The 221,364-nt window shown below is 66.0% G+C and carries 238 protein-coding genes and 10 tRNA genes (2 of these 248 running past the window's edge); 95 read left to right on the forward strand and 153 right to left on the reverse strand.

The features are described 5' to 3' along the window. Positions 1-752, forward strand: partial view of an Rne/Rng family ribonuclease gene (locus MRBLST15_RS07850; RefSeq protein ID WP_312705985.1) — the end only. Its footprint begins 2,485 nt before the window's first position; 752 of the gene's 3,237 nt are visible here — the last part of the coding sequence; its start codon lies beyond the left edge, outside the window; its stop codon occupies positions 750-752. Positions 753-868: 116 nt separating this feature from the next. Here MRBLST15_RS07850 and MRBLST15_RS07855 read toward each other — a convergent pair whose 3' ends face one another. From MRBLST15_RS07855 to MRBLST15_RS07900, 10 genes are all read right to left on the reverse strand, one after another. After that, entirely contained in the window at positions 869-1,750 is an 882-nt protein-coding gene (locus MRBLST15_RS07855) for an endonuclease/exonuclease/phosphatase family protein (RefSeq protein ID WP_367785632.1), read from the reverse strand. A 2-nt stretch (positions 1,751-1,752) separates the two neighbouring features. Next, a complete protein-coding gene (locus tag MRBLST15_RS07860) occupies positions 1,753-4,920 on the reverse strand; it encodes a discoidin domain-containing protein (RefSeq protein ID WP_367785633.1) in 3,168 nt (1,055 codons plus the stop codon). Then, complete coding sequence (locus tag MRBLST15_RS07865; RefSeq protein ID WP_089236185.1) at positions 4,917-5,753, reverse strand: carbohydrate ABC transporter permease; 837 nt, start codon at positions 5,751-5,753, stop codon at positions 4,917-4,919. The genes MRBLST15_RS07860 and MRBLST15_RS07865 overlap by 4 nt, the downstream gene beginning before the upstream one ends. Beyond that, positions 5,750-6,631 (reverse strand): carbohydrate ABC transporter permease, encoded by an 882-nt coding sequence (locus tag MRBLST15_RS07870; RefSeq protein WP_089236186.1) that lies wholly within the window; start codon positions 6,629-6,631, stop codon positions 5,750-5,752. Before MRBLST15_RS07870 ends, MRBLST15_RS07865 begins: the two co-directional genes overlap by 4 nt. Further along, positions 6,628-7,908 carry a sugar ABC transporter substrate-binding protein gene (locus tag MRBLST15_RS07875; protein ID WP_414716134.1) on the reverse strand — a complete coding sequence of 427 codons (1,281 nt, stop codon included), beginning with the start codon at positions 7,906-7,908 and terminating at the stop codon, positions 6,628-6,630. The genes MRBLST15_RS07870 and MRBLST15_RS07875 overlap by 4 nt, the downstream gene beginning before the upstream one ends. A gap of 64 nt (positions 7,909-7,972) precedes the next feature. Beyond that, a complete protein-coding gene (locus tag MRBLST15_RS07880; protein ID WP_089236188.1) occupies positions 7,973-9,577 on the reverse strand; it encodes a glucoamylase family protein in 1,605 nt (534 codons plus the stop codon). Between the two features lie 244 nt (positions 9,578-9,821). After that, entirely contained in the window at positions 9,822-12,878 is a 3,057-nt protein-coding gene (locus MRBLST15_RS07885; protein ID WP_312706044.1) for a TonB-dependent receptor, read from the reverse strand. Positions 12,879-12,954: 76 nt separating this feature from the next. Next, the gene (locus MRBLST15_RS07890; protein ID WP_265952916.1) at positions 12,955-13,977 is read right to left on the reverse strand and encodes a LacI family DNA-binding transcriptional regulator; all 1,023 of its coding nucleotides are present in this window, start codon (positions 13,975-13,977) and stop codon (positions 12,955-12,957) included. 163 nt (positions 13,978-14,140) lie between these two features. Beyond that, the gene (locus MRBLST15_RS07895; protein ID WP_265952918.1) at positions 14,141-14,416 is read right to left on the reverse strand and encodes a BolA family protein; all 276 of its coding nucleotides are present in this window, start codon (positions 14,414-14,416) and stop codon (positions 14,141-14,143) included. Next, positions 14,413-14,712, reverse strand: a complete 300-nt coding sequence (locus MRBLST15_RS07900; RefSeq protein ID WP_089238010.1) for a YciI family protein — start codon at positions 14,710-14,712, stop codon at positions 14,413-14,415. The genes MRBLST15_RS07895 and MRBLST15_RS07900 overlap by 4 nt, the downstream gene beginning before the upstream one ends. Before the next feature lie 372 nt (positions 14,713-15,084). Here MRBLST15_RS07900 and MRBLST15_RS07905 point away from each other — a divergent pair, with 372 nt between their 5' ends. The 5 genes from MRBLST15_RS07905 to MRBLST15_RS07925 all read left to right on the forward strand — a co-directional run bounded on the left by MRBLST15_RS07905 (position 15,085) and on the right by MRBLST15_RS07925 (position 19,749). Then, complete coding sequence (locus MRBLST15_RS07905; RefSeq protein WP_025876498.1) at positions 15,085-15,990, forward strand: segregation and condensation protein A; 906 nt, start codon at positions 15,085-15,087, stop codon at positions 15,988-15,990. 13 nt (positions 15,991-16,003) lie between these two features. After that, complete coding sequence (gene scpB / locus MRBLST15_RS07910; protein WP_265952921.1) at positions 16,004-16,876, forward strand: SMC-Scp complex subunit ScpB; 873 nt, start codon at positions 16,004-16,006, stop codon at positions 16,874-16,876. Further along, complete coding sequence (locus MRBLST15_RS07915) at positions 16,869-18,587, forward strand: pseudouridine synthase (protein WP_367785634.1); 1,719 nt, start codon at positions 16,869-16,871, stop codon at positions 18,585-18,587. Before scpB ends, MRBLST15_RS07915 begins: the two co-directional genes overlap by 8 nt. 26 nt (positions 18,588-18,613) lie before the next feature. Beyond that, positions 18,614-19,336, forward strand: coding sequence for a hypothetical protein (locus MRBLST15_RS07920; RefSeq protein ID WP_367785635.1), 723 nt, complete (start codon positions 18,614-18,616; stop codon positions 19,334-19,336). Between the two features lie 170 nt (positions 19,337-19,506). Next, positions 19,507-19,749: a protein L gene (locus MRBLST15_RS07925; RefSeq protein ID WP_367785636.1), complete on the forward strand. Its 243-nt coding sequence runs from the start codon at positions 19,507-19,509 to the stop codon at positions 19,747-19,749. Positions 19,750-19,840: 91 nt separating this feature from the next. Here the strand turns inward: MRBLST15_RS07925 and MRBLST15_RS07930 are convergent, their stop codons facing one another. The 3 genes from MRBLST15_RS07930 to MRBLST15_RS07940 form a co-directional block, all read right to left on the reverse strand. Then, entirely contained in the window at positions 19,841-20,278 is a 438-nt protein-coding gene (locus MRBLST15_RS07930) for a hypothetical protein (RefSeq protein ID WP_180166407.1), read from the reverse strand. A 105-nt stretch (positions 20,279-20,383) separates the two neighbouring features. Continuing rightward, positions 20,384-21,190: an amidohydrolase gene (locus tag MRBLST15_RS07935; protein ID WP_100553018.1), complete on the reverse strand. Its 807-nt coding sequence runs from the start codon at positions 21,188-21,190 to the stop codon at positions 20,384-20,386. Between the two features lie 14 nt (positions 21,191-21,204). Then, on the reverse strand, positions 21,205-22,353 hold the full coding sequence (locus MRBLST15_RS07940; RefSeq protein WP_265952928.1) for a pyridoxal phosphate-dependent aminotransferase: 1,149 nt from the start codon (positions 22,351-22,353) through the stop codon (positions 21,205-21,207). A gap of 215 nt (positions 22,354-22,568) precedes the next feature. On the opposite strand from MRBLST15_RS07940, the gene ccmA reads away from it, so the two are divergent. From ccmA to MRBLST15_RS07995, 11 genes are all read left to right on the forward strand, one after another. Then, complete coding sequence (gene ccmA / locus MRBLST15_RS07945) at positions 22,569-23,198, forward strand: heme ABC exporter ATP-binding protein CcmA (RefSeq protein ID WP_414716133.1); 630 nt, start codon at positions 22,569-22,571, stop codon at positions 23,196-23,198. Continuing rightward, a complete protein-coding gene (ccmB, locus tag MRBLST15_RS07950) occupies positions 23,195-23,890 on the forward strand; it encodes a heme exporter protein CcmB (RefSeq protein WP_089236201.1) in 696 nt (231 codons plus the stop codon). The genes ccmA and ccmB overlap by 4 nt, the downstream gene beginning before the upstream one ends. A 43-nt stretch (positions 23,891-23,933) precedes the next feature. Next, complete coding sequence (gene ccmC / locus MRBLST15_RS07955; RefSeq protein WP_089236202.1) at positions 23,934-24,698, forward strand: heme ABC transporter permease CcmC; 765 nt, start codon at positions 23,934-23,936, stop codon at positions 24,696-24,698. Next, positions 24,695-24,880 (forward strand): heme exporter protein CcmD, encoded by a 186-nt coding sequence (ccmD, locus tag MRBLST15_RS07960; RefSeq protein ID WP_089236203.1) that lies wholly within the window; start codon positions 24,695-24,697, stop codon positions 24,878-24,880. The genes ccmC and ccmD overlap by 4 nt, the downstream gene beginning before the upstream one ends. After that, positions 24,877-25,338, forward strand: a complete 462-nt coding sequence (ccmE, locus tag MRBLST15_RS07965; RefSeq protein ID WP_089236204.1) for a cytochrome c maturation protein CcmE — start codon at positions 24,877-24,879, stop codon at positions 25,336-25,338. Before ccmD ends, ccmE begins: the two co-directional genes overlap by 4 nt. Continuing rightward, complete coding sequence (locus MRBLST15_RS07970) at positions 25,339-27,258, forward strand: heme lyase CcmF/NrfE family subunit (RefSeq protein WP_367785637.1); 1,920 nt, start codon at positions 25,339-25,341, stop codon at positions 27,256-27,258. 9 nt (positions 27,259-27,267) lie between these two features. Next, a complete protein-coding gene (locus tag MRBLST15_RS07975) occupies positions 27,268-27,885 on the forward strand; it encodes a DsbE family thiol:disulfide interchange protein (protein WP_025876469.1) in 618 nt (205 codons plus the stop codon). 4 nt (positions 27,886-27,889) lie between these two features. Then, positions 27,890-28,348 carry a cytochrome c-type biogenesis protein gene (locus tag MRBLST15_RS07980; RefSeq protein ID WP_312705790.1) on the forward strand — a complete coding sequence of 153 codons (459 nt, stop codon included), beginning with the start codon at positions 27,890-27,892 and terminating at the stop codon, positions 28,346-28,348. Beyond that, positions 28,342-29,334 (forward strand): tetratricopeptide repeat protein, encoded by a 993-nt coding sequence (locus MRBLST15_RS07985; protein ID WP_265955949.1) that lies wholly within the window; start codon positions 28,342-28,344, stop codon positions 29,332-29,334. Before MRBLST15_RS07980 ends, MRBLST15_RS07985 begins: the two co-directional genes overlap by 7 nt. Before the next feature lie 111 nt (positions 29,335-29,445). Continuing rightward, positions 29,446-30,558, forward strand: a complete 1,113-nt coding sequence (gene metX, locus MRBLST15_RS07990) for a homoserine O-acetyltransferase MetX (protein WP_265955942.1) — start codon at positions 29,446-29,448, stop codon at positions 30,556-30,558. Next, complete coding sequence (locus tag MRBLST15_RS07995; RefSeq protein WP_265955944.1) at positions 30,558-30,902, forward strand: DUF1294 domain-containing protein; 345 nt, start codon at positions 30,558-30,560, stop codon at positions 30,900-30,902. The genes metX and MRBLST15_RS07995 overlap by 1 nt, the downstream gene beginning before the upstream one ends. A 50-nt stretch (positions 30,903-30,952) precedes the next feature. Here the strand turns inward: MRBLST15_RS07995 and cydC are convergent, their stop codons facing one another. After that, a complete protein-coding gene (gene cydC / locus MRBLST15_RS08000) occupies positions 30,953-32,632 on the reverse strand; it encodes a thiol reductant ABC exporter subunit CydC (protein WP_367785638.1) in 1,680 nt (559 codons plus the stop codon). Then, entirely contained in the window at positions 32,629-34,374 is a 1,746-nt protein-coding gene (gene cydD, locus MRBLST15_RS08005; protein WP_414716132.1) for a thiol reductant ABC exporter subunit CydD, read from the reverse strand. The genes cydC and cydD overlap by 4 nt, the downstream gene beginning before the upstream one ends. Positions 34,375-34,601: 227 nt before the next feature. Here cydD and MRBLST15_RS08010 point away from each other — a divergent pair, with 227 nt between their 5' ends. From MRBLST15_RS08010 to pgaD, 10 genes are all read left to right on the forward strand, one after another. Further along, on the forward strand, positions 34,602-36,185 hold the full coding sequence (locus tag MRBLST15_RS08010) for a cytochrome ubiquinol oxidase subunit I (RefSeq protein WP_099821188.1): 1,584 nt from the start codon (positions 34,602-34,604) through the stop codon (positions 36,183-36,185). 15 nt (positions 36,186-36,200) lie between these two features. Continuing rightward, positions 36,201-37,355: a cytochrome d ubiquinol oxidase subunit II gene (cydB, locus tag MRBLST15_RS08015; protein WP_265955516.1), complete on the forward strand. Its 1,155-nt coding sequence runs from the start codon at positions 36,201-36,203 to the stop codon at positions 37,353-37,355. Between the two features lie 54 nt (positions 37,356-37,409). After that, positions 37,410-37,523 (forward strand): cytochrome bd-I oxidase subunit CydX, encoded by a 114-nt coding sequence (gene cydX, locus MRBLST15_RS08020; protein WP_025876452.1) that lies wholly within the window; start codon positions 37,410-37,412, stop codon positions 37,521-37,523. A gap of 56 nt (positions 37,524-37,579) precedes the next feature. After that, a tRNA-Pro gene (locus MRBLST15_RS08025) sits at positions 37,580-37,656 on the forward strand. Between the two features lie 138 nt (positions 37,657-37,794). After that, a tRNA-Pro gene (locus MRBLST15_RS08030) sits at positions 37,795-37,871 on the forward strand. A 239-nt stretch (positions 37,872-38,110) separates the two neighbouring features. Further along, entirely contained in the window at positions 38,111-39,316 is a 1,206-nt protein-coding gene (locus MRBLST15_RS08035; RefSeq protein WP_265955517.1) for a CynX/NimT family MFS transporter, read from the forward strand. A gap of 374 nt (positions 39,317-39,690) precedes the next feature. Beyond that, positions 39,691-41,730 (forward strand): poly-beta-1,6 N-acetyl-D-glucosamine export porin PgaA, encoded by a 2,040-nt coding sequence (pgaA, locus tag MRBLST15_RS08040; protein WP_367785639.1) that lies wholly within the window; start codon positions 39,691-39,693, stop codon positions 41,728-41,730. Between the two features lie 10 nt (positions 41,731-41,740). Further along, complete coding sequence (gene pgaB / locus MRBLST15_RS08045; protein ID WP_367785838.1) at positions 41,741-43,639, forward strand: poly-beta-1,6-N-acetyl-D-glucosamine N-deacetylase PgaB; 1,899 nt, start codon at positions 41,741-41,743, stop codon at positions 43,637-43,639. A gap of 7 nt (positions 43,640-43,646) precedes the next feature. Beyond that, positions 43,647-44,894, forward strand: a complete 1,248-nt coding sequence (gene pgaC, locus MRBLST15_RS08050) for a poly-beta-1,6-N-acetyl-D-glucosamine synthase (RefSeq protein ID WP_414716131.1) — start codon at positions 43,647-43,649, stop codon at positions 44,892-44,894. Continuing rightward, positions 44,891-45,382: a poly-beta-1,6-N-acetyl-D-glucosamine biosynthesis protein PgaD gene (gene pgaD / locus MRBLST15_RS08055; RefSeq protein WP_265952576.1), complete on the forward strand. Its 492-nt coding sequence runs from the start codon at positions 44,891-44,893 to the stop codon at positions 45,380-45,382. The genes pgaC and pgaD overlap by 4 nt, the downstream gene beginning before the upstream one ends. 579 nt (positions 45,383-45,961) lie before the next feature. On the opposite strand, the gene MRBLST15_RS08060 is transcribed toward pgaD, so the two are convergent. The 11 genes from MRBLST15_RS08060 to MRBLST15_RS08110 form a co-directional block, all read right to left on the reverse strand. Beyond that, entirely contained in the window at positions 45,962-47,233 is a 1,272-nt protein-coding gene (locus MRBLST15_RS08060; protein ID WP_367785640.1) for a glutamate-5-semialdehyde dehydrogenase, read from the reverse strand. Beyond that, a complete protein-coding gene (proB, locus tag MRBLST15_RS08065) occupies positions 47,230-48,387 on the reverse strand; it encodes a glutamate 5-kinase (protein WP_265952579.1) in 1,158 nt (385 codons plus the stop codon). The genes MRBLST15_RS08060 and proB overlap by 4 nt, the downstream gene beginning before the upstream one ends. Positions 48,388-48,397: 10 nt before the next feature. Then, positions 48,398-48,661, reverse strand: coding sequence for a YciI family protein (locus MRBLST15_RS08070; RefSeq protein ID WP_089236219.1), 264 nt, complete (start codon positions 48,659-48,661; stop codon positions 48,398-48,400). Then, positions 48,661-49,956 carry an argininosuccinate lyase gene (gene argH, locus MRBLST15_RS08075; RefSeq protein ID WP_033831569.1) on the reverse strand — a complete coding sequence of 432 codons (1,296 nt, stop codon included), beginning with the start codon at positions 49,954-49,956 and terminating at the stop codon, positions 48,661-48,663. The genes MRBLST15_RS08070 and argH overlap by 1 nt, the downstream gene beginning before the upstream one ends. A gap of 19 nt (positions 49,957-49,975) precedes the next feature. Next, positions 49,976-50,932 (reverse strand): N-acetyl-gamma-glutamyl-phosphate reductase, encoded by a 957-nt coding sequence (gene argC, locus MRBLST15_RS08080; protein ID WP_367785641.1) that lies wholly within the window; start codon positions 50,930-50,932, stop codon positions 49,976-49,978. 24 nt (positions 50,933-50,956) lie between these two features. Further along, the gene (locus tag MRBLST15_RS08085) at positions 50,957-51,556 is read right to left on the reverse strand and encodes a GNAT family N-acetyltransferase (protein ID WP_265952582.1); all 600 of its coding nucleotides are present in this window, start codon (positions 51,554-51,556) and stop codon (positions 50,957-50,959) included. A 5-nt stretch (positions 51,557-51,561) separates the two neighbouring features. Beyond that, positions 51,562-52,890, reverse strand: a complete 1,329-nt coding sequence (locus MRBLST15_RS08090; protein WP_265952584.1) for an acetylglutamate kinase — start codon at positions 52,888-52,890, stop codon at positions 51,562-51,564. A 74-nt stretch (positions 52,891-52,964) separates the two neighbouring features. Continuing rightward, entirely contained in the window at positions 52,965-54,053 is a 1,089-nt protein-coding gene (locus MRBLST15_RS08095) for an acetylornithine deacetylase (RefSeq protein ID WP_367785642.1), read from the reverse strand. 125 nt (positions 54,054-54,178) lie between these two features. Further along, on the reverse strand, positions 54,179-55,372 hold the full coding sequence (locus MRBLST15_RS08100) for an argininosuccinate synthase (protein ID WP_312705927.1): 1,194 nt from the start codon (positions 55,370-55,372) through the stop codon (positions 54,179-54,181). A gap of 59 nt (positions 55,373-55,431) precedes the next feature. Beyond that, a complete protein-coding gene (locus tag MRBLST15_RS08105; RefSeq protein ID WP_025876421.1) occupies positions 55,432-56,442 on the reverse strand; it encodes an N-acetylornithine carbamoyltransferase in 1,011 nt (336 codons plus the stop codon). 329 nt (positions 56,443-56,771) lie between these two features. Continuing rightward, the gene (locus MRBLST15_RS08110; RefSeq protein ID WP_265952595.1) at positions 56,772-57,335 is read right to left on the reverse strand and encodes a hypothetical protein; all 564 of its coding nucleotides are present in this window, start codon (positions 57,333-57,335) and stop codon (positions 56,772-56,774) included. A gap of 187 nt (positions 57,336-57,522) precedes the next feature. Between MRBLST15_RS08110 and cysS the strand changes: the two genes are divergently transcribed. Genes cysS through MRBLST15_RS08125 form a run of 3 tightly spaced genes read left to right on the forward strand, consistent with a single transcriptional unit; the run spans position 57,523 to position 60,650 of the window. Continuing rightward, positions 57,523-58,899, forward strand: coding sequence for a cysteine--tRNA ligase (gene cysS / locus MRBLST15_RS08115; RefSeq protein ID WP_180166386.1), 1,377 nt, complete (start codon positions 57,523-57,525; stop codon positions 58,897-58,899). A 54-nt stretch (positions 58,900-58,953) separates the two neighbouring features. Continuing rightward, the gene (locus MRBLST15_RS08120) at positions 58,954-59,406 is read left to right on the forward strand and encodes a SufE family protein (RefSeq protein ID WP_312705929.1); all 453 of its coding nucleotides are present in this window, start codon (positions 58,954-58,956) and stop codon (positions 59,404-59,406) included. After that, positions 59,403-60,650: an MFS transporter gene (locus MRBLST15_RS08125; RefSeq protein ID WP_265952588.1), complete on the forward strand. Its 1,248-nt coding sequence runs from the start codon at positions 59,403-59,405 to the stop codon at positions 60,648-60,650. Before MRBLST15_RS08120 ends, MRBLST15_RS08125 begins: the two co-directional genes overlap by 4 nt. Positions 60,651-61,253: 603 nt before the next feature. Here the strand turns inward: MRBLST15_RS08125 and dksA are convergent. Beyond that, positions 61,254-62,474 carry an RNA polymerase-binding protein DksA gene (gene dksA / locus MRBLST15_RS08130; RefSeq protein ID WP_265952589.1) on the reverse strand — a complete coding sequence of 407 codons (1,221 nt, stop codon included), beginning with the start codon at positions 62,472-62,474 and terminating at the stop codon, positions 61,254-61,256. Between the two features lie 273 nt (positions 62,475-62,747). Here dksA and yidD point away from each other — a divergent pair, with 273 nt between their 5' ends. The 3 genes from yidD to MRBLST15_RS08145 are packed head-to-tail and all read left to right on the forward strand — an operon-like array spanning position 62,748 to position 65,198. Next, positions 62,748-63,002 carry a membrane protein insertion efficiency factor YidD gene (gene yidD, locus MRBLST15_RS08135; RefSeq protein ID WP_014037867.1) on the forward strand — a complete coding sequence of 85 codons (255 nt, stop codon included), beginning with the start codon at positions 62,748-62,750 and terminating at the stop codon, positions 63,000-63,002. Position 63,003: 1 nt separating this feature from the next. Then, on the forward strand, positions 63,004-64,350 hold the full coding sequence (locus MRBLST15_RS08140; protein ID WP_312705931.1) for a dihydroorotase: 1,347 nt from the start codon (positions 63,004-63,006) through the stop codon (positions 64,348-64,350). Further along, positions 64,350-65,198 carry a M23 family metallopeptidase gene (locus tag MRBLST15_RS08145; RefSeq protein WP_312705932.1) on the forward strand — a complete coding sequence of 283 codons (849 nt, stop codon included), beginning with the start codon at positions 64,350-64,352 and terminating at the stop codon, positions 65,196-65,198. Before MRBLST15_RS08140 ends, MRBLST15_RS08145 begins: the two co-directional genes overlap by 1 nt. 167 nt (positions 65,199-65,365) lie before the next feature. Here MRBLST15_RS08145 and MRBLST15_RS08150 read toward each other — a convergent pair whose 3' ends face one another. From MRBLST15_RS08150 to efp, 5 genes are all read right to left on the reverse strand, one after another. Continuing rightward, positions 65,366-66,070, reverse strand: coding sequence for a phytoene/squalene synthase family protein (locus tag MRBLST15_RS08150; RefSeq protein ID WP_265952592.1), 705 nt, complete (start codon positions 66,068-66,070; stop codon positions 65,366-65,368). Between the two features lie 11 nt (positions 66,071-66,081). Beyond that, positions 66,082-66,777, reverse strand: a complete 696-nt coding sequence (locus MRBLST15_RS08155) for a phosphoglycolate phosphatase (RefSeq protein ID WP_367785643.1) — start codon at positions 66,775-66,777, stop codon at positions 66,082-66,084. Continuing rightward, a complete protein-coding gene (gene ubiG / locus MRBLST15_RS08160; RefSeq protein WP_033831579.1) occupies positions 66,774-67,490 on the reverse strand; it encodes a bifunctional 2-polyprenyl-6-hydroxyphenol methylase/3-demethylubiquinol 3-O-methyltransferase UbiG in 717 nt (238 codons plus the stop codon). The genes MRBLST15_RS08155 and ubiG overlap by 4 nt, the downstream gene beginning before the upstream one ends. A gap of 26 nt (positions 67,491-67,516) precedes the next feature. After that, positions 67,517-68,860, reverse strand: a complete 1,344-nt coding sequence (locus tag MRBLST15_RS08165) for a TRZ/ATZ family hydrolase (RefSeq protein ID WP_089236234.1) — start codon at positions 68,858-68,860, stop codon at positions 67,517-67,519. 219 nt (positions 68,861-69,079) lie between these two features. Further along, on the reverse strand, positions 69,080-69,646 hold the full coding sequence (efp, locus tag MRBLST15_RS08170; RefSeq protein WP_222388728.1) for an elongation factor P: 567 nt from the start codon (positions 69,644-69,646) through the stop codon (positions 69,080-69,082). Between the two features lie 97 nt (positions 69,647-69,743). Here efp and epmB point away from each other — a divergent pair, with 97 nt between their 5' ends. After that, positions 69,744-70,784, forward strand: coding sequence for an EF-P beta-lysylation protein EpmB (gene epmB, locus MRBLST15_RS08175; RefSeq protein ID WP_367785644.1), 1,041 nt, complete (start codon positions 69,744-69,746; stop codon positions 70,782-70,784). Positions 70,785-70,853: 69 nt separating this feature from the next. Here the strand turns inward: epmB and MRBLST15_RS08180 are convergent, their stop codons facing one another. Then, on the reverse strand, positions 70,854-72,980 hold the full coding sequence (locus MRBLST15_RS08180; RefSeq protein ID WP_367785645.1) for a putative bifunctional diguanylate cyclase/phosphodiesterase: 2,127 nt from the start codon (positions 72,978-72,980) through the stop codon (positions 70,854-70,856). A gap of 414 nt (positions 72,981-73,394) precedes the next feature. Continuing rightward, positions 73,395-74,165: an RNA methyltransferase gene (locus MRBLST15_RS08185; protein ID WP_265955508.1), complete on the reverse strand. Its 771-nt coding sequence runs from the start codon at positions 74,163-74,165 to the stop codon at positions 73,395-73,397. 120 nt (positions 74,166-74,285) lie between these two features. On the opposite strand from MRBLST15_RS08185, the gene MRBLST15_RS08190 reads away from it, so the two are divergent. Beyond that, the gene (locus MRBLST15_RS08190; protein WP_025876387.1) at positions 74,286-75,113 is read left to right on the forward strand and encodes an inositol monophosphatase family protein; all 828 of its coding nucleotides are present in this window, start codon (positions 74,286-74,288) and stop codon (positions 75,111-75,113) included. 677 nt (positions 75,114-75,790) lie between these two features. Here the strand turns inward: MRBLST15_RS08190 and htpX are convergent. Beyond that, a complete protein-coding gene (htpX, locus tag MRBLST15_RS08195) occupies positions 75,791-76,657 on the reverse strand; it encodes a protease HtpX (protein ID WP_265955507.1) in 867 nt (288 codons plus the stop codon). A gap of 93 nt (positions 76,658-76,750) precedes the next feature. Between htpX and gluQRS the strand changes: the two genes are divergently transcribed. The 3 genes from gluQRS to phaR all read left to right on the forward strand — a co-directional run bounded on the left by gluQRS (position 76,751) and on the right by phaR (position 79,154). Then, positions 76,751-77,671, forward strand: a complete 921-nt coding sequence (gene gluQRS, locus MRBLST15_RS08200) for a tRNA glutamyl-Q(34) synthetase GluQRS (RefSeq protein ID WP_367785646.1) — start codon at positions 76,751-76,753, stop codon at positions 77,669-77,671. Positions 77,672-77,688: 17 nt separating this feature from the next. Then, entirely contained in the window at positions 77,689-78,429 is a 741-nt protein-coding gene (gene phbB, locus MRBLST15_RS08205) for an acetoacetyl-CoA reductase (protein ID WP_089236243.1), read from the forward strand. Positions 78,430-78,608: 179 nt separating this feature from the next. Continuing rightward, a complete protein-coding gene (gene phaR / locus MRBLST15_RS08210) occupies positions 78,609-79,154 on the forward strand; it encodes a polyhydroxyalkanoate synthesis repressor PhaR (protein ID WP_367785839.1) in 546 nt (181 codons plus the stop codon). Positions 79,155-79,234: 80 nt separating this feature from the next. On the opposite strand, the gene MRBLST15_RS08215 is transcribed toward phaR, so the two are convergent. The 6 genes from MRBLST15_RS08215 to MRBLST15_RS08240 all read right to left on the reverse strand — a co-directional run bounded on the left by MRBLST15_RS08215 (position 79,235) and on the right by MRBLST15_RS08240 (position 86,771). Then, positions 79,235-80,173 carry a TraB/GumN family protein gene (locus MRBLST15_RS08215; protein ID WP_367785647.1) on the reverse strand — a complete coding sequence of 313 codons (939 nt, stop codon included), beginning with the start codon at positions 80,171-80,173 and terminating at the stop codon, positions 79,235-79,237. Between the two features lie 2 nt (positions 80,174-80,175). Continuing rightward, on the reverse strand, positions 80,176-81,105 hold the full coding sequence (locus tag MRBLST15_RS08220; RefSeq protein WP_367785648.1) for a DUF1684 domain-containing protein: 930 nt from the start codon (positions 81,103-81,105) through the stop codon (positions 80,176-80,178). Positions 81,106-81,116: 11 nt separating this feature from the next. After that, positions 81,117-83,018, reverse strand: coding sequence for a DNA mismatch repair endonuclease MutL (gene mutL, locus MRBLST15_RS08225; protein ID WP_367785649.1), 1,902 nt, complete (start codon positions 83,016-83,018; stop codon positions 81,117-81,119). Between the two features lie 129 nt (positions 83,019-83,147). Beyond that, positions 83,148-84,725, reverse strand: coding sequence for an N-acetylmuramoyl-L-alanine amidase (locus tag MRBLST15_RS08230; protein ID WP_367785650.1), 1,578 nt, complete (start codon positions 84,723-84,725; stop codon positions 83,148-83,150). An 82-nt stretch (positions 84,726-84,807) separates the two neighbouring features. Further along, on the reverse strand, positions 84,808-85,290 hold the full coding sequence (gene tsaE, locus MRBLST15_RS08235; RefSeq protein ID WP_367785651.1) for a tRNA (adenosine(37)-N6)-threonylcarbamoyltransferase complex ATPase subunit type 1 TsaE: 483 nt from the start codon (positions 85,288-85,290) through the stop codon (positions 84,808-84,810). Next, positions 85,287-86,771, reverse strand: coding sequence for an NAD(P)H-hydrate dehydratase (locus MRBLST15_RS08240; protein ID WP_367785652.1), 1,485 nt, complete (start codon positions 86,769-86,771; stop codon positions 85,287-85,289). Before MRBLST15_RS08240 ends, tsaE begins: the two co-directional genes overlap by 4 nt. Positions 86,772-86,794: 23 nt before the next feature. Between MRBLST15_RS08240 and queG the strand changes: the two genes are divergently transcribed. Both queG and xseA read left to right on the forward strand, forming a co-directional pair. Beyond that, complete coding sequence (queG, locus tag MRBLST15_RS08245; RefSeq protein ID WP_367785653.1) at positions 86,795-87,865, forward strand: tRNA epoxyqueuosine(34) reductase QueG; 1,071 nt, start codon at positions 86,795-86,797, stop codon at positions 87,863-87,865. Positions 87,866-87,910: 45 nt separating this feature from the next. Next, a complete protein-coding gene (gene xseA / locus MRBLST15_RS08250; RefSeq protein ID WP_367785654.1) occupies positions 87,911-89,251 on the forward strand; it encodes an exodeoxyribonuclease VII large subunit in 1,341 nt (446 codons plus the stop codon). Positions 89,252-89,814: 563 nt separating this feature from the next. Here xseA and MRBLST15_RS08255 read toward each other — a convergent pair. Both MRBLST15_RS08255 and MRBLST15_RS08260 read right to left on the reverse strand, forming a co-directional pair. After that, positions 89,815-90,705 carry a M48 family metallopeptidase gene (locus MRBLST15_RS08255; protein ID WP_025876363.1) on the reverse strand — a complete coding sequence of 297 codons (891 nt, stop codon included), beginning with the start codon at positions 90,703-90,705 and terminating at the stop codon, positions 89,815-89,817. 102 nt (positions 90,706-90,807) lie between these two features. Further along, positions 90,808-92,691, reverse strand: a complete 1,884-nt coding sequence (locus tag MRBLST15_RS08260) for a formylglycine-generating enzyme family protein (protein WP_367785655.1) — start codon at positions 92,689-92,691, stop codon at positions 90,808-90,810. An 84-nt stretch (positions 92,692-92,775) separates the two neighbouring features. Here MRBLST15_RS08260 and rnd point away from each other — a divergent pair, with 84 nt between their 5' ends. Together rnd and MRBLST15_RS08270 are read left to right on the forward strand one after the other, a co-directional pair. Then, the gene (rnd, locus tag MRBLST15_RS08265; RefSeq protein ID WP_265955159.1) at positions 92,776-93,855 is read left to right on the forward strand and encodes a ribonuclease D; all 1,080 of its coding nucleotides are present in this window, start codon (positions 92,776-92,778) and stop codon (positions 93,853-93,855) included. Between the two features lie 353 nt (positions 93,856-94,208). Next, a complete protein-coding gene (locus MRBLST15_RS08270; protein WP_367785656.1) occupies positions 94,209-95,384 on the forward strand; it encodes a serine hydrolase domain-containing protein in 1,176 nt (391 codons plus the stop codon). A gap of 138 nt (positions 95,385-95,522) precedes the next feature. Here MRBLST15_RS08270 and MRBLST15_RS08275 read toward each other — a convergent pair whose 3' ends face one another. Both MRBLST15_RS08275 and MRBLST15_RS08280 read right to left on the reverse strand, forming a co-directional pair. Further along, on the reverse strand, positions 95,523-97,853 hold the full coding sequence (locus MRBLST15_RS08275; RefSeq protein WP_312706005.1) for a TonB-dependent receptor: 2,331 nt from the start codon (positions 97,851-97,853) through the stop codon (positions 95,523-95,525). A gap of 153 nt (positions 97,854-98,006) precedes the next feature. Beyond that, positions 98,007-98,597 (reverse strand): TetR/AcrR family transcriptional regulator, encoded by a 591-nt coding sequence (locus MRBLST15_RS08280; RefSeq protein ID WP_205404731.1) that lies wholly within the window; start codon positions 98,595-98,597, stop codon positions 98,007-98,009. A gap of 101 nt (positions 98,598-98,698) precedes the next feature. Between MRBLST15_RS08280 and MRBLST15_RS08285 the strand changes: the two genes are divergently transcribed. The 4 genes from MRBLST15_RS08285 (at position 98,699) to MRBLST15_RS08300 (ending at position 101,782) form a co-directional block, all read left to right on the forward strand. Next, positions 98,699-99,754, forward strand: a complete 1,056-nt coding sequence (locus tag MRBLST15_RS08285; RefSeq protein WP_312706007.1) for a sugar phosphate isomerase/epimerase family protein — start codon at positions 98,699-98,701, stop codon at positions 99,752-99,754. 20 nt (positions 99,755-99,774) lie between these two features. Then, complete coding sequence (locus MRBLST15_RS08290; RefSeq protein WP_205404733.1) at positions 99,775-100,668, forward strand: alpha/beta fold hydrolase; 894 nt, start codon at positions 99,775-99,777, stop codon at positions 100,666-100,668. After that, positions 100,658-101,572: an alpha/beta hydrolase gene (locus MRBLST15_RS08295; RefSeq protein WP_367785657.1), complete on the forward strand. Its 915-nt coding sequence runs from the start codon at positions 100,658-100,660 to the stop codon at positions 101,570-101,572. Before MRBLST15_RS08290 ends, MRBLST15_RS08295 begins: the two co-directional genes overlap by 11 nt. 134 nt (positions 101,573-101,706) lie before the next feature. Next, a tRNA-Ala gene (locus MRBLST15_RS08300) sits at positions 101,707-101,782 on the forward strand. 54 nt (positions 101,783-101,836) lie between these two features. Here MRBLST15_RS08300 and MRBLST15_RS08305 read toward each other — a convergent pair. Both MRBLST15_RS08305 and MRBLST15_RS08310 read right to left on the reverse strand, forming a co-directional pair. Then, positions 101,837-102,010, reverse strand: a complete 174-nt coding sequence (locus tag MRBLST15_RS08305; protein WP_165787239.1) for a hypothetical protein — start codon at positions 102,008-102,010, stop codon at positions 101,837-101,839. A gap of 175 nt (positions 102,011-102,185) precedes the next feature. Next, positions 102,186-103,205, reverse strand: coding sequence for an NADP-dependent oxidoreductase (locus MRBLST15_RS08310; RefSeq protein WP_367785658.1), 1,020 nt, complete (start codon positions 103,203-103,205; stop codon positions 102,186-102,188). Positions 103,206-103,543: 338 nt separating this feature from the next. Between MRBLST15_RS08310 and MRBLST15_RS08315 the strand changes: the two genes are divergently transcribed. The 7 genes from MRBLST15_RS08315 to dxs all read left to right on the forward strand — a co-directional run bounded on the left by MRBLST15_RS08315 (position 103,544) and on the right by dxs (position 110,063). Further along, positions 103,544-103,619, forward strand: a tRNA-Phe gene (locus MRBLST15_RS08315). Positions 103,620-103,661: 42 nt separating this feature from the next. Beyond that, positions 103,662-103,737 (forward strand) — tRNA-Phe (locus MRBLST15_RS08320). Positions 103,738-103,910: 173 nt separating this feature from the next. Next, positions 103,911-104,462 carry a lipocalin family protein gene (locus tag MRBLST15_RS08325; protein WP_367785659.1) on the forward strand — a complete coding sequence of 184 codons (552 nt, stop codon included), beginning with the start codon at positions 103,911-103,913 and terminating at the stop codon, positions 104,460-104,462. A 163-nt stretch (positions 104,463-104,625) separates the two neighbouring features. Continuing rightward, the gene (locus MRBLST15_RS08330; protein ID WP_265956042.1) at positions 104,626-105,102 is read left to right on the forward strand and encodes an LEA type 2 family protein; all 477 of its coding nucleotides are present in this window, start codon (positions 104,626-104,628) and stop codon (positions 105,100-105,102) included. Between the two features lie 65 nt (positions 105,103-105,167). Further along, positions 105,168-106,958 (forward strand): acyl-CoA dehydrogenase C-terminal domain-containing protein, encoded by a 1,791-nt coding sequence (locus MRBLST15_RS08335; protein ID WP_265956040.1) that lies wholly within the window; start codon positions 105,168-105,170, stop codon positions 106,956-106,958. Between the two features lie 426 nt (positions 106,959-107,384). Next, positions 107,385-108,050, forward strand: a complete 666-nt coding sequence (locus tag MRBLST15_RS08340) for an HNH endonuclease (protein WP_205404742.1) — start codon at positions 107,385-107,387, stop codon at positions 108,048-108,050. A gap of 105 nt (positions 108,051-108,155) precedes the next feature. After that, positions 108,156-110,063 carry a 1-deoxy-D-xylulose-5-phosphate synthase gene (dxs, locus tag MRBLST15_RS08345; RefSeq protein ID WP_032951912.1) on the forward strand — a complete coding sequence of 636 codons (1,908 nt, stop codon included), beginning with the start codon at positions 108,156-108,158 and terminating at the stop codon, positions 110,061-110,063. Positions 110,064-110,209: 146 nt separating this feature from the next. Here dxs and MRBLST15_RS08350 read toward each other — a convergent pair whose 3' ends face one another. The 3 genes from MRBLST15_RS08350 to MRBLST15_RS08360 form a co-directional block, all read right to left on the reverse strand. Next, on the reverse strand, positions 110,210-110,413 hold the full coding sequence (locus tag MRBLST15_RS08350; RefSeq protein ID WP_265956069.1) for a hypothetical protein: 204 nt from the start codon (positions 110,411-110,413) through the stop codon (positions 110,210-110,212). Between the two features lie 174 nt (positions 110,414-110,587). After that, positions 110,588-111,151 carry a DUF3011 domain-containing protein gene (locus MRBLST15_RS08355; RefSeq protein ID WP_367785840.1) on the reverse strand — a complete coding sequence of 188 codons (564 nt, stop codon included), beginning with the start codon at positions 111,149-111,151 and terminating at the stop codon, positions 110,588-110,590. Positions 111,152-111,281: 130 nt separating this feature from the next. Continuing rightward, positions 111,282-111,488 carry a hypothetical protein gene (locus MRBLST15_RS08360; RefSeq protein WP_265953847.1) on the reverse strand — a complete coding sequence of 69 codons (207 nt, stop codon included), beginning with the start codon at positions 111,486-111,488 and terminating at the stop codon, positions 111,282-111,284. A gap of 415 nt (positions 111,489-111,903) precedes the next feature. Here MRBLST15_RS08360 and MRBLST15_RS08365 point away from each other — a divergent pair, with 415 nt between their 5' ends. The 5 genes from MRBLST15_RS08365 to MRBLST15_RS08385 all read left to right on the forward strand — a co-directional run bounded on the left by MRBLST15_RS08365 (position 111,904) and on the right by MRBLST15_RS08385 (position 114,236). Next, the gene (locus MRBLST15_RS08365) at positions 111,904-112,167 is read left to right on the forward strand and encodes a hypothetical protein (RefSeq protein WP_265953849.1); all 264 of its coding nucleotides are present in this window, start codon (positions 111,904-111,906) and stop codon (positions 112,165-112,167) included. Between the two features lie 12 nt (positions 112,168-112,179). Beyond that, a complete protein-coding gene (locus MRBLST15_RS08370) occupies positions 112,180-112,413 on the forward strand; it encodes a DUF1653 domain-containing protein (RefSeq protein WP_099819082.1) in 234 nt (77 codons plus the stop codon). A 71-nt stretch (positions 112,414-112,484) separates the two neighbouring features. Beyond that, complete coding sequence (locus tag MRBLST15_RS08375; RefSeq protein WP_312705997.1) at positions 112,485-113,240, forward strand: transporter; 756 nt, start codon at positions 112,485-112,487, stop codon at positions 113,238-113,240. A gap of 77 nt (positions 113,241-113,317) precedes the next feature. After that, complete coding sequence (locus MRBLST15_RS08380) at positions 113,318-113,890, forward strand: TetR/AcrR family transcriptional regulator (RefSeq protein WP_265953855.1); 573 nt, start codon at positions 113,318-113,320, stop codon at positions 113,888-113,890. Between the two features lie 13 nt (positions 113,891-113,903). Further along, entirely contained in the window at positions 113,904-114,236 is a 333-nt protein-coding gene (locus MRBLST15_RS08385) for an SMR family transporter (RefSeq protein WP_089236273.1), read from the forward strand. 31 nt (positions 114,237-114,267) lie between these two features. Here the strand turns inward: MRBLST15_RS08385 and MRBLST15_RS08390 are convergent, their stop codons facing one another. The 3 genes from MRBLST15_RS08390 to MRBLST15_RS08400 all read right to left on the reverse strand — a co-directional run bounded on the left by MRBLST15_RS08390 (position 114,268) and on the right by MRBLST15_RS08400 (position 115,916). Next, positions 114,268-114,441 carry a DUF1328 domain-containing protein gene (locus MRBLST15_RS08390; protein ID WP_025876319.1) on the reverse strand — a complete coding sequence of 58 codons (174 nt, stop codon included), beginning with the start codon at positions 114,439-114,441 and terminating at the stop codon, positions 114,268-114,270. Positions 114,442-114,545: 104 nt separating this feature from the next. Continuing rightward, entirely contained in the window at positions 114,546-115,184 is a 639-nt protein-coding gene (locus MRBLST15_RS08395) for a LysE family translocator (protein WP_099819122.1), read from the reverse strand. Positions 115,185-115,283: 99 nt separating this feature from the next. Beyond that, positions 115,284-115,916 carry a cation transporter gene (locus tag MRBLST15_RS08400; RefSeq protein WP_367785660.1) on the reverse strand — a complete coding sequence of 211 codons (633 nt, stop codon included), beginning with the start codon at positions 115,914-115,916 and terminating at the stop codon, positions 115,284-115,286. Between the two features lie 160 nt (positions 115,917-116,076). Here MRBLST15_RS08400 and MRBLST15_RS08405 point away from each other — a divergent pair, with 160 nt between their 5' ends. Then, on the forward strand, positions 116,077-116,769 hold the full coding sequence (locus MRBLST15_RS08405; RefSeq protein WP_367785661.1) for an aspartate/glutamate racemase family protein: 693 nt from the start codon (positions 116,077-116,079) through the stop codon (positions 116,767-116,769). Positions 116,770-116,776: 7 nt separating this feature from the next. Here the strand turns inward: MRBLST15_RS08405 and MRBLST15_RS08410 are convergent, their stop codons facing one another. After that, positions 116,777-117,145, reverse strand: coding sequence for a hypothetical protein (locus tag MRBLST15_RS08410; RefSeq protein WP_265953863.1), 369 nt, complete (start codon positions 117,143-117,145; stop codon positions 116,777-116,779). A 273-nt stretch (positions 117,146-117,418) separates the two neighbouring features. On the opposite strand from MRBLST15_RS08410, the gene MRBLST15_RS08415 reads away from it, so the two are divergent. Continuing rightward, positions 117,419-117,922 carry a DUF3011 domain-containing protein gene (locus MRBLST15_RS08415; RefSeq protein ID WP_367785662.1) on the forward strand — a complete coding sequence of 168 codons (504 nt, stop codon included), beginning with the start codon at positions 117,419-117,421 and terminating at the stop codon, positions 117,920-117,922. A 40-nt stretch (positions 117,923-117,962) separates the two neighbouring features. Here MRBLST15_RS08415 and MRBLST15_RS08420 read toward each other — a convergent pair whose 3' ends face one another. Further along, positions 117,963-118,175 carry a hypothetical protein gene (locus MRBLST15_RS08420; RefSeq protein WP_367785847.1) on the reverse strand — a complete coding sequence of 71 codons (213 nt, stop codon included), beginning with the start codon at positions 118,173-118,175 and terminating at the stop codon, positions 117,963-117,965. Between MRBLST15_RS08420 and MRBLST15_RS08425 the strand changes: the two genes are divergently transcribed. Further along, positions 118,098-118,487: a GNAT family N-acetyltransferase gene (locus MRBLST15_RS08425; RefSeq protein WP_367785841.1), complete on the forward strand. Its 390-nt coding sequence runs from the start codon at positions 118,098-118,100 to the stop codon at positions 118,485-118,487. The two genes, MRBLST15_RS08420 and MRBLST15_RS08425, sit on opposite strands and share 78 nt — an antisense overlap. Here MRBLST15_RS08425 and MRBLST15_RS08430 read toward each other — a convergent pair. From MRBLST15_RS08430 to MRBLST15_RS08445, 4 genes are all read right to left on the reverse strand, one after another. Continuing rightward, entirely contained in the window at positions 118,457-118,798 is a 342-nt protein-coding gene (locus MRBLST15_RS08430; RefSeq protein WP_025876304.1) for a low molecular weight protein tyrosine phosphatase family protein, read from the reverse strand. The two genes, MRBLST15_RS08425 and MRBLST15_RS08430, sit on opposite strands and share 31 nt — an antisense overlap. Beyond that, positions 118,792-118,995 carry a hypothetical protein gene (locus MRBLST15_RS08435; RefSeq protein WP_367785663.1) on the reverse strand — a complete coding sequence of 68 codons (204 nt, stop codon included), beginning with the start codon at positions 118,993-118,995 and terminating at the stop codon, positions 118,792-118,794. Before MRBLST15_RS08435 ends, MRBLST15_RS08430 begins: the two co-directional genes overlap by 7 nt. 282 nt (positions 118,996-119,277) lie before the next feature. Further along, entirely contained in the window at positions 119,278-119,778 is a 501-nt protein-coding gene (locus MRBLST15_RS08440; RefSeq protein ID WP_367785664.1) for a hypothetical protein, read from the reverse strand. A gap of 82 nt (positions 119,779-119,860) precedes the next feature. Then, positions 119,861-120,766 carry an ADP-ribosylglycohydrolase family protein gene (locus tag MRBLST15_RS08445; protein ID WP_367785665.1) on the reverse strand — a complete coding sequence of 302 codons (906 nt, stop codon included), beginning with the start codon at positions 120,764-120,766 and terminating at the stop codon, positions 119,861-119,863. 86 nt (positions 120,767-120,852) lie between these two features. Between MRBLST15_RS08445 and MRBLST15_RS08450 the strand changes: the two genes are divergently transcribed. After that, a complete protein-coding gene (locus MRBLST15_RS08450) occupies positions 120,853-121,518 on the forward strand; it encodes an SOS response-associated peptidase (protein WP_367785666.1) in 666 nt (221 codons plus the stop codon). Between the two features lie 104 nt (positions 121,519-121,622). Beyond that, entirely contained in the window at positions 121,623-122,075 is a 453-nt protein-coding gene (locus MRBLST15_RS08455; protein ID WP_367785667.1) for a hypothetical protein, read from the forward strand. Here MRBLST15_RS08455 and MRBLST15_RS08460 read toward each other — a convergent pair. The 29 genes from MRBLST15_RS08460 to MRBLST15_RS08595 form a co-directional block, all read right to left on the reverse strand. Continuing rightward, the gene (locus MRBLST15_RS08460; RefSeq protein WP_367785668.1) at positions 122,062-122,769 is read right to left on the reverse strand and encodes a hypothetical protein; all 708 of its coding nucleotides are present in this window, start codon (positions 122,767-122,769) and stop codon (positions 122,062-122,064) included. The two genes, MRBLST15_RS08455 and MRBLST15_RS08460, sit on opposite strands and share 14 nt — an antisense overlap. Next, positions 122,769-123,047 (reverse strand): hypothetical protein, encoded by a 279-nt coding sequence (locus MRBLST15_RS08465; protein ID WP_367785669.1) that lies wholly within the window; start codon positions 123,045-123,047, stop codon positions 122,769-122,771. Before MRBLST15_RS08465 ends, MRBLST15_RS08460 begins: the two co-directional genes overlap by 1 nt. Next, a complete protein-coding gene (locus tag MRBLST15_RS08470; protein WP_367785670.1) occupies positions 123,047-126,514 on the reverse strand; it encodes a host specificity protein J in 3,468 nt (1,155 codons plus the stop codon). Before MRBLST15_RS08470 ends, MRBLST15_RS08465 begins: the two co-directional genes overlap by 1 nt. Beyond that, a complete protein-coding gene (locus MRBLST15_RS08475) occupies positions 126,511-127,095 on the reverse strand; it encodes a tail assembly protein (protein ID WP_367785671.1) in 585 nt (194 codons plus the stop codon). Before MRBLST15_RS08475 ends, MRBLST15_RS08470 begins: the two co-directional genes overlap by 4 nt. Next, positions 127,088-127,828 (reverse strand): C40 family peptidase, encoded by a 741-nt coding sequence (locus MRBLST15_RS08480; RefSeq protein ID WP_367785672.1) that lies wholly within the window; start codon positions 127,826-127,828, stop codon positions 127,088-127,090. The genes MRBLST15_RS08475 and MRBLST15_RS08480 overlap by 8 nt, the downstream gene beginning before the upstream one ends. A gap of 74 nt (positions 127,829-127,902) precedes the next feature. After that, the gene (locus MRBLST15_RS08485) at positions 127,903-128,139 is read right to left on the reverse strand and encodes a hypothetical protein (protein WP_367785673.1); all 237 of its coding nucleotides are present in this window, start codon (positions 128,137-128,139) and stop codon (positions 127,903-127,905) included. Positions 128,140-128,142: 3 nt separating this feature from the next. Beyond that, positions 128,143-128,838: a phage minor tail protein L gene (locus MRBLST15_RS08490; RefSeq protein ID WP_367785674.1), complete on the reverse strand. Its 696-nt coding sequence runs from the start codon at positions 128,836-128,838 to the stop codon at positions 128,143-128,145. Beyond that, positions 128,835-129,125 carry a phage tail assembly chaperone gene (locus MRBLST15_RS08495; protein ID WP_367785675.1) on the reverse strand — a complete coding sequence of 97 codons (291 nt, stop codon included), beginning with the start codon at positions 129,123-129,125 and terminating at the stop codon, positions 128,835-128,837. The genes MRBLST15_RS08490 and MRBLST15_RS08495 overlap by 4 nt, the downstream gene beginning before the upstream one ends. A 3-nt stretch (positions 129,126-129,128) precedes the next feature. Then, positions 129,129-129,965, reverse strand: coding sequence for a hypothetical protein (locus MRBLST15_RS08500; protein ID WP_367785676.1), 837 nt, complete (start codon positions 129,963-129,965; stop codon positions 129,129-129,131). Positions 129,966-129,974: 9 nt separating this feature from the next. Continuing rightward, entirely contained in the window at positions 129,975-130,310 is a 336-nt protein-coding gene (locus MRBLST15_RS08505) for a phage tail protein (RefSeq protein ID WP_367785677.1), read from the reverse strand. Then, complete coding sequence (locus MRBLST15_RS08510) at positions 130,303-132,474, reverse strand: hypothetical protein (RefSeq protein ID WP_367785678.1); 2,172 nt, start codon at positions 132,472-132,474, stop codon at positions 130,303-130,305. Before MRBLST15_RS08510 ends, MRBLST15_RS08505 begins: the two co-directional genes overlap by 8 nt. A gap of 4 nt (positions 132,475-132,478) precedes the next feature. Beyond that, the gene (locus tag MRBLST15_RS21090) at positions 132,479-132,745 is read right to left on the reverse strand and encodes a phage tail assembly protein T (protein WP_422664276.1); all 267 of its coding nucleotides are present in this window, start codon (positions 132,743-132,745) and stop codon (positions 132,479-132,481) included. Then, positions 132,739-133,095, reverse strand: a complete 357-nt coding sequence (locus tag MRBLST15_RS08515; protein ID WP_367785679.1) for a phage tail assembly chaperone family protein, TAC — start codon at positions 133,093-133,095, stop codon at positions 132,739-132,741. The genes MRBLST15_RS21090 and MRBLST15_RS08515 overlap by 7 nt, the downstream gene beginning before the upstream one ends. A gap of 83 nt (positions 133,096-133,178) precedes the next feature. Next, positions 133,179-133,682, reverse strand: coding sequence for a phage tail tube protein (locus MRBLST15_RS08520; protein WP_367785680.1), 504 nt, complete (start codon positions 133,680-133,682; stop codon positions 133,179-133,181). Between the two features lie 63 nt (positions 133,683-133,745). Beyond that, complete coding sequence (gp17, locus tag MRBLST15_RS08525) at positions 133,746-134,099, reverse strand: tail completion protein gp17 (protein WP_367785681.1); 354 nt, start codon at positions 134,097-134,099, stop codon at positions 133,746-133,748. Beyond that, positions 134,099-134,587 carry an HK97-gp10 family putative phage morphogenesis protein gene (locus MRBLST15_RS08530; RefSeq protein ID WP_367785682.1) on the reverse strand — a complete coding sequence of 163 codons (489 nt, stop codon included), beginning with the start codon at positions 134,585-134,587 and terminating at the stop codon, positions 134,099-134,101. The genes gp17 and MRBLST15_RS08530 overlap by 1 nt, the downstream gene beginning before the upstream one ends. Beyond that, positions 134,584-135,264 (reverse strand): glycosyltransferase family A protein, encoded by a 681-nt coding sequence (locus tag MRBLST15_RS08535; protein ID WP_367785683.1) that lies wholly within the window; start codon positions 135,262-135,264, stop codon positions 134,584-134,586. Before MRBLST15_RS08535 ends, MRBLST15_RS08530 begins: the two co-directional genes overlap by 4 nt. Continuing rightward, the gene (locus MRBLST15_RS08540) at positions 135,258-135,815 is read right to left on the reverse strand and encodes a methyltransferase domain-containing protein (protein WP_367785684.1); all 558 of its coding nucleotides are present in this window, start codon (positions 135,813-135,815) and stop codon (positions 135,258-135,260) included. Before MRBLST15_RS08540 ends, MRBLST15_RS08535 begins: the two co-directional genes overlap by 7 nt. After that, positions 135,796-136,299: a hypothetical protein gene (locus tag MRBLST15_RS08545; protein WP_367785685.1), complete on the reverse strand. Its 504-nt coding sequence runs from the start codon at positions 136,297-136,299 to the stop codon at positions 135,796-135,798. The genes MRBLST15_RS08540 and MRBLST15_RS08545 overlap by 20 nt, the downstream gene beginning before the upstream one ends. Then, on the reverse strand, positions 136,296-136,637 hold the full coding sequence (locus MRBLST15_RS08550; RefSeq protein ID WP_367785686.1) for a phage head closure protein: 342 nt from the start codon (positions 136,635-136,637) through the stop codon (positions 136,296-136,298). Before MRBLST15_RS08550 ends, MRBLST15_RS08545 begins: the two co-directional genes overlap by 4 nt. Continuing rightward, a complete protein-coding gene (locus MRBLST15_RS08555) occupies positions 136,637-137,032 on the reverse strand; it encodes a hypothetical protein (RefSeq protein WP_367785687.1) in 396 nt (131 codons plus the stop codon). Before MRBLST15_RS08555 ends, MRBLST15_RS08550 begins: the two co-directional genes overlap by 1 nt. Further along, entirely contained in the window at positions 137,025-137,891 is an 867-nt protein-coding gene (locus MRBLST15_RS08560) for a hypothetical protein (protein ID WP_367785688.1), read from the reverse strand. Before MRBLST15_RS08560 ends, MRBLST15_RS08555 begins: the two co-directional genes overlap by 8 nt. Beyond that, the gene (locus MRBLST15_RS08565) at positions 137,884-139,320 is read right to left on the reverse strand and encodes a phage portal protein (protein ID WP_367785689.1); all 1,437 of its coding nucleotides are present in this window, start codon (positions 139,318-139,320) and stop codon (positions 137,884-137,886) included. The genes MRBLST15_RS08560 and MRBLST15_RS08565 overlap by 8 nt, the downstream gene beginning before the upstream one ends. Then, a complete protein-coding gene (locus MRBLST15_RS08570) occupies positions 139,317-139,574 on the reverse strand; it encodes a hypothetical protein (protein WP_367785690.1) in 258 nt (85 codons plus the stop codon). The genes MRBLST15_RS08565 and MRBLST15_RS08570 overlap by 4 nt, the downstream gene beginning before the upstream one ends. Positions 139,575-139,631: 57 nt before the next feature. Beyond that, entirely contained in the window at positions 139,632-141,029 is a 1,398-nt protein-coding gene (locus tag MRBLST15_RS08575; RefSeq protein ID WP_367785691.1) for a phage major capsid protein, read from the reverse strand. A gap of 108 nt (positions 141,030-141,137) precedes the next feature. Continuing rightward, the gene (locus tag MRBLST15_RS08580; protein ID WP_367785692.1) at positions 141,138-141,707 is read right to left on the reverse strand and encodes an HK97 family phage prohead protease; all 570 of its coding nucleotides are present in this window, start codon (positions 141,705-141,707) and stop codon (positions 141,138-141,140) included. Then, on the reverse strand, positions 141,704-143,392 hold the full coding sequence (locus tag MRBLST15_RS08585; protein WP_367785693.1) for a terminase TerL endonuclease subunit: 1,689 nt from the start codon (positions 143,390-143,392) through the stop codon (positions 141,704-141,706). Before MRBLST15_RS08585 ends, MRBLST15_RS08580 begins: the two co-directional genes overlap by 4 nt. Then, positions 143,389-143,811 carry a hypothetical protein gene (locus MRBLST15_RS08590; RefSeq protein WP_065177534.1) on the reverse strand — a complete coding sequence of 141 codons (423 nt, stop codon included), beginning with the start codon at positions 143,809-143,811 and terminating at the stop codon, positions 143,389-143,391. The genes MRBLST15_RS08585 and MRBLST15_RS08590 overlap by 4 nt, the downstream gene beginning before the upstream one ends. Positions 143,812-144,020: 209 nt before the next feature. Then, positions 144,021-144,212 (reverse strand): HNH endonuclease, encoded by a 192-nt coding sequence (locus MRBLST15_RS08595; RefSeq protein ID WP_346585681.1) that lies wholly within the window; start codon positions 144,210-144,212, stop codon positions 144,021-144,023. Between MRBLST15_RS08595 and MRBLST15_RS08600 the strand changes: the two genes are divergently transcribed. Beyond that, on the forward strand, positions 144,211-144,351 hold the full coding sequence (locus MRBLST15_RS08600; RefSeq protein ID WP_367785694.1) for a hypothetical protein: 141 nt from the start codon (positions 144,211-144,213) through the stop codon (positions 144,349-144,351). The genes MRBLST15_RS08595 and MRBLST15_RS08600 overlap by 2 nt on opposite strands. On the opposite strand, the gene MRBLST15_RS08605 is transcribed toward MRBLST15_RS08600, so the two are convergent. The 19 genes from MRBLST15_RS08605 to MRBLST15_RS08695 form a co-directional block, all read right to left on the reverse strand. After that, on the reverse strand, positions 144,344-144,544 hold the full coding sequence (locus MRBLST15_RS08605; protein WP_367785695.1) for a hypothetical protein: 201 nt from the start codon (positions 144,542-144,544) through the stop codon (positions 144,344-144,346). The genes MRBLST15_RS08600 and MRBLST15_RS08605 overlap by 8 nt on opposite strands. Before the next feature lie 8 nt (positions 144,545-144,552). Beyond that, a complete protein-coding gene (locus MRBLST15_RS08610; RefSeq protein WP_367785696.1) occupies positions 144,553-144,753 on the reverse strand; it encodes a hypothetical protein in 201 nt (66 codons plus the stop codon). After that, complete coding sequence (locus tag MRBLST15_RS08615; RefSeq protein WP_367785697.1) at positions 144,750-145,226, reverse strand: lysis system i-spanin subunit Rz; 477 nt, start codon at positions 145,224-145,226, stop codon at positions 144,750-144,752. The genes MRBLST15_RS08610 and MRBLST15_RS08615 overlap by 4 nt, the downstream gene beginning before the upstream one ends. Before the next feature lies 1 nt (position 145,227). Further along, on the reverse strand, positions 145,228-145,443 hold the full coding sequence (locus MRBLST15_RS08620; protein WP_049464547.1) for a hypothetical protein: 216 nt from the start codon (positions 145,441-145,443) through the stop codon (positions 145,228-145,230). Then, a complete protein-coding gene (locus tag MRBLST15_RS08625; RefSeq protein ID WP_367785698.1) occupies positions 145,440-145,769 on the reverse strand; it encodes a hypothetical protein in 330 nt (109 codons plus the stop codon). Before MRBLST15_RS08625 ends, MRBLST15_RS08620 begins: the two co-directional genes overlap by 4 nt. Then, complete coding sequence (locus MRBLST15_RS08630; protein WP_367785699.1) at positions 145,769-146,251, reverse strand: glycoside hydrolase family 108 protein; 483 nt, start codon at positions 146,249-146,251, stop codon at positions 145,769-145,771. The genes MRBLST15_RS08625 and MRBLST15_RS08630 overlap by 1 nt, the downstream gene beginning before the upstream one ends. Before the next feature lie 84 nt (positions 146,252-146,335). Beyond that, positions 146,336-146,413: transfer RNA gene (locus MRBLST15_RS08635), tRNA-Met, on the reverse strand. Positions 146,414-146,513: 100 nt separating this feature from the next. Continuing rightward, entirely contained in the window at positions 146,514-146,975 is a 462-nt protein-coding gene (locus MRBLST15_RS08640) for a hypothetical protein (protein ID WP_367785700.1), read from the reverse strand. Between the two features lie 9 nt (positions 146,976-146,984). Beyond that, entirely contained in the window at positions 146,985-147,518 is a 534-nt protein-coding gene (locus tag MRBLST15_RS08645) for a hypothetical protein (RefSeq protein ID WP_367785701.1), read from the reverse strand. Continuing rightward, a complete protein-coding gene (locus tag MRBLST15_RS08650) occupies positions 147,505-147,720 on the reverse strand; it encodes a hypothetical protein (RefSeq protein WP_367785702.1) in 216 nt (71 codons plus the stop codon). The genes MRBLST15_RS08645 and MRBLST15_RS08650 overlap by 14 nt, the downstream gene beginning before the upstream one ends. Next, positions 147,717-148,178 carry a RusA family crossover junction endodeoxyribonuclease gene (locus MRBLST15_RS08655; protein WP_367785703.1) on the reverse strand — a complete coding sequence of 154 codons (462 nt, stop codon included), beginning with the start codon at positions 148,176-148,178 and terminating at the stop codon, positions 147,717-147,719. Before MRBLST15_RS08655 ends, MRBLST15_RS08650 begins: the two co-directional genes overlap by 4 nt. Continuing rightward, positions 148,175-148,459: a hypothetical protein gene (locus tag MRBLST15_RS08660; RefSeq protein ID WP_367785704.1), complete on the reverse strand. Its 285-nt coding sequence runs from the start codon at positions 148,457-148,459 to the stop codon at positions 148,175-148,177. The genes MRBLST15_RS08655 and MRBLST15_RS08660 overlap by 4 nt, the downstream gene beginning before the upstream one ends. After that, complete coding sequence (locus MRBLST15_RS08665) at positions 148,456-148,686, reverse strand: hypothetical protein (RefSeq protein WP_367785705.1); 231 nt, start codon at positions 148,684-148,686, stop codon at positions 148,456-148,458. Before MRBLST15_RS08665 ends, MRBLST15_RS08660 begins: the two co-directional genes overlap by 4 nt. Then, the gene (locus MRBLST15_RS08670; protein ID WP_367785706.1) at positions 148,683-148,865 is read right to left on the reverse strand and encodes a hypothetical protein; all 183 of its coding nucleotides are present in this window, start codon (positions 148,863-148,865) and stop codon (positions 148,683-148,685) included. Before MRBLST15_RS08670 ends, MRBLST15_RS08665 begins: the two co-directional genes overlap by 4 nt. After that, positions 148,862-149,482: a hypothetical protein gene (locus tag MRBLST15_RS08675; RefSeq protein WP_367785707.1), complete on the reverse strand. Its 621-nt coding sequence runs from the start codon at positions 149,480-149,482 to the stop codon at positions 148,862-148,864. The genes MRBLST15_RS08670 and MRBLST15_RS08675 overlap by 4 nt, the downstream gene beginning before the upstream one ends. Next, entirely contained in the window at positions 149,479-150,951 is a 1,473-nt protein-coding gene (dnaB, locus tag MRBLST15_RS08680) for a replicative DNA helicase (protein WP_367785708.1), read from the reverse strand. The genes MRBLST15_RS08675 and dnaB overlap by 4 nt, the downstream gene beginning before the upstream one ends. Continuing rightward, complete coding sequence (locus tag MRBLST15_RS08685; protein ID WP_367785709.1) at positions 150,948-151,811, reverse strand: hypothetical protein; 864 nt, start codon at positions 151,809-151,811, stop codon at positions 150,948-150,950. The genes dnaB and MRBLST15_RS08685 overlap by 4 nt, the downstream gene beginning before the upstream one ends. Before the next feature lie 91 nt (positions 151,812-151,902). Then, the gene (locus tag MRBLST15_RS08690) at positions 151,903-152,343 is read right to left on the reverse strand and encodes a phage regulatory CII family protein (RefSeq protein WP_088470460.1); all 441 of its coding nucleotides are present in this window, start codon (positions 152,341-152,343) and stop codon (positions 151,903-151,905) included. Between the two features lie 259 nt (positions 152,344-152,602). After that, on the reverse strand, positions 152,603-152,815 hold the full coding sequence (locus MRBLST15_RS08695; RefSeq protein ID WP_367785710.1) for a hypothetical protein: 213 nt from the start codon (positions 152,813-152,815) through the stop codon (positions 152,603-152,605). A 100-nt stretch (positions 152,816-152,915) separates the two neighbouring features. Here MRBLST15_RS08695 and MRBLST15_RS08700 point away from each other — a divergent pair, with 100 nt between their 5' ends. The 21 genes from MRBLST15_RS08700 (at position 152,916) to MRBLST15_RS08800 (ending at position 164,135) form a co-directional block, all read left to right on the forward strand. Beyond that, a complete protein-coding gene (locus MRBLST15_RS08700; protein ID WP_367785711.1) occupies positions 152,916-153,371 on the forward strand; it encodes a hypothetical protein in 456 nt (151 codons plus the stop codon). A gap of 5 nt (positions 153,372-153,376) precedes the next feature. After that, entirely contained in the window at positions 153,377-153,745 is a 369-nt protein-coding gene (locus MRBLST15_RS08705) for a hypothetical protein (RefSeq protein ID WP_367785712.1), read from the forward strand. 10 nt (positions 153,746-153,755) lie between these two features. Further along, positions 153,756-153,980 (forward strand): hypothetical protein, encoded by a 225-nt coding sequence (locus tag MRBLST15_RS08710; RefSeq protein WP_367785713.1) that lies wholly within the window; start codon positions 153,756-153,758, stop codon positions 153,978-153,980. Positions 153,981-154,131: 151 nt separating this feature from the next. After that, positions 154,132-154,602, forward strand: coding sequence for a hypothetical protein (locus MRBLST15_RS08715; protein WP_367785714.1), 471 nt, complete (start codon positions 154,132-154,134; stop codon positions 154,600-154,602). Further along, positions 154,599-154,805, forward strand: a complete 207-nt coding sequence (locus tag MRBLST15_RS08720) for a hypothetical protein (RefSeq protein ID WP_367785715.1) — start codon at positions 154,599-154,601, stop codon at positions 154,803-154,805. Before MRBLST15_RS08715 ends, MRBLST15_RS08720 begins: the two co-directional genes overlap by 4 nt. Positions 154,806-154,902: 97 nt before the next feature. Continuing rightward, positions 154,903-155,100, forward strand: coding sequence for a hypothetical protein (locus MRBLST15_RS08725; protein WP_367785716.1), 198 nt, complete (start codon positions 154,903-154,905; stop codon positions 155,098-155,100). Further along, on the forward strand, positions 155,090-155,380 hold the full coding sequence (locus MRBLST15_RS08730; RefSeq protein ID WP_367785717.1) for a hypothetical protein: 291 nt from the start codon (positions 155,090-155,092) through the stop codon (positions 155,378-155,380). The genes MRBLST15_RS08725 and MRBLST15_RS08730 overlap by 11 nt, the downstream gene beginning before the upstream one ends. A gap of 41 nt (positions 155,381-155,421) precedes the next feature. After that, complete coding sequence (locus MRBLST15_RS08735; RefSeq protein ID WP_367785718.1) at positions 155,422-155,940, forward strand: hypothetical protein; 519 nt, start codon at positions 155,422-155,424, stop codon at positions 155,938-155,940. A gap of 159 nt (positions 155,941-156,099) precedes the next feature. After that, positions 156,100-157,044 carry a phage recombination protein Bet gene (gene bet / locus MRBLST15_RS08740; RefSeq protein ID WP_367785719.1) on the forward strand — a complete coding sequence of 315 codons (945 nt, stop codon included), beginning with the start codon at positions 156,100-156,102 and terminating at the stop codon, positions 157,042-157,044. Next, positions 157,041-158,747, forward strand: a complete 1,707-nt coding sequence (locus tag MRBLST15_RS08745) for a lambda-exonuclease family protein (protein WP_367785720.1) — start codon at positions 157,041-157,043, stop codon at positions 158,745-158,747. Before bet ends, MRBLST15_RS08745 begins: the two co-directional genes overlap by 4 nt. Beyond that, the gene (locus tag MRBLST15_RS08750) at positions 158,744-158,959 is read left to right on the forward strand and encodes a hypothetical protein (RefSeq protein ID WP_367785721.1); all 216 of its coding nucleotides are present in this window, start codon (positions 158,744-158,746) and stop codon (positions 158,957-158,959) included. The genes MRBLST15_RS08745 and MRBLST15_RS08750 overlap by 4 nt, the downstream gene beginning before the upstream one ends. Further along, complete coding sequence (locus MRBLST15_RS08755) at positions 158,956-159,177, forward strand: hypothetical protein (protein WP_367785722.1); 222 nt, start codon at positions 158,956-158,958, stop codon at positions 159,175-159,177. Before MRBLST15_RS08750 ends, MRBLST15_RS08755 begins: the two co-directional genes overlap by 4 nt. Beyond that, entirely contained in the window at positions 159,174-159,479 is a 306-nt protein-coding gene (locus MRBLST15_RS08760) for a hypothetical protein (protein ID WP_367785723.1), read from the forward strand. The genes MRBLST15_RS08755 and MRBLST15_RS08760 overlap by 4 nt, the downstream gene beginning before the upstream one ends. Then, entirely contained in the window at positions 159,476-159,766 is a 291-nt protein-coding gene (locus MRBLST15_RS08765) for a hypothetical protein (protein WP_367785724.1), read from the forward strand. The genes MRBLST15_RS08760 and MRBLST15_RS08765 overlap by 4 nt, the downstream gene beginning before the upstream one ends. Then, positions 159,763-160,011 (forward strand): hypothetical protein, encoded by a 249-nt coding sequence (locus MRBLST15_RS08770; RefSeq protein WP_367785725.1) that lies wholly within the window; start codon positions 159,763-159,765, stop codon positions 160,009-160,011. The genes MRBLST15_RS08765 and MRBLST15_RS08770 overlap by 4 nt, the downstream gene beginning before the upstream one ends. Then, positions 160,008-161,024, forward strand: a complete 1,017-nt coding sequence (locus tag MRBLST15_RS08775; RefSeq protein WP_367785726.1) for a hypothetical protein — start codon at positions 160,008-160,010, stop codon at positions 161,022-161,024. The genes MRBLST15_RS08770 and MRBLST15_RS08775 overlap by 4 nt, the downstream gene beginning before the upstream one ends. Further along, positions 161,021-161,230 carry a hypothetical protein gene (locus MRBLST15_RS08780; protein ID WP_367785727.1) on the forward strand — a complete coding sequence of 70 codons (210 nt, stop codon included), beginning with the start codon at positions 161,021-161,023 and terminating at the stop codon, positions 161,228-161,230. The genes MRBLST15_RS08775 and MRBLST15_RS08780 overlap by 4 nt, the downstream gene beginning before the upstream one ends. Then, entirely contained in the window at positions 161,223-161,372 is a 150-nt protein-coding gene (locus MRBLST15_RS08785) for a hypothetical protein (RefSeq protein WP_367785728.1), read from the forward strand. Before MRBLST15_RS08780 ends, MRBLST15_RS08785 begins: the two co-directional genes overlap by 8 nt. Next, on the forward strand, positions 161,372-162,826 hold the full coding sequence (locus MRBLST15_RS08790) for a DNA cytosine methyltransferase (RefSeq protein WP_367785729.1): 1,455 nt from the start codon (positions 161,372-161,374) through the stop codon (positions 162,824-162,826). The genes MRBLST15_RS08785 and MRBLST15_RS08790 overlap by 1 nt, the downstream gene beginning before the upstream one ends. An 11-nt stretch (positions 162,827-162,837) precedes the next feature. Further along, complete coding sequence (locus MRBLST15_RS08795) at positions 162,838-163,035, forward strand: hypothetical protein (RefSeq protein WP_367785730.1); 198 nt, start codon at positions 162,838-162,840, stop codon at positions 163,033-163,035. A 2-nt stretch (positions 163,036-163,037) separates the two neighbouring features. Next, positions 163,038-164,135 (forward strand): tyrosine-type recombinase/integrase, encoded by a 1,098-nt coding sequence (locus tag MRBLST15_RS08800; protein ID WP_367785731.1) that lies wholly within the window; start codon positions 163,038-163,040, stop codon positions 164,133-164,135. A gap of 82 nt (positions 164,136-164,217) precedes the next feature. Here the strand turns inward: MRBLST15_RS08800 and MRBLST15_RS08805 are convergent. The 9 genes from MRBLST15_RS08805 to thrS form a co-directional block, all read right to left on the reverse strand. Further along, a tRNA-Pro gene (locus MRBLST15_RS08805) sits at positions 164,218-164,294 on the reverse strand. Between the two features lie 67 nt (positions 164,295-164,361). Beyond that, a complete protein-coding gene (locus tag MRBLST15_RS08810) occupies positions 164,362-164,718 on the reverse strand; it encodes a MerR family transcriptional regulator (protein ID WP_005410431.1) in 357 nt (118 codons plus the stop codon). Next, the gene (locus MRBLST15_RS08815; protein WP_005410432.1) at positions 164,699-164,998 is read right to left on the reverse strand and encodes an integration host factor subunit alpha; all 300 of its coding nucleotides are present in this window, start codon (positions 164,996-164,998) and stop codon (positions 164,699-164,701) included. The genes MRBLST15_RS08810 and MRBLST15_RS08815 overlap by 20 nt, the downstream gene beginning before the upstream one ends. Before the next feature lie 27 nt (positions 164,999-165,025). Then, on the reverse strand, positions 165,026-167,422 hold the full coding sequence (gene pheT / locus MRBLST15_RS08820) for a phenylalanine--tRNA ligase subunit beta (protein ID WP_367785732.1): 2,397 nt from the start codon (positions 167,420-167,422) through the stop codon (positions 165,026-165,028). Positions 167,423-167,508: 86 nt separating this feature from the next. Then, entirely contained in the window at positions 167,509-168,504 is a 996-nt protein-coding gene (pheS, locus tag MRBLST15_RS08825) for a phenylalanine--tRNA ligase subunit alpha (protein ID WP_367785733.1), read from the reverse strand. A gap of 194 nt (positions 168,505-168,698) precedes the next feature. Beyond that, a complete protein-coding gene (gene rplT / locus MRBLST15_RS08830; protein ID WP_005410435.1) occupies positions 168,699-169,058 on the reverse strand; it encodes a 50S ribosomal protein L20 in 360 nt (119 codons plus the stop codon). 11 nt (positions 169,059-169,069) lie between these two features. Continuing rightward, positions 169,070-169,267: a 50S ribosomal protein L35 gene (rpmI, locus tag MRBLST15_RS08835; protein ID WP_002811096.1), complete on the reverse strand. Its 198-nt coding sequence runs from the start codon at positions 169,265-169,267 to the stop codon at positions 169,070-169,072. A gap of 274 nt (positions 169,268-169,541) precedes the next feature. Further along, complete coding sequence (infC, locus tag MRBLST15_RS08840; protein WP_089236282.1) at positions 169,542-170,084, reverse strand: translation initiation factor IF-3; 543 nt, start codon at positions 170,082-170,084, stop codon at positions 169,542-169,544. A gap of 49 nt (positions 170,085-170,133) precedes the next feature. Further along, the gene (gene thrS / locus MRBLST15_RS08845) at positions 170,134-172,035 is read right to left on the reverse strand and encodes a threonine--tRNA ligase (RefSeq protein WP_312706054.1); all 1,902 of its coding nucleotides are present in this window, start codon (positions 172,033-172,035) and stop codon (positions 170,134-170,136) included. Between the two features lie 419 nt (positions 172,036-172,454). Between thrS and MRBLST15_RS08850 the strand changes: the two genes are divergently transcribed. From MRBLST15_RS08850 to MRBLST15_RS08860, 3 genes are read left to right on the forward strand one after another with little or no spacing between them, the layout of a single operon-like run. Further along, on the forward strand, positions 172,455-172,751 hold the full coding sequence (locus MRBLST15_RS08850; RefSeq protein WP_025876254.1) for a hypothetical protein: 297 nt from the start codon (positions 172,455-172,457) through the stop codon (positions 172,749-172,751). Then, positions 172,751-173,014, forward strand: coding sequence for a hypothetical protein (locus MRBLST15_RS08855; RefSeq protein WP_312705938.1), 264 nt, complete (start codon positions 172,751-172,753; stop codon positions 173,012-173,014). The genes MRBLST15_RS08850 and MRBLST15_RS08855 overlap by 1 nt, the downstream gene beginning before the upstream one ends. Positions 173,015-173,024: 10 nt before the next feature. Then, positions 173,025-174,584 (forward strand): PepSY-associated TM helix domain-containing protein, encoded by a 1,560-nt coding sequence (locus MRBLST15_RS08860; RefSeq protein ID WP_312705937.1) that lies wholly within the window; start codon positions 173,025-173,027, stop codon positions 174,582-174,584. A gap of 25 nt (positions 174,585-174,609) precedes the next feature. Here the strand turns inward: MRBLST15_RS08860 and MRBLST15_RS08865 are convergent, their stop codons facing one another. Together MRBLST15_RS08865 and MRBLST15_RS08870 are read right to left on the reverse strand one after the other, a co-directional pair. Further along, a complete protein-coding gene (locus tag MRBLST15_RS08865) occupies positions 174,610-175,002 on the reverse strand; it encodes a VOC family protein (RefSeq protein ID WP_265952199.1) in 393 nt (130 codons plus the stop codon). A gap of 102 nt (positions 175,003-175,104) precedes the next feature. Then, a complete protein-coding gene (locus MRBLST15_RS08870; protein ID WP_367785734.1) occupies positions 175,105-176,295 on the reverse strand; it encodes a glycoside hydrolase family 18 protein in 1,191 nt (396 codons plus the stop codon). A 205-nt stretch (positions 176,296-176,500) separates the two neighbouring features. Here MRBLST15_RS08870 and MRBLST15_RS08875 point away from each other — a divergent pair, with 205 nt between their 5' ends. Further along, complete coding sequence (locus MRBLST15_RS08875) at positions 176,501-177,487, forward strand: hypothetical protein (RefSeq protein ID WP_367785735.1); 987 nt, start codon at positions 176,501-176,503, stop codon at positions 177,485-177,487. Positions 177,488-177,590: 103 nt separating this feature from the next. Then, complete coding sequence (locus MRBLST15_RS08880) at positions 177,591-178,649, forward strand: serine hydrolase domain-containing protein (RefSeq protein WP_265952202.1); 1,059 nt, start codon at positions 177,591-177,593, stop codon at positions 178,647-178,649. Here MRBLST15_RS08880 and MRBLST15_RS08885 read toward each other — a convergent pair. The 28 genes from MRBLST15_RS08885 to MRBLST15_RS09020 form a co-directional block, all read right to left on the reverse strand. Beyond that, positions 178,618-180,183 carry a tetratricopeptide repeat protein gene (locus MRBLST15_RS08885; protein ID WP_367785736.1) on the reverse strand — a complete coding sequence of 522 codons (1,566 nt, stop codon included), beginning with the start codon at positions 180,181-180,183 and terminating at the stop codon, positions 178,618-178,620. The two genes, MRBLST15_RS08880 and MRBLST15_RS08885, sit on opposite strands and share 32 nt — an antisense overlap. Before the next feature lie 125 nt (positions 180,184-180,308). Beyond that, positions 180,309-182,417 carry a polyribonucleotide nucleotidyltransferase gene (gene pnp, locus MRBLST15_RS08890; protein WP_176020100.1) on the reverse strand — a complete coding sequence of 703 codons (2,109 nt, stop codon included), beginning with the start codon at positions 182,415-182,417 and terminating at the stop codon, positions 180,309-180,311. 147 nt (positions 182,418-182,564) lie between these two features. Then, positions 182,565-182,825 (reverse strand): 30S ribosomal protein S15, encoded by a 261-nt coding sequence (gene rpsO, locus MRBLST15_RS08895; RefSeq protein WP_005410445.1) that lies wholly within the window; start codon positions 182,823-182,825, stop codon positions 182,565-182,567. Positions 182,826-183,003: 178 nt separating this feature from the next. Then, positions 183,004-183,912, reverse strand: a complete 909-nt coding sequence (gene truB / locus MRBLST15_RS08900; protein ID WP_265952209.1) for a tRNA pseudouridine(55) synthase TruB — start codon at positions 183,910-183,912, stop codon at positions 183,004-183,006. A gap of 109 nt (positions 183,913-184,021) precedes the next feature. After that, positions 184,022-184,405, reverse strand: a complete 384-nt coding sequence (gene rbfA / locus MRBLST15_RS08905) for a 30S ribosome-binding factor RbfA (protein WP_025876229.1) — start codon at positions 184,403-184,405, stop codon at positions 184,022-184,024. Positions 184,406-184,487: 82 nt separating this feature from the next. Beyond that, positions 184,488-187,133: a translation initiation factor IF-2 gene (gene infB, locus MRBLST15_RS08910; protein WP_265952210.1), complete on the reverse strand. Its 2,646-nt coding sequence runs from the start codon at positions 187,131-187,133 to the stop codon at positions 184,488-184,490. A gap of 92 nt (positions 187,134-187,225) precedes the next feature. Beyond that, positions 187,226-188,737: a transcription termination factor NusA gene (nusA, locus tag MRBLST15_RS08915; protein ID WP_089236291.1), complete on the reverse strand. Its 1,512-nt coding sequence runs from the start codon at positions 188,735-188,737 to the stop codon at positions 187,226-187,228. A gap of 4 nt (positions 188,738-188,741) precedes the next feature. Continuing rightward, positions 188,742-189,332 carry a ribosome maturation factor RimP gene (gene rimP / locus MRBLST15_RS08920; RefSeq protein ID WP_089236292.1) on the reverse strand — a complete coding sequence of 197 codons (591 nt, stop codon included), beginning with the start codon at positions 189,330-189,332 and terminating at the stop codon, positions 188,742-188,744. A 400-nt stretch (positions 189,333-189,732) separates the two neighbouring features. Next, positions 189,733-189,809 (reverse strand) — tRNA-Met (locus tag MRBLST15_RS08925). Between the two features lie 84 nt (positions 189,810-189,893). Further along, positions 189,894-189,970, reverse strand: a tRNA-Met gene (locus MRBLST15_RS08930). Between the two features lie 127 nt (positions 189,971-190,097). Further along, on the reverse strand, positions 190,098-191,558 hold the full coding sequence (gene nuoN / locus MRBLST15_RS08935; protein WP_100553092.1) for an NADH-quinone oxidoreductase subunit NuoN: 1,461 nt from the start codon (positions 191,556-191,558) through the stop codon (positions 190,098-190,100). A 15-nt stretch (positions 191,559-191,573) separates the two neighbouring features. Continuing rightward, positions 191,574-193,082 carry an NADH-quinone oxidoreductase subunit M gene (locus MRBLST15_RS08940; protein ID WP_265952216.1) on the reverse strand — a complete coding sequence of 503 codons (1,509 nt, stop codon included), beginning with the start codon at positions 193,080-193,082 and terminating at the stop codon, positions 191,574-191,576. A 23-nt stretch (positions 193,083-193,105) separates the two neighbouring features. Beyond that, on the reverse strand, positions 193,106-195,265 hold the full coding sequence (gene nuoL, locus MRBLST15_RS08945; RefSeq protein WP_180166332.1) for an NADH-quinone oxidoreductase subunit L: 2,160 nt from the start codon (positions 195,263-195,265) through the stop codon (positions 193,106-193,108). 7 nt (positions 195,266-195,272) lie between these two features. Further along, positions 195,273-195,578 carry an NADH-quinone oxidoreductase subunit NuoK gene (gene nuoK, locus MRBLST15_RS08950; RefSeq protein ID WP_006381125.1) on the reverse strand — a complete coding sequence of 102 codons (306 nt, stop codon included), beginning with the start codon at positions 195,576-195,578 and terminating at the stop codon, positions 195,273-195,275. After that, complete coding sequence (locus MRBLST15_RS08955) at positions 195,575-196,231, reverse strand: NADH-quinone oxidoreductase subunit J (protein ID WP_099819058.1); 657 nt, start codon at positions 196,229-196,231, stop codon at positions 195,575-195,577. The genes nuoK and MRBLST15_RS08955 overlap by 4 nt, the downstream gene beginning before the upstream one ends. Before the next feature lie 9 nt (positions 196,232-196,240). Continuing rightward, a complete protein-coding gene (gene nuoI / locus MRBLST15_RS08960) occupies positions 196,241-196,729 on the reverse strand; it encodes an NADH-quinone oxidoreductase subunit NuoI (RefSeq protein WP_005417924.1) in 489 nt (162 codons plus the stop codon). Between the two features lie 3 nt (positions 196,730-196,732). Further along, a complete protein-coding gene (nuoH, locus tag MRBLST15_RS08965) occupies positions 196,733-197,827 on the reverse strand; it encodes an NADH-quinone oxidoreductase subunit NuoH (protein ID WP_265952222.1) in 1,095 nt (364 codons plus the stop codon). Continuing rightward, entirely contained in the window at positions 197,824-200,058 is a 2,235-nt protein-coding gene (gene nuoG / locus MRBLST15_RS08970; protein ID WP_367785737.1) for an NADH-quinone oxidoreductase subunit NuoG, read from the reverse strand. Before nuoG ends, nuoH begins: the two co-directional genes overlap by 4 nt. Next, positions 200,055-201,395 carry an NADH-quinone oxidoreductase subunit NuoF gene (nuoF, locus tag MRBLST15_RS08975; RefSeq protein ID WP_025876206.1) on the reverse strand — a complete coding sequence of 447 codons (1,341 nt, stop codon included), beginning with the start codon at positions 201,393-201,395 and terminating at the stop codon, positions 200,055-200,057. The genes nuoG and nuoF overlap by 4 nt, the downstream gene beginning before the upstream one ends. Before the next feature lie 4 nt (positions 201,396-201,399). After that, positions 201,400-201,927, reverse strand: coding sequence for an NADH-quinone oxidoreductase subunit NuoE (nuoE, locus tag MRBLST15_RS08980; protein ID WP_025876204.1), 528 nt, complete (start codon positions 201,925-201,927; stop codon positions 201,400-201,402). Positions 201,928-202,024: 97 nt separating this feature from the next. Beyond that, positions 202,025-203,332, reverse strand: coding sequence for an NADH-quinone oxidoreductase subunit D (locus MRBLST15_RS08985; protein ID WP_025876202.1), 1,308 nt, complete (start codon positions 203,330-203,332; stop codon positions 202,025-202,027). Then, complete coding sequence (locus MRBLST15_RS08990; protein ID WP_089236301.1) at positions 203,329-204,075, reverse strand: NADH-quinone oxidoreductase subunit C; 747 nt, start codon at positions 204,073-204,075, stop codon at positions 203,329-203,331. The genes MRBLST15_RS08985 and MRBLST15_RS08990 overlap by 4 nt, the downstream gene beginning before the upstream one ends. A 33-nt stretch (positions 204,076-204,108) precedes the next feature. After that, positions 204,109-204,663, reverse strand: a complete 555-nt coding sequence (locus MRBLST15_RS08995) for a NuoB/complex I 20 kDa subunit family protein (RefSeq protein WP_089236302.1) — start codon at positions 204,661-204,663, stop codon at positions 204,109-204,111. Continuing rightward, positions 204,654-205,010: an NADH-quinone oxidoreductase subunit A gene (locus tag MRBLST15_RS09000; RefSeq protein WP_005414075.1), complete on the reverse strand. Its 357-nt coding sequence runs from the start codon at positions 205,008-205,010 to the stop codon at positions 204,654-204,656. Before MRBLST15_RS09000 ends, MRBLST15_RS08995 begins: the two co-directional genes overlap by 10 nt. Positions 205,011-205,122: 112 nt before the next feature. Beyond that, positions 205,123-205,207: transfer RNA gene (locus MRBLST15_RS09005), tRNA-Leu, on the reverse strand. A gap of 51 nt (positions 205,208-205,258) precedes the next feature. Continuing rightward, on the reverse strand, positions 205,259-205,696 hold the full coding sequence (gene secG, locus MRBLST15_RS09010) for a preprotein translocase subunit SecG (protein WP_265952225.1): 438 nt from the start codon (positions 205,694-205,696) through the stop codon (positions 205,259-205,261). Positions 205,697-205,746: 50 nt separating this feature from the next. Beyond that, positions 205,747-206,502 (reverse strand): triose-phosphate isomerase, encoded by a 756-nt coding sequence (gene tpiA, locus MRBLST15_RS09015; protein WP_367785738.1) that lies wholly within the window; start codon positions 206,500-206,502, stop codon positions 205,747-205,749. 695 nt (positions 206,503-207,197) lie between these two features. Then, complete coding sequence (locus MRBLST15_RS09020) at positions 207,198-208,175, reverse strand: isopenicillin N synthase family dioxygenase (protein ID WP_049469229.1); 978 nt, start codon at positions 208,173-208,175, stop codon at positions 207,198-207,200. A 155-nt stretch (positions 208,176-208,330) separates the two neighbouring features. Between MRBLST15_RS09020 and MRBLST15_RS09025 the strand changes: the two genes are divergently transcribed. The 4 genes from MRBLST15_RS09025 to galE all read left to right on the forward strand — a co-directional run bounded on the left by MRBLST15_RS09025 (position 208,331) and on the right by galE (position 213,307). Next, positions 208,331-210,214 (forward strand): DUF3413 domain-containing protein, encoded by a 1,884-nt coding sequence (locus MRBLST15_RS09025; RefSeq protein ID WP_367785739.1) that lies wholly within the window; start codon positions 208,331-208,333, stop codon positions 210,212-210,214. A 19-nt stretch (positions 210,215-210,233) separates the two neighbouring features. After that, complete coding sequence (locus MRBLST15_RS09030; RefSeq protein WP_312705841.1) at positions 210,234-211,379, forward strand: glycosyltransferase family 4 protein; 1,146 nt, start codon at positions 210,234-210,236, stop codon at positions 211,377-211,379. Further along, positions 211,372-212,229, forward strand: coding sequence for a polysaccharide deacetylase family protein (locus MRBLST15_RS09035; RefSeq protein ID WP_099819051.1), 858 nt, complete (start codon positions 211,372-211,374; stop codon positions 212,227-212,229). The genes MRBLST15_RS09030 and MRBLST15_RS09035 overlap by 8 nt, the downstream gene beginning before the upstream one ends. 70 nt (positions 212,230-212,299) lie before the next feature. Then, positions 212,300-213,307 carry a UDP-glucose 4-epimerase GalE gene (gene galE / locus MRBLST15_RS09040; RefSeq protein ID WP_265955418.1) on the forward strand — a complete coding sequence of 336 codons (1,008 nt, stop codon included), beginning with the start codon at positions 212,300-212,302 and terminating at the stop codon, positions 213,305-213,307. Between the two features lie 72 nt (positions 213,308-213,379). Here the strand turns inward: galE and glmM are convergent, their stop codons facing one another. From glmM to trpB, 5 genes are all read right to left on the reverse strand, one after another. Further along, positions 213,380-214,744 (reverse strand): phosphoglucosamine mutase, encoded by a 1,365-nt coding sequence (gene glmM / locus MRBLST15_RS09045; protein WP_265955420.1) that lies wholly within the window; start codon positions 214,742-214,744, stop codon positions 213,380-213,382. Continuing rightward, a complete protein-coding gene (gene accD / locus MRBLST15_RS09050; RefSeq protein ID WP_089236309.1) occupies positions 214,744-215,619 on the reverse strand; it encodes an acetyl-CoA carboxylase, carboxyltransferase subunit beta in 876 nt (291 codons plus the stop codon). Before accD ends, glmM begins: the two co-directional genes overlap by 1 nt. 216 nt (positions 215,620-215,835) lie before the next feature. Next, on the reverse strand, positions 215,836-216,645 hold the full coding sequence (gene trpA / locus MRBLST15_RS09055; protein ID WP_367785740.1) for a tryptophan synthase subunit alpha: 810 nt from the start codon (positions 216,643-216,645) through the stop codon (positions 215,836-215,838). 1 nt (position 216,646) lies between these two features. Next, complete coding sequence (locus MRBLST15_RS09060; protein WP_367785741.1) at positions 216,647-217,327, reverse strand: hypothetical protein; 681 nt, start codon at positions 217,325-217,327, stop codon at positions 216,647-216,649. Beyond that, complete coding sequence (gene trpB, locus MRBLST15_RS09065; RefSeq protein ID WP_108264918.1) at positions 217,324-218,541, reverse strand: tryptophan synthase subunit beta; 1,218 nt, start codon at positions 218,539-218,541, stop codon at positions 217,324-217,326. Before trpB ends, MRBLST15_RS09060 begins: the two co-directional genes overlap by 4 nt. Positions 218,542-218,637: 96 nt before the next feature. Here trpB and MRBLST15_RS09070 point away from each other — a divergent pair, with 96 nt between their 5' ends. Then, a complete protein-coding gene (locus tag MRBLST15_RS09070; RefSeq protein ID WP_367785742.1) occupies positions 218,638-219,525 on the forward strand; it encodes a LysR family transcriptional regulator in 888 nt (295 codons plus the stop codon). 81 nt (positions 219,526-219,606) lie between these two features. Here the strand turns inward: MRBLST15_RS09070 and MRBLST15_RS09075 are convergent, their stop codons facing one another. Then, positions 219,607-220,716: a toxic anion resistance protein gene (locus MRBLST15_RS09075; protein WP_367785743.1), complete on the reverse strand. Its 1,110-nt coding sequence runs from the start codon at positions 220,714-220,716 to the stop codon at positions 219,607-219,609. A 43-nt stretch (positions 220,717-220,759) separates the two neighbouring features. Next, positions 220,760-221,364, reverse strand: partial view of a hypothetical protein gene (locus tag MRBLST15_RS09080; protein WP_265953181.1) — the 3' portion only. The gene runs 103 nt beyond the window's last position; only the last 605 of its 708 coding nucleotides appear in the window; its start codon lies beyond the right edge, outside the window — the gene reads right to left on this strand; it ends in the stop codon at positions 220,760-220,762.

The raw sequence follows: 221,364 nt of genomic DNA on the forward strand, positions 1-221,364 counted from the left end.
AGGGCGACGACAACGACGGCGATTCCGCCGAGCAGACTGCACAGGCTTCGGTGAACACCCCGGTTGCCGCCGCGCAGCCGTCGCGTTCGCAGCCGGAATTCGATTTCGATGACGAAGTCGAGCCGGCCGCCACTGATGCTGGCAAGCCGGCACGTGCACCGGTTGCGGTGGCCGCCGCGGTTGCCCCGGTCGCTGCCGTAAGCAGCGCCGTGGTCGAAACGGCCGCTCCGCTGGCAGCCACGGTGCAGACTCCGGCTCCGGTGGAAGCCGTCGCCAAGGTCGAACCGACCCCGTCGCCGGTGCAGACCAGCATGCTGGATGCGATCGATGCGGCGACGCCGGTGCAGCCCGCACCTGAAGCGACCCCGGTGGTCGAGGCGAAGTCGCCGGCTGCCGAGACCGCTGTTGTGATCGAAGCAGCTCCGGTCGCTGAACCGGCTGCGGTGGTTGAAGCTGCACCGGCAGCCGAGCCGAAGCCGGTGGTGGCCGATGTTGCGCCGGTGGTTGAAGCTGCTCCGGCAGTCGAACCGAAGGCCGAGGTTGAAGTCGCCCCGGTCGTCGAGCAGCCGGCAACCCCGGTGGCCGTCGAAGCCGCACCGGTGGAAACCGCTGCACCGGTCGCCGATCCGATCGTGCCGGCGGCAGTCGACCCGATCGCCGATGGCCATGCCGACGCTGCCGCACAGGCTGCCGACGCGCAGGCCTCGGAAGAAGACGAGGACGCCGGCAAGCGCACGCCGCCTGCCGCCTGATCCATCGTTGATCGGCAACAAACGAAACGGCGGGGATCGATGATCCCCGCCGTTTCCGTTTGTGACGCATCAAATGCCGTAGCGAACGCCGGACGCGTCAGCGCGCCACGCCGACATCAGGGTTTCGGCGCGAACTGCAGCCGGGTCCACACCCCGTAATGATCAGAGGCCCAACGGCCGCCGTCATCCGGCTGGTCGAACAGGATCTTCGCTTCGCGCGCCACCATCTGGTCCTGCTGGAAGAAGATGTGGTCGATCCGCGACGGCGCCTGGTAGTAGTGACGGTTGAGCGTGCTGACACCGGCCAGGTCGGTGTTGACGTGCACGCTGCCGTAGCTGTCGCCGTAGTGACTGCGCAGCTCGCTGAGATCGCCGGCATCAACCAGTGCGTTGAAGTCGCCGGCAATCACCACCGGAGCACCCGAAGCGCTGCCGGCGATGAAACGCAGCAGATCCTCGACCTGGCTGCGGCGGATGCGCTGGCCGGCGTCGTCACTGCGCTCGTTGAGATGGGTCGCATAGACATTGACCGGCTTGCCGTCCACGTCGATGCGCAGATGGGCCACGGTGCGGTAATCATCCAGCGGCAGCAGCAGGTGCTCGCTACGGGCCAGGATCGGGCGCCGGGTCAGCAGCGCATTGCCGTAGCGCTTGGGTGCCCCCACTGGATCGGTGGACACGAACACGTAGCGGTAACCGAGCTGGCTGGCCAGCCACTGCGCCTGGTTGCGCACGTTGCGCTTCTGGATCACTTCCTGCAACGCGATGGCATCGGGCTGCAGGCGCTTGAGCTCGGCCACGATCGTGCGACGGCGGCTGGGCCAGTCTTCGCGGTCATGGTGCAGGTTGAACGTCACCATGCTCATGCCGGGTTCGCTGACAGCCGCCGCGTTGGCCGCGGCGACCGGCGCAGCGGCTGCGGCCAACCCCGGCAGGGCCAGCGCGATCGCCAGCCCCAGCACGCAGAGACTGCGGCCGATTCCGAGCGGACCTCGCATGCTTACTTTTCCTTGCGTTCGGCGCGGCGTACCGCGCTGGGGACATCGATCTCGACCCGGGCCGGCAACTGGTGCACGTGCAGCTCGTTGTTGATCCATTCCACCGTCTCGCCATTGACCGTCGCCTGGCCGGGTTCGCCTGCATACGGCCATGGCAGCACCACGCCGCCGGCGGGGGGTACCAGCCCGGGCTGCACGTCCAGCACCAGCTGCTTGTCGCTGCGCTGCAGGCGATAGTTGAGCTGCCCCTGCGGCGTGCGCAGGCCCTGCACGGCGATGCCTTCGCCCTGCAGCCACGCCACCGGGATACCGGCGGCGAGTACCAGTGCCTCATCCGCATCGCGGTTGTAGGCGAACATGTCCAGCGCCGAACGGACGAAGTCCGATGCCACCCAGGCATGCGGCAGGTCACCCACGAAGAACGGCTTGCGCGGCGTACGCGAGACGACCTCGGCCCACTGGTTCCAGGCCTGCGGCGCGCGATCCTTGAAGAAGAACTGGGTGGCCTGCCAGGCGCGGTCACGCCAGCCCAGGCGCACGAACGCGGCGACATTACGCCATTCGTACGGCGTGTAATCCTTCCATTCGCGCTTGCCATCGCGGCGCGCGACGAATTCGTTCCAGTAGCGCTGGAAGGTTGCGTCCAGCGCCTCCTGCGGCAACCGCCCCTGCTCGCCGCCGGGTGCCAACGCGATCGTGGTGGAGGTCGCGTCGAAGTCACCCAGCTCGGCCGAACCCGGCAGGTAGTCGATGCGATGCTGCAGCATGGCCGCCAGCAGCGAGGCCTGCAGGTCGTCACGGAACTGATCGCGCGATTCGCTGATCTGCATCGCCTCGACCTTGCCCAGCTGCGCCGCCAGCTGCGCGGCGTCCTTGTAACCCCGCAGCGCCCAGAAGTTGTCCCAGTACGAATGCATCGGCTTGGCCGAATAACCCTCGTGGCTGATCGAGGCCGGCATCATCCCGTAGAAGGCAGCGTTGCGCGCACGGTTCTCCTCGGTGCGCTCGCTGCCCCGCAGTTGTTCCATGTAGCTGTAGGCACCCAGCACGTGCGGCCACATCTGTTCGAGGAAGGCGGTGTCGCCGGTGTAGCGGCCATATTCGGCGATGTTGTAGATCAGCTCACCGTGGCTGTCGTTCTCCGGCACCGGGTCACTGCCACGCGCATCGACGCAGCACGGCACCTTGCCGTTTTCAAATTGGTAAGGCGCATACCACGTCACGTAGTCGCGCACGGCATCGCTGCGGCCCATCCGCAGCAGGCCTTCGGAGATCATCGCGCCGTCGCGGATCCAGCTGCGTGCGTACGAGCGCGTACCCGGCTGCAGACGCGGGCCGACCCGCGAGATCAGCATATGCGCCACGGCGGTGCGCAGCGTTTCCACCAGCGGTTGGCCGGCAGCCGGCACCTGCAGGGTCACCACGCCCAGCTTGTCGCGCCACATCGCCGCGACCTGCTGCTGCGCCTTGCCCACGTCCAGCGCCTGCGGCGCCCAGCTGCCGGTCTGCGGCAGCACGATCGCCACCTCGCGGCTCTGCCCGGGTTCGAGCTTGATCGTGTACAGCAGCGCGCCGGACGCCATGCCGGTCGGATCCTTCACGGCGGTGGTGGCGGGCAGCTTGCCGCTGGCAAGGTGCATGGCATCCAGCTTGCCGTCGAAGCTGCTGGCAAAGCGCGCATCCGGCACCTGCAGGGGATACAGCCGCGGTTCGCCATTGATGCGCACCAGCTGCTCGCCCACGTCCAGGCTGTCGATGCGGCTGAAGCCGCCCACCGTGTTGAGGAACTGGGTGGGCGGATTGACCTGCCACGGGCGGATTGCCAGTGCCAGGGTGTATTCGTGCGTGACCTTGTCCGGATTGCTCAACCGGTAGCGCCCGATCAGCTGCGCGCGTTCGGGCGTGCCCTGCACGAAGCTGGTGACCGACAGGCCGGCCTTCTCGTGCACCCAGTCGACCGTGGCGATCGGCAGGTAGCGATCCTGCAGCGACTGGGTAATGGCAACGTCGGCCCAATCCAGCAGCTTGCCGTCAAGGCGGATGAACGGCTCGATGCTGAAGCTGCCCTTGGCCGGCTCCAGTGCGCCGTCCTCACTGATCAGCGCCTGTTCCTGGCCACCGTCCAGGCCAAGCAGGGTCCAGTACGGCTGCTCGCCGACATAAGCACGCGGCAACGCGCCACGCGGCAGGTCGGCCGCCACCGAGGACAGGAAGGCATTGGGAGTGGCAGCGAACGCCAGCGGCTTCAAGGTGATGTCGCGGATGCCGTAGCGCCAGTTCGGTCCGCCCTGCAGGTCGAAACGGACGTAGCGTGCATCGGTGTCGGGCAGTGCCAGCCAGTCACGGCCGCCGGCACCGGCGGTCACTTCGCGCACGGTACGCCAGTCACGACCGTCCTCGGAGGTACGCACGGTATAGCGGTTCGCTTCCAGGTCCGGCAGCCAGTCGATCACCGCACCGCCGATCTCGCGGCTCTTGTGCAGGTCCAGGCTGATGGTCTGCTGCTTGACCCCGCCACTGATCCAGAAGGTATCGGACTTGCCGTCGATCATCCGGTCCTGCAGCGCGGTTGCGGTATCGGCGATCACCGAGGGCCGCAGCGCGGAATCGTCCTGCGCGGGCAGGCCCTGCAGGGTCAACTTGTCGAAGCACACGGTGCCGCGGCCGCCGACCTTGCTGTAGATCGTGAATTCCATCGACGCGCTGCGCGCCATGTCCTTCTCTGGCGATGGCCCCCAGGCCTTGTCGATCTGCCGGCGGCGGTACTCCACCGGCGTCCACGCCTTGGGGAAAGCGTAGCCGGGGCGGTTGACCCACCACACGTTGTCACCGCTCGCGTCGATCAGCTTGAACTGCAGGTCATTGGCCGGCGAATCACCGCGCAGCTGGAAACCGAAACGGTAGTTGGCCGGGTATTCGATGGTCAGCGGGCGGCGGATGCCCACGTAGCCGGAGACCTCATGGAAGTCGTAGTCCAGGCACAGCGCGCGGCCGCCGCCGGCGCCACTGACCGGCCGCAGCGAGCCGCTGACCTGGTCGGACAACACCAGCTTCCATGCGCTGATGTCGTCGAAATCATCCAGCACCTTCGGCGCGGGCAGCGCCGGTGGTGCGGCGATCGCCAGGGAAGACCACAACAGGCCCAGTCCAACGGCGATCGCACGCTTCATCCCTTCACGCTCCCCAGCAACAATCCTTGGATGTAGTACCGCTGCAGCACCAGGAACAGCGCCAGAACCGGAACCACGGTGACCACTGCGCCGGCCATCATCATTTCCACGTCCATGATGTGTTCGCGCGAGAGGGTGGCCAGCGCCACCGGCAAAGTGTAGTGCTCCTGGTCGGTCAACACGATCAGGGGCCACATGAAATCGTTCCATGCGCCCATGAAGGTGAAGATCGCCAGCGTCACCAGCACCGGCTTCAGCATCGGCAGCACGATCTGGAAGAAGATCCGCAGCTCCCCTGCCCCGTCGATGCGTGCGGCTTCCAGCAGCTCATCAGGAATCGAGCGGGCGTACTGGCGCACCAGGAAGATGCCGAACACGCTGGCCAGCGCCGGTACGATCACGCCGCCGAAACTGTTGACCAGGCCCAGCTGCTTCATCAACAGGAACAGCGGCAGCATCGCCACCTGGGCCGGGATCACCAACGCCGCCATCAGTACCTGGAACAGGCGTTCACGGCCGACGAAGTTGAGCTTGGCGAAGGCGTAGCCGGCCATCGTGTTGAGCAGCAGCGAACCGAGGGTGATCGCCAACGACACCAGCAGGCTGTTGGCGAAGTTGCCGCCCATGCCGGTGCGCGCGAACAGCTCCGTGTAATTGTGCGTGGTGATGCTGGACGGCAGCAGCGGCGGCGGGAAATGAGTCGCCTCACCCTGCGGCATGAACGAGACCGAGAGCATCCACAGCAACGGTGCCAGGCTGACCAAGGCCAACACCAGCAGTGCGCCGTTGATCATCCACGGGTGCCAGCGTGACTGGCCGATTTCACGACTCATACCAACTGCCTCTTGCGGCCAAAGCGCAGCATCACGGTGGTCACCGCCAGGATGATCAGGAACAGCAGGAACGCCACAGCCGAAGCGCGCCCCAGGTTCCACCACTTGAAGCCTTCCTCGAACATGAAATACAGCACGCTGACGGTGCTCTGCAGTGGGTCGCCGCGGGTCATCACGTAAGGTTCTGCGAACAGCTGGAAGTAACCGGACACGGTGATCACCCCGACCACCAGCAGCACCGGGCCGAGCATCGGCAGGGTGATGTGCAGGAACTGCTTCCAGCGCGAGGCGCCATCGATGCGCGCGGCCTCGTACAGATCATGCGGGATCGCCTGCAGGCCGGCCAGGAAGATCACCATGTTGTAGCCGAAGTTCTTCCACACCGCGAACAGCATGATGGTCGGCATGGCCCAGTTGGGGTCACCCAGCCAGTCGATCGGACTGATGCCCAGGTGGCCGAGGCCGTAATTCACCAGACCGTAGCTGGTGTGGAACAGATAGCGCCAGATCACCGCCACCGCCACCAGCGTGGTCACCACCGGGGCGAACAGCGCGGTGCGGAACAGGGCCTTGAAGCGCGCCGCCGGGGCATTGAGCAGCATCGCCGCGCCCAGCGATACACCGATCGACAGCGGCACGCCGATCACCACGAAATACGTGGTGTTCCACAGCGACTTCCAGAACATCGGCGTCTGCAGCAGGTCGATGTAATTGCCGAGGCCCACGAAGCGCAGGTTGCTGCTGTCGGCCAGCGCATACAGGTCGAAGTCGGTCACGCTCAGCGCCAGCGCCGAGGCTACCGGCAGGCCGAAGAACACACCAAGCACGATCAGCGAGGGGCCGGCGAAGATCCAGCCGGCAAGGGAAGAACGTTTCATTGCGGGCTCCCGGCCGCGACTGCACTGGTCGAACCCGAGGGGGGTGCGCTGCGCTGCAGGCGTTGTTGTTCATGCATCCAGCGACGTTTGGCCAGCACCTTGTCCACGCGCTGGTCCAGTTCGGCAACGGCTTTGTCCTGCGGCAGGCCACCACGCACCACCTGTTCGGTGACGATGCGCATTTCCTGCACGATACGCTCCCATTCGAGCACCTTCGGGGTCGGCTTGACCCGCTCCAGCTGGTCGCGGAACGCGGCGGCAAGCGGATCGTTGGCCAGCGACGGCGCGTTCCAGGTGCTGCGGCGCGGCGGCAGGTCGCCGATGATCGCGTGGAAGCGCGCCTGGATTGCCGGCCGCGACAGGAATTCGATCAGCTTCCAGGACGCTTCCTTCTGCTGCGACTTGCGGAAGATCACCAGGCTGGTGCCGCCGGCGATGCCCGCGCCCGGACCCTCCGGGCCCGGAAGCGCGGCGGTGCCCCACTTTCCTTCCAGTTCCTTCGGCTGCAGCTTCTTGAACTCGCGGATGTTCCAGGGGCCGGAGATGTAGAACACGTTGAAGCCGCGGAAGAATTCATCCCATACGTTGGAGATCTGCGTCTCGGACATCTTCGGCGCCCAGCCCTGCTCGAACATGTTGGCGTAGAAACCGAGCGTGCGACGGAAGCCAGGGCTGGAGAAATTGCCACGGGTGTCATCGTCGCGCAGCAGCGGATCCGGCTGCTGCAGGGCCAGCGACAGCTGCTGCTCGAACTCGTTGATCGGCATCAGCACCGCATAGCGGTTCGGGCCCTGCATGCGCTTGATCGCGGCCATCTGCTCGTTCCATTCCGCCCAGGTACGCGGCGGGTGGTCGAAGCCGGCCTTGGCCAACAGGTCCTTGCGGTAGTAGATCAGGCGGGTATCGACGTACCACGGCACGCCGACCAGCTCGTCGTGGATCACGTTGGTATCCCAGATGCCCTGGAAATAGTCCTTCGGATCGACCACGGTCGAGCGCTGCACGAACGGCTGCAACGGCGTGAGCGCATTGAGTTCGGCGAATTCGGGCACCCAGGTGTTGCCGAGCTGGCACACATCGGGCAGGCCATCGGCAGCGAACGCGGTCAGCAGCTTCTCGTGCGCGGCCGTCCACGGGATGTTCTGCACATCGACCTTGATGCCGGGGTTCTCCGCTTCGAATTCGTGGATCAGCTCGCTGACCACTTCGGCCTCGCGCCCCATCGCCCAGAAGCGCACGGTGGTGGTGCCCTGCTCGGGGCGGGCGCAGCCGGCCATGACCAGCGCGGCCAGTGCAGGCAATGCCCAGCGTCGCAGGCGGTGTTTCCAGTCGTGCACCTTGTTACTTCCCCTGGCCGGTGTTGCGGTTGGCATTGTTTTTCTGTTCCTGCGCGGCGGCCGCACGTGATTCAGCGATACCGACCGCACGTGCCGCCGCGGCCTTCTCATCCTTCTGCAGCTCCAGCGGCTGGAAGGAGCCTTCCGGCGCCAGCCAGCCACCACTGAAGCCCGCCCGTTCCAGGCCCTTGCGGATGTACGGGTTCTTCTTCATCACATCCCAGACGAAGTCGTTGCGGTAGTTGGCGATCATGGTCAGGATCGGGCCCTGGTCGATGGCGATGTAGTCGCTGGCGACCCAGCCGCGATCAGGCACCACGCGCCCGGTCTTGATCGGGATGTCGTAGTTGAAACTGGGATTGAACGAATCCAGGAAGCCGTAGCTGGAGTAGATGTAGTCGCCGTAGCGCTTGTGCATCTCCAGCGTGGCCGGAATCACTTCCTCGGGCGCGAACACGACCGAGGAGATCGCCGCAGTCGGCGCGATCGTGCCGTCATCGAAATTCTCGCGCAGGCCTGCGCCGCGCGAAGAGTAATGGCGGAACTGGCGCTGCTCGCCGCGGTATTCCTGGGTGGTGTTCTGCGGACCATCACTGGCGGTCAGGCCCCAGACGTTCTCGCCGTACTCCTTCCAGTTCATCGGATTGGCGATGGCGTACTCGCGCTGGGCCAGCGCGGCCGAACGGCTGTTGAGGAAGTAGGTGCTGCCACGCTCACGCATGTAGGCATCCTGGATGTCGCGGAAATCGATCCAGACGTGGCTGTACTGGTGGCCGAACAGCGGGCCGAAGGACAGGTATTCCTGGCCCTGGTAGACGCCCCAGTCGTTGTCGTAGGTGCGCGTCCATACCGTCCACGCATCCGGACTGACCGGATGGCTGGGCGAACCCAGGGCGAGGATGTAGACCATCATCGCCTCGTTGTAGCCCATCCAGTCATGGTCGATGAAGCCGTTCTCGGGGAACCAGCCCATCGAGATCAGCGGCGCACGCTGCTGCAGCCACGGCCAGTCGACCTGCTTGTACAGGGTGTCGGCGATCTGCCGGATTTCCTTCTCGCGCGGATCGTCGCCGTCGTAGTACGACTGCGCGAACAGCACGCCCATCATCAGCAGCGCGGTGTCCACCGAGGACAGTTCCACCCAGCTGTCGTAGCGGCGCCCTTCCTGCATGTCCAGGAAGTGGTAGTAGAAACCCTTGTAGCCGGCCTTGCCGGTGCGCTGCGGGCCCATTGGCACGTCGCGGAAGAACTTCAGGGTGGTCAGGGTGCGGTCGATCGCCTGGTTGCGGCTGACCCAGCCGTTCTCGATGCCGATCGGATAGGCAGTCAGGGCGAAGCCGACCGAGGCGATGCTGGCAAACGGCCGCGACGGATAGCGGTCCGGGGTGAGGCCGTTGATCTCGTTGGTGGTATCCCAGAAGAACTGGAAGGTGCGGCGCTCGAGGTCATCGAACAGCGGCGGCAGTTCCGGCTTCATCGGCCGCGGCGGTGCGTCCGCCTCGATCAGGATCACCGGCGGACGCGGCTTGGCAGGCTCCTGCTGGGCCGGTTTGCAGGCGGCGATGGCCAGGGTCATCGCAGCGGCGGTCATCAGGTGGCGTGCCTGCATGGCGCGGTTCCTCCGGTGGGCTGATCGATGAAAGAGCATAACGTCCAATGACCTGAAATCGTTTACAAAGTGCGGTCTTAAAAAACCACGGAAACGTGGCTGATGACACCGCGGTCATTGCCCACGCCATTGCCCCCTGCCTGGCAATGGCGTGGGCAATGGACCGGCCCGGAGGCCGGCCATTGCCGTTGAAGCCGGGGCCATCGGCGAACCGATGGCTCCGTACTGCATCAACTTCCCGCAATCAGAAGCGGAAGCCCACTTCGGCCTTGACCTGACGCGGCGTACCGATGATGTCGCCGGTCTCGTTGTAGCTGGCCTGCAGCTTGCCGTTGCTCTTGACGTAGTTGTAGGTGGAGAAGTTGTCGAAGTTGAACACGTTGATGATGTCGATACGCGCGTACAGCTCCGTATCGCCCGGCATCTTGAACGTCTTCGTCGCCTGCAGGTCGACCGAACGGTAGCCGAAGATCTTGCCGCCCAGCAGGAACTTGCCATTGGCGTTGGGCACAGCCGCCTGCGGAGTCGGCAGATCGTAGCCACTGGCCTGCGGCACCGGGTACCAGTCATTGACGGCGGTCGGGGTGGCCAGGGTGATCTTGCCACCGAAGGTGATGCCCCAGAAGCCCGCGTACGAACCGGTGACCACCAGGCGGTGACGCGGCGCGCCGTTGGAACGGATGGTCGGGTAATCCTCGATCAGGCCGCGGTCGAAGGCGTACTTCTCGTTGATGTCGCGGTTGTGGCGCGCGGTCGTCCAGGTGTAGGCGATCGAGGTACCCCAGCCGCTTTCCTGAGTGAACGGCTTCTGCGCCGACAGCAGGATCTGGGTCGCACGGGTCTTGATGCCCTGCTGGCCGATGATCAGGCTGCCGAAGCCCGGCACGTTGCAGCTCCATGCCTGGCTCAGGCCCGGCTCGGTGCCACCGCACAGGCGCGGGTCATCGAAGAACTGGCCGGTCGGGTAACGGTTGCCCAAGGTGAAGGCGAAGCCGTCGTAGCTCAGGGTACGAGCGATGGTGGCGTCGGTCAGCCAGTCACCGATCTGGTTGCTCATGCCCAGGCTGAACTGATCCGAGTACGGAGCCTTCAACTTGTTGTTCAGCAGATCCACTTCCAGGCCAGCATTGCTGGTCGCACCGACCAGGCTCTGCAGGTTGCCGATGCCATTGAGCAGGTTCGGGTTCCAGTCATAGCAGGCGGCCTGGCCGTTGATGCAGGTGCCGGTGGCCGGGTTGCGGAAGTAGATGGTCGGCTGCGGCAGGGCCAGCTTGGTGGTTTCCAGCTGCAGGTTGTCGAACAGGTCGCGGTCGTAGGAACGGCCGGCACCACCGTGGATCACGTGCTGCTCGTCGGCGTTGATGTCATACGAGAAGCCCAGGCGCGGCTGCCAAGCATCCTTGAATGCCTTGCGATTGTGGCCGTTGCTGATGTAGTCGCTGATGTCCAGGCCGCCCAGCGCCAGCGAATCGGCGTACGTCTGGCCAGCGGGGCCGCGCGGATCCTGCGAATAGATCGCGTCGACCACGGCCTGCGGGGTGACGAAATCCAGGTAGGACGGGGTCTTTTCGTAGTCCCAGCGCAGGCCGATGTTCAGCTGCAGGTGGTCGTTGACCTGCCAGTCGTCCTGGATGAACACGCCGTACTGCTTGGACTTCGAACGCACTTCACCGGACACGCCGTCCACGCCGGTCACCGGCTTGACGAACTGCGCCTTGTACGGGATGGAGTCCGGGAAGTCCGGATCGCCCAGGCTGTAGGTGAAGGTCGGGTTGATCTGCGCCGCATCGGAGGCGTACAGGTCGATCGCCTTGTACTTCACGCCCATCTTGATGGTGTGGTCGCCGGCCCACTGGATGCCGTCCAGGGTCAGGTTGTCCTCAATCGACCAGCCCTTCTGGCCCTTCACCTGCGAATCCAGTGCCGAGGCGCCACCGATCTTCACCACGGTGCGGTCTTCGGTGCCGTCCGGTGCGGTGTAGGTGATGCCGTTGGCCAGGGTCAGCGGCGTCGGGTTGTTGAACGAATCTTCATGGGTGACCATCATTTCGTTGTAGTAACGCTCGCCGCTGTGGTTCCAGCGCAGGGCGTAACGACGGTCGGTGTTGACTACTTCACGGCCGGCTTCCGGCGAGGTCTGGCCGCTGAACTGCGACTGGGTTTCATCGCGGTCCTGGAAGGTCAGCTCGATGCGATCGTTGTCGGTCGGCTCGAAGTCGATCTTGCCGAAGATCAGATCCTGCTGGAACGGCTGGCTGGCCGGGCCCAGGCCAGCGGCGCCCACGGCCGGCAGCAGGCCGGCAGCACCGGTGACCGCGCCGTCCGGCGCGATGGTGACCGGCAGGTCGAAGCGCTTGGCTTCATAGGTCACGAAGAAGTGCGCCTTGTCCTGGATGATCGGGCCACCCAGCGCGAAGCCGTATTCCTTCTCGGCCGAGACCATCTTGTCCTTGCCACCCTGGCGCTCGGCCGGGGTCTTGGCGCGCATGTCCTCATCGGTGTAGCGGTAGAACGCCTCACCCTTGAATTCATTGGTACCGGACTTGGTGGCAGCGGTCACTGCAGCGCTCGACACCTGGCCGTACTCGGCCTTGTAGTTGCCGCTGATGACCTTGTATTCGCCGATGGCCAGCTGCGGGAACGGGTTGCCGGCGCTGCCGGACTGGCCGGCCACGCCGCCGCCCTTGACGTAGCTCTTCTGGCCCACGCCGTCGATGTAGACGTTGGTACCGTCGGAATTGGTGGCACCGCCGCGCAGCGAGGTGTTGCCCTTGGCATCACGGGTGAAGATCAGGCCCGGCACCGCGTCGGCGAACTCCAGGAAGTTGCGCGAGACCTGCGGGGTGGTCTGGATCTGCTGCAGGCTGACGGTCTTGCCGACTTCGGACGTGCGCACTTCCTGCAGCAGGGTCGGCGCGACGACGTTGACGGTGTCCAGGTTGGTAGCGGCGGTCGAGCCGGTACCACCGGCGGCCGCCTCGCTGAAGTTCAGCGTCGCGGTCGAGGCGACGGTGACGGTGACCTTCTGGGTCTGGCCGTTGGCAACGACGTTGTAGGTGCCCGGGTCCAGGCCCATCAGCGAGTAGCTGCCGTCGGCGCGCACGGTGCCGCGACGGACGGTGCCGGTGGCGATGTTGGTGGCGGTGACTTCGGCACCGGCCTGCGCGCCGGACACCTGGCCACGCAGGCTGGCATTGGCCGACTGCGCCATGACGTTGGGGGCGGCGGCCAGCATCAGGCAGCTGACCAGGGCGGTGCTCAGCAGCCGGCGCGCCGGCGTGCGGATCGTGGAATGCATCATCAACTCAATCTCCGGGTGGCGGTGACCGCTTGCGCGGCACCTGCGATCAATCAAAAAAGAAGGAACGCCTCTGGCTTCAATGGCCGGATGGCGGAGTGGTGGAATCGCGAACTATCAGGCGCGGGACCAGGGTCTGCTTGTCCCCTGCCCCTTCCGTGGAGGTGCCGTCCATCAACTGCAACAAGCGCGACATCGCCCGATCGCCCAGCTCGGCGATGCTGACCTGCATGGTGGTCAGCGACGGGTGGACGAAACGCGCAAGCGGAATGTCATCGAAACCGGCCAGGGCGACGTCGGATGGCACATGGACACCTGCCTGCGCGAAGGCATACAGGCAACCCAGGGCCATCATGTCGTTGGCGGCGAATACGGCATCGGGCAGCGTGCCGGCTGCCAGCAACTCCTGACCGGCGCGATGGCCGGAAGCTTCGTCGAAATCACCGGGCAACTCGATCCCCTCGGCGCCACCGCCAAAAGCCGCCAGCGCATCACGGAAGCCGCGCAGGCGCTCACGCGCGTCGAAGTTGAGGTCCGGGCCAGAAATGAATGCAATGCGCCGATGGCCGGCGTCGAGCAGGTGGCGGGTCATCGCCATTGCCCCTGCGTGGTCATCGATGCTCAACACCGGATGGTCCTGCCCCGGCAGGTAGGTGTTGATGAGTACCGTAGGCAGTGCCTGCGGCAAGTTGTCGGTCAGGAACCCCGGGCTCTCGGCATAGGGCGAGAGCACCAGCAGACCGTCGACCCGGCCGCGCATGGCACGCAGGGCTGCGCCCTGCTGCTCCTGGTCGCCGTGATAGCTCGACACCAGCAGATGCTGGCGCCGGCTGCGGGCAACGTTGTCGATGCCACGCATCAGTTCGGAGAAGAATTCGCCGTACAGGTCTGGAAGCACCACGCCCACCGTATTGGTGCGGCGGCTGCTCAGGCTGCGGGCGGCGGCGTGCGGGGTGTAACGCAGCCGTGCGGCCACCTCCAGCACAAGCTGGCGGACCGGTTCGGCAACATTTTCATGCCCGTTGAGCGCGCGCGAAACGGTGGCCACAGAGACCTTGGCTTCACGGGCGACGTCTTTGATTGTTATGGCTGCTTTGTTCACGAAGCCGCCCTCCACGGCTTGGATCTACCAGCATTGGCGCGGAATGTAAGCGTTTCCATCTGCGCTTGTAAACAGTCCGTTAGGCGAATGTCCCCAAACGGACACACGAATCTGTCCTTGGCAGGCCCCCGAAGGACCTGCCAGGACAGCTCGGGACAGGGTTTCAGCCCTGCTCTGACGGGGTGTGCGCGCGGATGGACAAAGCGTGGATGTCGCTTTCCATCAGCGAGCCCAGCGCTGCGTAAACCGCGCGATGACGCGCCAGCGGCGCCATTCCCGCGAAGCGCTCGCTGACCACGTGCACGTTGAAATGGCCTCGGCCATCGCGCGCTCCGGCGTGGCCTGCATGGCGATGGCTGTCGTCTTCGATCTCAAGCACGCTGGGAGCCAGCGCTTGCTGCAGCGCATCACGAATCTGCTCGATCCGCTTCGCGTTCACGGCAGCACCTTGCGGAACGGACGCACCTGCACCCGCACGTAGACGCCTGCGGCGACGTAGGGGTCGGCATCGGCCCAGGCCTGGGCCTGCGGCAACGAGTCGAAGCTGGCAATCACCACCGAGCCACTGAACCCTGCCGGGCCGGGGTCTTCGCTGTCGATCGCCGGACAGGGGCCAGCCAGAAGCAGGCGGCCTTCATCGCGCAAAGCGGTCAACCGCGCCAGGTGCTCGGGCCGCGCCTGCAGCCGCTGGGCCAGTACATCCTGGCCGTCATATCCTTCAATCACATACCACACCGGCATTTCCTCGCTCGCGTTGCTGGTGAAGCGATTCTAGCCAATCCCGCCCCCTGCCCGGCCTTGGCTGGACACTGGCGCGGCAAAGGCTTACCCTAGGAACCATTGCACGTGGCTGGATGCAGCAGCCCGTCGGTTTTTGCGGCCAACGCAGCCCCCGACGACCGACCCGCTGCTTCGAACCGGTCCATTCGACCGGGCCCCGTAGACGACCTCCCGTAGTCCTGTCGCTGCCGTGTCCTGCGGAGCGTCCTGTTGTTTGATGTGTGGAACCGCGCCGAGACAGGCGCGCCTGGTGTCCTGGCGGTCCGTGGCAGTTGCCCGGTATGCCAGCTGCCGCGACCGGTCCGTTGCAATCCTGATCTCCATTAGATGACTTCCGAACTCGCGCTCGACGCGAACACGCCAACCCGGCCGCCCGCCCCCCAGCAGCAGGAAATGCCGCTGGCCGTGGTGCATGGGCAACCGGTCCTGCAGATTCCGCAGGACCTGTACATCCCGCCGGATGCGCTGGAAGTCATCCTGGATGCCTTTGAAGGCCCGCTGGACCTGCTGCTGTACCTGATCCGCCGGCAGAACCTGGACGTACTGGACATTCCGGTGGCCGAGATCACCCGGCAGTACGTGGAATACATCACCGTGATGCGCGAGCTGCGCTTCGAGCTTGCCGCCGAGTACCTGGTGATGGCGGCGATCCTGGCGGAAGTGAAGTCGCGCATGCTGCTGCCCCGCCCACCCAGCGTGGAGGGCGAGGAAGCCGATCCGCGTGCGGAGCTGGTGCGACGGCTGCAGGAGTACGAACGCTTCAAGCAGGCCGCCGAGGATATCGACGCCCTGCCCCGGCAGGACCGTGACACCACCGTGGCGCATGCCTTCATGCCCGAGCGCGCCGCAGTGAAGCTGCCGCCGCCGGTGGACCTGAAGGAAATGCTGATGGCGCTGCACGACGTGCTCAAGCGCGCCGAGCTGTTCACCGGCCACGCGATCAAGCGCGAGGCGCTGAGTGTCCGGCAGCGCATGGGCGAAGTGCTGGGACGGCTTGAAGACGGCAGGTTCTATCGTTTTGAAAACCTGTTCACCGCTGAAGAAGGCAAGCTGGGCGTGCTGGTCACGTTCCTGGCGGTGCTGGAACTGGCCAAGGAGCAGTTGCTGGACCTCGTGCAGGAAGAACCGCTGGCGCCGATCTATGTGAAGTCCCTGGCCGCCGGCAACACCAATGCCCCGCTGCAGTTCAGCAGCGAATTCGACGACAACGACGCCGCCAATGAAAACGAGTGAGCGCTGACTGCCGATGGATCAAACGCTGATCAACCGCATTGTCGAAGGTGCGCTGCTGGCCTCCAGCCAGCCGCTTACCCTGGCCCAGCTGAAGGACCTGTTCCCGGAAGATGAGCCGGCACCGCCGGGCAGCATCGAACGTGCGCTGGAACGGCTGCGCGAGAGCTGCCAGGACCGTGGCGTGGAACTGGTGGAGGTGGCCTCCGGCTTCCGCTACCAGGTGACCGCCGAAGTACATGGCTGGATCAGCCGGCTGTGGACCGAACGCAAGACCCGCTATACCCGCGCCACCCTGGAAACGCTGGCGCTGATCGCCTACCGGCAACCGATCACCCGTGGCGAGATCGAGCAGGTGCGCGGCGTGGCGGTCAGCAGTAACATCATCCAGGCGCTGGAAGAGCGCGAGTGGATCCGCGTGGTCGGCCACCGCGACGTACCCGGCAAGCCCGCCCTGTTCGGAACCACCAAGGGCTTCCTGGACTACTTCGGGCTGAAACGCCTGGACGAACTGCCGCCCCTTTCCGAGCTGAAGGACCTGGGCGACCTGGAACCCCAGCTGGCGCTGGATCGCGACGCACCGCCCGCAGCCAGTGCCGACGGCCCGGACGTGAGCGCCGACCCGGACGCCGCTGCAAATGACGACACCGGCATGACCGCTGGCGACACCCCCGATTCTGCCGACGCATTCCCTGCGGCGGCCGACGATGAGCAAGCACCTTCGCCCTCCGATGATGGGCACCCCGATTCCGCGCCGGGCGAGCGCGCGGTGACAGTGAACGAACGCGAAGACAACGCCGTCGCGAAGACGACCGTGGCTGTTGACCAAGCCGATTCCGAACCAGAGGCCGACCTCGAAACCGTCGGCCGGAGCAAAACTGATGAGTGACACCCCCCGCAAGCCCTCGTTGAACAAGCTTTCGCTCAAGCGCGAAGCCACGTCCGAACAGTTCAAGCTGGAAGAACGCCTGCACAAGGTCCTGGCCCAGGCCGGCCTCGGCTCGCGCCGTGCGCTGGAACAGCGCATTGCTGAAGGCCTGGTCAAGGTCAACGGCGAAGTCGCGCAGACCGGCATGTCGGTCAAGAGCGGCGACAAGATCGAGCTCGACGGCCGCGGCTTCGTCGCCACCGCGCTGGCCGAGCCCTCGCGCGTGCTGGTCTACAACAAGCCGGAAGGCGAAGTGACCACCCGCGAAGATCCCGAAGGTCGCCCGACCGTGTTCGAATCCCTGCCGGCGCTGAAGGGTGCCCGCTGGATCGCCGTCGGCCGCCTGGACATCAACACCACCGGCCTGCTGCTGGCGACCACCGACGGTGAGCTGGCCAACGCCATGATGCACCCCTCGTTCGAAGTCGAGCGCGAGTACGTGGTGCGCGTGCGTGCCCCGGAAGGCGAAGACAAGGTGCCCGATGCCGTCGTTGATCGCCTCACCCGTGGGGTCGCGCTGGAAGATGGCCCGGCCAAGTTCGATGAGATCGAACGCATTGGCGGCACCGATTCGCACGACTGGTTCCGCGTCGTGGTGAAGGAAGGCCGCAACCGCGAAGTGCGCCGCCTGTGGGAATCGCAGGGCTGCCAGGTCAGCCGCCTCAAGCGCACCCGCTACGGCAAGGTCAGCCTGCCGCGCGAACTGGCCCGCGGCCAGTCCGTCGAACTGCCGGGCAGCCAGGTCGAAGCGCTGCGCGCCGAACTGAAGCTGGAAGAAGGCGCGCCGTCGGCCCTGACCCTGCAGCCGGTGATCGGCCAGCGTCGTGCCGCCAAGACCACCGTGCGCGTGCGCGAAGGTGGCCGCGGCAACGCCTACGTCAACGGTCACAACACCGCTGATGAAGGTCGCGAACTGCGTCGCTTCGACAACGTCCGCGAAGATCGCGGCCGCGGTCGCGGCGGCAAGGGTGGCGGCGGTTTCAAGGGCGGCCTGACGGTCAGCGGTGAAGCCGCAGCCAAGCAGTCGCAGCGCCCGTTCAAGCAGCGCGCGCCGAAGAACGACCGCTCGCTGCCGGAAGGCAACCCGGCCGCATTCCGTACCTGGTACGTGCCTGATGGCGTCAGCACCGGCCCGAGCGGCCACCGCAATGCCGGTCCGGGCGCACGTGGCCCCGGCGCGCGTGGTCCGGGCGCAGGTGCAGGTGCAGGCGGCCAGGGCCGTCCGTACGGCAAGCCGAAGGGTCCGGGCGCAGGCGCCGGTGGCGGCCAGGGTCGTGGCGGCTACGGCGGTGAAGGTCGCGGCGGCTACGGTGGCGAAGGACGCGGTGGCGCCGGCGGCCAGGGTCGTCCGGCCGGTGCGGGCAACCGCTCGCAGGGCCAGGGCAACAAGCATCCGTACGGCCATCCGGGCAATGCCCCCAGCTTCCCGTCCGACCACGCCAATCCCGGCTTCAGTCCGTACGGCACCTCGCGTCCGGCCGGCAACGGCCGTCCGGGCGGCAATGCGAATGCACGTCCGGGTGGTAACCGTGGTCCGGGTGGTCCGGGCGGCAATCGTGGCCCCGGTGGCAACCGTGGTCCCGGCGGCCCGGGTGGCAACCGCGGCCCGGGTGGCCCCGGCGGCAACCGTGGCCCGGGTGGCCCGCGTCGCAGCGGCCCGCGCGGCGGCTGATCTCCCGCTCAATGAAGGACACAGCGATGACACGGATGTTGTCCCTGGGCGCCCGCATGGGCGCCCTGCTGGCCCTGACGCTGGTGGCGGGTGGCTGCGAACGCGCCGCCAACCGCATCAAGCAGGAACTGGCCGCCACACAGAACCCCTGGCCGAAATCTTCCCCGCTGTACGCTCCCACGGATCGGATGGTGCGCCGGCTGATCGTCGATCCGCGCTATACGGAGCGCATCAAGCAGGCCGGCAGCAAGGATAAAGCCCAACAGGTCGGCGCCCAGCTGACCTTCGACGGCATCGCACGATTGCCGCCTCAGCGCCTGGAGCAACGCGCCAAGGTCATGGCAAGCATCCTGCACGCCATGCCGATGGAGGACTGCGCGCGGATTTCCCGTGCGACCACCGCTGCCGAAGTGGCGCAGCTGAGCACACTGTTTTTCGCCCAGCTTGAAAAACTCCCGCCTGCGGATATCGACGCTTGGTTCGAGATGAGCTACCAGGCCGGCATCGCCGAGCTGGAACAACGCCCTCCGAGCAAGGTCAGCGAAGCGCAGATCCAGGCAGCTTCGGAAGCCTTCATGGCCAGCCTGCCCAGCGATGCCGTGCGTTCCCGCGCCATGGCCGTAATGCCGCACATGGAAACCGCCGCACCGGCTGACGTCTGCTGGGCCTCCCGCACGATGTTCAACGCTGTAGCCACCCTGCCCAAGCCGCACCGCGGCACCCTGGCCTGGTTGCTGGCCCAGCAGTAAGCCGTCCTTGACGGTGCGACACACCGAAAACCCCGGCCTCGACCGGGGTTTCTGCATTCCGGAGCGTGCTTAGGAATTGTTTGAAAACGTGCAATTCGTGCCACAGGTCGACGCGAGTGGCGCGGCGGATCACTATCGTGAAGCCTCATCACCAACATGAGGACATGACGATGGCGTGGTACACCGAAGCAGCGCACCTGCAGGCAGAAAAGCCCACGCAGGTATGGACTGACACCTACGGCCCGGCCGAGAAGGTGCAGGTCTCGGGCATCTATCGCTGCAAGGGCTGCAAGCGTGAAGTGACGTGCAACAAGAACGACCCGTTCCCGCCCCAATCCCATCACCAGCACTCGCCCCACCAGGGCGACATCCGCTGGAAGCTGCTCGTGCGCACCAATACCGACGGCGTCTGATGCAAAAAGGGGACGGAGGGGATTAAGTCGCTTTCCACACACCAGCGACGAAGCCGCTGCAAACGACTTGATCCCCTCCGTCCCCTCTCAATCAACGCCGGCTGATGGTGAACGCCGCGCCGTCCACGCCCAGGTCCCAGCCCTTGCCGGTGCCGGACAGGGCCAGCGAGATATCGCCCTTGGTCATCACCTGCGCGTTGCTGGATTTCACCGCACCGGCGTGCGCGCCTACCGACGCATAGGTGCCCAGCAGCTCGCCGACGCTGCTGGCGCCGGTGAAGCTGCCACGGCCATCGGTGATCTTAGACTTGCCGACGGTCAGGCCGCCGCCCTTCAGCTGGATCCGCACCGGCATGCTGGCGCCGTTGGTGCAGTGGATGGTGCCGTTGCCCGAGGCGGTCTTGTAGATCAGCGACCAGCCCGACAGGTTGTAGCGCAGCTGGCAATCGAGGTTGCCACCGGCCTGCGCGGTCGGGGCCAGGGAGGCAGTGGCCAGCGCCAGCAGCAGGGCAAAGGGCTTGGTATTCATCGGCAGAACGTCCACATCGGTCGGAATGTGGGCGAATCTAGCAGCGCGCGCGTGCACGTTGGATGCAGGCGCGCGCGGTGAGGCGGGAGGCGTTCAGCCGCCGTATCAGGCCTGCACATCCAGATGGAACGCATCGGCATCGAGCATCGCCGGGAAGCGTGCACGGTGCGAGGCCAGCGCTTCGGCCGAGATGGTGGTAGTCACCACCTGTTCCCGTTCGCGGATCTCCACCTGCGGCTGGCCGAGGAAGTCGATGACTGCGCTGTCACCTGCGTAGTGCAGCTGGTTGCCGTCCACGCCTACGCGGTTGACCGCAGCGACGAAGCACAGGTTCTCGATCGCCCGCGCGCGCAACAGGGTCTTCCACGCATAGGCGCGCGCCGACGGCCAGTTGGCGACGAAGATCTGCAGATCGAAGTCCAGCTGTTCAACACGCTCGACGTTGTAGCGGTTGCGGCAGAACACCGGGAAACGCAGGTCGTAGCAGACCTGCGGATTGATCCGCCAGCCCTTCCATTCCACGCACAGGCGGTCGCGGCCGGCGGCATAGCGCTCGTGCTCGCCGCCGTAACGGAACAGATGGCGCTTGTCGTAGTACTGCAGGCCACCGTCGGGGGTGGCGAACAGCAGGCGGTTGTAGACGCCCTCGCCATCGCGCAGCTGCACGCTGCCGATCACCGCCGCGTTCAAGGCCTTGGCCTGTTCGCGCACCCAGGCCACGGTCGGGCCGTCCATGCCTTCGGCCTGGGCGATGGCCTCGTTGGAAAAGCCACTGGTGAAGGTTTCCGGCAGGATCACCAGATCGGTGGTCCCTGCCAGCGGCGCCAGCAGCGCACCGTAGTAGGCGCGGTTGCCGGCCGGGTCGTGCCAGCGGGTGTCGCCTTGCACGAGGGAAATGCGCAGGTCCTGCATGCCGTCTACTCCGCTCACAGCAGGCGCAGGCGTTCGATCGCCGCGTCCAGGGTGGCCTCGTTCTTGGCGAAGCACAGGCGCACCAGGCGCTGGCCGACCGGCGCGGTTTCGTAGAAAGGCGACAGCGGAATGGCAGTGACGCCCTTTTCGATGGTCAGCCACTTCACGAACTCGTGGTCCGGCAGGTCGCTGATGGCCGAATAGTCGACCAGCTGGAAGTAGCCACCCGGCACCGGCAACGCCTTCAGGCGGGTGCCAGCCAGCTGCTCGCGGAAGCGATCGCGCTTGGCTTCATAGAAAGCGCCCAGTTCCAGGTGATGCTGCGGTTCGTCACGGATCATCGCAGCAAAGCCGTACTGCGCCGGGCCGAAACTGGTGAAGGTGTTGTACTGGTGCACCTTGCGGAATTCGGCGGTCATCGCCGGCGGCGCCACCGCGTAGCCGATCTTCCAGCCGGTGCAGTGGTAGGTCTTGCCGAAACTGGAGATGACGAAGGTGCGCTCGCGCAGCTCCGGGTAGCGCAGTGCCGATTCATGACGGCGACCGTCGTAGATGATGTGCTCGTACACCTCATCGGAAATCAGGTAGATCTGCGTCCCACGCAGCACATCGGCCAGCGCCTGCATGTCCGCTTCGTCCAGCATTGCGCCGGACGGGTTGTGCGGGGTGTTGACCATCAGCAGGCGGGTGCGCGGGGTGATCGCCGCACGCACGCGGTCCCAGTCGACGGCGAAGGTCTGCGGATCCAGCGGCACGTGCACCGCCGTGGCACCGGCCAGCTCGATCGCCGGTTCGTAGCAGTCGTAGGCCGGGTCGAGCACGATCACTTCCTCACCGGCACGCACCACGGCGTGGATGGCGTTGAAGATCGCCTCGGTAGCGCCGCTGGTGACGGTGATCTCGGTGTCCGGATCGATCTGCGCGCCGTACAGGTCCAGCGACTTCTGCGCGATGGCTTGGCGCAGCGGCGCCACGCCGGTCATCGGCGGGTACTGGTTCAGGCCGGCGGCCATCGCTTTGCTGGTTTCGTCGATCAGCCGCTGCGGCGCGGAGAAATCCGGGAACCCCTGGCCGAGGTTGACCGCGCCATGTTCGGCGGCGAGCTGGGACATCACGGTGAAGATCGTGGTACCGACCTTGGGCAGCTTGGTGTTCGGTTGCATCGGCCTGGGCTGTGGGGAAACAAGGGCTGGAAGTGTACGAAATCCCGACCCGGCCTGCGGCGCCGACGGTAGCGCCGGGTCATGCCCGGCGGCTCTTTGCACATGCCACACCGATGGCAAGCCGCGCCGCGTGCTCGCCGGGCATGGCCCGGCGCTACCGGGTCACATTCACCGCTACAATTGCCGCCGCACTCCCGCATGAAGACCCCTGCGCCTTGAACACCCCTGCATTGCTGGCCGCCAGCGGCCTGAGCTTCTCCCGCAATGACGAGCCGGTGTTCGGCCCGCTGGACTTCCACGTGGATGCCGGCGAAGCGCTGCTGGTGCAGGGCGGCAACGGTGCCGGCAAGACCACCCTGCTGCGCGTGCTGTCGGGCCTGGCGCGCCCGGGCGCGGGCCAGGTGCTGATCGACGGCAAGCCGGCCAGCAACGCCGAGCGTGCGCGCTATGTCGCCTACCTCAGCCACCTGCCGGCGCTGAAGCCGGACCTGGACACGCTGGAGAACCTGCATTTCCTGTGTGGCCTGCACGGCCGCCGCGCACGGCAGATGCCGGGCAATGCGCTGGCCATCGTCGGCCTGGCCGGCTACGAGGACACCCTGGTGCGGCACCTGTCCGCCGGACAGAAGCGGCGCCTGGCACTGGCCCGCATCTGGCTGTCACCGGCACCGCTGTGGCTGCTCGACGAACCCTATGCCAACCTCGACCTGGAAGGCATCAACCTGGTCAACCGGATGATTTCCGCACACCTGCGCAGCCGCGGCGCCGCCCTGGTCACCACCCATGGCGCCTATGCGGCCCCACCGGTACGTACCCGCCAGCTCGATCTGGGCGGTGAAGCATGATCGCGCCAGGCACTGAACCAGGCCTGTGGCAGACCGCCCGTGCGCTGGTGGCGCGCGACCTGCGCCTGCTCTGGCGCCGTCGCGGCGATGCGCTGCAGCCGGTGCTGTTCGCCCTGCTGGTGGTGGTGCTGTTCGCCCTCGCCCAGGGCCGCGACCCGCAGCCGCTGGCCGCTACCGCCGGTGCGGTGCTGTGGTTGGCGGTACTGCTGGCCGGGCAGCTGGCGCTGGATTCGCTGTTCCGCTCCGATGCCGAAGACGGTTCGCTCGAACAATGGCTGCTGGCGCCGGTGCCGCTGGCCTGGCTGGTGCTGGTGCGGGTGCTGCTGCATTGGGCGACCACCGCCCTGCCGCTGATCCTGCTGAGCCCGCTACTGGCGGAAATGCTGCATCTGCCGCATGACCAGCTGCCGATGCTGCTGGCATCGTTGCTGCTGGGAACACCGTTGTTGAGCCTGATCGGTGGCGTGGTCGCGGCACTGACCGTCGGCATCCGGCGCTCTGGTATTCTCGTGGCGTTGCTGTCGTTGCCGTTGTACGTACCGGTGCTTGTCTTCGGTGCCGGCAGCCTGGCGGCAGCCAGCCGCGGACAGGATCCGGTCGGTGCGCTGCTGATGCTGGGCGCCGGGCTGGTGATCGCCCTGGTGCTGGCACCGCTGGCCACCGCTGCTGCGATCCGTATTTCTCTGAGTTGACCGAGCTGAGAGCCAATCCACCCCTGCTGGATAGCCGCCACGCATGAATCCGATCGTCCGCTGGTTCCATCAACTCGGTTCGCCCCCGACCTTCGATCGTTTCGCCTCACGCTGGTCCCGCGTGTTCTACGCTGCGGCAGTTCCGGTACTGCTGATCGGCCTGTGGCAGGGCCTGTTCGTGGCGCCGCCGGAACAGAACCAGCACGATGCCTTCCGCATCATCTACATCCATGTCCCCAGCGCCTGGATGAGCCTGTTCGTGTTCGCGCTGATGGCCGCCTACGCCGCCATCGCGCTGATCTGGCGCATCAAGATCTGCGAGATCCTGGCGATGGCCTGTGCGCCGATGGGCGCCGGCTTCACCCTGATCACCCTGCTGACCGGCAGCATCTGGGGCAAGGGCACCTGGGGCACCTGGTGGGACTGGGACCCGCGGATGACCAGCGAGCTGATCCTGCTGTTCCTGTACCTGGGCGTGATCGGCCTTTACCACGCCATCGAAGACCGCCGCAGCGCCGCACGCGCTGCCGGCCTGCTGGCCATCGTGGGCGTGGGCCTGCTGCCGATCATCCGCTATTCGGTGGACTGGTGGGGCGCGCTGCACCAGCGCCAATCGATCAACGTGTTCGGCGAGAACGCCGTGCGGCCGGAACTGATCGCCCCGCTGTGGTGGATGGTGGTCGCCACCAAACTGTGGTTCGTCGGCTCGCTGCTGGCCAAGGCGCGTGCCGACAACATTGCGCGCGAGGCCGGCAAGGCCTGGATCGGCGAGCGCTTCGGCACGGCGGACGGGGAGGCACGGCGATGACCCATCTGCCCTTCCTCATCGCTGCCTTCGCGGTGTTCCTGCTGGTGCTGGCCTGCGATGCCCTGGGCTCATGGCTGCGCCTGCGCAGCGCCCGACAGCTGGCGCAACGCCGCCAGCAGCGGCTGCAGGCGCGTGGCAACGCGGCGGCACAGGCTCCGCTGGCTACCGAGCTCAGCCGATGACGCCGGTACAGCGACGCCGCATGATCTGGGTGCTCCTGCTGCTGCTGGCCTCCGCGTTGGCGACCACCCTGGTCGCCTTCGCCCTGCAGCGCAACATCGCCTACCTGTACACACCTTCGGAAGTGCTGCGCGGGGACGTCGATGCGCAGTCGCGCTTCCGTCTGGGCGGCATGGTGGTGAAGGGTTCCTTCGATCGGCCCAGCGGCTCACTGCAGGCCCACTTCGTGGTCACCGACGGCGATGCGACGCTGCCGGTCAGCACCGACCGCATCCTGCCGGACATGTTCCGCGAGGGCACCGCGGTGGTCGCCAGTGGCCGCCTGCAGGACGGCATCTTCGTCGCCGACGAGGTGCTGGCCAAGCACGATGAGAACTACGTGCCCAAGGAAGTGGCCGACAAGATGGGCGATGCGCATCGCAAGCACGATGTGCCGGTCACGGCGCCCGAGGTGCGCTGAGTGCTTCCCGAATTCGGTCAGATCCTCTTGCTCTGCGCGTTGCTGGCCTCGCTGCTGCAAGCGGTGCTGCCGCTGGTCGGTGCGCAGCGCGGCAACGACGCATGGATGTCGGTTGCCCGTCCGGCTGCATTTGCCCAGCTTCTGCTGCTGGCTGGTGCCTTCGCCGTACTGACGGCGGCCTTCGTGCAGCAGGACTTCTCGGTGCGCTACGTGGCCGAGAACTCCAATTCACTGCTGCCGCTGATCTACCGCTATTCGGCGGTGTGGGGTGCGCACGAAGGCTCGCTGCTGATGTGGGCGCTGGTGCTGGCGCTGTGGACCGGCGCGGTGGCGCTGTTCTCGCGGCATCTGCCGGCACCGGTACAGGCGCGCGTGCTGGCGGTGATGGGCGTGGTCAGTGTCGGCTTCCTCGCGTTCCTGATCTTCACCTCCAATCCGTTCCTGCGCTTGAACCCGGTGCCGCTGGAAGGCCGTGACCTCAACCCGCTGCTGCAGGACCCGGGGCTGATCATCCATCCGCCGATGCTGTACCTGGGCTACGTCGGCTTCGCAGTGCCGTTCGCCTTCGCCGTGGCGGCGCTGCTGGAAGGCCGCGTCGACGCACGCTGGCAACGCTGGACGCGGCCCTGGACCAACGTGGCCTGGGGCTTCCTGACGCTGGGCATCGCACTGGGCAGCTGGTGGGCGTACTACGAACTGGGCTGGGGCGGCTGGTGGTTCTGGGATCCGGTCGAGAACGCCAGCTTCATGCCGTGGCTGGTTGGCGCGGCGCTGATCCATTCGCAGGCGGTGACCGAAAAGCGCGGCACCTTCGGCAGCTGGACGCTGCTGCTGGCCATCGCGGCGTTCGCGCTGTCGCTGCTGGGCACTTTCCTGGTCCGCTCCGGCGTGCTGACCAGCGTGCATTCGTTCGCGGCCGATCCTTCGCGTGGGCTGTTCATCCTGATCTTCCTGTCGGTGCTGGTGGGTGGCAGCCTGCTGCTGTATGCCCTGCGTGCGCCGCGGCTGACCGTGGATGCCGGCGATCCGCGCCGTGGCTTCACCGCGACCTCGCGCGAAACCCTCCTGCTGGCCAACAACCTGCTGCTGGCCAGCGCCTGCGCGATGGTCCTGCTCGGCACGCTCTACCCGCTGCTGGCCGATGCGCTGTCGCTGGGCAAGATCTCGGTGGGTCCGCCGTACTTCGGCAGCCTGTTCCTGCTGTTGATGGCACCGATGGTGATGCTGCTGCCGTTCGGTCCGCTGGTGAAGTGGCAGCGCGACCAACCCTCGCGCGCACTGGCATTGCTGCTGCCATGGGCGGGCCTGGCCGTGCTGCTCGGTGCCTGGGCCTGGTGGCAGGCGCCGCAGAATGGCTGGAAGGCCGGCATCGGCGTCGCGGCTGCAGCCTGGGTCGGCCTGGGCACCGCCCGTTTCGTCTGGCAGCGCCTGCGTGGCAATGGCCGCTTCACTGCCGAGATGCTTGGCATGATCGTCGCCCATGCCGGTGTCGCGGTGTTCCTGGCCGGCGCGCTGCTGGTGGAAGCATTGAACGTGCAGCGCGAAGTCGCGCTGTCGCCGGGCCAGCAGGTGGTGGTCGCCGGCCACGAAGTGCGCTTCGAGGGTGTGGACCACCGCGAAGGCCCCAATTTCATCGCTGACCGCGGCCATCTTCGGGTGCTGCGCGAGGGTCGCGAACTGGCCCTGCTGCATCCGGAGAAGCGCCAGTACGCCAGCGGCGGCCAGGTGATGACCGAAGCCGGCATCGATGCACGCCTCAGCGGTGATGTCTACGTGGCATTGGGCGAGCCGCTGGGCAACAATGCGTGGGCGGTACGGGTGCACATCAAGCCCTTCGTGCGCTGGATCTGGCTGGGCGCGCTGTTGATGGCCCTGGGCGGATTCATCGCTGCCGCCGATCGCCGCTTTCGTCGTCCGTAGGAGTACCCCATGTCCGAGTCGCCCGCCCCACGCCCGTCCCGCCCGCTGCCGCCGGTAGCCATCGTGATTGGCGTCCTGTTCTTCTTCGGCCTGCTTGGCCTGATGATCTACGGGGTGATGAAATCGGGCGATCCGCAGCGCGATGTGCTGCCTTCGGCACTGATCGACAAGCCGGCGCCGGCGTTCGCGCTGCCGGTGCTGCATGACCCGCAGATGATCGTGCGCAGCGAAGAACTGCGCGGTGCGCCCTACCTGCTCAACGTCTGGGGCAGCTGGTGTGCGGCCTGCCGCGAAGAACATCCGGTGCTGACCCGCTTCGCCGAGAGCAAGCGCGTACGCGTGATCGGCTACAACTGGAAGGATGAACCCACCGACGCGCTGCACTGGCTGGAACAGCTGGGCAATCCGTTCATGGTCGTGCTGAGCGACATCGAAGGCCGCACCGCCATCGACTGGGGCGTGACCGCGGCACCGGAGACCTTCCTGGTCGATGGCAGTGGCATCGTGCGCTGGAAGTACAGCGGCGCGATGACCCAGCAGGTGGTCGACGAGAAATTGATTCCGGCGCTGGAAAAGCTTGAAAAGGCGCAGGGCGATGCCGGCAACACCCTGCACGCCTCGCCGTAAGCGCATGCGCTGGCTGCTGCCGCTGCTGCTCGCAATGACCCTGGCGCTGCCGGACGCCGGCCTCGCCCAGCAACCGGTGCATGATGCGCGGCCGCTGGTGTTCCGCGATACGGCCGAGGAAGCACGATTCCACGACCTGGCCGCGCAGTTGCGCTGCGTGCAGTGCCAGAACCAGTCATTGGCCGATTCCAACGCGCAGATCGCCCAGGACCTGCGCCGTGAAGTGCTGCAGTTGATGCAGCAGGGCCTGGACGATGCGGCGATAAAGCAGTTCCTGGTCGCCCGCTATGGCGAGTTCGTGCTGTATCAACCACCGCTGCAACCCGGCACCTGGCTGCTGTGGGGCGGTCCGCTGCTGGTACTGGGTGGCGGCGCGCTGGTGGTGATGGGCATCGTCCGTCGTCGCAGCCGGCAGATGGATGCGTCCGCTGTGGTGAACCCAACCGAGGGAGAAGACTGGTGACGCACTGGTTGCCGATGCTTGCTGCGGTGGCCGCTGCGCTGTTGGCGGCCGTGGTGCTGTGGCCGCTGCGCCAGCAAGGCCGTCGTAGCTTCGTGCTGGGGGTGGTGGCGCTGGGTGTGGCAGGCGCCTGCCTGTATCTGCTGGTCGGCAATCCGCAGGCTGCACAGGTGCAGCCCGCGCCATCGGTGGCCACCCTGCGCGACGGCGTAGAGGCACTGCAGCAGGCGTTGCAGCGTGACCCGCAACGCGCCGATGGCTGGGCACTGCTGGGCCGTTCGCAGGCCGAACTCGGCAATGCAGCCGCTGCAGCCGATGCCTTCAACCGCGCCGCAGCACTGGCGCCGGACGAACCGGGCGTGCTGGTCGAGGCCGCGCAGGCACGCGCGCAGGCCGATCCGGGCAAGCAGTTCGATGACACCGCGCTGGCATGGCTGCAGCGTGCGCATACCTTGTCGCCCGATGCCGAGCGCGCCAGCTGGTTGCTCGGCATCGCGCTGCGCCAGCGTGGCCGCAACGCCGAGGCTGCCGACCTCTGGAGCACGCTGCTGCCTCGCCTGGAACCGGGCGCGGCGCAGGCGCTGCAGGCGCAGATCACCATCGCCCGTGAGGCGGCCGGGCAGCCGCTGGACACACCGGCAGCGACTGCACCGACACTGCTGCAGGTGCGGGTGCATCTGCCCGCATCGTTGAAAGCAGGCGACTGGCCGGCCAGCACCCAGGTCTTCGTGCTGGCGCGCGCGGTGGGTGGCCCGCCGATGCCGGTGGCTGCACGCAAGCTGCCCTTGGCCAGCTTCCCTGCAACGGTCGGCCTCGGCGACGGCGACAGCCCGATGCCGACCGCACCGTTGTCGGCGCATCGCGAAGTGGAAGTACTGGCACGCATTTCGCGCAGCGGCAGCGCCAACCGCAGCGAAGACGACCTGCAGACCGCCCCGGTCAAGGTCAGCCTGCCGCATGACGGCGTGGTCGAGCTGCGGTTCCCGTAACGTACACGCGCCGCTGCGCTCGCCGGGCATGGCCCGGCGGATCCACGCTCAACCCGCCCGTGGAAACAAGCGTGTCGCCAGCTGCACACGCCGCCCCGCTAGAATGCCCGCATGACCGAATTCATTCCGCCCGGCACCCGCTTCCATGCCCTGCCCTCACCCTTTCCGTGCAAACGCGGCGGCGCCCTGCATGGCGCGCGCGTGGCCTACGAGACCTGGGGCGCGCTGGACGCAGACGCCAGCAACGCGATCCTGATCGTCACCGGCCTGTCGCCCGACGCGCATGCGGCGGCCAACGAAGCCAATCCTGCGGCGGGTTGGTGGGAAGCCATGATCGGCCCCGGCAAGCCGATCGACACCGACCGCTGGTTCGTGGTGTGCGTTAATTCGCTGGGCAGCTGCAAGGGCTCCACCGGCCCTGCGTCGATCAATCCGGCCAACGGCGAGCTGTATCGACTGGATTTTCCGGAGCTGTCGATCGAAGACGGCGCACGCGCGGCGATCGACTTGGTGCGCGCACTGGGCATCGAACAGCTCGCCTGCGTGATCGGCAATTCAATGGGCGGGATGACAGCACTGGCGGTGTTGCTGCTGCACCCGGGCATCGCCCGCAGCCATATCAACATTTCCGGCAGTGCGCAGGCGTTGCCCTTCTCGATCGCCATCCGTTCGCTGCAGCGCGAAGCGATCCGCCTGGATCCACGCTGGAACGGTGGCCACTATGACAATGAGGCGTACCCGGAATCAGGCATGCGCATGGCACGCAAGCTGGGCGTGATCACCTACCGCTCGGCGCTGGAATGGGATGGCCGCTTTGGTCGCGTGCGGCTGGATTCCGACCAGACCGACGATGATCCGTTCGGCCTGGAATTCCAGGTCGAAAGCTATCTGGAAGGGCATGCACGCCGGTTCGTGCGTTTCTTCGATCCGAACTGCTATCTGTACCTGAGCCGCTCGATGGACTGGTTCGACCTGGCCGAGTATGGCGATGGCGATGTGCTGGCCGGACTGAGCAGCATCCGCGTCGAGAAGGCGCTGGCGATCGGCGCCAACACCGACATCCTGTTTCCGGTACAGCAGCAGCAGCAGGTCGCCGATGGCCTGCGCGCCGGCGGCGCGGATGCGCGCTTCATCGGCCTGGAGTCACCGCAGGGCCATGACGCGTTCCTGGTCGACTTCGACCGTTTCGGCCCGGCCGTGCGCGGCTTTCTCGACGAACTGTAATGGTGTGGCGGCGCAATCTGGCGCTGGCCGCGTGCGGTGCGTTGATCGGCTTGACCGCAACCGGCGTGTTTCCGCTGTGGCTGGGCGCATGGTGCGCGCTGGCCAGCGCGGTGTCATTCGGTCTGTATGGACACGACAAGCGTGCCGCGCAGCGCAATCAGCAGCGGACACCGGAACGCACGCTGCAGCTGCTGGCATTTGCTGGCGGCTGGCCTGGTGCCCTGCTCGGCCAGGCCATGTTCCGCCACAAGCACCGCAAGATGCAGTTCCAGTGGGTGTTCTGGTTGTGCGTGCTGGCCAACGTGGCCTCGATCGCGGTGATGCTGCGCGAATTTTCCCGGTAACTGCCCTGTAGATCCACGCCACGCGTGGATATGCCGACCAAGGCCGGCATCTACCGAAGCGGTTCGCGGACCAGTACCCCATCGCGCAAGCGGTACTGCACATCCACCACACCTGCGGGCAGGTCATCGTGAGTGATCATCAACAGGCTGCGTCCTTCCAGCAGCGCCGGCAGGTCCTGCAGCAGTGCGCGCGCGGTATCCACATCCAGGCCTTCTGTGGGCTCATCCACCAGCAGGATCGGTGCATTGCGCAGCAGCGCGCGGGCCAGTGCCAGGCGCCGCGCCTGGCCGGCCGACATCGTTGCACCGTTCTCGCCCACCCAGGCCTGCAGGCCGCCGTTGCGCTCGGCCCATTCGCCCAGCCGTACCCGCTGCAGCACCGCCCACAACGCCTCGTCGCTGGCCTCGGGATCACCCAGTCGCAGGTTCTCGGCCACGCTGCCGGCAAATACCGGCGCGTTCTGCGGCAGCCACGCCAGGTGCTGGTGCCAGTCGGCCTGGGCGACATCGCGCAGGTCCTGGCCACCGTAGGTCAGCCGTCCCTGCTGCGGATCCCACAGGCGCAGCAGCAGGCTCGACAACGTGGTCTTGCCGCTGCCGCTGTCGCCACGGATGGCGATGCGCTCGCCCGGCGCCAGCGTCAGCTGCAGGCCACACAGGACCGGCCGTGCGGCGCCCGGCCACTGGAAGTGCACATCGTCCCAGTGCACGGTCGCGGCCGGCGCCAGCGGCTGCGGCGATGCCGGCTCCTGCACCGAAGGCGGTTGCTCGACGATGGCCTGCAGGCGCGCGGCGGCAATGCGGCCCGATTGCAGCGACTGCCAGGCCAGGCCCATGCCCGCCCACAGTTCGATCATCGCTACCGTCAGGAACACCAGCCCGGCGGCCATTTCCGGTGCGATCCGCTGTTGTTCGGCCGCATGCAGCGCCAGCGCCAGCATCGCCACCAGGCCGAGCCCGGCCAGCACGCCATGCAGCGTTGATGCAGCGATCAGCCGCAGGCGTCGACGACGATCGCGCGAGGCCACCTGCTTGGCCGCCACCCGCACCTTCAGCTGCCAGGCATTGCCGGCATTCAGCGCGGCCAGGTCAGCCGCCCCTTCCAGTCCCTCGAATGCCGCCGTGCGCAACGCTGCACGATGGGCCGCGCGGTCGGCCTCTTCGCTGTCATGGCCACGTACGCCCAGCCACGGCACGCCAATGCCGATCAGCAACGCCAGTACCGCCAGCAGCAGCGCTGCCGATGGCAGGATCACCGCTGCCGAGCCCACGCCCACCAAGGTCAACGCGCCCAGCGCCAGCAGCGGGCCAATGGCACGCACCAGCAGGCCATCGATTTCGCCGATGTCGCCCAGCAGCCGCGCCAGCAGATCGCCGGTGCGGGTCGCACCCAGCCTTGCCGGCGCCAGCGGCAGCGCGCGGCGGAAGAACCACACACGCAGGTCGCGGGCGATGCGCAGGGTGGCGTCATGCCCCACCAGTTTTTCGAAATAGCGCGATGCGATGCGCGCCATGGTCAGCCCGCGGATGCCGGCCGACGGAGTGAAGAAATTGAAGCCCTGGCCCAGGCCCGCTGCACCGGCCAGCGCTGCAGCGGTGAGGAAACCGCCAGACAGGCCCAGCAGCGCGGTGCCGGCCAGCATCGTGGTCCACAGCAGCAGCACTGCCAGCAGCAGGCGCGGGCGATGGCGCAGGAACACCGTGCGCAGCGAATCGGCAGAGCGGCTCATGCGCGTACCGCCTGCGCCGGCTCAACCAGGCGCCCTTCGGGCAACAGCAGGCAGCGGTCGGCCCAGGCGATCACCGCCGGACTGTGGGTGGCCACCACCACGCTGCGTCCGCGCGCATACGCGGCCAGGCTGCGCAGCAGCGCCGCTTCGGTTTCGGCGTCGAGGAAGGCAGTAGGCTCATCCAGCAGCAGCACCTGCGGATCGCGCAGCAGCAGACGGGCCAGGCCGATGCGACGTGCCTCGCCACCGGACAGGCCGAAGCCGCGTTCGCCGATCAGCGTATCCAGACCCTGCGGCAGGCGCTGCGCGAACTGCAGCACCTGTGCAGCTTCGGCAACGGCGCGCAGGCGCGCGTCACTGGCACCGGGATCGGCCAGGCGGAGGTTCTCGGCGATGGTGCCGTGGAACAGATACGGACGCTGGCTGGCATAGGCCACCTGCAGCCCCGGCCGCAGCTGCACCCGGCCCGCACGCGGCGGCAGCCACCCGGCCAGCGCTTCCAGCAACGTGCTCTTGCCACTGCCACTGGGACCGACCAGAGCCAGGCGCTGCCCCGGTTCCAGCTGCAGGTCCAGGTTCTGCAGCACGTCGTGCGCGGCACCCAACGGGCGCAGCGCCAAACCGTGCGCCTGCAGCGGCGGCAAGGCGGCCTCGGCCGGCTCCGGTGTCAGCAGCACGCTGTCCTCTGCAATCGTAGCCCCGTCTTCCGGCAGCACCTGCAACAGGCGCTCCACCTCGGCGGCAGCGGCCAGTGCATTGGCGCGGTCGTGATAGTGCGCGGCCAGGCGCCGCAACGGCGCGTAGAACTCCGGCGCCAGCAGCAGGCAGAACAAGCCCGCCCCCAGCGTCGGCACGGTCGCATGCAGCGACATCAGGCCCAGATAGCTAAGGCCCAGATACAACGCCACCATCGCCACGCTGACCGAGGCAAAGAATTCCAGCACGGTGGAGGACAGGAAGGCGATGCGCAGTACCTTCATGGTGCGCACGCGTACGCCGTCGGCCGCAGCCTCGATGCCGGCCAGCTCGACGTCCCCGCGGCCATACAGGCGCAGCAGGCCCAGGCCCTTGATGCGATCGGCGAAGTGCCCGCTCATCCGCGCCAGTTCGCCCAGCTGCGCGCGTCCGGCCGCTTCCGCGCCCCAGCCCACCAGCATCATGAAAAACGGCACCAGCGGCGCAGTGAACAGCAGGATCAGTGCGACGACCCAATCGACCCAGGCCACAGCGGCCAGGATCAACAAGGGCACCACCACCACTTCGGTGCGTACCGGCAGGAAACCGCTGTAGTAGTTCTCGATGGCATCGCCGTGATGCAACATCAGCTCGCCCAGCTCACCGGTGCGGCGCTGCCGCAGCCACAACGGGCCATGCCCCAGCAGGCGCGCGAAGACACGCTCGCGCAGTGACAGGCGTGCGGCGTCGGCAACGTCACCGGCCGCCGCCTGGGTGGCACTGCCCAGCAGGGTCCGCGCCACCAGGATCACCGCCAGCGCGGCCAGCACCGGCAGGCCCTGGGCCAACGGCGCGCGCTCGACCAGCACCTGCTGCACCAGCCAGGCGATGGCAGCGGCCTGGCCGATCAACAGCGCACCGGACACGCTGATGCACAGCGACGCCAGCCGCTGCCGTCCCTTCGCGGCACGGGCCAGATCGGCCAGCCATGCCATGCGGACACGCCGCAGGCGGCTCGATTCGTCATCCCGATCAGGGGCGTCAGCGGTCGGTTCGGCGGCGCTCAAGGCTCTTCACAGGCAGCAGGGGATGGACGGCATTGTAGGCGCAGGCAACGGCCTTCCCCTGCGGCCGGCGGTCGCAGTCTTCATCGGGTTGGCATACGATCCCCCTGAACACCTGTTCATACATTGATCTGGATCAAGGCTGTTTGAAGTAGTCGGTCACATCATTCACCCCGTAGACCACCCTTCCCGCCACCTGCAACGGCACTATCCAACGAGGTAGCCAGGCCATGATTGATCAGACAGTCGTAGAACTGTCGCGGCTGCAATTCGCTCTGACCGCGATGTACCACTTCCTATTCGTACCGCTCACGCTTGGCCTGTCCTTCATGGTGGCCATCATGGAAAGCGTGTACGTCATGACCCGCAAGCAGGTCTGGCGGCAGATGACCCTGTTCTGGGGCACCCTGTTCGGCATCAACTTCGCCATCGGCGTGGCCACCGGCCTGGTGATGGAGTTCCAGTTCGGCATGAACTGGTCGTACTACAGCCACTACGTGGGTGACATCTTCGGTGCGCCGCTGGCGATCGAAGGCCTGATGGCGTTCTTCCTGGAAGCGACCTTCATCGGCCTGTTCTTCTTCGGCTGGAAGCGCCTGAGCCCGGTCAAGCACCTCACCGTGACGTGGCTGATGGCGCTGGGCACCAACCTGTCGGCGGTGTGGATCCTGATCGCCAACGGCTGGATGCAGAACCCGACCGGTGCGGTGTTCAACCCCGAAACCATGCGCATGGAAGTGGTCGATTTCGCCGCGGTGCTGCTGAACCCGGTGGCGCAGGCCAAGTTCGTGCACACCGTCAGTGCCGGCTACGTGACCGGCGCGATCTTCGTGATGTCGATCAGCGCCCTCTACCTGCTGCGCAACAAGCACAGGGACATGGCCCGCCGTTCGTTCGCGGTCGCTGCAGCCTTCGGCCTGCTGTCCTCGCTGTCGGTGGTCGTGCTGGGTGACGAGAGCGGTTATGCCGCCAGCGAACACCAGAAGATGAAGCTGGCCGCGATCGAAGCGATGTGGGAGACGGAGCGTGCCCCGGCGGACTTCACCGCCTTCGGCATCCCCAACCAGGATACCCACACCAACGATTACGCGATCAAGATCCCGTACCTGATGGGCCTGATCGCCACCCGTTCGCTGGACCAGCCGATTCCCGGCATCCTGGAACTGGTCGACCGTGCAGAGCACCGCATCCGTGGTGGCCAGATCGCCTACGGCGCGCTGGAACGGGTGAAGAAGGACAAGAACGATCTCGAAGCACGGGAGATGTTCGATCGCCATTGGCAGGACCTCGGTCACGGCCTGCTGCTGAAGCGCTATCGTGAAGACATCCTCAACGCGACGCCGGAGGAAATCTCCAAGGCCGCGATGGATACCGTGCCGCGCGTGGCTCCGCTGTTCTGGACCTTCCGCATCATGGCCGGGCTGGGCTTCTACCTGATCGCCTTCTTCGCGCTGGCCTTCTACTACTCGTGCCGCAACAACTTCCAGGACAAGCGCTGGTTCCTGAAGCTGGCCGTGTGGAGCCTGCCGGCGCCGTGGATCGCGATCGAATGCGGTTGGTTCGTGGCCGAGTATGGCCGCCAGCCGTGGGCGGTGGATGGCGTGCTGCCCACCTTCTATGCGGCATCGGGCCTGGCACTGCATGAAATCCTGACCACGCTGGCGGTGTTCACCAGCCTGTACACGGTGCTGCTGATCATCGAAATCAAGCTGATGCTGAAGGCGGTCCGCAAGGGTCCTGATGACATCCTGCCGACGTTGCAGGCCGACATCCGCCCTGTTTCCCCCAATGCCGTTGCCCCCGGCCAGGCCTGAGGCAGGAGAATCCAGATGGAATTCATTGCACTTGATTACACCACGCTCCGCGTGATCTGGTGGCTGCTGCTCGGCATCCTGCTGGTCGGCTGGGCCGTGATGGATGGTTTCGATCTTGGCGTCGGCACCCTGCTGCCGTTCGTGGCCAAGACCGATGAAGAACGCCGGCTGGTGATCAATACCGTCGGCCCGGTGTGGGAAGGCAACCAGGTCTGGTTGGTGCTGGGTGGCGGCGCGATTTTCGCCGCATGGCCGCCGCTGTATGCGGTCAGCTTCTCCGGCTTCTACCTGGCGGTGTTTGCGATGCTGTTCGGGCTGATTCTGCGCCCGGTCGGCTTCAAGTACCGCAGCAAGCTGCCGTCCAAGCGCTGGCGCGACAACTGGGACCGCGTGCTGTTCGTCGGTGGCCTGCTGCCGGGCCTGATTGCCGGCGTCGCGGTGGGCAACGTGCTGCTGGGTGTACCGTTCCACTTCGACGACACGCTGCGCGTGACCTACACCGGTTCGTTCTTCGGCCTGCTCACGCCGTTCGCGCTCATCGCCGGCCTGATCAGCGTGGCCATGCTGGTATCGCACGGTGCGGCCATGCTGGTGCTCAAGACCGACGGCCCGGTGGCTGAACGTGCAGCGCGCTACGGCAGCATCGCCGCCCTCATCAGCTTCGTGTTGTTCGCCGCTGCCGGTGCCTGGGTAGCCTTCGGCCTGCCGGGCTATCAGATCACTTCGCAGGTGGTGACCGACGGGCCGACCAATCCGCTGCTGAAGACTGCCGAACTAGGTACCGCCGCAGGCGGCTGGCTGCGCAACTACAGCAGCATGCCGGCAACGCTGGTGTTCCCGGTGCTGGGCCTGCTGGGTGCGCTTGCCAGTGCGGTGCTGCTGCGCGCGCGTCGTGGCGGCCTGGCCTTCATCGCCTCGGGCGCGTCCATTGCCGGCATCATCCTCACCGTCGGTTTTGCGATCTTCCCGTTCCTGCTGCCGTCCTCCAGCCAGCCCACCTCCAGCCTGACCGTCTGGGACAGTTCGTCCAGCCACCTCACGCTGTGGGTCATGCTGCTGGCCACGGCCATCTTCCTGCCGATCATCCTCGCCTACACCACCTGGGTGTACCGCGTGCTGAAGGGCAAGACGACGGTCGAGGACATGGACGACAACCCCAACGCGTACTGATTGCCTGTGTGCCGGCCCAGGGTCGGCACACCCCTCGCACACAGGAGATTGACCATGTGGTATTTCGCTTGGATTCTCGGCGCTGGCCTGGCTTCGGTCGTGGCCATCCTCAACGGGATGTGGTTCGAAGCACGCGAAAGCGCGCGCGCCGACAAGGAAGTGCGTTGAAACTGTAAAAAAGGGTTGCCGATACGGCCTTCACACCGTATTCTTGGCGGCTCCTTCGGGGTGTAGCTCAGTCTGGTAGAGCGCTACGTTCGGGACGTAGAGGTCGCAGGTTCGAATCCTGTCTCCCCGACCACTTCGGTGGTCGCATTGAAGCCTGGTGAAGTCTTCCAGGCTTTTTTGTTCCCGCAGGAGTCGCTGCCACGGCAGCGAAGCAGAACGGTCTTCCCCCTTGCCGCCATCGGGGGAAATGGCTAGAATAGGCGGCTCCCTTCGGGGTGTAGCTCAGTCTGGTAGAGCGCTACGTTCGGGACGTAGAGGTCGCAGGTTCGAATCCTGTCTCCCCGACCACTTCGGTGGTCACCAAGAAGCCTGGAAGACATCAGTGTCCTCCGGGTTTTTTTGTGCCTGAAATCCGGGACACCCGGCTACGCAGTGATCGGCGACGCGCCATCCCGGAACGGGGTCGAGGACCTGACGCGGTCGTCCACGTACAATGGCCGCCACTCCCCCACCTGCCACACCGGCCCCGTCCGGTGCGGGCGCTGCACGCCATCTGCGCGGCGTGCGCCACCTGCAAGGAACACCGCATGACAGCCCCCACCTCCCCGTCGCCATCGTTGCTGCACGGTCGCTTGCTGGCGTTCGCCGCAATCCTGCTGGCCGCGGTCAACCTGCGTACCGCCGTCACCTCCATCACCCCGTTGCTGGACGTGCTGGGCCAACAGTTCGGCTTCGGCACCACCATGACCGGCGTGCTGGGCATGCTGCCTACCGCCTCGTTCGCGCTGTTCGGCGTCGCCACCCCGGCGCTGGCACGACGCCTGGGCCTTGAGCGCACCACCCTGCTGGCCATGCTGATGGCCGCCACCGGCCTGCTGCTGCGCTCCAGCGCCGGCAATGTCGGCACCCTGCTGCTGGGCTCGGTGATCGCACTGGCCGGCATGGGCATCGGCAACGTGGTGGTGCCACCGCTGGTGAAGCGCTACTTCGCCAACAAGGTCGGCACCATGAGCACGCTGTACATCAGCGTGCTGCAGCTTGGCACGATGATGCCGGCGCTGCTGGCGGTGCCGGTGGCCAACGCCGCAGGCTGGCGGGTGTCGCTGGGCATGTGGGCGCTGCTGGCGCTGGCGGCGACCCTGCCGTGGCTGTTGCTGGCGCGCCGTGCACCGAAACCGGTGCGGGACAGCAACGACCCCACCGTGCAGCCGCACGGCAAAGTCTGGCGCACGTCATTGGGCTGGAGCATGACGCTGATGTTCGGCATGACCTCGCTGATGACCTATTCGATGTTCACCTGGCTGCCGCGCATCGTGGTCGAAGCCGGTGCCACGCCCGCCTTCGGTGGGGTGATGGTGGCGGTGTTTTCGGCCCTGGGCCTGCTGCCATCGCTGGTAATCCCATCGCTGGCGGTGCGCCTGCAGAATCCCTTCCCGCTGGTGCTGATCGGCTTCTCCGCCTTCGTCATCGCCTTCGCCGGCCTGCTGTTCGCGCCGATGAAGGCGCCGTTGCTGTGGGCCTGCCTGCTGGGCGTCGGGCCGTCCACGTTCCCGCTGGCGCTGACCCTGATCAATCTGCGCACGCGCACTCCCACAGGCTCGGCCGCCTTGTCCGGCTTCATGCAGGGCGTGGGCTACAGCTTCAGCTGCCTGGGTCCGTTCCTGGTCGGCTGGCTGCATACCGTCAGCGAGGGCTGGACCCTGCCCTTCGCCTTCCTGTTCGGTTGCGCGCTGCTGATGCTGTGCGCCTCCTGGGTGGCCTGCAAGCCGCGCAAGCTGGAAGACCTGTGGTGACCGGCCCGGCGGGCTCACGCCTGCCGCCGTGAAGCTGGACCCGCACACCCCACTACCGCGATCTACACACCGCCACCGCGGTGGGTGACGTAGCGTGTCCAAAGCTGACCCGGTTCGTGTCCAGAACCGGCCCTGCCAGCGTGATGAATGGACGGGGACGGTCCCACGCCCCCCCCTGTGCCGTTACAGTCGACAACAAAAAAGCATAGGGGCGACAACGGGTTGCGGCAACGCTGGCCGGTCATCCAAGGACTCTCCGTCAACAAGGTACGGATAGGAACTAGGCGCGTTGGCAACGCGTCCGCTATAGTTGGCATGTGATGTGCGTCACACTTTTCAGCACATCGTTCAGCAATGGATGCTTAGGGGGTCTCATGGTCGTTCACCGTCCGCTGGCGCTTTGCGTCGGACTGGCCTGCGCCACGCTGGCGTGCTGGGCCCACGCGGCCTCGCCGCCCACCGCGACCACGCGCGCCGACCGGCTCGCCGAAATCGGCCACTACCGTGACCAGGCGCGCTGGGTCGATGCCCTGGCGGCAATCGAGCGGGCGCAGCTGCGCGAGCCCAACGACGACCTGCTGTACAAGCTGCAGGTATTGACCCTGGGCGACATCGGCAATGCCCATCGCGCCTGGCGGCTTTACCAGGCCCGGCCCAACCTGTTCGACCAGGACCAGAAGGCGCGGCTGGAAGCCAACTACGTGGCCAAGCTGGTCAACTGGAGCCTGGCCTACGGCGAAACCGAAGACACCCGGCTGGACGAGGCCGAGGCGTCGCTGGCGGAAATGGAGCAGTACGTCGAGCGCGACGGCACCGCGCAGGCGCAGGCGCCGCTGCGGATCCGCATGGACCGGCTGATCCTGCTCAACCGCCTGGCCCGCCACGCGCAGGTGCGCGACGAGGCGCGGGCGCTGCAGGACGAGGGCCATGCCCTGCCTGATTACGTGCTGCCGGCGGTCGGCGACTCGCTGATGTCCACCCAGAATCCTGAGGAAGCGATCCCGTTGCTGGAGGCCGCCGCGAAGAACGATCCCTCTCGCTTCCAGTCACGCTCGGAGCTGGCCTATGCCTATCTGGAAACCGAGCAGGCGGAGAAGGCGGTGGGCTACCTGCAGGCCTGGCAGAAGGATGAACCGGCATGGCGCTGGGGTGGCGGCAAGACCCCTTTCCAGAACTGGGCGCGCTACGAAGCCGACCTGAACCTGGCGATGGTGCGGGCCTACAGCGGCGATCTGCCCACGGCCCAGCGCGAGCTGGAAGCGCTGGTTGATGTCGGCCCGGGCAATGGCAGCCTGCAGACCTCGCTGGGCAGCGTCTACCAGATGCGCGGCTGGCCACGGCGCGCACTGGAACGTCACCAGATGGCCTACACCCTGGACCCACGTGACATCGCGCCACGCCTGGGCATGTACGAATCCTACGTGCAGCTGCAACGCGACGACCTGGCGCGACCGCTGCATGACGATCTGCTGGCGCGCTATCCAAGCCAGCCGTCGGTGCAGCGCATGGACCGCGACTGGCGCGCGCACCGCGGCTGGCAGCTGTTGGCCAAGGTCGAGGGCGGCCGCAGTTCCGGCGGTGGCGGCACCTCGCCGCTGGGCAACGACGACCTGCACTACGGCGTGGAAGTCGCCTCGCCGGTGCTCAACGACCGCTGGCGCCTGTTCGCCTTCGCCGACCGCCGTTCGGTCACCTTCCAGGATCAGGACATCAATCCGCAGTGGATCGGTGCCGGCGTGCGCTACCGCTTCGACCGCCTCGATGCGGAGGCGGCGGTGATGCGCCCCAACGACAGCATCGGCGACACCGGCCTGCGTGGCAGCGTCGGCTGGCAGTTCAATGATCGCTGGCACGCGGGTGTAACCGCGGCCCGCAATGACCCGGAAGCCTCGATGCAGGCGCGCGTCGCCGGCATCACCGCCGACAGCGTCGCCGTTGCCGTGGATTACACCCGCAACGAGCGCACCCACTGGAGCATCGGCGGCAGCCAGTTCCGCTACGACGATGGCAACCGCCGCGATACGCTGAACAGTGCGATCGAACAACGTCTGTTGACCCGTCCGCGCCTGTTGATCGATGGCCTGGGCAGTGTCTACACCAGCCGTGGCAGCCGCGACGATGCGCCGTACTTCAACCCTTCGCGGGACCGCTCGGTGGAAGTGGGCCTGCGCATCGACCAGCAGTTGTGGCGCCATTACGAGCGCCACTTCCGCCATCGCCTGACGGTGTCCGTTGGCAACTACTGGCAGGAAGGCTTTGGCAGTTCAATCATTCCGACGGTGGCCTACCGCCACGAGTGGCAGTTCGGCCAGGGGCGGATCCTCGAGTACGGCGTGAGTTGGTCGCGGCCGGTCTACGACGGCCAACGTGAACGACATATCGGCTTCGATGCCGCGCTGCGCTGGGGAGAATGAGATGGAACGGATGCTTCGCAACCTGACGACCGCACTGCTGCTGGCGCTGCTGTGCCTGGCCCTGCCCGCTGCGGCCCAGCGCGCAAGCTCTGCCGCGGAACTGGACGCGGCCGACAACGGCCTGCTGGTCCTCAGCTACCACGACGTGCGCGACGATGTGCTGGAAAAATCCGATGCCGACGCCTACGCGGTCAGCACGCAGAACTTCGCCGCGCACCTGGACTGGCTGTCCGCCCATGGCTATCACCCGGTGTCGCTGTCGCAGCTGATCAAGGCTTCGCGTGGAGAAGCAAAGCTGCCACCGCGGCCGGTGCTGCTGACCTTCGACGACGGCCTGCGCAGCGTGTACAGCCGTGTGTATCCGCTGCTGCGTGCGTACAACTATCCGGCGCTGGTGGCGGTGATCACCGACTACGTGGACATGGCACCGGGCCGCACCATCGACTACGGCTACCGTCCGTTCGGCCATGACGATTTCCTGACCTGGGACCAGCTGCGCGAGATGCAGGCCAGCGGCCTGATCGAACTGGCCAGCCATACCGACAACCTGCACCACGGCGTGCAGTCCAACCCGCAGGGCAACCAGACCCCGGCGGTGATCACCCGCATCTACGACCCCAAGGCGCAGCGCTATGAAAGCGCGCAGGAGTACGAGAAGCGCCTGCGCGACGATCTCGGCCGCAGCGTGCAGCGCATCGAGAAGGAACTGGGGGTACGTCCGAAAGCGATCGTCTGGCCGTATGCCGCCTACAACCAGTTGAGCAACGACATCGCCGAGCAGCTGGGCATGCCGGTGTCCTTCGACCTGGAAGGACGCAGCACGCCGGTAACCGCCGACCTGCACGGCCTTGCACGCCTGCTGGTGACCAGCAATCCGAACGTCACCTCGCTGGCCTTCGAGCTGCGTCGCAACGTCAACCTGGACGGTACCCGTGCCCTGCAGATCGACCTGGATTCGGTCTACGACAGCGACCCGGCGCAGCAGGCGCGCAACCTGGATGCCCTGATCGAGCGCGTGAAGCGGATCGGCCCGACCCATGTCTACCTGCAGGCCTTCGCCGATCCGGACGGCAACAACACCGCCGATGCGCTGTACTTCCCGAACCGGCACCTGCCGATGCGCGCGGACCTGTTCAACCGCGTTGCCTGGCAGCTGAAAACCCGCGCCGGGGTAAAAGTCTACGCGTGGCTGCCGGTGCTGGGCTATGAACTGCCCGACGCTGCGCAGCGCGCGGCGCTCGGCATCCAGAGCCCGGAACGCGATGGCATGTACCGCCTGGACTTCACCAAGGCGCAGGCGCGGCAGATCATCAAGGACATCTACGAAGACCTGGCGATCAATTCGTACTTCGAAGGCCTGCTGTTCCATGATGACGGCTACGTACGCGATACCGAACTGGCGCAGCTGCCACAGGAAGGCAGCGATGGTGGCCGCACCCAGGCGCTGATCGATTTCACCCTGGAACTGCGCGACAGCGCACAACGCTGGCGCCCCAAGCTGGGCACCGTGCGCAACCTGTACGCGCAGCCGGTGCTGGAACCGCAGAGCGCGGCGTGGTTCGCCCAGCGCCTGGACCTGTTCAACCAGGCCTACGACCGCACCGCGCTGATGGCGATGCCGTGGATGGAAGGCAGCCGCCGTCCCCAGCGCTGGATGGACCGCCTGGTAGTGGCAGTGCGCGAGCACGACCCGGACCTGAAGCACACGATGTTCGAGCTGCAGACCGTGGACTGGCGCACGCAGACGCCGATCAGCGGCGAACAGCTGCGCGCGCAGATCCGTCGCCTGCAGGCCCAGGGCGTGCGCCATTTCGCGTGGTACCCGGACGATTTCATTGCCGACAAGCCGTCGACCCAGGATGCACGCGCGGCGATGTCCGCGCGCAATTTCCCGTATCCGGAGAAGTGACGTGGACATGAACCCGTGGCTCAACGCCATGTTCCAGTTCGCCTTCTTCTATCCCATGGTGATGGCGTTCTTCTGGATGTCGGGTGGCCTGTACTACTTCTTCCGCCGTGAGCGGAAGTCGCGGCCGCGCAACGATCCACCGCCCATGGCGGAGTATCCGTTCGCCAGCCTGTTGATCCCGTGCCACAACGAATCGGCGAACCTGGACGACACCCTCGGCGCGGCCTTGGCCCAGCGCTACCCGGACTTCGAAGTGATCGCCATCAACGATGGCAGCAGCGACGACACCGGCGCCCGCCTGGACGCGCTTGCGGCCCTGCACCCACGCCTGCGGGTGGTCCATCTGGACCGCAACCTTGGCAAGGCGAATGCGCTGCGCATGGGCGCCCTGGCTGCGCGATCGGAATACCTGGTGTGCATCGACGGCGATGCCATGCTGGAAGAGTTCGCCATGCACTGGATGGTCTGGCATCTGACCAGTGGCCCGCGCGTAGGTGCGGTGACCGGCAACCCGCGCATCCGCAACCGCTCCACCCTGCTCGGTCGTCTGCAGGTGGCGGAGTTCTCCTCGATCATCGGCATGATCAAGCGCGCCCAACGCGTGTACGGCCGTATCTTCACCGTCTCCGGCGTCATCGCCGCATTCCGTCGCACCGCCCTGCACCGCATCGGTTACTGGGCCGATGACATGGTCACCGAGGACATCGACATCAGCTGGCGCCTGCAGCTGGATCATTGGGACATCCGTTACGAGCCCAACGCGCTGTGCTTCATCCTGATGCCGGAAACACTGAAGGGACTGTGGCGGCAGCGCCTGCGCTGGGCACAGGGCGGCGTGGAAGTGCTGCTGCGGCACGGCTCCTCGTTGTTCAGCTGGCGCAAGCGGCGCATGTGGGGCGTGCTGATGGAATACATCCTCAGCGTGCTGTGGGCCTACACCATGCTCGCGATCATCCTGCTGTGGGCGCTGGGCAAGTTCATCCCGATGCCTCCGCAGTTGTACATCGACACGTTGCTGCCGCAGTGGCATGGCGTGATCCTGGCGCTGGTCTGCCTGCTGCAGTTCGCCAGCAGCCTGATCATCGACAGGCGTTACGAAACGCATATCGGCCGCAACTATTTCTGGGTCATCTGGTACCCGATGGCGTACTGGTTGATCAGCCTGTTCACCACGCTGGTGGCATTGCCGAAGACGCTGCTGAGGCGGCGTGGCAAGCGTGCCACCTGGGTCAGCCCAGACAGAGGTATCCGATGAACGCACATCGCCAGACGGCGGCCAGCCGGCCGTCCAACCGCTTCGACTCGCGCCTGATCCAGAAACCGCGCCAGCAGCCCCGCCTGCAGCGCACCGCTTGGGGATTTGTGACCCTGGCGTTCTGGGGGTTCTACTTCTATCTGTGGGCGCCGCTGGTCACCCTGGTGTCCTGGCTGCTCGGTGGGCAGCTGGCGTGGCTGCAGCTTTACGAGCGCAAGCAGCACCTGGACCCGTTCGTGATCATTGCCCTGCCGGTGATCCTGGCCGGCTGCGCGCTGCTGCTGATCGCATGGGCCGAGTACAACCGCTACCGCTTCGCCGGCAAGGATCGTCGCCACCCGCGGGTGGACGCCAGCCGCTCGGAGATCGCCCATTCGCTTGGCGCCAGCGATCAGCTTGCCGAACAGATGTTCAATGCGAAGGCCATCACCCTGCACATGGATGAGCATGCGCGGCCGCTGGGCATGACTGCAGCGCTGTTGCGGTAGGGAGGGTCGGCCGGGCTGCGCCCGGCACTTGCAGAGGCCGAAGCAACAGCAACAGCTGGCAGTCAGTGGGATGGCGGGGCGGTGCCGGATTGCGGGGACGCCGCAAGTACGTCCCTGTAGGCTTGGCAGCCGCATCCATGCGGCTGACACCCCGCAATCCGACACCGCCCCACCTCTGACAGATTTCCGCAATCTGGTAGATCCACGCCATGCGTGGATGAATCTCCATCGGAATCGAGTATTTCGACAATTGACCGAAGAGCATCCACGCATGGCGTGGATTTACGTGTCAACCAAGGTCGACACCTACCAACAGCAGCACAGAACACCGTTCCGACAGCTCGCGGAAATCTGTCGAAGGCGGGGTGGGTCCGGTTGCGGGGGTGTCCGCGGCATGGATGCCGCGGCCAAGCCTACAAGGACGTACTTGCGGCGTCCCCCGCAACCGGGCCCACCCCGCCATCCCACGGGAACCCAGCTTTTGCCGTTGCTTCGGCTTTTGCCGTTGCTTCGGCTTTCGCCGTTGCTTCGGCCGTTGCCGTTGCCTCTGCGGGTGCCGGGCGCAGCCCGGCCGTGAACCTACCTTCTGACCTGGCCTTCGCCGCGTACCACGAAACGTTCGACCGTGAGCGCTTCCAGTCCCATCGGGCCATAGGCATGCAGGCGTGTGGTGGAGATCCCGATCTCGCTGCCGAGACCAAGCTGGCCGCCATCGGAAAAACGTGAAGACGCGTTGACCATCACCACCGCCGAGCGCAATGCGTTGACGAAACGTTCGGCACTGGCCACATCTTCGGTTGCGATCACTTCGGTATGGTCGGAGGTGTAGGTGCGGATGTGCGCGATCGCTGCATCAAGATCGTCGACCACGCGGACTGCCAGTACCAGATCAAGGAACTCGGCTGCATAGTCGTCTTCGCTGGCAGCAATGCTTCCCGGCAGCAACGGCTGCGCGCGCGCGTCGGCACGCAGCTGCACACCACGTTCGGCCAGCGCCTGCGCAGCCCGCGGCAGGAAGTCTGCGGCAATGTCCTGGTGCACCAGCAGGGTTTCCAGTGAATTGCACGCGGACGGGCGACTGCACTTGCCATCCACCAGCAGATCGAGCGCTTCGGCAGGGTCGGCACTGGCATCCACGAACAGGTGGCAGACACCCTTGTAGTGCTTGATCAGCGGTACCCGTGCGTGTTCTGCAACGAAGCGGATCAGGCCTTCGCCACCGCGCGGGATCGCCAGGTCGATCAATTCATGCAGCTGCAGCAGTTCCAGCATGGCTTCGCGGCGCAGGTCGGTCAGCACCGTCACGGCAGCAGGGGGAACGCCGTTGGCCTTCAAGGCTGCGGCCAACGCATGGGCGATGGCGGTGTTGGAATGGATGGCCTCCGAACCTCCGCGCAGAATCACGCCGTTGCCCGCCTTCAGGCACAATGCGGCGGCTTCGGCGGTCACATTCGGGCGTGCTTCGTAGATCATCGCGATCACCCCCAGCGGCACGCGCACTTTCTGTACGCGGATGCCGTTCGGACGCACGTCGTCCCGGGTCACCTGCCCGACCGGGTCCGGCAGGCCCGCCACCTCACGCACCGCATCGGCCATTGCCAGCAGCCGCGCCGGGTCCAGCGCCAGGCGGTCGAGCATCGCGCTGCCCACGCCCTTGTCGCGGGCGGCGGCCAGGTCGCGCGCATTGCCTGCAAGAATCTGCCCGGCATTGACCTCCAGTGCCTGCGCCATCGCCAGCAGCAGCGCACTGCGGGCATCGCTGTCGAGGCCAGCTACCACCTGGGCTGCGTCACGGCAGGCGCGGGCCTGCGATTCGATCTCACTCATCGGGACATCCTGCAATGGGTTCATGGCAGCACCAGATCGTCGCGATGGACGACGGTTCCGCCGTAGTTGTAGCCGAGCACGGTCTGGATGTCGCGGCTGTGGCGGCCGGCAATGCGGCGCACGTCATCGGCGGCGTACTGGCTGACACCACGTGCCACGCAGACCCGGCCGGCTTCGGTGTTCCAGCACACCTGCACCATGTCACCACGGCGGAACGCGCCATCGGCACCGGTGATGCCACCAGGCAGCAGCGAGGCGCCCTTCTCGCGCATCGCCTGCGCTGCACCGGCGTCGATCAGGATCACGCCTTCAGCCAGCGGCGCGTGCCGCAGCCAGTGCTTGCGGGCGGCCTCGCGGCTGCGCGCCGCATGGATGCGGGTGCCGAACAGGCGATCCTGCGACAGCGCGCGCACCACCTCGCCGCTGCGGCCGTTGAACAGGTAGGTTTCAATGCCAACACGGCCGGCCTTGGCCGCGGCCTCCAGCTTGGTGCGCATGCCACCGGTACCGGCGACTGAACCGGCACCACCGGCCATCGCCAGCACGGCATCATTCAACTCGGGCACGTCGTGCAGCGGCCGTGCATCGGCATGCGTGCGCGGGTCGGCACTGTAGAGGCCATCGATGTCGGTGGCGATGAACAGTGCATCGGCACCGACCAGCGCGGCCACGGTCGCAGCCAGGTTGTCGTTGTCACCAAGCTTGAGCTCGTCCACCGACACGGTGTCGTTCTCGTTGACCACCGGCAACGCACCCAGCCGCAACAGCTCGTTGAGGGTGGCCCGCGCATTGAGGTAGCGACGGCGGTTGCGCAGATCGTCATGGGTCAGCAGCACCTGCGCCACCGGGCGCTCGAAGAAGCGCTGCCACAGACCGATCAGCTGCGCCTGGCCAAGTGCCGCCAATGCCTGTCGCGCCGCCATCGCCGCACCAGGCTCATCGGCCCTGGGCAGGATCGCGCGACCGGCAGCCACCGCGCCGGAGGAGACGATGACCACTTCGCGCCCAGCCAGCACATTGGCCGAGACGAACTGGGCCAGGCCCAGCGCGTGACGCGGTGACAGGCCACCGCCGTCGGCCGCGAGCAGGCTGCTGCCGACCTTGAGTACGGCACGCCGCCACGACGGCAGCGCTTGTTCGGGGAACGGCGATGCAACGTTGGCGGCGTGGACGGTCATCAGGGGCGCCTCAGCGGGTATTCCATTCGTGGACGCTCAGCGCCGATGCCTGCATCGTCACCAGCGGATCGGTGGCGACGATGGCCTGTGCCTGCGCCAGGCTGTCGACGTTGCACAGCACATAGGCGCCGCCACTGCCATCGGCAAAGCCGCCGGTCAGCTGCAGCTTGCCCTCGGCCTGCAACGCATCGAGGAAGTCGCGGTGCGGTTGCACCACGGCGTCGGTGAAACCGGGCTGGCGCATCGCCAGCACCAGGTAGACGGTGCCGGCCATCAGGACAGCGCCTGCCAGCGCGCGCGCAGTTCATCCAGGCGCAGGTCCGATGCCGACCCCGGCGATACACGCGCCGCCAGGCTGCCTTCCGGCGTACGCCCCTGCCCTGCGCTGTCGGCGCCGGCAGCAGCGGCCTTGTAGGCCTCGCGGAACGGCACGCCCGCGACCGCAGCTTCCACCGCTACGTCGGTGGCGTACATGCCCGAATCGATCGCTGCGCGCAGCTTGTCATCGCGCCATTCCAGGTTGGCCAGCAGCGCCGGCAGCAGTTCCAGCGCGGCCAGGCCACGGCCGAAGCCGTGGAAGATCGCCCCCTTGGACGACTGCAGATCGCGGTGGTAACCCGACGGCAGCGACAACAGCTGCTCGATCTCGGTACGTGCAGCGGCGACGCTGGCATGGGTCGCCCGCATCAGCTCGATCACGTCCGGATTGCGCTTGTTGGGCATGATCGAACTGCCGGTGGTGTACTGCGCCGGCAATGCGACGAATCCGAATTCGGCGCTGGTGAACAGCGACAGGTCCCAGGCGATGCGGCGCAGGTCCAGGGTCGCGCCGCCAAGCGCTTCCAGTGCAGCCAATTCGAACTTGCCACGCGACAGCTGCGCGTAGATCGGCGAGATCTGCATGCGCGCAAAGCCGAGCGCGGCGGTGGTGTGCTCGCGGTCCAGCGGCAGGTTCACGCCGTAACCGGCAGCAGTGCCGAGCGGGTTGGCATCGACCAGCGCATGGGTATCGCGGGCACGCACCGCGTTGTCGATGAAGGCTTCGGCCCAACCGGCCCACCACATGCCGGCCGAGGACACCACCGCACGCTGGATGTGGGTGTAACCGGGAATCGGCAGGTGCTGTTCGGCCTGCGCACGGTCAAGGGCGACCTTGGCCACTTCGGCACTGACCTGCGCGACGCGCTGCAGTTTCTCCTTCAACCACAACCGGGTGGCGACCAGGATCTGGTCGTTGCGGCTGCGGCCGGTGTGGATCTTGCGGCCGGCATCACCAAGGCGTTCGGTCAACCGGGCCTCGATGGCCGAATGGCCATCTTCATACTGCGTATCCAGCACGAAGCGGCCTTCGCGGAAGTCCTGCGCCAGCACCTCCAGCTCGCGCAGCAACCCTGCCAGCTCGTCGGCGCTGAGGATGCCGATGTGCTGCAGACCCTGCGCGTGCGCGGCGCTGGCGGCGATGTCATGCAGGAAGAATTCACGGTCGAGGATCACGTCGTCGCCGGCGAGGAAGGTCTGGATCTGCGCGTCGACAGCGACGCCTGGCTTCTGCCAAAGAAGGTCTGCCATGGGGGGCTCCTGTACGGTTTCAGTGCGGGATCGACGTCAGTTCGTCGATGCCCAGCGCGAGATTGAGGTTCTGCATGGCCTGGGTGGCCGCGCCCTTGAGCAGGTTGTCCAGGGTCGCCACCACCACCACCCGCTTGCCGCCCGGGGCCAGCGTGAAGCCGCCGACCTGGGCGCCATGGCGGCCCGCGATGCGGCTCACCCACGGCGCCTCGTCCACGACCTCGATGAGTGCTTCACCGGCATAGGCCTGCTGGAAGCGCTCGACGATCTGCTCGCGGGTCTGCACACGGTTCAACCACAGGTTGGCGGTGAGGGTGATGCCACGGAAATGCGGCGCGACGTGGGGCATGAATTCGACCGCCACGCCCAGCTGCACGGACACTTCGCGCTCGTGCACGTGGTTGGTCAGCGCGTACGGCATCAGGTTGTCGGCCAGCAGCTCGACATTGTTCTTGTCCGACGGCGAGGTGCCGGCACCGGAGTAGCCGGATACGCCGAAGCACTGCGGCGGGCCCGCCAGAAGATCGCGCAGCGGATGGATCGCCAGCTGCATCGCGGTGGCATAGCAGCCGGGATTGCTGATGTGCTTCTGGCCGTTGTAACGGTCGCGGGTAAGCTCGGGCAGGCCGTAGTACCAGCTAGTGTCGAAACGGTAGTCGGCCGACAGGTCGACGATCACCGTGTCCGGCTTCGCCGTGCCCAGCGCCGCCACGAACGGCGCGGCCAGGCCGTTGGGCAGGGCCAGGATCACCGCATCCACACCCTTGGCGGCAACGGCATCGGCGTCGAGATTTTCGAACTGCAGTTCACCCTGCCACTGCGGGTAGTGATCGGACACGCGCTGCCCGGCCAGTTCGCGCGAGGACACGAAGCCCAGCTGCAGGTTCGGATGCGCGGCCACCAGCCGGATCAGCTCGGCGCCGGTATGGCCGCGGGCGCCGACGATGCCGACGGTGAACGAGGAGGAAGTACTCATGCGTGCGTGCTCATGCGTGCGTGCTCATGCGTGCGAGTCGAGGCGGTGCTGCAGGTGGCGTTTCACGCCCTGCCATTCCGCGTCGATGATGGAGAAGATGACGGTGTCGCGTGGCGTGCCGTCGGGATGGCGACGGTGATTGCGCAGCACGCCATCCTGCTTGGCGCCCAAGCGTGCGATCGCGGTGCGCGAGGTGAAGTTGAACCAGCTGGTTTCAAACACCACGCTCAGGCATTCCAAGCGCTCGAAGGCATGGCCGAGCAGCATCAGCTTGGTTTCGGAGTTGACCCCGGTGCGCTGTACCGACTCGCCATACCAGGTGTAGCCGATGCTGAGCCGCGGCACATCCGGTTGCAGGTCGTAGTAGCGTGTGGTGCCGACGATCTGGTCATTGGCATCGAACACCACGAACGGCAGCACCTTGCCCTCGGCCTGCGCCTGCAGCGCGGCCTGCACGTAGCCGGTCATGGTCTTCGCATCGGGCACCTGCGTGTACCAGAGCTTCGACAACGCACCGTCACCCAACGCACCGCGCAGGCCATCGATATGGCTCATCTGCAGCGGTTCCAGCCGCGCATGCGTGCCGGTCAGCGTGGGTACCTTGGTCCAGTCTGCGTGGTTCATCGCGCTCAGCCCTCCAGGCTCGGTGCACGCACGGCGCAGTGATCGACATAGGTCCTGATCCGGTCGATGCCATCGGCACCGTACCAGAACACCTTCCAATGGCCCTGCTTGTAGCAGCCATCGGATTCGGCATAGTAGAAATGGTTGATCGGGTTGCCGTTGCGCGAGCGCCAGAACAGCTGCGGGGTTTCCTCGCGCATCACGTTCCAGACCGCGCGGCCAAGGCCTTCGCCCTGCGCATCGTCGAGCACGGCGAACTTGTCCAGGTACACGCCCTCGGCCTCATCGGTGAGGATCACCGCCGTGCGGTAATTCTCGCTGACATAGGCGCGCAGCAGCGTGGTCTTCTCGAAATAGTCCGCCACCAGGGTACGACCGAAACTGGATTCGATCAGGCCCTTCAGGCGCGGCAGGTCCAGCTCGCTCCAGGCGGTTGCACGCAGCACCTTCTCGCCCTTGCGCACCAGCGTGCCGGAGCCCTTGTGGGTGAACAGCTCCTTGGCCAGGTCGGCCGGGCGGGTGATCGACACCGACGATTCCAGCGGCAACCGGTCCAGCAGCGATTTGATCTGTTCGATCTTCACCTTCATGCCACCGTGGATCCACGGTTGCGCGATCAGGTGGTCGTACTCGGTGGACAGGTTGATCGAATCGATCACGCTGCCCGCTTCGTCCAGCAGGCCGCCGGTACCGGTCAGGAAGATGATCTTGTACGGCTGCAGTTCCTGCACGAGTTCGTTGGCGGCGAAGTCGGCATTGACGTTGAGGATCTGCCCACCGGCGGTCTCACCGAGACTGGTGATGACCGGGATCGAGCCGGCACGCAGGCTGGCTTCGATCGGTGCCAGGTTGACCTTCTTCACCTCGCCGACCAGACCGTAGGTATCCAGGCCCAGGTACTCCGCCTCGAACACGCCACCAGTGATGGACGTGGCGCGCGCGCCGTTCTGCTGCAGGGCTTCGACCAGGCGCAGATTGGATTGCTGGAACACCCGGCGCACGATCGCCAGCGCTTCCGGCGACGTCACCCGCAGGCCGTTGACCGTCTGCTTTTCAATGCCGGCGGCCGACAGTTCCGCATCCAGCTGCGGGCCAGCGCCATGCAGCACGATCGGCGTCAGGCCGACCTCCTGCAGGAACGACAGCGAGGAGGTCAGCGCGTCGAGATCGTCGCGCAGCACGGCGCCGCCGACCTTGACCACGGCGAAGCGCTTGGCGTCCAGCTGCGAAAAGCGCTTGAGGTACTGGCTGATCTCCTTCGCGCTGGCCATGCTCGAGAGCAGGCGCACGATGGTCTGGCGGGTCTGGCGGTGGGGCTGGAGGGCAGGAGACATTTCGGTTTCGTCACAGGCGGCGGTCGCCGCGTTGCAGTTCCGCCGCGCAGAAGCGCAGCGGCGTTGTAGGTCGATCAGGCGCCGGCGGCGATGATCCGGTGTACGGCGTCGGCGTAGCGCTGCAGCTGCTCCAGCGTCACGAACTCGTCGGCGGTATGGGCCTGGGCGATGTCGCCCGGGCCGAACACCAGCGTGGTGTAGCCAGCGGCCGAGAACAGCGACGCCTCGGTCCAGAAGTCCACCGCGTTGCCGATCGGCAGATCCAGCGCATCGGCCACGTCGCGCGCCAGCAGGCGGCGGTTCTCGGCTTCGGCGATGTCACCGGCCGGCAGGCTCGGGCCACGGAAGGTTTCAGTGAACACCGCCGCTTCCGGTTCGGCGAAACCGGCAAAGGTCGCCAGCAGCGCATCGATATCCATCGACGGCAGCGGCCGGAAGCCAAAGCGCACTTCCGCCGCCGGCGCGATCATGTTGGCCTTGATGCCACCTTCCACGCGCCCGATGTTGAAGCGCAGGCCGGTCAGTCCACCGAAGCGTGCCGAAGCCAGCGACTCGACGTGGTCCAGCGCGCGGTTACCCCAGCGCATCGCCTGGTGCAACGCGCTGGCCGCCGCATCCTGCTTGCCCGACGCATGGCCCGCACGGCCGGCGAACTGCATCAGCACCGAGCTGATGCCACGATGGGCGAGCACCGCTTCGCTCATGGTCGGTTCGGCCACCAGCACCGCGTCGTACTTGATGCCCCGGGCCAGGAACGCGGCAATACAGCGCGGATCATTGGCTTCTTCATCGCTGGAGAACAGGAACGCCGCGTCACCATCACTGGCATTGGCTGCAGCCACCAGCGCCGCAGCCGCACCCTTGATGTCACACACACCGAGGCCGACCACGCGGTCGTCCAAGCGGCGCATCACGTGCGGGTCGGCACTCCAGTGCGGCGAGTCCGGCACGGTGTCCAGATGCACGTTGAACAGGTACTTCGGCGTACCGCGCACGGCGTACAGGCTGACCGCGCCGGCGCCATGATCGATCACCTCGACAGTGAACCCGGGCAGGTTGTCGCGCAGGTAGTCGAAGATGCCACCGGTGGTGATCGCACGCGGCGGGTTGCGGGTGTCGAAGGACACCAGCGCCTGCAGGTGATCGAGCGTCTGTTCAAGCATGAATCAAAGATCCTTCAGTACAACGTGTACCGGCTGGAGGAGAGCCCCCTTGATGTTCAAGGGGGCGCGCCAACGGCGCGGGGATTAGGTGGAATGCGCGGGAGACGCGCGCGCAATTCAATCGCTCAGCGATTGACTTGCGCGTAAAGCGTCGAACTCATGCCGAACAGCTTGATGAAGCCTTCCGCTTCTTCCACGCCCCAGTCGGCCGACTGCGCATAGGTGGCGCCCTTGGTGTTGAGCAGGTGCGGCGACTTCACGGCAACGGCGTCGACGCGACCACCACGGGTTTCCAGCACCACTTCGCCGTTGACCTTGGCCTGCGAGGACTTCAGGAAGGCTTCGATGTCGGTCTTCAGCGGGTCGTGGTAGAAGCCTTCGTACACCAGCTCCACCCACTTGCGCGCCACGTCCGGCTTGAAGCGGTTCTGCTGCTTGGTCAGCACCGCATCTTCCAGCGCGCGGTGCGCGGCCAGCAGCGAGACCAGGCCCGGTGCCTCGAACACGATGCGGCCCTTCAGGCCGATCACGGTGTCGCCGGTGTACACGCCACGGCCGACGCCGTAGGGGGCGAACAGCTTGTTGAGCTGGGCCAGGATCTGCTCGCCCGGCAGTACCTTGCCGTTGAGCTCGACGGCTTCGCCTTCGACAAACTTCAGGGTGACGGTCAGCGGTGCTTCCGGCCATTCGCTGCGCGGTGCGCACCAGCCACGGGCGCCCTCGCCCGGTGCTTCCCAGCGATCGATCTCGCCGCCGGACATGGTCAGGCCCAACAGGTTCTCGTTGATGGTGTAGGCCTGCTGCTTGGCGCGCACGCCGAAGCCACGCTCTTCCAGGTACTTCTGCTCGTAGGCGCGGGTCTGGGTGTGTTCCTTCTGGATCTCGCGGATCGGCGCGATGATCTGGTAGTCACCCAGGGCCTTCACTGCCAGGTCGAAGCGCACCTGGTCGTTGCCCATGCCGGTGCAGCCGTGGGCGATGATGTTGGTGCCCAGTTCGGCGGCGCGCTTGAGCGCGGCATCGACGATCAGGTAACGGTCCGACACCAGCAGCGGGTACTGGCCCTGGTAGCCTTCACCGGCCCACACGAACGGCTTGACGAAGCCGGACCAGATGGCCGGACCGCCATCGACGGTCTGGTGGCTGGTGACACCCAGCTCGGCGGCACGCTTCTCGATGAAATCGCGCTCTTCGTCATCCACGCCGCCGGTATCGGCGAACACGGTATGCACGTTGTAGCCGCGCTCCTGCAGGTACGGCACGCAGAAACTGGTATCAAGGCCGCCGGAGAAGGCGAGAACGACGTCTTTGTTGCTCATGGGGGTATGTCCTGGTAGCGCCGGGCCATGCCCGGCGGAAATGTTCGAATCGAAGAGAATCAGCGCCCGGCAACAGCGGCCATGATCGCCTTCTGCACATGCAGGCGGTTCTCGGCCTCGTTGATGGCGATGCACTGCGGCGAATCCATCACGCCATCGGTGGCCTTGACGTTGCGGCGCAGCGGCAGGCAGTGGCTGAACACACCGTTGTTGGTCAGCGCCATCTTCCGCTCGTCGACGATGAAGTGCTTGAACTGGTCGCGGATCGGCTTCTCCGGTTCCCAGTTGCCGAAGAACGGCAGCGCGCCCCAGCTCTTGGCATACACCACATCGGCACCGGCGTAGGCGCTGTCGATGTCATGGCTGATCTTCAGCGAGCCGCCGCTCTCGGCCACGTTCTGCTCGGCCCAGCCCATGTAGCGCTCGTCGAGGATGTAATCGGCAGTCGGGCACAGCAGCGTCACGTCCATGCCCATGCGGGTGGCGATGGTCAGCGCCGAGTTGGCCACGGCGGTGTTCAGCGGCTTGGGGTGGTAGGTCCAGGTCAGCACGTACTTCTTGCCGCGCAGGTCCTGGGTACCGAAATGTTCCTGCAGGGCCATCACGTGCGCCAGTTCCTGGCACGGATGGGTGATGGTCTCCATGTTGATCACCGGCACCGGCGAGTACCTGGCGAAGCTTTCCAGCACGACGTCCTGGCGGTCGTAGGCCCAGTCGACGAACTTCGGGAACGCACGCACGGCGATGATGTCGCAGTAACGGCCGAGCACCTTGGCCACTTCAGCGATGTGCTCTTCGGTATCGCCATCCATCACCGTGCCGAGGTTGAACTCGATCGGCCATGCATCCTTGCCCGGCTGCAGCACCACCGCGTGGGCACCGAGCTGGAACGCGCCCAGTTCGAAACTGGTGCGGGTACGCATGGACGGATTGAAGAACACCAGCGCGATCGACTTGCCCTTGAGCTGGTCGCCGAGCTTGTTGCGCTTGAACAGCGCAGCCTGGGTCAGCAGCGCGTCAAGTTCGCTGCGGCTCCAGTCCTGGGTGTTCAGGAAGTGCTTGGGGGACATCATCATTCCTTGCATGAGCGGCGCCGGTGGCCGACGCGGTGGAAGGTGGAAGGGAAAACCGGGAACCAGGGTGGTACGAAAAGGTTGCAGATGAAGCTTTCAGAACGCGAAAACGAAAAAACCCAGCCGGCGGGCTGGGTTTTTTTCGGACGAACAGCAGAAAGCTCCGGATTACCCAGCGAGAATGTGGGGTTCCGGTCGACGGGCACGCGACGTCATGCCAGTGGCCTGGCGGGCGGCGCTGCTGTCGTGCTGGAAGTCGGTAAGCTTCATTGGTCGGCAATCTTTACATGCAGCCGGGGCCGGCGCAAGAGGCCGGCGTCGCAGAATCAGGGGGTGCCGGCGGCAGCCTGCTCCGGGCCCACCCAGGGGGTGATAGAAACCCGGATCTTCAGCCGGTTGCCCGGGTCTTCCGGCAGCCGTGAACGGTACTTGGTGCCCTTGTAGACATAGTCCACGTCATAGGCGATGGGGCGGCGGAACTCGCGCCCGACAGGCACGATACGACAGTCCCGGGTCAGCATCGGGCCCGTGTTGGCCGGGGCCGGGGCGGGGGTTTCCGCCGGAAGCTCTTCCAGCACGTCCTCATCGCTGCGCTTGAACATCGAGCGCACCGAATCCCACAGGCGGCCGATGCGGCCCTTGTCCTCGACCGGCTCTTCGCCGGTGACGTTGACCGGGGCCAGGGTGCGGGTCGAGACCGGCTCGCAATGCTCCTCGGTACGGGTTGCGCGCAGGGTCTGGAACACCGGCTCCACGTTGAGCACCTGGGCGTAGTCGAACTTCACGTTCTCCACGATCACCACCCGGTTGCGGGGCTCGGCCTCCTGGGCCAGGACCACGGCGGGCAGCGCCGACAGGCAGGCCAGGGTCAGCAACGCGGTGGTTTTCATTGGCGAAGGGAGCAGGGACACGGCAATAGTGTAGGCAGTGGTGACCGCAAGGGGCTGAACATTACCCGTCCGCGCCGTTCCTGCCCACCCCACCCGGGCCGCCGGTGACGTCCACCGGTGGCAACGGTCCCCCCAAAGGGCCCCGACACGTTCTAAAATCACAGGCTTGTCCCCCAGTCACAGACCCATGACCCTGCGCCTGCACAACAACCTGACTCGCCAGCTCGAACCGTTCACCCCGCTCGATCCGGCCTGTCCGACCCTGTATGTGTGCGGCCCGACGGTCTACAACTACGTGCACATCGGCAACGCCCGTGGACCGGTGGTGTTCGGGGTACTGGCCGATCTGCTGCGGCGGCGCTTCGGCGCCCTGCGCTACGCCCGCAACATCACCGACGTGGACGACAAGATCAACACCGCCGCGCGCGAGCAGGGGGTGCCGATCAGCACCATCACCGACCGCTTCGCCGCCGCCTACCGTGAAGACATGGCCGCGCTGGGCGTGGTGCCGCCGGACATCGAGCCGGAAGTGACCGCGCACATGGCGCAGATCATCACCATGATCGAGCAGCTGGTCAGCAGCGGGCATGCCTACGCCGCCGAAGGCCATGTGCTGTTCGCCGTCGGCAGTTTCGAGGGCTACGGCAAGCTGTCGCGCCGCGATCCGGACGAGATGCTGGCCGGTGCCCGGGTCGAGGTCGCTCCCTACAAGCGCGCGCCCGGCGACTTCGTGCTGTGGAAGCCATCCGGCGACGACCTGCCCGGCTGGGAATCGCCCTGGGGCCGCGGCCGTCCGGGCTGGCACATCGAGTGCTCGGCAATGGCCGCCGCCCACCTGGGTGAGACCATCGACATCCATGCCGGTGGCGTCGACCTGCAGTTCCCGCACCACGAAAACGAGATCGCGCAGAGCGAGTGCGCGCACGGCGGCAAGGTGTTCGCGCGCTTCTGGCTGCACAACGGCATGCTCAACTTCGGCGGCGCCAAGATGAGCAAGTCGATCGGCAACATCGAGCGCGTGCACGACCTGGTGCGTAAACACGCCCCCGAAGCGCTGCGCCTGGCGTTGCTGTCGGCCCATTACCGGCAGCCGCTGGACTGGTCCGACGCGCTGATCGAACAGTCCGGGCGCACCCTCGACCGCCTGTACGGCACCCTGCGCGAGTTGGCCGATGTGGCCGCCACGGCAGTGATCCCGGCAGACATCGAAGCGGCATTGGATGACGATCTCAATACGCCGCAGGCGCTGGCCGAAGTGGCCCGTATCGCCGGTGAAGCGCGCCGCGCCACCGATCCCGGCGAACGCGCACGCTTGAAGAGCGAACTGCTCGGCGCCGGCCTCGCCCTGGGCCTGCTGCAGGCCGATCCGGCGCAATGGTTCGGCAACGCCGCTGGCGACAGCGACGACGACGCGCGTATCCAGGGCTTGATCGACGAACGTGCGGCGGCCAAGCAGGCGCGCGACTTCGCCCGTTCCGACGCCATCCGCGACCAGCTGGCCGCCGAAGGCATCGTGCTGGAAGACACCCCGCAGGGCGTGCGCTGGTCGCGCAAGCGCGGCTGACGTGCCCTGCCCCGTGGCCGGTCCGCCGGCCACGCCCCCACTGTAGAGACTGTTGTGATCGACTCCCCGTTCCCGCTTGAACCCACCGCCGCCGAGGCACAGACGGCCATCGCCGAGGAATTCGGTTTCTTCGGCGACTGGTCCGAGCGCTACCAGTACCTGATCGACCTCGGCCGCAAGCTGCCCGCCTTCCCGGAAGAATGGAAGACCGAAGAGCACCGCCTGCTCGGTTGCCAGTCGATGGTCTGGATCGTGCCGGAAGGCAATGCGCAGTCGCTGCGTTTCCACGCCATCAGTGATTCGGCCATCGTCTCCGGCCTGATCTTCCTGGCGCTGCGCGTGTACTCCGGGCGCACCGCGCAGGAGATCCTGGCCACCGAACCCAGCTATATCCAGGATATCGGCCTGTCCCGCCACCTGTCGCCGACCCGCAGCAACGGCGTGGCGGCGATGCTGGCCTTCATCCGCGAGACCGCGCAGGCCCAGCTGCAGCGCGATCCGTCGTGAGCGAACCTGCCACGGCCGAAGACACCGCGCTGGGCCTGCTGTCCCGGCCCGGTTTCGCCCGGCTGCTGGCGTATCGCATCTTCGCGATGCTGTCCTACCAGGTGGTCGCGGTCACCGTCGGCTGGCACATCTACGAGGTCACCCGCAATCCGTTCTCGCTGGGCCTGATCGGCCTGGCCGAGGTGCTGCCGTTCTTCTGCGTGGCCCCGTTTGCTGGTTATCTGGTGGATCATCTGCCGCGCCGCAAGCTGGGCATGGTCGCCTGTTCCGGACTGATCGCCACCGCGCTGGTGCTGACCAGCGTAGCCAAGGGCTGGCTGCCGGTTGAGGGCGTGTGGCCGATCTATGCAGCCATCGCCCTGACCGGCATGGTCCGCGCCTTCCTGTCGCCGATCTACAACGCGCTGTTCGCCCGCGTGTTGCCACGTGAACATTTCGCCCGTGGCGCCGGCCTCGGCGCCGTGGTGTTCCAGACCGGCATGATCGCCGGCCCGGCACTGGGGGGCGTGCTGGTCGGCGTCGGTGGCAAGGGCCTGTCCTATGCGGTGGCCACGGCCTTCGCGCTGGTGGCGATGGGCTGCCTGGCCACGCTGAAAGTGGAAGAACCGGTGCATGCCGGCCCAGCCGCGCCGATCTTCAAGAGCATCGCCGAAGGTGCGCGCTTCGTGGTTGGCAACCGGATCATGGTCGGTGCCATGGCGCTGGACATGTTCTCGGTACTGCTGGGCGGCGTAGTGGCGATGCTGCCGGCGTTCCTGCACGAGATCCTGCATCACGGTCCGGAGGGCCTCGGCATCCTGCGCGCGGCCCCGGCACTGGGGTCGGTGTGCGTGGGCCTGTGGCTGGCGCGCCACCCCCTGCACCGCAACGCCGGTCGCGTGCTGCTGTTCGCCGTGGCCGGCTTCGGCCTGTGCGTGATCGGCTTCGGCCTGTCCCAGCACTTCTGGCTGTCGGCGTTGATCCTGCTGTTCTACGGCGCCTTCGACGGCGTGTCGGTGGTGATCCGCTCCACCATCCTGCAGCTGGCCACGCCGGAAGAGATGCGCGGCCGGGTATCGTCGATCAACGGCATCTTCATCAGCTCGTCCAACGAACTGGGCGCGTTCTATGCCGGCACCATGGCCAAGGTGCTGGGGCTGGTACCGGCAGTGGTGCTGGGTGGGTTCGCGGTACTGAGCGTGGCCGGGATCACCGCGTGGAAGAACCCGACGCTGCGGAAATTGAATCTGCGTGATCTGCAGTAGCGTCGGCTCGTCGTTTCCGCGACAGCGGGTTTACGTGCGCCGACGCACTGGTAGCGCCGGGCCATGCCCGGCGGCCCTTTTCCGCGACCGCGGCGAAAACGCGCCGCCATCCGCGAGCCGGCGCTGCGCACCGGTGCCCTGCGCTCCTCGGTGAATCAGGGGACGGCACCGAACTCGCTGCGCTCAAACAGCGGTGCCTCTTCGCCCCTGATTCCCCTGCGGTGCTCGGCTCGCTACAAGGCGGACCCAACAGCCGCGAGCATACGCATGGCCGCTCCTGGTAGAGCCAAGCCATGCTTGGCTGCTCTTGCTCTTGCTCTTCCCTGCCCGCCGGCTTCGGCCTGAGCCGAGCGTGGGCTCGGCTCTACAGCGGCCGCACATGCAGGGAAGCGTCGAGAGCCTGCGGGCGGGTCCGGGCAGGACCGTCCGCAGCATGGATGCCGCTGCCGAGCTTACAGGGATGTACTTGCAGCGTGTCCTGCCCAAACCCGCCCGCAGGCTCACCCCGATACCCGGAAGGCGCTGCTCTACACAGCCAACTCGAACCCAACAAAAAACCCGGCCGAAGCCGGGTTTTTCGCATGACATCACAACGAACCGGAATCAGTCGCCCTGCTGCTTCTGCAGGTGCTCCCAACGCTCCTGGGCGTCGATGGTGCGCTCGGCGGTCAGGCGCGCTTCGAGGCGCTCCAGGCCGATTTCTTCACCGGTGTCCACGCAGTACCCGTAATCACCCGCTTCCAGGCGCTTGAGGGTGCTGTCGATCTTGCCGATCAGCTTGCGGTAACGGTCACGGGTGCGCAGTTCCAGCGAGTTCTCGGTCTCGCGGGTCGCGCGCTCGGCTTCATCGCCGATGTCACGCACTTCCTCACGCAGGTTCTCGATGGTCTGCTTGGACTCTTCCACCAGGTCGGCGCGCCAGTTCTGCAGGCGCTGGCGGAAGTATTCCTGCTGCAGCGGGCTCATGTACTCCTCGTCCGAGGCCGGCTTGTAGCCTGCCGGCAGGATCGGGCGGCCAGTGGCCTCGTCGGTCTTGTATTCGACGACCTTGTACTTGCTGCGCGGCGCAGGTGCCGACGAACGGGCGGCGACGGCCACAGCGACCTTGCCCACGGGGCGGGTCACGGTCTTCGGAGCGGAATCGGATTTCACGGCGGTTTTAGCAGGCGATTTCGAAACGGGCACGGGATTCTTGGATTGCGGGGCGGTCGATGCTGCAGAAGCGGCGGCCGGGGCCGGCTTGGGGGCCGGTTTGGCTGCTGCCACTGCCGCGGTCTTGGCCGGGACAGACTTGGCCGGGGCCGGCTTCGCAGCTGGCTTCGGTGCGGACTTCACTACAGGGGCCGGCGTCGGCTTGGCAGCCGGCGTGGCGACATTCTTGGCAGCCTTGGCAGCAGGTGCCGGCTTGGCAGGCACCACCTTCTTTGCTGCCGGCTTCGCAGCAGGCGCGGCGGCAACCTTCTTCACCACCGCCTTAGGCGCCGGCTTGGCTGCTGCCTTCTTCGGTGCCGGCTTGGCAGCGGCCTTCTTCACCGGCGCAGCCTTGCTGGCAACCTTCTTCACCGCCGGCGCCTTCTTACTGGCAGCGACAGGTTTGGCCTTGACCGGCGCAGCGGGTTTCTTCGCCACTGCCGGCTTGCCGGACTTGGCCGGCGCTTTCTTTGCGGTGGCCTTCCTGGCCGCCGGTTGTGAGGATGCCGCCTTGGTCACCGGCTTGCTGGCCGGCTTCTTGGCAACGGGCTTGGCCGCCAACTTCTTCACAACAGGCTTGGCGGTTTTCTTGGCGGCCTTGACGGCCTTCTTTGCAGTTTTTTTAGCAGCCACGAAACGCTCTTCCTTGGATTCCCCGGGGCCCGGGAAAGCGGGCCTTTATAGCCTACCCGACCCGCAGCAGCAACCTCGGGGGCCCGCTCCATTCAGTCCAGGAGTCAACGGGTCCAAGGCGCGGTCCGACGAACACGGACCGCCTTGCGCGGTACGGAACCTGTCCGGCACCTGGAGGGGTGCCGATAGCGGTCGCAGGCCATCTACGACATGCGACCAACGGCCCATCCTGCACAAATGCGGCCTTCATGCCAACTGGCTTAAGATGACTGAGTGATCTCGCGCCTGCTCATCGCCCTGCTGCGCTTCTACAAGCGCTTCATCAGCCCGCTGCTGGGGCCTCGCTGCCGTTTCGTGCCGAGCTGCTCTGAATACGCCATGGACGCCATCTCCCGGCACGGTCCGCTGCGCGGCAGCTGGCTGGCCGCGCGACGGCTGGGCCGCTGCCACCCGTTCCATCCCGGCGGCTTCGATCCAGTGCCCGAATCTCCCAACGCCCCTTCTTGCCGTTGCACAGGAAAACACTGACATGTCCTCCACGCTCATCACCAACGCCCGCCTGGTCAACGAAGGCCGCACCTTCGAAGGCGACCTGCGCATCGAGAACGACCGCATCGCGCAGATCGGCAAGGGGTTGACCCCGCGTGATGGCGAACAGGTGGTGGATGCGGCCGGGCGCTGGCTGCTGCCCGGGATGATCGACGACCAGGTGCACTTCCGCGAACCGGGCCTGACCCACAAGGGCGACATCGCCAGCGAATCGGCCGCGGCCGTGGCCGGTGGCCTGACCAGCTTCATGGACATGCCCAACACCAACCCGCCGACGCTCGACTCGACCATTCTTGAGGCCAAGTACGAGCTGGCCCGCGGCCGCGCCTGGGCCAACTACGGGTTCTACCACGGTGCCAGCAACGACAACCTGGAGGCCATCCGTGCGCTCGACCCGAAGAAGGCGCCGGGCGTGAAGGTGTTCATGGGTGCGTCCACCGGCAATATGCTCGTCGACAACCCGGAAACCCTGGACGCGATCTTCCGCGAGTGCCCGACCCCGATCATCACGCACTGCGAAGACACGCCGATGATCGATGCCAACCTGAAGGCCTTCCAGGAAAAATACGGCGACGCGCTGACCCCGGAGATGCACCCGGACATCCGATCGCGCGAAGCCTGCATCAAGTCGACGCGGCTGGCGATGTCGCTGGCGCGCAAGCACGGCACCCGCCTGCACGTGCTGCACATCTCCACCGCCGACGAACTGGCGCTGTTCGAGAAGGGCCCGCTGATCCGTGCCGACGGCACCCGCAAGCAGATCACCGCCGAGACCTGCGTGCACTTCCTGCACTTCGCCCGCCCGGACTACGCCACCAAGGGCAACCTGATCAAGTGCAACCCGGCGATCAAGGACGTGGCCGACCGCGAGGCGATCACCGCCGCATTGGCCGACGACGTGCTGGATGTGCTGGCCACCGACCACGCCCCGCACACCTGGGAAGAAAAGCAGAAGCCCTATGCGCAGGCGCCGTCCGGCCTGCCGCTGGTGCAGTACGCGCTGGTCGCCGCCCTGGAACGCGTGCACGAAGGCAAGCTGACCCGCGAGCAGGTGGTGCAGAAATTCGCCCACGCTCCCGCCCAGCTGTTTGATGTGGAAGAGCGTGGCTTCCTGCGCGAAGGCTACTTCGCCGACCTGGTGCTGGTCGAAGACGTGCCGTTCACCGTCAAGCGCGAGGACGTGCTGTCCAAGTGCGGCTGGTCGCCGTTCGAAGGCACCACGTTCCAATCGCGCATCGCCTCCACCTGGGTCAACGGCCAGCTGGTGTGGGACGGCAGCACGCTGGTGGGTCAGCCCGCCGGCCAGCGCATGACCTACGACCGCTGATGCGTTCGGCACTCATGTTCGGGGCGCTGCTGCTGGCGACGCCCCTGTTCACCGCACCGACGGCACAGGCGCAGGACGGCATCGGCGACCTGATCGACAGCCGCGTGGTGTTCCCGGCCAGCGCGTCGCAGGGCGCGCTGGTGATCGGCAAGGTTCCCGCCGGCAGCAGCGTGCGCTACGCAGGCCGCGACCTGCGCGTGAGCAGCTACGGCAGCGTGGTGTTCGGCATCGGTCGCGATGAGAAGGGACCGCTGCAGGTACAGATCCGCCGGCCGGATGGCGGCAGCGAGACGGCCACCATCACGGTGACCCCGCGCGACTGGCCCACCGAGCGGGTCAACGGCGTGCCGCCGAAGACGGTCAATCCGCCGCCGGCCATCGCCGAGCGGATCAAGCGCGAACAGGCGCAGGTCACCGCGGCGCGCGCGCGCGACGACAACCGCACCGATTTCACCCAGACCTTCATCTGGCCAGTGCAGGGCCGCATCAGCGGCCGCTTCGGCAACGCCCGCGTCTACAACGGCCAGCCCGGTTCCGGTCACTCCGGCATGGACATCGCAGTGCCGACCGGCACTCCGGTGAAAGCACCGGCTGCCGGGGTGGTGACATTCGCAGGCCCCGATCTGTACCTGACCGGCGGCACCCTGCTGCTCGACCATGGCTTCGGCGTCAGTTCGAACTTCCTGCACCTGTCGCGCATCGACGTGAAGGTCGGAGACCGCGTCGAACAGGGCCAGGTGATCGCCGCCGTTGGCGCCACCGGTCGCGCGACCGGCCCGCATCTGCACTGGGGCATGAACTGGTTCGACACCCGCATCGACCCGCTGCTGGTGCTGGAACGGAAATAACGCCCATCGCCCGTTGCGGTGGTGGGCCGCTGCCGTAGAGCCGAGCCCACGCTCGGCTGCTGTTGGCCATGAATAGCCGAGCATACGCTCGGCTCTACAGACAGCATGCAATCAACCCTGCAGGGGGTAGCGCCGGGCCATGCCCGGCGAGCGAAGCGGCCGAGGGCTCAGCCGCGCGCCGCCCACCACACACGCAGCAGCGTGCGCACCGGCGTCGCTTCAATCGGCTTGCCGGCGGCCTGTGCCGCCAGGCGGGCACGCGCCAGGCTCGACCACACGCGGCGCGCGCGCGGACCGGGCACACGGGCGCCCCACCCTTTCAGCAGCTGCTGCGCCCAACGCTGTTCGGCATTGCCGGCGTCCTCGTCCAGCAGGCTGCGCGGCACGCCGGCCACGCCAGCATCCTGCAGGCGCTGGGCCAGGGTCTGCAGCAGCACTGCACGGCCAGCGCCCTTGCGCGGCGTGTCGGCAAACACCACCGCTTCGACCGCAGCCACTGCTTCGGCATAGTTGCCCAGTGCGCGCTCGGCAGCGGCAGCGTCCAGAGCGACGGTGCGCGCCTCGACCAGATCCGGCAGCGCCTCGGCCAGCTGCACCCACGGTGCCCGCACCGGCTCCAGCACGCGTCCCAGCGGATGCCGCGAACGCTGCGCGGCCCAGCTGCGCAGTTCCTCGCCCCACCAGGCCAGCTTGGCGTCGGCCGGCAGCGGGTCGCCACTGGTGTTGAGCATGTCATCGAATTCCTGCAGCAGCGCGAACCACGCCAGCGCCACAGGGCGCTGCGGTTCGGCCACGAACGGCTCAGCCACCGACCATTCCGGCCAGCGGCTGCGCCACTTGTCGAGGAAACTGTCCAGCGCGGTACTGCTCACTACGTTGTTCCTTACGGCTGGGCCGGGGTCGCCGGCCGGGTCGGCCAGAGGCTGGCCAGTTGCAGGAGTTCGGCGTTCTCGACCAGCACATCGGCCTGCCAGGCCAACGGGTCATCGCTGTGCAGGCGGTAGCCCCACAGTGCCGCCACCGACGGCATGCCGGCGGCACGCGCGGCGATGATGTCGCGCTCGTCGTCGCCGACATACACGCAGTCTTCCGCTGCGATGCCGATCAGCTGCGCGGCGTGCAGCAGCGGCAACGGATGCGGCTTGCGCTCGGCCAGGGTGTCACCACCGACCAGCACCGCGCAGCGCTGCTGCCAGCCGTACTGCGGCGCGATCAGCCGCGCCAGGTACTCGGGCTTGTTGGTGACGATGCCCCACACCGTACCGGCCGCGTCCAGCGCATCGAGCATGCCGGCAACGCCGTCGAACAACACGGCGTGCTGGCCGATCGAGGCTTCGTAACGCTGCAGGAACTCGGGAATCAGCGCATCGCGCTCGGCCGCGTCCAGTTCTGGAAACGCGGCCGACACCATCGCCCGCGAGCCCTTGGACACCACCGGACGCAACTGCGCCGGATCGATCGGTGCACGGCCACGCTCGGCCAGCATTGCATCGAGCGTGGCGACGAAATCCGGTGCGCTGTCCAGCAGGGTGCCGTCCAGGTCAAACAGCACCGCACGCGGAAATGCTGCGGCGGTCACGGCGCCTTGACCGCGTGGGCCAGGTAGTTGATGTCGGTGCGGCTGCTCAGGCGGGCGCGGTTGCGCCACGGTTCGTAGGCCATGCCGCTGACATCGGCCAGCTGCAGGTCGGCCTCGCGCAGCCAGCGCGCCAGCTCGGCCGGCTTGATGAATTCCTGGTAGTGGTGGGTGCCCTTGGGCAGCAGCCGCGCCACGTACTCGGCACCGACGATGGCCACGGCAAATGCCGCCGCGGTGCGGTTGATGGTGGACAGGAACAGGTGGCCGCCCGGCTTCAGCAGGCGCTTGCAGGCCTCGATGATCGCGCCCGGATCGGGCACGTGCTCGAGCATTTCCATGCAGGTCACCACGTCGAAGCTGCCCGGCTGTTCGGCGGCGAGGTCTTCGGCGGCCTGTACCCGGTAGTCGACGCTGACACCACTTTCCAGTGCATGCAGGCGCGCGACCTTGACCAGCTCCGGCGCCAGGTCGATGGCGGTCACCTCGGCACCGGCCTGGGCCAGCGCTTCACTCAGCAGCCCGCCACCACAACCGATGTCGAGCACGCGCGCACCGCGCAGCGGCGCGCGGTCGGCAACGTACTGCAGGCGCACCGGATTCAGTGCGTGCAGCGGCTTCTGCGGGCCATCGGCGTCCCACCAGCGGTTGGCCAGCGCGGCGAACTTGTCCAGCTCGGCCTGATCGAAATTGGAAGAAGCGTGGGGGGCTGTCATGACGGTTGTCCTTGCGGCGCCTGTACTCAGGCGCGGATATGACGGATGCGCTCGCGCCACTGGCGCGCGTTGGCGATGATGCCCGGCAGGTCCATGCCGACCAGCTCACGCTGCACCAGCTTGGGCTTGCCGGCGATCCAGACGTCGCTGACCTGCTGGCGGCCGGTGGCGTACACCAGCTGCGACAGCACGTTGTGCAGCGGCTGGGTCTCCAGCGCGGACAGGTCGACGCAGACCAGGTCGGCCTGTTTGCCGACCTCGATCGAGCCGATGCGCTCGCCGAAGCCCAGCGCGCGGGCGCCACCCAGCGTGGACGCGCGCAACGTGGTCGCCGCGTCCAGCGCGGTGGCATCGTCGGCCACGGCCTTGGCCAGGATCGCCGCGGTACGGTTCTCGCTGAACATGTCCAGGTCGTTGTTGCTGGCGCAGCCGTCGGTACCGATGGCCAGGTTCACGCCGGCGCGCTGCAGGGCGCAGGCCGGGCAGAAACCGGAGGCCAGTTTCAGGTTCGATTCCGGGCAATGCACCACGCTGACACCGCGCTCGGCGCACAGGTGGATCTCGGCCTCGGTCAGCTGGGTCATGTGCACCGCGATCAGGCGGTCGTTGACCAGGCCGAGGCGATCCAGCCGCGCCAGCGGACGCTGGCCGTGCAGCTTGATCGAATCGGTGATTTCCTGCGCGGTTTCGTGGGTATGCAGGTGTACCTGCATGTCGAGCTGGTCGGACAGCATCCGCACCCGCTCGAAATTGGCATCGTTGACCGTGTACGGCGCATGCGGCGCGAACGCGGTACCGATCAGCGGGTCGGTACGCCACTGGTCGTGCAGTTCACCGGCCTTGGCGAAGTACTCGTCGTCGGTCTTGGCCCAGGCGGTGGGGAAATCGATGATCACCGCGCCGACCAGCGCGCGGAAGCCATGCTTCTTGTAGACCGCGGCCTGCACGTCACCGAAGAAATAGTTCTCGTTGGCGCAGGTGGTACCGCCACGCAGCATTTCGGCGATGGCAAGGGTGGTGCCATCGGCGACGAACTCGGGGCCGATCACCGCCGCTTCCACCGGCCAGATGTGCTGCTGCAGCCAGGTCATCAGCGGCAGGTCGTCGGCGACGCCGCGCAGCAGGGTCATCGGGTTGTGCGTATGTGCGTTGACCAGGCCCGGCATCAGCGCAGCTTCGGGGCGGCTGACCACCTGGGTGGCGCGGAAGCGCGCACGCGCTTCGGCACGCGGCAGGATGGCCACGATCTCACTGCCACGCACGGCGACGGCATGGTCTTCCAGCACCACCGCATGCGGCTCGATCGGAACGACATAACCGGCTTCGATCAGCAGATCGCAGGCTTCGGGGAGGTGCGGGCTATCGCTCATGCGGGCTCACTGGCTGAGGGGGAAGGACCGTACGTAGCCTTGGCTCCGACCTGGCGACTGATCACCGGTCAAACGGCTACCGCTGAGCTTCTGGAAGGCAAGCCCCTGAGTCAGGGGCGGCCGCGAAGCGGCGGGGTGTGGGTGCTGGTGAGCGGGGGTCCACGATCCGCATGGCGGATCGTGGGAGCGCCAGCGCGAATGCGCCGGCGCGTACCCGGATTACTTGACGCGCGAGGAGTACTCGCCCGAACGGGTGTCGACCTTGATGATTTCATCCTGGTTGACGAACAGCGGCACGCGCACCACGGCACCGGTTTCCAGGGTGGCCGGCTTGCCGCCGCCGCCCGAGGTGTCGCCGCGGACGCCCGGGTCGGTCTCGGTGATCTTCAGTTCAACGAAGTTCGGCGGCTGCACGAAGATCGGCGCACCGTTGAACAGGGTCACGATGCAGGACTCTTCGCCCTTCAACCACTTCTCGGCGCCGCCCATGCCGGCCTTGTCGGCCTGCACCTGCTCGAAGGTTTCCGGGTCCATGAAGTGCCAGTACTCGCCGTCGCTGTACATGTAGTCCATGTTGGTATCGACCACATCGGCCACTTCCACGTCGTCGGTCGCCTTCATGGTCATTTCGACCGTGCGGCCCGACTTGATGAAGCGATAGCGCACGCGGGTGAAGGCCTGGCCCTTGCCCGGCTTGATGAACTCGGTCTCGGAGATGACGGCCGGTTCATTGTTGACCAGGATCTTCATCCCGTTCTTGACATCGTTCATGCCCGCAGTGGCCATGCTCAAGCTCCTCAAATGGCGAAACCGCCGCGCGTGCGGCGAGCCGGATAGAATGGAAAGCCCACCGGAACCCCGGCGGGCAACTGTTTATGTGTCCATGATAACCGCAGGCCCCCTCTCCATGCAGCTTTCCGCCTTCCCCCGGACCCAGTCGCCAGCCGCGCCCGCGCGCTGGCAGCAGCTGTGGCGGCAGGCCCTGCGCGACCCGCAGACGCTGCTGGCCCGGCTGGATCTGGATGCTGCGGCACTGGGCGTATCCGAGGCCGCCATCGCCCAGTTCGCGCTGCGCGTGCCGGAGGGTTTCGTCGCGCGCATGCGCCGTGGCGATGCCTACGACCCGTTGCTGCGGCAGGTGCTGCCGATCGACGCCGAGATGCGCCCTGTCCCCGGGTTCAGCTTCGATGCGGTGGGCGACGGTGCAGCAAAGAAGGCCACCGGGGTCATCCAGAAGTACCGCGGCCGCGCCCTGCTGGTGGCCACCGGCAGCTGCGCGATCAACTGCCGCTACTGTTTCCGCCGGCATTTCGACTATGGCGCCGAAAACGCCGCCAAGGGCGGGTGGCAGGAGGCAGTGGAGGCCATCGCTGCAGATCCGGACATCGATGAGGTGATCCTGTCCGGCGGCGACCCGCTGTCGCTGGCCACCCACAAGCTGGCCGAGCTGACCGATGCACTGCGCGGCATCGCGCATATCCGCCGGCTGCGCATCCATACCCGCCTGCCGATCGTGCTGCCCGAGCGGGTCGATGACGAGCTGCTGGCCTGGCTGGGCGACCTGCCCTGGCCGCTGGCGATCGTGGTCCACGCCAACCACGCCAATGAATTCGACGCCAGCGTCGATACCGCGATGGCCCGCCTGCGCGGCATCGGCGCCCAGCTGCTGAACCAGGCGGTGCTGCTGCGCGGGGTCAACGACAGCGTGCAGGCGCTGCAGGACCTGAGCGAGCGCAGCTTCGCCGCCGGCGTTCTGCCCTATTACCTGCACCAGCTGGATCGGGTCGAGGGCGTGGCCCATTTCGAAGTGGACGACGTCCAGGCCAAGGCCCTGATTGCCGGCCTCACTGCGCGGCTGTCCGGTTATCTGGTACCCAAGCTGGTCCGCGAACTGCCCGGCGATCCGAGCAAGCGCCCGGTCTGACAGTAGATCCACGCCATGCGTGGATGGGCATTCCTGGCAGAAGCATCCACGCATGGCGTGGATCTACTCTCATGCGCCCGATTCGATCATCCGCACCACTTCAGTGGCAGTGACCGGGTGGCTCAACCGATAGCCCTGGCCCAGGTCGCAACCACGCTGGGCCAACAGCTCGAACTGCGCCTCCTGCTCGATACCCTCGGCCACCACCGTGATGCCCAAGGCGTGGGCCATGGCGATGATCGCCGTGGTCAGGGCCAGATCGTCGGGGTCGCGCTGCATGTCGGCGACGAAGCTCTTGTCGATCTTGACCCCATCCACCGGCACCTGACGCAGGTGGCTGAGACCGGAGAAGCCGGTACCGAAGTCGTCCAGCCACACCTTCACCCCTGCCCGGTGCAGGCGGTCCAGCAGCTGCGCGGCCAGCATCTCATCACCGATCACCGCCGTCTCGGTCAGCTCCAGGTGCAGGCGCGAGGCCGGCAGCCCGGATTCCTGCAGGCACTGCGCAACCAACGCCGGCAGCTCACCGCCGCGCAACTGCCGTGGCGACACATTCACCGAGACGAACAGCTCGTCGCCGGCCACGCCGCGCGGCCACTGCACCGCTTCCATGCAGGCGGCACGCAGCACCTTCGGGCCGATGATCTCGATCAGGCCACTCTGTTCGGCCACCTCGATGAACACCGATGGCGGGATCGTGCCCAGCGTCGGGTGCTGCCAGCGCAGCAGCACTTCCACGCCGACCATGCGGCGGTCGCGCATGCGGAAGATCGGCTGGTAGGCCAACCGCAACTCGCCGCGCTCCCAGGCGCCCCGCAACTCCTGCTCCATGTGCACGCGGCGCTCGACCGCGTGGTCCATGGCCCGGCTGTAGTAGCGGTAGCAGTTCTTGCCGGCCATCTTGGCCTGGTACATGGCGATGTCGCCGTTCTTCAGCAGCGTCGTGGCATCGGCGGCATCGTCGGGGAACAGGGTCACGCCGATCGAGGTGCCCAGGAACAGCTCCCTGCCCTGCACCACCAGCGGCTTGCCCAGCTCGCGCACCAGCACTTCGGCCAGCAACCGCGCATTGGCCGCAACGTCGCCATCACCAACCAGGATCACGAATTCATCGCCGCCGAACCGCGCCAGCACCGCGTCGTCGCCGCCCGCCTCGGTCACGGCACGGCCGATGCGCTGGGCAAACTGCAGCAACGCCTCGTCGCCGGCCTCATGGCCCAGCGTGTCATTGACCCGCTTGAAATCATCGATATCGGCGAACAGCAGGCCCAGCCGGTGATTGGACGCACGTGCGGCCATCAACCGGTGGTCCAGCGCCTCGCGGAATGCCAGCCGGTTGGTGAGCCCGGTCAACGCGTCGGTGTAGGCCATGCGCCGCACTTCGCGGTCGTGGCGGGCAATCGCATCACGCATGCGGGCAAAGCCGCGCACCAGTTCACCCACTTCGTCGTCGCGGGTATTTTCCCGCAGCGGCGCCTGGTAGTCGCCGGCTTCGATGCGCCGTGCCGCTGCGGCCAGCTCGCGGATCGGCGCGACCAGCGTGCGCTGCACGTACAGGATCACCACCACGCCGATCACCACCAGCAGGCCCAGCATCAGCAGCAACCAGCCCAGATGCCGGCTTCCCATCTGCTGCAGCCGCTCACCGAGGGTCGCATTGGCTGCCTGCTCGCGCTGCAGCACTTCGTCCAGCGCCATGCCGACGCGGACACCACCGATGCGCTGATTGCCCATCCTGATCGGCATTGCGTTGTCGAGCACCGTGGGCGACTGCTGCACCACCAGCGACTGGGCGGCAATCGCCCCGGCAGCCAGCGGATCGGCCATCGGCCGTCCGGCATCGGGCACCCCGGCCGAGCCGTCGTGGACCAGCCGTCCACGGTCGTCGAACACCAGTACGTAGCGCACCACCGGCTGCCGCGAAATGCTGCGCACCAGCGCCCCGACCTGGTCCAGATCGTTCTTGTGAAGCGGACCGGCAAGCGCATCGGACAGCTCGCGCACCATGGCCTCGCCACGACTGCGCACGCTGCGGTCGAACAGTTCGTGGATGACGCCGTTGCTGAGCGACCTCACCTCGCCCTGCATCGCCGCCTGCCGCCCCAGCAGCACGGCCAGGATCGCCACCACCACCAGCATTGCCCCGCCCATCGCAAGCAGGAATCGGGCCTGCATCCCGGAGCCGAGCAACTTCATTCCACTTCCATCCGCACGCGCGTCGACCTTTGTTTCAATTCATCCAACCACGGTTGCGCATGCGCAACGACGCGGCGGAAACCGGAAGCCCCCAACACCCTCTGCAAGGCACTCTGCACCCTTTGACGACAGACGACACGCGGCTGCACACCGGACGCACGACTGGACACCGTCGGCACCGGCCCGGCCCCCTGCCGGCCCACATGGCCAAGCGCATGATCCTGCGTCATCGCGAGTTGCCCCTCTTCGCTGCCCAACGCCCCCACTGTGGACCCGGCGCAGCATGCGCCGTGCCGGCCAGCAGGGCCAAGGCCAGGCTCAGCAGTTCCCCCTGCATTGCCCTACGCAGACCCGACACAAGCATCATCCCCCCCAGGGTATCCGGACAGACTACCCGAAAAAATGAGACCGTCGTCAGCTGTCCTTGCTGTTCTTCTGCGCCAGGCGTGCCATGCGCTGGGTATCGGCCAGGATGCCGCGCAGCAGACGCACTTCCTGCTCGCTGGGCTCGCTGCGCAGGAACAGACGGCGCAGCTTGCGCATCGCCGAATCAGGCGCGCGGCCTTTGTGGAAATCAATCTCGTCCAAGGTCTCGCCCAGCTGGGCGAAGAAGCTCTCCATCTGATCGTGGCTGGCGGTCTGCTCGCGACTGTCCGGCCCGGTTTCGGCCGCGGGTTGTGCGCCCAGCAACTGCATCCGCACTTCATAGGCCAGCACCTGCACCGCGGCGGCCAGGTTGAGCGAGCTGAACTCCGGGTCGGATGGAATGTGCACTGCGGCGTGGCACAGCTGCAGCTCCTCGTTGGTCAGGCCGGTGCGCTCACGGCCGAACACCAGCGCCACCTCGGCGCCTTCGCTGGCCTTGGCCACTGCGCGGGTGGCGGCATCGGCCGGCAGGAACTCTTCCAGCTGGACCCGGCGCGCACGTGCGGTGCAGCCCAGCACGAACCGGCAGTCGGCCACGGCTTCGGCCAGGGTGGCCACCACCGGTGCGTCGCCGAGCACGTCCTCGGCGCCGGCCGAGCGACGGAAGGCCTCTTCATCAAGCGGTTTCTCCGGCGCCACCAGGACCAGGCGGGCCAGGCCCATGGTCTTCAGGGCACGGGCGGCGGCCCCCATGTTGCCGGGGTGTTGGGTCCCGACCAGGACGAATCGGAGGCGGGTGGCGGCAGGAAACTGGGACATGAACAGGGAAAATGTCGAGCTGGACGAAGACCAATGGTAAACTGTGCGGCCGGCCACTGCGCCGGACCCGCTCTTTTCCCCCGCCAGCCCTTCTCTTCTGCCCTTCCGGGAGCCCATGCCATGCAGAAACCCGCCGTAACCGTCATGGTCAAGGCCGCCCGCCTCGCCGGCAACGTCCTCTTGCGCAACATCAACAAGCTCGAGGCACTGAATGTAGTCCAGAAGGGCCGCATGGACTACGCCAGCGAAGTCGATGCGGACGCGGAAAAGGTGATCGTCAAGGAACTCAAGCGCGCCTACCCCGAGTACGGCATCTTCGGTGAAGAAGGTGGCGTGCAGAGCGAGCGTCGCCACATGTGGGTCATCGACCCGCTGGACGGCACCAGCAACTACCTGCGCGGCGTACCGCACTACTGCGTGTCGATCGCCCTGGTCGAGAACGGCGAGCCGACCGACGCGGTGATCTTCGACCCGCTGCGCAACGAGCTGTTCACTGCCAGCCGCGGTGCCGGCGCCGTACTCAACGACCGCCGCATCCGCGTGGCCGACCGCAAGGATCTGGAAGGCACCATGATCCACACCGGTTTCGCTCCGCGCGAGCGCGCACGCGCCAGTGCGCAGCTGAAGTCACTGGACGCCCTGCTGGTGCACGCCGAGGACATCCGCCGCTCGGGTTCGGCCGCGCTGGACCTGGCCTATGTGGCCTGTGGCCGCGCCGACGCCTACTTCGAGGCCGGCGTGAAGGCCTGGGACATCGCCGCCGGCGTGCTGCTGGTGCGCGAGGCCGGCGGCAAGGTCTGCGACTTCAAGGGCGCGACCCCGGCCCGCATGGACAACCGCGGCCCGGACACCCAGCAGATCGTGGCCGGCAACCTGAAGGTGGCTGAGTCGCTGCAGAAGGTGCTGGTGAACACTGGCTACGCTGCCGAGTTCGACGCGAAGTTCTGAGGTTCCGCGTAAAGCGGTTCATGGAGACGGCACCTGCGAAGGTGCCGTTTTCGTTTGTGCGCCCACGCATCGGTAGCGCCGGGCCATGCCCGGCGGGCTCTTTTCCGCGCCTGCGGAGGGGTGTCACTTTCTTTGCGCGCAAAGAAAGTAACCAAAGAAACGCTCCGCCGGTCGCGAGCCGACGTGCTGCGCACGTCGGTACCCTGCGCTCCTCGGTCCGTCGAGGGACGGTGCGGGAAGCCAGCCGACTAGCAGTCGGCTCTACAGGACAGCGGCACCTCTTCGCCCTCGCCGGACCTGCGGTGCTCGGCTCGCTATAAGGCGGACTGGAAGATCAAGATCAACGGCAAGAGCATCCACGCATGGCGTGGATCTACTGGGTGCAGCTGTGGCCTTTGACGTTGGGTCCGCCTTATAGCGAGCCGAGCATCGCAGGGGAATCAGGGGCGCAGAGGCGCCGGTGTCTGAGCGCAGCGAGTTCGGCGACGTCCCCTGATTCGCCGAGAAGCGCAGGGTACCGGTGCGTAGCACCGGCTCGCGACTGGCGGCGCGTTTCTTTTGGTTACTTTTCTTTTCGCGCGAAAAGAAAAGTGACGCCCATGAACTTATCGGATCGCAACAACAAAAACGCCCGGCGCGAGGCCAGGCGTTCCTGCATCTCCATCGGTAGCCGGCACTTACGCCACCGTCGACGCCCGCAGCGCGGCAATGCGCTCTTCCAGCGGCGGGTGGCTCATGAACAGCTTCTTCGCGGTCGAACCGGCAATACCGAACGCGGCGATCTGTGTCGGCAAGGTGCTCTGCCCGTGGTTGAGCTGCAGGCGCTCCAGCGCCGAGATCATCTTCTGACGACCGGCCAGCGATGCGCCGCCGGCATCGGCGCGGAACTCGCGGTGGCGCGAGAACCACATCGAGATCATCGTGGCGAACAGGCCGAACACCATCTCCAGCACGAACACGATGATGTAGTAGGCAAAGCCACGGCCGCCACCTTCCCGGTTGCCGGACAATGCGCTGTCGATCACGCCGCCGACCACGCGGGCCAGCACGATCACGAAGGTGTTCAGCACGCCCTGCAGCAGCGCCATGGTGATCATGTCACCGTTGGCGACGTGGGCGATCTCGTGGCCGAGCACGGCTTCGGCTTCGTCCTCGCTCATGTTGTGCAGCAGGCCGGTGGACACCGCCACCAGCGCGTTGTTGCGGTTCGCACCGGTGGCGAACGCGTTGATCTCCGGGCCGTCATACACCGCCACTTCCGGCATGCCGATACCGGCCGCCTTGGCCTGGCGTTCGACGGTGGCCAGCAGCCAGCGCTCGGTCTGGTTGCGCGGCTCGGTGATCACCACCGCACCGGTGGAGCGCTTGGCCATCCACTTGGACAGCAGCAGCGAGATGAGGGAGCCACCGAAACCGAAGATGGCAGCCACGACCAGCAGGCCGCTCATCGAACGGGAGTCCACGCCCAGGATTGACATCACGATGCTGGCGAGGATCAGGACCGCGAGATTGGTCGCCAGGAACAGGGCAATGCGGGTAAACATGGGAAATTCCGGCTTGGAAGGGGTTGATATCCGTCAATTTGCGGTGCGGTCAGCTTGAATTCAAGCGCCAACCTGACCGACGATTCAGCCTGCATGACCTCCAACCTTCCCTGCGGCCGTTTCGCGCCCTCGCCCACCGGCCTGCTGCATCCCGGCTCCCTGCTTGCTGCCTTCGGCAGCTGGCTGCTCGCGCGCCACCATGGCGGCCTGTGGCGGTTGCGCATCGAGGACGTCGACCCACCCCGCACGGTGGCCGGCGCGGCACAGGCGCAACTGCAGACAGTGGCCACGTTCGGCCTGGCCCACGACGGGCCGGTGATCTGGCAAAGCGCGCGCGGCGACGCTTATCAGACTGCGCTGGACCGGCTGCTGGCCGATGGCCACGCCTTTGTCTGCCACTGCAGCCGCAGCGATCTGGCCGCCAATGGCGGCATCCATCACCACTGCGTTGCGCGGCAGCCGCGAGCGGACCCGGCCGTCCGCTTCCGGGTACCTGCGGGCAGCGTGGTGCATTTCGAAGATGGCCTGCGCGGCCAGCAACAACAGGATGTCCATGCCGAGGTGGGCGACTTCGTCCTGCGCCGTGCCGACGGCTGCTGGGCCTACCAGTTGGCGGTGGTCGTCGACGATGCCGCGCAGGGCGTGAACGAGGTCGTGCGTGGCGCCGACCTGCTCGATTCCACCGCCCGCCAGATCCTGCTGCAGCGGGCGCTGGACCTGCCGACGCCGCGCTACTGGCACCTGCCGCTGCTGCTGGATGCACCGGGCCACAAACTGTCCAAGTCACTGGCCGCGCTGCCGGTGGAGGCCCGCGAGCCGGTACCGGTGCTGCGCCGGTTGTGGGAACTGCTGGGCCAGCCGGGCACCGCACTGGAAGGCATCAACGATCGCGATGCGCTGTTGGCCGCCGCCCAGCGCAGCTTCGACCCCGGCCTGCTGCCACGCGCGGACATCCTGCTGCCGGCGGGCGCACTTTCCGCGCCGATGTTGCAGAATCCCCCTTCCCCCACCTGATATCCGGACAGCTTTCCATGACATCTCGCGTCGCACTGGTCACCGGCGGAACCGGCGGCATCGGTACCGCCATCTGCCAACGCCTGGCCGACCAGGGCCACCGCGTCGCCACCAACTACCGTGACGAAGCCAAGGCCCGCGCCTGGCAGCAGGCGATGACCGAACGCGGCTACCAGGTGTCGATCTTCCCGGGCGATGTCTCCGACTCTGCCAGCGCCGAAGCCCTGATCCGTGCAGTCGAAGCCGAACTGGGCCCGGTCGAGATCCTGGTCAACAACGCCGGCATCACCCGCGACACCACCTTCCACCGCATGCGCGCGGAGCAGTGGCACGACGTGATCAACACCAACCTCAATTCGGTGTTCAACGTCACCCGCCCGGTCATCGAGGGCATGCGCCGACGCGGCTGGGGCCGGGTCATCCAGATCAGCTCGATCAACGGCCTGAAGGGCCAGTACGGCCAGGCCAACTACGCCGCCGCCAAGGCCGGCATGCACGGCTTCACCATCTCGCTGGCGCGCGAGAATGCAGGCTTCGGCATCACCGTGAACACCATCTCGCCGGGCTATGTGGCCACCGACATGGTGATGGCGGTGCCCGAGGAAGTGCGCGCCAAGATCATCGCCGACATCCCGACGGGGCGCCTGGGCAAGCCGGAAGAAATCGCCTATGGCGTGTCCTTCCTGGTAGCCGAAGAAGCCTCGTGGATCACCGGCAGCAACCTGGACATCAACGGCGGCCACCACATGGGCTGGTAGACGGCGCCAGGGCCTGAGGGCCCGGCGCTGCACCCTGCCGTTGGTCATGCTGCGCAGCACGCAAAGCCTTGTTGCGCAACATTCCGGCGACGGAAAGCCAAGCCTGGCGGGGGCTGGGGCGGTTGCAACCGCTGCTGCACTGCGCCATGCTGCGCGTCTACTGTGACGAGTACCGCTTCATGGCTGCGACCCGCATCATCAAGAAGTATCCGAACCGCCGTCTGTACGACACCGAGATCTCCAGCTACATCACCATCGAGGACGTGCGCCAGCTGATCCTCGACGGCGAAGACTTCGAAGTCCGCGACGCCAAGAGCGGCGACGACCTGACCCGATCGGTCCTGCTGCAGATCATCGCCGACCAGGAGCAGGACGGTGAACCGATGCTCTCCACCCAGCTGCTGAGCCAGCTGATCCGTTTCTACGGCGATTCCCTGCAGGGCTTCATGGGCAACTACCTGGAGCGCAGCATGCAGGTCTTCCTCGACCAGCAGCAGCAGTTCCGCCAGCAGATGGGCAACCTGCTGGGGCAGACGCCGTGGGCGATGATGAACCAGCTGACCGAGCGCAACCTGGAGCTGTGGCAGGAATTCCAGCGCAACATGGGCAGCGGCTTCGGTGGTCCGCGTCCCGGTGGCACCGGAACGGGCACCGGCACCGGCACGGCCGGCAAGCCGAGCGACCCGACCAGTGGCGCGGGGACCAGCGGCAAGACCCGCCGCTGAGGCAACCGCCCCGGCTGATACGAAAACGGCGCGCCATGGGCGCGCCGTTTTGTTTTGAATGCCCCACGCGTGGCGTGGATCTACTTCCTGCAGCCCTTGCAGACACGCTCGACCTTGTAGCCCTTCGCGCGCAGCTTCTCCACCACGCCATCGTTGCCCAGCAGGTGCAGGCCGCCCACCACCACCAGGGTGCCGCCCTGCCCCGCCTGCAGGTACGGCAGCAGCTTGGGCACCCATGCATCGTTGCGGTCGGTATTGATGCGCTGGTAAAGCTGCGGATACTTCTGGCGCATCTCCACGCCCATCCGGTTCCACAACAGGCGATCGTCGCCACGGCGCCAGGCCTCATGCAGCATCTGCGCCTGGGCATCGCCCTTGCCTGCTTCGTCCAGCGCCTCGGACAGCATCTGCCGCTGTTCCTGCACGCTCATGCCATCGAGCAGGTTGATCTGGCTGGACATGTCTTCCAGGCCTGCAGTCTTCTTGCCGGCCTTCTGCGCCCGCTGCATGAAGTGGCGGTCCAGCCCCAGCTCCGGGTCCAGCCCCAGCTTCTGCATCTGGCCCACAGTGATGGTCAGGCCGACGAACCACGCTTTCATGCCCTGCAACTGCGCCAGTGGCAGTTTGTTCTGCGTCGCATAGGCCTGCAGCTTCTGCCAGGTCGGCGCATCCAGGTCACGCTTGAGTTCGCTGCCATCCTTGCGGGTAGCCACCTGCACCATCTGGCTGGCCATCTGCGGCGACTGCAGCTCCTCTGGCGTCACTTCGAACAGCACGCGCTGCGAGGCTTCAAATGCCTGCTCGACATCGCTCGACAGCGGATAGTCCTGCGGCTTCAACAGATGGAAGGAACCCAGCAGGTACAGCCGTGCATCTCTCTGTCCGGTGACCTTCCACAACAGCGGCACCGGCGGCTTGCCAGCCGACGTTTCAACTGGCGCATCGCGCGCGGTGGCCAATGGGCCGGCGGCGCAGGCAACCAGAAAAACCGCACTGCGCAACAACAGTTTCATCAACATGTTCAGCCCTCTCCTTCAGGCAGGTGATACGCCTTTTCACCCGCTTCCACGCGCAGATCCAAGCGGTTTTCCGGCGGCGCCAACGGGCAGGTCGCATAGGCGGTGAACGCGCACGGTGGGTTGTGGGCGTGGTTGAAGTCGATCGTCACGTGGCCATCGGCGGTGGGCGCATCGGTATCGAGATAGCGGCCAGCAGGATAGCTGCCGTGGCCACTGGTACGGTCAGCGAAGATCAGGAACAGCGGCTGCCCCGGCTCGCCGATCGCTTCCAGCCGCCAGCTGCGGCCGTCGCGATCGAATTCCACGGCACCGGCATTGGGCATCTCGGTGGTCAGGCCGGTGATGTCCACGATCGGCAGGGTCTTGCCTGGCGGATGCGCGATGAAACGCGCCTGCACCTGCCATTGCGGACCACCGGGCCAGTACTGCAGGCCGGCGAAATCGCGGCGTGCGGGTGCATCGGCGTGCTTGACCCGCAGTGCATCGCGCGCGCCGCGACGGATCAGGCTGAGCTGGCCCTTGCCGCCATCGAAGGCCAGCAGGGTCGGCTGCGGATCCTTGTCGGTATCCATGCGGACACGCCCGCGCACCGGCCGCCCATCAAGGGTGACATCGGTACCGGACTCCGGCGTGAACCACCACTGGTCGCCTTCGCGCCGCAACAGCCCCAGCTTGGCCGGCCCCACCGCCAGGCGGATGCCGCTGGTGGCACCGCTGCCGACGAAGTGTGACCGGTTCTGCAACCAGTGCAGGCCGACCAGCGCAGTCCAGCCATCGGGCCGGGTCAGGTCCTGGTAGCGCAGCACCCGCCATTGCTGTTGCTGCGCGGCGAAGGCCGGATCCTCAACCACGGCCGGTGCCGGCGTCGGCGCAGGGCTGCAGGCCGCCAGCAACAGGGCCGCCAGCAGGCCGCCCGTTCTCCAAAGTCGCATCGGTGCTCCCCTCAACGTCCGCGCAGGAACCAGCGGTCGATCTCCGCCAGCGAAAAACGGGCCCAGGTCGGCCGGCCGTGGTTGCACTGGCCGGACCGTTCGGTGATTTCCATGTCGCGCAGCAGCGCGTTCATTTCCGGCACGGTCAGGCGCCGGTTGGCACGCACGGCACCATGGCAGGCCATGGTCGACAGCAGCTCGTCGCGCGCCGTGGCGATGCGACGGCTCTGGCCGTGCTCGCGCAGGTCGGTCAGCACATCGCGCAGCAGGCCTTCGGGCTCGGCATGGGCCAGCAGCGCCGGGATGCTGCGCACGTGCAGTGCACCTGGTCCGGCACGGGTGATCTCGAACCCGAGCGCAGCCAGCGTATCGGCCTCCGCTTCTGCAGTGTCTGCCTCGCGCTCGCCCACCGCCAGGGTGATCGGCACCAGCAACGGCTGCGACTGCAGGCCGATGCCATCGTGTGCATTCTTCAACCGCTCGTAGCCGATGCGTTCGTGCGCCGCATGCATGTCGACCACGATCAGGCCTTCGGCATTCTCGGCCAGGATGTAGATGCCATGCAGCTGGGCAACGGCGTAGCCCAGCGGCGGCACCCCGGCGTCGGCACTGGTGACCGGCAGTCCGTTCTCCATCGGCATCGGCGGCAGTGCAGCACCACGCTCGGCACCGGCTGGCGAGGCATACAGCGCAGCATAGGCAGCGGGTGCATCGGCTACCTGCAGGCCCAGCGGCTGCTGCGGGCGCCAACCGGAAAAGCCACCACCACCGCCCTGCCCCGCACCGGGTGCCGGACCGCGCACGTAGCCGAAGCTGGAGGCCGTCGTGCCCGGCATCGCAGACGCGCTGCCGCCTTCGGCCGGATGCACCGCGCCTGCACCGATCTCCTGCGCGCTCATGCCTGCGCGGGTGTCGGCCAGCGCATCCTTCAAGGTTCGGTAGACGAAGTCATGCACCAGCCGCGAGTCACGGAAGCGCACCTCGTGCTTGGCCGGGTGCACGTTCACATCGACGCGCGTCGGGTCCAGTTCCAGGAACAGCACATAGGCTGGCTGCCGACCGTGATACAGCACGTCGCCGTAAGCCATCTTCACTGCGTGGGCGACACTGCGGTCACGCACCGAACGGCCATTGACGTACAGGTACTGCTGATCGGTACTGGCACGCGAATAATGCGGCTGCGCGATCCAGCCATGCAGGCGCAGGCCGGCACTGCTGTGGTCCACGCGCACGGCCTGGCTGGCGAAGTCCTCGCCCAGGGTCTCGGCCAAGCGCACGTCCGAATACAGGTCGCCCGGCTTGTAGCGACGCGAGGCCTTGCCGTTGTGCGAGACACGCAGCTCGACATCGGGACGGGCCAGCGCCAGCGAGCGCAGCCACTCTTCGATATGCCCCAGCTCGGTGCGCTCGGCGCGCAGGAACTTGCGTCGCGCCGGCACGTTGTAGAACAACTCACGCACTTCCACCGTGGTACCCGGCGCGTGCGCGCGCGGAGTCACCTCGCCGATCTTGCCGCCTTCGATCTGCAATGCCGAACCGTGCTCGTCGTGGGCACGGCGCGAGGCCAGGGTGAAACGGCTGACCGAGGCGATCGACGGCAGCGCTTCGCCACGGAAACCCAGCGTGGCCACCGCCTCCAGTTCGTCCAGGTTGGCGATCTTGCTGGTGGCGTGCCGCGAGACCGCGAGCGGCAACTGTTCGGCGGCAATGCCGCTACCGTTGTCGCGGATGCGGATCAGGCGCACACCGCCTTCTTCCAGTTCGATGTCGACGCGGCTGGCGCCGGCATCGATCGCGTTCTCAACCAGTTCCTTGACCACCGATGCAGGTCGTTCGACCACCTCACCGGCGGCAATCTGGTTGATCAGGATTTCCGGCAACGGCCGGATCGGACGCGGATCGGGCGCGTTCATGGGCAGGTGGGGCAGGCAGACGTCATGCCACGATGATAGCGGAGCGGCGACAGGTAGGGTCGAGATCCACCGTGTGCAGCGCCCAGCCAGGCAGGGCCAGGCTCCAGCAGAAGCAGGCGATCCAGCGGTTTACTTGCTGCCGCCAGCCACGGTGCTTGCAGCGTCGATCTCGGCCTGCGCGCGCGCGGCGTACAACGTGCCCGGCGGCGGTTGGCGGCTGAAGAACGTATGCACGCCATCCAGCACTGCACCGGCGACCTTGCGCTGGTAGGCCGGGTCGATCAGGCGGCGCTCTTCATCCGGGTTGGAGATGAACGCGGTTTCCACCAGCATCGCCGGCATGTCCGAGGTGCGCAGCACGGCGAAGTTGGCGCGCTCGATGTTCGGCTTGTGGTTGTTGCCGATCCGCTTCAGGCCGCCCAGAACGTGGCCGGCAGCATCCTCGGAGGATTTCATGTACCCGCTCTGCGCGAGGTCCAGCAGGACGTTGGCCAGCGTGCCTTCGGTCTGCTGCAGGCGCACGCCACCCACCAGATCGGCGGCGTTTTCCTTGTCCGCCAGCCAGCGCGCACGCTGCGAAGACGCGCCCTTGGTCGACAGCACGTACACCGACGAACCGGTGGCCGAACGGTTCTCGGCGGCATCGGCGTGGATCGAAATGAAGATGTCAGCCTTGTTCGCACGCGCCTTCTGGGCACGCATCGGCAGCGGGATGAACACGTCGCTGTCGCGGGTCAGGAACGCTTTCAGGCCGGGTGTAGCATTGACCTGCCGGGCCAGCTCACGCGCCACCGCCAGGGTGACGTCCTTCTCGCGCTTGCCGGTCGGGCCGATGGCACCAGGGTCCTGGCCGCCATGCCCCGGGTCGATCGCCACCACCAGGTGACGCATGCCCGGCTGCATGCGGATTCGCGACGCATCGCTGGGCATGGTCGGACGCGGCGACTCGGTCGGCGCAACAGGTGTCGGCACCGGCTTCGGCTGGGTGGTCACCACCGCGGTGGTGGCCTGACCGGCCAGGATCGCTGCCGGCGATGATGTCGGTGTGCTGCTGGCGGCGGTACCTGCTGCCGCCATCTGCACCGGCGTGGTGCTCGGCGCCGGCGTCGGCGCGGCCGGTGCCGCGGCGCTGGCGCTGGCCTGCTGCTGGACCTGCGCGGTCAACAGCGCGGTCGCCCGCGCGGCATCGCCACGGGACTGTGCGGTCTGTGCTGGGGTCGGGCTCGGGGTCGAAGCCGGGCTCACCGAAGATGCTGCAGGCGGCTGCGTCGGCGCAGGGGTCACCGCGGGTCGGCTGGCGGCCACGGCCGGACCATCGCCCGGCCACTCGATCACCAGCTTGGATTCATTGCCTTCGCGCTGCATCTGCGGGCGGAAGGGCGCGACCGTCTCGGCCAGGTCGAATACGACACGGAACGTTCCCGGCACCGGCTGCCCGGTGCGCACTGCCGTGACCACGCCCTGCGGCGAAGGCATCTTCAGGTTGCGCACCGCGCTGGAATCGGGGAAATCAACCACCAGCCGGTTCGGACCGGCCAGCGACAGGGTCTTGTAGCCGCCACTGCCGACCAGCGCGATTTCCGCACGGGTTCCGGTCGCACCGGTATTCAGCAGGACCTGACGGACCTCACCGGCCCACGCACTGACGCTCGCCAGACCAAGTCCGACGGCGGCACAGATGGCAATGAGTCGATTCCCCGGGCGCATGACTCAGGATTCAATCACCGCACTGAACGGAATGCAACACCTTTTTCCTTAATAATCCGTAACCTGCCGGTGTTTGTTCTCGTCAGCCGACAGAAAGGGCCTGCAAGTCGCCACCTTGGGGAAGCCGCGACAGCCATTCACGTCCCGCGTCGCTGATGCCAGTGAGACGCACGCGACGCCCCTGCCCTTCAATTTCCAGTGCCACGATCAGATCGGTGGGCGGCAACGCACCGGCGCCGCGCTCGGGCCATTCGACCAGCCAGAGCACCGCGCTGCCCTCGTCCAGCCCCAGGAAATCCAGCTCGCCGGCCTGGCCGATGCGATACAGGTCCAGGTGCCAGGCTTCGCCGCCACTGGACAACGGATAGCGCTCGACCAGCGTGTACGTGGGGCTGCGGATCGCGCCCTGCACGCCCAGGGCCCGCAGCAGCGCACGTGCTGTGGTCGATTTGCCGGCGCCAAGATCGCCGCGAAGTTCGACCAGCGCCTGCGGAGGACGGGTGGCTGCCAGCCACTGCCCCAGCAGTTCGGTGGCGTCGCTGTCAGCAAGGAAGAATTCGGTCATCGGGAACAGTCCGGGTTGGCCAGCCGCCGCAGGGGCGCCAGCAGATCAGTGGGAAGCAGGCCGCGGGCACCGTCGGCAGCGGCGACATCACCGGCCAGGGCATGCAGCAGCGCACCGCCGGCCGCCGCATCGAACGCAGGCAGACCCTGCGCGCGCAGGCTGGCGATGATGCCGGTCAACAGGTCACCCATGCCACCTACCGCCATTCCCGGGTTGCCGGCCGCAATCAATCGAGGTGTGCGGTTTGGCGCGGCGACGATGCTGCCAGCCCCTTTCAGCACCACCACCGCGTGATAGCGCTCGGCCAGCGCCTGCGCGCTGCCATAGCGATCGGCCTGGATTGCCGCCGTGGTGGTTTCCAGCAAGCGCGCGGCTTCGCCGGGGTGCGGGGTCAGGATCGCATCTGTCATCGCATGCGCGTCCTGCGCCAGCAGGTTCAGCGCATCGGCGTCGATCACCAGCGGCAGGCCCGACTGCAGCACACGCGCATACAGCGCGCGCGCCCATTCGTCCTGGCCCAGGCCCGGGCCGATCGCTACGACCTTGGCTTTTGCCAGCAACGCGGGCAGCGCAGCACCATCTTCCAGCGCATGCGTCATCGCTTCGGGCAACCTCGCCAGCAGCGGGCCGACATGATCCTGACGCGTACCGATGCTCAGCAGACCTGCGCCAGCACGCAGCGCGGCTTCGGCGGCCATCGCGATGGCGCCGCCGCTGCCATGGTTGCCGCCCACGCACAGCACATGGCCGGAATCACCCTTGTGGCTGTTGGCACGACGCGGCGGCAGCAGATCCGGCAGGCGCGACTGCGTCCAGCATTCTGCAGCGGCAACGACACCCTGCCAGGCCTCTTCGGGCAGCGTCAGCGGTGCCAGCTGTCTACACCCTGTGTATTCCAGCGCATCGCCGGTGTACAGGCCACGATGGGCGACGATGAACTGCAAGGTCAGGGTCGCGCGCACGGCGGCGCCCGGCACACAGCCGCGGTCGGCATCGACGCCGCTGGGTACATCCAGCGCCAACACCGGCGCCCGCTGCGCGTTGAGCGCCTCGATCAAGGCCTGCGCCGCACCGCTTGGTGCGCGGGCGAAGCCGAGGCCGAACAGGGCATCGACCCATACATCGACCTGGGCCAGTTCGCCATTGAAATCAGCGACGGCTCCCCCGGCGGACTTAAAATCCGTCGCGGCGCGCTGTGCCAATGGCGTGGAAGACGGCGAGCCCGGCAGCGCGACCACCTGGACCTGCAGCCCCGCCTGCAGCGCATGACGGGCCAGCACGTAACCATCGCCGCCATTGTTGCCGCTGCCAACGACCACGCCGACCTGGCGCGCCTGTGGCCAGTGCTGCAGCAGGCACTGCCAGGCCGCCTGCCCCGCCTGGGCCATCAGGCCCCAGCCAGCCTCGCCCGCCAGCGCGGAGGCCTGGGCATCGAGGCTGCGTGCGGCACGGGAATCGAACAGATCGGCAAGGTTGGCCATGCAGGGATTTTATACTGGTGCACATGTCCACCGCCCCTGCCCCCCTCGATCCGGCCCTGGCCGTACAGCGCATCCGCGATCTGGCGCGTGCGCATGGCTTCCAGCGCTGCGGTATCGCCGGCATCGAACTGGGCGAGGATGAGGCGCACCTGGCCGACTGGCTGGGCCAGGGCCTGTACGGCACGATGGACTGGATGGCACGCCACGGCACCCTGCGCGCGCGCCCGGCAGAGCTGCTGCCCGGCACGGTGAGGGTGATCTCGGTGGGCATGGACTACAGCCACAAGGATGACACCGAGGCCTGGGCCACGCTGGCTGATCCGGGCCGTGCGTATGTGGCGCGCTACGCGCTCGGCCGCGACTATCACAAGCTGATGCGCAACCGCCTGCAGAAGCTGGCCACGCAGATCAACGATGAGGTGGCGCCGTTGGGCTACCGCGTGTTCGTCGACTCGGCGCCGGTGCTGGAACGCGCACTGGCACGCAACGCGGGGCTGGGCTGGATCGGCAAGCACACCTGCCTGATCGACCGCCACGGCGGCTCATGGTTCTTCATCGGCGAGATCTACATTGATCTGCCGCTGCCGATTGATACGCCGGCCAGCGCCCACTGCGGCACCTGCACGCGTTGCATCGACGTCTGCCCGACCCAGGCCATCACCGGCCCGCAGCGGCTGGATGCACGCCGCTGCATTTCCTACCTGACCATCGAGCATGACGGTGCGATCCCCGTGGAGATGCGACCACTGATCGGCAACCGCATCTATGGCTGCGACGACTGCCAGCTGGTCTGCCCCTGGAACAAGTTCGCCAAGCGCACCGACGAGGCCGACTTCCGCGCGCGCAACAACCTGGATACCGCGCGCCTGGACCAGCTGTTCGCGTGGGACGAAGCTGAATTCCTGCGCCGTACCGAAGGCAGCCCGATCCGCCGCAGCGGCCACGAGCGCTGGCTGCGCAACATCGCCGTGGCACTGGGCAATGCGCCGACCACGGCAGAGACGCTGTCGGCACTGCAGACACGCGCCGAGGATGCTTCCCCCGTGGTCCGCGAACACGTGCAATGGGCACTGGCCCAGCACGGCCTGCGCTGACGTGCGATCCTGAGGCCCCTGCTCCATCTGCCCCACGCCGTAACCATGCAGCCACGCAACAATGACGTCCTCACCCCCAGCCAGCTCAACACCCTGGCGCGCGACCTGCTGGAAGGCAGCTTCCCGGCGATCTGGGTGGAAGCCGAACTCGGCAGCGTAGCGCGGCCGGCGTCCGGCCATCTGTACTTCACCCTGAAGGACGCGCGTGCACAGCTGCGCGCTGCGATGTTCAGGATGAAGGCGCAGTACCTGAAGTTCGTGCCGCGCGAGGGCATGCGCGTGCTGGTGCGCGGCAAGGTGACCCTGTACGACGCCCGTGGCGAGTACCAGATGGTGCTGGACCACATGGAAGAAGCCGGCGAAGGTGCACTGCGCCGCGCGTTCGAGGAACTGAAGGCGCGGCTGGAGGCCGAGGGATTGTTCGACCCGGCCCGCAAGCGGCCAATGCCGGCCCATGTGCAGCGCCTGGCGGTGATCACCTCGCCCACCGGCGCCGCCGTGCGCGATGTGCTGAGCGTGCTCGGCCGACGCTTCCCGTTGCTGGAAGTGGATCTGCTGCCGACCCTGGTACAGGGCGCGACCGCTGCCGCGCAGATCACCCGCCTGCTGCAGGCCGCCGATGCCAGCGGCCGCTACGACGTGATCCTGCTGACCCGCGGCGGTGGCTCGCTGGAAGACCTGTGGGCGTTCAACGATGAAGCCCTGGCCCGTGCAATCGCCGCCAGCGGCACACCTGTTGTATCGGCGGTGGGTCACGAAACCGACTTCAGTCTCAGCGATTTTGCTGCTGACCTGCGCGCACCGACGCCATCGGTGGCCGCAGAACTGCTGGTCCCCGATCAGCGCGACCTGGCCCTGCGCCTGCGCCGTAATGCGGCACGCATGGTGCAGCTGCAACGCCACGCCATGCAGCAGGCCATGCAGCGCGCTGATCGCGCCCTGCTGCGTTTGAATGCACAAAGCCCGCAAGCACGACTGGATCTTCTGCGCCGGCGCCAGCTGGACCTCGGGCGTCGACTGCATGCGGCGCACAACCAGCAGCAGGAACGTCGCGCGGCCCGCCTGCGCCACGCCGCCGCAGTGTTGCGTGGTCACCATCCGCAACGGCAGATAGAGGCGCTGCGACGTCGCCTTGCCGCGCTGGGCGGGCGCCCGCAAGCGGCACTGCAGCGCCTGCTGCAACGTGATGCACTGCGCCTGCGTGGCCTTGCACGTTCGCTGGAAGCAGTCAGTCCTCTGGCGACCGTCGCCCGTGGTTACAGCATCGTGACCCGTGCAGACGATGGCGCACTGGTGCGTCGTGTCGAGCAGGTGCAACCGGGTGACGCACTGCAGGCCCGCGTCGGCGACGGCGTGATCGACGTCCAGGTGACGGCGGTCAAGTAAGGGGTGTTCGGCAGGGCTGCGCCCTGCACCTGCAGAGGCCTTCAAGCCAAGGCAACAGCAACAGCAACAGCAACGGCAAATGCAACGGCCGGCTCTGGATTGTCTGTGGGTTTGGCGGGGCGGTGTCGGATTGCGGGGACGCCGTAAACCCGTCCGTGGGGGCTTGGCCGCGGCATCCATGCCGCGGACACCCCGCAATCCGACACCGCCCCACCTTCGACAGTTTCCCGGTGACGGTTGGCACATCCACGACATGCGTGGATGAATCTCTTTCAGATATCGAAATCAATCTGGGGTCAGATCCGTTTTCCGTAGGAAAACGGATCTGACCCCAAGAGCCATTCCAACCGATCGCGGAAATCTGTCGAAGGCGGGGTGGGTCCGGTTGCGGGAGTGTCCGCGGCATGGATGCCGCGGCCAAGCCCCCATGGACGGGTTCACGGCGTCTCCCGCAACCGGACCCACCCCGCCATCCCACCGATAGCCCGCTGTTGCTGTTGCTGTTGCTGTTGCTCCGGCTGTTGCTTCGGCGGGTGCAGGGCGCAGCCCTGCCGAACCACCCTTTACCTGGCCTGCTCGCAGAACTTCTGCCGGTACTCCAGTGCCTTCGGCATCAACGCCTGCAGATTCTGGATACGGGTACCGGGATTGGGGTGGGTCGAAGCGAATTCCGGCGGCGACTGACCACCACCCGCCTGCCCCATCCGCTGCCACAGCGGCACCGCCTCGCGCGGATCGAAACACGCCGCCGCCGCCAGCATCAGGCCTACTTCATCAGCCTGCGTCTCGTGGCTGCGCGCATACGGCAACAGATAACCGTAGCCCATCGCCGACATCATCATCTGTTGCTGCTGCGCATCCATGCCACTGGCGGCGCCGGCCACCTGGCCGATCTGGGTCAGCTTCTGCTGAGCCATGCGCTGTGCACCGTGGCGCAGCAACGCATGGGCGATTTCATGGCCCATCACCACCGCCATCGCATCGCGGGTGCGCGCCACCGGGATCAGCCCCGTGTACACGGCCATCTTGCCGCCGGGCAGGCAGAACGCATTGGCCTGCTCGGACGGAATCACGTTGACCTCCCACTCGAAGTCGCGCGCGAAATGCGCCGGCTGCAACCCGTGTTCCTGCGCCAGCGCGGTTTCGACCACATCGACCTTGGCGATCAGTCGCTCGGCAATCGCCCGGACATCCCGCGAGACCTGTTCGTTCGGTCCCAACGGGCGTTCCTGCGACAGGATCTGCTGGTAGGCCTGCAGGCCCAGTGCCTTCTCTTGGCTGGCGTCCAGGCTGCTGTCGATCAGCACTTTCTCGCCCGTATAAGGGTCGACCGCACGGTTGGAGAACCAGTAGAACGCGGCATAGCCGGCGGCCAGCAGCAGTACCCACCAGCGGATGTTGCCGAACAGGCCACGCCGTTGCTGCGGCGAGCGGGAAAAAGGATCGTTGCGCATCGGCTGGTCTTCCGGCTGACCCCGCCGGCCGGCGGGCACGGCGCAATCTTAGTGCGGCGCTGCCTGCGGCGGGTGAAGTCGGCGCCGGCCCAGGTGTGCTGGTCAGATCCCGCGGACCAGGCGGAAGCCGATGCGCGCGTTGGTGGTATCCGAATCCTGCGATTGCCGCCAGGCCGCCCGGGTCTGCTCCGGGGCATTGGCCCAGTTGCCACCACGGATCACACGTGAACGGCACCCCGGGTTGAACCAGGCCACACCATCGGCCGGCGCGCGCCGATAGCTGGCATGCCAGCAGTCGGCCACCCATTCGCTCAGGTTGCCGCCCATGTCATGCAGCCCGAAGCCGTTTGCCTGGAAACTGGCCACGGGCGCCGGCCCCCACCAACCATCGCCGTAGCCGACGAAGGCATTGTGCCAATGCCTGCCGGAGGGTGAAACGTCCTTGCTGCCGGTGTAATTGCCACTACCTTCCGGCGGCAGCCCGGCATCGCCCCAGGGGTAGCGGCCACTGCTGCCGGCACGCATCGCGTACTCGAACTCGGCCTCGCTGGGCAGGCGGTAGCTGCGGCCAGTCTGCTCGGACAGCCAGGTCGCGTAGTTCTCTGCATCACGCACGCTGACGTGCATCACCGGCGAATTGCCCAGCGCCCGCCCGCCATCATAGTCGGACCGCCAGTCCACGCCGCTGCGACGGATGAAATTGCCGCTGCGCTCGTCATAGACCACCGAATGTCCACGCCGGGTCGCGCGTGGTCGAGCATTGGTCGCCTTCACATAGCGCTCGAAATCAGCCACGGTGATCTCGGTGATCGCCATCGCGTAACCGCGCTCGAAACGCACATAGTGCGACGGTCGCTCTGCGTCGGTCGCGCCCGGTTCGGTATCACTGGCGCCCATCTGGAATCCGCCGTGTGGCACCACGATCATCTGCGGTCCACGGCCGCCATCACGCAGCGCGTCGCTGAACACCTGCCCCGGCCGGAAGCTGCCGTAATGGGTAGCCAGTTCGATGCGCTCGCGCAGCTGCGCCACCACTGCATCGCCCGGCAAGGCGATGCGCAGCGCTTCGGCCAGCTTCTCGCGCGCAGGCTTCAGTCCCTGCGGGGTGGTCAGATCATGCAGGCCGCCATCGCGCAGCTGGACCAGCGCCGCGGCACGGATCTGCTCGATGCGCTCGAACGCATCGGCGATGGTCGGTGACGAGTCACGCACCTTGCTGGCTTCTGCCAACCACGCGCCGGCGCTGGCGAAATCGCGGATGCGCGCGGCATCCTCGGCCCGCCGGATCAGTCCGCTTTCCGCAGCGGCCAGACCCTGCCGCGCACGCCGGTTTTTCGGGTCCAGCGCCAGTGCCTCGCGGAAATTGCCGATGGCGCCGTCGCCCGCCTCACCGATCCGGTCGGCACGCAGATCGTCCTCGCCCGCGCGGTTGTAGGCGACCACACGCTGCGCCGTCTCCACCCGGCCCTGCAGCGCGCGAACCTTCTCGTCCTTCGGCGCCAGGGTCAGCAGCACCAGCGCCTGGCGCCCGGCTTCAGCCAGTGCCTCACGCTGCTGCAAGGGCCGCTGCAGCAACGCATCGGCCTGCTGCAGCAGCTTCTGTTTCGCGCGTTGCAGCCCCTGCCGCGCCTGCCGATCGTCGGGTTCCTCTTCCTGCACCGCCAGCCACAGCGGCACCGCCGCATCGCCATCTTCGTACAGGTGCCCCTGCGCGAACGCCTGATCGGCCGCCCGGCGCAGCTGGGCCAGCGTACGTCCCTGGCGATCGACCCGCGGCGGCGTCCACTGCTGGATGTCCTCGGCCGCATCGTCACCGGCAATGGTCACCGTGCCCTGCCCGCGACCAGGCGCCCGATCGGCCTCTGGCGCGGGATCGGCCGGCTGGCCTGCGGTGCCAGCGGAGGTCTGCGCAGGGGGCGACGGCGTGCAACCGGCCAGGCCCACGGCCAAGGCGGTACACAGCACGGGCGACAGCAGAAAACGCAAGCAGGGCCTCCTTCGGCACGGATGCGGACCGACGTTAGGCTATTCTCCCCTGCCTGAGCAAACACGAGTAGTAGGCCCTGACCTGTGGCAACCTGGATCACCACCCCCGCCGAGCTGGACACATACCGCCAGCAGCGGCCGACCCGCATCGGCCTGGATACCGAATTCATCCGTGAACGCACCTTCTGGCCGCAACTGGCGCTGGTGCAGATGGCCGTCGGCGAGGACATCCTGCTGATCGACCCGTTGATTCCCGGCATGCCCGAGGCGTTGGCACCGTGGCTGGCCGATGAATCCATCACCAAGGTGATGCACAGCGCCAGCGAAGACCTGGTGGCGTTCAAATGGACCTGCGGCGTACTGCCGCGCCCGTTGTTCGACACCCAGATCGGCGCCGCCCTGGCCGGCATCGGTGCTGGCATGGGCTACCAGAAGCTGGTGCAGGAGATCACCGGCGTGGCACTGGAAAAGGGCGAAACCCGCTCTGACTGGATGCGCAGGCCGCTGTCGGACTCACAGCTGAAGTACGCCGCCGACGACGTCGAGCATCTGTTTGCGATGCATGACGCAATTTCCGCCAAGCTGGAAACGCTGGGGCGCCAGCAGTGGCTGCACGACGACGGCGAGCGCCTGCTGGCCAGCGTCGCCAATGACGAGGACCGCTGGCCCCACCTGGGCATGCGCTCGGCGCAGTTCCTGGACGCGCCCGCGCAGCGCCGCCTGCTGCGCCTGCTGCGCTGGCGCGACGTGCAGGCGCGGGCCAGCGACCGTCCGCGCAGCTGGATCCTGGACAATGAACTGGCCGCGACTCTGGCACGCACCCCGCCGACCGATGCCGCTGCATTGAGCACGCTGTTCGAACAGTTCCCGAAGGCGCCGCGCAAGCTTGCCGCTGCCGTGTGGCAGGCGCTGGACACGCCGTTGGCCGACGAAGCCGATGCCCCGCTGGCGATGCAGGCCAGCGACGCCAGCAAGCAGCTGCTGAAGAAGCTGCAGGATGCCGTAGCCGAACGCAGCCGCGAGCTCGGTCTGGCTGACGGCGTACTAGCCTCGCGCAAGCATCTGGAAAGCTATCTGGAACGTCGGCAGTGGCCTGCCGCATTGGCCGGTTGGCGCCAGCAGCAGCTGGAGCCGGTGCTGGCACCGCTGTTGCCCGCCGCCTGAGCATCCTGCCGTCGTCGCGCACGCAGCGCGGCGACGGTACACCCTGGCACTGCCATGAGATCTCGCAGCGCGTGCCTGCTGCGCGAGAAGCGTCGCGCTGCCGCCTCTCGAAACCCATGCGGCGCTGATTGCTCCCTGGGACGAGCCCTGCCGCGATCCTGTACGTCCGCCAACGCGATCGCGCCGCGCCGTTTACCTACATGACTGCAGACACATACGCCTGCGTCAGCGGCGTGCAAGAGTGAATCGCACGTCACTTTGTACGCCTGTTCAAGGCAAGAGTAGACGACGCACCCCGCAGGACCGATGCCGTCGGCGTAGTTCCTGCCCACGCTGCTGCGCAAAGGACTCCCATGCACACGATCATCTCCGAACGGACCGCAGCTTCCCCCTCCCGTCCCATGCGCCACCTGCGCCGATGGCTGGGCGTTTCACTCCTGTGCGTTGCCGCCAGTGCCAGCGCCGCCGATGACCTGCAGGCACGCATTGCACAGGCCTTGCAGGGCACGACGACGCCGGCCATGGGCGTGCTGGTGATTCGCGACGGAAAGATCGCCGAACAGGCCGTCAGCGGCGTACGCCGCAATGATGAAAAGGTGGCCGCCAGCACCGGTGATGCCTGGATGATCGGCTCGACCGGTAAACCAATCACCGTGGCGATGATCGCGCGCCTGGTCGAACAGGGCGTGCTGAAGTGGGATGCGCCGCTGTCGACGATGCTGCCCGACCTGGCCGCGCAGATGCAGCCGGCCTACCGCAATGTCACGCTGGTGCAGCTGCTGTCGCACCGCGCGGGCCTGCCGGAGAACCTCACTGATGGCGCCGCACTGGATGCGTTCTTCACCGACACGCGTGCCCTGCCCATACAGCGCGAGGCCTACATCAAGGCCGCGCTGTCCGAGGCACCGGTCCACCCGCCGGGAACGGAATTCGCCTACAGCAACAGCGGTTTCCTGATCGCAGCCGTGATCGCCGAACGCGCCACCGGCAAGGACGTGGAAACACTGATCCAACGCGAAGTGTTCCAGCCACTGAAGATGACCGGTGCTGGCTTCGGGCCGACCACTGCCGGGCAGCCGTTGGGCCACCGCGGCGGCAAGCCCGTCACCGGCGCGCCGCAGAAGGCTGATGATGGCGTACCGCCGATCTACACCGCTGCCGGCAACCTGCACATGCGCCTGCAGGACCTGGCACTGTTCGCCATCGACCAGCTCGCCGGCAGCCACGGCAAGGGCACGCTGTTGACGCCGGCGTCCTATACGCTGATGCAGAGCGCGCAACCGGGCAGCCCCTCGGGCCTGGACTGGGGCGTGCAGTCGTCGATCACTGGCCGCCAGGGCCCGGTGCTGGTGCACGGTGGCTCCGATGGCAACTGGCTGGCGTGGGTGGTGCTGTTCCCCGCACAGAACAGTGGCGTGATCGCCATTGCCAACGCCGCCGAAGACATGGGAGCCGACACGGCCACCATGGGCGTGCTCGGCGGCCTGTTTGCCGAACTGGCCCCTGCTGTCACGCCTGCCGCCAAGTAGACCCGTCACGACGCCCTGCACCTGCGGGGTGGCGATTCCGCATGTCAGTTCCCACAACGGCAAACGCCCTGCACAGGCAGGGCGTCTGGAGGGTAGTGCAAAGGTGTCGGTACCGCGTGCGGTACCGACCGATGCGTCTTACCAGTTCATGTTCAGCGACACACCCACGGTGCGCGGTTCGTTGTAGACCGCCGCCATGTAGTTCTCGATCACACCCTTGAGGTTCTTCTCGTTGGTGATGTTGCGCGCGAACAGCGACACTTCATACGCGCCGTAGTTGCCCGAGTAGCCGATCTTCAGGCCGCCTTCGAAATCACCCTTGGAGTTGAACTCCTGGCTGTCATACAGCACGAAGCTGGTGTAGCCCTGCTTGTTCCAGTCGGTGGACACGAACATCGTGCCTGCATCGCTGAGCGGGAAGTCGTAACGCGCAGCCAGGTTGATGTTGTACTTCGGCGCGTTCGGCAGCGGATTGCCATCGATCTGGGCGAAGGTGTTGGCACCGACCTTGATGGTCGGGTCATCGACGGTGCACACCACCTTGCCGTTCAGTGCGCAGACCTGCGCATACACGCGCTTGTCCTTGATCTCACTGTGCAGCAGGCTCAGGCCGGCGCTCAGGGTCAGGTTCGGGATCGGGCGCAGTTCCATGTCCGCTTCAAAGCCGTAGGCCTTGGCCTTGTCGGCGTTGAACAGCACGCCGTTGCCGTCCGAATCGTTGCCGTTGAGCTGGATGTCGTTGACGGTGTAGGTGAACGCGGTGGCATTCAAGCGCAGGCGGTTGTCCCACAGGCTGCTCTTCACGCCCGCTTCCCAGGACAGGATCGTCTCCGAATCAGCGGTGGTGAAGTCAGCGTTGAACACGGCCGAACGGCCCTGGATGGTCGGGCCACGGAAGCCGCGCGCGACCTTCGCATAGACGCTCACGTCCGGGGTGATCTGATACATCGCGCTCAGATCCCAGCTCGGGGTGGTGTCGGTCATCTTGACGTCGGTGCGGCCCTTGTAGGTGACCAGACCGGCGGTGGTATCAGCCGTCTTCAGCAGGCGGGTGTGCTTCTCATCGCGGGTCTGGCGCAGGCCGGCGGTGACGGTGAACTTGTCGGTGAAGGCGTAGCTGAGCTGGCCGAAACCGGCCCACGAGGTGTTCTTGTTGCGCAGCCGCACCCAGTTGTTCGGGTTGCGCGCCGCGCCCTTCAGGAACCAGGCGCGCTGGTAGAAGTCGGTGGTGTCGCTGCCGTTGAAGTAGAACGCGCCGGCCTGCCACTGCAGGGCGCTGTCATCGTGGCTGGCCAAGCGGAATTCCTGGGTCCACTGGTCCAGGTCACGGATCTGGCCCATCGACTGGCCATAGCCGTTCGGCACGCCATTGACCGGGAAGTTGACCGCAGCGCCACCGTCGGTGTCACCACGGCTGTAGCCGGAGGTGGTTTCGTAGGCGGTGATCGAGGTGAAATCGATCGCGCCGAAGTCATAACGCGCCTTCACCGAACCGCCGTAGGTCTTGTACGCCTGCGGGTTGTTGTCGGCCTCGTCATAGGCGACCTGGTCACGCGGCACGTCGGTCTTGTTCGAGCCCTTGGTCAGCGCATTGCGCAGGAACAGGGTCGAGGTGCCTTCGTAGTCGCGGGCGTGGGCCGAGGCGAGGATCGAGAACTGGTCGCTCGGGGTCAGCAGCAGCTGCGCGCGCACGTTGCGGTCGTCGAAGCCGCCCATGGCGTTCTTCTTCGGGCTGACCGTGCCGTCGGCGCTGGGGCCGGTGTAGGTGTTGTCGACGTAGTCGTCGCGGTGCTGGTACAGGGCCGACACGCGGAACGAAGCGATGTCGTTGATCGGGCCGCCGAAGCCACCGTCGATCGACACGCTGTTGTAGGAGGCATAGCTGGCGCTGACGCGGCCGCTGTAGTCCTGGGTCGGCTTGAGGGTGTCGAACTTGACGATGCCAGCGGTGGTGTTGCGGCCGAACAGCGAGCCCTGCGGACCGCGCAGCACTTCCACCTGGTCCACGTCATAGACCGGGTTGGACTTCAGCACCACGTGCTCCAGCACGACGTCGTCCTGGATGATCGACACCGGCTGCGAGGCACCCAGGTAGAAATCGATGTTGCCCAGGCCGCGGATGTAGAAGCGCGGGAAGATGCGGCCGGTGGTGGTTTCCGCATACAGGCTCGGCACGCGGCCGGACAGCGCCAGCAGGGTATCGTCGCCGCCGGCGGTGAAGTCGCGCATGCGCTCGCCCTGCACCACGCCAACCGACACCGGCACTTCCTGCAGGTTCTGCTCGCGGTGCTCGGCGGTCACGGTGATGGTGTCCAGCCCGGTCGGGGTCGGCGCACTGTCCTGCGCGGCAGCACCGAAGCTGGCTGCCAACGCCAGGCCTGCACAGGCCAGGGCCAGCGGATGGCGACGGAAGGAAACGAGGGAGGACGACATGCCCGACGAACGGCGGGAATCGGAATGGGAAGGCATCGAAAGCTCTGAGGAGGCGTCCGTGCGGCCTGCGCTGACCGGGCGGCAAATAGGAGGAAAACTGCGCAAGCGGCCATTATCCTCCAAATTGTTACAATTTCGTTGCGCCGGCAGACAGCGGGGGCATCAAGCCGTTTTCGGCACAGTCCGGCCTCAGCCCTGCTGCGGCAACGGCGCCAGCGCAACCTCGACCATCGCCAGCAGGCGCTCGCGGCTGACCCCATCACGCGCCTGCACCGAGATGCCATGCAGCACCGTGGCGAAATGATCGCCCAGGGCCTGCACGGACAGATCGGCAGACAGCTCGCCGGCTGCCTGCGCCTGCTGCAGCCGCGCGATGATCGCCGCCGTGCGCTGGCGACGATGGCTGGCCAGCCAGTCACGCACGCCCTCGCCCTCCGGTGACACGCTGCTGGCCGAGGACACCACCAGGCAGCCATGCGGACGACCACGACGGGTATAGGTCAGCACGGCATCACGCAGCATGCTGCCGATCGCATCGCGCAGTGATGCCTGTTCCAGCGCGCGCGGCGCGAAGCCGCCCTCGCCTTCTTCGTACAGCGCCACCGCTTCGCGGAACAACTGCTCCTTGCTGCCGAACGCGGCGTAGATGCGCGCCGAGGCAATGCCAAGCGCTTCGACCAGGGCCGACATCGAGGTGCCCTCATAGCCGTGCTGCCAGAACAGCAGCATCGCCCTGCGCAATGCCTGGTCCCTGTCGAATTCGCGCGGTCGCCCTGCCATCTGCCTGCCTGCCGTTCTGAGGCGCGCAGTGTAACGCGGGTGTTGACCATCCCGATGCACGCGCCTATTCTTTGTCGACCGACAAACAATTGGAGCAACACATGCAAACCCTCAAAGGCCCCAGCCTGCATCTGGCGCAGTTCGCTGGCGACCAGGCGCCGTTCGACAGCCTGTCCGGCATCGCCGCCTGGGCAGCCGGCCACGGTTTCAAGGCCCTGCAGATTCCGGCCTGGGACGCGCGCCTGTTCGACCTGGCCACCGCTGCCGACAGCCAGGACTACTGCGACGACCTGCGTGGCACCCTGGCCGAGCACGGCCTGCAGGTCAGCGAACTGACCACGCACATCCTCGGCCAGCTGGTGGCGGTGCATCCGGCCTACGACGAACTGTGCGATGGCTTCGCCCCGCCGGCGCTGCGCGGCAATCCGCAGGCACGCAGCGAATGGGCACAGCAGCAGCTGCATCTGGCCGCCCGCGCCTCGCGCCGGCTCGGCCTGCAGGACATGGGCACCTTCTCCGGCTCGTTCGCCTGGCCCTACCTGTTCCCGTTCCCGCAGCGTCCGCCGGGCCTGATCGATGCAGCATTCGATGAGCTGGCGCGCCGCTGGCGGCCGATCCTCGATACCTGCGAGGACAACGGCATCAACCTCTGCTACGAAATCCATCCCAGCGAAGACCTGCACGACGGCACCAGCTTCGAACGCTTCTTCGAGCGCGTGGGCCAGCACGAGCGCTGCCGCATCCTGTTCGATCCCAGCCACTTCGTGCTGCAGCAGCTGGATTACCTGCAGTTCCTGGACATCTACCATCCGCTGATCCGCATGTTCCATGTCAAGGACGCGGAGTTCCGCCCCAATGGCCGCCAAGGCATCTACGGTGGCTATGCCGACTGGACCGAACGCGCGGGCCGCTTCCGCTCGCTGGGCGATGGCCAGGTCGATTTCAAGTCGATCTTCTCCAAGCTGGCGCAGTACGACTACGCCGGCTGGGCAACGCTGGAATGGGAGTGCTGCCTGAAGGACCAGGAAGCCGGTGCGCGCGAAGGCGCCGCCTTCATCCGCGACCACATCATCCCGGTCACCGACAAGATCTTCGACGACTTCGCCGGCGCGCCGATCAGCAGCGCCCAGATGCAGCACATGCTCGGCATCGCCTGAGCCCCCACAGGAACATTCCCATGAAGAACATCCCCACCGCTGGCACCTCCGGCGACGATACCCTGCGCCACCACTACCTGCGCATCGACGGCCAGCGCGTGCATTGCGTCTCCGCCGGCAGCGGGCAACCGGTGCTGTTGATCCCGGGCTGGCCGCAGACCTGGTACGCCTGGCGCCACGTGCTGCATGCGCTGGCCGAGGCCGGCTTCGAAGCGATCGCGGTCGATCCGCCCGGCATCGGCGAATCCGATCGTCCCGCGCACGGCTATGACACCGGCAGTGCCGCCGCGGTACTGCACCAGACCATGCAGGCCCTCGGCCACGAGCGCTACCAGGTGGTCGGCCATGACATCGGCATGTGGATCGCCTATGCGCTGGCCAGCGACCAGCCGCAGGCGGTACAGCGCCTGGCCGTCACCGAGGCGGTGATTCCCGGGCTGGCACCTGAGCCGGGCATCTTCGCCGCACCGGCCGACAACATCTTCCTGTGGCACTTCATGTTCAACCAGGTGGCCGATCTGCCCGAAGCACTCATCAGCGGTCGCGAGCGCGCCTATCTGGACTTCATGTTCGACCGCTGGTCCTACCGGCGCGATGCGGTGGCCAGCGAAACCTACATCGCCGCCTACAGCCGGCCCGGCGCGTTGCGTGCAGGGTTTGCCTGGTACCGCGCGATCCCGGAAACCATCCGCCAGAACCAGGTCCGCGCACAACGCCGGTTGACGATGCCGGTGCTGGCCATCGGCGCCGAGCACGCCACCGGCAACGCCCCGATGCTGACCCTGCAACCGCACGCCGATGACCTGCGCGGCAGCGTCGTTCCGGGCTGTGGCCACTTCATCATGGAAGAAGCACCGCAGGCCTTCCTCGCCCAGCTGCTGCCGTTCCTGCAGGAGGCTGACCATGCCGCTTGAACCTGCGTTGCAGGCGTTCGTGGATGCAGTGGCGGCGCAACCATTGCCGGACGATCTGCTGGAACTGCGCGCACTCAGCGAGCAGGCGCTGCCCACGCTGCAGGGTGCCACCGAGGCGGTATCGCATGTCGTGGAGCACGTCATCAGCGCGCGCGACGGCCATGCGCTGGTCGTGCGCCTGTACACGCCCGCTACCAACAGCGCCGAACCGCGCCCTGCCCTGTTGTTCGCCCACGGCGGTGGCTGGTTCCAGTGCTCGCTGGCGGTCTATGACGGCCCCTGCCGGGCCTTGGCCAATGCCAGCGGCCATGTCATCGCGGCCGTCGGTTATCGCCTGGCGCCGGAACATCCGTTCCCGACGCCGCTGCACGACGTCGCCGATGCCTGGCTGTGGCTGCAGGCCAATGCCGCAGACCTGGGTCTTGATCCAGCGCGCCTGCTCATCGGTGGTGACAGCGCGGGTGGCAATCTCGCCGCCGCGTGCTGCCTGCTGCTGCGCGATCAGGGACTGCCGCTGCCATCGCATCAACTGCTGCTGTACCCGGCACTGGATGCCACCATGGCCAGCAGCAGCTACCGCGAGTTCGCCGACGGCCACTACCTCAGCGCTGAACTGATGCAGCGCTGCTGGCAGGCCTATCTGGGCGACGGTGACCGCCTACAGGCGCTGGCATCGCCCCTGCACGCCCGCGATCTGCGCGGGCTGCCGGCGGCCACGGTACTGAGCTGTGAGTTCGACCCGCTGCGCGACGAAGCTGAACAGTACGCTGCGCACCTGCGGGACGCGGGCGTGGACTGCACGCTGGAGCGCCTGCCGGGAATGATCCACGCCTGCATCCACCTGCATGGCGTGTCGGCTGCGACCGACATCGCGATCCAGCGCGCGGCGGCCCTGCTGCCCTGAGCCAGGCCTGCAGCGGCGCAGATCATCTGCGCCGCTGTATTCGGCCTGCCCCTTTGCAGCCGGCACCGGCCAGCGCTATGCTAGGGACGTCACGTGGCGCCAGCTCCGCTGCCCACGGGATGCAACAACCCCTTGGGGCCATAGCTCAGCTGGGAGAGCGCGTCGTTCGCAATGACGAGGTCAGGAGTTCGATCCTCCTTGGCTCCACCATATGAAAAACAGAAAGCCCCGGCACTGCCGGGGCTTTCTGTTTTGGCGAACCGCTCAGGCAGGGTCCTGCCCGCCGTCCTTGCGCACCGGTGCACGCGAATGCGCGTCACGTACCTTCTGGTCCTGCTGGCCAGGGCGCTGCTTGGCCACTTCATCCTGCTGCCGGTCCTGCCGACTTTCCTGCACACCTTCGTGGGCGTTCGAGGTCTTCTTGTCGTGTTCGGTCATGAATCGCTCCCACAACGCCGGCAACAGGCCGACGTAACGAAGACAACGCTATCCGCGCCTGCGTGATGCGGCGGTCGGCTGCCCGCGAACAGCGCGTGCAGCCTTCGCACCGATGCAGCGCCGACGCCATCCTGTAAGCGGCATGCGTCCAGATCCAGGTCCGCGAAGCAGTCGCTCAATCCAGCTTCACCACCAGCTTGCCGAAGTTGCGCCCCTGCAGCAGGCCAAAGAAGGCTTCGGGTGCGCTCTCCAGCCCCTGCACGACGTCTTCGCGGTACTGGATGCGCCCATCGCGCAGCCACTGCGGCATGTCGCGCTCGAAATCCGGCCACAGATGCTTGAAGTCGTGGACGATAAAGCCACGCACGGTCAGCCGCTGACGCAGGATCTGGCTGAACAGCGCCGGCAGCCGATCCGGCCCAGGCTGCGCGACGCCGCGGGCGTTGTAGGTGGCGATGGTGCCGCACACTGGAATGCGCGCGAAATCATTGAGCAGCGGCAGCACGGCGTCGAGCACATGCCCGCCCACGTTCTCGAAATACACGTCGATGCCATCCGGTACAGCAGCACGCAGCTGCCCGGCAAAATCGGAGGCGCGATGGTTCAGCGCCACATCCACGCCCAGTGTTTCGAGGTACGCCCGCTTGGCCTCGCCACCCGCGATGGCGACCACGCGCGCGCCCTGCAGCTTGGCCAACTGGGCCACGGTGGCACCGACCGGCCCACTTGCAGCGGCCACCACCAGGGTCTCACCGGGTTGCAGCTTGCCGATTTCGATCAGGCTGGAGTACGCGGTGAACCCCGGCATGCCGTACACGCCCAGCGCCGTGCTCAGCGGCAGCCCGGCCGGATCCAGGCGCCGGCTGATCGCATCGCCCGCCACCACGGCATGGGTCTGCCAACCACCCGGGGCCAGCACCAGGTCGCCCACCGCCAGGCCAGGCGCCTGCGACTGCAGCACTTCGGCCACGGTCTGGCCCTCCATCACCGCATCCACGGCCACCGGCGGCGCATATGACGGGCCCTCGTCCATGCGACCGCGCATGTACGGGTCCAGCGACAGGTAACGGTTGCGCAGCAGCACCTGGCCCGGGGCCAATGCTGGCAGCGGTGCCTGCTCGAGGCGGAAGTTGGCGGCGACCGGCGCACCTTGCGGACGCGAGGCAAGCACGATGCGGGTGGTTGAATCGGACATGTCCAATGGCTCTGCTGCGGGCAGCGTCGGGGAGGGGAACCGAGACAGTACGCCGTGCCCTGCCGCCGTGGGTGCGATGAAAACAGCGTTCCATCGGCGCCTTCCCCACTCCACCACTGCATCGCTTGCCCTGTCAGCTTTGGTGTCAGCCACGGGTCGCTGTTTTCCGCGTCCAGCATTTCCGGCCAAGCCAGCTCAACGCAGGATCAACCACTTGCAGGGCCTTCCACCGGCCGCAGACACCAATGTGAAGGTTTTTTTCCAAAACGCTTGCCGAACCTGTCCTACGTCCGTAATATGCGCGTCCTCGGCAGCGACATCGCTGCAACGAAACAAGTGGCCGAGTAGCTCAGTTGGTAGAGCAGGGGATTGAAAATCCCCGTGTCGGCGGTTCGATTCCGTCCTCGGCCACCACTTTCGAAGACCTGCAGAAATGCGGGTCTTTTTTTTCTACATGGCCGAGTAGCTCAGTTGGTAGAGCAGGGGATTGAAAATCCCCGTGTCGGCGGTTCGATTCCGTCCTCGGCCACCATGTTCAAAGACCTGCAGAAATGCAGGTCTTTTTTTGTCTGTGACTTTCCGACCATGCAGCACGTGGATCGCGCCGCATCGATCCTGCGCGGATGCGACACGTGGGTTGACGAAACATTCACACCTCCGCGTGCCGGGCAACCTACGCTCCAGAGTCCTGCCCGGAGCCGACCCATGCATCTGCGCCCTGCCCTGCTCGCCTGCCTGCTGCTTTTCGCCGCACCGGCACTCGCTGCCGAGCCCGTGCACGCCGTCAGCGAACTGGACATCGATCGCTACGCCGGGCAGTGGCACGAGATCGCACATCTGCCGGTGTCGTTCCAGAAGCAGTGCGTGGGCGAGATCACCGCCAACTACGGGCTGCGCCGCGATGGCCGCATCAGCGTCACCAATGCCTGCCGCAAGGCGGATGGCGAGCGGGTTGTCGCCGAAGGCGTGGCGCGGCCCGTTGCGGGACAGCCCGGCCAGCTGCAGGTGCGCTTCGTTCCCGACTGGCTGAGCTGGGTGCCGCTGGTCTGGGCCGACTACTGGGTGATCGCGCTGGACCCGGATTACCAGTGGGCGATGGTCGGTGAGCCCGGCCACAAGTATCTGTGGATCCTCGCGCGCCTGCCGGAGATGGACCGCGCCCTGTTCGACCGGCTCAAGGCCAAGGCCGAAGCGATGGGCTACGACCTCGCACCGCTGCGCATGATGGCGCCCCTGCGCGACACCCCCGCCGACTGAGGCATCGCCCAACCGGCGCACGCCACGTCCGCAATCCGGCATCGCGCACGCCTCGCGTACATCTTCACGCGCTACCCTCTGTGGCCGGTCGCCGCAGGCGACCCATTCAACCATACGCCGTAGTATGCTTATCCCACGCACCGCCCTCAGAGGACCTGCGCCCATGCTCCACCGCTTCCGTACCGTCTTGATCGTCCTGTGCACCCTGGCCCTGGCCGCTTGCGGCGATGGCATCGTCAAGCGTGTTTCGGAACCGGCCGCGAGCCTGCAGCAGCTGACGGTGCAGGCCAATGGCGACTGGACCGTCGCCCTGCGTCTGCAGAACTACAGTTCGATGCCGATGAGCTTCGACGACGTCGCACTGGCCCTGACCATCGGCGACACCGAGGCCGGCCCGCTGTCGGCTAAGCCGGGCATCTCCATCGGCGGCGTCTCCGCCGATGTCATCAACGTGAACTTCAAGCCCACCCCGGCCGCACGCTTGGTGATCGCCGACGCGCTGGCCAGCAACCGTACCCTCGCCTACAGCCTGAAGGGCACGGTGTCGGCCACGCCGCAGGAAAAGAAGCAACGCACCTTCGATATCAACAGCCGCAGCACGCTGAACCAGGCCCCGGGCCTGCCCGGCGTGCTGCGCTGATTTCCGCCTTTCGCCGCGACGCATCGCGCCGCTCCCCCTGTTACTGATCAAATCGAGACGCACCGATGAGCAGCTACACCGCCCCGCTTTCCGACCTTCGTTTCGGCCTGCACGATGTGCTGAAGGTCGAGCCGCTGTTCGCCCGCCTGGGCTTCACCGACGCCACCGCCGATGTCGTCGATGCTGTGCTGGAAGAAGCCGGCCGCTTCAGCGCCAGCGTACTGGCCCCGCTCAACAGCGTGGGCGACGAGATCGGCTGCGTGCTCGACCAGGCCAGCGGCGAAGTGACCACTCCGCCCGGCTTCAAGCAGGCCTACGACCAGTTCGTCGACGGCGGCTGGACCGGCCTGACCGCGTCACCGGAACTGGGCGGCCAGGGCCTGCCGCACACGCTGGGCGTGCCGCTCAATGAAATGATCAACGCCGCGAACCTCGCCTGGGGCAACTTCCCGCTGCTGTCGCACGGCGCCATCGAAGCGCTGAAGCAGCACGGCGAAGCCTGGCAGCACGAGGCGTTCCTGAAGCCGCTGATCGAAGGCCGCTGGACCGGCACCATGTGCCTGACCGAACCGCATTGCGGCACCGACCTGGGCCTGCTCAAGACCAAGGCCGAGCCGAACGCCGATGGCAGCTATTCGATCAGCGGCACCAAGATCTTCATCACCGCCGGCGAGCACGACCTGACCGGCAACATCGTGCACCTGGTGCTGGCCAAGCTGCCCGACGCTCCCCCGGGCGCCAAGGGCATCTCGCTGTTCGTCACCCCGAAGTTCAAGGTCGACCGCGACGGCAACGTCGGCGAGCGCAACGCGCTGCGCTGCGGCTCGATCGAGCACAAGATGGGCATCAAGGGCTCGGTCACCTGCGTGATGAATTTCGATGGCGCGCAGGGCTACCTGGTCGGCCAGCCGCACAAGGGCCTGCAGGCGATGTTCACCATGATGAACACTGCTCGCCTGGGCGTCGGCCTGCAGGGCATCGGCCTGTCCGAGCGCGCCTACCAGAACGCGCTGAAGTACAGCCGTGAGCGCTTGCAGTCGCGCTCGCTCAGCGGCGCCAAGTTCCCGGACAAGCCGGCCGATCCGATCCTGGTGCATCCGGACGTGCGCCGCATGCTGCTGACCATCAAGTCGCTGGTGGAAGGCAGCCGCCTGCTGGCCCTGCACGCCGCCACCCTGATCGACGTCGCCCACCATGCAGACGATGCCGGCGAGCGCGAGCGCGCGGACACCCTGGTGAGCTTCCTGACCCCGATCTCGAAGGCCTGCCAGACCGAATGGGGCATCGAGAACACCTACAACGCGTTGCAGTGCTTCGGTGGCCATGGCTACATCCGCGAGCACGGCATGGAACAGCTGGCCCGCGATGCCCGCATCACCACGCTGTATGAAGGCACCACCGGCATCCAGGCGCTGGACCTGATCGGCCGCAAGACCGCGTCCAGCCAAGGCGCTGGCCTGAAGCTGATGCTGGCCGAGATCGAAGCGTTCGCCAAGGCAAATGAAGGCAACGAAAGCCTGGCCGAGTTCATCGGGCCGCTGCGCGCCAAGGCCGCCGAGTGGGGCAAGCTGACGATGGACGTGCTGCAGCGTTCGGCCGCCAACCCGGACGAACTGGGCGCAGCCAGCTACGACTACCTGTTCTATTCGGGGTATGTGGTGCTGGCCTACTGGTGGGCCCGCAGCGTTGCCGCCGCTGATGCCAGCGCACACGGCGCAGCGTTTGCCCAGGGCAAGCGCGAGACCGCGCGCTTCTACTTCGCCCGCGTGCTGCCGCGCACTCTCAGCCACGCCGCCGCCATCCAAGCGGGTGCCGCACCGCTGATGGCAATGGACGACGAACGCTTCGGCGCCTGAGCCGGGCCGCGCCCGGCACCCGAGGTAGTGCCGGCCGCTGGCCGGCAACTGCGACAGCAACAGCAACGGCTGGTTTCCTGCGGGATGGCGTGGCGGTATGGGCTGGCAGGACACGCCGTAAACCCATCCCTGGGGGCTCGATGGCGCCATCCATGGCGCCAACGGTCCTGCCAACCCACGCCGCCCCGCCCCTGACAGTTCCCCGCGGCTGTTGGTAGGTGTCGACCTTGGTCGACACGTAGATCCACGCCACGCGTGGATGCAAACCCCCGAAATCCATCTGGAGAAGAGCCCCCTTTTGTTAAAGGGGGCGCGCCGAAGGCGCGGGGATTAGGAGGAATGCGTGGACCTGAATTGTTGCGTTTTGGGTATCGCCCAAGTGGCGATACCCAAAACGCAACAATTCAGGTATAAGCTGTTTTCCCGATGGAGACAGACACTACACGCTTGGGTCTGATCGAAGCCGGAGCTCCGTTTTCTGCTCCGGGCGCCGAAGCATCGCCCAACGTCACGACGCTGCATCGCCCCGGCACGGTCCGGTTGCTCTCACTTGATGGCCATGGGCGGGTCCTGGACTGGATCACCTGGCAGGACGCCGCCTGCCTCTACGCCCGCGATGCAGTCGCCTGGACACTCGGCGACCCCTGCCTGCACATCCACGGTGGGACAAATCGTCGCAGTGGCATGCAGAGCGGGATGGACCTGCACCCGATCATCGCCGCGCGCGGCCACGCCCGCTCACGCGCGCTGGACCCGACACCGAACCTGACCAACCCGGCCTTGTTCGCCCGTGATGCCCATCTCTGCCTTTACTGCGGCCAGCAGTTCGGACGCCCGACCCTCACCCGCGACCACGTCATGCCCTTGTCCAAAGGCGGCCTGGATACCTGGGAAAACGTAGTCACCGCGTGCTTCCACTGCAATTCGCGCAAGAGTGACCGCACCCCGCAACAGGCCGGCATGCCGCTGCTGGCAGTGCCTTACCGGCCGAGCTGGATCGAGCACCTGATCCTGTCCAACCGCAACATCCTGGCCGACCAGATGGCGTTCCTGAGGGCCCAGCTGCCCAAGCGGTCCAAGCTCTGCACCTGAACACCTGAAATTGCAACCCTCACCGTCCTGTCACGGACCGCGGCGTTTGCTTGCCCCACCCCCGTTTGAGGGCGAAAATGGGCGTTCAGAACAAGTGCGAACATGATGATCGACTCTGCCCGCTATCCCCGCCTCGCGCGCATCCAGACACCGGATGACCTGCGCACGTTCGACGAATCCGAACTGACGGCGGTTGCCGATGAACTGCGTGCCTACCTGATCGAATCGGTTGGCAAAAGCGGCGGCCACTTCGCCGCCGGCCTGGGCGTGATCGAGCTCACCGTGGCCCTGCACTACCTGTACCAGACCCCGGTTGACCAGCTGGTCTGGGACGTCGGCCACCAGACGTATCCGCACAAGATCCTTACCGGTCGCCGCGACGAGATCCACACCGTCAAGCAGAAGGATGGCGTCGCGCCGTTCCCGAAGCGCGAAGAGAGCGAATACGACACCTTCGGTGTCGGCCACTCCTCGACCTCGATCTCGGCAGCGCTGGGTATGGCCATCGCGCGCCAGACCGAAGGTGACGACCGCAAGGTCGTGGCCGTGATCGGCGACGGCGCGATGACCGCCGGCATGGCGTTCGAAGCGCTGATGCACGCCGGCGGCATGGAACCGGAACCGAATCTGCTGGTGATCCTAAACGACAACAACATGTCGATCTCCGAGGCAGTGGGCGGGCTGACCAAGATGCTCGGCCGCGCCACCGGCAGCCGCACGCTCAATGCGCTGCGGGAAGGCGGCAAGAAGATCCTCGGCGACAAGAAGAACAACCCCGCACGTTTCGTGAAGCGCTGGGAAGAACACTGGAAGGGCATGTTCGTGCCGTCCACGATGTTCGAGGAAATGGGCTTCCATTACACCGGCCCGATCGACGGCCATGACCTGCCGGCGCTGCTGTCCGCGCTGAAGACGCTGCGTGCCTCCAAGGGCCCGAAGCTGCTGCATGTCATGACCACCAAGGGCAAGGGTTACGAGCCGGCCGAAGGTGACCAGATCGGTTACCACGCAGTGGGCCCGTTCGATCCGGACAAGGGCCTGGTGGCCAAGACCGGCGCGAAGAAACCCACCTATACCGATGTGTTTGGCGACTGGTTGTGCGACGCCGCCGCCGCCGAGCCGCGTCTGTATGGCATCACCCCGGCGATGCGCGAAGGCTCGGGCCTGGTGCGCTTCAGCAGGGAATATCCGCAGCGCTACTTCGATGTGGCCATCGCCGAGCAGCACGCGGTGACCCTGGCTGCAGGCATGGCCACCCAGGGTGGCAAGCCGGTGGTCGCGATCTATTCCACCTTCCTGCAGCGCGCGTACGACCAGCTGGTGCATGACGTGGCCATCCAGGATCTGGATGTGCTGTTCGCGATCGACCGCGCTGGCGTCGTCGGCCCCGATGGTGCAACCCACGCCGGCAACCTCGACCTCAGCTTCCTGCGCTGCGTGCCGAACATGGTGGTGATGGCCCCGTCCAACGAAGCCGAGTGCCGGCAGATGCTCAGCACCGGCCTGCAGCACCCCGGCCCAGCGGCGGTGCGCTACCCACGCGGCAGCGGTACCGGCGTGGATGCCGGCAGCGATCTGTCGACCCTGCCGATCGGCAAGGGCGAGCTGCGCCTGCAGGGCAACCGCGTCGCCCTGCTCGCCTTCGGCAGCACCGTCGCCGCCGCCGAACAGGTGGGTCGCGAACTGGGTTTGAGCGTCGTCAACATGCGTTTCATCAAGCCACTGGATCGCGAGCTGGTGCTGGCCATGGCCAATCAGCACGACGCACTGGTGACGATTGAAGACAACGTGGTGGCCGGCGGCGCCGGTTCGGCCGTGGCCGAACTGCTCAATGCCGAGGACGTGCTGCGCCCGATCCTGCACCTGGGCCTGCCCGATGCCTTCCAGCATCACGCCAGCCGCGAGGACCTGCTGGCCGAGGCCGGCATCGATGCGGCCGGCATCCGTGCCGCCCTGCTCAAGCGCTGGCCGCAGCTGGCCGCCGGCAATCCGCCACTGAGCGCGGCGGGCTGAGCACCGCCGGGGTTATGGGGCCACGTCATGCGTGGCTCCCCACGCCCCTCATCCACGCATGGCGTGGATCTACCAGGGTGCTGGTGGCGCAAAAGTAGATCCACGCCATGCGTGGATGCCGCAAACCCCGCCGGCAAGCGGCGCTCTCAGCCGTAGCTGATCGCCTCGACAAATGCACCGCTGGACTCCACCCGCACCGAGGCGCGCTGGCCGGTATCGGTGAAATGCAGGCGGGCCAGGGTTTCGGCGAAATCAAAGGCACGGACGCCATCGCGGAACTCGATCGGTTCCGGCTTGTCCGGGTGCAGCACGCGCCATTGGCGATGCTCACATTGCAGTCGGATCAACATGCGTTGCTCACTCCTTGAACAGCGTATCGACGACGAGAGAATGACCGCACCAGGCACGACAGGGATGGCCAGTGCGAACCAGGACGCGCAAGGCGTCCCGGGAGTCGACAATACGAGGAAAGAAGTGTGATCGCTATCAGATTTTTCTGATCTTGAGCCGATTGCGGCAGCCGCTCAGTTCACCTGGAACTGGGCCCTGCAGCCATTGCTGACCCAGATGCCACGACGGTCCCAGCCCCAGCTCTGGCCTTCGATGCAGGCACTGCGCGATTCCTGCCGTACCAGACGCACGCCGCGACGAACCTGTGCATCGCAGTACTGCTGACGCCGGTCATTGGAATGGCAGGCGATCACCTGGCCGCCGCCACCCCACTGGCTCCCGCCCCAGCCGTTGCCACCACCACCGCCCCAACCACCGCCGCCACCGCCCGGTCGCCGGTATTCACCGACGAATTCGGCACGGCAGCCCTGAGTAACCCAGACACCGTAACGGGACTGGCCCCAGGTCTCGCCTTCCACGCAGGGGGAGCCTGACAGCTGGCGGATCATGCGCGCGCGCCCTTCCAGCCGGCACTCATTGCTGCGGTTCTTGATCGATTCGCAACGCACGATGCCATTGCCGCCACGATCATCGTAGCGATCGTCGTAGCCATAGTTCTGCGCATGCGCGCCGCCAGCGGCAGCCATCATCGGCAACAGGGTGCACGCCACGGTGCGCCAAGTGAGTCCCTTGCCCATCCCTCGTCTCCAGGTGAATACGGTGGAGGCAAGCATCGGGGATTCCGGGCGTGGCGCACAGAGGGAGCTGCGACGGCGGTTTTTCCCCCATTCAACCAACCCAACCGCAACTGACTGCGGCTGCGGCGGCTCAGCGGCCGAAGTGCAGCGCGTCGACCGCCGTGCCCAGTGCTTCCACGCGCACGGTGCTGTGCTGGCCTGTACGGCAGTGATGTTCGCTGGCCCGCGAGGCAGCGGCGTCGAAGGCGGCCGCACCGGTGCTGAACTCTTCGGTCGCGCGTGTCTGCGGATCCATGACGGACCAGCGCTGGGCATTGCATTGGACAGTGATGACCATGGGGGCTCCTGCGGTTCCGGGAAATGCGGGACCGGCGAAAGGCCGATCTCCGATGCCCGACCAGCCTAGCCAGCGCCCCGGGCAAGACCTATCGGATTTATCCGAAAACTCCCTGCCGGCACCTCAGAAAGCGCCCTCCATCACATCCCTGAGGCCATTTAGGAAACCAATTCCGTGACCCTTGTCACGGAGTCAGCCGCGCTTCACACTACCGTCATCAACAGGGGCCCCTTCCACATGCGCACCTCGCTTCCACTGCAGCGTTCGACGCTGCTGAAGTTCTATTTTGCCGCCAGCTACGTGGTACTGATCGAGGAACTGGTCCGCGCATCGCTGAGTTGAGGCTCGGCCAGCGAGACTTGCCGCTGCTACGGGGAGCGCACAGACTATCGGTTTACGGCACGGAGCCGAACCCATGAAAGTCCTGTTCCTGATCCCGCTGCTGGCCCTGGCCGCGTGTGCCAGTCCGGAAAAGCCGGTGTCCCATGACGCCGCCACACCCGTGGTCGGTGGTGATCGTGATGCGCACGGATGCATCGGTTCGGCCGGCTATCAGTGGTGCGAGCGCAGCCAGCGCTGCGAGCGCCCGTGGGAACTGGCACAGGCACAGGGCCTGGCCAACACCGCCGAAGCCATCGATGCCTACTGTGCCACCCCGGCGTCGCCGGCGCGCAAGTAACGGATGCCGCCAATGACCGATCTGTCCCCGCTGCCGGCGCTGGCACCCGGCCGCTACCGCCACTTCAAAGGTGGCGAGTACGAGGTGATCGACATCGTCCGCAGCAGTGAAACGCTGCAGCCGATGGTGCTATATCGCGCGCTGTACGGCGAAGGCGGACTGTGGGTGCGTCCCTATCCGATGTTCATTGAACAGGTGCCCGGCGAGCACGGCCCACAGCCACGCTTCGCCCGCATCGGCGACTGAACGGCGCGGCTCACACCGCGCGCACGGTATCGCCGCGCATGCTGAAAACATCCTTGCGAAACGGAGCCCGCATGCGTCCCACTCTCTTGATCGCCCTGTCGCTGGCCAGCACCCCGGTGCTGGCCGCAGACGCTCCCAGCTTCGACCGTCCCGGCATCGGCTTCGGCACCGACACGGTGCCGCGTGGCGGCCTTGCCGTCGAAGTGGGCCTGCCCAGCTATCAACGTGATCGTGATCGCGACGGCCTGCGTACGACGTCGCTGTCCAGCGACCTGCTGCTGCGCACCGGGCTCGCACCAGGCTGGGAACTTCAACTGGCATCCACCCCGTGGCAGCGCCAGCGCGAACGTGGCCCTGACATGCCGCGCACCCAGCAGCGCGGCGCCGGCGACAGCACCGTCGGAGTGAAATGGGCCGGCCCCGGCAGTACCGAGCGCACGGCCTGGGCGCTGCTGGCCAGCGCTGTGATCGCGCGTGGCGATGCCGCCTTCAGCGACGGCCGCCAGTACGCGCTGGGCGGCAGCGTCGAGCACACCTTCAACGACCGCTGGAGCGGTGCGCTGTATGGCAGTCATCAGCGCGGCGCGGGCCAGCGCAGCACGACCTGGTCGCCAAGTCTCGCGTTGAGCGTGACCGATCGGTTTGGCACCTACATCGAAGCCGGCTTCACCCACGCCAACCAGCAACCGGACCAGGCCATCGCCGGCGCAGGCCTGACCTGGATGCTGCGGCCGAACGTGCAGCTGGATGCCTCTTTCGATCTGGGCCTCAATCGCAACAGCCCCGACCTGCAGCTCGGCACCGGCATCGCGTTCTATCTGCAGTGACCTGCTGAACTGATCGTGCGCGTCGGGCGCATCGCCCCCGCGCTACAATCATACCGTCCAGTCGGTTTCGTTCCCCCATGCCAGCATCCCCTCCCCGCTCCCGTCGCAAGGCGCCCGACAGCGTGCGCCAGGCGCTGCTGCACGCGACCGCCCAGACCATCGGCCAGAATGGACTGGCGGCCCTTACCGTGCAGGACGTTGCCGACGCGGCCGGTGTCAGCAAGGGCGCGCTGTTCCATCATTTCAGCAGCAAGCAGGACCTGGTCGAGGCAACGCTGACCTCGCTCATCGCCGACTTCGAGGACAGGGTGCGCGAGGTGCTGCGACAGTCCCCGCCTCGCCATGGCGGCTTCAGCCGTGCCTATGTGCAGGTCAATTTCGACCATCTGCTGCAGCAGGAGCAGATCAACGATATCGGGCTCACCATGGGCAACATGCTGGAGCCAGCGCTGCTGGTCCATTGGCGCACGTGGATGCGCGGCATGCTGGCCGAGTTTCCGGCTGAAGCCTGCGATCCGCGTTTGTACGCTGCGCGTTGCGTTGCCGATGGTTATTGGGCTACCGCCTACGGGCGGCCCTTGGACGAAACCGAACGCCAGAATGCCCAGGCCATGGCCCTGGAAGCACTGAAGCTGTGCGAACCGGCATGAACGGGAAACTGCGATGAACCCCTATTTCTACCTGGCCGGCGCGATCGTGCTGGAAGTGATCGCCACCTCCCTGCTCAAGGCATCCGAAGGCATGACCCGCCTCGGTCCGACGCTGGGCGCGCTCGCCGGTTACGGTGTGTGCTTCTACCTGCTGTCGCTGACGATGAAGTCGATCCCCACCGGCATTGCCTATGCCATCTGGTCCGGCGTCGGCATCGTGTTGATCTCGCTGATCGGCCTGCTGGTCTTCAAGCAGCGCCTGGATGCACCGGCACTGATCGGCATCGGCCTGATCTGTGCCGGCGTGCTGGTCATCAACCTGTTCTCGCACAGCAGCGCGCATTGAGCACGCCGCTGCACGAACCGCAACTGCGGCGCTAGGCCACCTTCTTCGCGACGGTCATGCCGAGCACGAAAAGTACAACGGCAATGATGATGCCGGCCCAGAACAGGAACTTGGCGATGCCCACCGCGGCGCCGGCAATACCGCCGAAACCCAGCGCACCGGCGATCAGGCCGATGATGGCGAAAATGATGGCCCACTTGATCATGTCGATCCTCTCCCTGACGGGAATACTGAAGGTGTGATCAGGTTAGGCAGGCCGCGATGCCACACGTGTGAACAGGTCGCAGGCGCGGCGTGAAACGATCCGGCTCAGCGCGGCCGGAAGCGCAGCAGCGCCACGGCGAAGGCGAGAAACACGCTGCCGACCAGGCGTTCGAACCAGCGTTGCGCAAAGGGCTTTGCCAGCCAACGGCGCAGCCCATGTCCACCCGCCGCGTACATCACGTACCAGAACAGTTCGCAGGTAGCGAAGGTGGCCACCAGCACCGTGTACTGCACGGCCTGGCCACGCGCGGGGTCGACGAACTGCGGCAGGAACGCGGCGGCGAACAGCAGCAGCTTGGGATTGCTCAGCCCAACCAGCAGACCACCACGGAACACTGCCCAGGCACCGTGCACCGGCGCCAGCGCTGCATCGACGTCTGTCGCCACCGGCGCCTGCCGGCAGCTGTCCCGCCAGGCCTTGATGCCCAGCCAGGCGAGGTAGGCCACACCCAGATAGCGCAGCACATCGAACAGCATCGGCGACGAGCGCAGCACCGCACTCAGGCCGGCCGCGGACGCCGCGAGCACCAGCAGCATCGCCAGCAGGCAACCGGCCATGGCGGGCACGCTGCGACGGAAGCCCAGGCCGACACTGCGCCCCAGGATGTGCAGCATGTTCGGACCCGGCGTGCCGCACAGCACGAACACTGTCGCCAGGAACCACCACCAGGTATGCAGGGCCATCACTTCGTCCACCGGAATAATGCCTGCAAGGATAGTGTGCAGCGGCTGTCACCACCATGCACAGTCCCGGGTCGATTCGACGGTTACAGCTGCTGCGGCTCAGCCGCTGGCAGCACGTGACGCGCGCAGCTCGGTCATCGCGATGCGCAGCACCCGCAGCGCCGAGCGCAGGAACACGACCAGCAGTGCGGCCGCGACCAGCAGGTCCGGCCAACCGGCACCGAACAGCGCCACCAGCGCCGCCGCCAGCAGCACCGAAATGCCCTCGAAGATATCGTTGCGCGCGCATTCCCAGGCCGATGCAAGGTTCACGTCGTCATTGCGATAGGGCGTCAGCAGCCAGAGGCAGAAACCGTTCGCGGCAAGATTCAGCAGCGCGGCCAGGCCCATGCTTTCGAACAGGGGAACCTGCGGATGCGCCAGCCGCCATCCGATCTGTACCGCCACTGCCACCGCCGCCGCCAGGATCAGCACGCCCTTGAACAAGGCAACCCGCGCCTTGGCCGCCACGCCGGCGCCCACCACCAGCAGGCTCAGCAGGTAGGTGGTGGCGTCGCCCAGGTTGTCCAGCGCACCGGAGAGCAGCGAGGACGAGTGGCTGTACCACGACGCAGCGACCATCATCAGGAACGTCGCCAGGTTGATCAGCAGCACGATCCACAGCACCCGCCGGTGGCGCGCCTGCATGGCTGCCACATCCAGCGTCTTGCCGCAGCCACAGCATTCGCCCATCGCCCTGCCCTCTGCCTGTCGTACCCCATTATCACGCCGATCAGGCGTGCCGGCAGCTGCGGCGGCGGGTCCGCCTGCGATGGCGCGCCCCGATCACGCCGGCACGCAGCGTCCTGGCCTCGGTTGTGCTGCAATGGCACTCCCCGGCACGGAGACACGCATGAAGACGCTTGGCCTGATCGGTGGCATGAGCTGGGAAAGTTCGGCGCAGTACTACCGCCTCATCAATGAAGAAGTACGCGCACGGCTGGGCGGCGCGCACTCGGCGCCGCTGCTGATGTGGTCGCTGGATTTTGCCCGCGTCAAACAGCTGCAGCACGACGGCGACTGGGATGCGCTGGGCAACGAGATGGTCGATGCTGCCCAGCGGCTACAGGCGGGTGGCGCCGAACTGCTGCTGATCTGCACCAACACCATGCACAAGCTTGTTGGTGAGATCGAAGCAGCCTGCCCGCTGCCGCTGTTGCACATCGCCGACCCGACCGCCACGGCGATCGTGCAGGCCGGTCTACAGCGCGTCGGCCTGCTCGGCACGGCCTTCACCATGGAGGAAGACTTCTACCGTGGCCGCCTGAGCGAGCGCTTCGGCCTGGACGTACTGGTTCCGGAGGCCGACGACCGCCGCGATGTGCACGCAATCATCTACGAGGAACTGATCGCCGGCGTGGTCAACGAGCGATCACGGCAGGTGTACGTCGAGGTGATCGAACGCCTCGTTGCCCGCGGTGCCGAAGCGATCATCCTGGGCTGTACCGAAATCATGCTGCTGGTACGTGCCGAAGACAGCCCGGTGCCGCTGTTCGACACCACGACGCTGCATGCGCGCGCGGCGGTGGACGCGGCGTTGGCATGACGCACGGTCACGCGGGCGATTCCGGCTGCACCGCCAGCGAAGTGACCAGCCATTCCACTACCGCTGGCGAATCGCACAGGAAGAATACTGCGTCGCCGCTGCGGGCTTCGGTCAGCATGCGGTAGACACTGATGGCAACGCCCGATTGGCTGGCGATGAAAATCTCGCTGCTGCGCGGACCGTCGGCCTGACGGGAAACCAGCCGCAAGGCATGGCGGGCCGCGACCGTATCTTCTGGTTCGGCTTCGCGGGTCAATTCCAGGCCACGCAGGCCCCAGGCAACAAAAATACGCTTGCCCTTGAACGTCGTGTCCAGGACCTGCACTTCGGCCGCGCCTGTGTCGGCCGACCGATGAATGACGATACTGCTGATCAACGCAACCCCCTGTGGTCGTCGTGGTCCGCACATCCTTGTCCGCACCCGCACCAGCGGCCCCGGGCGATGCCCGAGGGCTGCATCCGAAAGCGCTGGAACGTGTAAAAAACTGTAAACCGATGCAATCGGATGTGCCCGGGATGATACGGGATGTAAACCCCTGCATGCGCCGCTGGACACTTATAAATCTGTCCTGAGCCAGCGCAGACCGCGGTCGTCGCAGAGCGCCGCACGTGCGCCATTCTTGCGTCCCATTCCCAATCCGAGGTTTCAATGAGCCTTCGCCTGTTACTGCCCCTGGGCGGTTCTGCGCTTGCCCTGCTGCTGGCCGCCACCACTGTCTCGGCCCAGGATTACGACATCGAGTCGTCACCGCGCATCACCTGCGAATCGCACTTCAACAAGACCCAGCAGTGTCCGTTCGAGGGACGCGCGCGCCTGGCGCGGCAGCTGTCGGTGACGCGGTGCGTGGAAGGTGACAACTGGGGACAGCGCCGCGGCATGCTGTGGGTCACCGACGGCTGTCGTGCCGAATTCGTTGCCGAAGAGCGTGGGCGTGGACGCTGGCCCGGGCGTGACCGTGATCGCGATGGCGAGCGCCTGGTCTGCGAATCCTACGAAAACAAGGAGAAGCAGTGCCGCATCCGCGTCCGTCATGACGTGCGGCTGGTCAAGCAGAAGTCGGTCACCACCTGCACCGAGGACCGCAACTGGGGCTGGGACCGACGCGGCGTATGGGTCAGCGACGGCTGCCGCGCCGAATTCCGCGTCTACTGAGTGCGATGGCTGCGGGCCCATCCTCGCTAGAATGAGGCTCTCACAGCAGGAAACACCGCATGGAACGCTGGTATCTGGCAACGATGATGTCCTTGCTGCTGCGCAGCCGTCCGCGATGACCCGGCAGGCTCCAGCACTTCAGATACGCGCGGCCGCATGCACGGATCTTCCGGCACTGATCGCCGTCGACAGCGTTGCGGCGCATGACCCACGACGTGCGGTGCAGATCGGCCAGTGGTTGGCGGACGGCCACATGCACGTTGCCGAGCTCGATGGCACGCTGGCCGGCTACCGGGTCCAGCATCGGCACTTCTTCAGCGAGGCCTTCATCGAGATGCTGATGGTGGCCGCGCCGCTGCGTAGACACGGCATCGGCCGTGCGTTGCTTCTGCATGCCACGTCGATCACCGCGGGCACCCGACTTTTCAGCTCGACCAACCAGTCCAATACCAGCATGCAGCGTCTGCTGGCAGCGGCTGGCTTCGTGCAATGCGGGATCGTGCACGGCCTCGACGAAGGCGACCCGGAGCTGATCTACCGCTTCGCCACTGACGATGTGAGGTAAGGCGCGACCTTCGCTTCCAGCAGCGCCATCAACGCCGGATCCATGCAGCGATAGTCGTCGGGGATATCCAGGCAGTGCAACGGCGTATGTTCAAGCAGGCGCGCGAAATTCGCCTGCAGCCGGTGCTGGTGCTTGGGCTCCATCACGAAGATGACGTCAGCCCAGCGGATATCCGCTGGGCTGATGGGCCGGCGCGCATGCGGGCTGGTGCCGGCAGAGCGCGCACTGATACCTGGCCGGCGTTGCCACATCGCTTCGGCGGTGGGGCTGCGCAACTGGTTGCGGCTGCAGACAAACAACAGGTTCAACATTCCAGATCCAGCAGTTGCCGCGGGCTGAGGACCGGATAGGTGAAGCCCAGCTGGCGCGCCCGCAGCAGCTTGTCGCCACGCGTATACATCAGCTTCCAGTTCTTTTCCGGCTTGAAGATCGGCACGGGTGCCGTGTGGTCGCCGCCGTGATGGCGCGACTGCGAGCGCCTCCAGGCGCGGTTCCTTTGCGTTTCCATGATCGTATTCTCGTGGGTACCGGGTTCAGCAGCCGCGGTAGTACGAGTGCGCGCAGGATACAACGCTGCAACAAAAAAGCCCACGCATCGCTGCGCAGGCTTGTCTGTTTCATCACAGTGGTCGGGACGGCCGGATTCGAACCGACGACCCTCTGCCCCCCAGGCATGGCGCCAGATAGGCCCAAGCGGTTGATCTGCAAGGAATATGCCCCCGTTTTTCCGCCGCCAGATGTGCCGGTTCGTGCGCAATAGGATCAATCACTTACGAGTGGATAGGGTGCATCAAACCCCGCGCCGCATCTGCTGCAGCGCCGCTCTCACCCGCGCCTTCTGCGGGTCCCTCGCCCTGGGCTTCGTCGCTGCCGGCGGCTTGCGCGGCTCGAGCGCTTCCTTGACCCGCTCCAGCTCCTTCGTCCCTGCCTCGGCCAAACGCCGCGCCTGTTGCTGCTGCTCGCGGGTCGGCGGCAGGCCGGGCAGTGGCGGCGGCAGTTGGATCGGGATGGTGTCCGCCAGCAGGGCTACAGCTTCCCGGAGCCGCAGGTGCGGGTAGAGCCTGGCGGCGCACCAGCGTTCGGCGTAGCGCTTTGCCTGCCGGACGCTAGCCGCGCGTACTTCCTTCACGTGCCAGAACTTCTGACCTTCCATCCACAGGCGCACCCCGGGGCCGCCGTCAGGGGTGATGCTGGCCGTCTCCCGCCCGTTGTACCAGAGCGCCCAGCGCTCACCCGTCTGGACCCAGCCAGAGGGAATCGGGGCGGAGCGAAAGCCGTGGGAGGACTGCATGGCCAGAAGGATACGGCCGGCGGTCGCAAAGGCTGCGACAAGGGATCGTTCACCGGCTGAACCGTTCGGGGTCCGGGGCGATCTATGACTGGGCGAGGTTGCGCTGCATTAGGCTATCGGCCAATGCGGAGATCTCGTCGCCACGGTGAAGGCGGTCGAGCCATGAGGTGGGAATGCCAGTTTCCCCATAGAAGGCGCCGGCCAGCTGCCCGACGATAGCGGCGGTAGTATCCGCGTCGTCACCAAGGTTGGCAGCCTCGAGCACCGCACCGTCGAAGGTGTCATGCCGGTGGAAGCACCACAGAGCAGCTTTCAGACTTTCTACGACGTACCCGGTGCCGTGGATCTGGTCCCGCGTGGCATCCAGATACCCGCCGCAGGCGACGTCGCGCAGCCGAGCAGTGGCGACGTCGATAGAGGCAAGATCCAATATCTCGGATTTACTGCGCCCTGTCAGAGCGCGCTCTATCGCGACGGCGAGGATGCGACAGGCGTCCAGACACTCCACCGCTGCATGTGTGGTACGAGAGCTGAGTGCCGCCATGTCCTGCAGCTCGGGCATGCCGGCATACCTAAGCACCACGGGCGCCAAGCGCATTATCGAGCCATTGCCGGCGCTTTTCGGGTGTGGGCTGCCGGAAAGCGGGTCCCCTGTCACCAGGTAGCTTTCAATGGCCCGGCGCGTGGCCACGCCAATATCGAAGCAGGAGCCCGTCGAGCTCCAATAGCCATGCTGATACCAGTTCGCGTATCGGTTCATCTGGTCCCGAGCGTCGAAGTCCTCGCAGCGGACTAGGCTCTCAGCTAGGCATAGAGCCATGGAGGTGTCATCCGTCCACTGCCCTGCCTCGAGGTTAAATGGACCGCCGCCCACCATGTCGGTAAGTGGCTCGAATCGACCGCGCGGCTTGAACTCAAGTGTTGTGCCAACGGCGTCACCGGCAGCCAAGCCTAGTAGCGCGCCACGATAGCGGTTCTGTGCGTCCATGCGGGCAGTATAAGCTCGCCCGGGGGCACCTCCCTGGTGTAGGCGGCGCGAAGAGTTCAGCCGAAACAGTGGAGTAGAGTCCGGCTATGTGCGGCCGATTCGTCCAGGTTCCCGTTGTCGACTTTGGCCAGCCCGGTCTGGCTGACCTTGCCCCCGGCCTGGCCGAGATCCAACCCAGCTTCAACCTGGCGCCGACGCAGCGCGCATCGATCATCCTGGACCGCGGCGAAGGCCGGCAGGTCACCCGGCTGGCGTGGGGACTGCTGCCGTTCTGGGCGAAGGCCAAGGGCTTGCAGGGATCGACCATCAACGCCCGCATCGAGACGGTGGCCACCAAGCCCGCGTTCCGGTCGGCGTTCAAGAAGCGCCGCTGCGTCATCCCGATGGCTGGGTACTACGAGTGGTCGGTCAGCCCCGAGGACGGGAAGAAGGACCCATGGTTCATCCACGCCACCGGGCCGCTGCTGGCCGCCGGCCTGTGGGAAGACACCAGCCCGCTCCTGCCCGACGGGAACCTGGGCACCTTCACCATCATCACCGGTGACAGCAGCGGCGTGTCGGCTGATATCCACGACCGCATGCCGGTGTGGCTGCAGGCCGGCCAGATCGACGAGTGGATGGCCGCCAGCCCGGACGATGCCATGGCCATGCTGCTGGCGAGCGAGACACCGGCCATGGAGGCCTACCGCGTCAACCGCGCGGTGAACACGCCGCGGAACAACCGCGAGGATCTGCTGCAGCCCGTGGCGTGAGATCACGTTCGCGGCGGCCAAACGCGAACGACTTTCTGTAAGGCGCAGACTCCGCTTTGGAGGTAACCTCGGCTCTGTTCGCAGCACAACACAGGGAGAGCGTCATGCGCGTATCGATCTTTTTTGCAGTTCTGGCCGCCGCCGGCGCCAGCTCAGCCCTCGCCGCCTCAGCGCAGGGCCCCACCCAGCTTTACGAAGAAATTTCGACGTCGGGCGAGACGATGGATGGGTTCGTCGCTCGAATCAGCCCGAAGGCTATCGAGGTCACGGAACAGCGGCGCGTTTCCATCTGCGGTGTGATCGGGAAGTCAGGGGACAGGTTCGGCATCCGCTTAGGCACGAGCAACACCTGGAAGAAATGCGACATCGACTTGGGCAACACAGTGGCCGGCTTCACGTCGACGGGCATCACCTTCCACACCACCACCAGCGATGAGGGAAGCCAGCGCGGGTTCTCAGCGGAGAACTTCAAGCGACCCGGCGGATACGTCGCGTTTGGCAATGTGGTTCGCTATCAGGAAGGCCGCACCAAGGATCGACCGGTCAGTACCCGGTGATATCCAGCGCCAAATAGGCGGCCACGCCGTTGGAGATGTATCCGATGTCGGCCGGCGTGCCTGGTGAGGATTGTGTCACATCCACGCGCATGCTCAGGCTTGACAGAACCCCATTGAGCACGCGTGCGCCGATGATGTTGGTCGTCTGAGCCACCACTGCCGGCTGTGTCTCGGGTTGATTCTGCCATTGCCTGACCTGATTCATGGCTGCCGCAGCGAACGCGACGGCATAGGTCCGCGATGGGTCGGGTAGTTGCACCGAAGCATCGGCCCCCAAGAGTTGCCCCGCCACCCGCATCCAGCTCATCCCTGTGTCGAACACCAGGCGCCCGTCGCTGGGGCGCCACACCTTCATGCCGACGGTGCTCGCCGCAATGTATGCAGGGATGGTGAAGATGTACCAGCTGAAATCGACCGGCCCACCCTGCGTTCGAATCAGGAAGCTGTAGATGTTGCCATTGGCCGACGCTCCCACGATCCCGATGTACTTCGAAGGGTCGTGGGTCCGCAATGCCAGCTGAGGAATGGCGGCGCTTGGCAGCGTGAGCGTGAGCGTGTACAGGCCATAGGCCAACGATGCATCCGCGGCGGATGTCTGCCCTGTTCCCGAGCTGTATAGCGACAGGTTCTCATACGACTCATCGATTGTGAGGACGCTTCCATTGTTGGTCCAGACCTTGAAGCCAATAGCCATCACCAGAGTCCATAGTAGAGAGTGCAGGGTGTGCGGACGTTTTCCATGAACGTCCACGACAGGCGATTGCCCGAGACGCCGATCACCGGTATCCCGCGAGTTGGCTGCGCCGGGTCGTTGGAGATGATGAAGAAGAAGATCTGGTTTCCTTGGTTGGGAACATCCAGATAGCCGTCTTGATTGCCAGTCTGCACCTGGCCCAGAAGCCGGGTCAGGCGGGTCGTGATTTCGAACTTGATGGACCCATCGGGGTTCCAGACCCGCATTCCGGTTGCCATCAGATTCCATCCCCGAGGGCGACCAACGGCTGCCCGCCGGCAGTGCGGACGAAGATGTTTCGGTCATTTATCGCCAATGACCCGCCACCGACCGGCCCGTTCATCGTCAGGCTGCCGTTCTTGTCCAGCTTCCACCGCGGCAGTCCGCCAGCACCGACAGCCGTCGACTGGATCACGTCCCCGATCATCGCGTTCTGGATCCAGCCGGTGCCGATCAGGGCCTGGCTGATGAAGGTCTGGCCGTTCTGTACGACGAACGGTGCGGTGGTCACATTGTTGGCGATGTTGATCAGGGCAAACCGGTCCACCTGGAACAGTGCCTGGCTCTGGAAGCTGCCATCGGGCTGCTGCTCGACACCCAGGCCGAAGCCGGCACCGTAGATGCGTCCGTCGGAGGTGACCTGCGCGCGCAGGGTGTAGGTGGCGCTGATCTTCCCGTTGATATCGACCAACGCCAGTGAGGTCTGCTCGACCGATGCCTGCGTCTCCCCCACCTTCGCCTCAACGGTATCGGTTCGCTTTGCAAGAGCATAGTCACCCTCGGCGATGACCGTCTGGATGGTCATGGTGCCGGCGAAAACAGTTTCGTCACCGGCGCCCCAGTCTTCATCACCAGCAGCCTGCACATCGAGTTGCACGAACAGGCCCTCAGTCTTCTGCCCGATCGCCTGCAGGCCCGTTTCAGGATCGTTGATTTCCAGTTCCAGCGTGTCCACGCGCCCCACGATTGCGCCGGCCTGGGCGATCGCGTCGCCCACGTCCTGCCAGTTCGTGCCAGGTGGCTCCTCGTTGCCGGGCTCGGTTCCCTGCCAGCTCCAGATCTTCCCGTTGTGCACCACGGTCTGGCCTGGTTCGTAAGTCGCTGCAGCGTCCCAGATCAACGGAACAATCTGGTCGATGCTCTCGATCTTGTCGCGCAGCGCTTGGCCCAGCGCGCTCTCGCTGATCTTGCCGGCGAAGTAGGCATCGTAGTCAGACTGGTTGGTACTGGCCTCGCCCATCACGCCAGTACCTTCCGGATACCAGGGGCCAATGTTGCCGGAGCGATCCACAAGCCGCGCCCAGAAGAAGAATCGAGCACCGGCGGCCAAGCCATCCAGTTCAAGACGGTTCTGCGGATAGGCGTAGTCGCCCAGCTTCGTTGCAGTCTCCCGGTTCGGGCTAGGGCTGCGCCAGATCTCGGTGCGCTGCGTGTCCGTCGCCCCAGGCGGGAAGGCCCAAGCCAACCGGATGCCGAACACGATGGACGTGGCGGTCAGCGAGGTCACCGCCGGCGGAGGCTCGGTCTTGCCCGCGATCGTGGTGAGCGGGCTCATGGCAGGCAGCGACACGGCATTGAGCGCGTTCACCGCCCGCACGCGCGCGAGGTACTGGCCAGCGTAGATGCCGGGCACCTCGATGCTGGTGGTGGCCACCCGACCGGCGCGCACCCAGTTGAGGTCGTCTCGGCGCCACTCCACGTCGTAGGCGATGGCCTTGTCGGCTGCGTCCCACTGGATGGTCAGCGTTGGGGTGGCGATGCCCTGCTCGATCACCACGTGCGAGGACAGCGCCACGTTGGTCGGCGGCGGCTGCACGCTCGGCGGGATGATGCTGATCGGCGGCAGCTCCAGGCGGGTGCCGTCGTCGATCGCCGCATACTTGCCTGGCACGTGCTTCAGCGCTGTCACGTTGAAGGTCAGCCCCTCGCCTTCCTGGATTCCGATCACCCGGAACAGCTGCAGCACCAGGTCACTAGACTCGGTCGCCCACACCGACTGCGCTACCGGCAAGGCGCTCCATGGCGCCGAGACCGTAACCAGACCGGTCGCGGCGTCTACCCCGTTGATCGTCCGGCCTTCCGTCCGACCGCTGGGCAGCGTCGCGCGCAACGTGTCGCCCACAACCATCGAGTCAGGCACCAGGTCAAGCGTGAGGCTGCTGGCGGCCGCTGCACGGATGCGGCCGGCATTGCGACGGCCGGAGCGATTCGGGTCCGCCACCTGAATCACGTCGCCCGGCATGCAGTTGAGGGCGTCCAACCCGACCGAGAAGCTGACGGTCTCCGTCTCCAGGCTCTCGGTGTAGAGAATGTGGTTGCCCACACGCTGCGCCTGCGCGCGTGAATGGCAGCCGATAGCCGTCACCTCGGTCTGGTTCACCCCATATCGGGCGATGGCGTCAAGGTTCTGCACGACCTCCACCTTCTGTCGACCGAAATCGTCTGGGTCAGTCCATGAAACCAAGGCAACGGTGTGACGCGCCTTGCGAGCACTGCCCTGGTAGAGGAACCGCCCTTCAACGACGTTGGCCTGGCTGTAAGTGGGGCCAGGATCCATGGGCATATCGGACGAGGCCATCACCTGCCCCGCCGCATAGAAGCTGATGCCGCGGAACATGCTGGCCATGTCCTGCAGCACCTTGTAGGCATCCGCCCTGCTCTGCAGGTACAGGCTGCAGGTGAAGCGCGGCTCTTGCCCGCCCATGCCGTCGCTCACCAGCTGATCGCAATACTGCGCGATCTGGTACAGCCGCCACTTGTCTACCCAGTCCAACGGAATGCGGTTGCCGAGGCCGAACCGGTCGTTGGTGACGATATCGAAGAATACCCAGGCCGGGTTGTTCGTCCAGGCAGCTTTGAAGGTGCCATCCCACACGCCGCTGTAGGTACGGCCGATGGGGTCGTAGTTGCTGGGCACGCGGATGATGCGGCCCCACACCCGGTAGGACCGCGACGGGATGTTCTGGAACTGGCTCGCGTCAACCTGCACCGCGCACAGCGCGCTGTTGGGATAGCGCAGCTTGACGTCGATGATCTCGGTCATCGAAAGCACGTTGACCGTGTCCGATATCAGCGCAGTGTTCTGATTGGGAGTGAGCCGGCGGATTCTGACCTGCCACTGGGAGCCGGGCGGCAGATCAATGCGCCGGCTGCGCTCGTACTGCGTGGTGGTCTTGCCGGTGATCGCGTCATTGAGCACGGTCGTGTAGGCGCCACCATCGACGGCGAGGTCGATCGCGTAGCTGATGGAATAGCCGTTGCGGTCACCATTCTCCTCGTCCACCTTCTGCAACGCTGGCACGGCGAGACGAATCCGTACGGCCGACAAGTCCGACCCGCTGACGACGCGCACCACCGGCTGGTCACTTCGAAGCTCCACGTTCACGCCGATCTCGTTCTCGACCGACGGGAACCCCGGGATGTACTCCTGGTCCTGCGTTCCGGAGCGGGTATCCACCGTGACGCCAGCGAAGTTCAGCCCGCCATCCGGGTTCTGGATCGGAACCTGATTCAGGTAGATCGACTGATTGCCGGCGACCAGGCCACGGATTTCGCCCTCGCTGACCAAGTCGATGATCCTGGCAACAGCCATCGAGTGCAGGCTGTCCGGCGTCTCTACCGGCGTGCGGCCGTTGCTGCCGCTCTTGCCACCGGCGCCAGCCAATGCCACCGCACGCGCGATAGGAGTTGCGACGGGAATGTTCAAAGCTGGTCCTCCGCCATGATGCCGCCGCTGATCACTGCCGAGCCGACGAGCATGCCTTTCTGGTCATGGCCACCGTAGGCCACAGGAACCGGAACACCTTGGGCTTGTGTGTTGACGGTTCCATTCATGCTGTAACTGGGGCGATTTTCTACGCTGTCCTGCGATCCCATTCCGTTGGGCTGCGGACCCAGCATCTGCGCCACGCCTCCCAGCACCAAGCTCACGCCCAGCTGCGTAAGAGGCTGAATACCGGTCCACAGGCCGACAACGATGAGGACCACACCAACGATGGTTTGGAGGATGCCGCCGCGCTTGCTACCGAGCAGCACCGGCGCAATGCGGATGTCCTCGCTCCCTGGAGGGTCCTGCAGCTGATCCTTCGTCAGGTTCTGCTTGCCGACGAAGACTGCGAAGGCCATGCCGTTCTCCTTCGCACGGGCCAGGTACTGCTGGAAGCCCGGCAGGATCGCGCACAGCGCGCGCACAGCCTCGGCAGGACTGTTCACAGCCAGGCGGAAGGAGCGGCCGAAGCGGCTGCCCAGCTGGCCGTACAGGCGGACGGTGCGCAGGCGCTCAGACACGGACTGCCTCCTTGTGGCGGACGATGTAGCGGGTGCGCTCGGTCCACATGCCGCCGTAGGTGATCTCCTCCGACAGGCGGCCGTGCATGTGGTGCAGCATCTGGCCCTCGCCGAGGTAGACGCCGGCGTGGTTCGGGACCGGCGAGCGGATCTGCATCAGCACCATGTCGCCGCGCTGCGGCTCGCCGTCTATCAGGTCGAAGCCCTCGGCGCGCAGTCGGTCCAGGCTGTAAAGGTCCTGCCCCTTCTCCCACCAGTCATCGTCGCGGTCGTACTGGCTGAGCGTGATGCCCAGTTCACGGTCGTAGAAGTCTCGAACCAGCGTGTAGCAGTCGAGGATGCCGTGGGCGAACTGCCGTCCCACCAGCGGCGCGACGTAGCCGATGGGCTGGATGGTCTGCAGGTCGCCGCACTCGGGATCTGCACCGGTGACCTGGCCCACGCTGACGATGTGCCACGGCAGGCCACTGGCTTCGCACATGACGCGATCGGCATCCGATGCAGTCGCCGGCGCGTTCGGATGGCTGTGAACGACGGCGAGCACCTCGCCCACGTCCTCAGCATCGGCATAGTCCTCGGCCGGCAGCCGGAAGTGCTCGCTGGGCGTGGTGGCCACGTTGCGGCACGGCAGGTAGGCCTCGCCATCCGGACCGGCCACGATCAGGCCGCAGCACTCGCGCGGGTACTCGGCCACGGCATGCGCCTGGATGGCCTGCAGGGTGCTCTGTTGCATCGGTGTCGCCCATAGAAAAGGCCCGCACTGGGCGGGCCTGGGTAATGAACTCTGGTTTGAAGCGCGGGGATTCGTCAGCTCAACCTGACCACATCAACCCTGACTTCAGGCGCGGCATCAACCACAACCTCGCCGGAAGGTGCGTCGACGCTGAAGGTGTAGTTGCTTTCATGCTCATGGCCTGCTTTTCCGTTCAGATTGCGGACAAAGTGCAGCCGACCGCAATTCATCCGTACGTAGACATTCGCTTGGGCAGCGATGAAATCACCGCGACCCTGCCGATACAACCGCTTCACCATGAAAATCGACATCAGTCAGGTCCTCAGTAGACCGGCGGCCGGGAATCCGCCGTAGGGCAGCGGCTTGTCGGCTCCGAAGCGCAGCTTGCAGCTGTTCACCCTGCCGCCGCACTGGTCACGTGCGGGATCGGTAGTGGGCACGTCGTTGGCATCGGCCACCGCCGGTCCGTTGTAGCCGCAGTAGGGGCCGCGGTATCCCCCACGGATCAGCCAGCCGCAGACACCGGCGATGACCTGCCGGCCGGGCAGCTGCTCGCCGTTGAGGTCGATGGCGGTGGTCAGCTCGAACTCGACCGTCTGCTTGTCCTCGGCCACCTTGCGCTCGATGAACCAGATCTCGTCCAGGAAGTGCTCATTCGGGTCAGCCGTCGGGTTGCCCTCGGCGAAGTTCGCCGCGTCCAGGTACTTGGCCAGCGTCTGCCGGCGGATGACACGCGCACCGACCAAGTCGTCGAACAGGAGGCACAGAGCGGTGATCCGCCCATCGATGTTGCTGACCTTCAGCCGGGGGTTCGGGGGCTGATCGCTGGTGCGCGCGAAGCCGGTGGCCTCGATCGGCCAAGGACCGTACTCCTGGCCCTGCCACCAGATCAGACCCGATTGCAGGTGGGCGTGAAAAAACAATTGGTCAGCGCCAAAGCTGCTGGCATCCAGTTCAAACAGCGTGATGCGGCCACCGGGTTCGAGCTGCTGGGCATCGGCGGTGATCATACCGAAGGCTCCACAGGCCACTCCACGTCTGGAAAGTCGGGGTCGTCGGTCAGAGCAAGCAACAGCGACCGATATTCCAGCCACTCCTGAGCTTTGTCAGCTGGAAGTCCAGAATCCATCTGCGTCCAAACGCTTGCGCGCAGGATGGAATCACGGCGCCATATCGCTTCCTTCCTTGCAATCGCCTTAAGAACCTCTGGTGGCACGTCTTCGCCGAGCTGCTCTCCTGGCATTGGTGTTCCACTATTCCCGACGTAGCGAAAGGAATCACTGGTGTATGCGTACATTGGTCACCGTTCGAAGTAGTAGCCGTTGATTCTGTGGTAGGTAGATCCCGACGGCGTGGCGTCGTACGCGTACGTATAGGCCTGAGATCCATCCACTGGCATTGCAGTGGCTGTCACGCTGCTTGGCGCAACAAGCGACATGTAACCGCTCTGCGCCGCCGGCCCTTTGCTGTTCGAGAGCCTTACATATGCGCCGTTAGAAACTGCGTTCAGAGCTACCAATGAAACTGCGTGCGCGGTCACAGGAGCTACCTGCCCTGCGCTCACAGTGGCCGTGCTCGTAGAAGATCCTGCTGCCAGAACCAAGAATGGTGCCGCGCTGGTGTCTTCCAGATAGATAATCTGGGAGCCGTGGTGCTCGAACTTCAGCACGCCGCTTGCGCCAACCCGGATGCTTCCGATGTAGCGACGAGAGTTGTCGCCAGTCTTGATTCTTGCCGTGCCGAAATAGACTGCAGGCGCAACTGTGACAACCTCAAAGTCCGGGGATCCATCTGCCTTTGCAAAGAGATAGATGTGATACCAGGTGTTTGGGGTCATCCCGCTTAGCGACTTCGACAACGCTACAGTGACTGCCAGAAGCTGGTTCAGCGATGGAATGAATGCCACGCCTGGCGAGAGGGTGAGCGTTGCTCCCAAGAATGAAAGAAGCAGACCGTTACTGCTGATCGCTCCCTGATCTAACGATTTGCGGATAGCGCCAGCGGCCGCCTGCTTAATCTCTTCGACCTCCGCGTAGAGTTCCTGGTCGTTGTGATTGGTCTTTTCAAACGCAACTTTGGCCGGGTCGCCTTTGTAGGTTCCATGGTCGGTAGTGGTGTCGATTACTTGCTGTGCCATGGGGAATCCTTACGGCTGGAACGTCTGTTCGAACGTGGCATTGAGCGTGTAGACGCCATTGCCATGCGGGGTGATGGTGTAGGTCTTGCAGAGGTACAGGCCCTGCACACCGAGCGGCGGCGTCCAGAGGAAGGACACCGCGCCCTTCCGCGCGCGCAGGAAGGCCAGCGCCGGTCCGACTTTCGACTCGCGGCCCACCATCGAGATGGGCCACTGCTGCGTTTCGTTGTTCAGGCCGTCGGCAGCGGTCTGCCGGTAGCCATCGCCGAACTGCGCATCGCGGGTACGGAAGTCGCCGGTGCCGGTGATCTCGGTGCGCACGCACCAGGTGAATACCTCAGCCATTGCGCACGCTCATCTGATGGAAGAGACCGCCCGGGCGAGACTGCTGCACGGCCCACTGATTGATCAGTGTCAGGAACGCCCTCTGGATCTGCTGGCCCTGTTCGTCACCGCTACCCTGCTGGCTGGTGCTGGTGCCCTCAGACGTGACGTTCAGGGTGGTGTTGAACTGGTTCGTGGGTCCGCCGCCACCGGCCATCGACGATGCAGGCAGCCCTGCGGTGATGGGCCGGACAGAGCCGGCATCACCAGGAATCAGGTAGGTCTTGCCGCCCTGGTCGAACAGCTCAGGCCGACCACCCTCGCCCACGCGGTACATGCTGCCACCAGCCACCGGGCCGCCGCCGGCGCGGCCGCCTGCCGAGCCAATGGCGGTGCCGATCGCATTGACCCAACCCGCGCCAGCGCCGCTGTAGCTGCTGGCCCAGCTGCCAATCATCTTGAAAATCTGCGAAGCGGCTGCCTGTGCGGCCATCTTCTGCAGGGCCTTGGCGAAGCCCTGCACCATGCCACCCACCCCTTCGGAGAACGGATCGAAAAGGAAATCGGCGAAGGCGTCCTGCATGTTGCGGGCGGCCTGGTCCGCGTAGGTGCTCCACTGCCCGAAGGTCTGCTCAACCGACGAACTGGTGTCGTCGTCGATGCCGAACATGCCATCGAAGGCATCGGCAAACTTCTGGGCGCTCTCGCCCATGATCGACTCGGCTTCGTCGATGTTGCCCAGCATGTCGAGCAGCGAAGCGCTGGATCGGATCGCGGCCTGCGCAGCACTGTCGATTCCCTTCAGGCCGCCCGCCTGAATCTCATAGTTGACCCGGCCCAGCTCCGAGCTATCGTCGAAGAGAGCGATCTGGCGCTCCAGCTGGTCGTTGGTGGACTTGTAAGCGTCCTGCAGCTTCTTCGCGCTTTTGTCCTGCTCGACAGCCGCGGTCTTCTGCTTCTTGGCGCTCTCCGACCACGACGCCTGCAGCTTGGCCTCCCACTCGGCGGCCTTCTGCCGCTGCTCCGCCTGGTCCTTCGCCGCCTGTACCTCTTCAGCGGTCGACCTGGTGCTTCTGCCCCGTGGTCCGCTGCGGGCCCCGTCGGGGATCGCAGAGCCCATTCCCTGGGACGCCGCCCAGCCGTTGTCAGCATAGGCAGTACCGGCCTGGTAGTCCTTGACGAAGCCACCCCACCCTCCGCCCTGAGATCCGAACAGCCCGCTGTACTGTCCCGTCGCGAGCTTGATGACTGCGTTGCCCTGCTTCTCGACGGCGACGAGGCCGCCACGTAGGCGGTCCAGCCAGTTCTCCACCACTCCGAAGATCTCGGCCGCCTTGCCGATCTCACGGAACGCCGTGGCGATGCCGTGCGCCACGTCGCGCACACCGCCGCCTTCCTTGGCCACGTCGACAAGTTGCGTGGTCAAGTCCGTCAGCGTCGGCAGCAGCTCGCCGGCCAACTGGGTGAACCAGCCCTGCGTTGCCGCACGGAGATCGTCCAGGCGGTCATTGAACTCCGCCGCCGCGCCGGCAGTGTCCGAGTCGATCACGATCCCCAAGGTGCGGGCCCGTTCCTCCATGGTCCGCATGCCGTCGGCGCCGAGGCTCAGGAACTCCAGGAATTCCGAGCCGGACTTGCCAAACAACTGCATAGCCAGCGCAGTTTTGGTGGTCTCGTTGCTGATGCCGGCGAAGCGGGTCTGCACTTCGGGCAGCAGGTCTTCGAAGCTGCGCAGGTTCCCGGCCTGGTCCTTGACCGAGATCCCCAGCGCCTTGAACGTCTTGTCCGCCTCGCTTCCGGCCTTCGAAGCGTCAGCGATGTTCTTCGTGAACTTGGGGATGATGCCGACCAGGCCCTCCAGGTCAGAGCCGGTCATCTTCGCGGCGTAGCCCCAACCGGACAGGGTCTCGGTGGAGATACTGAAGCGAGCCGACAGTTCATCAATACGGTCGGCCGCGTTGATCGCATTGCTCAGGCCGGTGATCGCGGCATCCACACTGGCGAACGCCGCCACTGCTCCGCCGATCACGCTACCGATCGCGGTGAAGCCAGAAACGATGCCCTTGCTGACGCTGGCCGCGGTGCGCTCCATGGACTTCATGGACTTCTCTGCGCGCTGGGTGTCCGTGACGAACGACCCCGTCTTCATCAGCAGGTCGACGACGATGGAGCCGGCAGTTGCCATGTGATCAGCCTCGTGGGGGTTTCAAGCCGAACGCTGCGAGGGTGCGCAGGTCAGCGTCGGGGAACTCATGGGCAGCCGGCGTCGGCTGCAGGAAGTCGAGGTTCTTCTGGAACGACCCACCGAAGCTGGCGCCGATCAGTGCCGCAGGCCGGTGGTAGCGGTGAAGGTCATCGAAGGGATACAGCTGGTAGAAGGCCAGCCACCGTTGAAACTCTGGCTCGGGGAGATCGTCAATCTCCCCCAGCGTCTTGCCGAGCGCGAGGCCTAGGATGCAGGCGAAGTATTCGCGTCCACGCTCGGCGAGGACTTTTTTGCGTCGTCACCGATGCCGGCCACCGCCATCACGTGTGGGAACAGATCGGTCAGGCCGTTTGCCGTCAGGTTCTGCGATTCCGCCTCGGTCAGCACCAGCTTCCCGTTGGCGTCGCAGAGGCTCGCGGCGATCAGGCGCTGCATCGCAAAGCAGGTTTCGTCGTCGTTGCCAGAGGCCTCCGCAGCGCGCCAGCGGCGCATCTGACCGGCGCTGACCTGGCGGAAGTGCACAGTCTCGGTGGTGCCGTCGCTGAACTTCACCTCGCGCGCGACGGGGGCATTGCTCGTCAGGATCTTGCTCTTGTCCATCAGCCGTTCTCAGAAGGTGGGGGCCGGATGCGCGACGGCTGGACGCGCAGAGCCGGACACCCCGAAGGTTTATGTGTGTGCCGTCAGGCCGAGTACGGCCCGTTCCAGTGGGGGGTGACGCTGCCGCTGCGCTGGATCGTCAGCGTCCCGCGCACGATCTCGTTCGTGGCGATGTCGATGTTCAGATCGGCGACGTAGCCACGGAAGCCGATCGAGGTGCGCAGGGGCGACGCCGGCGCGACCAGATCGTCGTTGGAATCCAGCGACGGAGCGGCCACGCCATCGCTCAGGCCGATCAACCAGTCCACGACCTCGCGCGACTCCTTCAGGTCGAAGAGGATCTGGTGCGACTGGCTGCGCGGGATGAAGTTGAACGGGACACTGACCTGGCCCGGGTTGCCAAGGCCGCCTTCATACTCCTTGTCGCCGACGGTGCTCAGGCAGGTGGATTCGATCTGGTCGGCAGCGCCGCCCAAGCCGGTGATGCCAGTCGGGCACTCGAACTTCAGGACCGAGGCGACGCTGGAACTCAGCTTGTCCACGGTGAAGAGCTCGGACCCCTGGGTTTTGATGACGCCCTCGGTCATTGCAAAGTCCTCTGGTCAAAGAAAAACCGCCTTGCGGCGGCTGGTTGGGGTGGTGCCAGCGGCTCAGCGCTGGTCGATGAAGTCGGCCTCCATGCCGACCCGGTAGAGCTTCGTTTCAGGATCGCGGCTGTTCAGCACGACCCGGTTGCAGATCAGGCCGGCGTCCAGCGCCTCGCGCACAGCCAGGGCCAGCTGTTCGGCGCCGGCATCGGTCGGGTGGTAGCAGTCCAGCTGCACCGTGGTGAAGTCGCCGCCAGGCGCGCTGCTGAGGTTGTCGTAGGGCTGGCCGCTGATGATCTGCCAGGTGATGTACGGCCGCGTCTCGGTCTGTGCGACAAAGCCGTGCCGGCCTATGCGATCACCAACAATCGATGACACCGCCGTCGTGTGAATGGCGCGGAATACCTTGGGGAACATCAGCGGCCTCCCCGATTCTGCTGCGCCAGCTTCGCGATGATGCGATCCACGCGCGCCAGCAGGTCGCTGACGATCAGGTTGATGGTCTCTTCGCCATGCTGGTTCACGGTGCGGCGGATGAACGACCTGGCCGGCTGCTGGACGGAGCCGTACTCCTTCAGCTGAGCCGACTTCAGGGTGCTCACCTGCTCACCCTTGCGACCGGGGTACATCTTGCGTTTGATGCGAACCACGTAGCGCTCGCCGTTGCCGCCGCTGGGCGCTTTACCGCGGCTGGCGATGATGTTCTGCGCCAGCAGACCGGTGGACTCGTCGCCTGGCTCCAGCACTGCCTGCAGGTTCTGGCGCTCCTTGTCGCGCAGGAAGCGCGCGCCTTTGGCCAGTGCCAGCTTCACCGCCCCCCCCTTCTTGCTCACGACCTCGGCCGGCAGACTGCTGAGCGTACGGATGATGCCCGGGATGCCAGTGATGTTGAACTCGACTTTCACAGGTATACCTCGGCGTCTTCGCCAACCCAGTCCCGCAGCAACGCGCCATTGGCGTCGGCCTCACCACTGAACTCGGGGTCATGCCCCATGCCGATACCGCCGCGGCCCGGCAGGCCCTTGATGCCTACCACGCGGTGGCCACCGAACAGGCGCCGGTCGCGCGGGCGGCGCCACAGCTCCAGGTCGATGAACTTCGGCCGCGCCCGGCATGCACCGGCGAAGTCCTGCAAGGCCGAGCCGCGCATGGCCGTGCTGCACAGGCTGGCGTGGCCGGTGTTCACCAGTTGGCGTCCGCGTCGCTGCTTCACGTTGTAGTAGCGGGCTCGGTGCTCGCCTACCAGCTCGGCGTGTTGCAGCTCGGCGGCGACGGTGGTCAGCCAATCCGGCGCATACCAATCGTCGTCCTCGATGATCACCAGGCTGTCAGCCGGATCGACTGCGGCCAGCCCCTTCAGCAGGTTGCGAGCCTGCGTGTTCTGGCCGGGCGCCCAATGCGGCGAAGGCCGGACCAGCACCAGCTGCCAGCCATCGCGCCGGAAGGTCACCGGCTGCGGTTCCGGGCCGTCGTCCACGATGATCCAGCGCACGGGGCCGCTGTAGTCCTGTCGCGCCATCCATCGCTCGCACAGCGCCCAGGCAGCGGGCCGGGCGCCAGTGGCCGTCAGCAGCGTCAGCATCGCGCCACCGCGAAGGTGTGCATCGGCAGCCGGCGACGGGCCACGCCGCGCTCGCCATGGTCGTTCAGTTCAATCGGCACCTCGCCGGCGTACTCGGTGGCGATGTCGCTGAAACCGGCATCTGCCAGCAGCAGCCGCAGGCCGCTCTGGCTGTAGCGGTAGTAGTCGTCGGGATAGCCGTGCTCCGGGAACGCGAACAACGTGGTGATCACCAGCAGGCCGCCCGGCTGCAGCACCCGGCGCAGCTCCGGCAGCGCCAGCCATGGCCGCGCGACGTGCTCCAGCACCTCCGAGCACACGATGCCGCTGAAGCGCCCCGACCATTCGGCCGGCAGGTCGTGGATGTCGGCCACCTGGTCGACGCCCTCGCCTGCCTGCATGTCGATACCCGTCCACTGGCCGGTAGCCAGATCGCGGTTCGTGCACCACCAGGCCGCCGGGTCATGGATGCGGCTGCCGACCTCCAGCACGTCATCGCCCAGGGCACCGGCATGGCTCTCGATGTAGGCGCGGATGCGACCGCGCACCGAGTTAAGCGGCAATCTGTTCATCGAATTCGAAGCACCTGAGAGCTGAGCCGGCCGTGCAGTTCACGACGCGAACGTGGGGGTTCTGCCTCGCCCACTGGGCGAACTGCAGCTGATGGATCTGGCGACGGGCCGGCGCGGTGTTGCGCAGGCCGTTGGTGTATGGCCCGAAGAAGTGGGAGCCGTGCAGGTCAAACCCGTGGAGCCGCACCAGCGTGGCGCCCAGCGACGCCGCGACGGCCAGGCCAAGCACGCCGCTGTTCCAATTGGTTCGTGCACCGGCCAGTTGCTGCAGGCCTGTCTTTCGATGGGCTGTGTATCGCGTGCCCTGAAAGCGCATCGCCTCGGGGTGCTTGTCCCACCACTGCACGTCGCTGGCGGCCAGGAACTCCGCCCAAGGCGCCAGTTCGAAGGCGTTTCCGACCACGCCGACGCGGCGGCCGCGCAGCGTTTCGGCCAGGCTTGCCGATGCGCTCGGGCCTGGTCCAAGAAGGTCGATCTCGATCATTGGCCGTCGTTGACCCCGGACGAGACGGGAATGGTGATGTACTCCAGCCCCGAGGCCTTGTCCGGCAGCAGGCCGGCAATGTTGAAGATCTCGCCGCGGTGGATCAGCCGCATTGTCGGCAGCATGCCCTCGCGGTAGCGCATGGTGATCCGCGCGGTTACGGCGGCCTGCGTCTGCCCGGACTGGATGAACTCTCGGGCCGACAGCGGCTCCACAGAGGCCCACACGGTGGCCACGTCGAGCCATGCCGTCTGCGACACGCCGTCGCTATCCCTGGTCGTCACCTGCTGCTGGATCAGCACTCGGTGCCGCAGGGTCCCGGTCGCTACGTTGCTCATCAGGCCACCGTCGTGCGGCGCAGGGGCGCCAGCTGTGCGGTGGCGGCCTTCGACAGAACGTAGCCGTGGCCAGCATCGGCCGGCACCACGTTGTCGCCCTCGCCTTCCCGGAACCGGTACTGCGAGGCCAGCTCCAGCAACGTGGCGGCGATCACCGCAGGATGCAGGATCGGCTCGCCGTTGCTGTCCTCGGCCCGCACCGGCCAGCCGGAGCTGTCGCGCACCAGCTCGCCGTCGGAATCGCGCTGCAGCACGTACAGGCGCCACTCCTGTTTCAGCCACGCCGCCACCGACGCGGAGACGGCCGGGATCCACATCGCCAGCCAGCGGTCGTCGGCGTCGCTGTCGATACGCATCTGCTCGCGGGCGTCGTCCCGGGTGACGAACTCACGCATGGCTGCCACCCAGCTGCACGGGCTCGGCCGGTACGCGCACGCTCTTGCCGTCCTTGCCGTCCCGGCCCTTGCGCGCGGCAAGGATCCAGTCGTCCGCGTTCTCCAGGCACGGCCGCGAAGCGTTATCGCGCTTGGCGATCCACAGCGCCCCGTCGTGCGTCACCGACTGGCCCGCCTTCATGCCAAGCCCGTCGCGGTGGAAGCCGCGGTGCACCATGTACGGCAGCACCAGCTCGGCCCGGCGCTCGCCAGCGCCCAGGGTAATCACGAAGCCGCGCTCGGCGTCGTACTCGCCGGCGGCCGTTTCGAAGCTGAGCCCGTCCCGGCCATCTTCGCCGACGACCTTACCCAGCCTGACCGCCTCGCCCTTGGTGGTGGTGATCACCAGCTCGCCGGCACGATCGATCATGGCGCCGGCAAGGCCGACACCGTCTGCACCAGCCTGCGGCGGGTTCTCGGCCAGGTGCTTGGCCACCGCGGTAGACAGCTGCTGCTCGGTGACGGGATCCGCGTCGCGGCCATCCTTCGGCACCGGCAGCGCATCGACGGCGGACTTCACCGCTGCCTCGATCACCGCTGGGTCTGCGTCGCGGCCGTGCTGCACCGGGTTGGCTTCGAAGTGCTTGGAGACGGCGTCTGCCGTGGCCACGTCGACCAGCGTCAGAAGGCGCGGCGATTCCAGCAGCTTGGCCACCACCAGGTCGGCCAGCGCATCCACGTCCACCGGCTCGGCGTCCTGGCCGGGGTCGCCCTTCTCCGGAGCACGCTCGCGCAGCTCATCCAGCTCCCGCTTCACCGGTGCGATCGCCTCACGGATCAGGCCGCCGATCTCCTTGCCGAAGTCGATGGGGTCAGTCATTGCGGAATACCTCAGCTCGCGCGGCATGAAGGGCCTTCATCATGAAATTCTCCTGCTGCAGCGCGCGCAGTTCGTCGCTGTCGTCACGCTGCGTGTCATCGTCTTCGGGCACCGGCACTGCAGGCTCCGCCGCCAGCGCGGCGCTGATCTTGTTCTGGCTGACCTGGTCCAGCGGGTAGTCCTGCTGCTGCATGTAGACGGTGTCGCCACCATCCAGAGGCGCCAGGTTGAAGGCGAGCCGTGCTTCGTTCGGGGTCTTAACGTTCCCGCCCACCAGCTTCGTCTCGACATCCGCCTGCTTGCCAACGTCCATGCGCAGGAGCGGCCCCAGATCCAACTCGACGCCCATCGGACGGGAAATACCCAAGCCCTCGTCCAACAGGTTCTCCATCGCCTCGATGTGGGTCTGCAGCGCATCGCCGTAGTACATCTGGTTCACCTCGTCCGGCTTGGTGCCGGCCGGGATGATGCCGATGCCGACTTTGAACGGGGGAATGCCGAATGGCTGGCAGACCTGCTCGTCCGAGTAACGCATCTGTTCGACCAGCTGGTTGTCGGCAGACTTGAACGCGAACGGGGTGAACTTCATGTCCGCGCCGATCACGGCCACCTTGCCCGCATTGGAACCCTGGAAGCTGCTGTTCCAGTATTCCTTCACCGCCAGTGCGTCGTCTTCGGACATGCCGGCCGGCGCGGTCAGGATGCCGCCCGGGTTGGCGCCGTTCGAGAAGAACGTGGTCGAGTCCTTCAGGATCTTCAGGTTCTTCACAGCTGGCCAGTTCGCCGCACAGAGAGGTGGGACGCCGATGAGCTGATGGTGGAAGCAATTCATCCGGTCGTGGATGATTTCGCTGGCCGGCACCATCAACTGCTCGCCCGGGTATTTATCCGGCAGCATGTTCGACGCGCTGCTGTAGTTGATCTGGTAGAAGACATCGCCACTATCGGCCACCATCGGCTGTACCCGGCACGGGTCAAGCACCCACAGCCTGGTAACCACGTTGCGCTCGTCGCGCCCCTTCAAGACGTAGGTGTTGCCCTGAAGCAGCTTTGAGAGCATCCAGGCCTCCCGGAACTGCTGAGCGGTCTGGTACGCGTTCGGCTTGCGGAGCACCGGCCAGTACGACGTGTTCTTGTTCTCCAACCGCCAGATACCGTCCTCGTTCTCCGCCTTCAGTTGGAACGGCAGCTTTCCGATATCGGACGAAATCCGATTCAGGCACGCGTATAGCGTGGGGTACGACAGAATCGTGTCATGCCGCTCTTCCATGTTGCGCTGCCAGGCGCCGGTGAACGGCTCGCGCACCAACGGCTGCCAGCCATCTCGCCCCGGACCAGCAGCTACCGGAGACAGCGATTTCAGGTAGTCGGTGCCGTACTTGCGCACGCCGGCCTCGGTGGCCAGCTCACGGGGCGAGAAGCCAGTCATTCAGTGGCATCCTTCTTCGGCGCGGCCTTCTTGGCCGTAGCCTTCTTCGCGGCCGCCTTCGGCGCGGCCTTCTTGGCCGTAGCCTTCTTCGCGGCCGCCTTCGGCGCGGCCTTCTTGGCAGGCTCCGGATTCGGCACATGCTGCTGCGCGACCATGTCGCGACGGAGATAGCCTGAGTTCTTTTCGAGAAGGGGGGCGAGGCGATGGTCCACCATCACTACGCGGTTCCCCCTGACCAGTTCGACCTTACGCATTTCGCACCTCGCGATTGAGCAAGGACGGGGTCACATGGACCCCGCCCTGCAACACAGTTACGGGCTGGTCGGAGCGCTGTTGCTCCAATCCACACCACTGAGGTAGGCCACGGCCTGCGGGCGGCGCTTCTTCCAGTTGACGAAGCGCTCGGCACGGATCGCGAGCTGGTTGGTCTGGAACATGCTCTGGATCTGCGCGATCGTCGGCGTGGCGGTCGCATCATCGTCCATGATGATGGTTGCCTCCTTGCTGATGTCGATGGTGACGACGCCGTCATCCGCCAGGTAGATCTCGCTGGTGAAGGCCAGGATGAACATGCCCGACGGCACGTAGTTGGACACCACCAGCGGCACGCCGTCGATGTCGCCGCCCGTCATGGTCACGTTGGGGAACTCACGCGCCATCAGCGGGTTGCGCAGGCCAGCCAGCTGGCGAGCGGTGGCGCTGTCGGTGATATAGACCGCACTGGACACCGGCAGGTTGGTGTCGTCTGCGGTTGCCCACAGCGCCTGGATATCAGCGTAGACGTCACCAGTCGAGGGGATAGCCGTAACGCCATTGGTGATGGACGCTGGCGAGAGACCCGCGCCGGTTCCGGCGGCCTTGGCCGGGTCGACGAAGTCCTCGTCCATACGCTCGATCACCGCATCCGACAGATCGTCGCGCACCAGGATCTGGATGGACGGGTCGGAGAAGCGGGCGAGCTCTTCGGTGATCACCGAAATGCCTGCGATCTTGGACCACTTCAGCTCCGCCGCATCGTAGCCCGACTTCGTAACTGGCTTGCGGAAGCCTTCACCAACCCACTGCGCGCGGCCCTTGGCGGTCTTGCCCGGAATTCGCACGTTGAAGGGGACACGTCGCAGGCCCGGCACGTTGCCTACACCCAGCTGGCCGATGATGGTACGCGGACGCAGGAAATCAACGAACTCGCTGGACAGGTTCTGGTACTGAACCAGGTTGCCAGCCCAGGCCGGATCAGTGGTGTTGCCCGCCGCGACAGCGGCTTTCATGATCTCGTTCAGGCGCACGTCGTCGCGGAAGGCGTTCTCGGCAAACGCCTTGGCGCTGGAAACGTCGCCCTTACCGGCGTACATCGCCATCGCGAAGCGGGCGAAGCCGATGCCCTGCTCTTCGTTCTTACGGCTATGGATCAGGGCCGGGCCCTGGCCGTTGGCGGCAGAACGCTTCGGATCGGTCGCGGAGCCCTGATCCTGGATGATCTGGGCTGCGGGCACGGCAGACTTGGCCTGCACGGCCTGCAGGCGGGTCAGGCGGTCGATGTCGCCGTCCAGCGACTTGATCTGGCCTTCCAGGTCGTCGAACTCTTCCTGCTCGGCGGTGTTGAAGGAGCGGCTCTCGTCCATGGACTTCTGGGCGATCTCGCCCAGCTTCTTCTGGTGCGCTTCGCGGGTAGCGCGCAGCGCTTCCAGCTGTTCGGCGATGTTCTTCATTTCGTGTCCTTGATGATGGCGCAGCCGTTCGGCCCGGGTTCCACGCCGGGCAGTGCCTGCAAGATTGGGAAGCGGGTTCCACCCCGCAGGGCCATTCGGCCCGAGGCTTCAGTGCAGCAGCTTCACCGCGCCATCGGCCGGTCGTTCGACCTTTTCCGCCTGGCGCTGGATGAGAGGGACGCCGTAGTTCACCGGGCGCCGGGCGCCGGTATCCATGGCCTTGATGGTCTGGATGGTCGCCGCGGCGTTGGCCGGGATGGTGACCAGGGAAAGCTCATAGATCTCGGTCTCGGTGAACCGGATGCCGCCGCCGTCCATGTAGCTGTACTCCAGCGCGCGGAAGCCGATCGACACGCCGCGCACCAGCTGTTCCTTCACCGACTGCCAAGCGAGGTCGCAGAGATCCTTCAGCGCGCCGGGGGTGGCGATCTTCGCCACGCTGGCGGTGAACGGGATTCCCTTCGCCGTCGGCTTGCCGAACTTCACGATGCCCACCGGGCTGTCGTGACGGTGCTGCCACAGCAACGGCAGCTCGGCGGCAAACTTGGCGCCCAACGGCTCGACGATGTCGCCGTAGCGATCCGGCTCCGGCGTGGTGGCCAGGCCGGTGATCACCTGCTGATCGTCGTCGTAGTTCTTCACCTCCAGCAAGCTGTAGGCGCGGTTCTCGTTGTTCATCGGGCTCCACCCAAGGTCATGAGGACGAGTTTCTTGTTCTGCGGCTCGGGGTTCCGAGACATCAGCTCGACGGCATTCATCGCCGCCATCAGGGGGTCGATCTTCCCGACCCCGCTGGCCGCCTTGGTCACGTACAGCGCGTTTTTCGACGCCTCGACCTTGGCATTGCCCACGCACCAGTCCATCAGTCGCGAGCCGTCATGCGTCAGCAGGCCATCGGCCAGCCAGCGCTCGAACACCTTGCAGGTGCCGGTCAGCTGCCAGCCCTGGCGGATGCCGGTGATCAGGTCCGCGTCGATCTTCTCGGTGGCCAGGGCGTCCAGCACGGTGCCCAGCCCTGATGGGTCGACGCCGATGCCGGCCAGCAGCCTTGCGTTGGCGACCTGCTTCACCATCTTGGCCATGTCGCGCAGGTCGGTCGCGCCTTCCTCCGCCTCGCCGCCGACCATCAGGTGGCCGTCGGCAATGAAGTCGGTGTACCGGGATTCCTCGCTCTTCCGGCGCTTGAGCGCCTTGGGGTGGGCGAAGGCCCGGCTCAGCAGGAGCTTCCGCTTCGTGTGCTTGTCTCGACCGCAGAAGGACAGGCCCAGCAGGTCGTCCAGGCCGCCGCCGTCGATGCCGACGGTGATCGCGTCACAGCGGCGGATCATCGCTTCCAGCGTGAGCCGTTTGTCCGCCTGCGCCTCCCAGAATTCAGCACCGGCCCAGCTGCCCTGATGCAGTGCCACGCCGATCTGCACGTTGAGGTGCTGCGATGCCCAGCTGCGAAGCTCGGCCTCGCTGGTGCCCACCGCATCGTCGAACTCTTCGACCATGCGCTCCAGCGTCATGGCTCGACCGATGTTCGGGTTCAGTAGCGGCCACAGCTGCGGATCCTTCCACCGCTGGTCCTTCGATTCCTGGATCTCCTGCGGGAACTCAAACAGCACCGGCAGCATCTTGCCGACGCGCTTGCCGTCGCGGATATCCCGCGCCTTCTGCAGTTCGTCGGCGAACACCCCGACCGGCTGCTCGTCGCTCTGCGTAGTGATGAACCACAGGAACGCTTCCGGGTAAGGCACCATGCCGCCGCGGATCTGGCGCAGCGCCTGGGCGGCCTTGGCCTTCTTGGCGCACACGTGCAACTCGTCTATCAGCGCCCCGCCCGACACCTTCACGCCGGTCAACACCGCGGGGTCAAACGTCATGATCTCCAGGGAGGCCTTCGTCTCGCGGTGGATGATCGTCTTCAGGTGGTGGCGGATGTGGAACTTGGCATCCAGCACCGGGTCCAGCTCGATCGCGCCGGCCGCTGCATCGAACGCCAGCTGCGCAGTGTCCTGCACCGGTGCCGTCATCAGGAACGTGGCACGTGGGCGCTGGTTGATCAGCGTGGCCGTCACCATCCCCAGCGCCCCGAATGTCGTCTTGGCGTTCTTCTTCGGTACCAGGGCGAACAGGTCGCGAATCTCGCGGTCTCCGTTCTCCGGGTTCACCGAGCCGAACATGCAGCGCGTCACGTCCTGAAACCACTCCCCGCCCGCCTCCGCCAGCGTGGGCGTCCCCGGAACGTCAGCCAGCCGCAGCCGCCCGAGAATGTTGGCTGCGCGTTCGGCCTGCGGCGTCCACAGCGGCAGGTTTCCCACCGGCAGCTGGCCGGCCTGAAGACGCTCCCACCAGTCCCGACAGGAGAGGTCCCAGCTCACTTACCCGCTGCCCGATGGATCGGTGTGACGTTCTCGCCCAGCAGGCCTTCCCACCCGGTACCAACCTCAGCACCGACCGCCTTCGCGTTGGCCTGGGCCTTCTTCCCTTCCGGCTTCGGGGCTTCCGGCGCCTGCTGCTCAGGCGCTGCCGGCGCCACTTCGAACTCCGGCGAGTGCTGCAGGTACAGCCTGGCCGCCGACGTGTTGCCCTTCTTGGTTGCCGACCGGAAGGCCACCGCAAGGACCTCCATTCGCTTCAGGGACGCGCCCGAAGAAAGCTCGGTGGCGTAGTGCTTGCGCAGGGTTGGGATGGTGATGCCCAGCGCGTTGGCTATCTCTTCGTGCCGCATGCCACCACCGGCAGCGACGGCGACCTTCAGCTGCGTGGCCTTGGTCGGCTTGTGTGCGGGTCGTGCCATGTCGGGTCAGCCGTTAATTGCTGCGGGAAGCGCTCCGGTGAAATCTCCGGCGCGAGAAAAAAACCTCTGAATGAGTGGGCGGCGGGTGTCCGACCCCTCGACCGAAAAATCGAAGTTACCCCCCCCGTTCATGTTTCACGTTCATGTTCGTCATTCATGTTCCACGGTTTCGCCGTTCAGCTTCGCGTTCACCCTGTTGGGTTCCACACTCACCGCCTTGCGGCTCCACGTCGTGCCTCTGCCTGGGTCTTCAGCCCATGGCATTCGGTGCAGATGGCCTGCAGGTTCGTGTCATCGTCGCTGCCGCCCTCGGCCACATTGACGATGTGATCCACCTCAGTGGCTTCGGTGATCCTTCCCTGCTGCTTGCAGGGCTGGCACAGGTACTGGTCCCGCTGCATGACTGCATCCCGCTTCCTGCGCCATGGCCTCCCGCCTCTGCCCTTCCCGTACGTCGGCGCCACAGGTGCGGCGGCCTTCAACCTGCTGGGTGCGCTGGCGATGCGCGGTGCCAGTGTGGTGACCCGGGCCATCAGATGAACTCCACCTCGACTTTCCCGTGCTTGGTGCGCTGCACAGCGCGCTTGCCATGGCGGTGGATCCGGACAGGGCTGTCGTAATGCCGGACCACACCCTTGCGGGTATCTGCGTACACGACCTTTTCCACCACGTGGCCATCCAGCAGAACGCGGCGACGGCCACGGCCATCGGACGGTGTGTGGACGTGCGACATGCTCCTCATCAGCCGAGGCTCTGCGACTGGTCCCGCTCACCGGGCACCAGCTCACCGTCCAGGCTGCGGGTTGGTTCCTCCTGCTCTTCCTCACCCTCGGCAGCCAGCGCTTCCAGCAGGGTGTCGAGCTTGCCTTCCACACGGGCGGTGGCCAGGCGCTGCTCTTCGTGCTGCTGCTCGATGCGGCGCAGGCGGTCGGCCAGGCTCACGGACTCACCTCGGCACGGTCTGCTGCGATGACGGCTTGGCTGGCGCGGACGTGGTCGTCTGCGTCTCGGCCGACTTGAACAACAGCTGCCGCAACCTCTGCTCGTAGTTCGGCGTGCGCATCACGTTCGATGGTGCCGGCGACAGCTTGGGACAGGAGGCTGGTGCTGCAGGTGGCGAGGTCGTCGCGCAGCTGGAGGTTGCCAGTGCGCAGGTCAGCCACAACAGCAGCAGGGACGGCCTCGGCCGAAGTCCGGTCTTCTTCATGCTTGGCTCCGATGGTGGCCAACGCCTCGGCCTGGTTGTGTTCGGTGGCACGGGTCTGGTTGACCTGCTGCACCTGGGCGGCGCTGGCGCCGGCCTGCTGCCGGGCTTCAGTGCCCTCGGCACGATCGCCGCGCCACGCCCAGCCAGCACCGAACATGCCGGCCGACCAGGCGACGAACACCAGCACCACGATCACGGTCCGATTCACGTCAGGCTCCTGCGCCGCGGCGGCCGATGTTGAAGTAGAACTGGATGATTCCGCCCATGGCCGTGTTCAGCCCGCCGATGAGCATGAGGAAGGCATCCTTGTTGCCCTCGGGGATGGCCACAGCGAGCATTGCCGCCATGCCCATGCCGATCAGGAACAGGATCAGGATGGCGATGCCCGCGCGCGCCGCGCCGACGTTCCGGGTTGCGAAGGTCATGCAGCACCAGCCAGTGAATGGATTTCTTCCAGCGCCCAGTGATACAGGGGCTGGTCGATGATGGTCACGCGGGTGAGGCGCTTGCCGCGCACTTCCTTGATGGCTACCTGGGTGGACTGCTGGACCGCCAGCAGCACGAATGCGATGCGCTGCTTGGTCGGGTCCGGCTCCTGCAGCACCGCAAGCGCGTCGCTCACCATCTCGCGGATGGCTGTCAGCAGCTCGGCGGTGGGGTTCTTGGCCTTGCGGCTCTCCAGCACCACCAGCACGCCCTGCAGCTGGCTGACCGGCGAGAGCTTTGCCGCCTTGGCCTTGGCCGCCGGCATCAGTTGTCCTTGGCGGCGTACCGCAGGTTGCCGGCCACACGCCGGGTCCAACCCCGCCCGAAGGTGTCGAAAGTGCCCAGCTTGGCGTAGAACTCCAGGCGCTCAGCGTTGAACAGCAGCACCAGGTCGGCAGGATCGGCTGCAGCCACCGCGGCCAGGGTGCGGGGCCCGACGATCCCGTCGTCCGCCACACCGGCAGCCCGCTGGACCCAGCGAACAGCGTTGCCGATGCCGTGGTTCACGGCCGCATCCAGCGCCTGGAAGGCGAAGGCCTTCGGCAGCTGGTCGCCGCTCACCCGCTGCCAGAAGTCCCGGCGGTAGATGGCCACGGCGTCCGGCCGGGTCAGCGCCCTGATGTTGAGCTGCGGATACGACCGCTTGCTGATGCCCCACTGGGTTTCGCCGCCTGGGTCGCGCGGGTCGTTGACGTAGCCGCCCTCATGGGCCAGCACCCGGTCGATGATCTGGTCGAACTGGCTCATAGGGATTTCCGAATAGGTGCCCGCCACCGCAGCCCGGAATTTCAGGGCGGTGTGGTGTGTCCGGTAAGGGTTGACGGGCGTAGGTGGTTGCGGGGCCCGGATTCGAACCGGGGACTTTCGGGTTATGAGCCCGACGGCTTAGACCACTGGCCCACGCCCGCAGTAAACGGCGTCCCGGAAACGCAGAAGCCCCGACGCAGGGCCGGGGCTTCAGGGACAATTCTTGACGTTGGCAGAATGATGCAGATCAGTGACGTTACTGTCAACCGTGCTCAGTGAACCACTTCAGATCCTTCGAGTACGGGGGGAAGCTTGTCCCATAAACATCGGTGTACTCAACAACGATCTTGAACTCGGACAACTCCACCCTGGTGAGGTGCATATCGGTTCCCCGTTCCTCTGGTATCCCCTTCACTTTTAGCACTGCGATTCGCTTGTTGGGCGCCAGCGCAGTTCCATCCGCCGAGGTTATGAAGTCCGCGTTCCGTGTCGAAACCACACTCTGAGCGCTCTCGAACGATGTTCCATCATTCTTAACAAAACGCAGTTTCAACACACGCATTGGCCCAATACCGTTGTTGGCCAACACAATTCCCAGCCGATCGTTGTAGGAACTAAGGCCAAGCGACGGGAAAGGGGTGACCGACAGGCGGTTATGAGTCCTCTGAGACTTCCAGGCCAACAATGCGATGAAGGCTGCCAGTAACGCTACGATCACTTCCATGTTTCCCCCTTATGCGGCAATGGCGCCTCGGAGGGAGTCTAGACCACGCCCAAGCTCGTATCGATACTGCCTAACCGTCAGCACCCCACCGTACTTCTCTGCGACCATGCGCGCCTTGACTGCCTGGCTGGCGGAAACCGTGAACTCGGTATGGACGATCAGTGCCCGCAGCGGGTACTGCCGCATCATCGAGGCCAGCGCCCTCTCGACCCAGCGCAGTTCGTCCGGGATGCCCACGTCGACGGCGATCTCGGGATTGTCATGGGGCTTGTCGGCATCGTTGCTGGACCGGATCGGGTCCACTGCCCACGTCGGCAGCATGGCCAGGCCCTGCACCCCGCTCCGCTCGGCCATGAAGCGCCGGCGGCTGCCACCATCCCTGCCGACCAGATCCCGCAGCGCCCGTTCGCGGGTGCCGGGAGCCATGTCCCGAGCCTTCTCCAGCACGTGGGTGCTCCGGTCCGCATAGGTCAGCGCAAACCGGTTGGCCTGGGCGAATCCCCAGGCGCGCAGCTGCGCCGTCAGATTGTCATCGGTCGCCATCGCGCATCCCCTTCAGTACGTTTTCGTCAAATCGGAACACCGGCAGCAGCCCGTCAGTGTCACAGCCGCCCTGCCGGTCTGGCCGGCGCTGGCAGTGCGCCGGGCTGCTGCCGCGCTCGCGCATCGTGCAGACCGAGCAGACGCCATGCCGGCGCAGGTAGGCGTTGTAGCGTTTCCGTGTGCGGGCCTCTGGCGTGGTCAAGCTGCGGCCTCCCCGAACAGGCTCGGCGCCGCTGCCAGGTACTCGATGGCCACTTCCAGCCGCGCGCCCTTCTCGTCCGGCTCCATGCGTTCCAGCAGCGTCCGTCGGATCTGCTTGTCGTCCACCCAGGCGATGCCGTTCAAGGCGTCGGAGAGCACCTTTTCGCAGTTGCCGAGGTCGATGCACTGCACCGTGTCGTCCCAGGTGTGCGGATCCTTGCGCGCGCGCTTCGCCCAGTCCTGCGGCCGGTTCGGGAACAACTGGATGTGCAGCACCACGCGGCCGGTGGCCGGCACGCGGATGCCGGCAGCCTTGGCCAGGTGGCCGACCGCCGCCTTGTAGGCCTTCGCCTCCTCGGTCACGTAGGTGATCGCCAACGGCTTGGGCTTCTTCGGGATCACGCGCACGGCCCAGTAGCGGTTCGCGCTGATCGGGTACGGGAGGGTGAGGTGGATCATCGTGCGGCCTCCTGTAGGCGCAGCCGGGAAAGGGTGACGTTGAGGGCGGCCAGCTCGTCCATCTTCATGACGAGCCACATGCGCTTCTGCCCGTGGACGCCGTTGAAACTGCCCTGGTGGCAGTCCTTGCACAGGGCCACGGTCGTGAAGTGCTGCCCTTGGTTGATGTGGTGGGCATCGCTCGGCCCTGGCCGGCTGCAGACGCTGCAGGGAAGCAGCTTCACCGCGTCCACGTGGCGCTTCTCGGCGGGGGTGAATGCCTTGGAGTTCTTCGACCTCATCGTGCCCCCCCACGGACGTCCTGCACCACCTGGTCGATCACGGCCGCAATGCGCGAGGACTGGCCCACTGCCTTTCGCTGCGCCTGCGCGGCCATGATCAGCAGCTGCTCAGCGCTCAGGCCATGCAGAGAAGATGGGTTGCATTTCTGCAGGCAGCGGCCCTGTATGAAGCACTCACCGCTGGCGACCATGCACTGACGATGGGGAATGAAACCCGTCCCGCTCATGGCTTCACCTTTTCGGCATGGCCAGCACGTTCATCCACCACTTCGAAGGCATACGCCCGCCACTGACGCGCGCATTCACAGGCCCACAGGGTGGCCATCCAGCGCCACCAGTGGCGAGATATGAGGCGGCGGTCGCCGTCGTGGAGAAAGACCGAATAGACCGAATATCGCTTCTTCACGCCACTCTCCTGTTCTGCCCGGCCATGTCCCAGAACTCGGCTCGCACTTCGTCGAGCATCACGTGGGTGTAGCGGCGGCCGATGTACTCGGTCAGGCCGTCGAACAGTTCTTGGAACCGAGCCTGTTCCATCTCGTCGAATGACAGGCTCTCGGCGCGCTTGACCGGGATGGTGCGGATCTCCGGCAGCACACCGGCCAGCACCTTGCGGGCGCCTGCACCCAGCAGCGCCTCGCAGGCGTCCAGCACCGCGGCTATGACTGGGGTGGCGTCCATTTCCACGGTCTCACAGCACACGTCGGCATCCAGCTGAAGGCGCTTCACAGCGTCGTGCGCGCCCAGCTGCTCCCAGCCTTCCACGTTGTCGACCATCAGGTGCCCGATCTTGTGGATCAGCCGGTGCTGCCATTCCTCGCGCGGCTGCTTCAGCTCGCCGCGGATCTCCCGGCCCACGCGGAACTTGCGATCGCGCAGCAGGCGCTGGTCGACCTCATGGGCCGGCACCAGGGCACCCACCAGCTCGCCGGTGTTCGGGTCGATCAGCTTCGCCACCACCAGGTAGATCGGTCGGCGCGCGCGCTTGGCGCGGATCTTCTTCGCTGCAGCGGTCAGGGTCATTCCTGGTCACCTCTCGGCAATGCGGCGGCGAGTCCTCGGCGAGCCCTCGGCGCGGCCCCAGCAGCCGGCGCCGAGGCGCTGGTCTGCTTCGGCTCCCACCATTCGGGCAGGTTGTCGAAGCGGAAGTACTCCGGCGTGTAGCGAACACGGGCCATTCCGGGCGCCCCGTCACGCTGGATCGCAACGATCAGCTCTGCGGTGCCTTCCCACCGGCTGTCCTTGTGGTAGATCTCGTCGCGGTAGATGAAGATCACCGCGTCCGCGTCCTGCTCGATCGAACCTGAGTCACGAAGGTCCGCTACGATCGGACGCTTGTCGTTCGTGCGCTTCTCGACGTCACGGTTGAGCTGGCTCAGCAGCAGCACGGCGATATCCAACTCGCTTGCCAGCAGCTTCAGGGCGCGGGTTATGTCGCCGATGCCGGCAGAGCGGTTGTCGCCAGAGACGTGCATCAGCTGCAGGTAGTCGATTACCACCAGCGCCAGGCCAGGGTCCTGAGCCTTCATGCGGCGAACCTGAGCACACACGTGCTGCACTTTGGCGACGCGCGGGCGGCTGATCCGCAGGGACGCTTCGCCAATCTTGCGCGTCCAGTGGGTGACGTTCTGCCAGTCCGCCTCGTCGAGCCTGCCGCTACGCAGCTTCCCGCCGCTGATCCCGGCAAGGTTGGCGAGCATGCGCTTCCCAAGCTCCTCCGGCTTCATTTCGAAACTGAAGAATGCAACGGACCGGCGAGCGCGCAGCGCGACCTGCTCGGCGATGTTCTGCGCCAAGGTGGTCTTTCCCATCTTCGGGCGCGCAGCCAGCACATACAGGCGGCCTGCCTGCAGCCCGTCCAGCAGATTGTCCAGCTCCTCCATGCTGGTCGAAAGGCCGGTGATGCCGGCAGCGCTGTTGGACGCATTCGACAGCTGGTCGAACACCCGCGCCATCACCGGGGCGACCGGCTCCAGGTCACAGGGCTCGTTATCGAGCAGACCTCCAATGCGGCTCTGCGCGTTGCCCACCAGGTCCAATGCGCTGCGCCCTTCGGGGCTGTAGGCCGCATCGATCAGGTCGTGCCCGGCATCGATCAGCGCCCGCAGCTTGGCCTTCTCCGCCACGATCTCGGCATAGGCCCGGACGTTGGCTGCGGACGGCGTATTGTTGGCCAGCTCGATGATGTACGCGCCATCGCCCACCAGCTCCAGCTGGCCAGCAGCCTCGAACCATTCGCCGATGGTCACCGCATCGAACGGCTGGCGCTTCTCGGCCAGCTGCAGGATGCAGCGCCACAGCAGCTGGTGGTCACGGCGGTAGAAGTCCGTCTCGGCCAGAACGTCCTGCACCTCGACCAGCGCACGGTTGACCAGCATCAGGCCGCCCAGCACCGCCTGCTCAGCCTCGACGCTGTGCGGAGGAAGGCGCAGTGCCTGCTGGTCGCCATACAGGCCCGACAGCCGGCTCACTTCGTCGCGGGCGGCGTTCATGCTGCCTCCGACAGAGCGCGGTCGGCAAGCTTGGCGATCACGCTCTCGCGCAGCAGGTACTCGAAGTCGGGCTTCCAGTTTTCATGGCCTGGGCCACCCGGCTGCCTGCCGGCGTGGAAGTCGTCCTCGGCGGCCGTCTCGAAGTACAGCTGCCAGAACTGCGGGGTGACCTTCTCGCTGCCGAACAGCCGAACGCACAGCTGGCGAACTGTCGGCAGCGCCTTCTCCACGGCCTTGACGCGAGGCTTGTTCAGCACAGTGCAGGCGGGCAGCAAGCCTTCCGGCTTGGCCATGATCGCGTTGTACGCGGTTTGCGCGTCCTCGGCGATCTGCTGGATCCGGGCCGTCTTCCGCTGCTTGGGGTCCAGGACCTGGACCTGCGCGTCGGTGCCGCCGTCGAGGGTCAGCGCCGAAGGTGCGGACGAATCCGAGCGAAGCGAGGATAGATCTTGTCCATTCCCTTCCTCTCCTCTCCCCTCCTCTCCCTTCCCTTCCGGGGGTGAGGACTCGTCGAGGCCTCGTCGAGCATCATCCGAGAATGGAGGATGTTTGTAGGTAGGACGGTCAATTTTCTGGTGCTTCCTCCAACCTGTGACGTGCAGATACTGCTTGTCACCGTTGGCGTAGAAGGCGATCAGAGAATTCGACGACAGCTCGTCGAGCATTCGCTGAACATCCGACGAGGAGATATCGTCACCGGGGAAGATTTCGGCCTTCACGGTCTTGGCGCTGGCAACGTGGTTGCCACCGTCGTCGCAGAAGTTCCACAGGCCGATGAAGAGCAGCCGAGCCATCGGCGAGCATTCCATCACCTGCTCGCTGGACCAGAATTCGGGTTTGATTGAACGGATGCGGGCCATCACGCACCCCGCAGCAGTTGAAGGCAGCCGGCGATGTGCCAACGCTGCTGGACGAGCCAGATGGCCCTGGCAAGCGGATCGGTCAGACGCTTCATGCCACCGTCCTCGCTGCCACATGCGCACGCTGAGCGAGGTCAGCGGCGTCGGCCTGGATGGATGCGCACAGGCGCCCGATCTCGCTGGCCTCGTTCTGCGAGATCTTCCCGTCCTCCAGCGATTCGGAGACAGCCTGGGCGAGATTTCCCTGCCGTGCGGCAACCGCCAGCAGCGCTGTCACCACGCTGCCGCCCGGCGAGCCCTCGGTGCGGCGCAGGACATAGCCATGCTCGGCCGCCAGCGCGTGCAGGATCCGGTCGTCACCTGTAACGCCCATGATCTCGCTGGCTTCGGCCAGGGTCAGGTGGTGGGTGTTGTTGTTCGGGTTGACCTTGTTGCGCAGCACCGCGGCGGACATGCCGATGCGGACGGCCAGCGCTTCACTACCACCGGGGTAGTCCTTCACGGTCTTGTGTGCGGCGTCTGTGATGTTCATGGGCGGTCTCGGTGAACGTGGTTTGCGTTACGACGCCGGCGCAAGATGCGCGGCATGGAGAAGCGAGCGAAAAAGGAAGAACGGCTGCTGTGGGCGCCGAACGTGGTTCGGCTGGTGCACATGGGCGGGAGGTCGTACGCGGTCAGGAGGGTCAAAGGCCGGGATGTGGTGCGGTGCCTGCGCCAGACCCGCCGAGCGCCACGGATGGCGCTGGGGGAAGTGCTCCCCTTCCCTGTCGGGGGGCACTGAGGTGCGCATTTCAGGCTGCAGCGAAGCTCTTGGGGACGGGTCCGAAAACGTCCGTCCGCTGATGGCGGGTCAGCGCAGGGATGCCCCGCGTCTTCCAGTTGTGGACGCGCTGAGTGCCGCCAGGCATTTCGAAGCCAAGGGCGCGAGCGACAACGGCCGGACCACCCAGTTGATCGATCAGCTGGGCGTCGGGGTGCACTTCGTGGGTGGGTTTGGCGTTCATGGCGCCATTACACGCCATGTTTAATCCACAGTCAACACCACGTGTAACAACGCCATGTTTAGCAGCGGGACAATGGGCCATGGCCTCTATGCACCCATCTATGAAGCGTCTGTACGACGCCGCCCAGCGCCTTGAATCCCCAATCAGGGGTCAATCGGAGCTGGCCCGAGCCATTGGCCAATCTCCGCAGACCGTGAAGAATTGGGAAACCAGGGCAACCGGCGTGAGCGCTGGAGGCGCTTCAAAGGCCCAACAGGCCCTGGGAATCAGCGCTACGTGGATTCTCGAAGGCGCCCTGCCGATGTTCGTAGGAGCACCCGCACCGTCCCCGTCTCAGTCTGCGGGACTGCAGCGTCAGATCATCGCCACCACGGTGAGGTTGATCGACTACGTGAACGACATGGTCCTGGACCCCATCCCCGATGAAGAACGCGATCGACTGATCGACATCGCCACGGCCGAAGTGATGGACCGCTGGGCATCAGGGATAGAAGGCGAAAAGGATCTGGCATCTGCTGGTCGCAACGTCATCGCCCGGTTCCGATCAGGAGGGTGAGACCGATGTCAGTGAGCGAACAGGAAATGCGTGGTATGGCCGCAGCTGTAGCAGCTGCAATGGGTGCAAGGACAGGTAAGCGCGCCCGACGGTTGACCCTGGTGGAGTCCAACCAAGCAGGACCTGGCCGCCTCAATGCGCTCCAGCGCGACGTGCTGTATTCGCGTATTCGTGACCTGGGTCGCATGTACTGGTTGATGTGGCTGGTGCGGCAGGAAACCGCTGCCGTCAATGGCGTTCTGGAGTGTTTGTCCGACGAGGAGCTTGATGCGCTCCTGGTCAAGATGGAACGCGGTCGGGAGTGCAGAGTCGAAGGTATCGCTTTCGACGATGCCGGCCTTGTTCGGGACACCATCGAGTTCGACATCGAATAGGAGACTGACTATGACGTCTGGCAGCAGTGTGCTTGTCCTTCTGTGGGTGGTTCTGGCGATCCTCTGGCTGGTCGTTCCATTCGCCATCTTCGCCATCAAGCGCATCCTGCTGGACATCCTTGCCGAGCAGCGGCGCACCAACGAGCTACTGGCGAGGGGTTCCAAACCGACCGACACAGGGGCGCACGTCGACATCCCAGAGTTCCGTCCGAAGGGTGGATTCTTCGGGAGCTGACTGGCTCCATCAACAACAAAGAAGCCCGGGCCGCAGCTCAGCCGCCCGGGATTTTTTTGCCCGATGTTTAAACATGGTGTTGACTTGCGCTTAAACACGGCGTTTAATGGCTTCGACCCGCCAGCACCCCGCTGGAACGTCGGAGGCCCAGATGTTCGAGAACCTGCCAAGGAACACAACGCGGTCCGGCTACCTGGGCCTGCGGTCGCACCTGCGGTGCCAGGACGAGAGCCGGGAAGAGCGCGCCCTGCCGCTGCACCCGGTTAACGGCTGGGCCAGCTGCCCCGACTGCCTGGGCACCGGCGAGCACGCACACAACGACAGCGGAACCGGCAATCCCCAGCGGGATTCCGGAGTGGCCTGCGGTCGCTGCTGCGGCGAGGGCGAACTGGCCGATGGCCTGATCGACCCGCTGCTGCTGGTGGCGAAGTACCGCAAGGGCCGCTTCAGCTGGGCCATGAGCGCCCGCCGGGCAGCTGACCGCCGCCACTACTACGACCTGTACCGCCTGCGCGCCATGCGCCCCTGCAGCGGCCTGCTGCTGACCGACATGCGGGCCCTGGTGCAGATCTGCGCCGACGACACCGCCCGTGCCGTGAAGGCCATGCAGGTGGCGGCATGAGCGACGAATTCAATCCGTTCTCGTTCTCGGTCTTTAGCTACCTCCTGGCAGGTGCGCCGGAGCCCATGACCAACGCTGGCCGCTATCTGCGCCAGCTGGATACAGGCGATCAGAAGTTCGCGAGGAACGAAGAGGCGGTTAGCGAGGAAATCGCGGCTGCATTGCGCCGCATCCAGATCACCACCGCGAAGGGACAGCCATGACCGCCGCCCATCGCTACGCGCTACGCCACACCGTGATCTACGGCTTCTGCTTCTGCCTTGGCGTACTGGCGACCGTCACGGCACAGGCGGTGTTCGCATGAAGCACTTCGAACGTCTGGATGCGGCCTTCGCCGAGCAGTTCGGCCGCCTGCCCCCTATCACCCCGACCGCTGGCCCAGCCGACCTGGTGGCCACCGACTGCACCGGCCTGCTGCTGGGCAACGCGGATATCGAGATGAACAACCGCGAGGCGATCTACGGCCTGTGCGTGGAGGAATCCGACGATGCGCGCTGACCGTTATGGCGTCTTCTCCGTATGCCCTGTTACCCGCACCGAGCAGCTGGTGACCGTTCACCGCTGGGTGTGGATGGCCACGCTGTGGGCTGCGCACCTCGACCACGTGGGCGTGCTGTTCGTGCACCTGGTGCGGCCGGTGCGCGTCCCTGTCAGTCGGCGCCGCCTGCTCGCACGCATCGGCTGCTGCAACGTCGCCGACTTCCTCGCCTTCCTGGGCTGCGTCGCCATCGTCCTCGGCCTTGGCTGGGCGATGTGCTGGCCGCTGGCCTGGTCCTGACTTCCCGCCGGCGCGGCCGGCTCCTACGAGAGGCACCACCGATGTTCCAACTCGATCAACACGATGCGGTGTTCTCGCATCTGAACCTGCGGAAGGAAAAGCACGGCGACGAAGACGCGGCCGCTGCGGACCTGAAATTCACCCTCACCGCACAGAACACAATCCTCGACACGATCGATCCCAACATCGTGCGGGCGTTCTGGAAGAAGGCCGAGAAGGGCCAGCAGCAGTCGCTGCCGATGGAAGGCAGCACCGACCTGGTGGCGCTGAACCTGCCGCTGCTGGGCGAGCAGGACATCACCGGGAAGTTCGAAGGGTACGAGCTGAACATCGGCTCCCTGATGGACCACATCGAGGCGGTGTTCTTCGCCGACGCAAAGGTGAAAAAGATCACCTGGAAGCCGCTCGAAGGCGGCAGCGTGGCCATGAGCTTCACCTGCTCGGTGCTGCTGGACGAAGACGAAGCAGCCGAGCTGCTGTCGGCATGGATCCGCGGCGAAGTCCGCCTGACCCTCACGCCGCCCAGCGCGCCCGCGCAGCAGGAAGACCTGGCCGCGTAACGCATTCCCCCGCCCGCCCCCTGCGGGTGCCTGCGCCGGCCAGGCCTTCCACAAAGCCGGCATTCACCCATCGCGCAGGGATCGATCGTTCCCTCCGTGGCCCCGGGATGACGGGGCACCTCATTCCCACATCGCCGGCCATGCCGGCCGGAGCATTCAATGAGCAACATCGCACCCATGAAGCCGCGCGGCGGGGAGCTGGTGACGGCCGAGCAGGCCGAAGCCATTCGCACTGCCCTGAAGACCAGTCTGTACCCGGGCGCCACCGATGATTCCGTGGACATGGTGCTGGCCTACTGCCGCGCCGGTGGCTTGGACCCGATGACCAAGCCCGTGCACATCGTGCCCATGTGGGTTCCCGAGAAGAAGCAGGGAACCCGGGTCATCAGCCCGGCAGGCATGCGCGACGTGATCATGCCGGGCATCGAGCTGTACCGGACCAAGGCGCACCGGACCGGCGAGTACGCAGGCCAGGATGAAGCCACGTTCGGCCCGACCATCGAAGACACCCTCAACGGCGTGCGTGTTCGCTACCCGGAATGGTGCAGCGTTTCCGTCTACCGCCTGGTGAACGGGAACCCCGTGCGCTACTCGGCAAAGGCCTACTGGCTGGAGAGCTACGCGACCGCCAAGCGCGACAGCGATGCACCGAATGCCATGTGGAAGAAGCGCCCCTTCGGGCAGCTGGAGAAGTGCGCTGAAGCGTTGGCCCTGCGAAAGGCCTTCCCGGAAGCGGTGGGCGCCCAGCCGACCGCAGAGGAGATGGAAGGCCGCGTTATCGAGGGCGAAGCCGCGCAGGTTCGGCAGGAGCCGCAGCAGCAGCTGCCTCGCGAGCTGCCGCCCTATCCGGCCGACAAGTTCAAGGAGAACCTGCCGGCCTGGGGCGCACTGATCGCCGCTGGCAAAAAGACGGCCAGCCAGATCATCAACATGGTCAAGACGAAGGGCTCCCTGACCGAGGAGCAGATGATCGCCATCGAGGATTACGAACAGATGGACGACATCGCCACTGATGCCACCGATGCCGCCTCGACCACCACCAGCACCAGCGAAGACACCGGCCCCATCGACTGGGATGCGCCGGGCGAAGGAGAGCGCGCATGAAGACCGTGGAACTGATCCAGGGCACCCCGGAATGGCATGCCCACCGCGCCGCCCACTTCAACGCCAGCGATGCGCCGGCAATGATGGGCTGCAGCCCTTACAAGACCCGCACCCAGCTCGTGCGCGAGTTCGCCACCGGTGTGGTGGTCGAGCACGACGCTGCGACCCTGCAGCGCTTCGCCGACGGCCACCGCTTCGAAGACCTGGCAAGGCCGCTGGCCGAGACCATCATCGGGGAGGAGCTGTACCCATGCGTTGGCGTGGACGGCAAATTCTCAGCCAGTTTCGACGGCCTGACGCTGCTGGAGGACACCGCGTTCGAGCACAAGTCGCTCAACGAGGACCTGCGGCTGGCCATGCACGACGGGAATGATGACCTGCCGCTGCCCTACCAGGTGCAGATGGAACATCAGGCCATGGTCAGCGGCGCCGAGCGCGTGCTGTTCATGGCGTCGAAGTGGTCGGGCGACGAGCTGGTCGAGGAGCGCCACTGCTGGTACATCCCGAATCCCGAGCTGCGCGCCAAGATCCTTGCCGGCTGGGCCCAGTTTGAGGCCGACGTTTCCGCCTATGAGCCAGCGCCAGCGGCTGCGCCCGTGGCTGCCGGCCGCGCGCCCGACCAGATGCCGGCCTTGCGCATCGAGGTGACTGGCATGGTCACCGCTTCGAACCTGGCCGAGTGGAAGGAACAGGCCATCGCCGTGTTCCAGGGCATCAGCACCGAGTTGGTCACCGATCAGGACTTCGCCGATGCCGAGACCACCGTGAAGTGGTGCGGCAGCATCGAGGAGCAGTTGAAGGCCGCCAAGCAGCACGCCCTCAGCCAGACCGAGAGCATCGACCTGCTGTTCCGCACCATCGATGCGATCGCCGAGGAAGCGCGGTCGAAGCGGCTGGCGCTGGAGAAGCGCGTCAAGACCCGCAAGGACGAGCGCCGGACCGAGATCGGCAATGCCGCCCGCCGCGCGGTGCAGCAGCACGTGTTGGCCATCAACGAGACGCTGGGCGAGCACGCCATCCCGATGCCGACCACGCTGGTCGCTGACATCGGCGAGGCGATGAAGGGCAAGCGCTCCTTCGCCAGCATGCAGGAAGCCGTGGACGTGGTGGTCGCCAACGCCAAGATCGACGCCAGCCAGTACGCCGATCGGATCCGCGCGAACGTGGCCATCCTTGCTGGCCATGCCGAGCACGCGACGCTGTTCGCCGACCGCGTGCAGCTGTGCGCAAGCAAGGCGCCGGAGGATCTGCGCAACCTGGTCGCGGCACGCATCGCCGAGCACCAGCAGGCCGAGCAGGCGCGGCTGGACGCTGAGCGCGAGAAGATCCGCGAGCAGGAGCAGGCCAAGGCACAGGAAGCGGCGGCTGCAGCCCAGGCGGCACAGGTCCAGCAGGTGCCGGTTGCGGAAGCAGTACCGACGCAGGCCGAGCCTCCCACCGTTGCCAGCGCGCCGGCGGCAGGTGCAGCGCCGCGGCAGATCGTCCGGATCAAGCTGGGCCAGGTCGTGGATCTGATCGCACCGCTGAAGATCGACGCTGAGGGCCTGCGGCAGCTGGGCTTCGAGCCGGTGGCCACTGAACGCGGATCGAAGCTCTACGACGCCGATCAGGTCGACGCCATGCGCACCGCCATGATCCGCAGCCTGCAGCGCCCGCTTCCGCAGAGCCTGCGCGCTGGCGATCACCACCAGGTGGCGGCATGAGGGGCCTCAACTACGACTATCCCCACGTCGGCACGAAGCGCGGCGGCAGCAACCGCGCCCGCCAGTTCGACCACGTGATCGAGGGTAAGCGCGTCACCACCATGGAAGTGGCCGAGGCGCTGGGCCTGACGAAGAAGCAGGCCGCGGCTCGGCTGAAGCTGGGCCCGTTCCCGTTGACCTGGGCCGGCCTGCGCGGGGACCCGCCGGCATGAAGACCTGCACGAAGTGCCAGGCCCGGCTGCCGCTGCGGTTCTTCCCGCTGGTCAACGGCAAGGCCACCGCCGCGTGCGCGCCCTGCCGGAACACCGAGCGCCGCCTGCACGACCCGCTGAAACCCCTGCGCGCTGATCCGCTGCAGGTCCGCCTCAACAACGCAGCTTGCACCTGGTTCGGTCCAGTGCGGCGCGAGCCTTTCAGGAGCCACGCATGACCACGGAACGTTTGACGGCCGCGATGGCCGAGAACATCACCCGCTCGAAGGATCCGACCTTCGCTGTTGAGACCATCCTGAAAGGGATCAGGGCCGCTGCCGAGAACGGGAAGCGCGAGTACATCACCCGCGAGTACGGCTTCGGCGACGGCTCCTGCTATACCGCCGAAGACAACTACCCGGCGCTGTGCAAGGCGATCCTCAAAGAACTGCGCGACCTTGGGTACAAGGCCGATATCGGCTCCAGCTGCGGCCAGTTCGTGGACGTGTGGCTGTACGTGCGTTGGGGTGAACAGGCATGACCCACCACCGCTACGAGCGCCGCATGCCGAAGCGCACCGAGGGCTTCGCCTGGGGCAGGTCCATCGACAAGGTCATGGGAGGCCACGCCCTCACCTACCGCTTGTTCCGCCGCGACCTGCGCGGGGCGCTGCACATCAGCACGCTGTCGTTCTCCCTCACCGACCACCGCCGGCACATCGCGCTGCAGCTGCTGATCGCACGCCGCCAGCTGCGCGAGAAGGTCGAGGCCATCGGCTATGCCCTGATCGAGGCCGAACAGGCCTCCCAACTGCAGGAGGTTGCATGACCACCGACAAGACCCCCGCCACCCTGGCTGTCGATGTGCTGGCGTTTTTCGATGACCTAGCCCACTACCTGAGCGGCCAGGAAGACTTGGCCGGCTACGAGATTGAGCAGACCGAAGCTGCCCGCGAAGCAGTCGCCGAGCTGATAGGGGCCGTTGATCGTCTCACTGATTCTGCCAGTTCAATGAATAACGGCTGGGATGAAGCTATCGCCGCCCTCGCCCGCGTCAAAGGAGAATCAGCATGAGCAACGACAAGACCCTGGCGACCGTGAAGCACGGCGGATGCGTGCAGTTGGGCACACCCGGCTCTCGCTGGGCAGCATCTGGTGAGCCGGACCCGCATGGAACGCGCTACGACTGCGAGCGCGCTGCGCTGGTCATGGGCGACCTGACCGACGACGAGCTGGCGAATGCGGTGTTCATGCACGGCAACGAGCGGCAGACCATGGCCGATCTCGTCGGCGGCGCCACCCCCGCAATCGCCTACCTGACCGCCGCCAAGGACCGCATCCGCTGGCTGTCGCGCGCCCTCGCGGCAGCTGAGTCCCTCTCCGCCCAGCCCTCCCCGGGTGGTCAGGATGCGTCCGGCTTGATCCAAGATTTGCGCGCAGCCGTCTCACTTGGCCGCCCTCTGCTTCATAGCGACGTGGACGAGATTGCCGCAGCCCTCGCCGCCCGTCAGCCGGTGGGGGAGCCGGTGGCCCACGAGTACACGTTCACGGGCATGGGCAAACGTGACGCTGTGGCACACGTCGGCCCCGAGTTTACGCCTGTCGCTCCGAAAGGCATGCAGCTTGCGGCAGTCCGCCCGCTCTACGCCGCCCCGACCGCGCAGCAGTCCGCGCAGGCCGTGGCCGCAGATGGATTCTGGCTTGCAGTTGATGACGATGGATTCGTTCATTTCGGGCAATCGACCGATGACGGCAACGGAGGCGTCGGCGTCCGCGAAAACGTCGAGTCCCGTATAAACGACTGGCTCGACAATGATGGCCGGTCCGTTGATCTGGTGTGGGCCGGTTCGGCGCCCGCGCCGGTCGTGGACCTGAGCAAGTCGCTGCCCCTGATTGCACGTGTTCTGGCCGAATGGCACGAAGACGATGGGAACGTACTCTGGTGGGCTTGGTGCGGCAGGGAATGGGCCGGCGAGCCCGCTTGGTGTGGCACGCCAAACGACAGCGACTGGCCCGGCTATCACACGCACTGGACTCCGCACCCGAGCCAGCCGGCCCTGCTCGACCGCCAGGCGGTGGGCAAATGATCACCAAACTCTCCAACAACCCGCACGTGCTGTTCCAGCCCACGGACGAGAACGGATTCAACGAGGTAGCCATCGGGGCATCAGTGGACGGTGGCGGAATGATCGTCCTGGAGCAGGAAGGTAGGCACATCGTCATCAACCCGAGGGCTGTGCCCGAGCTGTGCCGGCTGCTGCGACAACTGCAGAAGGAAGGCGGCAATGGCTGACCAGCTGCTCACCGCTGCAATGGTCCACGTGTTCGCCCTGGCCGGGTTCCTGCTGACGCTCAGCGCCCTCTGGCTGGCGATGCAGGCATTCCGCGCCGCGCGCGCAGGGCTGCGCTGGTGCTGGCGCAAGGCGGTTGCCTGATGCGCTACCTGTCCCTGTTCTCCGGCATGGAGGCCGCGCACCTGGCCTGGGCCCCGATTGGCTGGGAATGCGTAGGCGTCTCCGAGATCGAACCGGCGCCGTGCGCCCTGCTCCGCCACCGGTTGCCCGACGTGCCGAACCTCGGCGACGTCACGGCCATCACCGACGCACAGATCGCCAGCCTTGGTCGGATCGACGTGGTGATCGGCGGTAGTCCGTGCCAGGACCTGTCGGTTGCCGGGCGCCGCGCTGGCCTCGCCGGTGCGCGCTCCAGCCTGTTCCACCACCAGATGAGGATCTTCAATGCAGCTCGACATTTTTGCGGAGCCCGTTGGCTCGTATGGGAAAACGTCCCAGGAGCATTCAGCAGCAACCAGGGGCGAGACTTTGCTGTCGTGGTTGGTGCAATGGCAGGATCCGAGCTCCCTGTCCCCGCAGGTGGCTGGGGATCCGAAGGCGTTGCGCTGGGTGACAACGGCCTCGTCGAATGGTCCGTCCTTGACGCGCAATGGTTCGGAGTGGCGCAGCGGCGCCGCCGCGTGTTCTCTGTCCTCGATTCTGGAAACTGGTCAGATCGAGGCCCGGTACTTCTTGAGCGCGACGGCATGCGCGGGGATTCTGCGCCGAGCCGCGACCAGGGGGAAAGCGTTACCGGCACCCTTAGCGCGCGCACTCAAGGCGGCGGCGGACTCGGAACCGACTTCGAGTGCCAGGGCGGCTTAGTCGCTGGCACGTTGAGCGCAAACCCGAAGGCCGCAGGTAGCGCCACACAACAGGATGCACATGCTGGTCTTCTGATCCCGGCGGTCGCGCACACTCTGCGTGCTGAGGGCTTTGACGCAAGTGAGGATGGGACTGGGCGCGGTACGCCACTGGTGCCAGTCGCCTTTGCGCAGAACCAACGTGATGAAGTTCGCGAGGTGGCCGTAGCGGGAGCTCTCGCCGCACAGCCAGGAATGAAGCAAACGACCTATCTGGCGTTTGGCTGCAAGGACAGCGACCCAGCCCGAAGCGTGAGCGACCAGGTTGCCCCGACTCTTCGTGCCATGGGGCACCAGGCCAGCCATCCGAACGCAGGTGGCCAGGTCGCAGTCGCCTTCCCTGGAATGAGCGTCCGCCGCCTCACCCCGCGAGAGTGCGAGCGCCTGCAGGGCGCGCCGGATGATTGGACGCTGGTGCCGAAGCTTGGCAAGCCCCGCAAGCAGCGGAAGAACGAGCCTGATTCGCACTATGCCGACTACCTGCAGCGCCACTCAGGCGGAACGGATGGCGGTCCCATGATGGCCGACGGACCACGCTACCGGATGCTCGGCAACAGCTTCGCCGTGCCGGTCATCCACTGGATCGGCCAGCAGATCCAACACGCGCACGACCGATCCACCGAGATCCAGCGCCTGCGCGACGCCGCAAACCAGGCCACCGAGCAGCTCCGCGCTGCGCTGGCCACGAACTGAAGGAGGACAACATGCAACTGATGACGGCCGAGCGTTGGCTGGAACGCTATTTCGAAGAAGGCAGCCGGCCTTCCACGCAGGTGCTGCAGCGGCTGCTGCGCGAGGGCAAGCTGCCCGGCCGCAAGGTCGGCGGCGCCTGGTATATCGACGAACACGAATGGCTCGCCGGCGGTGATGATCTTGTCGCCCGGGTTCTGCAGGCAGCATAGAAATGGCACCGAGACCGCGAAGCAAGAGCCGGCAGGGATGGCCGGCCAACCTGTACCCCAACCGGGACGGGTTCAAATACAGGCACCCGGTGACGAAGAAAGAGACGTGGATGGGGACCGACCAGGCGCGTGCGTTCGCTGCGGCGAAGAAGCTCAACGCACTGCTGATCCCTACCGACGACCTGGTGGCCAGGGTCATCACGCCCGGCGAGACTGTGGCCGATGCGATCGTGGTGTTCCGCCGCGATGACGTGCCCGGCCGGAAGTGGGCACCCAAGACGGCCGAGGTCTACGAGAGCGTGATTCGCCGCATCGAGACGAAGCTGGGGCAGACGCCGGTGGCCGACGTCACGGTGAAGGTCTGCGCGACCTTTATCCGCGAGGTCACCGAATCCGACCGCGCGCGCCAGCAGTTCCGGTTGGTGCTGGGCTGGATCCTGGCCTGCGCCGTGGAGGAAGGTTGGATCGACACCAACCCCGCCCTAGCGACTCGCCGATTCCAGCACGAGCGGAAGCGCGTGCGCCTGACGCTGGACGTCTACCGGGGGATATGGGATCAGGCCGCGCCATGGCTGCGCAACGCCATGGACCTGTCGCTGGTGACGCTGCTGCGGCGCGAGGACGTGGTGACGGTGAAGTTCGCCGACGTGCGCGATGGACACCTGTGGGTGGTGCCATCGAAAACCGAGGGCTCGACGAACGTTCGACTACAGATCGCCGTGGCCGGCCCGCTGCTCGACCTGCTGGCCAGGTGCCGCGATGACGTGGTTTCGCCGTTCGTGATCCACCGCCTGCCGGAGAAGGCCAGGCCCAGCGACAAGCGCGCGAAGGACCGAGCGCACCACACGCAGGTGCTGCCCGAGCAGCTGTCGCGTGCGTTCGCAAAGGCGCGTGATGCTGCCGGCGTGGGTGGCGATGCGCCGCCAACCTTCCATGAAATCCGCAGTCTTGGCGGTGCGCTGCTGCGCGATGCCGGTTGGACCACGGAACAGATTCAAGCGCTGATGGGACACGGCAACGCGTCGATGACCGAGCATTACCTGGGTGGCCACGAAGCGCCGTGGCAGCCGGTCACCACGGGTATCGCGCTACCTCGATAGGGTGGCGATAGGGTGGTAATAGGGTGCACAACGAAAAAGGGCCTGCACCGAATGGCGCAAGCCCTTGTTCTATCTCAGCTATTGGTCGGGACGGCCGGATTCGAACCGACGACCCTCTGCCCCCCAGGCAGATGCGCTACCAGGCTGCGCTACGCCCCGACTGATGCTGCGATGTTCCCGCCAGTGCGGCGGGCCGTGAAGTATAGCGGATTACGGCGGAAATGGGTCAGCGACGCAGCAGTTGCAGCACTTCTTCCAGTTCCATCCGCACCTGCTTGATGATCTGGTTGCTCAAGGCCGATTCCTCGCGTGCATCCGGACCATCCAGGCGCAGGCGCGCGCCACCGATGGTGTAGCCCTGTTCGTACAAGAGGCTGCGGATCTGCCGCACCATCAGCACGTCGTGGCGCTGGTAGTAACGACGATTGCCACGGCGCTTGGCTGGCTCGAGACTGGGAAACTCGGTTTCCCAGTAGCGCAGCACGTGCGGCTTGACGTCGCACAGTTCGCTGACTTCACCGATGGTGAAGTAGCGCTTGGCCGGAATCGGCGGAAGTTCGCGGTTACTGCCCGGATCCAGCATAAGCTTCCACCCTCTCCTTGAGCTTCTGGCCCGGACGGAAGGTGACCACCGTACGGGCGGAAATCGGAATTTCCTCGCCGGTCTTGGGGTTGCGACCCGGGCGCTGGTTCTTGCGCCGCAGGTCGAAATTGCCAAAGCCCGACAGCTTCACCTGACGTCCCTGTTCCAATGCTTCACGCAGCACATCGAAGAACGCGTCGACGAATTCCTTGGCTTCCCGCTTGTTCAGACCGACTTCGTCGAACAGCTTTTCCGCCATCTCCGCCTTGGTCAATGCCATTGCCTGCTACCCCCGAGTGCTGCCCGCTCAGCCGCGGATCCGGGCGTGGTGTTCACGCTCGATGGCAGTGACCGCCTCGGCCACTACCGCTTCCACGTCGCGGTCCGTCAGAGTGCGCGACTTGTCCTGCAAAATCAAGCCCATAGCGAGACTCTTGAATCCCGGCTCGACGCCCTGGCCGACGTAGCGGTCGAACAGGTTCAGCTCGCGCAGCAACGGGCCGGCCGCCTGGCGGATGGTCGCGGCCAGGTCACTCCAGGTGACCTGTTCAGGCACCAGGAAGGCCAGGTCGCGGCGCACCGCCGGGTAGCGCGACAGTTCACCGGCGCGCGGCAGCGCACGGGCCGACAGCGCTTCCAGATCCAGCTCGAAGGCGTACACGTCCACGCCGATGTCCATCGCCTTGGCCAGGCGCGGGTGGATCTGACCGATCCAGCCGATGGCCACGCCGTCGCGGAAGACCTCGGCCGAACGCACCGGATGGCCGTAGGCACGGGTGGACGGGCGGAACTCCAGGACCGCGCCACTGGCAGCGGCCAGCGATTCCAGGTCACCCTTCAGGTCATGGAAATCGACCTTGCGGGTCGGCAGGCCCCACTGCACTGCCTGCGCGTCACCGCAGACCGCAGCGGCCACGCGCGAGGTTTCCAGCGGCGCCGGCCGGCTTTCGCCGAGCGACGCGTCACTGGCCTGCTGGGCGAACACCCGGCCGATTTCGAACAGGCGCACGCGGCCCAGCTGGCGGGCGGCATTGCGGCCCAGGGTGGCGACCAGGCCCGGCAGCAGCGCCGGACGCATCACCGCCAGCTCGGCCGACAGCGGGTTGGCCAGCGGCACCAGGTTGTCGCGCAGCTGCCACTGGCTCAGCAGTGCGTCGTCGACGAAGGCGAAATTGACGGTTTCCTGCAGGTCGCGGGCAACCAGTTGGCGGCGCACGCTGAGCGTGTCCAGCTGGGTCTCGGTCGGCATCGCCACGCGCGAGGCACCGCCCGGCAGCGTGGTCGGAATCTGCTCGTAACCGTGGATGCGGGCCAGTTCCTCGATCAGGTCCTCTTCGATGGCGATGTCGAAGCGGCGGCTCGGCGCGGTGACCTGCCAGCCTTCGCCAGCGACCACCACCTGCATGCCCAGCGCGCGCAGGATGCGCTCGACCTCGGCGTCTTCGATGGTGATGCCCAGCACGCGGGTGATGCGTGCACGGCGCAGCAGGATCGTCGCCGGCTGCGGCAGATCGGCCGCGTTCACCGCCTCGGTCACCGGCGCCGGGGTACCGCCGGCCAGGTCCAGCACCAGGCGGGTGGCGTATTCGATGGCGGTACGCGGCAGCGCCGGGTCGACGCCACGCTCGAAGCGGTGACCGGCATCGGTGTGCAGGCCCAGCTTGCGGCCACGGCCCATGATCGCAGCCGGCGCGAAGTGCGCCGCTTCCAGGAACACGGCGGTGGTGGCATCGGTGACGCGCGTATCGAAGCCGCCCATCAGGCCGGCCAGGCCGACGGCCCGATCGGCGTCGGTGACCACCAGGAAACTGTCGTCCAACGCAGCATCGCGACCGTCCAGCAGCTTCAGGCTTTCGCCGGCGCGCGAACGACGCACACCGATCGTGCCCTGCAGGGTGCCCAGATCGTAGGCGTGCATCGGCTGGCCCAGCTCGAGCATCACGTACTGGGTGATGTCGACCAGCAGCGACACCGGGCGCACGCCACTGCGGCGCAGGCGCTCGGCCATCCACAGCGGAGTCTTCGCCGCAGCGTTGACACCTTCGATGACACGACCGAGATAGCGCGGCGCTTCAGCACCGGCATCGAGCTGGATTGCCAGCTCGCGGCTGCCGTGGGCAGCGATCGGCTCTGCGATGAAATCCAGCACTTCGCTGCGCGTGGCTGCAGCAACGTCGTAGGCGATGCCGCGGATGCTGAAGCAGTCGGCGCGGTTGGGGGTCAGCTTGATCTCGATGCTGGCGTCCGGCAGTCCGAGGTACTCCACCAGGGTCTGCCCGACCGGCGCGTCGTCCGGCAGTTCCAGCAGGCCGGAGGCATCGTTGTCCAGGCCCAGCTCCTTGGCCGAGCACAACATGCCATTGGATTCGACGCCGCGCAGCTTGGCCGGGTTGATCTTCAATTCACCGATCTGCGCACCGACCATCGCCAGCGGCGCGACCAGGCCCGGGCGCGCATTCGGCGCACCACAGACGATCTGCAGCAGCTCAGCCTGTCCCGCATCAACCTTGCACACCTGCAGGCGGTCGGCTTCGGGATGGCGCTCGGCTTCGACGATGCGCGCGACGACCACCTGCTGCAGGCCATCGCCAAGCGCGGTCACCTCTTCCACTTCCAGGCCGATGGCAGTCAGCACCGCGCTGAGCTCATCGCGCGAGGCAGTGGTCGGGACGTGGCTGCGCAGCCAGTTTTCGGAGAATTTCATGGGGTCACCCTGGTGGGCCCGGCGCATGCGCCTGGGCTTCGGATTCAAGTGCAGCCGGGCATGGCCCGGCACGACATGGTTGTGGCTTACGCGAACTGCTTCAGGAACCGCACGTCGTTCTCGAAGAACGCACGCAGGTCGTTGACGCCGTAGCGCAGCATCGCAAAACGCTCCACGCCCAAGCCGAAGGCGAATCCGGTGTAGCGCTCCGGATCGATGCCGACGTTGCGCAGCACATTCGGGTGGACCATGCCGCAGCCGAGCACTTCCAGCCAGCGGGTGCTGCCGTCGGGCTGCTGCCAGGCGATGTCCACTTCCGCGCCGGGTTCGACGAACGGGAAGTAGCTGGGGCGGAAACGCATCTCGAAATCACGCTCGAAGAACGCACGCACGAACTCGGACAACGTGCCCTTCAGATCGGCGAAGGTCGAGTGTTCGTCAACCAGCAGGCCTTCGACCTGGTGGAACATCGGCGAATGGGTCTGGTCGCTGTCGCTGCGATAGACCTTGCCGGCGGCGATCATGCGCAGCGGCGGCTGGTGTTCGCCCATGTAGCGCACCTGCACACCGGAGGTATGCGTGCGCAGCAGGCGACCGTCACCGAAGTAGAAGGTGTCATGCATGGCGCGCGCCGGATGGTGCGGCGGGAAGTTCAGCGCCTCGAAGTTGTGCCAGTCGTCCTCGATCTCCGGCCCTTCGGACAACTCATAGCCCAGCCGGCCGAAGATGCCGGTGATGCGCTCGAGGGTGCGGGTGATCGGGTGCAGGCCGGCGCGTTCGCCGCTGCGGCCCGGCAGCGTGATGTCGATCGCCTCGGCGGACAGGCGCGCGTCCAGCGCAGCGTCTTCCAGCACCGCCTTGCGCTCGCCCAGCGCGCTGCTCAGCGTATCGCGGGCCTGGTTGATGGCTTCACCGGCGGCCTTGCGCTCGTCGGCCGGCAGCGCACCGAGCTGCTTGAGCTGCGAGGTGATGCTGCCGCTCTTGCCAAGCAGGGCCACGCGCAGCTGCTCCAGCGCGTCAGGGCTCTGCGCGGCGGCCACGTCGGCCAGCGCCTGGGAAGTGAGGGATTGAATGTCGCTCATGGGTAGCCGGAACTCCAGTCGGTCTGCCATCGCGATGCGCGAAGGGCCGCGCCGTCGCCACCGCTTGCCGGTCGCCCGCCATCTGCACAGCTGCGCCCGGCACAAAAAAGAATGGGGAAGGACTTGCGCCCTTCCCCATGCATTGCCTCTACCTGACACCGTTCTCCGTGAACGGCAACGGCATCGGGAAGGACTTATGCCGCCAGTGCGCCCTTGGCCTTCTCGGCCAGTGCAGCAAAGCCAGCTGCGTCGTGCACGGCGATGTCAGCCAGAACCTTGCGGTCCAGGGTGATGCCAGCCTTCAGCAGGCCGTTCATGAAACGGCTGTAGCTCAGGCCGTTGATGCGGGCAGCCGCGTTGATGCGGGTGATCCACAGCGAACGGAAGTTGCGCTTCTTCTGCTTACGGCCGATGTAGGCGTACTGCTGTGCCTTGATGACCGCCTGCTTGGCGACGCGGAAGACCTTGCGACGGGCATTGTAGTAGCCCTTCGCCAGATCAAGAATTTTCTTGTGGCGGCGACGCGCCTGTACGCCACGCTTAACTCGTGCCATTTTTCAGTTCCTCAGAGGTAAGGGAGCATGCGGTCCAGACGGCCTGCGTCTTCTGCGCGGACGTGATTCGTCTGACGCAGGTTACGCTTACGCTTGGTCGCTTTCTTCGTGAGGATGTGGCTACGGTTGGCGTGGCCGCACTTGTACTTGCCCGAGGCGGTCTTGCGGAAACGCTTGGCCGCCGCCCGGTTGGTCTTGATCTTGGGCATTGCAATGTCCTTGATGGGATATGACCCTGGTTTCTGACTGATCTGGCGGCGGCCTGGGCCGCTCTTTCCGTCCTGCCATGATCGGCGTACGACCCGTCCTGGGTGGGTCGAGCCGGGCATGATACAGGCAAAATCGGCCTGTAACCAGTCCCCATACAGCTTTTCATCCGCAAACCGGCTGCGCCGGACCCGGAAAAGCAAAAGGACGCCAGCGGCGCCCCTTCACCTTCATCCATTCAGCCGCCAGGCGCCCCGCGAGGCAGCCCGTCAGGCCTCAGGTCTTCTTCTTCGGCGCGATCATCATCACCATCTGACGCCCTTCCAGGCGCGGACGGGATTCGATGACGATGTCCTCGCCCAGATCACCCTCGATCCGGCTGGCCATCTCGCGACCCAGTTCCTGGTGGCTCATTTCACGGCCACGGAAACGGATGTTGACCTTGATCTTGTCGCCTTCTTCAAGGAAACCGCGCATCTTGCGCAGCTTGATCTGGTAGTCGCCCTCGTCCGTAACCGGACGGAACTTCACTTCCTTGATCTCGACCTGCTTGGTCTTCTTCTTGGCCTCGCTGGCCTTCTTCTGGGCTTCGAACTTGAACTTGCCGAAGTCCATGATCTTGCACACCGGCGGGTCGGCCTGCGGCTGGATCTCGACCAGGTCCAGGCCTTCATCTTCGGCCATGGACAACGCTTCGTCTCGCGTCAACACGCCGATCATTTCTCCGTCACTGCCGATCACGCGGACGCGCGGCACACGGATTTCCTGATTCTTGCGGTTCTGTTTGTTGTCAGGGGTACTGATATTGCGATCTCCCAAGGGTGTCGAACCCGGCCCGGGCGCCAATGCGCACGGGCCGGACCTTTGTTTACGCGCCCTCGGCCTGGAGCCGCTCGGTGAAAGCCTGGAGGCTCATGCTGCCGAGATCTTCGCCAGAACGCGTACGCACCGCCACAGCGCCGTTTTCCTTCTCGCGGTCACCAATGACCAGCAGGTACGGCACGCGCTGCAGCGTGTGCTCGCGAATCTTATAGCCGATCTTCTCGTTACGCAAATCGGCGCTGACGCGGAAGCCTTGATCCGCAAGGCTTTTGGTCACGGCAGAGACGTATTCAGCCTGCGCATCGGTGATATTGGCCACCACCACCTGGGTCGGCGCCAGCCAGGCCGGGAACTGGCCGGCATGGTGCTCGATCAGGATGCCCAGGAAACGCTCCATCGAGCCGACGATGGCCCGGTGCAGCATCACCGGATGCTTCTTCTGGCTGTTCTCGTCCACGTATTCAGCGCCCAGACGGCCGGGCATCATGAAATCGACCTGCATGGTGCCCAGCTGCCAGGTGCGGCCGATGGCGTCCTTCAGGTGGTACTCGATCTTCGGGCCGTAGAAGGCGCCCTCGCCCGGCAGTTCCTGCCATTCCACCCCGCAGCTGGACAGTGCCGAGCGCAGCGCGCCCTCCGCCTTGTCCCAGGTGGCGTCATCGCCCAGGCGCGATTCGGGGCGCAGGGCGATCTTGACCTGGATCTCCTCGAAGCCGAAGTGCTTGTACACCGCCAGTGCCTGCTGGTGGAACGCGGTCACTTCCGCCTCGACCTGGTCTTCGGTGCAGAACACGTGACCATCGTCCTGGGTGAAGCCACGCACGCGCAGGATGCCGTGCAGCGCGCCGGAGGGCTCGTTGCGGTGGCAGGCGCCAAACTCACCATAGCGGATCGGCAGGTCGCGGTAGCTGTGCAGCCCCTGGTTGAACACCTGCACGTGGCCCGGGCAGTTCATCGGCTTGAGCGCGTAGGTACGCTTCTCCGACTCGGTGAAGAACATCGCGTCCTGGTAGTTGTCCCAGTGGCCCGATTTCTGCCACAGCGACACGTCCAGGATCTGCGGGCAGCGCACTTCGCCGTAGCCGGTGCTGCGGTAGACCTTGCGCATGTACTGCTCGACCACCTGCCACAGCGCCCAGCCCTTCGGGTGCCAGAACACCAGGCCCGGGGCCTCTTCCTGCAGGTGGAACAGGTCCTGCTGCTTGCCGATGCGACGGTGGTCGCGCATCTCCGCTTCTTCGATGCGCTTGATGTACGCATCGAGCTGCTTCTTGTCGGCCCAGGCGGTGCCGTAGACACGCTGGAGCTGCTCGTTCTGCGCGTCGCCGCGCCAATAGGCGCCGGAAATGCGGGTCAGCTTGAAGGCCTTCAGGAAGCGCGTGTTCGGCACGTGCGGGCCGCGGCACATGTCCACGTATTCCTGGTGGTAGTACATGCCCATCGCCTGGATGTCAGGCGACATGTCCTCGATCAGGCGCAGCTTGTAGTCCTCGCCACGGGCCTTGAAGATCTCGATGACTTCCGCACGTGGCGTCACTTTCTTGATGACGTCGTAGTCCTGCGCGATCAGCTCGCCCATGCGCTTTTCGATCGCCGCCATGTCTTCGGGGGTGAACGGGCGCTCGGAATAGATGTCGTAGTAGAAGCCCTCGGCGATCACCGGGCCGATGACCATCTTCACATCGGGATAGAGCTGCTTGACCGCGTGGCCGACCAGGTGGGCGCTGGAGTGGCGGATGATTTCCACGCCCTCCTCGTCCTTGGCGGTGATGATGCGCAGGGAGGCGTCGTGGTCGATGACGTCACTGGCATCGACCAGCACGCCATCCACCGAACCGGCGATGGTGGCCTTGGCCAGGCCGGCGCCGATCGACTGGGCGACGTCCATGACGCTGACGGGATGTTCGAATTCGCGGCGGCTGCCGTCGGGAAGGGTAATCGTGATCATTGCAATGGCTTCATGCAGGGCCCGTCGTGGCGGGCTGGAAAGCGCTCCCGGGGCAACGCCCGGGCAATAAAAAAAGCGCCGCGAGGGCGCCTGGAATACAGGGCCTTCGGGGCAGGTCAACAGTAGGCGGTGGTAGTGCTCATGTCGCACGCTCGGCCGGCGCTGGGCGCGGGCCACCTTGTTCCAGGCAGTGATTGCCCATGATCTTAAACCAGCGGCGGACAAAGCCCAAGCGGTGCCTGAATGGCGGTGGCTGGCGGCGTGAAAACGCAATGATTACCATGTCCGCGCAGCCGGCCCCGTGCCAGCCTGCCCGCTTCCCCCCAGGACCCTGCAATGCGCCACCCGCCCCGACCGGCGCCTGCCGGTCCCGCCCGTGCCCCGCGTTCACCGGCCATATGCCGGGCCCGGAGCCCCCGATGATCACCGTTGGCCTGTCGACCCTGGGCTTCTGCAGCCTGGGCATGCTGTCAGCGATGTTCTCCGCGCTGGCGTTCTATGCCGCCTCCCCGCACTGCCGCTGGCCACGGCTGCGCCGTGCCGGGCGCCTGGGCCGGCAGATCGGCCTGGTCGCTGCCGTTGCCGCGCTATGGTTATGGATGGCAGAACTGGGCTTTGCCGCCGGCCTGGTGGCGATGCTGTGCACCTGGATGCTGGCCGCCATGCTGCTGCCGGCACTGGCCGCATGGCACCGCCCCGATGTGGAGCCGCGCTGATGTGGTCGCGCGCGCTGGCCGGCATCGTCGCCGGCTTCTTCCTTGCCGCCGCGGCGACCGGCCTGGTCGCCTGGCTGCCGCCGGGTCCCTGGCAGAAGGCCCTGGTACCGAGCCTGATCGCGTTCGTCCCGTTGTGGATGCTGGCCGCGCTGTGGGCCTTCAGCTTCCGCAGCCCGCTGCGCGCCTGGCTGACCCTGGCCGGTTGCGCGGCCCTCGGCTTCGCCGTACTCGGCCTGCTGCGCCTGACCGGCGCGGTGCAATGAGATCGACCGCATGAAATTCAGTTCACAGACGCTGCGCACGTTCACCACTCTGCACACCTGGGTCGGCCTGGTCGCCGGTTTCGGGTTGTTCGTGGCGTTCTATGCCGGCGCGTTGACCCTGTTCCACCACGACCTTCCTCTGTGGCAGACGCCTGGCGCGGCAACCGCATTGCCCGCCGGCCTGGATGACGCCCAGTACCTGCTCGACGACGTGTTGGCTACGCACGCCGAAGCGCGCCGCCACGTCGGCATGACCTTCCCGGGCGCCGATCATCCGCAGCCGCTGGCCTACTGGCAGGCCGAGGACGGCAGCTGGCGCTACGCATGGCCGGGACAGATCGGCGGCAGCCCGACGCCACCGCAGACCGGGCTGGCCGAACTGGTCAATGAACTGCATTACAGCCTGGGCCTGCCGGTGGCCGGCATCTACGTGATGGGCATCGTCAGCCTGCTGTACGGCATGGCCCTGCTCAGCGGTCTGGTGATCCACCTGCCCAAGCTGCTGGGCGATCTGTTCGCGCTGCGCCCGGGCCGCAATCTGAAGCAGCAATGGCAGGACGCGCACAACGTGATCGGCGTGCTCAGCCTGCCGTTCCATCTGATGTTCGCGGTGACCGGCGCCCTGCTCTGCCTGGTGTTCATGCAGATGGCCGTGCTCAATCCCCTGATATACGACGGCAAGGCGCTGCAGGCGGTACCGACGGCGATGGATACCGCGCCGCTGCGCGAAGCCAGTGGCATTCCGGCTGCACCGGGCAGCCTGCGCGAACTGCACGCGCGGGCGCTGGAAGTGGCGCGCGCGCAGGGGGTGGCCAACTTCGAACCGGCCTACCTGAAACTGGCCAATGGCGGTGATGCCAACGCGACCATCGAGATCACCGGCGAGGCCAGCGGCACGCTTGGTCCGCTCGGTGCTGTTGCGCTGGATGTCGAAAGCGGACGCGTGCTGGCCAGCCAGCTGCCCGGCCAACGCGATGCCAACCACGCCACGCTCAGCGCCGCCTATGCCCTGCACTTCGGCGAGTTCGGCAACGGCGTGGTGGTCTGGCTGTACTTCCTGCTCGGCCTCGGCGGCGCCTTCCTGTTCTATTCGGGCAACCTGCTGTGGATCGAGTCGCGCCGCAAGCGCCGTCAGCCGCAGCAGTCACGCGCTGCCGTCAACATGGCGCGGGCCACGGTGGGTGTCTGCATCGGCCTGTGCGTGGCAATCTCGGTGGCCTTCGTCGCCGCACTGGTGCTGGAGCGGGTCGCCCCTGCCCAGGTCGACCACGGCATCCGCTGGGCCTGCTTCGTGACCTGGGCGGCGTGTGCGCTGTGGGCAGCCCTGCGCCGCCCGGCACAGGCGGCGCGCGAGCTGCTGTGGGCCGCAGCGATCAGCACCGCGCTGGTGCCGGTGGTACACGGCGCCCTCAACGGTGACTGGTTGTGGTTGGCCGCCGCACGCGGCCACTGGCCGTTGTTCTGGATCGATGCGATGGCACTGGCGATGGCGTTCGGCTTTGCCCGCTTGGCGGTGGCCAGCCAGCGGCGAGCCCGCAGGGGCGACCCCAACAGCGTGTGGGCAAACTGACCAGGCCTGCTCGCAGCCTGCGCGGTTACGTGGCGTCCACGTAGCGTGCAACTTCGATCAGGTTCCCATCCGGATCACGGAAGTACACCGACTCGATCGGCCCAAGCGCTCCCGTACGCGGCACCGGCCCTTCTTCAACCGTCACCTGCTCTGCCTGCAGGTGGGCCAGCATCGCCTGTATGCCCATCGAGGTGATCAGGCATAGATCGGCACTGCCGCGGGTAGGCTGCAGCGCGTGGGGCTGCAGCGGCGCGCTGGCCGGGTGCAGGTTGATCTTCTGCTGGCCGAACTGCAGGGCGACGCGACCGGCGCCGAAGCGCACGACCTGCATGCCCAGCACGCGCTGGTAGAAGTCACAGCTGCGTTCGATGTCGGCAACGGTAAGAACCAGATGGTCCAAGCGGTCGATGATGATCATGCACGCAGCTTAGCGCTGCGTGCGTGGCGCAGATGTGCGGTTTCGGGCCGCAGGCCGTGCCTGGAACCGCCGAACCCGTACTGGCTGAACATGTTGGAGCGGTCAGTCGCCAACGCGGGCCTTCTGCCAAGGAGCCAGCATGGCGTTGAGCAGGCTGGCCTGCTCGTCGTCACCGGTCAGCTCCCACATGAAGACACCGGCCAGGCCCTGCTCGCGCGCGAACTGCGCCCGCAGGCCGATCGAACGCGGGTCTTCATAGCTGATGAAGATCTTCTCGGTCGGGTTGTACAGCCACGGGCTCTGCGCCTGCGGCTGCCAGTGCTTGTTCCAGCCCGGCTGGTCGAGATAGCGCGCCTTGATCACCCGCCAGTCGCCGGCATCGGCCGGAGCGCTGTAGGCCTGGTACAGGCCATCTGCCGACTCGCCGGTGACCTTGAAACCGCGCCCATAGAACGGCACGCCCAGCACCAGTTTGCCCGCCGGTACCCCGTGCTCGCGGTAGTACTGCACCGCACCGGCGACGTTGTTCCAGCGCCGCAGTTCCGGCGCCAACGGGTCGGAAGGCACTTCATGCAGGGGGGCATTGAACGTCGAGACCGACGAGAAGCCGGTGCCCATGTCGTAGCTCATCAAGTTGATGAAATCGAACACCTTGGCCAGCGCCGGCAGATCGTAGCTGGCGACGGGATCGTACGGACCGTCGGTCTGCAGGCGACCCGCGGCCAGCGCCGCAGTCAGCAGCATCGGCTGCCCCGCTTTCCTGCCGCGAGCATCCAGCGCCACGCGGAAGGCCTGCGCAAGCTTGGTCAGGTTGGCACGGTCCTGCGGACGGTGCGCCAGTTCCTTCGGTCCACCGCTGACCGGGAACTCCCAGTCGATATCCACACCATCGAAGCTGCCGGCATGACGCTCGAAGAACAACGCCATGCACGAGTCGACCAGGCGCCTGCGGCTGGCCTCGGTCAGCGCAGCGTCGGAAAATCCGCCCGCGCCCCAGCCACCGATCGAAATCAACGTGCGCAGATGCGGATGACGGCGCTTGAGCTCGGCCAATGCGGCGAAGTTGGCCGGCGCCTCGGCTCCGATCGCACAGCGCCCGTCCTCGATGGTGGAAAACGCATAGAACAGATGGGTGAGTCGTTCGGCTGGGATGCTCGATACCGGATAACGCTCGGCCGAACCGCCGGGATAGTACGCACCGAAAATCGGTGGTTGCGCCGGCGCTGCCTGCGCTGCACTGGGCAGGGCGCTGGCGATCAGCACTGCAAGTACGGCCATGGTCTGGCGGAACATGGAAACTCCCGGGTCGAAGGCGCAGCCACGTTAGCAAACAGATCACTCCAGCGTGCGGATGTCCGTGCAAGTCGTCCGCTGGACAGTGGCCGGGCAAGGGAAGCTGACACCGACGTGGCTGCGCTATGTCGAAAGCACTTCGCTGCAGGACAACACACGACCTGCCTGAGCTAAGGTGGCGCTGGAATTTCACTGGCACACGGACATGACCACAGACCACGAGGCAGACGGCACACTGCTCGACGACGAGACCCTGGAGAAGCTGCAGGCACTGGAGGCAAGTGCCTACGCGGCCTTCGACGAAGGCGAACTGACTGATGCAGCGGCCCTGTTCGGCCAGCTCGTCGAATGGACGCCCGACATCCCGCACCTGCACTACATGCGCGGGCTGGCACACAAGTACCTGCGTGACTGGCCTGCGTCGCTGCAGGACAACCTGCGCTCCGAGCAGTTGCGCGATGGCCTCGATGAGGCCACCACATGGAATGCCGGAATTGCCGCGACCGGCGCCGGTGATTGGGCCGAGGCGCGCCGGCAATGGACCCGTTGCGGCATCACACTGCCCGAAGGCGAAGGCCCGATCGACGGCAATTTCGGCGTTGCCTGTGTCCGCCTGAATCCGTGGTCCGGCGGCGAGACCGTGTACATGCGCCGGTTGGATCCGGTACGCGCACGGCTGGAGAACGTACCGCTGCCTGAGAGCGGATTCCGCTTCGGTGACATCGTCCTGCACGACGGTGCATCCACCGGGCGTCGCGCATACGGCGAGCGCGAAGTACCCGTGTTCAATGCCATGCAGCGCCTGCAGCAGTCGGACATGGCGACCTACGCGGTGTTCGTGCAATGCGATTCGCAGGACGACATCGCCGCGCTGCGGGCGCTCACATTGCCCGGCATCGGCCTGGTCGAGGATTGGACCCGTTCGGTACGCCACCTGTGCCTGCGCTGCAGCTATGGTGCACCTCACCAGCACGATGACGACAGCCCCGATGATGACCAGGGCTGGGCGCGCGAACGCAATCTCGGTATTGCCGCGCAGGGTCGCGCCGCGGTGGAGAAGCTGATGGCGGCATGGACGGCAGCCGGCAGCGGGCGCGTGCTGGAGGCGATTGAACAGCGCGAGCATCCACTTCAGGACCCGGAGCCCGGCCAGGTGTGGTGGCTGGGGCACGAAGAAGAACAGCCCATGTAGCGCCGAGCCTTGCAGCGCAAGGCTTTCAGAATTCTTCAGGGCAATTTCCAGCACTTCAGCCGGTGCTCTGGCCCAATCGGGCTCCTTTCGATGGAGCCCGATCATGCGTTCACTCCTGGCCCTTTCCGGCCTGCTGGCATCGCTTCTCAGCCTGCCCTGCACTGCCGCCCCGCCCGACCCTGCGCGTCTACAGGCGCTGCAACACGCCATTGCCAGCGATGAACTGAAGCAGATCCGCAGCGTGCTGCTGCAGGTGGACGGCAGGGTCGTCTACGAGGGTTACTTCAACGGTGCCGATGCGCAGACCCTGCACGACGTGCGTTCGGCCAGCAAGAGCGTGACCGCCCTGCTGGTGGGGGCCGCCATCGGCGAGGGCAAGCTGCCGGGCGTACACGCGCGTGTCTACGACTATTTCCCCGCTTACACCGCCCTCCATCCGGTGGACCCGCGTCTGCGCCAGACCACCGTGGAAGACCTGCTGACCATGAGTTCCCTGTGGGAGTGTGATGACGAGAATGCGTTCTCGGCAGGCAACGAAGAGCGCATGTACGTGACCGAACGCTGGCTCGATTTCACCCTGGGGTTGCCGGTCAAAGGATTTGCACCGTGGATGCAGCGTCCGGCGGACAGCCCGCACGGGCGCGCCTTCGCCTACTGCACCGCCGATTCCTTCGTGCTCGGCGCGGTGCTGGAACAGGCGACCGGTCAGCCGCTGGCAGACTACGCCGCACGCGTGCTGGAGCGGCCGCTGGGAATCACCGCAAGCCACTGGAACCGTTCACCCGAGGGCATCGGCATGGGCGGCGGCGGCACCCGCTACCGCAGCCGCGATCTGGCCAGGCTGGGCCAACTGGTACTGGATGGCGGCCGCTGGCAGGGCCGACAACTTCTGCCGCCCGACTACATTGCCGCCATGATCCAACCGCAGGCACAGGCCGGTGATGGCAGTGACTACGGTTATCAATGGTGGGGATTGAAGCTGGTGGTCGACGGCCGACCACAGACGGTGTGGGCAATGTCCGGCAATGGCGGCAACTATGTCTTCGTGCTGCCGCAGCATCGCGCGGTGGCGGTGATCACCAGCCAGGCCTACAACCGCAGCCTGGCCCACCCACAGTCGCGACGGATTCTCACCGAGTTCCTGTTGCCGGCGCTGCGCTGAGGCCAGAGAGGTCGGCGGGACGCCAGTCAGCAGCCAGTACCTGGCTGCGTTGGCGTGCAATGTCGGCATCGATGCGCGCCAGCAGTGGCGCCCATCCCAAAGTGCTGTGCAAGGGCGCGAACAGCGGCGTGGCGCGCAGCCATGCCGCATCGCGGAAGCCATCATTGACCGCCTGCTGCAGCGCGGTGACGGCAGCCTCCGGGTCGCCTTGCGCCTGCAACAGCAGGGCCCGCTCAAGCGCCGCATCGGACCAGCCGTCGCCGCGCTGCGCCTGCAGCATTGCAAGACGCGAAGCCAGCCACTCCGGCGATGCCGCGGGCTGCGCGTACAAGGCCGCCAGCGATTGACCGAGCGATTGCTGTGGACGCAGCTGCCGCGCGCGCTCGAAGGCATCGGCAGCACCGGCGTGATCGCCTGCCAGCAGCGCCAGCTCCCCCTGCAGCCGCAGCAACTGCGGGTGTGGCGTGCCACGTGCCAGCGCTTCGGCCAACGCCTGCCTCGCCCGGCCAGGGTCACCGGCCGCGAACAGACTGCGCGGCCACGCGATATTGGCGAAGACGTTGTCCGGATACAGCTGGAAATTACGCGCGTGACGTTGCGCCGCCGCGTGAGTGAAGCCGAGCAGCTCCAGTTCGCGCGCCACCTGCACATCACGGAAGCGCACGCGCTCGGGCGCCGCCAATGTAAGATTGGCACGCAGGGCCAGGGCAAGGTGGCCGCGCTCCTGGTGCAGGTAGGCCAGCGAGGCACGGGTGCGCTCATCGCCCGGATCCAGCGCGATCGCCCGCTCGTAATCGGAAATGGCGTCCAGCATCTGCCCGAGGCAGTCGTAGGCATAGCCTCGAAGCGCGTACACGGCGCCGTCCCGTGGCGCCAGGTCGCGTTCGATGCCGGCCAGTGCCAGACCTTCCCGGACCTGCTCGGGCGATCCATTGAACAGACACCCCTGCGCGGACAACGCTCGTGACAGGCCGCGGCGTGCCGGACTGGAATCGGGGTCCACCTGCAACGCCTGCCGGTAGAGGGCGATGGCGCGCTCGTTGTTGCTGGCCTGGCCGATGCCGGCGTAATAGTCGGCGCGCTGCAGCAACGGCAGCGGGCCACTGGCCGCCGGCGTGCGCGGCCAGAACGGCGCGGCAGCGGCCAGAACGACGACACCGGCGCCTGCAAGCCATGGCCACTTCTTCCGGTGCGCGGTAGCGGGCACCGCCGCTGCCGGCGGTGCGATGGTCGGCGCTGCACACAACTGGTAGCCCCGCCCGCGTACCGAACGGATGTAGCGCGGGCGGCGGCTGTCATCGCCCAGTGCCTGCCGCAGCAGCTTCACCCGCTGGCTGATCGCATCTTCGCCGACGACCGCTGGTGCCCAGACCTGTTCTGCCAGGGTGTCGAAATCGACGATGTCGGTGCCGTGTGCCAACAGCACTCCGAACAGGCGCCAGCTCAGGCCATGGACCGGCAATGCGACGCCTGCGCGGGTGACCCGCTGTGCAGGGCGGTCGATTTCAAGGTCGAGCAGACGCAGGCTGTCCATGCGCGAAGCATAGCGGCCGGCGTGGCCGGCGCGACAGCAGGCAAAGAAAAAGCGGGCCGAAGCCCGCTTTTTCATTTCGGTGTGTCAACCAAGGTTGACACCTACCGCAATCGACCGGAGATCGATTACTCGGCGCTGGCGCCTTCGCCTTCTTCGACGGCCTTCATCGACAGGCGGATACGGCCCTGCTTGTCGACTTCCAGCACCTTGACCTTGACCACATCGCCTTCCTTCAACACGTCGCCGACCTTCTCGACGCGGTCGCTGGAGATCTGCGACACGTGGACCAGGCCGTCCTTGCCCGGCAGGATGGTCACGAACGCACCGAAGTCCATGATCTTGGCGACCTTGCCTTCGTAGATGCGGCCCGGCTCGACGTCCGAGGTGATCTGCTCGATGCGGGCCTTGGCAGCCTGCGCAGCGATGGCATTGACCGACGCGATGACGATGGTGCCGTCATCCTGGATGTCGATCTGGGTGCCGGTTTCCTTGGTGATGGCCTGGATGGTCGAACCGCCCTTGCCGATCACTTCGCGGATCTTGTCCGGGTGGATCTTGATGGTCAGCAGACGCGGCGCGTAGTCCGACAGCTCTTCGCGCGGAGCGGTCAAGCCGTGGGCCATTTCGCCCAGGATGTGCAGACGGCCAGCCTTGGCCTGCTGCAGAGCCTGCTTCATGATCTCTTCGGTGATGCCTTCGATCTTGATGTCCATCTGCAGGGCGGAGATGCCCTCAGCGGTACCGGCAACCTTGAAGTCCATGTCGCCCAGGTGATCTTCGTCACCCAGGATGTCGGACAGGACGACGAAGCGATCGCCTTCCTTGACCAGGCCCATGGCGATACCGGCAACCGGTGCCTTCACCGGCACGCCGGCGTCCATCAGGGCCAGCGACGAGCCGCAGACCGAGGCCATCGACGAGGAACCGTTCGACTCGGTGATTTCCGAGACGACACGGATGGTGTACGGGAAGGATTCCAGCGACGGCATCACTGCCAGCACGCCGCGCTTGGCCAGACGGCCGTGGCCGATCTCGCGACGCTTCGGGCCCATCATGCGGCCGGTCTCACCCACCGAGTAGGGGGGGAAGTTGTAATGGAACAGGAAGTTCTCTTTGTACTCACCGGAGACGGCATCGATGACCTGGCCATCACGGGCGGTGCCCAGGGTGATGGTCACGATGGCCTGCGTTTCGCCGCGGGTGAACAGCGAGGAACCGTGGGTACGCGGCAGGATGCCGGTCTTCACGGCGATCGGGCGGACGGTGTCCAGCGCACGGCCGTCGATGCGGACCTTGGTGTCCAGCACCGAGTTGCGCATGGTGCTGTATTCCAGCTCACCGAATTCCTTCGACAGCTCGGCCGGGTTCCAGCCGTCGGCGGCAACGCGGCCAGCCAGCGACTCGGTCACGTCCTTCTTGATCGCCGAGATGGCGTCGCGGCGCTGCAGCTTGTCGCGCACCTGGAAGGCTTCGCCCAGACGCGGGCCGATGGCTTCCTGCAGGGCGCTGATCAGCGCGGTGTTCTTGGCCGGGGCTTCCCAGGTCGACGGCTTGGTGCCGGCTTCCACGGTCAGCTCGTTGATGGCGTTGATGACCTTCTGCATTTCGCGGTGACCGAAGGTCACAGCACCCAGCATCACGTCTTCGGACAGCAGCGCGGCTTCGGATTCCACCATCAGCACAGCGTTGGCGGTACCAGCGACGACCAGCTCCAGCTCCGAATCCTTCAACTCGGTCACGGTCGGGTTGAGGATGTACTCACCGTTCTTGTAACCCACCTTGGCGGCGGCGATCGGACCCTTGAACGGGGTGCCGGCCAGCGACAGCGCAGCCGAGGCACCGATCAGCGCCGGGATGTCACCGTCGATGTCCGGGTTCAGCGACATCACCGTGGCGATGATCTGGACTTCGTTCTTGTAGTCTTCCGGGAACAGCGGACGGATCGGGCGATCGATCAGACGCGAGATCAGGGTTTCCTTCTCGGTCGCGCGGCCTTCGCGCTTGAAGAAGCCACCCGGGATACGGCCACCGGCGTAGAACTTCTCCTGGTAGTCACAGGTCAGGGGGAAGAAGTCCTGGCCCTCACGCGCGCTCTTGGCGGCAACGGCGGAGACCAGCAGCACGGTATCGTCGAACTTGACGATGACGGCGCCACCGGCCTGGCGGGCGATTTCGCCGGTCTCAAGCGTGACGGTGTGCTTGCCGTACTGGAAGGTTTTGGTGATTTTTGCCACGGGGGTGTCCTTGGGGATGCTGTCTGCGAATGGACCGGGGGCGACCCTTGCCGCCAACGGATGACCGGTCGTTCCGGTCTGAAAAAGGTATTGCGGTGCTACAAAACAAAACCGCGGCGCATCGCTGCGCCGCGGGGGATTCGTTGCTTAGCGACGCAGGCCAAGCTTCTCGATCAGGGCCTTGTAACGCTCGACGTCCTTCTTCTTCAGGTAGTCGAGCAGGCTGCGGCGGCGGTTGACCATCTGCAGCAGACCGCGGCGGCTGTGGTGATCCTTCTTGTGGGTCTTGAAGTGGCCGGTCAGCAGTTCGATGCGGGCGGTCAGCAGTGCAACCTGGACTTCCGGGGAGCCGGTGTCAGCCGAGCTGCGCTTGTTGTCTTCAATGACCTTCTGGGTGTCGATCGACATGTCTTTTTTTCTCTGTGATGCGTGGCCGGCAGAAACGCGCTTTCGCGCACCGCCTGGCTCGCCGTGAACCAACAAATGGATGAAACCCGCCTTCGGCAGGCTGCCGTAAAACGGCCGCGGAATTGTAACGGCCAGGGGGCTTTGGAACAAGGTCCGGGGCTGAACCGGGCTTCCCCGTTCAGAGGTTGAAGCGGCGCTGCGGGGCCAGCAGACCGCTATCGTCGACCTGGCCCAGGCCCTGCGCCGCCGATCCGGGACCGAACACGGCCACCAGGCCGCGCGGCCAGGAAGGGTCGCGCTGGCGCTGGCCCACGCAGAAACGCTGGGTCTGCTCGGCGTCCAGGTCAATCCGGGGGTACTCGGACAGACCCGCCGCCAACGGCAGCAGCAGCGCGTCCATGGCGGCCTCGTCCTGCGCCTCCACCAGCGCCCTCAGCTGATCCAGGGTGACCATCGCCGGTTCGTGGAACGGCTCCACCCACAGCCGGCGCAGGGCGCTGATGTGCGCGCCGCAGCCCAGCGTTTCACCCAGGTCACGGGCCAGACTGCGGATATAGGTGCCCGAGCCGCAGGTGACCCGCAGCCGCAGCCGCTCGGGCTGCTGCTCCAGTATCTCGATGGCGTGGACCTTGACCTGGCGCTCGGGCGCCTCGATGGCGTCGCCACGGCGGGCTTTCACATAAAGCGGCTCCCCGCCCTGCTTGAGCGCGGAATAGATCGGCGCACGCTGCAGGATGTCGCCCAGCAACGGCGCGATCGCCGCCTGCAGGGCCTCGGGACTGATCGCGGGCACCGGCCGTTCAAGCAGCACCTGCCCCTCGGCGTCGTCGGTATCGGTGGTCTGGCCCAGCACGATCTCGGCGTCGTAGGCCTTGGCCGAGCCCAGCAGCAGGCCGGCGATCTTGGTGGCCTCGCCGAAGCACAGCGGCAACAGGCCGGTGGCCAGCGGGTCAAGGCTGCCGGTGTGGCCGCCCTTTTCCGCACGGAACAGGCGACGGGCGACCTGCAGCGCGGCGTTGGAGCTCATGCCGGTCGGCTTGTCGAGCAGCAGGATGCCATCCAGGCGGCGGAACTGAATTCGGGTCATGACAGGTACGGGTAGCGCCGGGCCATGCCCGGAGAGCGCGCAGCGCGGTCTGCATCAGACATCGCGCAGCCGGAATGCAGCAACGCCGGGCATGCCCGGCGTCGCGCGGTTATTCTTCGTCGCCTTCGCGACGCTTTTCGGCGGCCACGGTATCGGGCAGGTCGCGCAGCAGGTTGTCGATGCGCTCGCCACGATCGACCGAGTCGTCGTAGTGGAAATGCAGCTCCGGCACATGCCGCAGCTTCATCGCGCGCGCCAGTTCCATGCGCAGGCCCCAGGCCAGTTCCTTCAGGCCCTTGACTGCTTCCACCGAACGTTCCGGCATCAGTGCGGTGACGAACACCTTGGCGTGGGCCATGTCGCGGGTGATTTCCACGTCGGACACGCTCACCGAGGGCAACCCGTGCTCGCGCACGGCGTTGTGCACCAGGGTGCCGAGTTCACGGCGCAGCTGGGCGGAGACACGGTCGGTTCGATGGAAAGTCTTGGGCACGCGGCAGGCTCTTGTTGGGTTTCGTTGTTGCAGTCTACGGGTTGAAACCGGACCGGCCCGTGAGGGCCGGTCCGTTGCAGCATTACAGGGTGCGCGGCACTTCGATACGCTCGAAGCACTCGATCTGGTCACCCGGCTTGACGTCGTTGTAGGCCTTCACTGCGATACCGCATTCGGTACCGTTGCGGACTTCCTCGACGTTCTCCTTGAAGCGACGCAGCGATTCCAGCTCGCCCTCGAAGATCACCACGCTGTCGCGCAGGACGCGGATCGGCTTGTTGCGCTTGACCACACCCTCGATGACCATGCTGCCGGCGACGGCACCCAGCTTGGAGCTGCGGAAGACGTCGCGGACCTCGGCGATGCCGATGATCTCTTCGCGGATCTCCACGCCCAGCAGACCGGAGGCCACCTGCTTCACCTGATCGATCACGTCATAGATGATCGAGAAGTAACGCAGGTCAACACCGTTGGATTCGATGATGCGACGGGCCGAAGCATCCGCACGCACGTTGAAGCCGATGACGGTGGCCTTCGAAGCGGCGGCCGAATTGGCGTCCGATTCGGTGATGCCGCCCACGCCGGAGTGGATCACGTTGATGCGGATGTCGTCGTTGGACAGCGCCACCAGGGCCTGGCTCAACGCCTGCACCGAACCCTGCACGTCGGCCTTGATGACCAGGTTGAGGACCTGCTGGCCCTCGCCCTTGCCCAGGGTCGCCATGATGTCTTCCATGCGGCTGCCAGCGGTGGCGACCAGGCGCGATTCACGGCGCTTGGTCTCACGCTGCTGGGCAACGTCCTTGGCCAGACGCTCGTCGTCGACGACGACGAAGTCATCACCGGCTTCCGGCACGCCGGACAGGCCCAGGACCTGCACCGGAATGGACGGGCCCGCGAACTCCGGCTGCTTGCCGGTTTCGTCGAACAGCGCACGCACGCGACCGTACTGGATGCCGCACACCAGGTAGTCGCCCTTCTTCAGGCGGCCCTGCTGCACCAGCACCGTCGCGATCGGGCCACGGCCCTTGTCCAGCGACGACTCGATGACCACGCCGTTGGCACGGCCGTCGTCGACCGCCTTCAGTTCCAGCAGTTCAGCCTGGACCGAGACAGCTTCCAGCAGATCGTCGATGCCCAGGCCGGTCTTGGCCGAGATCTCCACCATCTGGGTGTCGCCACCGAAGTCTTCGGCCACGACCTGCTCGGACAGCAGTTCGTTCTTGACCCGCATCGGGTCGGCACCGGACTTGTCGATCTTGTTGATCGCCACGATCAGCGGCACACCCGCCGAACGGGCGTGCTGGATCGCTTCCTTGGTCTGCGGCATGACGCCGTCATCGGCCGCCACGACCAGCACCACGATGTCGGTCAGCTTGGCACCGCGGGCACGCATCGAGGTGAACGCGGCGTGGCCCGGGGTATCCAGGAAGCTGATGACGCCCTTCGGCGTTTCAACGTGGTACGCACCGATGTGCTGGGTGATGCCGCCGGCTTCGCCGGTGGCGACCTTGGTGCGACGGATGTAATCCAGCAGCGAGGTCTTGCCGTGGTCGACGTGGCCCATGATGGTGACCACCGGCGGACGCTGCACGGCCTCGCCCTGGTTCTCACCGGCCGATGCCAACAGTGCGTCTTCGGCGTCGTTGTCGCTGGCGCGGATCGCCTTGTGACCCAGCTCTTCGGTGACCAGTGCCGCGGTGTCGTGGTCGATGGACTGGGTGATGGTGGCCATCACGCCCATCTTGAACAGCGCCTTCACCACCTCGCCGCCCTTCAGCGCGAGCTTCTGCGCCAGGTCGGCCACGGTGATGGTGTCGCCGATCGCCACTTCACGCACGACCGGTGCGGTCGGACGCTCGAAGGCATGCGGACCGGAGTTGCCACCGCCGCGCGACATGTCGCGACGGCCGGACGTCGGACGGCTACCCGGGCGACCACGGTTGTTGCTGTTGTTGCTGTTGCCACGGCGCGCACGATCGGCGGCAGACAGGTGCATCTGACCGGCAAAGCGGTCACCCGGTCCACGCTCGTTGCGCGGCGCGTTGCGGTTGTTGCGGTCGTCGCTGCGCGGCGGCGCTGCACTACGCGGAGCAGCCGGGGCTGCGGCCGGAGCGCGCGGCGGGCGCGGCGCGGTTTCGTCGATCGGAGCACGCACCTTGGGCTTGCTGGCAGCCAGGGCCTCGGCAGCCTTGGCGGCAACTGCAGCTTCCTCGGCCGCCTTCTTCTCGGCCTCGGCACGCTCCTTGGCAGCGACTTCTTCCTCGCGTGCACGGACGATGGCCTCGTCACGCAGGCGGTCCTTCTCGGCCAGTGCCTGCTGCTCGGCAAGGTTGCGTGCGCGCGACTCTTCCAGCTTGCGCAGGATGTCGGCACGCTCTTCGTCCGGGGTCATCGCGCGACCACCATCGGCCTTGACGTAGGTGCGCTTCTGGCGCACTTCCACGTTCACGGTTGTCTTGCTGCGACCGGAATTGACCGTCACTTCCTGTTGCTTGCGACGGTTGAGGGTGATCTTCTTGGCAGACTGATCAGTCTCTTCCGGGGCCTGCTCGGGCTTGCCGTGCGAGCGACGAAGGAAGCCCAGGAGCTTCACTTTCTCGGAACTGGTCACGACCTGGTCGGGACCGCTGAACTTCATGCCGGCACCGGCCAGCTGTTCCAGCAGTTTTTCGACCGGTGTATTGACCAGTTCAGCAAGCTTGCGGATGGTGGTTTGCTGCGACATTCGGATCCTATGATCTTGTGGGCGCCCCCCCGCATCTGGAGGTGGCGCGGATTCTACGCCCTGATCGGCTCAGGGCCCTGTTCATTGCCGGCTCATTCGCCGCGTTCCAGTCGGGCGATTTCCTCGGCACGCGCGGCCAGGATCAGCGCCGCGGCGCGCTCCTGGTCCAGCCCTTCGATGCCGAAGTCCATGACCTCGTCGGCGGCCAGGTCGGACAAGTCCTCACTGGTACGCACGCCGTGGCCGGCCAACGCATATGCGGTGGCTTCGTCCATGCCCTTCAGGGACAGCAGGTCCTGCGCCGGCTGGCCGTCCTCCAGGCCTTCCTCGACTGCCAGGGCCTCATTGAGCAGCGCATCGCGGGCACGTGCGCGCAGCTCTTCGACGATGTCTTCGTCGAAACCTTCCACGGCCAGCAGTTCGCCGACCGGTACATATGCAATTTCCTCGACCGTGCCGAAGCCTTCGCTGACCAGGATGCCAGCGATTTCCTCGTCCACTTCCAGCTTGTCCATGAACAGCTGGCGGGCCGACGCCTGTTCGGCTTCCGACTTGGCGGTCACCTGGTCCTGGGTCATCACGTTCAGCTGCCAACCGGTCAGGCGGCTGGCCAGGCGCACGTTCTGGCCGCCCTTGCCGATTGCCTGGGCCAGGCGGTCTTCGGCAACGGCCAGGTCCATCGAATGCTTGTCTTCATCGACGATGATCGACTGCACTTCGGCCGGCGCCATCGCGTTGATGACGAAGTTGGCCGGGTTCTCGTTCCACAGGACGATGTCCACGCGCTCGCCATTGAGCTCGTTGGACACGGCCTGCACGCGCGAACCACGCATGCCGATGCAGGCGCCGATCGGATCGGTGCGCTGGTCGTGGGCGAGCACGGCGATCTTGGCGCGGTCGCCCGGATCGCGGGCACAGGCCTTGATTTCCACCAGGCCCTGGCCGACTTCCGGCACTTCCAGCTTGAACAGCTCGATCATGAATTCCGGGGCGGCGCGGCTGATGAACAGCTGCGGGCCACGCGGCTCCGAGCGCACTTCGGCCAGGTAACCGCGGACGCGGTCGCCGGCACGCAGGACGTCACGCGGAATGCCCTTGTCCTTCGGAATGAAACCTTCGGCGTTGCCGCCAAGGTCGACATAGATATTGCCGCGCTCGGCGCGCTTGACCACACCGGTGATCAGCTCGCCCACACGGTCGGCCCACGCATCAACCACCTGCTGGCGCTCGGCTTCGCGCACGCGCTGCACGATCACCTGCTTGGCGGCCTGGGCGGCGATGCGACCGAAGTCGGGGTTCTCGATCTGCTCTTCGATGTAATCGCCGACGTCCACGCCTTCGGCTTCGTCGATCGCGTCCATCAGGCGGATCTGGCGATCCGGCGATTCCATCACTACGTCATCGGCCACCACTTCCCAGCGGCGGTAGGTTTCGTAGTTGCCATCCTTGTGGTCGATGACCACGCGGGTCAGCACTTCCTCGTCGGGATAGCGCTTCTTCGCTGCCGAGGCCAGGGCGGCCTCGATGGCATCGAAGATCACTTCACGCGGCACGCCCTTCTCGTTGGCGACCGCGTCCACTACCAGCAACAGTTCCTTGCTCATTGGCTCACTCCGCGCGCGGCTTCTTTGCCGCCGGCTCGTTGGAAGAAGAATTCTTGTTCGGCTTCGGACGCTTCGGTGCCGGACCGGTCGGCTTGCTCGGGGCCAGCCCCAGCGCCACCCAGTCAGGCATGATCCGCGCCTTGTCGATGTTGTCGGCCGACACCACCAGTGCGGTGTTGTCGACGATGAAAGTGATGCTGCCCTGCGCCTCGTCGATCGCGTCGATGCGACCCTGCAGGCGGCGGCGGTTTTCCTGCGGCAGTTTCAGGGTGACCTTGGCCGATTCGCCGAGGTGACGACCGAACTGCTCCAGGTTGAACAGCGGGCGATCCACACCCGGCGAGGACACTTCCAGCGTGTAATTGCCGCTGATCGGGTCCTCGACGTCCATCTGTGCGGAGACTTCGCGGCTTACCCGCTCACAGTCGTCCACATTGATGATGCGCTCCGGCTGTTCCGCCAGCGGCACGTCGATGTAAAGGCGAAGGGTCGCACCGCCGGGGGCCGGCAGATACTCAACGCCCAGCAGCTCCAGGCCCAGCGACACAACGGTCGGGGCGAGCAGATTCGCGATGTCGGTTGCCTTGTCGCTCACAGCCTGCCTTGATCTCTTGGTTGGGTGCCGGCCGTGGCCAGCATGGAAACATGACGCCCCGAAAACGACGAAGGGCCCGCTGGGCCCCTTTTCCGGAAAGACTCCGGTGACTGGATTCCGGTTGCAACGCGCTGAACAAGCGTGCTGCGGCCCTCCTTCCGGGTGGATCTCCGAGGGGGAGCGCCGCCGTCAGGGGTACTTCTAGGCCGCTGATGATAGCCCCTGCACCGCTCTGGTGCAAGGCTGCGGCCGGCCTGAAACCCTCCGCTGCGCTCGCCGGGCATGGCCCGGCGCTACCGGGTGACCGCGCGATGGCAGCGCCGCGCCACGCCCGGCGGATCGACGGAAACCGCAAAGAAAAACGCCCTCGAAGCAGAGCTTCGAAGGCGCATTCTTTACTTGGTAGCGGGGGCAGGATTTGAACCTGCGACCTTCGGGTTATGAGCCCGACGAGCTGCCAGACTGCTCCACCCCGCATCAGAAGCGGAATTATGAGGGATAACTTCAAAACCTGCAAGCTTTTCCTCATTCATCGAATTGGTTGGCGCCGACTCGATGTGTTGGTAGCGGGGGCAGGATTTGAACCTGCGACCTTCGGGTTATGAGCCCGACGAGCTGCCAGACTGCTCCACCCCGCACCGGAAGTGCTTGAACTGCTGGCCCACTCTGGCGAGGGGGCGCTCCGCAACGATGTTCTGGCTGAACCGCTGCAGTGACAACTCAAGCTGCGTATATTACACGAATCGCGCAGCTTTGTGTCAACTTTTATGCAAGATGCGCAAATGCCTGCTGGCACCAGACCATGATCGGGTTCCAGGCCAGGCCCAGCGCCAGCAATGCCAGTGCGTTCACGCCCAGCACCACGCCCAGCACGCGGTCCTTGCTGCGCGGCATGGCCTCGCCCACCGGCTCATCGAAGTACATGACCTTGATGACGCGCAGGTAGTAGAAGCAGCCGACCACGGCACACAGCACGCCCAGGATCGCCAGCCACAGCAGGCCACCGTTGACGGCTGCGCCCAGCACGGCCAGCTTGGTCCAGAAGCCGAGGAACGGCGGGATGCCCGCCAGCGACGCCATGATGCACAGCACCAGGCCGGCCATCCACGGGTTGCGGGCGTTCAGGCCCTTGAAGTCCTCGATGTTCTCCGCCTCGAAGCCGGCACGCGACAGCGCGATGATCGCGCCGAAGGCCGCGGTCGACATGATCGCGTAGGCCAGGGCATAGAAGAGCGCCGCCGCATAGCCCTGCGAACCGCCGCCGGCGATGCCCATCAGCAGGAAGCCGATGTGCGACACGGTGGAGAACGCCAGCATGCGCTTGAGGTTGCTCTGCGCGATGGCCATCAGGTTGCCGATCACCAGCGACAGCGCCGCCAGGCCTGCAATCATCAGCTGCAGTTCGGTCGACAGCGGGCCCACGCCCATTTCCAGCAGACGGTAGGCCATGCCGAAGGCAGCCAGCTTCGGCGCCGAGCTGATGAACAGCGCGATCGGTGCCGGAGCGCCCTGGTACACGTCGGGCAGCCACATATGGAACGGTGCGGCACCCAGCTTGAAGGCAACACCGGCAATCATGAACACCGCGCCGGTGATCAGCAGCACGCGCTCTTCCGAGTGCGGAATGGCGGCCTGGATGGCATCCAGGTGCAGGCTGCCGGTGGCGCCGTAGATCAGCGACATGCCGTACAGCAGCAGGCCCGAAGCCAGCGAGCCGAGGACGATGTACTTCATCGCCGCTTCCGAGGCCAGGCCGCTTTCGCGGTTGCTGGCGACCAGTGCGTAGGAGCACAGGGCCAGCAGTTCCAGGCCCAGGTACACCATCAGCAGGCTGCCGGCGGAGACCAGGATCATCATGCCGGCGGTGCCGAACAGGATCAGCACCGGAATCTCACCCTGGAACAGCTTGCGCTCGCGCAGGTAGCCCCAGCCGTAGATCAGGGTCAGGCCGCTGAGCAGCACGATCCCGGTCTTCATCACGTCCGCGGCGGTATCGCGCACGAACATGCCATGGAAGACCTCCCCCTGCCCGCCCACGCCGGTGGCCAGCATGAACAGCACCACGGCCAATGCGGCGACCGAGAACAGGTGGGTGACGATCTTGTTCCGCTCGCTGACGAACAGGTCGAGGATCATCAGGGCGAAGGCGCTGCCGATCAGCACCAGCTCGGGAGCGAGCGGTGGCAGGTCAGCGGCGGTCAGTGGCAGCAGCGGCGAGGTGGTCATCATCAAATCCTGGAATTACAGCAGCTTGCTGGATGCGATCTGCATCGCCAGCTTCGCGATCGAGGGCTCCATCAGGTCGGTCAGCGGCTTGGGGTAGATGCCCAGGGCCAGCACGCCAATGGCGAACACGCCCAGCACCAGCCATTCGCGGCCGTTGATGTCCTTCAGTTCGGCGACGTGGCCGTTGGCCACCTCACCGAAGAAGACGCGCTTGTACAGCCACAGGGTGTAGGCCGCGCCGATGATCAGGGTGGTGGCTGCGCCCAGGGCGATCCACGGGTTCCGCTGGAACGCCGCGAGGATCACCATGAACTCGCCGACGAAGCCGCTCGTACCCGGCAGGCCTGCATTGGCCATGAAGAACAGCATGGCGAAGGTGGCGAACCAGGGCATCACGTTGACCACGCCGCCGTAATCGGCGATGCGGCGGCTGTGCATGCGGTCGTACAGCACGCCGACGCAGGAGAACATCGCGCCGGACACGAAGCCGTGCGAGATCATCTGCACCATGGCGCCCTGCAGGCCCAGGCGGGCCGCATCGACGTTGCCGGCTTCACGCACCAGCCACAGGGCAATGAAGGTGCCCAGGGTGACGAAGCCCATGTGCGCGATCGACGAATAGGCGATCAGCTTCTTCATGTCGTCCTGCACCAGGGCGACCAGGCCGACGTAGATCACCGCGATCAGCGACAGCGCGATGACCAGCCATGCCCATTCCTGCGACGCATCGGGGACGATCGGCAGGTTGAAGCGCAGGAAGCCGTAGCCACCGATCTTCAGCGCGATGGCGGCCAGGATCACCGAACCGGCGGTCGGCGCTTCCACGTGCGCGTCCGGCAGCCAGGTGTGCACCGGGAACATCGGCACCTTGACCGCGAATGCGATCAGGAAGGCGAAGAAGATCCAGGTCTGTTCCTTGCCCGACAGCTGCAGTGCATAGAGGTCGGCCAGCTGGAAGCTGCCACCCTTCATGTACAGGTAGATCAGCGCCACCAGCATCAGCACCGAGCCGAGGAAGGTGTACAGGAAGAACTTCAGCGCGGCGTAGATGCGGCGCGGGCCGCCCCAGACACCGATGATCAGGAACATCGGGATCAGCATCGCCTCGAAGAACACGTAGAACAGCATCGCGTCCGTGGCCGAGAAGATACCGACGGTGACACCTTCCAGGATCAGGAAGGCAGCCACGTACTGGTTCACGCGCTTGTCGATCGCGCTCCAGGCACCGATCAGGGCGAGCACGCTGACCAGCGTGGTCAGCAGGATCAGCGCTACGGCGATGCCGTCCACGCCCAGGTTGTAGCCGATGTTGTAGGTCGGGATCCAGGCGTGGGTCTCGACGAACTGCAGCGCGTCGATGCCCGGGTTGTAGCCGCCCAGCAGCGAGAGACTCGCCACGAAGGTCAGCACCGCGACGCCCAGCGACGCCCAGCGGGCGGTCTGCGCATCACGGATCGCAAGGATCAGGGCACCGCCGAGGATCGGCAGCCAGATGAGGACACTGAGTAGAGGCCAGTTCGACACGTCTTCTTATTCCGTACAGGTCATCAACGCAGGTAATGCATCAGCACGCCCAGGAGGGCAATCAGGCCGATGATCATCGCGAAGGCGTAGTGATAGAGGAAACCGGATTGGGTACGGCGCAGCACGCTGGCTGCGACGTCCACAACACGTGCCGAGAGATTGACCACGCCGTCGACGATGTTGCTGTCGATCCAGCGCGAGACCTTGCCAAGCTTGACGCTGCCACCGGCGAGGCCATCGATCCACAGCTTGTCGAAGCCGTACTTGTTTTCCAGCACGGACACCACCGGGGCGAAGGTCTTGCGCGCCTTGCCCGACAGGTCCGGCTTCCACAGGTAGAACAACGCAGCCAGCAGGAAGCCTGCCAGGGTCAGCCAGAACGGCGGCAGCATCATGCCGTGCAGCGCGAACGCCACCGGACCATGGAACTCCTCGCCCAGGAAGGCCACGGTGTTCTTGGCCGGATCGTAGAAATCGACGATGCCGGTGAAGAACGTGTTGACCTGGCCCTTGATCGCCGCATGGGCGTGGTGACCAGCCCAGTCGGTGCCATGCAGCATCGGACCGATGCTGAAGAAGCCAATGGCGATCGACGGGATGGCCAGCAGGATCAGCGGCAGCGTCACCACCCACGGCGTTTCATGCGGCTCGTGCGGACCGTGGCCATGGCCGTGGTCGTCATGTGCGTCGGCATGATGCGCGTCGGCAGCATGATGGTCGTCATGGCCATGGCCGTGATCATCGTGTGCATCGCGGAAGCGTTCCTTGCCGTGGAAGGTCAGGAACAGCAGGCGGAAGCTGTAGAAGCTGGTCACCAGCACGCCACCCAGCACGGCCCAGTAGCCATAGGTGGCCACCCAGCTGTTCTGCATGTGCGCGTGGATCTCGGCGGCCTCGATGATGGTGTCCTTCGAGTAGAAGCCGGAGAAGAACGGCGTACCGACCAGGGCCAGGGTACCGATCCACATGGTGATGAAGGTGATCGGCATGTACTTGCGCAGGCCGCCCATCTTGCGCATGTCCTGCTCGTGGTGCATCGCGATGATGACCGACCCGGCACCCAGGAACAGCAGCGCCTTGAAGAAGGCGTGGGTCATCAGGTGGAACACGGCAGCGGAATACGCCGACACGCCCAGTGCCACCGTCATGTAACCCAGCTGGGACAGCGTGGAGTACGCGACGACGCGCTTGATGTCGTTCTGCACGATGCCGATCAGGCCGGTGAAGAACGCGGTGGTGGCACCGATGAACAGGATGAAGTTCAGCGCGGTCTGCGACAGCTCGAACAACGGCGACATGCGGGTGACCATGAAGATACCGGCGGTCACCATCGTCGCGGCATGGATCAGTGCCGAGATCGGGGTCGGGCCTTCCATCGAATCCGGCAGCCACACGTGCAGCGGAACCTGGGCCGACTTGCCCATGGCACCGATGAACAGACCGATGCAGATGACGGTGGCAATCGACCAGATCACCGGCTCGTTCAGCAGCTGCATGCCGAACATGGTGCCGTCCCAGATCTGCAGCTGGGCGCGCGGATCGGCGAGCATGCCGGCCTGCGAGAACACCTGCGAGTAATCCAGGGTACCGAACACCCACAACACACCAGCGATACCCAGCAGGAAGCCGAAGTCACCGACGCGGTTGACCAGGAACGCCTTCATGTTGGCGAAGATCGCGGTCGGGCGCTTGAACCAGAAGCCGATCAGCAGGTACGACACCAGGCCCACTGCTTCCCAGCCGAAGAACAGCTGCAGGAAGTTGTTGCTCATCACCAGGGTGAGCATCGAGAAGGTGAACAGCGAGATGTAGCTGAAGAACCGCTGGTAACCCGGATCGTCCTGCATGTAGCCGATCGTGTAGATGTGGACCAGCAGCGACACGAAGGTCACCACCACCATCATCATCGCGGTCAGCTTGTCGACCATGAAGCCGACGTGGGCCGAGTACTGGCCGACTTCGAAGAACGTGTACAGGTTCTCGTTGAACGGCTGCGCCCCGCCCCACAGCAGCTGGTAGAGCGTGTGCATCGACAGGCCGCAGGCAACGGCGACACCGAGGATGGTGATGGTCTGCGCGCCGAAGCGCTTGACCTGGCGACCGAACAGGCCGGCGATGATGCTGCCGAACAGCGGTGCAAGCACCACTGCGATCAACAGACTCTTGGAGAGAGTGATTTCCATCTGTGGATCAGCCCTTCAACGAATCGACTTCGCCGACATTGATCGTTCGGCGTGTACGGAACAGGGTCACCAGGATCGCCAGGCCGATGGCGGCCTCGGCTGCGGCGACGGTCAGGATGAAGAACACGAACAGCTGACCGGACGGATCACCCAACTGACGCGAGAACGCGACGAAATTGACGTTCACCGACAGCAGCATCAGTTCGATCGACATCAGCAGGACGATGACGTTCTTCCGGTTGAGGAAGATACCGGCCAGGCTGATGGCGAACAGCACCGCGCCGAGCGCAAGCATGTGGCCAAGGGTAATCACGGCTGGGTCTCCTCGCCGGCAACCGGCTTGCTGTTGCTGTGCACGACCGGCACTTCGGCGCCCATCTTGACCATGCGCAGGCGGTCGCCCGCCTTGACCATGGTCTGCTCACCCGGGTTCTGGCTCTTTACACCGGTACGACGGCGCAGGGTCAGCATCACCGCGGCGACCACGGCCACGGTCAGGATGACGGCAGCGAACTCGAACGGCAGCAGGTATTCAGTGAACAGGGTGCGGGCCAACCAGGTGACGTTGGAGCTGTCGGCGGCGAGCGCAGCGGCGTTGTCGGCCGGGAACGGAGTGACCGCCCTGCTCTTCACGCCGATCAGGGTCAGCATCTGCACCAGCATCGCCACGGCAACGATGAGGCCGACCGGCAGGTAGCGCACCCAGCCTTCACGCATCTTCGTAGGATCGATGTCCAGCATCATCACCACAAACAGGAACAGCACCATCACCGCGCCGACGTAGACCAGCACCAGCGCAACACCGAGGAACTCGGCGCCGACCAGCAGCCACACGCAGGCGATGGAGAAGAAGGTCAGCACCAGGCACAGGACAGCATGCACGGGGTTGCGCACGCTGATCACTGCAGCGGCCGAAACCGTCGCCGCGATGGCGAAGACCCAGAAAGCGATATTTACCCAATCCATCTCTCGACCTCAGCGGTAAGCGGCATCGGCGGCACGACGCTCGGCGATCTCGGATTCGAGACGGTCGCCCAGGGCCAGCAGCTGCGGCTTGGTAACGATGTTTTCGCCACGATTCTCGAAGTGGTACTCGAGGATGTGGGTCTCGACGATCGAGTCCACCGGGCAGCTTTCCTCACAGAAGCCGCAGAAGATGCACTTGAACAGATCGATGTCGTAGCGCGTGGTACGGCGGGTGCCGTCCTCGCGCTTGGCCGAATCGATGGTGATGGCCAAAGCCGGGCACACCGCTTCGCACAGCTTGCAGGCGATGCAGCGCTCTTCGCCGTTGGGATAACGGCGCAGCGCGTGCAGGCCACGGAAGCGCGGCGACTGCGGGAACTTCTCCATCGGGTACATCATCGTGTACTTCGGCTTGAAGCTGTACTTCAGCGTCAGCCAGAGACCGGCCAGCAGTTCGAGCAGCAGCAGGCTCTTGAAGTAATGGGTAATCCTGTTCATCACTTAGACGCCCTTTTGAATCACGCCGAAGAACACCATGACGGCGGTAACCGCAATCCACAGAATGGCCAGCGGGATGAAGACCTTCCAGCCCAGGCGCATGATCTGGTCATAGCGGAAGCGCGGGAAGCTGGCACGGAACCAGATGTAGGCACTGGCGAAGAAGAACACCTTGACGAACAGCCACGGTGCGCCGCCCTTCCAGATCCAGTCGACCAGCGGCGAGACGTTGCCGAAGTCGACCCAGCCCTGGATCGGGCTCAGCCAGCCGCCGAGGAAGAAGATCGAGATCAGGAAGCTGATCAGGATCATGTTCGCGTATTCGGCCAGGAAGAACAGGGCGAAGGCACCGCCGGAGTATTCGACCATGTGGCCGGCAACGATTTCCGATTCACCTTCCACCACGTCGAACGGCGCGCGGTTGGTTTCGGCAACGCCCGACACCCAGTAGATGACGAACAGCGGGAACAGCGGCAGCAGGAACCAGTCGAAGAAACCGGAATTGCCGGCCTGCGCCATCACGATGTTGCTCAGATTCAGGCTGCCCGCAGCGATCATCACGCCGACCAGGGCGAAGCCCATGGCGATTTCGTAGCTGATCATCTGCGCCGAGGCGCGCATCGCACCCAGGAACGCATACTTCGAGTTGGATGCCCAACCGGCCAGGATGATGCCGTAGATGCCCAGCGAGGTCATCGCCAGCAGGTACAGCAGGCCGGCGTTTGCGTTGGACAGCACGATCTGCGAATCGAAGGGCACCACCGACCAGGCCGCAAAGGCCGGGGCCAGGGTGATCAGCGGCGCCAGCAGGAAGATCGCCTTGTTGGCGCTGCTCGGCTGCAGGACTTCCTTGAACAGCAGCTTGAAGACGTCGGCGAAGGCCTGGAAGATGCCCATGCCCACATACATCGGGCCGTGGCGGACATGCATCCAGCCGATCAGCTTGCGTTCCCAGACCACGTAGAAGGCCACCGAGACGATCACCGGAACGGTGATCACCAGGATCTTCAGGATGATCCAGATCAGCGCGCCGATGTCACCGAGGCCAAGCAGCCACTGGTGCAGCGGATCGACCGCGTTAATCAGCAATTCGTTCATGCAGCCACCACCGAAACACGAGCGGCACCCAGCGGCGCGGTTGCGCCGTGGCCCGATTCAATCCAGACCGAACCCGCAGCGACGCGGGCGTCGACCACCACCGGCAGGGTGGCCTTGCCGGCATCGGTGCCGACCTTGGCCATCTGCCCTTCCTGCAGCTGCAGGCGGGCGGCATCGTCAGCGTTGAGCACGATGCGCGGAGCGTTGTTGAGCGGATGCGACTGCAGCGCCGGGGCGCGACGGACCACCGCATCGGTGCGGTAGATCGCAGCGGTCGAGGCCACTTCCATGCCCTCGCCCACCAGCACCGGCTGTGCCGACGCGGACACCTGCACCGTCAGCGGTGCCAGGCTTGCGCGCAGGCCGGCCAGGTCGATGAACTCGAAACCGGCGACGGCCAGCTCAGCGCCAAGCGCACGCAGCACTCGCCAGCCCTCGCGGGCCTCGCCCGGCAGCTTGCCGCCGGCACGGGCCGACTGCTCGCGACCGTCGAGGTTGGTCAGGGTGGCGTCGATTTCCGGCAGCGCACCGATCGGCAGGATCACGTCGGCAACATCGCGGGTCGAGGCGCAGGCGAACTGGCTGAAGGCAACCACCTGTGCGCCAAGCAGCGCCTTGCGCGCGGCCGGAGCATCGGCGAAGTCCAGGCCCGGTTCCAGGCCATAGACCACGTAGGCCTTGCGCGGATCGGCCAGCATCGCGGCGACGTCCTTGCCGGCCGGCAGCACACCGGCGCGGGTCAGGCCGATGGCGTTGGCGCCCTGCGGGATACGGCACAGCTTGGCACCGGTAGCGGCGGCGAAATCACGCGCAGCGGCACGGATCGCGGCAGCCTGCGGATGGTTCTCGGCGATGCCACCGACGATCAGCACGGTGTTGGTACCGCCCTGCACCGCCGAACGCAGCTCGGCATTGGCCAGTGCATCGGCGAACTTCGACGGGGCCACGATCTGCTTGCCTGCAATGCTGAACGCGAAGTCGAAGTCGACCGGGTTGACGACGTGGATCTTCGCGCCGTTGGTCGTCTGCGCCTTGCGCAGGCGGGCGTGCAGCAGCGGCAGTTCGTGGCGGATGTTGCTGCCCAGAACGACGATGCGGTCGGCGCCTTCGATCTCGGCCAGCGGCAGGCCGAACACTTCGGCGGTGGCGGCGTCGGAGAAGTCGCGGTTGTTGATGCGGTGGTCGATGTTGCTCGAACCCAGGCCGGTGGCCAGGCGGGCCAGCAGTGCGCCCTCTTCGTTCGAGGTCGACGGGTGCACCAGCACGCCCAGGTTGTCACCCTGGTTGCCCTTGAGGATCTCGGCGGCCGCGGCCAGGCCTTCGGCCCAGCTCACTTCCTTCCACTCGCCATTGACCTTGCGCAGCGGCTTGACCGCACGGTCTTCGCTGTACAGGCCCTGGTGCGAATAGCGGTCACGATCGGACAGCCAGCACTCGTTGACCGACTCGTTGTCGCGCGGCACGGTGCGCAGCACTTCGCCGCGACGCACGTGCAGGAACAGGTTCGAGCCCATCGCGTCGTGGTAGCCCAGCGATTCGCGCGCAGTCAGTTCCCACGGACGGGCGCGGAACTGGAACACCTTGTTGGTCAGCGCGCCGACCGGGCACACGTCGACCACATTGCCCGAAAGCTCGGTGGTCAGCGGCTTGCCGTCGTAGGTGCCGATCTGCAGGTTCTCACCGCGGTACATGCCACCCAGCTCGTAGGTACCGGCAACGTCGGCGGTGAAGCGGACGCAGCGGGTGCACTGGATGCAGCGGGTCATCTCGGTGGCGACCAGCGGGCCCATGTCCTCGTCGGCCACCACGCGCTTGCGCTCGTTGAAGCGGCTGACCGAACGGCCGTAACCCAGCGACACGTCCTGCAGTTCGCACTCGCCGCCCTGATCGCAGATCGGGCAATCCAGCGGGTGGTTGATCAGCAGGAATTCCATCACCGAGCGCTGGAACTTCAGCGCCTTTTCACTGCGGGTGGCGACCTTCATGCCATCCATCACCGGCGTGGCGCAGGCCGGCGCCGGCTTCGGCGACTTTTCCACGTCCACCAGGCACATGCGGCAGTTGGCAGCGATCGGCAGCTTCTCGTGGTAGCAGAAGCGCGGAATCGAAATGCCCGCCTTGTCGGCGGCCTGGATGATCATCGAACCCTTGGGCACGACCAGCGACTTGCCATCGATTTCGATGGTGACGTGATCCGGTGGCACGCTGGGATTTATGGGTTGCGCGCTCATGCAGCGGCTGCCTCCACCTTCTTGCCGTCAACCATCGAATGACCGTTGACGATGTAGTACTCGAATTCGTCCCAGAACTGGCGCAGGAAGCCCTGGATGGGCCACGCCGCCGCTTCGCCGAACGCACAGATGGTGTGACCTTCGATCTGACCGGCCACGGTCTTCAACTGGTGCAGGTCTTCCATCGTGGCCTTGCCGGCGACGATGCGCTCCAGCACGCGGTGCATCCAGCCGGTACCTTCACGGCACGGGGTGCACTGGCCACAGGATTCCTTGTGGAAGAACTGGCTGATGCGGCAGGCGAACTTGACGCAGCAGACGCTGTCATCCAGCACCACGACCGCACCGGAACCCAGGCCGGAGCCCAGCGCACGGATGGTGTCGTAGTCCATCGGCAGGCCCTTCAGCTCGGCCGCGGTCAGCACCGGCATGGACACGCCACCCGGGATCGCGCCCTTGAGCTTGCGGCCCGGCTTGAGGCCGCCAGCCATTTCCAGCAGGTCGTCAAAGGTGGTACCGAGCGGCACTTCGAAGTTGCCACCCTTCTGCACGCAGCCGGACACCGAGAAGCACTTCGGACCGCCATTGGCAGTCAGGCTCAGGCCCTTGAACCACTCGGGACCATTGCGGATGATCGCCGGCACCGAACCATAGGTTTCGGTGTTGTTGATCGTCGACGGCTTGCCATACAGGCCGAAGTTGGCCGGGAACGGCGGCTTGTAGCGCGGCTGGCCCTTCTTGCCTTCCAGCGATTCCATCAGTGCGGTTTCTTCGCCGCAGATGTAGGCGCCGGCACCGAGGGCGCCGTAGATGTCGATATCCACGCCCGAGCCCAGCACGTTCTTGCCCAGCCAGCCGTTTGCATAGGCATCGGCCAGGGCCTGCTCGAAGTGCTCGAACGGCTCGTGGTGGAACTCACCGCGCAGGTAGTTGTAGCCCACGGTCGAACCGGTGGCATAGCAGGCGATCGCCATGCCTTCCACCACCGAATGCGGGTTGTAACGCAGGATGTCGCGATCCTTGCAGGTGCCCGGCTCGGATTCATCCGAGTTGCAGAGGATGTACTTCTGCACGTTGCCCTTGGGCATGAAGGACCACTTCAGGCCGGTCGGGAAACCAGCGCCGCCACGGCCGCGCAGGCCCGAGGCCTTGACCATCTCGATGACCTGCTCCGGCGGGATCTTCTCTTCGAGGATCTTGCGCAGGGCGGCGTAGCCACCGGTCTTCAGATAGCTTTCGTACGACCACGGGGTGTCGTAATGCAGGGTGGTGTAGACCACCTGGTGCGGCAGCGGCGCGGGGCCGACCGGACCCTTGGATTCGTGGTGATGTGCCATGCCCTTACTCCAGCCCGTCCAGAAGCTCGTCGACCTTTTCCAGGGTCAGACGCTCATGGTAGTGACCATTGATGACCATCATCGGTGCACCCGCGCAGCCGGCCAGGCACTCTTCCTCACGCTTGAGGTAGACGCGGCCGTCAGCGGTCGACTGACCGTTCTTGATGCCCAGCTTCTTCTCGCAATGGCGCACGATGTCTTCGGCGCCATTGAGCCAGCAGCTGATGTTCGTGCAGATGGCCACGTTGTTGCGACCCACCTTCTCGGTCTCGAACATCGAGTAGAAGCTGGCAACCTCGTAGGCCCACACCGGCGGCAGGTCCAGGTACTTGGCCACGCCGGCGATCAGCTCGTCGGTCAGCCAGCCCTGGTTCTGCTCCTGGGCAGCATGCAGACCCTGCAGCACGGCAGAGCGCTTGCGGTCCGGCGGGAACTTGGACAGCCAGTGATCGATGTGAGCGCGGGTTTTGTCGCTCAACACCACCATCGGGTCGACGTCGCGCGCCGCCTCGAAATTACCTGTCGCCTTCATCGGCCGACCTCAGCGAAATGCATAACGTGAAATTGCAGAAACTGCGGCGCCGGCTTGCGCCGGCTGCCTGCAGCGGGCGTTGGCGTGGCGGACGGCATTACCGGTCAACCTCGCCGAACACCAGATCGTAGGTACCGATCATCGCCACCACGTCGGCCAGCATGTGGCCGCGCACGATCGAATCGATCGAGGACAGGTGGGCGAAGCCCGGCGCACGGAGGTGTACGCGGAACGGCTTGTTGGCGCCGTCGGAAACCAGGTAGCAGCCGAATTCGCCCTTGGGCGCTTCAACCGCGGCGTAGGTCTCGCCGGCCGGCACGCAATAGCCTTCACTGAACAGCTTGAAGTGGTGGATCAGCGCTTCCATGTCGTCCTTCATGTCCTCGCGCTTGGGCGGAGCGACCTTGAAGTTCTTGACCATGACCGGGCCGGGGTTGGCCTTCAGCCATGCCACGCACTGCTTGATGATGCGGTTGGACTCGCGCATTTCGGCCACGCGGCACAGGTAGCGATCGTAGCAATCGCCTTCCTTGCCCAGCGGGATGTCGAAATCGACGGCATCGTACTTCGCGTACGGACGCTTCTTGCGCAGGTCCCAGGCAACGCCCGAGCCACGCAGCATCACGCCGGTCATGCCCCACTGGTGGGCCAGTTCCGGGGTGACCACGCCGATGCCAACGGTACGCTGCTTCCAGATACGGTTGTCGGTCAGCAGGGTCTCGTATTCGTCGACACGGCCGGGGAATTCATTGGTGAAGTTTTCCAGGAAGTCCAGCAGCGAACCTTCGCGCGAGGCGTTGAGGTTCTTCAGGGCCTTGCCCTTGTGCCAGCGCGATTCCTTGTACTTCGGCATATGGTCCGGCAGGTCGCGGTAAACGCCGCCCGGACGGTAGTACGCCGCGTGCATGCGCGCGCCGGAGACCGCTTCGTAGCAGTCCATCAGCTCTTCGCGCTCGCGGAAGGCGTACAGCATCACCGCCATCGCACCCAGGTCGAGCGCGTTGGAGCCCAGCCACATCAGGTGGTTCAGGATGCGGGTGATCTCGTCGAACATCGTGCGGATGTACTGCGCGCGCTCCGGCGCCTCGATGCCCATCAGGGTCTCGATCGAGCGCACGTAGGCGTGCTCGTTGCACATCATCGACACGTAATCCAGGCGATCCATGTAGCCGATCGACTGGTTGAACGGCTTGGACTCAGCCAGCTTCTCGGTGCCCCGGTGCAGCAGACCCACGTGCGGGTCGGCACGCATGATGGTCTCGCCGTCCATCTCCAGGATCAGGCGCAGCACACCGTGCGCGGCCGGATGCTGCGGGCCGAAGTTCATGGTGTAGTTGCGGATTTCCTGCCGGCTCTCGGCAGCATTGCTGGCGAATGCTTCGCCGGCCTGGTGTACGTGACTCACTTCACTGCCTCCTGCGAGCGCTCGCCGGCAGCGGTCTGCAGGCGGGCGTCGTCGCGGATCACGCGCGGCACGCCGACACGCGGCTCCACCGAGGTGACCGGTTCGTAGATGACGCGCTTCTTTTCTTCGTCGTAGCGGACTTCGACGTTGCCGATCAGCGGGAAGTCCTTGCGGAACGGATGGCCGACGAAACCGTAGTCGGTCAGGATCCGGCGCAGGTCCGGGTGACCTTCGAAGATCACGCCATACAGATCGAACGCTTCGCGTTCGAACCAGTTCAGGCCCGGCCAGATCCCGGTCAGTGAGGACACCACCGGCAGCGCTTCGTCAGGAGCGAAGCAGCGCAGGTGCATCATCAGGTTGTGCTGGTACGAACGCAGCTGTGCGACCACGGCAAAGCGCTGGGTCGGCATGTGCTGCGGACGGGCACCGTCGGCGCTCTCTTCGCTGGGGAATTCACCCCAGGCGAAGCGGCCCTGGGCCTTGCCTTCGACACCGCGGCTGAAGCCCTGCGAGGACACGTCGGCGGTGTCCCACTCATCGGAGCCATAACCGAGGTAATCGACGCCGCAGAGGTCCACGGCCTGCTCGAAACCAAACTCGTCACGCAGCGCGAGGGCGGTGGCGTGCCACTCAGCGGCAGGCACTTCCAGCGTCACTTCGCCGCGGGGTTCGACCACGATGACCTTCGCACCTGCGAAACGTGCGGAGAGTCGGTCGATGAAGGATGCTTGCTCTGCCATGGGGGCTTGGCGCGCTCTTGTCAGGTGAAGGGGTCAGCGGGCGATGGTCTGTGTACGCCAGATCTTCTTCTGCAGCTGCAGGATCCCGTACACCAGCGCCTCGGCGGTCGGCGGGCAGCCCGGGACATAGATGTCCACCGGCACCACGCGATCACAGCCGCGCACCACAGAATAGGAGTAGTGGTAGTAACCACCGCCGTTGGCGCAGCTGCCCATGGAGATCACCCACTTGGGGTCGGGCATCTGGTCATAGACCTTGCGCAGCGCCGGGGCCATCTTGTTGACCAGGGTGCCGGCGACGATCATCACGTCGGACTGACGCGGCGACGGGCGGAACACCACACCGTAGCGGTCAAGGTCCAGGCGCGCCGCACCTGCGTGCATCATTTCGACCGCACAGCAGGCCAGACCGAAGGTCATGGGCCACATCGAGCCGGTACGTGCCCAGTTCAGCAGGGCATCGACGCTGGTGGTGACAAAGCCCTTTTCCAGCAGCGGGTTGTCGCCTTCCGGCCGCAGGATGTCATCAACCCGTCCTTCCGGGACAGGATTGGTCATCAGGCCATCGAGAGTCTGAATCACTCCCATTCCAGCGCTCCCTTCTTCCAGACATAAATGAAACCGAGGAACAGCATGCCGACGAACAGACCCATGGTGACGAGCGAACGCGCGCCCAGCTCCATGAAGACCTGCGTCCACGGCACGATGAAGATGATTTCCAGGTCGAAGACGATGAACTGGATCGCGATCAGGTAGTAGCGCACGTCGAACTTCATGCGTGCGTCTTCGAACGCTTCGAAGCCGCACTCGTACGGCGACAGCTTTTCCAGATCGGGGCGGCGGGGACCGAGGAATCGACCAACCAGCATCAGCGTAATGCCGATACCGGTGGCAACGATCAGAAACAGCAGAGACGGCAAATATTCGGCCAGCACAGCGATTCTCTCTTGCCTCTGCCGCTGCGCCTGCAGGCGCTTTGGCATGGGGGAGTGGACGGGAATCTGCCTGGCGCCTTGCGCGCCAGACGAACCCGCTTTACTTACTAAATGGTGCCCAAGAGGGGACTCGAACCCCTACGACCTAAGTCGCTACCACCTCAAGGTAGTGCGTCTACCAATTCCGCCACCTGGGCAAACGATCACATCAGACTATCTTCCCGATGCGCCGCGTATTGTAACCGGCTTCAGTCTTTCTGGGAGCCTTCCGAAGGCTTTTCTTCACCAGAAACCGAAGATTCCGCCTGAGCCGGCACAGTTGCGGCCGGAACCGGGGCGGCCGGGACCGCATCAGCCTTCGGAACGGCCGGCAATTCGCCCGCCGGAGCGGCCGGAGCACTGGCTGCAGGGGTGGACATCAGACCCAGATCCTGATCGGCGGCCGGGCGGTTGCCATGGCCGGCGTACCAGGCCATGAAGAGGCTGATGCCGAAGAACACCACGGCCAGCCACTTGGTCGACTTGGACAGGAAGTTGGACGCGCCACGCGCACCGAACACGGTCCCCGAGGCGCCGGCGCCAAAGCCCGAACCTGCCGCCGCACCCGAGCCACGCTGCATCAGGATCAGCGCGACCATGGCCACGGCAACCAGCACGTAGACGACATTGAGGATCAACATCAGCATTGGAAATCCGCCCTCGGACTAGAGTGCCGGCGGCTAGCCGGCAACCGTAACTAATTGTTTGCCGCCGCCTCTGCGATGGCCAGGAAGTCGGCGGCCACCAGGGAGGCACCACCAACCAGCCCACCATCGACATCCGGCTGCGCGAACAGTTCCCCGGCATTGTCGGGCTTCACGCTACCGCCGTAAACAATGGGCAGTGAATCAGCAATTCTAGCATCGATGCGCGCGACTTCGCCACGAATGAACGCGTGCACCTGCTGCGCCTGCTCCTTGGTGGCAGTACGGCCGGTGCCGATCGCCCAGACCGGCTCGTAGGCGACCACGGCATTGGCGAAGCCCTTCGCCCCGACAAGCTCCAGCACCGGGGCCAGCTGGCTGGCGATGACCGACTCGGTCTGCCCGGCCTCGCGCTGCTCAAGGGTTTCACCGACGCACAGCACCGGCACCAGGCCGGCATGCAGGGCGGCAGCGAACTTGCGCGCGACCAGCTCGCTGCTCTCATTGTGGTACTGGCGGCGCTCGGAGTGGCCGACCAGGCCATAGCGGGCACCGACCTCGTGCAGCATGGCCGCGCACACCTCACCGGTGTAGGCGCCCTTCTCGTTGCTGCTGACGTCCTGTGCACCAAAGGCCAGGCCGGTGTCGCCGAAGTCTTCGACCAGCTCACCCAGGTAGGGCATCGGCGGCAGGATGACCACCTCCACCCCGCGCTTCGGCAGCCCGGCGGCAACCTGCCCCAGCAGTTCGGTGGCGAATTGACGGCTGCCGTGCAGCTTCCAGTTTCCAGCGACGATCTTGCGGCGCATGAGCGGGTGGCTCCTGTGTGAACTCAGCCGCCCATGATACCTGCTGCGGCAAAAAACCGTTTCTTTGTAAGCGGTTACATGGATTTTCAGCCAACGGCGCAGCCCCTCGTGGCGGGGTTTGGGCTGGGTTGGTCGCGGAAAGCCCGGTGGGATCTGGGGGGTTGGCCGGGCGGGTGGGACTGGCGAGGGACGCCGTGAACCCATCCCTGGGGGCTTGGCCGCGGCATCCATGCCGCGGACACCCTCGCCAGCCCCACCCGCCCGGCCCCTGACACATTCCGGCGGTTCCGCCCGCCACGGAAAGAAAAAAGAAGATCAAGAGCAGAAACCGAGCCCCCTGCCCCGCTTCGAGGCCTGACAGATCTCATCCACGCATGGCGTGGATAGATCGTGTCGACCAAGGTCGACACCTACCAACAGCCGCGGGGAGTGTCGAAGGCGGGGAGGTGTCGGATGGCGGGGTGTCCGCGGCATGGATGCCGCGGCCAAGCCCCCAGGGATGGGTTTACGGCGTCCCCGCCATCCGACACCTCCCCGCCTCCCCACGGAACATCCCAGAGCCGCTCTGGCTTTGGCTTTGGCTTTGGCTTTGGCTCTGGCTTTGGCTCCGGCCTCTGCGGGTGCAGGGCGCAGCCCTGCCGAACACCCTCCGCCCCCGTAATGAAAAAGCCGCCTTTCGGCGGCCTTCTCATTCGTTACTTCAGCTTGATCTCGCGCAGGCGCTCTTCGAGGAAGCCGTGCGCGGTGATCGGCTCCGGGTACCGGCTCGGATTCTCCTCGGTGATGCACGAGGGCAGCACGTCGATCAGGAAATCCGGGTTCGGGTGCAGGAAGAACGGCACCGAATAGCGCGGCTGGCGAGCCAGCTCGCCCGGAGGATTGACCACACGGTGGATGGTCGACGGATACACGTGGTTGGTCAGGCGCTGCAGCATGTCGCCGATGTTGACCACGATGGTGTCCGCATCCGAGGTGAACGGCACCCAGTCCCCGTCATGCGACTGCACTTCCAGGCCTGCCGCGCTGGCACCGACCAGCAGCGTGATGAAATTGATGTCGCCGTGCGCACCGGCACGCACGTTCGGGATGTCATCGGTGGTGATCGGCGGGTAGTGGATCGGGCGCAGGATCGAATTGCCGAAATTGGTCTTGTCGGCGAAGAAGTGTTCCGGCAGGCCGATGTGCAGGGCCAGGGCCGACAGCACGCGTGAGCCCAGGTTGTCCAGCGCCTGGTACAGGCCGTAACCACGCTCACGGAAGCCCTCGACCTCGGACGGCCACAGGTTCGGCGCCATCACGTCACGGTACTTGGAGTCGTCGGCGATCTCGCGACCGATGTGCCAGAACTCCTTCAGGTCGAAGTGCTTGGAGCCCTTGGCGGTCTCCACACCGAACGGGGTGTAGCCACGGGCGCCGCCGCTGCCCGCCACGTGGTACTTGCGCTTGGTCTCGTCCGGCAGTGCGAAGAAGGCCTTGAAGACGTCGTAGGCCGCATCGATGTCGGCCTGCGGGATGCCGTGGTTGCGGATGCCGGCGAACCCCCATTGGCGATATGCCGCCCCCAGCTCGGCCACGAAGGCGTCGCGGTCACTGTCGAAACGGGTGATGTCGAGGGTGGGGATCTGGCTCACAGCGGTTCCTGGCTTGTCGTTGAGTCGGTACGGGCCCGCCATGTCATGGCGACCGATCTGAACATTGTGACAGATAGATCGGGACACGCCACCGACATGCTGAAACAAACCGATACAATGCGCCACCCGCGCGCGGTTTAACGACTTCGTCACGCTGGGAAACGCCACCCGTTACCCGATCCCAACCCGCCTTCTCCATGGACGCCGCTCTGACCGACGCCACCGCCGCCGCTCTTCCCGGCCCTGCCCGACGCTGGCGCCGGCTGGCCTGGTGGTCCCTGTTCATCGCGGCCAACGCGGTGTTTGCCGCGCTGATCGCGCTGGGCAACGTGCCGCTGCGCGACAACCCCGGCGGGACACTCGGCCTCGCCTATCTGGCGATCGCCCTGCCCGGCCACCTGCTCGCGTTCGGTGCACTGGCCGGCCTGCTGCCGCTGGTCATCGGTCTGTGGCCGCGCAGCGCGCGCGCATTGAGCGTGTCGGCTGTGATCTGCCAGGGCCTGTGGCTGTGCCTGCTGCTGGTGGATGCCAAGGTGTTCGCGCTGTATCGCTTCCACCTCAACGCGATGGTCGCCAACATGGTGTTCGGCGGGGCCCTACAGGACCAGGTGAGCCTGTCCTGGAAGACCTGGCTGCAGGCGGCAGCCATGGTGTCGGCGATCTTCGCCGCGCAGGGACTGCTGGCCTGGGCATGCTGGAAGCTGCTGCCCGCGACTCCGCGGCGGCGACGGGTACTGCAGGCCTGGGCCGTGATCGCCCTGCTGATGGGCGGCGGCCAGGTCGCCACGGCCTACTACGACGCGCTCGGCGAACGTGCAGTGATCAGCCAGTGGAATTACCTGCCATGGGCGCAGCCGATCACCGCCAAGAGCGCGATGCGCCGCTTCGGCGTGGTCAGCCAACACCAGGTCGGCCTGCCCGATCCGCGCCATGCCCAGCTCAACTATCCATTGCAGCCCCTGCGCTGCCAGAGCCACCAGCGGCCGAACGTGCTGATGGTGGTACTGGAATCGTTGCGCCATGACGTGCTCACCCCTCAGTTCATGCCCAACGCATCGGCACTGGCCGGGTCCTCGCGGGTGTACGAGCATCATTTCAGCACCGGCAACGCCACCCGCTATGGCCTGTTCGGACTGCTGTATGGCCTGCCGGGTGGCTACTGGCCGAGCATGCTCGACGAGCAGCGCGGCTCGCAGCTGTTCAAGGTGCTGGGACAGCAGGGCTATGACCTGCATCTGTATGGCAGCGCGCCGCTGTACAGCCCGGAATTCGATCGCACCGCGTTCGCCGATGTCCGCGACCAGCTGCACCAGGGGCCGTCCGAACTGACCTCCGATGGCCGCGATGCCGCCATCGTCGCTGGACTGCAGAAGGACATCCGCGCCAGCCAGGCTGCGCAGCGCCCGTGGTTCGGTTTCGTGTTCCTCGATTCCACCCACGCGCCCTACCACATGCCGGCCGGCTATCCGCCGCTCGCCACGCCGATGGCCGATGCCATCGATTTTCTCAAGTTCGGCCCCGAGCACGATCCAACGCCGGAATTGAACCGTTATCACACCGCGGTGCATTACGCCGACAGCCTGATCGGATCGCTGCTGGACGACCTGCGCGCGCAGGGCCTGGAGCAGGACACGATCGTGCTGGTGACCGGTGACCACGCCGAGGAATTCAACGACCTCAAGCTCAACTACTGGGGCCACAACGGCAACTTCTCCAACTACCAGTTGCAGGTGCCCTTCGTGCTGCATTGGCCCGGCCAGGGTGGCAGCCGCGACGCACGGGTCAGTTCGCATGAAGACTGGGTGCCGACGCTGATGCGCCACGGCCTGGGCTGCGAGAACGCATTGACCGACTACAGCACCGGCCACGACCTGCTGGCTGCACCGACCGGCAAGCGTGCGCTGGTGGTGGAAAGCTGGTCGCAGCGCGCGGTGCGCAACGGCGAGGCGATCTACGTATTCGACAAATTCGGCAACGCCACCGCGCTCGATGCGCGCTACCGCCCCCTGCCGCAACAGACCCCCGACGCCGCCAGCATCCGCGCGGCATGGGAAGCGCTGACCCGCTTCCGCAACCGCTGAATCCAAGGACCGATCCACCATGAACCGTCCGCTGCGCATCCTGCATACCGAAGCCGCCAAAGGCATGGGTGGGCAGGAGATCTACATTTTCCGCCACATGCAGGTGATGCGCGCGCGCGGCCATGACGTCGCCCTGCTGTGCCAGCCGGACGCGCGCCTGGCCACTCGCGCACGCGATGATGGCTTCACCGTGCATACGCTGCGCATGGGCGGCATGGCAAGGCTGCTGCGCGGTATCTGGTCGGTGTCACGACTGGTGCGCAGCGAGCGCTACGACGTGGTCAACACCACCAGCCGTCGCGATGCATTGATTGCCGCCGCCGGCGCACGCCTGGGCGGCACACCGCTGGTGGTGCGCTCGCGTCACCTGATGAGCCCGGTGAATTCGCTGCTGACCTACACCGGCCTGCCGCACCGGGTCATCACGGTAAGCAACTTCGTCAAGCAATTGCTGGCGGACCGCGGAATTCCCGCTGATCACATCGGCATCGTGCCACCGATGGCGGTTTCTCCAACCGGTACCGACACCGCGCAGGAACCGTCCTGGCCGGCGCTGCAGGCGGCGCGTGCACGCGTGCGCGCCGAGCTCGGATTCGACGAGCAGGATATCGTGGTGGGCTGCGTGGCCGTGCTGCGTGAACCCAAGGGCCACGCCGAACTGCTGCAGGCCATGGTGCCGCTGTGCAAGGCCAACCCGCGTCTGCATCTGGTGGTGGTCGGCGATGGCCAGGCCGTGATGCAGCGCCTGCAGGCCACCTGCGCCGAACACGATCTGCAGCGCCAGGTCCATCTGCTGGGCTTCCGCAGCGACGCCAGCCAGTTGATGCCCGGCTTCGACATCTTCGCCCTGGCCACACACAAGGAAGCATCGGGCACGGTGTTCCTGGAAGCGGCACAAGCGGGCCTGCCGATCGTGTCGCACCGGGTCGGTGGCGTGCCCGAAATGCTGGTGGAAGGCAGCAATGCCATTCTCACCCGGCTGGGTGACAGCGCCGCCCTCACGGGCGCGCTGCGGCTGCTGGTGGACGATCCCGAGCGCCGCCGGCAGATGGGACGTTCCGGCTGGGACTGGATCCGCAGCGCCAAGCGTTTCAGCCCCGAAGGCCACGCTGAAGCCACCGAACACTACTACCACCAATGGATGAAGGAGCTGGGTCATGGCTAATGCCAGAACCGTACCGGTGCTGATGCATCATCACGTCAGCAACTCGCCCGGCATGATCACGGTGTCGCCGGAGAATTTCGAAAGCCAGATCGCCTGGCTGGCGCGCACCGGCTGGACGTCGTTGACGCTGGACCAGTACGCCGGCTTCCTGGCTGGCAAGCCGGTGCCGCGCAAGTCGATCGTGATCACCTTCGATGATGGCTACCTGGACAACTGGGTCTACGCGCATCCGATCCTGCAGAAGTACGGCATGCACGCAGTCGTGTTCGTGGTGACCGGCTGGATGCACGAGGGCCCGATGCGTCCGCATGCCGGCATCACCGGTGCCACGCTGCCGGAAACGCCCGAACACCGCGCCTGCGAAGACCTGATCTACAAACAGGGCCGCAGCGACGAAGTGATGATGCGTTGGAGCGAAGCACGTGCGGCCATCGAGGCGGGCACCTTCGAGATCCATTGCCATACCCACACCCACACGCGCTGGCTGCGTCGCCAGGATCTGGATCGCGCCCAGCGCCGTGCCGGCATCAGTGGTGACCTGTCGAAGGCCAGGGAAGTGCTGCTGGAGAAGCTGGGCGAAGTGTCGGACACGCTGTGCTGGCCGTACGGTGATTTCGACCAGGACTACATCGAAGTAGCGCGTGAGCAGGGGTTCCGCTACCTGCACACCACCCATCCGTTCGGACGCAACGTGGTCGGCGGCGACCCCGAACGCATCTACCGCTTCGCCATCCGCAACCGGCCGGCAAGCTGGCTGCGCAAGCGCATCGCGTGGAGCTACAACCCGCTGATCGCACCGCTGTTCAATGGCTTCAAGGCGCGGCAGAAGAAGATGGTGCCGGGGCCGTGATGGCGCTGCCAGCACTGGGCTGACACGGCTTCGGCAAGGAAGCTCCAACAGAGTGGAAGGACTACAGGAAATGAACGTTCTGGTTACCGGCGGTGCGGGATTCATCGGCTCCCACACCTGTGTGGAACTGCAGCAGCAGGGCCATACGGTGGTCGTCGTCGATTCACTGTGCAACAGCGACGCCGGGGTGATCGGCCGGATCGGCGACATTACCGGCATCGCGCCGATGTTCGTACAGGCCGACGTGCGTGACCGTGCGCGGATCACTGCGGTGCTGCGCGAGCATTCGATCGACGCGGTACTGCATTTTGCCGCGCTGAAGTCGGTTGGCGAATCGCGGCAGATGCCACTGGACTACTTCGACAACAACATCAGCGGCACCCTTGCCCTGCTCGGCGCCATGCGCGATGCCGGCGTCGGCACGTTCGTGTTCAGCTCGTCGGCAACGGTGTACGGCGACCAGGACCATTGCCCGGTGGCCGAGACGGCCTCGACCTGCGCGATGACACCCTATGGCCGTTCAAAGCTTGTGGTGGAGCACCTGCTATCCGACCTGGTCAGTGCCGACACAACGCTGCATGCGGCAACGCTGCGCTACTTCAACCCGGTGGGTGCGCATTCAAGCGCCCTGATCGGCGAGCTGCCGCACGGAACGCCCAGCAACCTGATGCCCTACATCGCCCAGGTGGCCGCCGGCCTGCTGCCCGAAGTGCAGGTGTTCGGCGATGACTATCCGACCTGCGACGGTACTGGCGTACGCGACTACATCCATGTGGAAGATGTGGCACGGGCCCACGTGCTGGCGCTGCAGTACCTGCGCGACAAGCGCCGCAGCATCACCCTGAACCTGGGCACCGGACAGGGCCACAGCGTGCTGGAACTGATCAGGACCTTCGAGCAGACCGTCGGCCGGCCGATTCCCTTCCGGATCACCGGTCGCCGCAGCGGCGACATCGCGGTGAGTTTTGCCGACCCGTCCCTCGCCCTGCGCGAGCTGGGCTGGAGCGCGCGCCATGGCCTGGCGGACATGTGCCGCGATACCTGGAAATGGCAGACGGCGATGCCGCGCAGCGCCTGATACCTTGCTTGCGCCAGACAGCAACATGGCCGCACAGGCGGCCATGTTGTCGGTTCGATCCAGCGACAGGGCTCAGACCGCAGCCGCTGTCCTGACTGCCGCCGAAAGCCGATCCAGAGTGTCCTGCATCAACGTCGCGTCATCGGCCTCGACCGTGACCCGCACCACCGGTTCGGTGCCGGAGGGACGCAGGAAAGCACGCCCCCGGCCGGATACCGCCTGCTGCGCTTCTGTCAGCGCAGCCTTCACGCCTTCGGCCTGCACGGTGGCCTTGGCCGAGACATCGCCAAGGCGCACGTTGACCGTCTTCTGCGGCACCTTGGACAACGGCTGCAGCGCTTCGCGCAGGTTCTTTCCCTGCTGCTTCAACGCCACCAGTACCTGCAGGGCACTGACGATGCCGTCGCCGGTGGTGGCGCGGTCCAGGCACAGCAGGTGGCCGGACGCTTCGCCACCGAGCACGCCGCCTCCCTCCACCAGCGCCTGGTGCACGTAGCGGTCGCCGACGTTGCTGCGCTGGAACGGAATCTGCAGTTCGGCCAGGGCTTTTTCCAGGCCGAAGTTGCTCATCAGGGTGCCGACCACCGGGCCGCGCAGGCGACCTTCGGCCTGCCACGCGCGCGCCAGGATGTAGACCAGGTCATCGCCATCAACCGGGTTGCCGCGGTCATCGGCCATCAACACCCGGTCACCATCACCGTCAAAGGCGATGCCCAGGTCGGCGCGGGTCTCACGCACCTTGGCAGCGAGGTTGTCGATGTGGGTCGAGCCGACGCCGTCGTTGATGTTGACGCCATTGGGTTCGGCACCGATGCCGATGACCTCCGCACCCAGTTCGCGGAACAGCAGCGGCGCGATCTGGTAAGTAGCACCATGCGCGCAGTCGAGCACCAGGCGCACGCCGCGCAGATCGAACGCGCGCGGCACGCTGGACTTGCAGAACTCGATATAGCGGCCGACCGCCTCGCGTGCGCGCGAGGCCTTGCCGAGCTTTTCCGAAACGGCCGTGGTGAACGGCACGTCGAGTGCGGCTTCCAGCGCCAGCTCGGTGGCATCGTCGAGCTTCTCGCCCTGGGCGGAGAAGAACTTGATGCCGTTGTCGTAGTGCGGATTGTGCGACGCACTGATGACGATGCCCGCATCCACGCCAAGGGTACGGGTCAGGAAGGCAACGGCCGGGGTCGGCATCGGGCCGAGCAGCTGCACGTCAGCGCCGGCAGCGACCAGCCCGGCTTCCAGCGCCGCTTCGAACATGTAGCCGGAGATCCGCGTGTCCTTGCCGATCACCACGATCGGACGGCGCCCATCCTGGCCGCGCTGGGCGACCAGCACGCGGCCAAGGGCGTTGCCCAGGCGCAGCACGAAATCTGCCGAGATCGGCCCTTGGCCGACCCGACCGCGGATGCCGTCGGTACCGAAGTACTTGCGGCTCCCCATCAAACCTCCTCCGGTGCCGGCTCGCGGCGCAGCATCGCCAGCAGGTCGGCCAGGCGATCGCGCAGTTCACGGCGGTCACAGATCTGGTCGATGGCACCGTGCTCGAGCAGGAACTCCGAACGCTGGAACCCTTCCGGCAGCTTCTCGCGCACGGTCTGCTCGATCACGCGCGGACCGGCAAAGCCGATCAGTGCGCGCGGTTCGGCGATGTTGATGTCGCCCAGCATTGCGAACGACGCCGACACACCGCCGGTGGTCGGGTGGGTCAGCACCGAAATGTACGGCTGCCCGGCTTCACGCAGTTTGCCCAGCGCGGCCGAGGTCTTGGCCATCTGCATCAGCGAGAACAGGCCTTCCTGCATGCGCGCGCCACCACTGGCGGAGAAGCACACGTAAGGTGCGCCAATCTCGGCGGCAGTCTCGGCGGCAAGCGCGAAGCGCTCACCGACCACCGAACCCATCGAGCCGCCCATGAAGGCGAAATCGAACGACGAGGCCACCAGCGGACGGCCCTTGAGCAGGCCGCGCATGGCAATCAGCGCGTCGTACTCACCGGTGTTCTTCTGCGCGATCTTGATGCGCTCGCCGTACTTCTTCTGGTCCTTGAACTTCAGCAGGTCGGTCGGCCCCAGGCGGGCGGCGATCTCGGTGGTGCTGTCGGCGTCGAACAGCGCGGCCAGGCGCGCACGCGCACGGATGGCCATATGGTGGCCGCACTTCGGGCAGACCTCCAGATTCTCTTCCAGCTCCGGACGGTACAACGCACTGCCGCAGTTGCTGCACTTTTCCCACAGGCCCTCGGGGACGCTGCGCTTCTTGCTGGGGGTGTTGTCGGTGCGGATGCCAGACGGCATCAACTTGCTGAGCCAACTCATGCGGGAGGACACTTCCGTTCAGGGCGGCCCGGGGGCCGCAAAGGCGGACAGTCTAGCTCCGCTTTCCCCGCCCGTGCACCCCCTGCCCGGCCTTGGGCCCGGCGGAAAAAACCATGCTGGGACGTACGTTTAGGTGCTGGGCAGTGCCGGCCGCTGGCCGGCAGCACGTGCACGCGGGCGGGTACGGAGGGTGCCGGCCAGCGGCCGGCACTCCCGTTATGCGTCGAGCGCCTGCCGCAGAGGCGCGAGGAAGGCGCCTGCACGCTGCGCTGCCTCCCCGGCGGAGGCCGCGTCGGCCAGCACCGCCACCAGCGCGCTGCCGACCACCACGCCATCGGCCTGGCGGGCCATGGCCGCCGCACTGGCGGCGTCCTTGATGCCGAAGCCGGCCACCACCGGCACGCTGGCCTTGGCCCGCAGCGCCTGCAGGCGTGCACTGGCCGCGTCACTGTCCAACCGTTCGGAGGCGCCGGTGACACCGGCAAAGCTGACGTAGTAGAGATAGCCACGGGCCAGCGCCAGCAGCTTGTCGGCGCGCGCCTCACTGGTGGTCGGCGATGCCAGCAGAACCAGCGCCAGGCCTGCGGCATCGAAGGCCTGCTGGGCTTCGGCGGCCTCTTCCGGTGGCAGATCGACCAGCAGCACGCCGTCCACGCCAGCGGCCACCGCCGCATTGGCGAACGCCACGTAACCGTGGATTTCCACCGGGTTGAGATAGCCCATCAGCACCACGGGCGTCTGCGCATCGCGTTCGCGGAACTGCGCAACCGCCTGCAACACATAGCGGGTGCCTGCGCCGCGGGCCAGCGCACGCTCGGAGCTGCGCTGGATGGTCGGTCCGTCGGCCATCGGATCGGAGAACGGCACGCCCAGTTCGATCACATCGGCACCGGCCTCGACCAGCGCGTGCATGACCGGCACCGTGGCTTCCAGCGACGGATCACCGGCGGTGATGAAGGGGATCAGGGCCTTGCGCTGCTGCTCGCGCAGGCGCTGGAAACAGGCATCGAGTCGGGATACGGACATTTCAGGCACACCCTTCAATCAGTTCAATCGCTTCACTGGTTCCCCAGTACATCTGGAGGACCCTCCCTTCAAACAGTTCCACGCGGATGCCGAGGGCCGAGCCCGGGTCCTGCCAGGTCAGGTATTCGCCCTGCTCGCCGTCGTAGGCATGCGGGCTGGACACAGGCGGCTTCGGGAACCGGGCGACCGCCTGGGCGCGGGTCATTCCCACGCGCAGGCCAAACGGGCCGGGCTGCTCGGCTGGCGCCCCGGTGTCCGGATCCAGGCCGAGGTCGAAACGAACCACGCGATCCTCGTCGGTCATCATCGACACGCCCGCCGGCAGGGCCTTGCCGTCGTAATACTCGCAACTGCCGCCGAGGGCTTCGACCGCCCCCTGCGCCGTCCACGGCCCGAGTGCCTTGAGATCGTTCAAGTGCTGGCCGATCAGCACCTCGCCGGCATGGTCCAGCGCCACCGAGACCACGGCCGGGCCCTCGTCGTCGCCCTCGCCTTCTGCTGCGGGCGGGTCATCAATCGGCGTGCGCGCCAGAGGGTCGACATCTTCATTGGCGGCGGCCTGCTGCGCAGGCTGCGTGGTTGCTTTGGCCGCCGGCGCCAGTACGGGCGGCTCCGGCGGCTGGCACGCGGCCAGACCGAATGCCAGCAGCAGTACGCTGCTGTTGCGCATCAGCGCACTCACAGCACCAGGCCTTCGCGCGCCGCGATGGTATGCACGTCCTTGTCGCCACGCCCTGACAGGTTGCACAGCACGATCTGGTCGCGCGGACGCCCGCGCGCAAGCTTCATCGCCTGCGCCAGTGCGTGGCTGGACTCCAGCGCCGGCAGGATGCCCTCGGTGTGGGCCAGCAGATGGAAGGCCTGCAGCGCCTCTTCGTCGGTGATGCCGACGTAGCGCGCGCGGCCGCTGTCGGCCAGGAACGCATGCTCGGGGCCGACGCCCGGGTAGTCCAGGCCGGCCGATACCGAATGGGTCTCGATGATCTGGCCATCGTCGTCGCACAGTACATAGGTGCGGTTGCCGTGCAGCACGCCCGGACGGCCAGCGGCGATGGAGGCAGCGTGGCGGCCGGTGTGGATGCCATCGCCGGCCGCTTCAGCGCCGACAATCTCGACCTCGCGGTCGTTGAGGAAGGCATGGAACAGGCCGATCGCATTGCTGCCACCGCCGACGCAGGCGGTGATCGCATCGGGCAGGCGACCGTACTCGGCCAGCATCTGTTCGCGCGCCTCGCGGCCGACGATGGCGTTGAAGTCGCGCACCATGCGCGGGTACGGGTCCGGGCCGGCAACCGTGCCGATGATGTAGAAGGTGTCCTGCACGTTGGTGACCCAGTCGCGCATCGCTTCATTGAGCGCGTCCTTCAGGGTGGCCGAGCCGGACGTGACCGGCACCACCGTCGCACCGAGCAGCTTCATGCGGTAGACGTTGATCTTCTGCCGCTCGATGTCGGTGGCGCCCATGTACACCACGCACTCCAGGCCCAGCCGCGCAGCGACGGTGGCACTGGCCACGCCATGCTGGCCGGCGCCGGTCTCGGCGATGATGCGCTTCTTGCCCATCCGCGCAGCCAGCAGCGCCTGGCCGATGGTGTTGTTGATCTTGTGCGCGCCGGTGTGGTTCAGGTCCTCGCGCTTGAGCAGGATCTGCGCGCCGCCGACGTGGTCGCTCAGGCGTTCAGCATGGTAGATCGGGCTTGGCCGGCCCACGTAATGGGCCAGATCGCGGTCATAGGCCAGCTGGAACGCCGGATCCTGACGGGCCTGGTCATAGGCTTGGGCAAGTTCCTGCAGGGGGCCGACCAGGGTTTCGGCGACGAAACTGCCACCGTAACGGCCGAAGTGGCCCTGGGCGTCCGGGAAGGCATGGAAATCGGCAATGGGGGAGGCAGACATGGGAACGACCGGTCATTCAGACAGGTTGATACTCTAGCGCACGGGTTGTGTCCGGAAAATGGATATTATCTGGCGCATCCTGTCAGGAATTCTCACATGAGCACCTCACTGCTGCCGCCGCTGAATGCCCTGCGGGCATTCGAGGCCACCGCACGTCTGGGCGGCGTTGGCCGCGCTGCACAGGCCCTGCATGTAACCCATGGCGCGGTCAGCCGGCAACTGAAGCTGCTGGAAGACCATCTGGGCCTGGCCCTGTTCCAGCGGGCCGGTCGCGGCCTGCGCCTGACCGCCGCCGGCACCCGCCTGCAGGAAGCCTGCAGCGAGGCCTTCAGCGGCATCGAGGACTGCGTGCGCGCATTGCAGCGGCCGGCGGCCTCTCCGGCGCTGGTGCTGGGGTGCAGCGGCAGCGTGCTGGCGCGCTGGATGATTCCGCGGCTGCCGGCCCTGCAGGCTGCCCTGCCCGGCGTACACCTGCAGTGGTCGGCCCTGGATGGCAGCTTCACCGAAACGCAGGCCACGCTGGATGCGGTGCTGCTGCTGGCACAGGGGCCGTGGCCACGCGGCTGGCAGGTGCGCGAACTGGCACCGGAACGAGTGGGCGTGGTGGTGGCGCCCTCGCACCCGGCGGCGCATCGGCTGCGCCATGTGCCACCGTCCGCCCTGCTGCAGGAAACGCTGTTGCATACCAGTTCGCGCCCGCAAGCGTGGCCGGCGTGGGCGCAGGCACATGATCTGGATCCGGCCCAGCTGCAACTGGGCACCGGCTTCGAACACCTGTACTACCTGCTGGAAGCGGCGGTGGCGGGGCTGGGCCCGGCGATCGCGCCGGAGCCGCTGGTGGCCGAGGACCTGGCCGCGGGGCGGCTGCTGGCACCGTGGGGGTTTGCCGCGACCGGCGGATTCTGGGTGCTGGCGCGGCCGGACGGTCCTGTCGATGCGCGCGTGGACGCGCTGGCGGACTGGGCCGCTGGGCAGTTGCGTTGAGTACGACGGCCGAGCGCGGGCTCGGCTCTACAGAAGGACCAACCGGCAGCGATCGAGCACGCTCGATGCTGCCAAGCGCTGTCAGGGTGCCGTCGGCGCCGCCAGGCGTTGCTGCAGATCCTCGCGCAGGCGCGACAACTCGACTTCGGCCTGCTGGCGCTGCTGCATGCCCTCGCGATGGATGCTGCGCACTTCTTCGACCGTGGCGATCAGCTGATCATGCACGTGGCGCAGGGTCGCCACGTCGATCACGCCGCGCTGGTTGCTGCGTGCGGTGTCCACCGAGGCCTGGCGCATCAGATCGGCATTGCGTCGCATCAGCTCATTGGTCGCATCATCGATGGCATTGGCCAGTTCGGCCGCGTTCTTCTGCTCGCCCAGCGACAACTGGATCGCGAACTGACGCTTCCACGAGGGGATGGTGATGTCGCGGACGGTGTTGAACTTCTCGATCAGCTGCAGCGCATTGGCCTGGATCAGGCGGATCATCGGCAACGACTGGTCAGCCGCGTGCTGCATCAGCTGCAGGTCGGAAACGCGCTTCTCGATCAGGCGGATCGCATTGTCGATTTCGCTCTGGCGGATGCGCTGCTGCGGATCTTCGCTGCCCTGCCCCAGCAACTGCTCGGACTGCAGCTGGGCCAGGCGCTGCTTGCCGGCGGCGGCATACAGGCCCAGGGCGTGACGCTCTTCGCGGACGATGTCGTGCATGCGGTCGAAATCGCTCACCCGCTTGCCCATCAGCGCCTGTTGCGCGCCGACGTCGCCGAGCAGCTGTTCGATCTGCGAATTGGTATCGCTGAACTTCTGCACCAGTTCGCCCTTGGAAGAACGCAGGCGATCAATCAGGCCACCGATCAAGGGCACCTTCGAGCGCTGCGAAAAACCATCCAACTTGAGCTCGCGCGCGATGCGCACCACTTCGCCCAGCTTCTCGCCGTTGGCGTCGAGGTCACGATTGCGCACCTGGTCCAGCAGCTGGCTGGAGAAGGCCGTGGTCCGCGCGGCGGCTTCACGGCCGAACACCTGCAGATTGCCTGGGCGCAGGTCTTCCAGCTCGCGGCCGATTTCGGCGATGCGCGGCAGATCGTCCCGGACCAGGCCGAGGGCCTTCAACGTGCTGTCATCAAGTTCGGGAACGGGCGTGGTGGCGGGCACGAGCGTGCCGGCGTTCTGGCTGTCCTGGGTCATCGGGCAGTGTCCTTGCAGTGGATAAGCGGCAGCGGCGGCCGGCTCAGCGCAGTCTAGCCTGAGCAGCGGCCACTTCGTCGTCGATCTGCGCCTGCAGCGTAGCTGCCTGCGTGGCCTGTGCTGCCTGCGCCTGTGCCTGGCGTGCCAGCGCGGCCTGGCGCCAGGCGGGAAGCAGCACGTCATGGATGCGGACGAAGCGCCGCAGCAGGGCTTCGTCCTGCTCCTGCAGCAGCTGCCATTGCCCGCCTTCGATGCGCCGGAGCGTGGCCAGACGCTGCAGGTGGTCTACGCGTGGTGCCAGCGCGGCCTGCGCCGCGCCTTCCAGCATCGCCAGCTGCGCGGCGCCGAACGTGGCCCAGGCCTCCAACGCGGCGGCAGCCGCATCGTTGTCGATGATGGCCTGCTCACGCTGCTGCGCTCGCTGCGCGAGGCCCTGCGCCTGCTCGCGTGCCTGCAGCGCCAGCACGCCCAGCTGCGCCTGCAGCTCCTGCGCCTGCGCCTGGCGTGCCACATCGCGACCGAGCAGACGCCCCCACCAGCTCTCCTGCCGGCGCAGCCGCGCCGGATCGCCGGCCTGCAGGGCCAATGCGATCCGCGCCAACGCAGCCACCAGCCCTTCGCCGCCGCTGCCGGCCTGCAACGGTGCCG

The organism is Stenotrophomonas sp. LST15-1-1.1 (assembly GCF_040815575.1).
Lineage (GTDB): Bacteria > Pseudomonadota > Gammaproteobacteria > Xanthomonadales > Xanthomonadaceae > Stenotrophomonas > Stenotrophomonas lactitubi_B.

Coding starts and splice junctions, on each gene's coding strand:
- MRBLST15_RS07855 (WP_367785632.1), bottom strand. CDS start 1,750: ATGCGAGGTCCGCTCGGAATCGGCCGCAGTCTCTGCGTGCTGGGGCTG.
- MRBLST15_RS07860 (WP_367785633.1), bottom strand. CDS start 4,920: ATGAAGCGTGCGATCGCCGTTGGACTGGGCCTGTTGTGGTCTTCCCTG.
- MRBLST15_RS07865 (WP_089236185.1), bottom strand. CDS start 5,753: ATGAGTCGTGAAATCGGCCAGTCACGCTGGCACCCGTGGATGATCAAC.
- MRBLST15_RS07870 (WP_089236186.1), bottom strand. CDS start 6,631: ATGAAACGTTCTTCCCTTGCCGGCTGGATCTTCGCCGGCCCCTCGCTG.
- MRBLST15_RS07875 (WP_414716134.1), bottom strand. CDS start 7,908: ATGGCCGGCTGCGCCCGCCCCGAGCAGGGCACCACCACCGTGCGCTTC.
- MRBLST15_RS07880 (WP_089236188.1), bottom strand. CDS start 9,577: ATGCAGGCACGCCACCTGATGACCGCCGCTGCGATGACCCTGGCCATC.
- MRBLST15_RS07885 (WP_312706044.1), bottom strand. CDS start 12,878: ATGATGCATTCCACGATCCGCACGCCGGCGCGCCGGCTGCTGAGCACC.
- MRBLST15_RS07905 (WP_025876498.1), top strand. CDS start 15,085: ATGACTTCCGAACTCGCGCTCGACGCGAACACGCCAACCCGGCCGCCC.
- scpB (WP_265952921.1), top strand. CDS start 16,004: ATGGATCAAACGCTGATCAACCGCATTGTCGAAGGTGCGCTGCTGGCC.
- MRBLST15_RS07915 (WP_367785634.1), top strand. CDS start 16,869: ATGAGTGACACCCCCCGCAAGCCCTCGTTGAACAAGCTTTCGCTCAAG.
- MRBLST15_RS07920 (WP_367785635.1), top strand. CDS start 18,614: ATGACACGGATGTTGTCCCTGGGCGCCCGCATGGGCGCCCTGCTGGCC.
- MRBLST15_RS07925 (WP_367785636.1), top strand. CDS start 19,507: ATGGCGTGGTACACCGAAGCAGCGCACCTGCAGGCAGAAAAGCCCACG.
- MRBLST15_RS07930 (WP_180166407.1), bottom strand. CDS start 20,278: ATGAATACCAAGCCCTTTGCCCTGCTGCTGGCGCTGGCCACTGCCTCC.
- MRBLST15_RS07935 (WP_100553018.1), bottom strand. CDS start 21,190: ATGCAGGACCTGCGCATTTCCCTCGTGCAAGGCGACACCCGCTGGCAC.
- MRBLST15_RS07940 (WP_265952928.1), bottom strand. CDS start 22,353: ATGCAACCGAACACCAAGCTGCCCAAGGTCGGTACCACGATCTTCACC.
- ccmB (WP_089236201.1), top strand. CDS start 23,195: ATGATCGCGCCAGGCACTGAACCAGGCCTGTGGCAGACCGCCCGTGCG.
- ccmC (WP_089236202.1), top strand. CDS start 23,934: ATGAATCCGATCGTCCGCTGGTTCCATCAACTCGGTTCGCCCCCGACC.
- ccmD (WP_089236203.1), top strand. CDS start 24,695: ATGACCCATCTGCCCTTCCTCATCGCTGCCTTCGCGGTGTTCCTGCTG.
- ccmE (WP_089236204.1), top strand. CDS start 24,877: ATGACGCCGGTACAGCGACGCCGCATGATCTGGGTGCTCCTGCTGCTG.
- MRBLST15_RS07975 (WP_025876469.1), top strand. CDS start 27,268: ATGTCCGAGTCGCCCGCCCCACGCCCGTCCCGCCCGCTGCCGCCGGTA.
- MRBLST15_RS07980 (WP_312705790.1), top strand. CDS start 27,890: ATGCGCTGGCTGCTGCCGCTGCTGCTCGCAATGACCCTGGCGCTGCCG.
- metX (WP_265955942.1), top strand. CDS start 29,446: ATGACCGAATTCATTCCGCCCGGCACCCGCTTCCATGCCCTGCCCTCA.
- MRBLST15_RS07995 (WP_265955944.1), top strand. CDS start 30,558: ATGGTGTGGCGGCGCAATCTGGCGCTGGCCGCGTGCGGTGCGTTGATC.
- cydC (WP_367785638.1), bottom strand. CDS start 32,632: ATGAGCCGCTCTGCCGATTCGCTGCGCACGGTGTTCCTGCGCCATCGC.
- MRBLST15_RS08010 (WP_099821188.1), top strand. CDS start 34,602: ATGATTGATCAGACAGTCGTAGAACTGTCGCGGCTGCAATTCGCTCTG.
- cydB (WP_265955516.1), top strand. CDS start 36,201: ATGGAATTCATTGCACTTGATTACACCACGCTCCGCGTGATCTGGTGG.
- cydX (WP_025876452.1), top strand. CDS start 37,410: ATGTGGTATTTCGCTTGGATTCTCGGCGCTGGCCTGGCTTCGGTCGTG.
- MRBLST15_RS08035 (WP_265955517.1), top strand. CDS start 38,111: ATGACAGCCCCCACCTCCCCGTCGCCATCGTTGCTGCACGGTCGCTTG.
- pgaA (WP_367785639.1), top strand. CDS start 39,691: ATGGTCGTTCACCGTCCGCTGGCGCTTTGCGTCGGACTGGCCTGCGCC.
- pgaB (WP_367785838.1), top strand. CDS start 41,741: ATGCTTCGCAACCTGACGACCGCACTGCTGCTGGCGCTGCTGTGCCTG.
- pgaC (WP_414716131.1), top strand. CDS start 43,647: ATGAACCCGTGGCTCAACGCCATGTTCCAGTTCGCCTTCTTCTATCCC.
- pgaD (WP_265952576.1), top strand. CDS start 44,891: ATGAACGCACATCGCCAGACGGCGGCCAGCCGGCCGTCCAACCGCTTC.
- MRBLST15_RS08060 (WP_367785640.1), bottom strand. CDS start 47,233: ATGAACCCATTGCAGGATGTCCCGATGAGTGAGATCGAATCGCAGGCC.
- proB (WP_265952579.1), bottom strand. CDS start 48,387: ATGACCGTCCACGCCGCCAACGTTGCATCGCCGTTCCCCGAACAAGCG.
- MRBLST15_RS08070 (WP_089236219.1), bottom strand. CDS start 48,661: ATGGCCGGCACCGTCTACCTGGTGCTGGCGATGCGCCAGCCCGGTTTC.
- argH (WP_033831569.1), bottom strand. CDS start 49,956: ATGGCAGACCTTCTTTGGCAGAAGCCAGGCGTCGCTGTCGACGCGCAG.
- argC (WP_367785641.1), bottom strand. CDS start 50,932: ATGAGTACTTCCTCCTCGTTCACCGTCGGCATCGTCGGCGCCCGCGGC.
- MRBLST15_RS08085 (WP_265952582.1), bottom strand. CDS start 51,556: ATGAACCACGCAGACTGGACCAAGGTACCCACGCTGACCGGCACGCAT.
- MRBLST15_RS08090 (WP_265952584.1), bottom strand. CDS start 52,890: ATGTCTCCTGCCCTCCAGCCCCACCGCCAGACCCGCCAGACCATCGTG.
- MRBLST15_RS08095 (WP_367785642.1), bottom strand. CDS start 54,053: ATGCTTGAACAGACGCTCGATCACCTGCAGGCGCTGGTGTCCTTCGAC.
- MRBLST15_RS08100 (WP_312705927.1), bottom strand. CDS start 55,372: ATGAGCAACAAAGACGTCGTTCTCGCCTTCTCCGGCGGCCTTGATACC.
- MRBLST15_RS08105 (WP_025876421.1), bottom strand. CDS start 56,442: ATGTCCCCCAAGCACTTCCTGAACACCCAGGACTGGAGCCGCAGCGAA.
- MRBLST15_RS08110 (WP_265952595.1), bottom strand. CDS start 57,335: ATGAAAACCACCGCGTTGCTGACCCTGGCCTGCCTGTCGGCGCTGCCC.
- cysS (WP_180166386.1), top strand. CDS start 57,523: ATGACCCTGCGCCTGCACAACAACCTGACTCGCCAGCTCGAACCGTTC.
- MRBLST15_RS08140 (WP_312705931.1), top strand. CDS start 63,004: ATGTCCTCCACGCTCATCACCAACGCCCGCCTGGTCAACGAAGGCCGC.
- MRBLST15_RS08145 (WP_312705932.1), top strand. CDS start 64,350: ATGCGTTCGGCACTCATGTTCGGGGCGCTGCTGCTGGCGACGCCCCTG.
- ubiG (WP_033831579.1), bottom strand. CDS start 67,490: ATGACAGCCCCCCACGCTTCTTCCAATTTCGATCAGGCCGAGCTGGAC.
- MRBLST15_RS08165 (WP_089236234.1), bottom strand. CDS start 68,860: ATGAGCGATAGCCCGCACCTCCCCGAAGCCTGCGATCTGCTGATCGAA.
- efp (WP_222388728.1), bottom strand. CDS start 69,646: ATGGCCACTGCGGGCATGAACGATGTCAAGAACGGGATGAAGATCCTG.
- epmB (WP_367785644.1), top strand. CDS start 69,744: ATGATAACCGCAGGCCCCCTCTCCATGCAGCTTTCCGCCTTCCCCCGG.
- MRBLST15_RS08180 (WP_367785645.1), bottom strand. CDS start 72,980: ATGAAGTTGCTCGGCTCCGGGATGCAGGCCCGATTCCTGCTTGCGATG.
- MRBLST15_RS08185 (WP_265955508.1), bottom strand. CDS start 74,165: ATGTCCCAGTTTCCTGCCGCCACCCGCCTCCGATTCGTCCTGGTCGGG.
- MRBLST15_RS08190 (WP_025876387.1), top strand. CDS start 74,286: ATGCAGAAACCCGCCGTAACCGTCATGGTCAAGGCCGCCCGCCTCGCC.
- htpX (WP_265955507.1), bottom strand. CDS start 76,657: ATGTTTACCCGCATTGCCCTGTTCCTGGCGACCAATCTCGCGGTCCTG.
- gluQRS (WP_367785646.1), top strand. CDS start 76,751: ATGACCTCCAACCTTCCCTGCGGCCGTTTCGCGCCCTCGCCCACCGGC.
- phbB (WP_089236243.1), top strand. CDS start 77,689: ATGACATCTCGCGTCGCACTGGTCACCGGCGGAACCGGCGGCATCGGT.
- phaR (WP_367785839.1), top strand. CDS start 78,609: ATGGCTGCGACCCGCATCATCAAGAAGTATCCGAACCGCCGTCTGTAC.
- MRBLST15_RS08215 (WP_367785647.1), bottom strand. CDS start 80,173: ATGTTGATGAAACTGTTGTTGCGCAGTGCGGTTTTTCTGGTTGCCTGC.
- MRBLST15_RS08220 (WP_367785648.1), bottom strand. CDS start 81,105: ATGCGACTTTGGAGAACGGGCGGCCTGCTGGCGGCCCTGTTGCTGGCG.
- mutL (WP_367785649.1), bottom strand. CDS start 83,018: ATGAACGCGCCCGATCCGCGTCCGATCCGGCCGTTGCCGGAAATCCTG.
- MRBLST15_RS08230 (WP_367785650.1), bottom strand. CDS start 84,725: ATGCGCCCGGGGAATCGACTCATTGCCATCTGTGCCGCCGTCGGACTT.
- tsaE (WP_367785651.1), bottom strand. CDS start 85,290: ATGACCGAATTCTTCCTTGCTGACAGCGACGCCACCGAACTGCTGGGG.
- MRBLST15_RS08240 (WP_367785652.1), bottom strand. CDS start 86,771: ATGGCCAACCTTGCCGATCTGTTCGATTCCCGTGCCGCACGCAGCCTC.
- queG (WP_367785653.1), top strand. CDS start 86,795: ATGTCCACCGCCCCTGCCCCCCTCGATCCGGCCCTGGCCGTACAGCGC.
- xseA (WP_367785654.1), top strand. CDS start 87,911: ATGCAGCCACGCAACAATGACGTCCTCACCCCCAGCCAGCTCAACACC.
- MRBLST15_RS08255 (WP_025876363.1), bottom strand. CDS start 90,705: ATGCGCAACGATCCTTTTTCCCGCTCGCCGCAGCAACGGCGTGGCCTG.
- MRBLST15_RS08270 (WP_367785656.1), top strand. CDS start 94,209: ATGCACACGATCATCTCCGAACGGACCGCAGCTTCCCCCTCCCGTCCC.
- MRBLST15_RS08275 (WP_312706005.1), bottom strand. CDS start 97,853: ATGCCTTCCCATTCCGATTCCCGCCGTTCGTCGGGCATGTCGTCCTCC.
- MRBLST15_RS08280 (WP_205404731.1), bottom strand. CDS start 98,597: ATGGCAGGGCGACCGCGCGAATTCGACAGGGACCAGGCATTGCGCAGG.
- MRBLST15_RS08285 (WP_312706007.1), top strand. CDS start 98,699: ATGCAAACCCTCAAAGGCCCCAGCCTGCATCTGGCGCAGTTCGCTGGC.
- MRBLST15_RS08290 (WP_205404733.1), top strand. CDS start 99,775: ATGAAGAACATCCCCACCGCTGGCACCTCCGGCGACGATACCCTGCGC.
- MRBLST15_RS08295 (WP_367785657.1), top strand. CDS start 100,658: ATGCCGCTTGAACCTGCGTTGCAGGCGTTCGTGGATGCAGTGGCGGCG.
- MRBLST15_RS08305 (WP_165787239.1), bottom strand. CDS start 102,010: ATGACCGAACACGACAAGAAGACCTCGAACGCCCACGAAGGTGTGCAG.
- MRBLST15_RS08310 (WP_367785658.1), bottom strand. CDS start 103,205: ATGTCCGATTCAACCACCCGCATCGTGCTTGCCTCGCGTCCGCAAGGT.
- MRBLST15_RS08325 (WP_367785659.1), top strand. CDS start 103,911: ATGCATCTGCGCCCTGCCCTGCTCGCCTGCCTGCTGCTTTTCGCCGCA.
- MRBLST15_RS08330 (WP_265956042.1), top strand. CDS start 104,626: ATGCTCCACCGCTTCCGTACCGTCTTGATCGTCCTGTGCACCCTGGCC.
- MRBLST15_RS08335 (WP_265956040.1), top strand. CDS start 105,168: ATGAGCAGCTACACCGCCCCGCTTTCCGACCTTCGTTTCGGCCTGCAC.
- MRBLST15_RS08340 (WP_205404742.1), top strand. CDS start 107,385: ATGGAGACAGACACTACACGCTTGGGTCTGATCGAAGCCGGAGCTCCG.
- dxs (WP_032951912.1), top strand. CDS start 108,156: ATGATCGACTCTGCCCGCTATCCCCGCCTCGCGCGCATCCAGACACCG.
- MRBLST15_RS08350 (WP_265956069.1), bottom strand. CDS start 110,413: ATGTTGATCCGACTGCAATGTGAGCATCGCCAATGGCGCGTGCTGCAC.
- MRBLST15_RS08355 (WP_367785840.1), bottom strand. CDS start 111,151: ATGGGCAAGGGACTCACTTGGCGCACCGTGGCGTGCACCCTGTTGCCG.
- MRBLST15_RS08360 (WP_265953847.1), bottom strand. CDS start 111,488: ATGGTCATCACTGTCCAATGCAATGCCCAGCGCTGGTCCGTCATGGAT.
- MRBLST15_RS08365 (WP_265953849.1), top strand. CDS start 111,904: ATGAAAGTCCTGTTCCTGATCCCGCTGCTGGCCCTGGCCGCGTGTGCC.
- MRBLST15_RS08370 (WP_099819082.1), top strand. CDS start 112,180: ATGACCGATCTGTCCCCGCTGCCGGCGCTGGCACCCGGCCGCTACCGC.
- MRBLST15_RS08375 (WP_312705997.1), top strand. CDS start 112,485: ATGCGTCCCACTCTCTTGATCGCCCTGTCGCTGGCCAGCACCCCGGTG.
- MRBLST15_RS08380 (WP_265953855.1), top strand. CDS start 113,318: ATGCCAGCATCCCCTCCCCGCTCCCGTCGCAAGGCGCCCGACAGCGTG.
- MRBLST15_RS08385 (WP_089236273.1), top strand. CDS start 113,904: ATGAACCCCTATTTCTACCTGGCCGGCGCGATCGTGCTGGAAGTGATC.
- MRBLST15_RS08390 (WP_025876319.1), bottom strand. CDS start 114,441: ATGATCAAGTGGGCCATCATTTTCGCCATCATCGGCCTGATCGCCGGT.
- MRBLST15_RS08395 (WP_099819122.1), bottom strand. CDS start 115,184: ATGGCCCTGCATACCTGGTGGTGGTTCCTGGCGACAGTGTTCGTGCTG.
- MRBLST15_RS08400 (WP_367785660.1), bottom strand. CDS start 115,916: ATGGGCGAATGCTGTGGCTGCGGCAAGACGCTGGATGTGGCAGCCATG.
- MRBLST15_RS08405 (WP_367785661.1), top strand. CDS start 116,077: ATGAAGACGCTTGGCCTGATCGGTGGCATGAGCTGGGAAAGTTCGGCG.
- MRBLST15_RS08415 (WP_367785662.1), top strand. CDS start 117,419: ATGAGCCTTCGCCTGTTACTGCCCCTGGGCGGTTCTGCGCTTGCCCTG.
- MRBLST15_RS08430 (WP_025876304.1), bottom strand. CDS start 118,798: ATGTTGAACCTGTTGTTTGTCTGCAGCCGCAACCAGTTGCGCAGCCCC.
- MRBLST15_RS08435 (WP_367785663.1), bottom strand. CDS start 118,995: ATGGAAACGCAAAGGAACCGCGCCTGGAGGCGCTCGCAGTCGCGCCAT.
- MRBLST15_RS08440 (WP_367785664.1), bottom strand. CDS start 119,778: ATGCAGTCCTCCCACGGCTTTCGCTCCGCCCCGATTCCCTCTGGCTGG.
- MRBLST15_RS08445 (WP_367785665.1), bottom strand. CDS start 120,766: ATGGACGCACAGAACCGCTATCGTGGCGCGCTACTAGGCTTGGCTGCC.
- MRBLST15_RS08450 (WP_367785666.1), top strand. CDS start 120,853: ATGTGCGGCCGATTCGTCCAGGTTCCCGTTGTCGACTTTGGCCAGCCC.
- MRBLST15_RS08455 (WP_367785667.1), top strand. CDS start 121,623: ATGCGCGTATCGATCTTTTTTGCAGTTCTGGCCGCCGCCGGCGCCAGC.
- MRBLST15_RS08460 (WP_367785668.1), bottom strand. CDS start 122,769: ATGGCTATTGGCTTCAAGGTCTGGACCAACAATGGAAGCGTCCTCACA.
- MRBLST15_RS08465 (WP_367785669.1), bottom strand. CDS start 123,047: ATGGCAACCGGAATGCGGGTCTGGAACCCCGATGGGTCCATCAAGTTC.
- MRBLST15_RS08480 (WP_367785672.1), bottom strand. CDS start 127,828: ATGCAACAGAGCACCCTGCAGGCCATCCAGGCGCATGCCGTGGCCGAG.
- MRBLST15_RS08485 (WP_367785673.1), bottom strand. CDS start 128,139: ATGTCGATTTTCATGGTGAAGCGGTTGTATCGGCAGGGTCGCGGTGAT.
- MRBLST15_RS08490 (WP_367785674.1), bottom strand. CDS start 128,838: ATGATCACCGCCGATGCCCAGCAGCTCGAACCCGGTGGCCGCATCACG.
- MRBLST15_RS08495 (WP_367785675.1), bottom strand. CDS start 129,125: ATGTACGCATACACCAGTGATTCCTTTCGCTACGTCGGGAATAGTGGA.
- MRBLST15_RS08500 (WP_367785676.1), bottom strand. CDS start 129,965: ATGGCACAGCAAGTAATCGACACCACTACCGACCATGGAACCTACAAA.
- MRBLST15_RS08505 (WP_367785677.1), bottom strand. CDS start 130,310: ATGGCTGAGGTATTCACCTGGTGCGTGCGCACCGAGATCACCGGCACC.
- MRBLST15_RS08510 (WP_367785678.1), bottom strand. CDS start 132,474: ATGGCAACTGCCGGCTCCATCGTCGTCGACCTGCTGATGAAGACGGGG.
- MRBLST15_RS08515 (WP_367785679.1), bottom strand. CDS start 133,095: ATGGACAAGAGCAAGATCCTGACGAGCAATGCCCCCGTCGCGCGCGAG.
- MRBLST15_RS08520 (WP_367785680.1), bottom strand. CDS start 133,682: ATGACCGAGGGCGTCATCAAAACCCAGGGGTCCGAGCTCTTCACCGTG.
- gp17 (WP_367785681.1), bottom strand. CDS start 134,099: ATGTTCCCCAAGGTATTCCGCGCCATTCACACGACGGCGGTGTCATCG.
- MRBLST15_RS08535 (WP_367785683.1), bottom strand. CDS start 135,264: ATGCTGACGCTGCTGACGGCCACTGGCGCCCGGCCCGCTGCCTGGGCG.
- MRBLST15_RS08540 (WP_367785684.1), bottom strand. CDS start 135,815: ATGAACAGATTGCCGCTTAACTCGGTGCGCGGTCGCATCCGCGCCTAC.
- MRBLST15_RS08545 (WP_367785685.1), bottom strand. CDS start 136,299: ATGATCGAGATCGACCTTCTTGGACCAGGCCCGAGCGCATCGGCAAGC.
- MRBLST15_RS08550 (WP_367785686.1), bottom strand. CDS start 136,637: ATGAGCAACGTAGCGACCGGGACCCTGCGGCACCGAGTGCTGATCCAG.
- MRBLST15_RS08555 (WP_367785687.1), bottom strand. CDS start 137,032: ATGCGTGAGTTCGTCACCCGGGACGACGCCCGCGAGCAGATGCGTATC.
- MRBLST15_RS08560 (WP_367785688.1), bottom strand. CDS start 137,891: ATGACTGACCCCATCGACTTCGGCAAGGAGATCGGCGGCCTGATCCGT.
- MRBLST15_RS08565 (WP_367785689.1), bottom strand. CDS start 139,320: ATGACTGGCTTCTCGCCCCGTGAGCTGGCCACCGAGGCCGGCGTGCGC.
- MRBLST15_RS08570 (WP_367785690.1), bottom strand. CDS start 139,574: ATGCGTAAGGTCGAACTGGTCAGGGGGAACCGCGTAGTGATGGTGGAC.
- MRBLST15_RS08575 (WP_367785691.1), bottom strand. CDS start 141,029: ATGAAGAACATCGCCGAACAGCTGGAAGCGCTGCGCGCTACCCGCGAA.
- MRBLST15_RS08580 (WP_367785692.1), bottom strand. CDS start 141,707: ATGAACAACGAGAACCGCGCCTACAGCTTGCTGGAGGTGAAGAACTAC.
- MRBLST15_RS08590 (WP_065177534.1), bottom strand. CDS start 143,811: ATGGCACGACCCGCACACAAGCCGACCAAGGCCACGCAGCTGAAGGTC.
- MRBLST15_RS08600 (WP_367785694.1), top strand. CDS start 144,211: ATGACTGCATCCCGCTTCCTGCGCCATGGCCTCCCGCCTCTGCCCTTC.
- MRBLST15_RS08595 (WP_346585681.1), bottom strand. CDS start 144,212: ATGCAGCGGGACCAGTACCTGTGCCAGCCCTGCAAGCAGCAGGGAAGG.
- MRBLST15_RS08605 (WP_367785695.1), bottom strand. CDS start 144,544: ATGTCGCACGTCCACACACCGTCCGATGGCCGTGGCCGTCGCCGCGTT.
- MRBLST15_RS08620 (WP_049464547.1), bottom strand. CDS start 145,443: ATGACCTTCGCAACCCGGAACGTCGGCGCGGCGCGCGCGGGCATCGCC.
- MRBLST15_RS08625 (WP_367785698.1), bottom strand. CDS start 145,769: ATGCCGGCGGCCAAGGCCAAGGCGGCAAAGCTCTCGCCGGTCAGCCAG.
- MRBLST15_RS08630 (WP_367785699.1), bottom strand. CDS start 146,251: ATGAGCCAGTTCGACCAGATCATCGACCGGGTGCTGGCCCATGAGGGC.
- MRBLST15_RS08640 (WP_367785700.1), bottom strand. CDS start 146,975: ATGGAAGTGATCGTAGCGTTACTGGCAGCCTTCATCGCATTGTTGGCC.
- MRBLST15_RS08645 (WP_367785701.1), bottom strand. CDS start 147,518: ATGGCGACCGATGACAATCTGACGGCGCAGCTGCGCGCCTGGGGATTC.
- MRBLST15_RS08655 (WP_367785703.1), bottom strand. CDS start 148,178: ATGATCCACCTCACCCTCCCGTACCCGATCAGCGCGAACCGCTACTGG.
- MRBLST15_RS08660 (WP_367785704.1), bottom strand. CDS start 148,459: ATGAGGTCGAAGAACTCCAAGGCATTCACCCCCGCCGAGAAGCGCCAC.
- MRBLST15_RS08665 (WP_367785705.1), bottom strand. CDS start 148,686: ATGAGCGGGACGGGTTTCATTCCCCATCGTCAGTGCATGGTCGCCAGC.
- MRBLST15_RS08675 (WP_367785707.1), bottom strand. CDS start 149,482: ATGACCCTGACCGCTGCAGCGAAGAAGATCCGCGCCAAGCGCGCGCGC.
- dnaB (WP_367785708.1), bottom strand. CDS start 150,951: ATGAACGCCGCCCGCGACGAAGTGAGCCGGCTGTCGGGCCTGTATGGC.
- MRBLST15_RS08685 (WP_367785709.1), bottom strand. CDS start 151,811: ATGGCCCGCATCCGTTCAATCAAACCCGAATTCTGGTCCAGCGAGCAG.
- MRBLST15_RS08690 (WP_088470460.1), bottom strand. CDS start 152,343: ATGAACATCACAGACGCCGCACACAAGACCGTGAAGGACTACCCCGGT.
- MRBLST15_RS08695 (WP_367785710.1), bottom strand. CDS start 152,815: ATGAACGCCAAACCCACCCACGAAGTGCACCCCGACGCCCAGCTGATC.
- MRBLST15_RS08700 (WP_367785711.1), top strand. CDS start 152,916: ATGAAGCGTCTGTACGACGCCGCCCAGCGCCTTGAATCCCCAATCAGG.
- MRBLST15_RS08705 (WP_367785712.1), top strand. CDS start 153,377: ATGTCAGTGAGCGAACAGGAAATGCGTGGTATGGCCGCAGCTGTAGCA.
- MRBLST15_RS08710 (WP_367785713.1), top strand. CDS start 153,756: ATGACGTCTGGCAGCAGTGTGCTTGTCCTTCTGTGGGTGGTTCTGGCG.
- MRBLST15_RS08715 (WP_367785714.1), top strand. CDS start 154,132: ATGTTCGAGAACCTGCCAAGGAACACAACGCGGTCCGGCTACCTGGGC.
- MRBLST15_RS08720 (WP_367785715.1), top strand. CDS start 154,599: ATGAGCGACGAATTCAATCCGTTCTCGTTCTCGGTCTTTAGCTACCTC.
- MRBLST15_RS08725 (WP_367785716.1), top strand. CDS start 154,903: ATGAAGCACTTCGAACGTCTGGATGCGGCCTTCGCCGAGCAGTTCGGC.
- MRBLST15_RS08730 (WP_367785717.1), top strand. CDS start 155,090: ATGCGCGCTGACCGTTATGGCGTCTTCTCCGTATGCCCTGTTACCCGC.
- MRBLST15_RS08735 (WP_367785718.1), top strand. CDS start 155,422: ATGTTCCAACTCGATCAACACGATGCGGTGTTCTCGCATCTGAACCTG.
- bet (WP_367785719.1), top strand. CDS start 156,100: ATGAGCAACATCGCACCCATGAAGCCGCGCGGCGGGGAGCTGGTGACG.
- MRBLST15_RS08745 (WP_367785720.1), top strand. CDS start 157,041: ATGAAGACCGTGGAACTGATCCAGGGCACCCCGGAATGGCATGCCCAC.
- MRBLST15_RS08750 (WP_367785721.1), top strand. CDS start 158,744: ATGAGGGGCCTCAACTACGACTATCCCCACGTCGGCACGAAGCGCGGC.
- MRBLST15_RS08755 (WP_367785722.1), top strand. CDS start 158,956: ATGAAGACCTGCACGAAGTGCCAGGCCCGGCTGCCGCTGCGGTTCTTC.
- MRBLST15_RS08760 (WP_367785723.1), top strand. CDS start 159,174: ATGACCACGGAACGTTTGACGGCCGCGATGGCCGAGAACATCACCCGC.
- MRBLST15_RS08765 (WP_367785724.1), top strand. CDS start 159,476: ATGACCCACCACCGCTACGAGCGCCGCATGCCGAAGCGCACCGAGGGC.
- MRBLST15_RS08770 (WP_367785725.1), top strand. CDS start 159,763: ATGACCACCGACAAGACCCCCGCCACCCTGGCTGTCGATGTGCTGGCG.
- MRBLST15_RS08775 (WP_367785726.1), top strand. CDS start 160,008: ATGAGCAACGACAAGACCCTGGCGACCGTGAAGCACGGCGGATGCGTG.
- MRBLST15_RS08780 (WP_367785727.1), top strand. CDS start 161,021: ATGATCACCAAACTCTCCAACAACCCGCACGTGCTGTTCCAGCCCACG.
- MRBLST15_RS08785 (WP_367785728.1), top strand. CDS start 161,223: ATGGCTGACCAGCTGCTCACCGCTGCAATGGTCCACGTGTTCGCCCTG.
- MRBLST15_RS08790 (WP_367785729.1), top strand. CDS start 161,372: ATGCGCTACCTGTCCCTGTTCTCCGGCATGGAGGCCGCGCACCTGGCC.
- MRBLST15_RS08795 (WP_367785730.1), top strand. CDS start 162,838: ATGCAACTGATGACGGCCGAGCGTTGGCTGGAACGCTATTTCGAAGAA.
- MRBLST15_RS08800 (WP_367785731.1), top strand. CDS start 163,038: ATGGCACCGAGACCGCGAAGCAAGAGCCGGCAGGGATGGCCGGCCAAC.
- MRBLST15_RS08810 (WP_005410431.1), bottom strand. CDS start 164,718: ATGCTGGATCCGGGCAGTAACCGCGAACTTCCGCCGATTCCGGCCAAG.
- MRBLST15_RS08815 (WP_005410432.1), bottom strand. CDS start 164,998: ATGGCATTGACCAAGGCGGAGATGGCGGAAAAGCTGTTCGACGAAGTC.
- pheT (WP_367785732.1), bottom strand. CDS start 167,422: ATGAAATTCTCCGAAAACTGGCTGCGCAGCCACGTCCCGACCACTGCC.
- pheS (WP_367785733.1), bottom strand. CDS start 168,504: ATGAGCGACATTCAATCCCTCACTTCCCAGGCGCTGGCCGACGTGGCC.
- rplT (WP_005410435.1), bottom strand. CDS start 169,058: ATGGCACGAGTTAAGCGTGGCGTACAGGCGCGTCGCCGCCACAAGAAA.
- rpmI (WP_002811096.1), bottom strand. CDS start 169,267: ATGCCCAAGATCAAGACCAACCGGGCGGCGGCCAAGCGTTTCCGCAAG.
- thrS (WP_312706054.1), bottom strand. CDS start 172,035: ATGATCACGATTACCCTTCCCGACGGCAGCCGCCGCGAATTCGAACAT.
- MRBLST15_RS08850 (WP_025876254.1), top strand. CDS start 172,455: ATGATCACCGTTGGCCTGTCGACCCTGGGCTTCTGCAGCCTGGGCATG.
- MRBLST15_RS08855 (WP_312705938.1), top strand. CDS start 172,751: ATGTGGTCGCGCGCGCTGGCCGGCATCGTCGCCGGCTTCTTCCTTGCC.
- MRBLST15_RS08860 (WP_312705937.1), top strand. CDS start 173,025: ATGAAATTCAGTTCACAGACGCTGCGCACGTTCACCACTCTGCACACC.
- MRBLST15_RS08865 (WP_265952199.1), bottom strand. CDS start 175,002: ATGATCATCATCGACCGCTTGGACCATCTGGTTCTTACCGTTGCCGAC.
- MRBLST15_RS08870 (WP_367785734.1), bottom strand. CDS start 176,295: ATGTTCCGCCAGACCATGGCCGTACTTGCAGTGCTGATCGCCAGCGCC.
- MRBLST15_RS08875 (WP_367785735.1), top strand. CDS start 176,501: ATGACCACAGACCACGAGGCAGACGGCACACTGCTCGACGACGAGACC.
- MRBLST15_RS08880 (WP_265952202.1), top strand. CDS start 177,591: ATGCGTTCACTCCTGGCCCTTTCCGGCCTGCTGGCATCGCTTCTCAGC.
- MRBLST15_RS08885 (WP_367785736.1), bottom strand. CDS start 180,183: ATGGACAGCCTGCGTCTGCTCGACCTTGAAATCGACCGCCCTGCACAG.
- rpsO (WP_005410445.1), bottom strand. CDS start 182,825: ATGTCGATCGACACCCAGAAGGTCATTGAAGACAACAAGCGCAGCTCG.
- truB (WP_265952209.1), bottom strand. CDS start 183,912: ATGACCCGAATTCAGTTCCGCCGCCTGGATGGCATCCTGCTGCTCGAC.
- infB (WP_265952210.1), bottom strand. CDS start 187,133: ATGTCGCAGCAAACCACCATCCGCAAGCTTGCTGAACTGGTCAATACA.
- nusA (WP_089236291.1), bottom strand. CDS start 188,737: ATGAGCAAGGAACTGTTGCTGGTAGTGGACGCGGTCGCCAACGAGAAG.
- nuoN (WP_100553092.1), bottom strand. CDS start 191,558: ATGACCACCTCGCCGCTGCTGCCACTGACCGCCGCTGACCTGCCACCG.
- nuoL (WP_180166332.1), bottom strand. CDS start 195,265: ATGGAAATCACTCTCTCCAAGAGTCTGTTGATCGCAGTGGTGCTTGCA.
- MRBLST15_RS08955 (WP_099819058.1), bottom strand. CDS start 196,231: ATGGATTGGGTAAATATCGCTTTCTGGGTCTTCGCCATCGCGGCGACG.
- nuoI (WP_005417924.1), bottom strand. CDS start 196,729: ATGAACAGGATTACCCATTACTTCAAGAGCCTGCTGCTGCTCGAACTG.
- nuoH (WP_265952222.1), bottom strand. CDS start 197,827: ATGAACGAATTGCTGATTAACGCGGTCGATCCGCTGCACCAGTGGCTG.
- nuoG (WP_367785737.1), bottom strand. CDS start 200,058: ATGAGCGCGCAACCCATAAATCCCAGCGTGCCACCGGATCACGTCACC.
- nuoF (WP_025876206.1), bottom strand. CDS start 201,395: ATGGCACATCACCACGAATCCAAGGGTCCGGTCGGCCCCGCGCCGCTG.
- nuoE (WP_025876204.1), bottom strand. CDS start 201,927: ATGAAGGCGACAGGTAATTTCGAGGCGGCGCGCGACGTCGACCCGATG.
- MRBLST15_RS08990 (WP_089236301.1), bottom strand. CDS start 204,075: ATGGCAGAGCAAGCATCCTTCATCGACCGACTCTCCGCACGTTTCGCA.
- MRBLST15_RS08995 (WP_089236302.1), bottom strand. CDS start 204,663: ATGGGAGTGATTCAGACTCTCGATGGCCTGATGACCAATCCTGTCCCG.
- secG (WP_265952225.1), bottom strand. CDS start 205,696: ATGCTGATGTTGATCCTCAATGTCGTCTACGTGCTGGTTGCCGTGGCC.
- tpiA (WP_367785738.1), bottom strand. CDS start 206,502: ATGCGCCGCAAGATCGTCGCTGGAAACTGGAAGCTGCACGGCAGCCGT.
- MRBLST15_RS09020 (WP_049469229.1), bottom strand. CDS start 208,175: ATGGCGGGCCCGTACCGACTCAACGACAAGCCAGGAACCGCTGTGAGC.
- MRBLST15_RS09025 (WP_367785739.1), top strand. CDS start 208,331: ATGGACGCCGCTCTGACCGACGCCACCGCCGCCGCTCTTCCCGGCCCT.
- MRBLST15_RS09030 (WP_312705841.1), top strand. CDS start 210,234: ATGAACCGTCCGCTGCGCATCCTGCATACCGAAGCCGCCAAAGGCATG.
- MRBLST15_RS09035 (WP_099819051.1), top strand. CDS start 211,372: ATGGCTAATGCCAGAACCGTACCGGTGCTGATGCATCATCACGTCAGC.
- galE (WP_265955418.1), top strand. CDS start 212,300: ATGAACGTTCTGGTTACCGGCGGTGCGGGATTCATCGGCTCCCACACC.
- glmM (WP_265955420.1), bottom strand. CDS start 214,744: ATGGGGAGCCGCAAGTACTTCGGTACCGACGGCATCCGCGGTCGGGTC.
- accD (WP_089236309.1), bottom strand. CDS start 215,619: ATGAGTTGGCTCAGCAAGTTGATGCCGTCTGGCATCCGCACCGACAAC.
- trpA (WP_367785740.1), bottom strand. CDS start 216,645: ATGTCCGTATCCCGACTCGATGCCTGTTTCCAGCGCCTGCGCGAGCAG.
- trpB (WP_108264918.1), bottom strand. CDS start 218,541: ATGTCTGCCTCCCCCATTGCCGATTTCCATGCCTTCCCGGACGCCCAG.
- MRBLST15_RS09070 (WP_367785742.1), top strand. CDS start 218,638: ATGAGCACCTCACTGCTGCCGCCGCTGAATGCCCTGCGGGCATTCGAG.
- MRBLST15_RS09075 (WP_367785743.1), bottom strand. CDS start 220,716: ATGACCCAGGACAGCCAGAACGCCGGCACGCTCGTGCCCGCCACCACG.